This is a genomic window from Streptomyces sp. NPDC005262, from assembly GCF_042872425.1.
Classification (GTDB): Bacteria; Actinomycetota; Actinomycetes; order Streptomycetales; family Streptomycetaceae; genus Streptomyces.
This window is the reverse complement of the sequence record NZ_JBIAKK010000005.1, coordinates 75074-305759: the sequence shown is the minus strand read 5'-3', so window position 1 is coordinate 305759 and position 230686 is coordinate 75074. Positions and strand designations below refer to the sequence as shown.

At 68.9% G+C, this 230686-nt stretch carries 196 protein-coding genes, 7 tRNA genes, 2 pseudogenes and 1 riboswitch (1 of these 206 only partly in view); of the genes and pseudogenes, 109 read left to right on the top strand and 96 right to left on the bottom strand.

The window, feature by feature from the left end:
• Positions 1-358, bottom strand: partial view of a DUF2797 domain-containing protein gene (locus ACFYP5_RS16580; protein ID WP_389035941.1) — the start only. It extends 551 nt beyond the left edge of the window; only the first 358 of its 909 coding nucleotides appear in the window; it begins with the start codon at positions 356-358; its stop codon lies beyond the left edge, outside the window.
• Between the two features lie 143 nt (positions 359-501).
• Here ACFYP5_RS16580 and sigJ point away from each other — a divergent pair, with 143 nt between their 5' ends.
• Both sigJ and ACFYP5_RS16570 read left to right on the top strand, forming a co-directional pair.
• On the top strand, positions 502-1446 hold the full coding sequence (sigJ, locus tag ACFYP5_RS16575) for an RNA polymerase sigma factor SigJ (protein ID WP_389035939.1): 945 nt from the start codon (positions 502-504) through the stop codon (positions 1444-1446).
• Positions 1447-1539: 93 nt separating this feature from the next.
• Positions 1540-2736, top strand: coding sequence for an NAD(P)/FAD-dependent oxidoreductase (locus ACFYP5_RS16570; protein WP_389035937.1), 1197 nt, complete (start codon positions 1540-1542; stop codon positions 2734-2736).
• Positions 2737-3002: 266 nt separating this feature from the next.
• Here the strand turns inward: ACFYP5_RS16570 and ACFYP5_RS16565 are convergent.
• Both ACFYP5_RS16565 and ACFYP5_RS16560 read right to left on the bottom strand, forming a co-directional pair.
• Positions 3003-3075: transfer RNA gene (locus tag ACFYP5_RS16565), tRNA-Arg, on the bottom strand.
• 215 nt (positions 3076-3290) lie between these two features.
• Positions 3291-3381, bottom strand: a tRNA-Ser gene (locus tag ACFYP5_RS16560).
• A 199-nt stretch (positions 3382-3580) separates the two neighbouring features.
• Here ACFYP5_RS16560 and ACFYP5_RS16555 point away from each other — a divergent pair.
• Positions 3581-4072, top strand: coding sequence for an SSI family serine proteinase inhibitor (locus tag ACFYP5_RS16555; RefSeq protein ID WP_389035934.1), 492 nt, complete (start codon positions 3581-3583; stop codon positions 4070-4072).
• Positions 4073-4298: 226 nt separating this feature from the next.
• Positions 4299-8330, top strand: coding sequence for a PAS domain-containing protein (locus ACFYP5_RS16550; protein ID WP_389035931.1), 4032 nt, complete (start codon positions 4299-4301; stop codon positions 8328-8330).
• A 110-nt stretch (positions 8331-8440) separates the two neighbouring features.
• Here ACFYP5_RS16550 and ACFYP5_RS16545 read toward each other — a convergent pair whose 3' ends face one another.
• The 9 genes from ACFYP5_RS16545 to ACFYP5_RS16505 all read right to left on the bottom strand — a co-directional run bounded on the left by ACFYP5_RS16545 (position 8441) and on the right by ACFYP5_RS16505 (position 17013).
• Positions 8441-10090, bottom strand: coding sequence for a long-chain fatty acid--CoA ligase (locus ACFYP5_RS16545; protein ID WP_389035928.1), 1650 nt, complete (start codon positions 10088-10090; stop codon positions 8441-8443).
• A gap of 155 nt (positions 10091-10245) precedes the next feature.
• On the bottom strand, positions 10246-10641 hold the full coding sequence (locus ACFYP5_RS16540) for a nuclear transport factor 2 family protein (RefSeq protein WP_389035925.1): 396 nt from the start codon (positions 10639-10641) through the stop codon (positions 10246-10248).
• Positions 10642-10800: 159 nt separating this feature from the next.
• Positions 10801-11490: a SigE family RNA polymerase sigma factor gene (locus ACFYP5_RS16535; RefSeq protein ID WP_389035923.1), complete on the bottom strand. Its 690-nt coding sequence runs from the start codon at positions 11488-11490 to the stop codon at positions 10801-10803.
• A gap of 179 nt (positions 11491-11669) precedes the next feature.
• Positions 11670-12839: a lipid-transfer protein gene (locus ACFYP5_RS16530; RefSeq protein WP_389035921.1), complete on the bottom strand. Its 1170-nt coding sequence runs from the start codon at positions 12837-12839 to the stop codon at positions 11670-11672.
• Positions 12836-13231 carry a MaoC family dehydratase gene (locus ACFYP5_RS16525; RefSeq protein ID WP_389035918.1) on the bottom strand — a complete coding sequence of 132 codons (396 nt, stop codon included), beginning with the start codon at positions 13229-13231 and terminating at the stop codon, positions 12836-12838. Before ACFYP5_RS16525 ends, ACFYP5_RS16530 begins: the two co-directional genes overlap by 4 nt.
• A complete protein-coding gene (locus ACFYP5_RS16520; protein WP_389035916.1) occupies positions 13228-14304 on the bottom strand; it encodes an acyl-CoA dehydrogenase family protein in 1077 nt (358 codons plus the stop codon). The genes ACFYP5_RS16525 and ACFYP5_RS16520 overlap by 4 nt, the downstream gene beginning before the upstream one ends.
• Before the next feature lies 1 nt (position 14305).
• Complete coding sequence (locus tag ACFYP5_RS16515) at positions 14306-15298, bottom strand: bifunctional MaoC family dehydratase N-terminal/OB-fold nucleic acid binding domain-containing protein (protein ID WP_389035913.1); 993 nt, start codon at positions 15296-15298, stop codon at positions 14306-14308.
• A complete protein-coding gene (locus tag ACFYP5_RS16510) occupies positions 15295-16497 on the bottom strand; it encodes an acyl-CoA dehydrogenase family protein (RefSeq protein ID WP_389035910.1) in 1203 nt (400 codons plus the stop codon). The genes ACFYP5_RS16515 and ACFYP5_RS16510 overlap by 4 nt, the downstream gene beginning before the upstream one ends.
• Before the next feature lie 207 nt (positions 16498-16704).
• Positions 16705-17013 (bottom strand): hypothetical protein, encoded by a 309-nt coding sequence (locus ACFYP5_RS16505; protein ID WP_389035907.1) that lies wholly within the window; start codon positions 17011-17013, stop codon positions 16705-16707.
• A gap of 392 nt (positions 17014-17405) precedes the next feature.
• Here ACFYP5_RS16505 and ACFYP5_RS16500 point away from each other — a divergent pair, with 392 nt between their 5' ends.
• Positions 17406-18311, top strand: coding sequence for a bifunctional DNA primase/polymerase (locus ACFYP5_RS16500; protein ID WP_389035904.1), 906 nt, complete (start codon positions 17406-17408; stop codon positions 18309-18311).
• 564 nt (positions 18312-18875) lie between these two features.
• Positions 18876-19874, top strand: a complete 999-nt coding sequence (locus ACFYP5_RS16495) for a helix-turn-helix domain-containing protein (RefSeq protein ID WP_388746174.1) — start codon at positions 18876-18878, stop codon at positions 19872-19874.
• Positions 19875-19961: 87 nt separating this feature from the next.
• Here ACFYP5_RS16495 and ACFYP5_RS16490 read toward each other — a convergent pair whose 3' ends face one another.
• Complete coding sequence (locus ACFYP5_RS16490; RefSeq protein ID WP_389035901.1) at positions 19962-23366, bottom strand: S8 family serine peptidase; 3405 nt, start codon at positions 23364-23366, stop codon at positions 19962-19964.
• 476 nt (positions 23367-23842) lie between these two features.
• Between ACFYP5_RS16490 and ACFYP5_RS16485 the strand changes: the two genes are divergently transcribed.
• Positions 23843-24319, top strand: a complete 477-nt coding sequence (locus ACFYP5_RS16485; protein WP_389035898.1) for a hypothetical protein — start codon at positions 23843-23845, stop codon at positions 24317-24319.
• A 136-nt stretch (positions 24320-24455) separates the two neighbouring features.
• Here the strand turns inward: ACFYP5_RS16485 and ACFYP5_RS16480 are convergent.
• Positions 24456-24545, bottom strand: a tRNA-Ser gene (locus ACFYP5_RS16480).
• 49 nt (positions 24546-24594) lie between these two features.
• Positions 24595-26058 (bottom strand): S1C family serine protease, encoded by a 1464-nt coding sequence (locus ACFYP5_RS16475; RefSeq protein ID WP_389035895.1) that lies wholly within the window; start codon positions 26056-26058, stop codon positions 24595-24597.
• 222 nt (positions 26059-26280) lie between these two features.
• Here ACFYP5_RS16475 and ACFYP5_RS16470 point away from each other — a divergent pair, with 222 nt between their 5' ends.
• From ACFYP5_RS16470 to ACFYP5_RS16460, 3 genes are all read left to right on the top strand, one after another.
• Positions 26281-27090, top strand: a complete 810-nt coding sequence (locus ACFYP5_RS16470) for a glycerophosphodiester phosphodiesterase (protein ID WP_389036191.1) — start codon at positions 26281-26283, stop codon at positions 27088-27090.
• Positions 27091-27143: 53 nt separating this feature from the next.
• On the top strand, positions 27144-27749 hold the full coding sequence (locus ACFYP5_RS16465; protein WP_389035892.1) for an ATP-binding protein: 606 nt from the start codon (positions 27144-27146) through the stop codon (positions 27747-27749).
• 248 nt (positions 27750-27997) lie between these two features.
• Positions 27998-28963 carry a DUF5926 family protein gene (locus tag ACFYP5_RS16460; protein WP_389035889.1) on the top strand — a complete coding sequence of 322 codons (966 nt, stop codon included), beginning with the start codon at positions 27998-28000 and terminating at the stop codon, positions 28961-28963.
• Positions 28964-30108: 1145 nt separating this feature from the next.
• Here the strand turns inward: ACFYP5_RS16460 and ACFYP5_RS16455 are convergent.
• Entirely contained in the window at positions 30109-30792 is a 684-nt protein-coding gene (locus ACFYP5_RS16455; protein WP_389035886.1) for a bifunctional DNA primase/polymerase, read from the bottom strand.
• A gap of 471 nt (positions 30793-31263) precedes the next feature.
• On the opposite strand from ACFYP5_RS16455, the gene ACFYP5_RS16450 reads away from it, so the two are divergent.
• A complete protein-coding gene (locus ACFYP5_RS16450; protein ID WP_389035883.1) occupies positions 31264-32751 on the top strand; it encodes a PP2C family protein-serine/threonine phosphatase in 1488 nt (495 codons plus the stop codon).
• A gap of 195 nt (positions 32752-32946) precedes the next feature.
• The gene (locus tag ACFYP5_RS16445) at positions 32947-34410 is read left to right on the top strand and encodes an aminopeptidase P family protein (protein WP_389035880.1); all 1464 of its coding nucleotides are present in this window, start codon (positions 32947-32949) and stop codon (positions 34408-34410) included.
• Positions 34411-34492: 82 nt separating this feature from the next.
• Here ACFYP5_RS16445 and ACFYP5_RS16440 read toward each other — a convergent pair whose 3' ends face one another.
• The gene (locus ACFYP5_RS16440) at positions 34493-35056 is read right to left on the bottom strand and encodes an ATP-binding protein (RefSeq protein WP_389035878.1); all 564 of its coding nucleotides are present in this window, start codon (positions 35054-35056) and stop codon (positions 34493-34495) included.
• A 228-nt stretch (positions 35057-35284) separates the two neighbouring features.
• On the opposite strand from ACFYP5_RS16440, the gene ACFYP5_RS16435 reads away from it, so the two are divergent.
• The 9 genes from ACFYP5_RS16435 (at position 35285) to ACFYP5_RS16395 (ending at position 45229) form a co-directional block, all read left to right on the top strand.
• Positions 35285-36121 carry a hypothetical protein gene (locus ACFYP5_RS16435; protein WP_389035875.1) on the top strand — a complete coding sequence of 279 codons (837 nt, stop codon included), beginning with the start codon at positions 35285-35287 and terminating at the stop codon, positions 36119-36121.
• Positions 36122-36302: 181 nt separating this feature from the next.
• Positions 36303-37055, top strand: a complete 753-nt coding sequence (locus ACFYP5_RS16430; protein ID WP_389035872.1) for a YcnI family protein — start codon at positions 36303-36305, stop codon at positions 37053-37055.
• 47 nt (positions 37056-37102) lie between these two features.
• Positions 37103-37753 (top strand): SCO family protein, encoded by a 651-nt coding sequence (locus tag ACFYP5_RS16425; protein ID WP_389035869.1) that lies wholly within the window; start codon positions 37103-37105, stop codon positions 37751-37753.
• Positions 37750-38199: a copper chaperone PCu(A)C gene (locus ACFYP5_RS16420; RefSeq protein ID WP_389035866.1), complete on the top strand. Its 450-nt coding sequence runs from the start codon at positions 37750-37752 to the stop codon at positions 38197-38199. The genes ACFYP5_RS16425 and ACFYP5_RS16420 overlap by 4 nt, the downstream gene beginning before the upstream one ends.
• Before the next feature lie 14 nt (positions 38200-38213).
• Complete coding sequence (locus ACFYP5_RS16415) at positions 38214-40160, top strand: copper resistance CopC/CopD family protein (RefSeq protein ID WP_389035863.1); 1947 nt, start codon at positions 38214-38216, stop codon at positions 40158-40160.
• 23 nt (positions 40161-40183) lie between these two features.
• Entirely contained in the window at positions 40184-41536 is a 1353-nt protein-coding gene (efeB, locus tag ACFYP5_RS16410) for an iron uptake transporter deferrochelatase/peroxidase subunit (RefSeq protein ID WP_389036188.1), read from the top strand.
• Between the two features lie 27 nt (positions 41537-41563).
• Positions 41564-42499: a prephenate dehydratase gene (gene pheA, locus ACFYP5_RS16405; RefSeq protein ID WP_389035860.1), complete on the top strand. Its 936-nt coding sequence runs from the start codon at positions 41564-41566 to the stop codon at positions 42497-42499.
• A gap of 658 nt (positions 42500-43157) precedes the next feature.
• Positions 43158-44435: a serine--tRNA ligase gene (gene serS, locus ACFYP5_RS16400; RefSeq protein ID WP_389035857.1), complete on the top strand. Its 1278-nt coding sequence runs from the start codon at positions 43158-43160 to the stop codon at positions 44433-44435.
• The gene (locus ACFYP5_RS16395) at positions 44432-45229 is read left to right on the top strand and encodes an HAD family hydrolase (RefSeq protein ID WP_389035854.1); all 798 of its coding nucleotides are present in this window, start codon (positions 44432-44434) and stop codon (positions 45227-45229) included. The genes serS and ACFYP5_RS16395 overlap by 4 nt, the downstream gene beginning before the upstream one ends.
• Positions 45230-45283: 54 nt before the next feature.
• Here the strand turns inward: ACFYP5_RS16395 and ACFYP5_RS16390 are convergent.
• From ACFYP5_RS16390 to ACFYP5_RS16365, 6 genes are all read right to left on the bottom strand, one after another.
• Positions 45284-45371, bottom strand: a tRNA-Ser gene (locus ACFYP5_RS16390).
• A gap of 322 nt (positions 45372-45693) precedes the next feature.
• A complete protein-coding gene (locus tag ACFYP5_RS16385; RefSeq protein WP_389035851.1) occupies positions 45694-46389 on the bottom strand; it encodes a hypothetical protein in 696 nt (231 codons plus the stop codon).
• Positions 46390-46682: 293 nt separating this feature from the next.
• The gene (locus ACFYP5_RS16380; RefSeq protein WP_389035848.1) at positions 46683-47402 is read right to left on the bottom strand and encodes an ABC transporter permease; all 720 of its coding nucleotides are present in this window, start codon (positions 47400-47402) and stop codon (positions 46683-46685) included.
• Positions 47403-47432: 30 nt separating this feature from the next.
• On the bottom strand, positions 47433-48344 hold the full coding sequence (locus tag ACFYP5_RS16375; RefSeq protein WP_389035845.1) for an ABC transporter ATP-binding protein: 912 nt from the start codon (positions 48342-48344) through the stop codon (positions 47433-47435).
• On the bottom strand, positions 48341-49249 hold the full coding sequence (locus ACFYP5_RS16370; protein ID WP_389035842.1) for an ABC transporter permease: 909 nt from the start codon (positions 49247-49249) through the stop codon (positions 48341-48343). Before ACFYP5_RS16370 ends, ACFYP5_RS16375 begins: the two co-directional genes overlap by 4 nt.
• Positions 49239-50213 carry an ABC transporter ATP-binding protein gene (locus ACFYP5_RS16365; RefSeq protein WP_389036185.1) on the bottom strand — a complete coding sequence of 325 codons (975 nt, stop codon included), beginning with the start codon at positions 50211-50213 and terminating at the stop codon, positions 49239-49241. The genes ACFYP5_RS16370 and ACFYP5_RS16365 overlap by 11 nt, the downstream gene beginning before the upstream one ends.
• Positions 50214-50554: 341 nt before the next feature.
• On the opposite strand from ACFYP5_RS16365, the gene ACFYP5_RS16360 reads away from it, so the two are divergent.
• The 6 genes from ACFYP5_RS16360 to ACFYP5_RS16335 all read left to right on the top strand — a co-directional run bounded on the left by ACFYP5_RS16360 (position 50555) and on the right by ACFYP5_RS16335 (position 57098).
• Positions 50555-51406: a M24 family metallopeptidase gene (locus tag ACFYP5_RS16360; protein WP_389035839.1), complete on the top strand. Its 852-nt coding sequence runs from the start codon at positions 50555-50557 to the stop codon at positions 51404-51406.
• A complete protein-coding gene (locus ACFYP5_RS16355) occupies positions 51403-53184 on the top strand; it encodes an SDR family oxidoreductase (RefSeq protein WP_389035837.1) in 1782 nt (593 codons plus the stop codon). The genes ACFYP5_RS16360 and ACFYP5_RS16355 overlap by 4 nt, the downstream gene beginning before the upstream one ends.
• The gene (locus ACFYP5_RS16350; protein WP_389035834.1) at positions 53181-54137 is read left to right on the top strand and encodes a MerR family transcriptional regulator; all 957 of its coding nucleotides are present in this window, start codon (positions 53181-53183) and stop codon (positions 54135-54137) included. Before ACFYP5_RS16355 ends, ACFYP5_RS16350 begins: the two co-directional genes overlap by 4 nt.
• A gap of 165 nt (positions 54138-54302) precedes the next feature.
• The gene (locus tag ACFYP5_RS16345) at positions 54303-54845 is read left to right on the top strand and encodes an RNA 2'-phosphotransferase (protein ID WP_389035831.1); all 543 of its coding nucleotides are present in this window, start codon (positions 54303-54305) and stop codon (positions 54843-54845) included.
• A 294-nt stretch (positions 54846-55139) separates the two neighbouring features.
• The gene (locus ACFYP5_RS16340; protein WP_389035828.1) at positions 55140-56048 is read left to right on the top strand and encodes an LLM class flavin-dependent oxidoreductase; all 909 of its coding nucleotides are present in this window, start codon (positions 55140-55142) and stop codon (positions 56046-56048) included.
• A 183-nt stretch (positions 56049-56231) separates the two neighbouring features.
• Positions 56232-57098, top strand: a complete 867-nt coding sequence (locus ACFYP5_RS16335; protein ID WP_389035825.1) for a Cof-type HAD-IIB family hydrolase — start codon at positions 56232-56234, stop codon at positions 57096-57098.
• A gap of 49 nt (positions 57099-57147) precedes the next feature.
• Here the strand turns inward: ACFYP5_RS16335 and ACFYP5_RS16330 are convergent, their stop codons facing one another.
• The 5 genes from ACFYP5_RS16330 to hisC all read right to left on the bottom strand — a co-directional run bounded on the left by ACFYP5_RS16330 (position 57148) and on the right by hisC (position 66449).
• Positions 57148-58854: a GAF domain-containing sensor histidine kinase gene (locus ACFYP5_RS16330; protein ID WP_389035823.1), complete on the bottom strand. Its 1707-nt coding sequence runs from the start codon at positions 58852-58854 to the stop codon at positions 57148-57150.
• A gap of 83 nt (positions 58855-58937) precedes the next feature.
• On the bottom strand, positions 58938-62486 hold the full coding sequence (gene cydD, locus ACFYP5_RS16325) for a thiol reductant ABC exporter subunit CydD (RefSeq protein ID WP_389035820.1): 3549 nt from the start codon (positions 62484-62486) through the stop codon (positions 58938-58940).
• 90 nt (positions 62487-62576) lie between these two features.
• Complete coding sequence (gene cydB, locus ACFYP5_RS16320; protein WP_389035817.1) at positions 62577-63578, bottom strand: cytochrome d ubiquinol oxidase subunit II; 1002 nt, start codon at positions 63576-63578, stop codon at positions 62577-62579.
• A gap of 18 nt (positions 63579-63596) precedes the next feature.
• Entirely contained in the window at positions 63597-65108 is a 1512-nt protein-coding gene (locus ACFYP5_RS16315; RefSeq protein WP_389035814.1) for a cytochrome ubiquinol oxidase subunit I, read from the bottom strand.
• A 261-nt stretch (positions 65109-65369) separates the two neighbouring features.
• A complete protein-coding gene (gene hisC / locus ACFYP5_RS16310) occupies positions 65370-66449 on the bottom strand; it encodes a histidinol-phosphate transaminase (RefSeq protein WP_389035812.1) in 1080 nt (359 codons plus the stop codon).
• Positions 66450-66818: 369 nt separating this feature from the next.
• On the opposite strand from hisC, the gene ACFYP5_RS16305 reads away from it, so the two are divergent.
• From ACFYP5_RS16305 to ACFYP5_RS16295, 3 genes are all read left to right on the top strand, one after another.
• On the top strand, positions 66819-67931 hold the full coding sequence (locus tag ACFYP5_RS16305; RefSeq protein WP_389035809.1) for a LacI family DNA-binding transcriptional regulator: 1113 nt from the start codon (positions 66819-66821) through the stop codon (positions 67929-67931).
• A 173-nt stretch (positions 67932-68104) separates the two neighbouring features.
• On the top strand, positions 68105-69160 hold the full coding sequence (locus tag ACFYP5_RS16300; protein WP_389035806.1) for a metallophosphoesterase: 1056 nt from the start codon (positions 68105-68107) through the stop codon (positions 69158-69160).
• Between the two features lie 182 nt (positions 69161-69342).
• Positions 69343-70167, top strand: coding sequence for a hypothetical protein (locus ACFYP5_RS16295; protein ID WP_389035803.1), 825 nt, complete (start codon positions 69343-69345; stop codon positions 70165-70167).
• A 163-nt stretch (positions 70168-70330) separates the two neighbouring features.
• Here ACFYP5_RS16295 and thiC read toward each other — a convergent pair whose 3' ends face one another.
• Positions 70331-72106 carry a phosphomethylpyrimidine synthase ThiC gene (gene thiC, locus ACFYP5_RS16290; RefSeq protein WP_389035800.1) on the bottom strand — a complete coding sequence of 592 codons (1776 nt, stop codon included), beginning with the start codon at positions 72104-72106 and terminating at the stop codon, positions 70331-70333.
• A riboswitch (TPP riboswitch) is annotated at positions 72099-72232 on the bottom strand. Its footprint overlaps the gene before it by 8 nt.
• A 71-nt stretch (positions 72233-72303) precedes the next feature.
• Between thiC and ACFYP5_RS16285 the strand changes: the two genes are divergently transcribed.
• On the top strand, positions 72304-73641 hold the full coding sequence (locus tag ACFYP5_RS16285) for a YibE/F family protein (RefSeq protein ID WP_389035798.1): 1338 nt from the start codon (positions 72304-72306) through the stop codon (positions 73639-73641).
• Between the two features lie 98 nt (positions 73642-73739).
• Here the strand turns inward: ACFYP5_RS16285 and ACFYP5_RS16280 are convergent, their stop codons facing one another.
• The 4 genes from ACFYP5_RS16280 to ACFYP5_RS16265 all read right to left on the bottom strand — a co-directional run bounded on the left by ACFYP5_RS16280 (position 73740) and on the right by ACFYP5_RS16265 (position 75970).
• Entirely contained in the window at positions 73740-74177 is a 438-nt protein-coding gene (locus ACFYP5_RS16280; RefSeq protein WP_030930605.1) for an SsgA family sporulation/cell division regulator, read from the bottom strand.
• A 101-nt stretch (positions 74178-74278) separates the two neighbouring features.
• Positions 74279-75049: an IclR family transcriptional regulator gene (locus ACFYP5_RS16275; protein ID WP_389035795.1), complete on the bottom strand. Its 771-nt coding sequence runs from the start codon at positions 75047-75049 to the stop codon at positions 74279-74281.
• 247 nt (positions 75050-75296) lie between these two features.
• A complete protein-coding gene (locus tag ACFYP5_RS16270) occupies positions 75297-75515 on the bottom strand; it encodes a DUF5326 family protein (protein WP_030930600.1) in 219 nt (72 codons plus the stop codon).
• A gap of 137 nt (positions 75516-75652) precedes the next feature.
• Positions 75653-75970 (bottom strand): cupin domain-containing protein, encoded by a 318-nt coding sequence (locus tag ACFYP5_RS16265; RefSeq protein ID WP_030973811.1) that lies wholly within the window; start codon positions 75968-75970, stop codon positions 75653-75655.
• Between the two features lie 68 nt (positions 75971-76038).
• Between ACFYP5_RS16265 and ACFYP5_RS16260 the strand changes: the two genes are divergently transcribed.
• From ACFYP5_RS16260 to ACFYP5_RS16245, 4 genes are all read left to right on the top strand, one after another.
• A complete protein-coding gene (locus tag ACFYP5_RS16260) occupies positions 76039-76416 on the top strand; it encodes a phage holin family protein (protein ID WP_389035791.1) in 378 nt (125 codons plus the stop codon).
• A 76-nt stretch (positions 76417-76492) separates the two neighbouring features.
• Entirely contained in the window at positions 76493-77623 is a 1131-nt protein-coding gene (locus ACFYP5_RS16255) for a cystathionine gamma-lyase (protein ID WP_389035788.1), read from the top strand.
• A gap of 210 nt (positions 77624-77833) precedes the next feature.
• A complete protein-coding gene (locus ACFYP5_RS16250) occupies positions 77834-78730 on the top strand; it encodes a LysR family transcriptional regulator (protein ID WP_389035785.1) in 897 nt (298 codons plus the stop codon).
• 52 nt (positions 78731-78782) lie between these two features.
• Complete coding sequence (locus tag ACFYP5_RS16245; RefSeq protein ID WP_383974188.1) at positions 78783-79262, top strand: NUDIX domain-containing protein; 480 nt, start codon at positions 78783-78785, stop codon at positions 79260-79262.
• Between the two features lie 52 nt (positions 79263-79314).
• Here ACFYP5_RS16245 and ACFYP5_RS16240 read toward each other — a convergent pair whose 3' ends face one another.
• Positions 79315-80841 carry a globin domain-containing protein gene (locus tag ACFYP5_RS16240; RefSeq protein WP_389035782.1) on the bottom strand — a complete coding sequence of 509 codons (1527 nt, stop codon included), beginning with the start codon at positions 80839-80841 and terminating at the stop codon, positions 79315-79317.
• On the opposite strand from ACFYP5_RS16240, the gene ACFYP5_RS16235 reads away from it, so the two are divergent.
• Entirely contained in the window at positions 80794-81321 is a 528-nt protein-coding gene (locus ACFYP5_RS16235; protein WP_389035779.1) for a DUF2269 domain-containing protein, read from the top strand. The genes ACFYP5_RS16240 and ACFYP5_RS16235 overlap by 48 nt on opposite strands.
• 5 nt (positions 81322-81326) lie before the next feature.
• The gene (locus tag ACFYP5_RS16230) at positions 81327-82214 is read left to right on the top strand and encodes a GNAT family N-acetyltransferase (protein ID WP_389035777.1); all 888 of its coding nucleotides are present in this window, start codon (positions 81327-81329) and stop codon (positions 82212-82214) included.
• Between the two features lie 117 nt (positions 82215-82331).
• Here ACFYP5_RS16230 and ACFYP5_RS16225 read toward each other — a convergent pair whose 3' ends face one another.
• Both ACFYP5_RS16225 and ACFYP5_RS16220 read right to left on the bottom strand, forming a co-directional pair.
• On the bottom strand, positions 82332-82775 hold the full coding sequence (locus ACFYP5_RS16225) for a heme-binding protein (protein ID WP_389035774.1): 444 nt from the start codon (positions 82773-82775) through the stop codon (positions 82332-82334).
• A 56-nt stretch (positions 82776-82831) separates the two neighbouring features.
• A complete protein-coding gene (locus ACFYP5_RS16220; RefSeq protein ID WP_389035771.1) occupies positions 82832-84043 on the bottom strand; it encodes an MFS transporter in 1212 nt (403 codons plus the stop codon).
• 137 nt (positions 84044-84180) lie between these two features.
• Between ACFYP5_RS16220 and ACFYP5_RS16215 the strand changes: the two genes are divergently transcribed.
• Genes ACFYP5_RS16215 through ACFYP5_RS16205 form a run of 3 tightly spaced genes read left to right on the top strand, consistent with a single transcriptional unit; the run spans position 84181 to position 86334 of the window.
• Entirely contained in the window at positions 84181-84648 is a 468-nt protein-coding gene (locus tag ACFYP5_RS16215) for a MarR family winged helix-turn-helix transcriptional regulator (protein WP_389035769.1), read from the top strand.
• 19 nt (positions 84649-84667) lie between these two features.
• Positions 84668-85120, top strand: coding sequence for a GNAT family N-acetyltransferase (locus ACFYP5_RS16210; protein ID WP_389035766.1), 453 nt, complete (start codon positions 84668-84670; stop codon positions 85118-85120).
• Positions 85121-85170: 50 nt separating this feature from the next.
• Positions 85171-86334, top strand: a complete 1164-nt coding sequence (locus ACFYP5_RS16205) for a winged helix DNA-binding domain-containing protein (RefSeq protein WP_389035763.1) — start codon at positions 85171-85173, stop codon at positions 86332-86334.
• Positions 86335-86422: 88 nt separating this feature from the next.
• Here the strand turns inward: ACFYP5_RS16205 and ACFYP5_RS16200 are convergent, their stop codons facing one another.
• Together ACFYP5_RS16200 and ACFYP5_RS16195 are read right to left on the bottom strand one after the other, a co-directional pair.
• A complete protein-coding gene (locus tag ACFYP5_RS16200) occupies positions 86423-87805 on the bottom strand; it encodes a serine hydrolase domain-containing protein (RefSeq protein ID WP_389035760.1) in 1383 nt (460 codons plus the stop codon).
• A gap of 64 nt (positions 87806-87869) precedes the next feature.
• Positions 87870-88454: a dihydrofolate reductase family protein gene (locus ACFYP5_RS16195; RefSeq protein WP_389035757.1), complete on the bottom strand. Its 585-nt coding sequence runs from the start codon at positions 88452-88454 to the stop codon at positions 87870-87872.
• Positions 88455-88569: 115 nt separating this feature from the next.
• Between ACFYP5_RS16195 and ACFYP5_RS16190 the strand changes: the two genes are divergently transcribed.
• Positions 88570-89160: a TetR/AcrR family transcriptional regulator gene (locus tag ACFYP5_RS16190; RefSeq protein ID WP_389035754.1), complete on the top strand. Its 591-nt coding sequence runs from the start codon at positions 88570-88572 to the stop codon at positions 89158-89160.
• 124 nt (positions 89161-89284) lie between these two features.
• On the opposite strand, the gene dnaB is transcribed toward ACFYP5_RS16190, so the two are convergent.
• Positions 89285-90745, bottom strand: coding sequence for a replicative DNA helicase (dnaB, locus tag ACFYP5_RS16185; RefSeq protein WP_389036182.1), 1461 nt, complete (start codon positions 90743-90745; stop codon positions 89285-89287).
• Positions 90746-91221: 476 nt separating this feature from the next.
• Between dnaB and ACFYP5_RS16180 the strand changes: the two genes are divergently transcribed.
• Positions 91222-92559: an MATE family efflux transporter gene (locus tag ACFYP5_RS16180; RefSeq protein WP_389035750.1), complete on the top strand. Its 1338-nt coding sequence runs from the start codon at positions 91222-91224 to the stop codon at positions 92557-92559.
• 91 nt (positions 92560-92650) lie between these two features.
• Here the strand turns inward: ACFYP5_RS16180 and rplI are convergent, their stop codons facing one another.
• The 4 genes from rplI to rpsF all read right to left on the bottom strand — a co-directional run bounded on the left by rplI (position 92651) and on the right by rpsF (position 94375).
• Entirely contained in the window at positions 92651-93097 is a 447-nt protein-coding gene (gene rplI / locus ACFYP5_RS16175; RefSeq protein WP_030930556.1) for a 50S ribosomal protein L9, read from the bottom strand.
• A gap of 18 nt (positions 93098-93115) precedes the next feature.
• On the bottom strand, positions 93116-93352 hold the full coding sequence (rpsR, locus tag ACFYP5_RS16170) for a 30S ribosomal protein S18 (protein WP_003967857.1): 237 nt from the start codon (positions 93350-93352) through the stop codon (positions 93116-93118).
• A 43-nt stretch (positions 93353-93395) separates the two neighbouring features.
• The gene (locus ACFYP5_RS16165; protein WP_030930554.1) at positions 93396-94010 is read right to left on the bottom strand and encodes a single-stranded DNA-binding protein; all 615 of its coding nucleotides are present in this window, start codon (positions 94008-94010) and stop codon (positions 93396-93398) included.
• Between the two features lie 74 nt (positions 94011-94084).
• Positions 94085-94375: a 30S ribosomal protein S6 gene (gene rpsF / locus ACFYP5_RS16160; protein ID WP_030930552.1), complete on the bottom strand. Its 291-nt coding sequence runs from the start codon at positions 94373-94375 to the stop codon at positions 94085-94087.
• Positions 94376-94652: 277 nt separating this feature from the next.
• Between rpsF and ACFYP5_RS16155 the strand changes: the two genes are divergently transcribed.
• The 3 genes from ACFYP5_RS16155 (at position 94653) to ACFYP5_RS16145 (ending at position 97460) form a co-directional block, all read left to right on the top strand.
• Positions 94653-94967: a hypothetical protein gene (locus ACFYP5_RS16155; RefSeq protein ID WP_389035748.1), complete on the top strand. Its 315-nt coding sequence runs from the start codon at positions 94653-94655 to the stop codon at positions 94965-94967.
• A 209-nt stretch (positions 94968-95176) separates the two neighbouring features.
• Positions 95177-96295, top strand: coding sequence for a lipid II:glycine glycyltransferase FemX (locus tag ACFYP5_RS16150; protein WP_389035745.1), 1119 nt, complete (start codon positions 95177-95179; stop codon positions 96293-96295).
• Positions 96296-96428: 133 nt separating this feature from the next.
• Entirely contained in the window at positions 96429-97460 is a 1032-nt protein-coding gene (locus ACFYP5_RS16145) for an alanine racemase (protein ID WP_030973776.1), read from the top strand.
• Between the two features lie 78 nt (positions 97461-97538).
• Here ACFYP5_RS16145 and ACFYP5_RS16140 read toward each other — a convergent pair whose 3' ends face one another.
• Together ACFYP5_RS16140 and ACFYP5_RS16135 are read right to left on the bottom strand one after the other, a co-directional pair.
• A complete protein-coding gene (locus ACFYP5_RS16140) occupies positions 97539-99035 on the bottom strand; it encodes a glycosyltransferase family 87 protein (protein ID WP_389035742.1) in 1497 nt (498 codons plus the stop codon).
• Positions 99036-99172: 137 nt separating this feature from the next.
• Positions 99173-101923, bottom strand: coding sequence for a transglycosylase domain-containing protein (locus ACFYP5_RS16135; RefSeq protein WP_389035739.1), 2751 nt, complete (start codon positions 101921-101923; stop codon positions 99173-99175).
• Positions 101924-102300: 377 nt separating this feature from the next.
• Here ACFYP5_RS16135 and ACFYP5_RS16130 point away from each other — a divergent pair, with 377 nt between their 5' ends.
• The 3 genes from ACFYP5_RS16130 to ACFYP5_RS16120 all read left to right on the top strand — a co-directional run bounded on the left by ACFYP5_RS16130 (position 102301) and on the right by ACFYP5_RS16120 (position 105551).
• The gene (locus tag ACFYP5_RS16130) at positions 102301-103008 is read left to right on the top strand and encodes a helix-turn-helix transcriptional regulator (RefSeq protein ID WP_327422764.1); all 708 of its coding nucleotides are present in this window, start codon (positions 102301-102303) and stop codon (positions 103006-103008) included.
• A 67-nt stretch (positions 103009-103075) separates the two neighbouring features.
• Positions 103076-104158, top strand: a complete 1083-nt coding sequence (locus tag ACFYP5_RS16125) for an inositol-3-phosphate synthase (protein WP_328888095.1) — start codon at positions 103076-103078, stop codon at positions 104156-104158.
• A gap of 124 nt (positions 104159-104282) precedes the next feature.
• On the top strand, positions 104283-105551 hold the full coding sequence (locus ACFYP5_RS16120; protein WP_389035735.1) for an MFS transporter: 1269 nt from the start codon (positions 104283-104285) through the stop codon (positions 105549-105551).
• Between the two features lie 225 nt (positions 105552-105776).
• Here the strand turns inward: ACFYP5_RS16120 and ACFYP5_RS16115 are convergent, their stop codons facing one another.
• A complete protein-coding gene (locus ACFYP5_RS16115; RefSeq protein ID WP_389035732.1) occupies positions 105777-107216 on the bottom strand; it encodes a CCA tRNA nucleotidyltransferase in 1440 nt (479 codons plus the stop codon).
• 183 nt (positions 107217-107399) lie between these two features.
• On the opposite strand from ACFYP5_RS16115, the gene ACFYP5_RS16110 reads away from it, so the two are divergent.
• From ACFYP5_RS16110 to trxA, 7 genes are all read left to right on the top strand, one after another.
• Positions 107400-109697, top strand: coding sequence for a DUF6049 family protein (locus ACFYP5_RS16110; protein ID WP_389035729.1), 2298 nt, complete (start codon positions 107400-107402; stop codon positions 109695-109697).
• 49 nt (positions 109698-109746) lie between these two features.
• Positions 109747-111903 carry a murein biosynthesis integral membrane protein MurJ gene (murJ, locus tag ACFYP5_RS16105; RefSeq protein ID WP_389035726.1) on the top strand — a complete coding sequence of 719 codons (2157 nt, stop codon included), beginning with the start codon at positions 109747-109749 and terminating at the stop codon, positions 111901-111903.
• Between the two features lie 128 nt (positions 111904-112031).
• On the top strand, positions 112032-113753 hold the full coding sequence (locus tag ACFYP5_RS16100) for a protein kinase family protein (protein WP_389035723.1): 1722 nt from the start codon (positions 112032-112034) through the stop codon (positions 113751-113753).
• Between the two features lie 160 nt (positions 113754-113913).
• Positions 113914-114618: an RNA polymerase sigma factor SigM gene (gene sigM / locus ACFYP5_RS16095; RefSeq protein ID WP_389035720.1), complete on the top strand. Its 705-nt coding sequence runs from the start codon at positions 113914-113916 to the stop codon at positions 114616-114618.
• Positions 114615-115592, top strand: a complete 978-nt coding sequence (locus tag ACFYP5_RS16090) for a hypothetical protein (RefSeq protein WP_389035717.1) — start codon at positions 114615-114617, stop codon at positions 115590-115592. The genes sigM and ACFYP5_RS16090 overlap by 4 nt, the downstream gene beginning before the upstream one ends.
• 133 nt (positions 115593-115725) lie before the next feature.
• A complete protein-coding gene (gene trxB / locus ACFYP5_RS16085) occupies positions 115726-116688 on the top strand; it encodes a thioredoxin-disulfide reductase (RefSeq protein ID WP_389035714.1) in 963 nt (320 codons plus the stop codon).
• A 44-nt stretch (positions 116689-116732) separates the two neighbouring features.
• Positions 116733-117065: a thioredoxin gene (gene trxA / locus ACFYP5_RS16080; RefSeq protein ID WP_030930508.1), complete on the top strand. Its 333-nt coding sequence runs from the start codon at positions 116733-116735 to the stop codon at positions 117063-117065.
• Between the two features lie 79 nt (positions 117066-117144).
• On the opposite strand, the gene ACFYP5_RS16075 is transcribed toward trxA, so the two are convergent.
• The 9 genes from ACFYP5_RS16075 to rpmH all read right to left on the bottom strand — a co-directional run bounded on the left by ACFYP5_RS16075 (position 117145) and on the right by rpmH (position 124034).
• Entirely contained in the window at positions 117145-117762 is a 618-nt protein-coding gene (locus ACFYP5_RS16075) for a GNAT family N-acetyltransferase (protein WP_389035711.1), read from the bottom strand.
• Positions 117763-118061: 299 nt separating this feature from the next.
• Positions 118062-119159 carry a ParB/RepB/Spo0J family partition protein gene (locus ACFYP5_RS16070; RefSeq protein ID WP_389035708.1) on the bottom strand — a complete coding sequence of 366 codons (1098 nt, stop codon included), beginning with the start codon at positions 119157-119159 and terminating at the stop codon, positions 118062-118064.
• Positions 119156-120232 carry a ParA family protein gene (locus ACFYP5_RS16065; RefSeq protein ID WP_389036179.1) on the bottom strand — a complete coding sequence of 359 codons (1077 nt, stop codon included), beginning with the start codon at positions 120230-120232 and terminating at the stop codon, positions 119156-119158. The genes ACFYP5_RS16070 and ACFYP5_RS16065 overlap by 4 nt, the downstream gene beginning before the upstream one ends.
• Positions 120233-120525: 293 nt before the next feature.
• On the bottom strand, positions 120526-121242 hold the full coding sequence (rsmG, locus tag ACFYP5_RS16060; RefSeq protein WP_030973746.1) for a 16S rRNA (guanine(527)-N(7))-methyltransferase RsmG: 717 nt from the start codon (positions 121240-121242) through the stop codon (positions 120526-120528).
• A 109-nt stretch (positions 121243-121351) separates the two neighbouring features.
• Positions 121352-121861, bottom strand: a complete 510-nt coding sequence (locus ACFYP5_RS16055) for a R3H domain-containing nucleic acid-binding protein (protein WP_030973744.1) — start codon at positions 121859-121861, stop codon at positions 121352-121354.
• Between the two features lie 14 nt (positions 121862-121875).
• A complete protein-coding gene (yidC, locus tag ACFYP5_RS16050; RefSeq protein WP_389035705.1) occupies positions 121876-123144 on the bottom strand; it encodes a membrane protein insertase YidC in 1269 nt (422 codons plus the stop codon).
• Positions 123145-123147: 3 nt separating this feature from the next.
• Positions 123148-123510: a membrane protein insertion efficiency factor YidD gene (gene yidD, locus ACFYP5_RS16045; protein ID WP_389035702.1), complete on the bottom strand. Its 363-nt coding sequence runs from the start codon at positions 123508-123510 to the stop codon at positions 123148-123150.
• Positions 123507-123878 carry a ribonuclease P protein component gene (rnpA, locus tag ACFYP5_RS16040; protein ID WP_389035700.1) on the bottom strand — a complete coding sequence of 124 codons (372 nt, stop codon included), beginning with the start codon at positions 123876-123878 and terminating at the stop codon, positions 123507-123509. The genes yidD and rnpA overlap by 4 nt, the downstream gene beginning before the upstream one ends.
• Positions 123879-123896: 18 nt before the next feature.
• Positions 123897-124034 (bottom strand): 50S ribosomal protein L34, encoded by a 138-nt coding sequence (gene rpmH, locus ACFYP5_RS16035; protein ID WP_030930485.1) that lies wholly within the window; start codon positions 124032-124034, stop codon positions 123897-123899.
• A 392-nt stretch (positions 124035-124426) separates the two neighbouring features.
• On the opposite strand from rpmH, the gene dnaA reads away from it, so the two are divergent.
• The 9 genes from dnaA (at position 124427) to ACFYP5_RS15990 (ending at position 137259) form a co-directional block, all read left to right on the top strand.
• Positions 124427-126226, top strand: coding sequence for a chromosomal replication initiator protein DnaA (gene dnaA, locus ACFYP5_RS16030; RefSeq protein ID WP_389035697.1), 1800 nt, complete (start codon positions 124427-124429; stop codon positions 126224-126226).
• A 1051-nt stretch (positions 126227-127277) separates the two neighbouring features.
• Positions 127278-128408 (top strand): DNA polymerase III subunit beta, encoded by a 1131-nt coding sequence (gene dnaN, locus ACFYP5_RS16025; RefSeq protein WP_389035694.1) that lies wholly within the window; start codon positions 127278-127280, stop codon positions 128406-128408.
• Between the two features lie 131 nt (positions 128409-128539).
• Complete coding sequence (gene gnd / locus ACFYP5_RS16020; RefSeq protein ID WP_389035691.1) at positions 128540-129418, top strand: phosphogluconate dehydrogenase (NAD(+)-dependent, decarboxylating); 879 nt, start codon at positions 128540-128542, stop codon at positions 129416-129418.
• 85 nt (positions 129419-129503) lie between these two features.
• Positions 129504-130634, top strand: a complete 1131-nt coding sequence (gene recF / locus ACFYP5_RS16015; RefSeq protein WP_389035688.1) for a DNA replication/repair protein RecF — start codon at positions 129504-129506, stop codon at positions 130632-130634.
• On the top strand, positions 130631-131224 hold the full coding sequence (locus ACFYP5_RS16010; RefSeq protein WP_389035685.1) for a DUF721 domain-containing protein: 594 nt from the start codon (positions 130631-130633) through the stop codon (positions 131222-131224). Before recF ends, ACFYP5_RS16010 begins: the two co-directional genes overlap by 4 nt.
• A gap of 415 nt (positions 131225-131639) precedes the next feature.
• Positions 131640-133709, top strand: coding sequence for a DNA topoisomerase (ATP-hydrolyzing) subunit B (gene gyrB, locus ACFYP5_RS16005; RefSeq protein WP_389035682.1), 2070 nt, complete (start codon positions 131640-131642; stop codon positions 133707-133709).
• 46 nt (positions 133710-133755) lie between these two features.
• Positions 133756-136398, top strand: a complete 2643-nt coding sequence (gene gyrA / locus ACFYP5_RS16000; RefSeq protein WP_389035679.1) for a DNA gyrase subunit A — start codon at positions 133756-133758, stop codon at positions 136396-136398.
• A 93-nt stretch (positions 136399-136491) separates the two neighbouring features.
• Positions 136492-137115 carry a DUF3566 domain-containing protein gene (locus ACFYP5_RS15995; protein ID WP_389035676.1) on the top strand — a complete coding sequence of 208 codons (624 nt, stop codon included), beginning with the start codon at positions 136492-136494 and terminating at the stop codon, positions 137113-137115.
• Between the two features lie 70 nt (positions 137116-137185).
• Positions 137186-137259: transfer RNA gene (locus tag ACFYP5_RS15990), tRNA-Ile, on the top strand.
• Between the two features lie 417 nt (positions 137260-137676).
• Here ACFYP5_RS15990 and ACFYP5_RS15985 read toward each other — a convergent pair.
• Positions 137677-138045 carry a DUF6344 domain-containing protein gene (locus ACFYP5_RS15985; RefSeq protein ID WP_389035674.1) on the bottom strand — a complete coding sequence of 123 codons (369 nt, stop codon included), beginning with the start codon at positions 138043-138045 and terminating at the stop codon, positions 137677-137679.
• 274 nt (positions 138046-138319) lie between these two features.
• Here ACFYP5_RS15985 and ACFYP5_RS15980 point away from each other — a divergent pair, with 274 nt between their 5' ends.
• The 3 genes from ACFYP5_RS15980 (at position 138320) to ACFYP5_RS15970 (ending at position 141908) form a co-directional block, all read left to right on the top strand.
• Positions 138320-138454, top strand: a complete 135-nt coding sequence (locus ACFYP5_RS15980) for a DLW-39 family protein (protein ID WP_003958712.1) — start codon at positions 138320-138322, stop codon at positions 138452-138454.
• A gap of 221 nt (positions 138455-138675) precedes the next feature.
• Complete coding sequence (locus ACFYP5_RS15975; protein ID WP_389036176.1) at positions 138676-140556, top strand: VWA domain-containing protein; 1881 nt, start codon at positions 138676-138678, stop codon at positions 140554-140556.
• Positions 140556-141908 (top strand): hypothetical protein, encoded by a 1353-nt coding sequence (locus tag ACFYP5_RS15970; protein WP_389035671.1) that lies wholly within the window; start codon positions 140556-140558, stop codon positions 141906-141908. The genes ACFYP5_RS15975 and ACFYP5_RS15970 overlap by 1 nt, the downstream gene beginning before the upstream one ends.
• A gap of 54 nt (positions 141909-141962) precedes the next feature.
• Here ACFYP5_RS15970 and ACFYP5_RS15965 read toward each other — a convergent pair whose 3' ends face one another.
• On the bottom strand, positions 141963-143357 hold the full coding sequence (locus ACFYP5_RS15965) for a serine/threonine protein kinase (protein ID WP_389035668.1): 1395 nt from the start codon (positions 143355-143357) through the stop codon (positions 141963-141965).
• Between the two features lie 74 nt (positions 143358-143431).
• Positions 143432-143980, bottom strand: a complete 549-nt coding sequence (locus tag ACFYP5_RS15960) for a helix-turn-helix domain-containing protein (protein WP_389035665.1) — start codon at positions 143978-143980, stop codon at positions 143432-143434.
• Between the two features lie 170 nt (positions 143981-144150).
• On the opposite strand from ACFYP5_RS15960, the gene ACFYP5_RS15955 reads away from it, so the two are divergent.
• Positions 144151-144223 (top strand) — tRNA-Ala (locus tag ACFYP5_RS15955).
• 145 nt (positions 144224-144368) lie between these two features.
• On the opposite strand, the gene ACFYP5_RS15950 is transcribed toward ACFYP5_RS15955, so the two are convergent.
• Positions 144369-144716, bottom strand: coding sequence for a hypothetical protein (locus ACFYP5_RS15950; RefSeq protein WP_389035662.1), 348 nt, complete (start codon positions 144714-144716; stop codon positions 144369-144371).
• A gap of 232 nt (positions 144717-144948) precedes the next feature.
• Complete coding sequence (locus ACFYP5_RS15945) at positions 144949-145674, bottom strand: DUF5324 family protein (RefSeq protein ID WP_389035659.1); 726 nt, start codon at positions 145672-145674, stop codon at positions 144949-144951.
• Positions 145675-146049: 375 nt separating this feature from the next.
• On the opposite strand from ACFYP5_RS15945, the gene ACFYP5_RS15940 reads away from it, so the two are divergent.
• Both ACFYP5_RS15940 and ACFYP5_RS15935 read left to right on the top strand, forming a co-directional pair.
• Entirely contained in the window at positions 146050-146577 is a 528-nt protein-coding gene (locus ACFYP5_RS15940; RefSeq protein ID WP_030972436.1) for a peptidylprolyl isomerase, read from the top strand.
• 153 nt (positions 146578-146730) lie between these two features.
• Positions 146731-147627: a rhomboid family intramembrane serine protease gene (locus tag ACFYP5_RS15935; RefSeq protein ID WP_389036173.1), complete on the top strand. Its 897-nt coding sequence runs from the start codon at positions 146731-146733 to the stop codon at positions 147625-147627.
• 302 nt (positions 147628-147929) lie between these two features.
• On the opposite strand, the gene crgA is transcribed toward ACFYP5_RS15935, so the two are convergent.
• Positions 147930-148184 (bottom strand): cell division protein CrgA, encoded by a 255-nt coding sequence (gene crgA / locus ACFYP5_RS15930; RefSeq protein ID WP_030972440.1) that lies wholly within the window; start codon positions 148182-148184, stop codon positions 147930-147932.
• A gap of 136 nt (positions 148185-148320) precedes the next feature.
• Here crgA and ACFYP5_RS15925 point away from each other — a divergent pair, with 136 nt between their 5' ends.
• Genes ACFYP5_RS15925 through ACFYP5_RS15900 form a run of 6 tightly spaced genes read left to right on the top strand, consistent with a single transcriptional unit; the run spans position 148321 to position 152829 of the window.
• Complete coding sequence (locus ACFYP5_RS15925; protein WP_389035657.1) at positions 148321-149088, top strand: DUF881 domain-containing protein; 768 nt, start codon at positions 148321-148323, stop codon at positions 149086-149088.
• A 25-nt stretch (positions 149089-149113) separates the two neighbouring features.
• Positions 149114-149836, top strand: coding sequence for a class E sortase (locus ACFYP5_RS15920; protein ID WP_389035654.1), 723 nt, complete (start codon positions 149114-149116; stop codon positions 149834-149836).
• A gap of 56 nt (positions 149837-149892) precedes the next feature.
• Positions 149893-150075, top strand: a complete 183-nt coding sequence (locus ACFYP5_RS15915) for a hypothetical protein (protein WP_030930420.1) — start codon at positions 149893-149895, stop codon at positions 150073-150075.
• On the top strand, positions 150072-150710 hold the full coding sequence (locus ACFYP5_RS15910; protein ID WP_389035651.1) for an aminodeoxychorismate/anthranilate synthase component II: 639 nt from the start codon (positions 150072-150074) through the stop codon (positions 150708-150710). Before ACFYP5_RS15915 ends, ACFYP5_RS15910 begins: the two co-directional genes overlap by 4 nt.
• Positions 150707-152071: a class E sortase gene (locus ACFYP5_RS15905; RefSeq protein WP_389035649.1), complete on the top strand. Its 1365-nt coding sequence runs from the start codon at positions 150707-150709 to the stop codon at positions 152069-152071. The genes ACFYP5_RS15910 and ACFYP5_RS15905 overlap by 4 nt, the downstream gene beginning before the upstream one ends.
• 26 nt (positions 152072-152097) lie before the next feature.
• Entirely contained in the window at positions 152098-152829 is a 732-nt protein-coding gene (locus tag ACFYP5_RS15900) for a class E sortase (protein ID WP_389035647.1), read from the top strand.
• A 70-nt stretch (positions 152830-152899) separates the two neighbouring features.
• Here the strand turns inward: ACFYP5_RS15900 and ACFYP5_RS15895 are convergent.
• A pseudogene (locus ACFYP5_RS15895) lies at positions 152900-153255 on the bottom strand (restriction endonuclease).
• On the opposite strand from ACFYP5_RS15895, the gene ACFYP5_RS15890 reads away from it, so the two are divergent.
• Positions 153181-153654 carry a hypothetical protein gene (locus ACFYP5_RS15890; protein ID WP_389036210.1) on the top strand — a complete coding sequence of 158 codons (474 nt, stop codon included), beginning with the start codon at positions 153181-153183 and terminating at the stop codon, positions 153652-153654. The pseudogene ACFYP5_RS15895 and the gene ACFYP5_RS15890 overlap by 75 nt on opposite strands.
• Before the next feature lie 469 nt (positions 153655-154123).
• Here the strand turns inward: ACFYP5_RS15890 and pknB are convergent, their stop codons facing one another.
• The 6 genes from pknB to ACFYP5_RS15860 form a co-directional block, all read right to left on the bottom strand.
• Positions 154124-156121 (bottom strand): Stk1 family PASTA domain-containing Ser/Thr kinase, encoded by a 1998-nt coding sequence (gene pknB / locus ACFYP5_RS15885; protein ID WP_389035645.1) that lies wholly within the window; start codon positions 156119-156121, stop codon positions 154124-154126.
• A 170-nt stretch (positions 156122-156291) separates the two neighbouring features.
• On the bottom strand, positions 156292-157746 hold the full coding sequence (locus ACFYP5_RS15880) for a penicillin-binding transpeptidase domain-containing protein (protein WP_389035643.1): 1455 nt from the start codon (positions 157744-157746) through the stop codon (positions 156292-156294).
• On the bottom strand, positions 157743-159161 hold the full coding sequence (locus ACFYP5_RS15875) for an FtsW/RodA/SpoVE family cell cycle protein (protein WP_389035640.1): 1419 nt from the start codon (positions 159159-159161) through the stop codon (positions 157743-157745). The genes ACFYP5_RS15880 and ACFYP5_RS15875 overlap by 4 nt, the downstream gene beginning before the upstream one ends.
• Positions 159162-159184: 23 nt before the next feature.
• Positions 159185-160690, bottom strand: a complete 1506-nt coding sequence (locus tag ACFYP5_RS15870) for a Stp1/IreP family PP2C-type Ser/Thr phosphatase (RefSeq protein WP_389035638.1) — start codon at positions 160688-160690, stop codon at positions 159185-159187.
• Positions 160691-160819: 129 nt separating this feature from the next.
• On the bottom strand, positions 160820-161335 hold the full coding sequence (locus tag ACFYP5_RS15865; RefSeq protein WP_389035635.1) for an FHA domain-containing protein: 516 nt from the start codon (positions 161333-161335) through the stop codon (positions 160820-160822).
• A gap of 10 nt (positions 161336-161345) precedes the next feature.
• On the bottom strand, positions 161346-162221 hold the full coding sequence (locus tag ACFYP5_RS15860) for an FhaA domain-containing protein (protein WP_389035632.1): 876 nt from the start codon (positions 162219-162221) through the stop codon (positions 161346-161348).
• Between the two features lie 324 nt (positions 162222-162545).
• Between ACFYP5_RS15860 and ACFYP5_RS15855 the strand changes: the two genes are divergently transcribed.
• Positions 162546-162628: transfer RNA gene (locus ACFYP5_RS15855), tRNA-Leu, on the top strand.
• Between the two features lie 194 nt (positions 162629-162822).
• Here ACFYP5_RS15855 and ACFYP5_RS15850 read toward each other — a convergent pair.
• On the bottom strand, positions 162823-163434 hold the full coding sequence (locus ACFYP5_RS15850; RefSeq protein ID WP_389035630.1) for an FMN-dependent NADH-azoreductase: 612 nt from the start codon (positions 163432-163434) through the stop codon (positions 162823-162825).
• Positions 163435-163563: 129 nt separating this feature from the next.
• On the opposite strand from ACFYP5_RS15850, the gene ACFYP5_RS15845 reads away from it, so the two are divergent.
• The gene (locus ACFYP5_RS15845) at positions 163564-163908 is read left to right on the top strand and encodes a helix-turn-helix domain-containing protein (protein WP_030972465.1); all 345 of its coding nucleotides are present in this window, start codon (positions 163564-163566) and stop codon (positions 163906-163908) included.
• A 45-nt stretch (positions 163909-163953) separates the two neighbouring features.
• Here ACFYP5_RS15845 and ACFYP5_RS15840 read toward each other — a convergent pair whose 3' ends face one another.
• Entirely contained in the window at positions 163954-164421 is a 468-nt protein-coding gene (locus ACFYP5_RS15840) for a MarR family winged helix-turn-helix transcriptional regulator (RefSeq protein WP_389035628.1), read from the bottom strand.
• Between the two features lie 76 nt (positions 164422-164497).
• Here ACFYP5_RS15840 and ACFYP5_RS15835 point away from each other — a divergent pair, with 76 nt between their 5' ends.
• The 4 genes from ACFYP5_RS15835 to ACFYP5_RS15820 all read left to right on the top strand — a co-directional run bounded on the left by ACFYP5_RS15835 (position 164498) and on the right by ACFYP5_RS15820 (position 168665).
• The gene (locus tag ACFYP5_RS15835) at positions 164498-165658 is read left to right on the top strand and encodes a hypothetical protein (RefSeq protein WP_389035626.1); all 1161 of its coding nucleotides are present in this window, start codon (positions 164498-164500) and stop codon (positions 165656-165658) included.
• Between the two features lie 136 nt (positions 165659-165794).
• Positions 165795-167246 carry a DUF2252 domain-containing protein gene (locus ACFYP5_RS15830; RefSeq protein ID WP_389035623.1) on the top strand — a complete coding sequence of 484 codons (1452 nt, stop codon included), beginning with the start codon at positions 165795-165797 and terminating at the stop codon, positions 167244-167246.
• A gap of 58 nt (positions 167247-167304) precedes the next feature.
• A complete protein-coding gene (locus tag ACFYP5_RS15825; RefSeq protein WP_389035621.1) occupies positions 167305-168261 on the top strand; it encodes a hypothetical protein in 957 nt (318 codons plus the stop codon).
• Positions 168262-168320: 59 nt separating this feature from the next.
• On the top strand, positions 168321-168665 hold the full coding sequence (locus ACFYP5_RS15820) for a rhodanese-like domain-containing protein (protein WP_030930368.1): 345 nt from the start codon (positions 168321-168323) through the stop codon (positions 168663-168665).
• Between the two features lie 57 nt (positions 168666-168722).
• Here the strand turns inward: ACFYP5_RS15820 and ACFYP5_RS15815 are convergent, their stop codons facing one another.
• From ACFYP5_RS15815 to paaA, 6 genes are all read right to left on the bottom strand, one after another.
• A complete protein-coding gene (locus tag ACFYP5_RS15815) occupies positions 168723-169919 on the bottom strand; it encodes an acyl-CoA dehydrogenase family protein (protein ID WP_389035618.1) in 1197 nt (398 codons plus the stop codon).
• 138 nt (positions 169920-170057) lie between these two features.
• Positions 170058-171116 carry a 2Fe-2S iron-sulfur cluster-binding protein gene (locus ACFYP5_RS15810; RefSeq protein ID WP_389035615.1) on the bottom strand — a complete coding sequence of 353 codons (1059 nt, stop codon included), beginning with the start codon at positions 171114-171116 and terminating at the stop codon, positions 170058-170060.
• Positions 171117-171614, bottom strand: a complete 498-nt coding sequence (gene paaD, locus ACFYP5_RS15805; protein WP_389035613.1) for a 1,2-phenylacetyl-CoA epoxidase subunit PaaD — start codon at positions 171612-171614, stop codon at positions 171117-171119.
• A complete protein-coding gene (paaC, locus tag ACFYP5_RS15800) occupies positions 171608-172309 on the bottom strand; it encodes a 1,2-phenylacetyl-CoA epoxidase subunit PaaC (protein WP_389035610.1) in 702 nt (233 codons plus the stop codon). The genes paaD and paaC overlap by 7 nt, the downstream gene beginning before the upstream one ends.
• Entirely contained in the window at positions 172306-172596 is a 291-nt protein-coding gene (paaB, locus tag ACFYP5_RS15795) for a 1,2-phenylacetyl-CoA epoxidase subunit PaaB (RefSeq protein WP_366818195.1), read from the bottom strand. The genes paaC and paaB overlap by 4 nt, the downstream gene beginning before the upstream one ends.
• Positions 172593-173633 (bottom strand): 1,2-phenylacetyl-CoA epoxidase subunit PaaA, encoded by a 1041-nt coding sequence (paaA, locus tag ACFYP5_RS15790; RefSeq protein ID WP_389035607.1) that lies wholly within the window; start codon positions 173631-173633, stop codon positions 172593-172595. Before paaA ends, paaB begins: the two co-directional genes overlap by 4 nt.
• Positions 173634-173748: 115 nt before the next feature.
• On the opposite strand from paaA, the gene ACFYP5_RS15785 reads away from it, so the two are divergent.
• Genes ACFYP5_RS15785 through ACFYP5_RS15775 form a run of 3 tightly spaced genes read left to right on the top strand, consistent with a single transcriptional unit; the run spans position 173749 to position 176500 of the window.
• Complete coding sequence (locus tag ACFYP5_RS15785; protein ID WP_389035605.1) at positions 173749-174525, top strand: DUF5819 family protein; 777 nt, start codon at positions 173749-173751, stop codon at positions 174523-174525.
• The gene (locus tag ACFYP5_RS15780) at positions 174522-175757 is read left to right on the top strand and encodes an HTTM domain-containing protein (RefSeq protein WP_389035602.1); all 1236 of its coding nucleotides are present in this window, start codon (positions 174522-174524) and stop codon (positions 175755-175757) included. The genes ACFYP5_RS15785 and ACFYP5_RS15780 overlap by 4 nt, the downstream gene beginning before the upstream one ends.
• Complete coding sequence (locus tag ACFYP5_RS15775; RefSeq protein ID WP_389035600.1) at positions 175754-176500, top strand: TrmH family RNA methyltransferase; 747 nt, start codon at positions 175754-175756, stop codon at positions 176498-176500. The genes ACFYP5_RS15780 and ACFYP5_RS15775 overlap by 4 nt, the downstream gene beginning before the upstream one ends.
• Before the next feature lie 93 nt (positions 176501-176593).
• Here the strand turns inward: ACFYP5_RS15775 and paaN are convergent, their stop codons facing one another.
• Positions 176594-178294 carry a phenylacetic acid degradation protein PaaN gene (gene paaN, locus ACFYP5_RS15770; protein ID WP_389035597.1) on the bottom strand — a complete coding sequence of 567 codons (1701 nt, stop codon included), beginning with the start codon at positions 178292-178294 and terminating at the stop codon, positions 176594-176596.
• 123 nt (positions 178295-178417) lie between these two features.
• Between paaN and ACFYP5_RS15765 the strand changes: the two genes are divergently transcribed.
• A complete protein-coding gene (locus ACFYP5_RS15765) occupies positions 178418-179011 on the top strand; it encodes a TetR/AcrR family transcriptional regulator (protein WP_389035594.1) in 594 nt (197 codons plus the stop codon).
• Positions 179012-179320: 309 nt separating this feature from the next.
• On the opposite strand, the gene ACFYP5_RS15760 is transcribed toward ACFYP5_RS15765, so the two are convergent.
• Positions 179321-179827 carry an Lrp/AsnC family transcriptional regulator gene (locus ACFYP5_RS15760; protein ID WP_389036170.1) on the bottom strand — a complete coding sequence of 169 codons (507 nt, stop codon included), beginning with the start codon at positions 179825-179827 and terminating at the stop codon, positions 179321-179323.
• A gap of 264 nt (positions 179828-180091) precedes the next feature.
• Here ACFYP5_RS15760 and pdhA (ACFYP5_RS15755) point away from each other — a divergent pair, with 264 nt between their 5' ends.
• The 7 genes from pdhA (ACFYP5_RS15755) to ACFYP5_RS15725 all read left to right on the top strand — a co-directional run bounded on the left by pdhA (ACFYP5_RS15755) (position 180092) and on the right by ACFYP5_RS15725 (position 188834).
• A complete protein-coding gene (gene pdhA / locus ACFYP5_RS15755; RefSeq protein ID WP_389035592.1) occupies positions 180092-181255 on the top strand; it encodes a pyruvate dehydrogenase (acetyl-transferring) E1 component subunit alpha in 1164 nt (387 codons plus the stop codon).
• Positions 181252-182280 (top strand): alpha-ketoacid dehydrogenase subunit beta, encoded by a 1029-nt coding sequence (locus tag ACFYP5_RS15750; protein ID WP_389035589.1) that lies wholly within the window; start codon positions 181252-181254, stop codon positions 182278-182280. Before pdhA (ACFYP5_RS15755) ends, ACFYP5_RS15750 begins: the two co-directional genes overlap by 4 nt.
• Positions 182280-183680, top strand: coding sequence for a dihydrolipoamide acetyltransferase family protein (locus ACFYP5_RS15745; RefSeq protein WP_389035586.1), 1401 nt, complete (start codon positions 182280-182282; stop codon positions 183678-183680). The genes ACFYP5_RS15750 and ACFYP5_RS15745 overlap by 1 nt, the downstream gene beginning before the upstream one ends.
• A 65-nt stretch (positions 183681-183745) precedes the next feature.
• A complete protein-coding gene (locus tag ACFYP5_RS15740; protein ID WP_389035583.1) occupies positions 183746-184594 on the top strand; it encodes an NTP transferase domain-containing protein in 849 nt (282 codons plus the stop codon).
• Between the two features lie 287 nt (positions 184595-184881).
• Positions 184882-186603 (top strand): molybdopterin molybdotransferase MoeA, encoded by a 1722-nt coding sequence (locus ACFYP5_RS15735; protein WP_389036168.1) that lies wholly within the window; start codon positions 184882-184884, stop codon positions 186601-186603.
• Positions 186561-187694, top strand: a complete 1134-nt coding sequence (locus ACFYP5_RS15730; RefSeq protein WP_389035580.1) for a potassium channel family protein — start codon at positions 186561-186563, stop codon at positions 187692-187694. The genes ACFYP5_RS15735 and ACFYP5_RS15730 overlap by 43 nt, the downstream gene beginning before the upstream one ends.
• 150 nt (positions 187695-187844) lie before the next feature.
• Positions 187845-188834: an NAD(P)H-quinone oxidoreductase gene (locus ACFYP5_RS15725; protein WP_389035578.1), complete on the top strand. Its 990-nt coding sequence runs from the start codon at positions 187845-187847 to the stop codon at positions 188832-188834.
• A gap of 110 nt (positions 188835-188944) precedes the next feature.
• Here ACFYP5_RS15725 and ACFYP5_RS15720 read toward each other — a convergent pair whose 3' ends face one another.
• The 4 genes from ACFYP5_RS15720 to ACFYP5_RS15705 form a co-directional block, all read right to left on the bottom strand.
• Positions 188945-189493, bottom strand: coding sequence for a bacterial proteasome activator family protein (locus ACFYP5_RS15720; protein ID WP_078879122.1), 549 nt, complete (start codon positions 189491-189493; stop codon positions 188945-188947).
• Between the two features lie 134 nt (positions 189494-189627).
• Entirely contained in the window at positions 189628-192486 is a 2859-nt protein-coding gene (locus ACFYP5_RS15715) for an FtsX-like permease family protein (protein ID WP_389035574.1), read from the bottom strand.
• Complete coding sequence (locus tag ACFYP5_RS15710; protein WP_389035572.1) at positions 192483-193268, bottom strand: ABC transporter ATP-binding protein; 786 nt, start codon at positions 193266-193268, stop codon at positions 192483-192485. Before ACFYP5_RS15710 ends, ACFYP5_RS15715 begins: the two co-directional genes overlap by 4 nt.
• Before the next feature lie 147 nt (positions 193269-193415).
• Positions 193416-194033: a PadR family transcriptional regulator gene (locus ACFYP5_RS15705; RefSeq protein WP_389035570.1), complete on the bottom strand. Its 618-nt coding sequence runs from the start codon at positions 194031-194033 to the stop codon at positions 193416-193418.
• Positions 194034-194236: 203 nt separating this feature from the next.
• Here ACFYP5_RS15705 and ACFYP5_RS15700 point away from each other — a divergent pair, with 203 nt between their 5' ends.
• Positions 194237-194959 (top strand): hypothetical protein, encoded by a 723-nt coding sequence (locus tag ACFYP5_RS15700; RefSeq protein WP_389035567.1) that lies wholly within the window; start codon positions 194237-194239, stop codon positions 194957-194959.
• A gap of 271 nt (positions 194960-195230) precedes the next feature.
• Here ACFYP5_RS15700 and ACFYP5_RS15695 read toward each other — a convergent pair whose 3' ends face one another.
• The gene (locus ACFYP5_RS15695) at positions 195231-196880 is read right to left on the bottom strand and encodes a protein kinase (RefSeq protein ID WP_389035564.1); all 1650 of its coding nucleotides are present in this window, start codon (positions 196878-196880) and stop codon (positions 195231-195233) included.
• A 301-nt stretch (positions 196881-197181) separates the two neighbouring features.
• Between ACFYP5_RS15695 and ACFYP5_RS15690 the strand changes: the two genes are divergently transcribed.
• On the top strand, positions 197182-198792 hold the full coding sequence (locus ACFYP5_RS15690; RefSeq protein WP_389035561.1) for a protein kinase: 1611 nt from the start codon (positions 197182-197184) through the stop codon (positions 198790-198792).
• Positions 198793-198804: 12 nt separating this feature from the next.
• On the opposite strand, the gene ACFYP5_RS15685 is transcribed toward ACFYP5_RS15690, so the two are convergent.
• From ACFYP5_RS15685 to ACFYP5_RS15675, 3 genes are all read right to left on the bottom strand, one after another.
• Positions 198805-199788, bottom strand: coding sequence for a phosphotransferase (locus ACFYP5_RS15685; RefSeq protein ID WP_389036165.1), 984 nt, complete (start codon positions 199786-199788; stop codon positions 198805-198807).
• 63 nt (positions 199789-199851) lie between these two features.
• Positions 199852-200325: a pyridoxamine 5'-phosphate oxidase family protein gene (locus ACFYP5_RS15680; RefSeq protein ID WP_389035558.1), complete on the bottom strand. Its 474-nt coding sequence runs from the start codon at positions 200323-200325 to the stop codon at positions 199852-199854.
• Between the two features lie 113 nt (positions 200326-200438).
• The gene (locus tag ACFYP5_RS15675; RefSeq protein WP_330245513.1) at positions 200439-201098 is read right to left on the bottom strand and encodes a response regulator transcription factor; all 660 of its coding nucleotides are present in this window, start codon (positions 201096-201098) and stop codon (positions 200439-200441) included.
• Between the two features lie 338 nt (positions 201099-201436).
• Between ACFYP5_RS15675 and pdhA (ACFYP5_RS15670) the strand changes: the two genes are divergently transcribed.
• The 3 genes from pdhA (ACFYP5_RS15670) to ACFYP5_RS15660 are packed head-to-tail and all read left to right on the top strand — an operon-like array spanning position 201437 to position 205010.
• The gene (gene pdhA, locus ACFYP5_RS15670; protein WP_030930283.1) at positions 201437-202585 is read left to right on the top strand and encodes a pyruvate dehydrogenase (acetyl-transferring) E1 component subunit alpha; all 1149 of its coding nucleotides are present in this window, start codon (positions 201437-201439) and stop codon (positions 202583-202585) included.
• A gap of 2 nt (positions 202586-202587) precedes the next feature.
• Entirely contained in the window at positions 202588-203568 is a 981-nt protein-coding gene (locus ACFYP5_RS15665) for an alpha-ketoacid dehydrogenase subunit beta (RefSeq protein ID WP_030930280.1), read from the top strand.
• Positions 203569-203579: 11 nt separating this feature from the next.
• Entirely contained in the window at positions 203580-205010 is a 1431-nt protein-coding gene (locus ACFYP5_RS15660) for a dihydrolipoamide acetyltransferase family protein (RefSeq protein ID WP_389035555.1), read from the top strand.
• A 975-nt stretch (positions 205011-205985) separates the two neighbouring features.
• Here ACFYP5_RS15660 and ACFYP5_RS15655 read toward each other — a convergent pair.
• Both ACFYP5_RS15655 and ACFYP5_RS15650 read right to left on the bottom strand, forming a co-directional pair.
• Positions 205986-206345 (bottom strand): annotated as a pseudogene (locus tag ACFYP5_RS15655) (PA14 domain-containing protein); the annotation flags it as partial.
• A gap of 142 nt (positions 206346-206487) precedes the next feature.
• Entirely contained in the window at positions 206488-207387 is a 900-nt protein-coding gene (locus tag ACFYP5_RS15650) for a D-alanyl-D-alanine carboxypeptidase family protein (protein WP_389035552.1), read from the bottom strand.
• Positions 207388-207560: 173 nt separating this feature from the next.
• Between ACFYP5_RS15650 and ACFYP5_RS15645 the strand changes: the two genes are divergently transcribed.
• Both ACFYP5_RS15645 and ACFYP5_RS15640 read left to right on the top strand, forming a co-directional pair.
• Positions 207561-208235, top strand: coding sequence for a GntR family transcriptional regulator (locus ACFYP5_RS15645; RefSeq protein WP_389035549.1), 675 nt, complete (start codon positions 207561-207563; stop codon positions 208233-208235).
• Positions 208232-209542, top strand: a complete 1311-nt coding sequence (locus tag ACFYP5_RS15640; protein WP_389035547.1) for a nitrate/nitrite transporter — start codon at positions 208232-208234, stop codon at positions 209540-209542. The genes ACFYP5_RS15645 and ACFYP5_RS15640 overlap by 4 nt, the downstream gene beginning before the upstream one ends.
• Positions 209543-209615: 73 nt before the next feature.
• Here the strand turns inward: ACFYP5_RS15640 and ACFYP5_RS15635 are convergent, their stop codons facing one another.
• A complete protein-coding gene (locus ACFYP5_RS15635; protein WP_389035544.1) occupies positions 209616-210440 on the bottom strand; it encodes a maleylpyruvate isomerase family mycothiol-dependent enzyme in 825 nt (274 codons plus the stop codon).
• A 183-nt stretch (positions 210441-210623) separates the two neighbouring features.
• On the opposite strand from ACFYP5_RS15635, the gene ACFYP5_RS15630 reads away from it, so the two are divergent.
• Together ACFYP5_RS15630 and ACFYP5_RS15625 are read left to right on the top strand one after the other, a co-directional pair.
• On the top strand, positions 210624-211424 hold the full coding sequence (locus tag ACFYP5_RS15630; protein ID WP_389035541.1) for a carbon-nitrogen family hydrolase: 801 nt from the start codon (positions 210624-210626) through the stop codon (positions 211422-211424).
• Between the two features lie 192 nt (positions 211425-211616).
• Positions 211617-213434, top strand: coding sequence for a thioredoxin-like domain-containing protein (locus ACFYP5_RS15625; protein WP_389035540.1), 1818 nt, complete (start codon positions 211617-211619; stop codon positions 213432-213434).
• An 84-nt stretch (positions 213435-213518) separates the two neighbouring features.
• Here the strand turns inward: ACFYP5_RS15625 and ACFYP5_RS15620 are convergent, their stop codons facing one another.
• The 4 genes from ACFYP5_RS15620 to ACFYP5_RS15605 all read right to left on the bottom strand — a co-directional run bounded on the left by ACFYP5_RS15620 (position 213519) and on the right by ACFYP5_RS15605 (position 218012).
• On the bottom strand, positions 213519-213653 hold the full coding sequence (locus ACFYP5_RS15620) for a hypothetical protein (protein WP_389035537.1): 135 nt from the start codon (positions 213651-213653) through the stop codon (positions 213519-213521).
• A gap of 99 nt (positions 213654-213752) precedes the next feature.
• Positions 213753-213974 (bottom strand): DUF6458 family protein, encoded by a 222-nt coding sequence (locus ACFYP5_RS15615; protein ID WP_389035534.1) that lies wholly within the window; start codon positions 213972-213974, stop codon positions 213753-213755.
• A 412-nt stretch (positions 213975-214386) separates the two neighbouring features.
• A complete protein-coding gene (locus tag ACFYP5_RS15610) occupies positions 214387-215685 on the bottom strand; it encodes a M18 family aminopeptidase (RefSeq protein ID WP_389035531.1) in 1299 nt (432 codons plus the stop codon).
• A 500-nt stretch (positions 215686-216185) separates the two neighbouring features.
• Positions 216186-218012 (bottom strand): acyl-CoA dehydrogenase, encoded by a 1827-nt coding sequence (locus ACFYP5_RS15605; RefSeq protein ID WP_030972547.1) that lies wholly within the window; start codon positions 218010-218012, stop codon positions 216186-216188.
• A gap of 173 nt (positions 218013-218185) precedes the next feature.
• Between ACFYP5_RS15605 and ACFYP5_RS15600 the strand changes: the two genes are divergently transcribed.
• The 3 genes from ACFYP5_RS15600 (at position 218186) to ACFYP5_RS15590 (ending at position 221215) form a co-directional block, all read left to right on the top strand.
• Positions 218186-218626, top strand: coding sequence for an SseB family protein (locus tag ACFYP5_RS15600; protein ID WP_030930244.1), 441 nt, complete (start codon positions 218186-218188; stop codon positions 218624-218626).
• A gap of 387 nt (positions 218627-219013) precedes the next feature.
• A complete protein-coding gene (locus tag ACFYP5_RS15595) occupies positions 219014-219976 on the top strand; it encodes a pirin family protein (RefSeq protein WP_327125950.1) in 963 nt (320 codons plus the stop codon).
• Between the two features lie 87 nt (positions 219977-220063).
• Complete coding sequence (locus ACFYP5_RS15590; protein WP_389035527.1) at positions 220064-221215, top strand: AI-2E family transporter; 1152 nt, start codon at positions 220064-220066, stop codon at positions 221213-221215.
• 36 nt (positions 221216-221251) lie between these two features.
• Here the strand turns inward: ACFYP5_RS15590 and ACFYP5_RS15585 are convergent, their stop codons facing one another.
• Positions 221252-223330, bottom strand: coding sequence for a SpoIIE family protein phosphatase (locus ACFYP5_RS15585; protein ID WP_389035525.1), 2079 nt, complete (start codon positions 223328-223330; stop codon positions 221252-221254).
• A gap of 173 nt (positions 223331-223503) precedes the next feature.
• Between ACFYP5_RS15585 and aspS the strand changes: the two genes are divergently transcribed.
• The 3 genes from aspS to ACFYP5_RS15570 all read left to right on the top strand — a co-directional run bounded on the left by aspS (position 223504) and on the right by ACFYP5_RS15570 (position 227527).
• Positions 223504-225321, top strand: a complete 1818-nt coding sequence (gene aspS, locus ACFYP5_RS15580; RefSeq protein WP_389035522.1) for an aspartate--tRNA ligase — start codon at positions 223504-223506, stop codon at positions 225319-225321.
• Positions 225322-225464: 143 nt separating this feature from the next.
• Complete coding sequence (locus ACFYP5_RS15575; RefSeq protein ID WP_389035519.1) at positions 225465-226406, top strand: intradiol ring-cleavage dioxygenase; 942 nt, start codon at positions 225465-225467, stop codon at positions 226404-226406.
• 275 nt (positions 226407-226681) lie between these two features.
• Positions 226682-227527, top strand: coding sequence for a hypothetical protein (locus ACFYP5_RS15570; RefSeq protein ID WP_389036162.1), 846 nt, complete (start codon positions 226682-226684; stop codon positions 227525-227527).
• A gap of 124 nt (positions 227528-227651) precedes the next feature.
• On the opposite strand, the gene metG is transcribed toward ACFYP5_RS15570, so the two are convergent.
• Both metG and ACFYP5_RS15560 read right to left on the bottom strand, forming a co-directional pair.
• Complete coding sequence (metG, locus tag ACFYP5_RS15565; protein WP_389035517.1) at positions 227652-229256, bottom strand: methionine--tRNA ligase; 1605 nt, start codon at positions 229254-229256, stop codon at positions 227652-227654.
• A 345-nt stretch (positions 229257-229601) separates the two neighbouring features.
• Positions 229602-230686 (bottom strand): VWA domain-containing protein (locus ACFYP5_RS15560; RefSeq protein WP_389035514.1); only part of this gene is annotated, 1085 nt, incomplete at its 5' end.

Below are 230686 nucleotides of genomic sequence, written 5' to 3'. Positions count from 1 at the left end.
TGATCCCCACCTTCACCATGGCGGGACCGAACCAGGCGAGATAGACGCGGTACGTCCGCGGGTCGTCGGCAATCGTGTCGGCGGCCACCGAGTGCGCCCGGTCCAGCCGCGCACACTCCGGGCACCGCGCCCCGGTACTCCGCCCGGACACCACGGCCGCCAGCGGACATACGTTCCCCCGGGCGCCCACACAGTGCCGCTCACCGCCGGCGCGGAACCCGAGCTCCTTCCCGTACGCAAGGACACTCACCCGCGTCGAACCGGCCTCACGCTTCGCCCGGTCCGTCGCCCCGCCCTTCCGCCACCCCAGGACCGGCCCTTCCTGGGGCCATCGCAACCCGGTGCAGTGCCAGCTCATGCATGCGATCGTAACGACGCTCCGCGCCGGGGTGGAGATCCTGACGGACAGGCCACGAACGGATGCGACGACCACGCCGACCAGTACGGTCGAACAGCGCAGGGACGCAGCCCGAGGTCCGTCGCGGTACTAGGATCCGGGCCATGGCTCTGACCGTGAACGACATGGACCGGTTCGAAGCCTGCATGCCCCGCCTGGAAGCCATCGCCTACCGCCTCCTCGGCTCTGCGAGCGATGCCGAGGACGCCGTGCAGGACACGTTCCTGCGCTGGCAGGCCGCCGACATCGACCGCATCGAGGTCCCCGAGGCCTGGCTGACGAAGGTTCTCACCAACCTGTGCCTCAACCAGCTCACCTCGGCCCGCACGCGGCGCGAGACCTATGTGGGCCAATGGCTGCCCGAGCCGCTGCTCGCCGGGGACCCGATGCTCGGCCCGGCCGACACCGCCGAGCAGCGCGAATCCGTCTCGTACGCGGTCCTCACCCTCATGGAGCGCCTCTCCCCCAACGAACGGGTGGTGTACGTGCTGCGGGAGGCCTTCGACTACCCGCACCGGCAGATCGCGGAGATCCTCGACATCACCGAGGCCGCCAGCCAGCAGATCTTCCACCGCGCCAAGAAGCACGTCGCGGACGGCAGGACCCGCACCGAGATCGACGAGGCCGCAGCCCGGCGAATCGTCGAGGAGTTCCTCGCGGCCGCCACCAGCGGCCGGACCGAGCCGCTCGTGCGGCTGCTCACCGAAGACGCCATCTCGATCGGTGACGGCGGCGGGAAGGTCCCGGCCCGCGCCAAGGCGTTCGAAGGTGCCCTCGCGGTCGCGAAATTCGTGCGGGGCCTGTTCAAGCCCGGCAAGGCCAAGCGCGCCATCGTCGGCGGCTCCCCCGGGATCTACGCCACGACCGCGAACGGCGCCCCCGCCCTCGTGGCTGTCTTCGACGGCCGGGTCGTCGGCGTCATGTGCCTGGAGGTCACCGCCGAGGGCATTGCCGCGTTCCGCAACCAGGTCAACCCGGACAAGCTCGAACGCGCGACCCGGCGGTGGGCGGCCGGGGACCACGGGGAACCCTTGCTCAACGCCTTCTGACCTCGATGTGAGGTGCTTCACATCGCGCTCTTGTCAGGAAACGGCGGGCTGCCCGGTTCAAGTGGCGAACCCGCGCGAGACAGGAGCAGGGAAATGCCTCACCGAATCATCGTCCTCGGAGCCGGATACACCGGAGCCATCGCCGCCGGTCGCCTCGCCAAGCGGCTGCGACGCGAGGACGTCGCCATCACTCTCGTCAACGCCGAGCCCGACTTCGTCGAGCGCGTCCGGATGCACCAGCTGGCCGTCGGCCAGAACCTCAAGCCCCGGCCCTTCAGCGAGATGTTCGCGGGCACCGGCGTCGAACTGAAGCTCGCGAAGGTCACCGGCGTCGACGTCGGCAGCAAGACTGTCGCCGTCATCGACGCGAACGGTGCCGAGGAGTTGGAGTACGACAGCCTCGTGTACGCCCTCGGCAGCGGTTGGAACACCCAGGACGTCCCCGGCGCCGCCGAGCACGCCCACGAGATCACCAGCCGCCCCGGAGCACTCCGGCTGCGCAAGCGCCTGGCCGGCCTGGATGCCGGACAGTCCGTCGTCGTCGTCGGCGGCGGCCTCACCGGCCTGGAGGCCGCGGCCGAGATCGCCGAGGCCCGCCCGGACCTCGACGTCGCCCTCGCCGCCCGCGGCGGGCTCGGCGACTGGCTCTCGCCCAAAGGCCGCCGGCACCTGCGGAAGGTCTTCGACAAGCTCGGCATCACCGTGCACGAGCAGACCGCCGTCACCGGCGTGGGGGCCGACTGCGTCACCACCGCCGACGGCACGTCCGTCCCGGCCACGGTCACCGTGTGGACCACCGGCTTCGCGGTCCACCCGATCGCGAAGGCCACCGCTCTGGAGGTCACCGGAACAGGTCAGATCGTGGTCGACGGGACCATGCGTTCGGTCTCGCACCCGGACGTGTACGCCATCGGCGACGCGGCCATGGCCATGGGCCCCGGCGACAAGCCGCTGCGGATGTCGTGCGCCTCGGGCACCCCCACCGCGTGGCAGGCAACCGATGCCATCGCGGCACGCCTGACCGGCGGGAAGCTCCCGAACGCGCCGCTCCGCTACTTCAACCAGTGCATCTCACTGGGCCGCAAGGAAGGCGTGATCCAGTACGTCACCGCCGACGACCGTGCCGTCCGGGCGGCCCTGACCGGACGGCTCGCCGCCGTCTACAAGGAGCTGGTCTGCAAAGGCGCGGCCTGGGGCGTCGCCAACCCGACGCTCGGGATGCCGACCCGGCGCCGCCGCGTCGCGCAGGAGCGGGCCCGGGCAGGATCGGCCGTCAACGCGTCGGCCTGACCCGGCCGTACTTCTACCGGCCTTGGACGACGACTCGGTCCCCGGGCGCGAACAGGTGGGTGACGCCACGCCGGTCGGCCGCGACAGCCACAGGGCTCCGGGCACTCGCGAAGGGACACTGCGGATTCCGGCTCGCCGGGTCGAACTGGGCGCTCGCCCCGGCCGCCTGGCGTCAGGTCCCCTTTGCTCCACAGCCCGTCGAACACTGCCGTCAACGCAAAAGCCGGAGGCCCTCAGGATTTCTCCTGAGGGCCTCCGGCCTGCTGTGCACTCGGCAGGATTCGAACCTGCAACCTTCTGATCCGTAGTCAGATGCTCTATCCGTTAAGCTACGAGTGCTTGGCGTTCCGGGCTTTTCTGCCTGGTCGGCGTTGCGGGAACAACATTACATGACCCGCGCCGTCACGCGAAATCCATTGCCCACACCGCCTCTGACCTGCGAATACGCCGTGTGGCGCCTCATTCGGTCACCTCGCTTCGCGCTGCCGCGAGCGCGTTGCGCGTCCGGATACGACTGAAGCCCCGGCCAGTGGCTCGGGGCTTCAGCGATCAAGCGGAGGCGGAGGGATTTGAACCCTCGATGGGCTTTAAGACCCAAACCGCATTAGCAGTGCGGCGCCATAGACCGGACTAGGCGACGCCTCCAGCACACCTCGCGCGAGCGCGAGTGGTGCGTGCAGATGATGACACAGCTGAGCGCTGTCTCTCCAATCGCCGCCTACGGTACTAGGCAGTCGGCCACGAGAGCAAAGCGTCCGGGTTGCGCAACGCCGCGGCGTGCGGAGCGTTAGTGAGGACGGGGGTACCGCCTCCACCGTTCTTCCGCGTCCGACAGGAGCTCCGCATGCTGCGCCGCCTCGCCCTCACCGCTGTCGCATCCCTCGCCGTGCTGTCGGCTGCCGCACCGGCCACGACCGCCGCAACAGGCCCCGTGCCGCTGCTGACTCTTCCGCTGCCGCTGCCGTCGGCGCTCCAGGGCGACGACGGCAGCGCGCAGACCCGGCTGAGGGTGACGGTCTCGGGCTCCGGCGACCGGGAGGCCGACGGCGTGTACGAACTGCGCTGCCTCCCGGCCGGCGGCACCCATCCGGTGGCGCAGCAGGCGTGCGACCGGCTGGCGGAGCTCGCGCAGTCCACGGACAGGGACGGCGGCACGAACCCTTTCCGTCCGGTGCCCGCGGACGCCATGTGCACCCAGCAGTTCGGCGGCTCGGCCACGGCCCGGGTCACCGGGACCTGGCGGGGGCAGCACGTCGACGCGCCCTTCGACCGGACCAACGGATGCGAGATCGCCCGCTGGAACACGCTGCGGCCGGTGCTTCCCAACGTCCGCTGACCACGGCTTCCGGGCTCGTCGCAGAACCCGTACCGGGAGCTTCACAGGACTCGCACAGCGCAGGAGTCGTACACCGTATGCACAGAACCTTGGTGAGAGCTCCCCCTCATCCGCCGTCGGATGCCCCTCCCCTGCCTTTAGACTCCTCCAGTGACAGCCTGCGGCCCGAGGGGCAAGATGGGGCCCGCTGTCGGCAAGGTGCGGTAATCAGGGAGGAAGCGTCGTCGTGAGCAGCAGGCCATCCCGAGGCGCTGCTCGCCTCGCAGCCATACTCGATGCCCTTCCGGACGGGCTGTTGCTCGTCAATTGCAACGGCACGGTCGTCAACGCCAACACCATCGCCCTCGAAATGTTCGAGACTCCGGGCACCGCGCTCGTCGGTCGTGGACTGCTCGATCTGCTGCCGGAGTTCGACTCCAAGCTGATTCCGGGGTCGATGCGCACGCCCGAGGCCGCGGACGAGCGGGGCCGTACGAAGCCGACGCGGATGACCGCGCGGCGGACCGACGGCACCGAGTACCCGGTCGAGGTCACCAGCGCCAGCCTGGAGGACGGGCAGGCCGCGTACAACGACTTCCAGGCCGGCTACACCGGCAGCTACACGGGCGACGAGCTGCTGATGCTCGTCGTACGGGATCTGTCGGGCACCGTCGACACCGAGGCCGAGCTGGCCCGTTCGCAGCGGCAGACCGAGATGATCCTGCGGGCCGCAGCCGAGGGTGTCGTCGGTACGGACACGGACGGCCGGGTCGTTCTGGTCAACCCCGCCGCCGCGCAGATCCTCGGATTCCGGGCCAGCGACCTGGGCGGCCAGGAGCTGCACCCGCTCATCCTGCACTCGCGTGCGGAGGGCGAGCCGTTCCCGTACGAGGAGTCGCCGCTCGCCGACACGCTCAAGTCCGGGCGCAAGCACCGGGTGCGCGGGCAGGTCCTGTGGTCCAAGAGCGGCGCCCAGGTGCCGGTCGACCTGACGACCGCGCCGGTCCGCGACGGGGACCAGCTGGTCGGCGCGGTGATGACGTTCACCGATCGCAGGCCGTACGAGGAACTCACCAAGCAGCACACGGCGCAGCTCACCGAGCTGACCGAGAGCCACACCACCGAGGTCGCCGAGCTCACCGAACGGCACACCGCCGAGGTCGCCGAGCTCACCGAACAGCACACCACCGAGCTGGCCGACCGGACCGAGCGGTACGCGGCGGAGCTGGAGGAGCAGGCCGAACGGATCACGGACCTGACCGCCCGGCACCACCAGCTGACGGCCGTGCTCGGCGAGTCGCTGCGCGGCCCGCTGGAGGAGCTGCGCGGCGAGCTCTTCAAGCTCGCCGCCGACCCGGCGGGCCAGCTGTGGCCCGAGGCCAACCAGATCCTGCATCACCTGGCTGCCGGCTATGCCCGCATGACGACACTCGTCGACAACGTGCTGGGCTTCCAGCGGCTGGACAGCGGTGCGGAGCAGCTGGTCAAGGAGACCGTGCTGCTCGACGGCGTCGTGACGGCCGGCATCGACGCCGCCGTCGAGCTGATCGGCCCCGGCCGGGCCCAGTTCGCGGTGCATGCGCCGCCGATCGAGGCCGAGGTCGACGCGGGTCGACTGGTGACTGCGCTCGCGCATCTGGTCGCGGATGTCGCCGGGGTCGACTCGACCGGCAAGGCGCGTGTGGTGCCGGGCGGCGGCTATGTCGACTCGACGGTGGTCGTGGCGGCGGCGCAGCGCGGTGAGGTCGTACGGATCGAGGTGCGCGGACCGTTCGCCGGGGGAGACCCGGTGCACGAGCCGATCGTGCGCGGAATCGTGCGGGCGCACGGCGGTGTGCTCCAGACGCACGAGATGCCGGGAATGAGCGGCAGCGCATATGTGCTGGAGGTGCCGCTGGGCGCGGGGTCGGGCACCGTGATGCCGCCGGAGCCGCCCGCCGTGCAGGCACCGGCGGAGGCGACGGTCGGTGGTGCTGCCGGAGCCGGTGCCGTTCAGGAGCAGCCGGGCACACCGCCCGGCGGGCGGCGCAGGGCCCGCAGGGCGTCGACGGACGCCTTCCTGGAGAGCCCGGTGGGTGCGGCGGAAGCCGGACCGGAGGCCGGCCCTGGGGCGGTGGAGCCGACCGGACGGCGCCGGGCGCGGCGTGAAGCGGTGGCACAGGAGGAGCCGGCTCAGCAGGGTCCGCAGTCGCCCCAGGGGCTCGTCCCCGCCCAGCAGCAGGGCGAGGGATCCGGGCGTAGGCGAGGGAGGCCCAGCCCGGCCGAGGCGCCGGGTGCGCCCGCGCAGTCCCCGCTGCCCGCACAGTCCACCCAGTCTCCGCAGCCCGCGCAGGGGCCCGGGCAGGCGTTGGCCCTGCCCGGAGCCGCGGCACCGTCCGAGGGCTCCGTGGTGACGGCGGCCGAGGGCGCACAGGGCGGTGGCGGCCGTCCGCAGCGCGGGCAGACCGTGCCGCCGCAGGGCGTTCCGGCCGAGATGCCGGCGCCTGCGGGCGGACACCGGACTCGTCAGGGCCATGAGAATCAGCTGGCCCTCCCGGCAGTCGCTCCTGCCGCCGGCCAGGGGCAGAGCGAGGCCGGCCCGCAGCAGGGCCAGGCCCAGCCGCAAGCGACCGGGCGGCGGGCCCGGCGGGCGCTCGGGACCGCGCAGGACCGGTCCGTTCCGGCCGAGTCGGCGGGGCCGCGGACCGCGTTCGCGCTCCCGCCCGCCGAGGCCGACCGGATCCCGCCCACGGCCGGTGAGGCGGACTCCTCGCTGCCCGGACACCATGGCGTCGTGCGGGGCCCGCACGACGAGCACACGCCACCGCAGGCGCAACCCACGCCGACCGGCCGCCGCCGGGCCCGTCAGGCCGGCGCACCGCTGCAGCCGGAGCCTCTGCAGCAGCCGATGCAGCCCGCGCAGCCCGGGGGCTGGGCGGAGGACGGCGCCTCGGGACAGGGGCCGGCCCCTGTCACACCCCCCGGCGACGGCCTGGACCGGGCCGGAGCGGGTCACACCACCCACACCACCGGCACCACCGACCCCGCCGGTGTGACGGAGAGCCGCCCGCGAGACACCGCGTCCGTACCTGCACCCGTGCCCGCTCCGGCAGCCGAGCCCGTGCCGGATGCGCGGCGCCAGCCCCTGCCGGCCGAGGCCCCCATGCCCGCATCCGCGTCGGCCGACTCGACGCAGGGGCGTGCGTTCAGCGTGCGGACGCTCGGGCAGGGCGTGCCGTTCGTCCAGCACCTCGCCCATCAGCAGAACCAGACGCTCGGTGGCGCCGGCCGGCGCCGTAAGCTCGCCGCCCCGCCCGAGGCCGAGCGCACCACACAGCCCGCCGTGCCGCATCCGGCCGCCGCACAGCCCGGTGTCGCACAGCCCGGTGTCGCACCGGCCGCTGCTCCCACGACCAGCACCTCCGGGCAACTGCTGTCCGCCCCGGCGGCCGAGGGGCGCGCATACGCCATCGGGGCACCCGACGAGGGCGCCGAAGGTCCGGAGCCGCTGGACGGTCCGGGAGGCGCGGTGGAGGTCGCCAACCGTCCGTCGCCGCAGCCGGTCGACGACGAGCTGCCCCCGGAGCCGCTGGACAACCCGCGTCGGCTCCTCGTCTGGCCCGCGCCCGACGTCTCCACCCAGCAGGCGCTGGGCGACCGCGGCTACCGGCCGGTGATCGTGCACTCCCGCGAGGAGGTGGACGCCCAGATCGCGGCATTCCCCGCGGCGCTCTTCGTCGACCCGCTGACCGGCCCCATCACGCGTACGGCCCTGCAGTCGCTGCGCCAGGCGGCGGTGGCCGCGGAGGTTCCGGTACTGGTGACGGCCGGTCTGGGGCAGGCGTCGCGGGAAGCGGCGTACGGTGCCGATCCCGCCGTGCTCCTCAAGGCGCTCGCTCCCCGCGACAGCGAGCAGCACCCGCCGCGGGTGCTGCTGATCGAGGAACACGAAGAGATCGCGGTGGCACTGACGGCGACGCTGGAGCGCCGCGGCATGCAGGTCGCGCGGGCCGCCACCGACGACGAGGCGGTCTCGCTGGCGTCCCGGATGCGGCCGAACCTGGTGGTGATGGACCTGATGCAGGTACGCCGCCGCCGGGCCGGGATCATCGACTGGCTGCGCGCGAACGGCCAGCTCAACCGGACCCCGCTGGTCGTCTACACCTCGGCGGACATGAACCGGGCGGAACTGCCGAAGCTCAGCTCGGGCGAGACCGTGCTGTTCCTCGCGGAACGCTCGACGAGCGAAGAGGTGCAGTCCCGCATCGTCGACCTGCTGGCGAAGATCGGCACGAACTGACGACGGACGGGCGCATGCGACGAGGGCGGTACGGAGTTTCCCGTACCGCCCTCGTCGCACGCGCCCGGCGGACACTCTTCAGGCCGTGACGGACCCATGGGACCCGTCCGTCAGAGGTGGGTGATCTCCAGCTCTCCGTCCGCGTACTGCTTGCGGATCACCTTCTTGTCGAACTTGCCGACGCTGGTCTTCGGCACCGACGGAATGAGTGTCCAGCGCTCCGGCAGCTGCCACTTCGCTATACCGGACTCCGCGAGGAACCCCTTCAAGGTCACGTAGTCGGCGGTGGCGCCGTCCTTGAGGACCACGGTCGCGAGCGGACGCTCGCCCCACCTCTCGTCCGGGACGGCGACGACGGCGGCCTCGGCCACATCCGGGTGCGCCATCAGGGCATTTTCCAGCTCGACGCTCGAAATCCACTCCCCGCCGGACTTGATGACGTCCTTGGCACGGTCGGTGAGGGTGAGGAAGCCGTCCTCGCTGATGACGCCGACATCACCGGTCTTCAGCCAGTCGTCGTCGCTGAACTTGTCCTCGGGGCGCAGCGCCTCGCCGTCCGCACCTCCGTAGTACGCGCCTGCGATCCATGGGCCGCGCACCTCCAGCTCACCGGCCGACTCACCGTCCCAGGGCAGATGGTCGCCGCCGGGGCCGACCAGCCGCGCCTCGACGCCGGCCGGGAAACGACCCTGGGTGATCCGGTACGGCCACTCCTGCTCCTCCGTCAGACCGGCGGGCGGGTTGGCCATGGTGCCGAGCGGCGACGTCTCCGTCATGCCCCAGGCGTGGCACAGGCGGACACCCAGCTTGTCGTACGCCTCCATCAGGGCGGGCGGGCAGGCGGCGCCGCCGATCGTGACGCGGGCCATCGAGGTCAGATCGCGCGGGTTGGCGGTGACCTCGGCGAGCAGTCCCTGCCAGATGGTGGGGACTGCGGCGGCGTGGGTCGGCTTCTCACGCTCGATCATGTCGGCGAGCGGGGCGGGCTGCAGGAAGCGGTCCGGCATGAGCATGTTGACGCCGGTCATGAACGTCGCGTGCGGCAGACCCCAGGCGTTGACGTGGAACTGCGGGACGACCACCAGCGTGGTGTCCTTGTCGGACAGCCCCATCGACTCGGCCATGTTGACCTGCATGGAGTGCAGGTAGATGGAGCGGTGGGAGTAGACGACGCCCTTGGGGTCGCCGGTGGTGCCGGAGGTGTAGCACATGGCGGCGGCCTGGCGTTCGTCCAGCTCGGGCCAGTCGTAGCTGGTCGGGCGGCCGGCGATCAGCTCCTCGTAGTCGTGCACCTGCGGCACGGCGCCGTCGAGCACCGACCGGTCGCCTGGCCCCACGACCACCACATGCTCGATCGACGTCAGGTGGGGGAGGAGCGGCGCAAGAAGCGGCAGCAGCGAGCCGTTGACGAGGACGACCTTGTCATCCGCGTGCTTGACGACCCAGATCAACTGCTCGGCGGGGAGCCGCAGGTTGAGCGTGTGAAGCACCGCGCCCATGGAGGGGATCGCGAGATACGCCTCGATGTGCTCCGCGTTGTTCCACATGAGGGTCGCCACCCGCTGGTCGCCGACGACACCGAGCTCGTCGCGCAGGGCGTGGGCGAGCTGTGTGGCACGGCGGCCCACTTCGGCGAAGCTCCGCCGCTGCGGCTCGGGCTCGCCGGTCCAGGTCGTGACCTGAGACTTCCCGTGGATCGTCATCCCATGCGTCAGGATGCGGGTGACAGTCAGCGGTACGTCCTGCATGGTGCTCAGCACGGCGTCCTCCCGGTAGGCGCTACGCGGCAGTAAGGTTCCGCTGATTCTGCGCACATACCGCTCGGTATGTCACTACTCCCGGGAGTACGAATCGGTTTCCGTCGGATTCCCCTGGCCGGCATGCCGACGGGGCCCGCGGTGCGGGGAACCGGGAGTCAGGACCAGAACTCGTCGCTGACCTGAATGTCTTCCATGCACTCGTCAAGGTCGGTGGCCTTGTCACCGATGATCCGGAAGACGATCCCGCCCATGGCGTCGATCGTCCGCCCCTTGCGCTTCGCCAGGACCCGATGCACAGACACTGCGTGCCCCCGGCCGTCGACCAGCACATTCAGCAGCGTGGCCGTCATCGTGCCGTCCGATTCCTCGGCCAGTCGCCGGTAGTACGCGAGCATCTCGTCCCGGCCCTTGTAGTCACCGGAGAGTGGACTGCTGCCCGGGACGTGGTGGGTCGCGTCGCCCGTCAGCATCTCGGTCAGCGTCTCCATGTCACCGCGGTTGAACGCTTCGTAGCCCTTGCGGACCAGCGCGGCATGCGGATGTTCAGCCATGACCGCCGCCACCTTTCTCGGCTTCTGGTTTCCCTGTTTCCGGGGAGGAAGGCTGATACCACCCACCGTCGCACCACCCGGAACGCCTCGCGAGCCCGCACCCCCCGCATGCCGGCCCGTCAGCCCGCCGTACTGCCCGCCCGCCGGTGAGGTTCGGGCTCAGCGCACGGGACTCAGCTCCGGGTCCTCGCGGAGCTTGCCGAGCGCTCGTGAGACCGCGCTCTTGACGGTGCCGATGGACACCCCGAGCACCTCGGCCGTCTGCGCCTCGCTGAGGTCCTCGTAGTAGCGCAGGACCACCATCGCCCGCTGCCGGTCCGGAAGCTTCAGCACGGCCCGCCACATCGCATCGTGCAAGGACTGCTGCTCGGCGGGATCGGGCGCCGGAGCGGCCTCCTGCTCGGGCAGCTCGTCGCAGGCGAACTCGTCGACCTTGCGCTTGCGCCACTGCGAGGTCCGGGTGTTCAGCAGCGCCCGGCGAACGTAACCGTCGAGCGCCCGGTGATCCTCGATCCGCTCCCACGCCACGTACGTCTTGGTGAGCGCGGTCTGCAGCAGATCCTCGGCATCACTCGGGTTCGCGGTGAGCGAGCGCGCGGTACGCAGCAGCACGGGCCCCCGCGCCCGCACGAACGACGAGAACGACGGGTACGGAACGTACGGAGCACGCGGACCGTACGGAGTGAGCGCAGTGTGCGAGGCCTGCGTGGTGGCCGTTGCCTGCTGCGGGCATGCCGCCGATGAGGCGCGTGGCGCGTGCTGCGTGTGCGACGCCGACGAGGTGTGCGGCGCGTATCCGGTGACGGCAGCGGCTCCCCTGGAGGCGCCCGTGCAGACTGGCGTGGTCATAGGTCCACGCTAGGAGTGGGCCCTGCCCCGGGGGATCGGCCCCAGGTCCCGAAGCCACGTCCGCCTCAGGTTGTAGGGGTGGGGCCGGCCCCACCTCCTGAAGGAGTAGAGGCCGTCATCAGGACTCAGGGTCACCGGAGGACGGCCGCACCGCCCCACCGGCGACGCCGCGCCCCTCGTCACCCGCCGTCCGTGCCCAGTATCAGTCCCGAGGTGGGGACCCCCGTGCCTGCCGTCACCAGCGTTCTGGCCGCCCCGGGTATCTGATTCACCGACGTGCCACGGATCTGCCGGACCGCCTCCGCAATGCCGTTCATCCCATGCAGATAGGCCTCCCCCAACTGGCCTCCATGTGTGTTCAGTGGCAGCGCGTCGTCCGCCACGAAATCGGCGGCCTCACCCGGTCCGCAGAATCCGAACTCCTCCAGCTGCATCAGAACGAACGGGGTGAAGTGGTCGTAGAGGATGCCCACATCGATGTCGGCGGGAGCGAGTCCGGAGGTACGCCAGAGCTGTCTGGCGACGACGTCCATCTCCGGCAGTCCGGTCAGCCCGTCACGGTAGAAGCTGGTCATCTGTTCCTGCGCCCGCCCGGCACCCTGAGCGGCGGCGATGATCACTGCCGGTGGCCGGGGAAGGTCGCGGGCGCGCTCGGCGCCGGTGACGACGATCGCCTGTCCGCCGTCCGTCTCCTGACAGCAGTCGAGCAGCCGTAGAGGTTCGACGATCCAGCGCGATGCGGCGTGATCGGCAAGCGTGATCGGCTTCTCGTAGAAGTACGCCGCCGGGTTGCGCGCGGCATGGCGCCGGTCGGTGACCGCGACGTGACCGAAGGCTTCCGGCGTCAGGTTGTACGTGTGCAGGTAGCGCTGGGCGGCCATGGCGACCCAGGAGGCCGGGGTGAGCAGCCCGAAGGGAAGATTCCAGCCGAGCGCGGTCCCCTCAGCCGTCGGGTCCCGGTGCTGCACCCCGGAACCGAAGCGGCGCCCCGAGCGCTCGTTGAACGCGCGGTAGCAGACCACGACATCGGCCACCCCGCTCGCCACCGCGAGCGCCGCCTGCTGCACCGTGGCGCAGGCCGCCCCGCCTCCGTAGTGGATGCGGGAGAAGAACGACAGCTCCCCCATGCCGGCCGCCTGGGCGACAGTGATCTCGGGGCTGGTGTCCATTGTGAAGGTGACCAGGCCGTCGACATCGGCGGGGGTCAGTCCCGCGTCGTCGAGAGCGGCCCCCACCGCCTCGACGGCCAGCTTCAGTTCGCTGCGCCCGGAGTCCTTGGAGAACTCGGTCGCCCCGATCCCTACGATCGCGGCCCGTCCGCCGAGCGAATCTGCCCTGCGCACGCTCATGCGGATACCTCCGGAACGCTGACAGTCACCTTGCCGGTGACGTGCCTGCCGAGACCATTGGCTCCGACGACCGTCACCTCGGCCGTCCCGTCGTCGCCGAGGGCCGTGACGGTGCCGCTCAACACCATGGTGTCCCCCGGATAGTTGGGTGCACCCAGCCTGATGGCGACCTTGTGGAGCACCGCCGAGGGCCCGAAGTGATCGGTGACGTACCGGCCGACCAGGCCGTTGGTCGTCAGGATGTTCATGAAGATGTCCGGGGAGCCCTTCTGCTGTGCAAGCTCAGTGTCATGGTGCACGTCCTGGTAGTCGCGGGAGGCGATGGCGCCCGCGACGATCAGGGTGCGGGTCACCGCGACCTCCAGCGGTGCCAGCTCCTCGCCGACCTTCATTGCGATCCCTCCTTCACCAGCAACTGACCCAGCTCCTCCAGCACTTCGCTGCCGCATCCCAGATAGGCATCGAGCTGGCGGCCCCAGAGGAAGTACCGGTGCACGGGGTGGTCGAGGTCGGCACCCGTCCCACCGTGCAGATGCTGTCCGGCATGCACGACCCTCTTGCCCGCCTCCGACGCCCACCAGGCCGCGGTCAGCGCCTGGGCCGCGTACGGCAGCCCCTTGTCGTGGCGCCACGCCGCCTCGTATGCGGTGACCCGTATCGCCTCGGTGTCCATATGGGCATCGGCGGCGCGCAGCAGCACTCCCTGGTTGGTGGAGAGTGGGCGCCCGAACTGCTCCCTGGTGGTGGTGTGGGCGACCGCCCGGGCCAGCGACCCGGCGCACACCCCGGCCTGCAACCCCGCAAACGCCGTACGGCTCGCGGCCAGCACAGCTCCATACGCCGCTGTCCCGGTTGCGCTGCTCGTCCCCGTGCCCGTCCGTCCTGCTGGTCCACCGAGCCGCTCGCCGGGCGCCCGGTCCAGGGCGAGCCGGGCCGCCGACCATGGAGCCGTGGTCTCCACGGGTGTCACCGCCACACCCGGGTCGGCGGTCCGTACGATCCACAGCACCCGGTCCGCGTCCGCCACGAGCACCAGAGTGGCGTCCCGCAGCCACGGCACATAGGGCACGCTGCCGCTCAACCGCCCGTCCCCGTCGGCCCGTAGACCACCGCGTGCCGGGAACGCGCCGGTGGCGACGGCAGTGCCGTCCCGCAGCGGCGGAAGCAGCCGCTCCCGCTGTTCGTCCGTACCGTGCTCGGCGACGGCAAGCAGTCCGTACACACAGGTCACCGCCAACGGCGCCTGCGCAGTCGTTCTCCCCTGCTCCTCCAGCAGCAGCACCAGGCCCAGCAGCCCGGTCTCCTCGACGGCGGCCGCGAGCCCCGCCGCGCACAGCTCCTTCCACAGCTCTGTGTCCGTCCCCGTCCCGGCGGCGGCCAACCGCTCGTGCGTGGCCAGATCTCCGAAGATCTGCGCGGCGAGGCCCTGCGCCGCCGTCTGCTCCTCCGTGGGCGTGAAGTCCATGTCAGCCCTCACTCCCCCGGAAGACCGGCAGCTCCAACTCCGGATCCGTGCGCAGGAATTCCAGCCTGACCGGCATTCCTGTCCGCACCTTGTCGTACGGCACGCCGACCACATTGCTGACCATCCGCACGCCCTCCGCCAGCTCTATCAGCGCCACCGCGTACGGCCCGGCGTCGTCGGAGGCGCCGAAGGCGGGGAAGGGCGGGTGATGCATCACCACATAACTGAAGACGGAGCCCTCGCCGCTCGCCTCGACCGTGTCCCACTCCTGGCAGCCGCACTCATTGCACCCGGGCAGCCAGGGAAAGCGCAGGGTCTCGCACTCCCCGCACCGCTGGATGAGTAATTTGTGTTCGGCGACGCCCTGCCAGAACCCGGCGTTGTCCCGATTGATCACCGGCCTCGGCCGCAGATTCCGGCCGCCTTCCTTCACCCCCGCCGGCCCTCCCGGCTTCGCTCCCCGCCTCACCGCGGCAGGCGTGTACTTGAGGATCCGGAAACGGTGCGTCCCGGCCGGCTCCCCGGCGGCCCGGACATCCATCCGCGTCGTGACGAAGTAGCCCGTCCCCAGCCTGGTCGTCTTCCGCTCCGACACCGACTCGATCACCGCGTCGAAGGTGATCCTTTCCCCGGGCCGCAGCGGCCGCAGATACTCCTGCTCGCAGTCGGTCGCGACCACCGAGGTGTACCCGGCCCCGTCGAGGAGGGCGAACAGTTCGTCGTGCGCTCCGGAACGGCCCGAGTGCCCCGACAGACCGCCCATCGTCCACACCTGCAGCATCGTGGGCGGAGCAATCGCCCCGGGCCCCGCGTATGCCGGGTTCGTGTCTCCCACGGCCTCGCACCAGTGCCTGATCATCGGCTCGTTGACCAGGTCCTTGCCGATGCCCGCGGTGGCGGCCGCCCGCCCCTCGTACGCCTTGAGCCGCTCGTACAACTCGTCCGACCCGCCCTGCGGGCTCCGGCCGCCCTGCCCGAATCGTGCGTCCGTCACCGCTTCCCCCTCTTCATACCGAGCCGCATCGTCGCGACGATCTCCCGCTGCACCTCGCTCACCCCGCCCCCGAAGGTGTTGATCTGCGCCGCTCTGTTCATCCGCTCCAGCTCCCCGTCCCCGAAGGAGCCGAGCGAACCACCGCGGACCGTTCCGGCCTCGCCCGCGATTTCCTGGCACATTCGATACACCTCGACGGCCGATTCGGTTCCCATGAACTTCACGCCGCTCGCCTCGCCGGGGGCCAGCGAGCCCGCCCCCACATCCCCCACCAAACGCCAGTTGAGCAGGCGTGTCGCCGCCAGCCGGGCATAGGCCTCGGCCAGTCGGGACCGCACCCACGGCTCGTCAACGGGGCGCCGCCCACTCACCGGATCGGGGGTACGGGCGTGGGCGAGCACCGCCTCGTAGAACTCCTCGGCCTGCATCCCGATCGCGGCGAGCGCCACCCGCTCATGGTTCAGCTGGTTGGTGACCAGCCCCCAGCCTCCGTTCTCCTCGCCGACCAGATTCCTGACGGGTACCCGTATCCCGTCGTAATAGGTGGCCGTCGTGGTCAGACCACCCACGGTCTCGATGGGGGTCCAGGCGAACCCGGGGGCGTCCGTCGGGACCAGGATGATCGAGATGCCCTTGTGCTTGGCCGCATCCGGATCCGTACGGCAGGCGAGCCAGATCCAGTCCGCGTTCTGCGCATTACTGGTGAAGATCTTCTGCCCGTCGATCACCCAGGCGTCGCCGTCCCGCACCGCTCTCGTACGCAACGCGGCCAGGTCCGTGCCGGCCTCCGGCTCGCTGTAACCGATCGCGAAGACGAGGTCTCCGTTCAGGATCCGTGGCAGGAAATACTCCTTCTGCGCCTCGGTCCCGTACTTCATCAGGGTCGGGCCCACGGTGTTGAGCGTGACCATGGACACGGGCGCACCCGCCCGATACGCCTCGTCGAAGAAGACGAACTGCTCGTCGGGACCGCGGCCCTGACCCCCGTACTCGACGGGCCAGCCCAGTCCGAGCATCCCGTCGGCGGCGATCCGGCGCAGCAGTCGGCGTTGCTCCGCCGGATCATCGGCACGTCCTGCCCGCATCCCGGACATCGCATCCGTCCCGGAGGCCACGTCCGGCCCGGTGATCACATCGCGGAAATAGGTGCGGAGCTCGGCGCGCAGCTGCTGCTGACGCTCCGTCGGGGCGAGGTGCACGGCGGCGGGCCTTCCGGACGCGGGCGTACGGATCAGGGTTTCTGACTGTCCGTCAGATTCATGGTCGCTGTCAAGGTCGGCGACGCCTGAACGCCCCTGCACGGGAAACGCGAACGGCCTGCGCGAAGACGCAGAAGCGCCTTCACGCAGGCCGTTGCCCATCCCACCCCGCACCGGCCCCCCGACCGGCCCACGGTGGACCCCGACTCACCAGAGTTTTGTGAAGTTCACCGTGACGCTCTTGTCGAACTGGTAGATCGTGGTGAACGCCGAGCGGTTCACCTGCACCGAGTTGCTCCGGTTCGATGCCCCGGAACCGGTGGCCTGCTGCTGCGACGTCGACGAGTTGCCGGAGTTGTTCCTGCCTCCACTGCCACTGATCGTCGCAACACCCGCGTTCGACCCGTCGTTCGCGAACGAGCCGTTGTCGGCCTGGGCGACGCCGCCGAAGAGTGCGACGGCGAGGGGCAGCGCGGCAACAGCGGCGAGGGCGCGAGCGGTACGAATGCTTGCCATGTCAATTTCCTCCAGGAACCGAAAGTGCGGCTGTTTTCGAGGCAGTTGGCCGACCGCCTCGGTCTTGGTCACGACGTCGCGAGACCAAAGCTGCCCACCGAATCCCCGGCGAACCACCCAGGTTCACCGATTCCCCCGCAAGTATGAGGAACACCCGATAAACCTCCTGCCCACCCCCGAAGCCCCAGCTCACACCCCCGGCACACACTCCGGCACTGCGCGATCCCGCGCACCCCAAGAGGAAAAGCGTTTCGGCACGTTTTCTGCCCTTCCGCCCGGCGCGAGCCGGCCCGGTCGATCCACAGCAGCCGACTCGGCCCTGCGCTCCACCGTCGCCCACCTCGCCTCCGCCGCCCCTTCCTTTCTTCGAACATTTGTACGAACATAGAGCCATGGCCATCACCGACCGGCAGACCGCCACCCTGGCCCTCGCCCACGCGCTCACCGCCGCCGAGCACGGGCTCCCCGTCATCCCGCTGTCCGCCACCAAGCTCCCCGCCCTGCGCTCTCCCCACCACGACGAGGACCGGCCGGTCACCTGCCGAGGCGCCTGCGGTCTCCCCGGACACGGCGTCCACGACGCCACCACGAACCCTGCCGCCGTACGCGCCCTCTTCGCCGCCGCTCCCTGGGCCACCGGCTACGGAATCGCCTGCGGCCGGGCCCCGCACCACCTCATCGGCGTCGACCTCGACATCGACGCCACCGGCCGGAACGACTCCGCGGTGGCCCTCCAGCAGCTGGCACTGCACCACCTGTTCACCATCCCGCCGACGGTCACGGTGATCACCCCCAGCGGCGGCCGCCACATCTGGCTCACCGGCCCGCCAGGCGTAGCCGTACCGAATTCCGCCAGCCGCCTCGCTCCCGGCATCGACATTCGCGGTACCGGCGGCTACCTGGTCGGTCCGGGCTCGGTCACCACCCGCGGCACCTACCGACTCGCCCCCGGCGCCGCCGATCTCTCTCCGGCCCCCTGCCCCCGCGCGCTCCTCCGTCTGCTCACGCCCCCCGCGCGTCCTCACCACCCCTCCGGCCGCCCCCACCACGGCCAGGGCCTCGTCCAGTTCGTTCTCGCGGCACACGAAGGACAGCGCAACACCCGTCTCTTCTGGGCTGCTTGCCGTGCGTACGAACACGGCTTCGGCGACACCCTGGCGGACGCCCTCACCAACGCCGCCGTCCGCACCGGCCTGACCGAACGCGAGGCCCGGGCCACCATCGCCTCGGCGGCCCGGCTCACCTCCGGCCGCCCCATGGGCCCGGAGAACGCCGACCGCCCCGACCGATGCCCCTGAGCCCGTACCACCGGCCGGCCCCGACACCGTTGCCCGCGCACGCAGAAGGGGCGCCCTCTCGGACGCCCCTTCACAGGTGCTGCGGTGGGTGTGGGATTTGAACCCACGGTGACATCGCTGCCACGACGGTTTCCAAGACCGCCGTGGATGCGGAACGCGCAAGCCGCTGACCTGCACTCAAGCCCGCTTCAGGCTCCCAACGGCGGCCGCTGGCCCACGTGTGGCCCATAGGGAGAGCACGGTGGGACTGAACACCGCTCTAGGAATTCGATCAGGTGGGCTTCCTGGCCCGCTGCACTAGGAGCGTGTCTCAGTAACGAGGCCCGGCGGTCCCGGCGTCTCGGAAGATCTTGCGGAGGTTGTGGCAGGCGGCCAGTAGTCGCTATGACATCATCCTGCGCTCGGGTGGCGGCCAGGCGGCGGTGGGCATCACCGCGGTCTCCTGACACCCGCGGGGGCCCTGTGGGCCGCTCGCCGTGCACTGCCAGCCGCCGAGGAAAGTGAGACCCTGCATTCGGGCGGCGAGCACGGACCCGCGCGCCGGCCGGTGAGGGAAGGGACAGCATGCTGGAGCCCGTGGGTCTCACGGCCGCCGAGGCCGAGATGTACCGCCTGCTGATCGTCGCCGAGGCGGCCTCCGCCGAGGAGATCGCCGGCCGCTCGAACCTCGGCGTCCCGGCTGCCCGGCAACTGCTGCTCGCCCTGGAGGACAAGGGGCTGGCATCCGCGGTGGAGGACAGTCCCGGCTGGTACTCGGCCATTCCCCCGGAGACGGCCCTCGTGCCGCGGCTGCGGCGCCAGTCCGACGCCCTGGAGCAGACCAGGGCGGCCATCCACGATCTGGTGGAGACCTACCGCCGCAGCGCGCAGGCCTGGAGCGGGTGCGACGCGATCGAGATCATCAGCGGCGCGGCCGCGCTGCGGCAGCACCTGCGCCAGCTCCAGGACGGCGCGTGTCACGAGATGCTGTGGTTCGTCAAGGCTCGGTTCCTGGCCATGCCCCCGGAGAGCAACCAGGAGGAGTACGACGCGCTGATCCGTGGCGTGCTCTACCGGGCCCTGTACGAACAGGAGTACTTCGACGACCCCGGCGCGGTGGACAACGTCGTCGCCGGGGTACGCGTCGGCGAGATCTCCCGCGCGGTGCCGCGGCTGCCGCTGCGCATGGCGATCGCCGACCGGTCGGTGGCCGTCCTGCCGCTGAACTCCGCGGACGCGCCCGGCAGCCCTCGCAGCCTCACGGCGGCGCTGGTGCGGCGGAGCAGCATGCTGGACGCGCTCGTGGACCTGTTCGAGCACTACTGGGAGGTCGGTGCGCCGCTGCGGGTGACCGAGGAGGGCGGGATCGGCGGTGCCGTTCCCGAGGACGCGGCGTCACCAGTCGGGGAGGACCGGCACCTGCTGTCCCTGATGGTCGCCGGCATGACGGACGAGACGATCGCCGGGCAGCTACGCGTGAGCAAGCGCACCATCCAGCGTCGCATCCAGGGCTTGATGAACCTCGCGGGCGTCGCCACGCGCATGCAGCTGGGCTGGCACGCGGCGCGCCGCGACTGGCTCTGAGCACCGCGGCCGGGGCCGTACCGGGCACCGGGCACAGCGGAGGGGCCCGCCGGAAGGATCCGGCGGGCCCCTCGGGGCCGTCGGCGGCTACTTCAGCAGGTAGGCCTTGATGACGGTCTGCTTGAAGGAGTTGCCCGCCGCGTCCTTGACGTAGGTGCGCAGGCTGACGGATCCGCCCGCGGCGCGGCGCGGGCTGTCCACGGTCACGGTGCGGTGCGTGCCGGACCCCTTGACGGTGGCCGACTGCCACGTCCTGCCCTCGTCGTAGGAGACCTCGGCGGTGAAGGTGCGGATCGGCGACTCGGTGGCGCCGACCGTCCGCTGGATCAGGACCGGGATGCGCAGCTCCTTCCCGGCCTGGGCGCGGTTCCAGTCATCCAGTTCCGGCGCCATGTTCACCGCGTACAGCGGCAGCGCCTGGCGGGACGCCGTGGTCTGCGACCGGAAGCGCCATTCGGCCGACAGGCGCGTGGAGATGGAGCTCGGAGCGAGGTCGCGGTCCAGCTCGGCCGTCAGACGGTAGTCGGCCGGGGTGGTGTCGGCCGGGACGTTGTCCTGGGTCGGCTGCTCAGAGACGAGTTCGCCGTTGCGCCACAGCTTCGCCTCGGGCAGGCCGGTCGTGGTGTCGGCCACCAGGTACTGGTTGCCGTTGGCGGCGTAGAGGGCGGGATGGTACATGACGTCGCCCTCGCGGAAGGCAGGGGTCGCGGGCGAGAGGCCCACGGCCTGGATCCCGCCGTTCCAGCACTCCTTGACCTCGGCGCCGGCCTTGTAGCCGTGCAGGACGCTGAGGTAGCTCTGCCCGTGGGCGTTCGGGTCGAGGAAGCTGTTCTGGTCGAAGGCCGTCTGCCAGCGCATGCCCTCGGCCGCCGAGAAGTAGTCGACCCGCCGATTCGGGACCGGCAGCCCCGCCATGGCGGGCTCGCTGAAGCGGGTGTTGTCGACGTACATCCAGACGAGGCGCATCGCGGTGCTCCCCGGCGTGCTGGCGGCGAAGGTGGTGTTCACCTTGGCCAGCTCCGACTTGCGGGGGTTGTAGCCGGGATCGGCCGGGATGGCGCCGTGCACCGGCCGGGTCAGGTAGTAGACCGACGAGGGGTTGCCGTCCGCGCTGGCGGGGTCACCCCAGACGGTGCTGACGAGGTAGGTGAACTTCGCGTCCTTGTACTGCGCCGTCGGCGTCGCGTACAGGCCGTCGATGTGGTCGGTGCCGACCGCGTTGTACATCGTGACGGAGAGCAGTTTGTCGGCCAGGTTGATGGTGCCGACCTCGGCCGAGAGGATGCGCGCGGCGCGGCTCGGCGCCGAGACCGTGACGGGTTTGGCCTTCCGGGCGTCGATGGAGACCTGCCGGTCGGCGGTCATGACGACCTTCGGCACGCCGACGACGACTCCCTCGGTGTACGTCGCGTCGAAGAAGAAGCCGCTCACCGAGTAGGTGTCCTTCGGCAGCCGCACCACGGTGCTGCTTTTGCCGGTGGTGCCCACCTCGTAGGTCTTGTGGTCGGCCGACTCGACGAGCAGGTAGGCGTTGTCGGGGGCCGCGCCCGTGCGGCCCTTCATGTCGATGCGCAGGTCGTAGGACGGCTGCTCGAGGTCCATGCCGAAGGGGACGCGCACCGAGATCTTACCGTCGGTGGTGGTCGCGGTCACCACGCCGCTGTAGGCGGCGTAGGCCTCGGTGGTCTCCGGGGTCTCCGGGGTCGCGGTGAGGGTGACGTCCGCCGTTCCGTGCGCGGGCACGGTGACCGTGTCGTCGCCGAGGTGGAACAGCCCCTCGGGGGCGGGCTGGTCCGGCCTGCCGGTGCTCGCGTGCTGCGCCACGTGGAGGGTGACCGGCTGCGCGCCCGGGTTGCGGTAGGTGACTGTCCTGGTCACCGGCGGGCGCTCGTGGTCCGTCCAGCGCATCAGCCCGAAGTCCACTCCGGAGACGTCGGCGGTGACGTCCTGGTCGACCGCGCGGGCGACGTCGACGCGCCCGGAGCCCTGGAAATACGCGCCGTGCTCCTTGGCGCCGGTCGCCGTCTGCATCAGCTGGCGCTTGACCTGCTCGGGCGTCCAGTCGGGGTGCTCCTGGAACAGGATCGCGGCGGCTCCCGCCACGTGCGGCGTGGCCATAGACGTGCCGCTCATCGCGATGTAGCCGTCGTCCGCGGTGGTGCCGCCCGCCTTGGCGGCGACGACGTTGACGCCGGGGGCGAGGATGTCCGGCTTCAGACCGGAGTCGCCCGTCCGCGGGCCGACCGAGCTGAAGTCGGCGCGGTCGTCGTCGTCCTCGGCGGCTCCGACGGCCAGCGCACGGTCCGCGGAGGCGGGCGAGGAGACCTTGCTGCCCGCGCCGTTGTTGCCGGCCGCGGCCACGACCAAGACGCCGTAGTCCCGGGTGACGGTGTCGACCATGGCCTCGAGGGCATCGGTCTCCGCGGTGTCCGTGTCGCCCAGGCTGAGGCTGATCACCTTGGCGCCGTGCTGGGCGGCCCAGGTCATCCCCTCGGCGATGTCGGAGTCGTCGCAGTTTCCGTCCGCGGTGCACACCTTGCCGGACAGGATCCGCGCACCGGGTGCGACGCCTTTGTACCGGCCGCCGGAGGCCGCGCCGGAACCGGCGACGGTCGAGGTCACATGGGTGCCGTGGCCGTTCAGGTCGTCGGTGTCCGGCTCGTCGGTGAAGTTCGCAGACTCGGCTATCAGGCCCTTGAGGTCCGGGTGGTTCGGGTCGAAGCCGGTGTCGAGAACGGCGACCTTGACACCGGCGCCGGTGAAGCCCTCCTCCCAGGCGTGGGGGGCACCGATGCGCGGCACCGTCCGGTCGAGCTGCACCTTGGCGTGGCCGTCCAGCCAGACCCGGCGCACGCTCGCACCGAAGGAGGTGGCACCAGCCGTGGCGGGGGCGATGCCCCGCCAGAACTTCGCGGCGTCCTCACGCTGTTCGCCCAGGGTGGCGAAGGGGGTCCCGGAGATGGGGCGGACCTTGTCGGCCCCGGCGGCACCGAGCCGGCGCTCGGCGGTGCCCGCGTCACCGGCGTACTCGACGATCAGCGGCAGGCTCGACCGCTCGGCGTACTTGCCCCTGACCAGGGCCGAGACATTGAACAGGGCCTTGTCGAGGCGGCCCGCGGCGAGCAGCGGCAGGGCGTCGGCGGGTATCACCGTCCAGTCGTGCCCCTGCTGGCGCTTGACGAACATGATGTGCTCGCGGCCCTTGGCGGGCTCGACCGAGACGCTCTGCCGCCCCGAGGTGTCCGTCTCCAGCATGACCTGGTCGCCCGTGACGAGGGTGACCTGGTGCCGGGAAACCATCGGCGTCCGGACTGGAGTCGCCCGGCCCGGCGCGCCCGCGCCGCTCCGTCCGGTGTCCGGAGCGAGGTCCCGGGCCGCGGCTGGGGCGACGGTCAGTCCGGCCAGCAATGCCACGAGGGCGGCGGTGGCCGCGGCGGGCCGCGACCTGGGACGCCGGACCCAGGGGCGCCACCTGTTGTTCATGTCTCTCATGGGGGGACAGCCTGGTGCCGAAAAAGGCGCAGGTCAGCACTTTCCTGTGTCCACGAGGTGCCAAGTCACCTTTACGCCAGGGCCAAATATCCACAAAGCGACTCAGCTATCGAGGCTCCGCGGTCATCGGAACGGCCGGCGCGCATGCAGCGGCGGATGCCGGACCGGTGTCGCGAAGCGGTGTTCGGCAGGACACTTGGGGACGACTGGCGACCTGGCCACAGGTTGGCCGAACGCACCTGTGGGCGACCTCTTCGTCCCGAACGCGATCACGCGTGCAAGTGGCCTTGTGCCTCGGCTCGCTCGGGCGCTGCTCGCTGCCGCGGCAGAGCAGAGCGACCGTGGCAAGCATCTGGCGGCGTTTTACGGAGCCGTCTACTACGTGACAACGCGCCCCGGTGAGGCCGTGGCGCTGCGGGAGTCGGATTACGTCCTGCCCCCGGAGAGCGAGCCGGAGGCCTGGGGGGGAATTGCTGGTGTCAGAAAGCCATCCGGAGGTTGGGGGCGGCTGGACCGACAGCGGGAAGTCCCACGACGAGCGTGGCCTGAAGCACCGGGCACGGAAAGCCGTACGCAGTGTCCCCGTCCCGCCGGTCTACGTCCGCATGGTGCGGTCCCATATCGAGCACTTCGGTGTCGCACCGGACGGCCGGTTGTTCCGGGCGGCACGTGGCGGTCGCCTCACGTCGAACGAGTACACCGAGGTCTGGAGCGAGGCCCGCAAGGCTGTGCTCAGCGAACAGGAGCTGCGCACCCCGCTCGCGGACGTCCCGTACGCGCTGCGGCACGCCGCGATCTCGCTGTGGATCAAGTCCGGCATGGACCCGGTGGAGGCCGCCTCCCGCGCCGGCCACAGCCTCGCGGTGCTCTACCGGTTCTACGCCAAGCTCCTCAAGGGCGGGTCAGCAGCGGCCAACCGGCTCGTTGAACTGGGGCTTCGCGCCGAGGAGTAGGGCAGATCCTGGCCCGCCCATGGCCCACACGCCCTGGTCAGCACCGGGAATCAGGGGCACGGGGTGAGACAGGGTGAACGCAGAGGGCGGGCCTCCGTACTGGAGACCCGCCCTCTGACCTGCTACTTCTCTGACCTGGCGGTGGGTGTGGGATTTGAACCCACGGTGACATCGCTGCCACGACGGTTTTCAAGACCGTTCCCTTAGGCCGCTCGGGCAACCCACCCCACGTCATCGGTCATGGACCGGTCTTGACGCGAGGACAGCCTAGCCGGTCAGCTGTCGCCCTTGCGCTCCCCCAGGGTGACTTCGGCCGTCGACACCTTGCCGTCGCGCTTGTAGGTCAGCGTGACCTTGTCGCCCGGCTTGTGGGTCCAGATCTCGCCGATCAGGGTCGGGCCGCTGTCGATCACCGTCTCGTTGAACCTGGTGATGACGTCGCCCGCCTTGAGTCCGGCCTTGGCAGCGGGACCGTCCGGGCTGACCGGCGGCGTGCCGCCCGAGCCCTGTTCCGAGATGACGGCGCCGCCGGTCTTCTCGTCCATGGTGACCGTGGCACCGATCACCGGGTAGACCGGCTGACCGGTCTTGATCAGCTGCTGGGCGACGTTCTCCGCCTGGTTGATCGGGATCGCGAAGCCTAGACCGATGGATCCCGCCTGGGCCTGGCCGCTGCTGCCGGTCGACTGGATGGCGGAGTTGATACCGATGACCGCACCGCGCGCATCGAGCAGCGGGCCGCCGGAGTTGCCCGGGTTGATCGAGGCGTCGGTCTGCAGTGCGCTCATGTAGGAGTTGCTGCCGCCGGAGCCGTCACCCGAGGCGACCGGGCGGTTCTTCGCGCTGATGATGCCGGTCGTGACCGTGTTGGACAGACCGAACGGCGCGCCGATCGCGATCGTCGAATCACCGACCGCGACCTGGTCCGAGTTGCCGAGAGCCAGCGGGGCGAGCCCCGACGGCGCGTTCTTGAGCTTCAGTACGGCGACGTCGTAACCCTCCGCGCGGCCGACCACCTCGGCGTCGTACTTCTTGCCGTTGGAGAACGTCGCCGTGAGCTGGCCACTGTTCGCCGCGGAAGCCACCACGTGGTTGTTGGTGAGGATGTGGCCTTCCTTGTCGTACACGAAGCCGGTGCCCGTGCCGCCCTCGCCGTCGCCGTTCTGCGCGTCGATGGTGACCACGCTGGGCAGCGCCTTGGCCGCGACGCCTGCGACTGTGCCCGGGTCGCGCTTGAGGGCCTGCGGGTTGGTCGACGCCGAGACCGTGGTCGACCCGGAGGAGTTGCCGCTGTCGTTACGGTCGGCGGCCCAGTAGCCGAGGGCGCCCCCGACGCCGCCCGCCACGAGCGCCGCGACGGCCACCGCGGCCACCAGGCCGCTGCCGCGCGGCTTGCGCGGGGCCTCCGGCGCCGGCAACTGGTTGGGCGCCCCCCACACGGGACCACCACCACCGCCCTGCGCGTACGCGGGAACGGCCGGCGGGGGAGGCGGCCAGGCACCGGCCGACTGCGGCTGCGCGGACGGCGCGTGCTGCGCCCCGGGGGACTGCGGCGGCGGCCAGTCCATCGCCGGCCCCGACTGCTGCGTCGCCGCCGCGTCCGACGGATCCGGGCCCGCGGGCGCCGACGGGGGCGCAGGCGCGCCCTCAGGAGCAGCGGCCGGCACGGGAGGTGCGGACGGAACGGACGGAACGGCCTGAGCCGCAGTGCCCTCGTTGCCCTCGTTCTCTGTGCTCACAGCTCTTTACTCCTCGGTTCCTCATCAATTTTCGGCAAGAGATCCGCTGTGTACGTGTCCGGAGCCAGCTTTTCCCATGACCCGTCAGGCCACTGTAAGCAGGACCTGTGCGTCCGTGCATCAATCTTTATATCCGACAAAACGGTCCCTCATGGCAAGGTACGCACCCCCGTCGCCACTCGGTGGCACCATGACGCGGTGACCCACGCACGGCAGCACACCATGCAACATCCCATCCAGGTCATCGCACACCGCGGGGCGTCCGACGACGCTCCCGAGCACACCCTGGCCGCCTACCGGAAGGCCATCGAGGACGGCGCGGACGCACTGGAATGCGACGTACGACTCACCTCCGACGGCCACCTCGTCTGCGTGCACGACCGCCGGGTGAACCGTACGTCCAACGGTCGCGGCGCCGTCTCCGCCCTGGAACTCGCCGAACTCGCCGCCCTCGACTTCGGCTCCTGGAAGGACCGCGAGGAGTCCCCGGACTGGGATCCCGTGCCGGGTGAGCTCACCTCCGTACTCACCCTTGAGCGACTGCTCGAGCTGGTCGTCGAGACGCGTGCTGCCGGGCGCCCCCTCCAGCTGGCCATCGAGACCAAACACCCCACTCGCTGGGCGGGCCAGGTGGAGGAACGGCTGCTGCATCTGCTGAAGCGCTTCGAGCTCGACACTCCGCCGGACGAGGGCGAGGGCCCCTCGCCGGTCCGGATCATGAGCTTCTCGGCACGCTCCCTGCACCGCATTCAGGCCGTCTCACCCAACCTGCCGACCGTCTATCTGATGCAGTTCGTCTCACCGCGGCTGCGCGACGGCCGGCTGCCGGCCGGTTCCCGGATCGCAGGTCCGGGACTGCGGATCGTACGCAGTCACCCGGGCTACATCGAGCGACTGCACCGCGCCGGCCACCGCGTGCACGTCTGGACAGTCAATGAACCCGAGGACGTGGAGCTCTGCGCACACCTTGGCGTAGAGGCAATCATCACGAATCGCCCAAAGCAGGTCCTGTCCCAACTGGGTCGCTTTTAACATCAGTTACAGGGTGTACACCGGCGCATTCAGTCCGTATTCGATCGTTACGAATGCGTCACCGGCAGGCCATTGGCCGGTTTCCGGTCCAGTCCAGGAGGGCATCCACTCCGTGGCGTGGGGCAAAGGAGGTCTCGGGGGTGGCGTTGGTGGTGGCACAGGAAGTGCCCACGTCGTCGAGCATGGCCGTACCCCATGGCCCTGCGGGCGTGGGGCAGGCGCGACACCGGATGCGCGAGCAATTGCGCAGCTACGGGGTGTCGGATTCGGTCGTCGACGATGCTGTATTGATCCTTTCCGAACTTCTCAGCAACGCCTGCCGACACGGCAGGCCGCTGGGGCGACACACAGATGTGGGTGACGGCGACGTACGTGCCGCCTGGCGCGTCGACGGAGCAGGCGGGCTGACCGTCGAGGTGACGGACGGAGGGGGTCCGACCCGACCGATTCCGGCCACACCGTCCGTGACGGCGCGCGGCGGCCGCGGACTCAACATCATCAGCGCGCTCGCCGAGGAGTGGGGCGTGCGTGACAGCGTGTCCGGCGAGGTCACCGTGTGGGTGCTGGTCAGCGAGGGCCGCGGGCACGGTGACGAGAACGGGCATCTGCCGGGGCTCGACGGGCTGGACTTCGCCGACGCCTTCGACGACGCGGGCTGACGTGTGAGGCCGATGCGCCGGTCCGGCGTACGCACGGACCGGTGAACCGACGGGCTTGCGAACCCTGGGTACGGACGGGCCAGTGCAGCCACGTCCGGGTGGGGCCCGGGGGCCGCTGAACGGATCGCGACACACCGGCACTCCGATGTGCGTACCCCATGTGCCCCGGGCAGCTGTGCCCCGGACGCGGCACGGGCCGCTAGGCTCGCGGCCCAGACCGCACTGTCGCAATCGGGAGAAAGCCCACCATGGCCAAGAAGCGCCCTCAGACCAAGGCCGGGAAGCAGCAGCTCAAGGACAGCGAGATCCCGGTGGTCGGGGCTCGCGAGCCCTGCCCGTGCGGTTCGGGCCGCCGCTACAAGGCCTGCCACGGCCGCGCCGCCGCCCAGGCCGTGACCGAGCTGGTCCAGCGCCCGTTCGAGGGCCTGGCGGGTGAGTGCGACTGGGTCGCCCTGCGCGAGCTGGTGCCCGCCGCAACGGTCGAACTGACTCTGAAGGGCGGACTGCCCGAAGGCGTGCCGTCCGTGACGCTCGCGACCGTGCTGCCGATGGCGTGGCCGGCGCTGCGCCGCGACGACGGTTCCGTCCTGCTCGCCCTGCAGAACGACACGTCCTCCGGCGACCTCAGCCGCGACCTCGCGGACACCCTGCAACGCGCGCTGGAGACCGAGCCCGGCTCACCCGTCGCCGCCCGGCGCGTACCGGCCGACGGGCCGCGCCTGCAGGACCTGCTCGACCCGGAAGCCGCTTTCGAGCCGGTCGTCCACTCCGGCTTCGAGTTCTGGGTCCCGGGCGCGGAGAACGCCACGCCCGAGGTGTCCGCATCCCTGGAGCGCGCGAACGAGGCGGCGATCCCGACCACCATGCTCTCCGGCGTGGACGCGGCGTACTGGTGCGAGACCCCGGAGAAGAACCACCTGCGCTGGGTCATGCCGCACCCTGAGGAGCAGCTCCTCGACGCGCTCGCCCGGCTGCACGCCGCCGGCACCTCCTCGCTCGGCGAGGGGACGCGGCTGGTCGGCTCCTTCCGCGCGCACGGACTGATGGTCCCGGTCTGGGATCTGCCGAGCGCGATGGGGGCCGAGGAGTGCGAGAAGCCCGCGGCCGAGCTCGCGGAACGGCTGGCGCAGGCGCTCGCCTCGGACGCTCCGCTCACCGCGGACGAGCGACGGGCCCGCGGCGGCCTCACCAACCGCCAAGTCACGCTCAGCTGAACGTGACTGCGTGACGACAGTGGCGGGCCGACGGGTGACTCACGTCACAACTCGTAGTACCCGCAAGTAAATAGCTGTCCGAATAAGTGAGATCGAATTTGCGAACGGCAGATCTCTTGTTACCGTTCTAGAAGCCCGGTCGCTGGTGCATCCCCCGTCGCCAGCGACCGGGCGTTCTCATGCCCGGACACGGCGCAGGGAGCGACGCACGGGAGCCGGCACAGCGTCCGGGAATCCGGCGTCAACCCGCCACGGGAGGCGCCGGATCGGATCCGGACCTCAGCAGCGGCGGAGCCTCCTCGGCCGCCCTGCCGGACGGCCCTCCGCCGCCCGCACACCCGGCCACCGCCACGTACTCCTCAGGCCCTCCGCAGGACGAGCGGCGCGGCGCCTCACAGTCGCGTGGCCCATCCTGTGACTCCGCCGTGCAGCGCGTTTCGACGGTCCGGTCTCCGGGCCCCATCAGCGTGAGTACGGACGGGAGTTCGTCACCCGTCGTATTGCGACAGTAGCTGTTCGCCCATGTGGCACACCCGTCGGTCAGGACACAGGTCTGCCCTTCGATGCCCTCGGGGGGAGATCAGCCCGGGGCCGCACCGGTCGGCGGTCCGCGGCGCGGAGCCGGCCGATCCGACGAAGGCGGAGCCGCTCCCTCCGCCAGGCTGCCGACTTCCCCGCGCCTGCCCGGCAGGTCGATGTCGGGCAGAAGTCCGAAACGGGAACTCCCCTGCGAAGATCTCTTTGACGCCGCCCCCGAAGGCTCCTTCGAAGGCTACTTCGAACCGGTTCCGGAAGGCCCGTCAGAAAGCCTGCCACCGCTGGACTTTGCATCGGCAGACTTTGCATCGGGCGATACGGGACCGGGACCGCCCGCGGGTTCCGCAGAAGCCGCGAGCGGATGCACGACAGCGGATACCACCACATCCGCCATAACGATCATGCGGAGATTCATGGCGGCCCCACCTGTCGACTGGCGGGAATTCCTGACGGTGCGCCCAAAATATCGACGAAAATGCGGGCGCCGGAGTGGAGCGCACTCATTTGACGCAGAAACTCGGACGGCTCACACCCGAACGAGTGAGGCGGGCAGCCCGTGCGCCCGCCCGCTAGCTCCACCGCTCTCCACCGGCGCCGACGGGTCCCCCTCAGTACGCGAGCCGGCTGCCGCCGTCGGGAGCGCTGTTGCTCGCTTCGACGAGCGCGTCCAGGACCGCTTCCACACCCGGCAGCCAGGGAGCCACGGGGCCGGGCAGTGGAGCCCGTTCCCAGCGCACCTGTCCTGTACCCACCTCGGAGGGGGGAAGGACGAGATAGCCCCCCTCGCCGTGGAAACGCAGCGAACTGGGCACCCAGTCCTTGGCGTGCAACAGCTCGCCGAGTTGTTCGAGGGTGTAGGGAGCGACCAGCAGCGACCACCGTGTGGGTGTCGCCACCACCGGACCGAGCCGCATCCCCATCCGGTCGAGCTCGGTCAGCGCCCGGGCGCCGGCCATGGCGGGCAGACTGAGCGCGCATGGGGCGCGGCCGCCGGTGGCCAGCATGATCGGCGCGGTGGGCCGGTTGGTCCACCACCAGCGCACCATGCGCTCGTCGGTGGTCGCCGCGAGGAGACCAGGATCGAAGGGGTGTGCACCGGGTACGGCGCACTCGGGATCGGGGCAGGCGCAGCCACGGCCGCGGTCCCCGCGACCACCGCCTGCGCTCAGCCCTACTCCGGGAAGCACGGGCCACTGCCATGCGGTGGCACAGGTCAGGGCCGCGTCGAGCTGTGCGGGCCGTACCTTGCGCCGGAGCCGGAGCCTGCGTCGCCTTCCGAGGATCTCGCGCATGAGCGCTCGTTCCTTTCCGTTGAACGCCGAGGGCCACATCACCACACGTGTGCGTCACACCACGTGTGTATTACTTCACCGTGCGTACATGCTCTCTAAGTCTGCGGTACGGGTAACCCGTCGGTACCGAGCGTGAGCCGAGTCGAGCTGAGCCGGTCCAGCCAAAAACATGGCGAGGGGCAGCGCGCATCGCGCCTGCCGTCCCATGGTGCACAACCCCGCCACTCGGGGGTGGGGCGCGGCCGTCACAGGTGAGGACGTCCGGGCTCGCTGCCAGGTTCCGGGGCGATCAGAACTGCCCCTGGTCATCACCGATTACGTACCCAGCATGCCCGGAATGACGCTCCCCTGGGGCCTCACCCCGAGGGAACCCCCTGTCGAGCCAGACCCAGTCGACAGCAAATAGCGCCCATAGGGTGCATTTTTTGGCCAACTTAGTGGTCCGCAGACACCACGAATCCCGCAGGGACAATGCTGGACATCGGCTCACATCTGCGTGTACATGTGGATGCACTGATAGCGGCGCAGAATGACATGGGGGTTTGCGATGCTATTCGACGAAACGCACTGGTCGGAAAGCCGGTTGCCATGAGCGCCCCTCACCTGCCGAAAGTGGCTGGAATCGATCCCACAGTTCCTGTTTCAGCGCACACTGCCGGGCCTCTGGACGGTGTGCCGACCGCGCCAGGAGCCTTTCTTCAAGACCGTCTGGCCGGTTGGGTCTCCGACCTCACCACGCTGCACGAGCTCACCGAGCGGCTGGCCGGAACCAACACCCTCGACGACGCGTTGCACGAGCTGCTCGGTGCCGGTGCGGCCCTGGTCGGCGCCCGCCGTGGGCTGATCGTCTTCGAACCCACCGACCGTCGCGGCCCGGTCTCCACCATCGGTCTCGGACTCGCCCACGCCGAGCTCGGTCACATCGAGACGGTGCCGCGCAGCGCAACCTCGTACGGCAGGATCCTGGACGGCCTCCCGGGCGCCGAAGGACCTCAGACCAGCCCCGATCTGCTCGGCGACACAGGCCTGGACCCCCGCCACCGCGAAGTCGCCGCCCGGCTCGGATACGCCGCCAGCTACGCCGTGCCCCTCGCCACCCCCGCGACCGGCCGGCTCGGCGCGGCCGTCTGGCTCTACGACGAGCCCGCCGAGCCCCTGGAACGCCAGCGCCACCTCGTCGGCCTGTACGCCCGTTACGCGGCCGCACACCTGGCTCGGCTGCTGGAACTGCATCGGGCCAGAGCGGAAGTGGCTGCCCTCACCAAGGAGCTGCGGCCCGGCCGGCTGCCCCGGGTCCCCGGCGTCCAGCTGGCCGCCCGCCATCGCGCCGCACCGCGCGGCGGCGGTGACTGGTACGACGCGATGGCGCTGCCCGAGGGTGCGCTCGGTCTCGCCGTCGGTTCGGTGGGCGGCTCCGGGCCCGGCGCGCTGACCGCCATGGCACGGCTGCGGGCCGGTCTGAGGGCGTACGCGGTGATGGAAGGCGAGGATCCGGTTGCCGTGCTCTCCGATCTGGAACTGCTGCTGCGGCTGACCGAACCCGCACGGTCCGCCACTGCGCTCTTCGCCTACTGCGAGCCCGACGCACGCAAGCTCGTGCTGGCGGGTGCCGGGCACACCCCACCACTGGTGATCGGCGACCGGCGCACGGAGTTCGTGGAGACCACCCTGTCCGCGCCGCTGGGCATGCTCGCCTGCTGGGAGGCGCCGAGCGTGGAGTTCACTCCGGCGCCCGGCGAGATCGTGCTGCTCTACACCGACGGGCTGCTGCGCCGCACCGGCGACTCGATGGACCGGGCGTTCGCACGGCTCCATTCGGCGGCCGCGAGCGTACCGAAGGCGCTGCGCCGGGACGCCGGATCGGTGGTCGACCATGTGCTGCGGACCGTCCTGCCGAACGGACTCGACCAGCTCGACAGCGCCGAGGACATCGTCATTCTGGCCGCGCGCTTCGACTGAGCCACGTCATCGGCGGAGCTTCGCGATTCGGCCGGGCAGCGTCGTCGGCGCCGGTCTCCGTGATCGGTCTTTCGGATCAGTCTCGGCAACGGGTCTCGGCAGTCGGTCTCTGTAAGAGGTCTTCCGGCCCTGGGCCCCCTTCCGTACGCCCGTACGATGGACGGGGTCCAGTGTCGTATCAAGGAGAGACAAGTCGTGTCTGAGGAGCCCACCCCGGAGACCCCGGAGACCGAAGAGACAGAGCCGGTCAAGCAGCGGAAGAACGGCCTGTACCCGGGCGTCTCCGATGAGCTCGCCGCCAACATGAAGTCGGGCTGGGCCGACACCGAGCTGCACGGCCTCGAGCCGATCGCCCAGGCCGAGCACACTGCGGCCCGCCGCGCCGCACTGTCTGCGCGCTTCCCCGGCGAGCGTCTGGTCATTTCCGCGGGCAACCTGAAGACCCGCTCCAATGACACCGAGTACGCCTTCCGCGCCTCCACCGAGTACGCGTACCTCACCGGCGACCAGACCCAGGACGGCGTGCTCGTCCTGGAGCCGAAGGACGACGGGCACGAGGCGACCGTCTACCTGCTGCCGCGCTCCAACCGCGAGAACGGCGAATTCTGGCTCGACGGCCAGGGCGAGCTGTGGGTCGGCCGCCGGCACTCCCTGGCCGAGGCCGAGCAGCTGCTCGGCATCCCGGCCAAGGACGTACGTCAGCTCCCGTCCGCGCTGAAGGAGGCCACCGGACCGGTCCGTAACGTCCGTGGCCACGACGCGGGCATCGAATCCGCGCTGACCGACAAGGTCACCGCGGAGCGCGACGAGGAGCTGCGGGTCTTCCTCTCCGAAGCACGCCTGGTCAAGGATGCCTTCGAGATCGCCGAGCTGGAGAAGGCCTGCGATGCCACGGCGCGCGGCTTCGAGGACGTCGTGAAGGTCCTCGACAAGGCCGAGGCGACCAGCGAGCGCTACATCGAGGGCACGTTCTTCCTGCGCGCCCGCATCGAGGGCAACGACATCGGCTACGGCTCGATCTGCGCCGCGGGCCCGCACGCAACCACCCTGCACTGGGTGCGCAACGACGGCCCCGTACGCTCCGGCGACCTGCTGCTGCTCGACGCGGGTGTGGAGACCAATGACCTCTACACCGCCGATGTGACGCGGACCCTTCCCATCAACGGCACGTTCACGCCGCTGCAGCGGAAGATCTACGACGCGGTGTACGAGGCCCAGGAGGCGGGAATCGCGGCCGTCAAGCCCGGCGCGGACTACCGCGACTTCCACGACGCCGCACAGCGCGTGCTCACCGAGAAGCTCGTCGAGTGGGGTCTGCTGGGCGATCTGTCCGTGGACAAGGTCCTGGAGCTGGGTCTGCAGCGCCGCTGGACCCTGCACGGCACCGGCCACATGCTCGGCATGGACGTCCACGACTGCGCCGCCGCCCGTACCGAGACGTACGTCAACGGGACGCTGGAGCCCGGCGTCTGCCTCACCGTCGAGCCCGGTCTGTACTTCCAGGCCGACGACCTGACCGTACCGGAGGAGTACCGCGGCATCGGTGTCCGGATCGAGGACGACATCCTCGTCACCGAGGACGGCAACCGGAACCTCTCCGACAAGCTGCCGCGCCAGGCCGACGAGGTCGAGGCCTGGATGGCTCAGCTCAAGGGCTGACTCAGGAGTTGATCAGGTACTGATCACCGACGGCCGGGACCGGTCGTCGACGGTCGGCACCGAGCGTCGGAGGGCGCCCTGCTCAGGACACCATGAGCAGGGCGCCCTCCCGCCATTTCAGGACCTTGTCGAAGCTCACCACCGCACCACGACCCGGGCGGTTGGCGAAGTGGACGTGGTCGGCGAGCTGTTCGATGAGGCAGAGTCCTCGGCCGTCCTCGGCGCTGAGGGGCGGAAGCTGCTGCGGCTGGTGCGCGGGCGCTTGATGCGCATGCGGCTGTTCGGCAGTGCGAAGCACACGCCGGGCGGGGAAGCCGGGCCCCGAGTCGGCGACTTCGATACGGCACTTCTCACCGTCCAGATACGCGGTGACCCAGTACTGCCCGGAGGGCGTACCGGACTGCTCGCTCCAGGAGTCCCACGCGTCCCATGGATCGCAGTCACCGGGGGCGACGAGGTCGTTGGCGCTCCTCTGCTCCCCGCCGTGCTCGACGGCGTTCGCACAGGCTTCGCTGAGCGCGAGCGACAGGTCGAAAGAGATGTCGGGATCCACGCCCGCGGACTCCATGGTGCCGAGCAGGAAGCGACGGGCGAGCGGAACGCTCGCAGCTTCGCGCCGCAAATGGAGTGACCACCAGATGCTCATGCTCCAGCCTCCTGGCTGCGGCTCGACATACCGATACGTATTGCCGCAGTCGGCGGTTCGTAAGCACAGTTCTGATGTGAGACCGCTCATTCGGCGGATACCCGCACTCCGTACACCCGTGTATGCCGGACCCGTCCAGCTCACGCGCCTCGTGTCCAACCGGTCCGAAGACGACCTTCCGGACCTGACGTACGGAGGCCGGGGGCGCAGTGCGATGATGACCCCGCCATGTCTACGCCTGTCGCACGCGCCGGAGCCGGTCTGCGGCTACTGAGGGCCGCGGTGTTCACCGCGGCCTGTGTCGCGCTGTCCGCGGCAGGGCACACACTGGCCTCCTGCGCGACCGTTCCCTGGTGGACGCTGCTCGCAGGCTTCCTCGGGGTCTTCGCAGTGGTGGCACCGCTCGCCGGACGCGAGCGTTCCATGCCGTCCATCGCCACCGCCCTGGCCGGCGGGCAGATCGCCCTGCACACGCTCTTCGGTCTGGGCTCGCACGGTGTTTCCAGCACGTCGACCTCCGACGCGACGGGCGACGACACACTGATCCGGTTCGCGGCAAGCCTCGTCTGCGGCGCAGGACCGGAGCAACTGAATGCCGCCGCCGCCCACCGCATCGTCACCGAGGCAGGCATCGATCCTGCCACGGTGACGGCGATGGACCAGGGCCACCAGCCCATGGCCACCACGACGGGAGCGGCGGTCACCGCCGTGACCGACCCGGCCGCGCTCGCCGGTCTGCTGCCCAGCCTGCCCATGCTGCTCGGCCACCTGCTGGCCGCGCTGGCCACCGGCTGGCTGCTGCGGCGCGGCGAAATCGCACTGTTCCGGCTGGTCCAGCTGTCGGCGCACGGCGCCAAGCAGCTCATCGCCGGGGCCCGGTTGCGTGCGCTGCGGGCCGCGCTCGCTCTTGTCCGGGCACTGCGCGTTGGTCTCCCGGGCGAACCGGCGACCGGGCCGCACATCCCCCGTACCGCAGTCGACGCCCCGGCTCCCGCCACCGGCGATCCATTGCAGCACCTGGTGATCAGGCGCGGGCCTCCGCCCGTATTCACCCTCGCAGCCTGACGCGACACCCTCCGCTCGTTGCACGCACGACTCGACCGCAGTCACCGCTCGGCGCCCGCCACGTGGTGGCCGCCGAGCTCGGTGCAGGCACGCCGCACGTGAGGAAGAGGTGTCGCGACGCCGTCGCGCATCCGCGCGTCGGACCACCTTTCCTTCGTGCTTCAGTGGAGTGATTCCTGCCATGAACGTTTCCCGCATCGCCCTCGTCGGCGGTATCGCCGCGTCCACCGTGCTGATCCTTGCCGGCACGGCCTCCGCGCACGTCAGCGTGCAGCCGCAGGGCGAGGCAGCCAAGGGCGGCTACGCCACGATCAACTTCAAGGTCCCCAACGAGCGCGACAACGCCTCGACGACCAAGCTCGAGGTCAACTTCCCGACCGACCACCCGCTCGCTTCCGTGATGCCGCAGCCGGTGCCCGGCTGGAAGATCGTCGTCACCAAGAGCAAGCTCGCCAAGCCGCTCGAGGTCCACGGCAACAAGATCGACGAGGCGGTCTCCAAGGTCACCTGGTCCGCCGAGGGCAGCAAGAACGACCTCGGCATCCGCCCGGGCCAGTTCCAGCAGTTCCCGCTCTCCGTCGGCCAGCTCCCCGAGGACACCGACCAGCTGGTGTTCAAGGCCATCCAGACGTACGACAACAAGGACGTCGTCCGCTGGATCGAGGAGCAGAAGGACGGCGCCGAGGAGCCCGAGAGCCCGGCGCCGGTTCTCAAGCTGACCGCCGCGACCACCGACGAGCACGGCGCCGCCGCCGACGCCGACAAGGCCGGTGCGGCCGACGCCGACCGGACGAAGGAAGAGCACACGGAGACGGCGTCCGCGTCGCCCTCCTCCAGTGACACCACGGCCCGGGTCCTCGGCATCGTCGGCATCCTCATCGGCGCCGCCGGGGTGGCCTTCGGCGTCCTGACCGGCCGCCGACGCACCGCCTGACCCCTCCGGCCCCACCGAATCACCGACCCACCAGGAATCAGCAATCCATGCGTAAGAAGAAGGTGCTGGCCGCGGCGTTCGTCGCCGCGGCCGCACTCACCCTGTCAGCCTGTGGCAGCGGCGACGACGCCGACAAGCCCCTCGCGGACGTCTCCGCCCAGGCGAAGACCAAGGCCGCTACGGTGCTCGACCAGCCGTTCACCAAGCCGGGCCTCGTCCTGACCGACACCCACGGCAAGAAGTACGACCTGCGCGAGCGGACCAAGGGCAAGCCGACGCTCATCTACTTCGGCTACACAAACTGCCCCGACGTCTGCCCGCTCATCATGAGCAACATCGCCATCGCCAAGAAGTCCCTGCCCAAGGCCGACCAGGACAAGCTCCAGGTCGTCTTCGTCACCACCGACCCCGAGCGGGACACCCCGTCCTCGCTGGGCAGCTGGCTCAGGGCCCAGGACGCCTCCTTCATCGGTCTCACCGGCGACTTCCCGGCCATCCAGGCGGGCGCACGCCAGATCGGCATCGGCATCGACCCGCCGAGGAAGGAGAAGGACGGCACGGTCGTCTCGATGCACGGGTCGCAGGTCATCGCGTTCTCCCCGAAGACCGACAAGGGGTACGTGCTGTACAGCGAGGACACCACCCCCGACGACTACACCAAGGACCTCCCCAAGATCATCAAGGGGGAGAACCCGTGAACCGCCGCACCGTCCTCGCCGGCGTCGTCGCCCTCACCACCGGGCTGACGCTGGCGGGGTGCTCGTCCTCGGGCGGCAGGCCCGAACTGAAGGTGACCGGTGCGTTCATGCCGCAGCCGGTCAACGACATGGCGGCCGGCTTCCTCGTCGTGCAGAACAGCGGCGACAGCTCCGACCGGCTCACCTCGGTCACCAGCCCGCTCTCCGACGACGTCACGATCCACCGGACGACGAACCAGACGATGCGCATGGTGAAGTCCTTCGAGGTGCCCGCGGGCGGCGAACTGGACCTGGAGCGCGGCGGCAACCACATCATGTTCATGAAACTGAAGCAGCGGCCCAGGCAGGGCGAGAAGGTGTCCGTCGAGCTGCACTTCGAGAAGGCCGACCCCATAAAGGTCGACCTTCCCGTGAAGGAGACCACCCACAACCCGAAGAAGCAGTGAGGGACTGACACTCCATGACAGCCACCGCCCCGCACTTCGGGCCGGCCCCGTCCGTGTCCCCGATGCGCCGCCCACTCGCCGCCGCCGCACTCCTCGCCGTATTCGTCGGCACGGTGTTCGGCCTGCTGCTGGGCGGCGCTGGACCGGCGTCCGCGCATGCCGCGCTCACCGGGAGCGATCCGCAGGACGGGGCGGTGGTCGCCACCGCCCCCAAGGAGGTCACGCTCACCTTCTCCGAACAGGTCGCCATGGGTGACGGATCCGTCCGAGTCCTGGACCCGAGCGGCAAACGCGCCGACACCGGTGCGGAACCACGAGATCTGCAGAGCGACTCGACCGTGAAGTACGCCGTCCCGCTGCACGCGGGGCTGCCCGACGGCACGTACACCGTGGCCTGGCAGGCCGTCTCCGCGGACAGCCACCCGGTCTCCGGCGCCTTCACCTTCTCCATCGGCGCCCCGTCCAGGACGACCGTCGCCCTGCCGACGGACCAGGCCGGAGGCGGCCTGGTCGGCACGCTCTACGGCATCGCGCGCTACGCCGCGTACGCCGGCTTCATCCTGCTGGCCGGTGGCTCGGCCTTCGTACTGGCCTGCTGGCAACGCGGGGCGAGCGCCCGCCCGCTGCAGCGCCTGGTAGTACGCGGCTGGATGACGCTCACCACGGCCACCCTGGTCATGCTTCTGCTGCGCAGCCCGTACACCGGCTCCGGAAAGCTCGCGGACATCTTCGACCTGGACGGCCTGAAAGCCGTTCTGGACACCAAGCCGGGGGCCGCGCTGGTCTCCCGGCTGCTACTGCTCGGCGCCTCCGCGCTCTTCATCGCCGTGCTCTTCGGGACGTACGCGAAGCGCGAGGACGAGCGGGAGAAGAAGGACCTCACCTTCGGGCTGGCCATCGGTGGCGCGGTCATCGCCGCCGGGATCGCCGGGACATGGGCGCTGGCCGAACACGCCTCGACCGGGATCCAGCCCGGCATCGCGATGCCGGTCGACGTGCTGCACCTGCTGGCCGTCGCCATCTGGCTGGGCGGCCTCGCCGCACTGCTGGTCGCGCTCTACCGGACGCCGGACATCGAAGTCACTGCGGTACGCCGCTTCTCCCGTATCGCGTTCGGCAGTGTGCTGGCGCTCACCGCGACCGGGCTCTACCAGTCCTGGCGGCAGGTCGGCTCCTGGTCCGCGCTGACCGGTACCCGGTACGGGCAGCTGCTGCTCGTGAAGGTGGGGCTCGTCGCCGTACTGGTCGGGGTCGCCTGGATCTCGCGGCGGTGGACGGCTCGCCTGACTGCGGGCACGGCACGGACGCGGGGCACGGGTCTCGGCACTGCTGACGCCGACACCGGGACCGCTGTGGAGAACGAACCGGCGACCGTGCCCGTGGATCCCGAACGGGCCGCCCAACTCGCCCGGCAGCAGACCGCCGTGGCGACCGCCACGAAGAAGCGGATCCGCGATGCCGACCCCGATCGGTCCGGGCTCCGCCGCTCGGTACTGGCGGAGGTCGGGGTCGCGGTGGCGCTGTTGGCGGTGACGACCGTACTGACCTCGACCGAGCCCGGACGTACCGAGGAGGAAGCGGCCCGCACCTCGACAGCCGCATCCACGCCCACGACCGCGGGCCCGATCGCGGTGAGCCTGCCGTTCGACACCGGCGGCCGGAACGGCAAGGGGACGGTCCGGATGGACATCGACCCCGGTCGCACCGGCGCCAACGGGCTCCACATCTGGATCGACGGCCCCGACGGACAGCCCATGGACGTCCCCGAGGTGAAGCTCGCCTTCACCCTCGTGTCCAAGGACATCGGTCCGCTGCCCGTCGTCCCCGACCGGCTCACCGAGGGGCACTGGACGGCGAGCGGCGTCCAGATCCCGATGGCGGGCAACTGGAAGATGGCGGTGACCGTGCGCACGTCGGACATCGATCAGACCACCATCGCCAAGAACGTGAAGATCGGCTGAGCGGGATCATGAGCGGAACCAGCATGAGCGGCGCGAACAGCAAGCGCCGCTCGAGCAGCAAGAACGAGACGGGCAGCGCGAACGGCAAGCTCGGCACGGACGCCGGGGCCGAGGCCGCCACGGGGGACCTCTCCCGGCGACGACTGCTCGGCGGTGTCGGCGCGGCCGGACTGGTGCTGGGAGCGGCGGGTGGCGCGACGGGTTACGCCGCGACCCGCTCCGACGAGCCGACCGCGCTGACGACGATCGGCACGGCCCGGGCAACGTTTCACGGGAAACATCAACCGGGGATCACCACTCCGCTTCAGGCGCGCGGCCATCTCGTCGCGTTCGATCTGGCACCCGGCGCGGGACGGAAGGAAGCCGCCGCCCTGATGCGCCGATGGTCCGCCGTGGCCCAGCGGCTGATGGCCGGCGAACCCACCGCCGGCGGCAGTGCGGACGGCACCACACACGACACCGGGATCGCGCTGGACGCCGGACCGTCCTCGCTGACCGTCACCTTCGGCTTCGGGCACACCTTCTTCGAACGCACGGGCCTGGTGACCCATCGGCCGCCGGGACTGGACCCGCTGCCGCCGTTCTCCTCCGATCGGCTCGACCCCAAGCGCTCGGGGGGCGATCTCTGGGTGCAGATCGGCGCCGACGACGCTCTCGTCGCCTTCCACGCACTGCGCGCCATCCAGAAGGAGGCCGCCACGACGGCCGGGGTGCGCTGGCAGATGAACGGCTTCAACCGCACCCCCGGTGCCACCGCCAAGCCGATGACCGCCCGCAATCTGATGGGCCAGATCGACGGCACCGGCAACCCGAAGCCGTCGGAGAGCGACTTCGACCGGCGCATCTTCGTCCCGCCGAACACAGCGCAGGGCGACGACGCGGCGTACGCCTGGCTGGCCGGTGGCTCGTACGCGGTCGTGCGACGGATCAGGATGCTGCTCGACGACTGGGAAAAGCTCCCGCTGGACCGGCAGGAGCGGGTCATAGGGCGACGCAGGACGGACGGCGCACCGTTGAGCGGTGGCACCGAGACCACCGAGATGGACCTCGACAAGGCGGGGCCCGACGGCAAGCTGCTGATCCCGGACAACGCCCACGCCCGGATCTCCTCCCCCGAGAGGAACAGCGGCGCGGCGATGCTGCGGCGCCCCTTCTCGTACCACGACGGCATCGCGGCGGACGGCACTCCGGACGCCGGGCTGCTGTTCATCTGCTGGCAGGCGGATCCACTGAAGGGGTTCGTGCCGGTACAGCGCAAGCTCGACCGGGGAGACGCCCTGTCGCCGTTCATCCGGCACGAGGCGAGCGGCCTGTTCGCGGTGCCGGGCGGCGCGGCCGACGGGGAGTACGTGGGTCAGCGGCTGCTGGAGTCATGAGCCACCGCGGCGCATTAGGGTGACGGTATGTCCGCCACGCGCTACGCCTATCTCGGTCCCGAAGGCACCTTCACCGAGGTCGCCCTCCGTACGCTCCCGGAAGCAGCCACTCGGGAACTTGTCCCGATGGTCTCCGTACCGGCGGCTCTGGACGCGGTACGGAGCGGTGCTGCCGCGGCAGCACTCGTACCGATCGAGAACTCCGTCGAGGGCGGCATCACGGCGACCCTCGACGAGCTGACGACCGGCGAACCGCTGATGATCTACCGCGAGGTGCTGCTCTCCATCACCTTTGCGCTGCTCGTGCGGCCCGGCACGAAGCTGTCCGACGTCAAGACGGTGACCGCGCACCCGGCCGCACAGCCGCAGGTACGCAACTGGATGGCGGCCCATCTGCCGGAGGCCCTGTGGGAGTCGGCCGCGTCCAACGCGGACGGTGCCCGGCTGGTGCAGGAGGGGCGGTACGACGCCGCCTTCGCCGGTGAGTTCGCGGCCGCCACATACGGTCTCGAACCGCTGGTGACGGAGATCCACGACGCGGAGAACGCGCAGACCCGCTTCGTCCTGGTGGGCCGCCCGGCCCGGCCGGCGGCGCCGACCGGTGCGGACAAGACATCGGTGGTCATCTGGCTGGGCGACGACCACCCCGGTGCGCTGCTCGAACTCCTGCAGGAGTTCACGGTGCGTGGGGTGAACCTGATGCTGATCCAGTCGCGGCCGACGGGTGCGGGCATCGGGAACTACTGCTTCGCAGTGGACGCCGAGGGGCACATCGCGGACCGCCGGGTCGGCGAGGCGTTGATGGGGCTGAAGCGGATCTGCCCGAAGGTGCGGTTCCTCGGTTCGTATCCACGGGCCGGAGTGACGCCGGAGGACGTACGGCCGCTGCGTGCGGGGACGTCGGACACGGACTTCACGGATGCCTCGGACTGGCTGGCCAGGAATCAGGACGGCCGGGCCTGACGGTCGGGGCCAGGGGTCGCGATCGACGGTCGGGACTGAGAGTCGGGATCGAAGGTCGGGATCGAGGGGCGTGGCTGGTCCTCGTGCCGCGGTGGTGTGCGCCCATCACCGGTGCTATCACCTGATTTTCACAACCTACAGAGTTATCCACAGGGTCGGTTCTCGACCTGGGGACAAGTCGACACCGCAATACGACATGGTCGACAAATCGCTCCAGTCATCCCACACCCCTCCACAGAGCCGCAGGTCGCCCCGTGTCAGCTCAATTCCATTGATCAACTCTTTAGGACGAGGAATTCCCACCCGAATGAGTGTGTGAAGCGAGTTTGAACAGGGAATCCATGAGCCTTCGTGCGGCTTTCGGAATGATCTCTTCCTGTGTCCACAGATCTTCTTCACAGCCTGTGGATAACTTCGGAGGGTCACCGCCCCCTGTGGACAAGTCGGCTCCAACTCCCGCCCCGCACAAGGTCGGTACGTCAAGAACGGAAGCCCCTTAATACCCCATTTAGGGGAATAGGAGCTCTCTATTTGACGACCAAGATCGACTGCAGCCATCGAGCGTCCCTAGCATTGCCAATTCCGGCAATTCGGGCAAAGTGACACGCTTGGCAATATCGGTTCGAGCTATGGAAGCGCACACCGGTAGCCTGGAGGCGTGATTGACCTTCGCCTGCTCCGTGAGGACCCCGACCGTGTTCGCGCCTCCCAGCGCGCCCGTGGAGAGGACGTCGCACTCGTCGACGCTCTTCTCTCCGCCGACGAGCGGCGCAGGTCGTCCGGTGTCCGCTTCGACGAACTGCGCTCCGAGCAGAAAGCGCTCGGCAAGCTCATCCCCAAGGCCTCGCCCGAGGAGCGCACCGAGCTGCTCAAGAAGGCCGAGCAGCTGAAGGCCGACGTCAAGGGCGCCGACGCGGAACAGGACGAGGCGGACGCGGAGGCCAAGAGCCTGCTGCTGCAGCTCGGCAACATCGTCCACGAGGACGTGCCGGTCGGCGGCGAGGAGGACTTCGTCGTTCTCGAGACGCACGGCACCATCCGCGACTTCGGAGCCGAGGGCTTCGAGCCCAAGGACCACCTGGAGCTCGGCGAGGCACTCGGCGCCATCGACGTGGAGCGCGGCGCCAAGGTCTCCGGCTCGCGCTTCTACTACCTGACAGGTGTCGGCGCGCTGCTCGAGCTCGCCCTCGTCAACGCTGCGATCGCGCAGGCCACCGAGGCCGGGTTCATCCCGATGCTGACGCCGGCGCTGGTTCGCCCGCGCGCCATGGAGGGCACCGGATTCCTCGGCCAGGCCGCGGAGAACGTGTACCACCTGGAGAAGGACGACTACTACCTGGTCGGCACCTCCGAGGTCCCGCTCGCCGCGTACCACATGGACGAAATCATCGACGCGGACAAGCTGCCGCTGCGGTACGCCGGCTTTTCGCCGTGCTTCCGCCGCGAGGCCGGTACGTACGGCAAGGACACCCGAGGCATCTTCCGGGTCCACCAGTTCGACAAGGTCGAGATGTTCTCGTACGTCGACCCGGCGGACGCCGAGGCCGAGCACCGGCGTCTCCTCGACTGGGAGAAGCAGTGGCTCACCGGGCTTGAGCTGCCGTTCCAGGTGATCGACGTGGCCACCGGCGACCTGGGGTCCTCGGCCTCCCGGAAGTTCGACTGCGAGGCGTGGATCCCGACGCAGGGCAAGTACCGCGAGCTGACCTCCGCGTCGAACTGCGACGGTTTCCAGGCGCGTCGCCTCTCCGTCCGGATGCGCGAGGGCAAGAAGGTTCAGCCGCTCGCCACCCTGAACGGCACGCTCTGCGCCGTACCGCGCACCATTGTGGCGATCCTGGAGAACCACCAGCTGGCCGACGGTTCGGTGCGCGTGCCCGAGGCGCTCCGTCCGTACCTGGGCGGGCGTGAGGTCCTGGAGCCGGTCGCCAAGTGACCTTCCCGTACAAGCTCGTCGCGACCGACCTCGACGGCACGCTGCTGCGTAACGACGACACGGTCTCCGAGCGCACCCGTGAGGCACTGGCCGCCGTGACGGCGGCCGGTGCCGCGCACATCATCGTCACCGGACGGGCCGTCCCGTGGACCCGTCACATCCTGGACGACCTGGGCTACAACGGCATCGCGGTCTGCGGTCAGGGCGCGCAGGTCTACCACGCGGGCGAGCACAAGCTGCTGACCTCGCTGACTCTGGACCGGCAGCTCGCCGGTCTCGCGCTGTCCAAGATCGAGGCGGAGGTCGGCCCGCTGGCGCTGGCGGCGAGCCGCGACGGACTCGACGGCGAGGTGCTGGTCGGCCCCGGCTACCGCGTACAGGAAGGGCCGCTTCCGGCCGTCTTCGTGGACGACGCGACCGAGATGTGGTCCGCGCCGCTGAACAAGGTCTACATCCAGCATCCGGCACTCGACGACGACGCACTGGCGAAGGCCGCGCGCGGAGCCGTCGGCAATCTGGTGGACGTGGTCATGGCGGGTCCCGGCGTGGTGGAGATCCTGCCGCTGGGGTTGAGCAAGGCGACCGGGCTCTCGCTGGCCGCACGCCGACTGGGCGTGAAGGCGGCGGACACGCTCGCGTTCGGTGACATGCCGAACGACATCCCGATGTTCGCCTGGGCGCAGCACGGTGTGGCGATGGCCAACGCGCACGACGACCTGAAGGCCGTGGCACACGAGATCACCGCGTCGAACGAGGACGATGGCATCGCAGTGGTGCTTGAGCAGCTGCTCTAGTCGGCTGCGCCGCCGGTCGCGCGGTTGCAGAGTGCGCCGATGTGCCGAACTGTGCGGAGGATGCGCGGATCGAACGCGCGCGGGGCTCAGGGCCCCGACGACGGCTTAGCAAGCCGCTGCCTTACCACTCGGCCAATCCTCCGGGAGGGCGGCCGCGCGCGATGCGCGCTGAGGGGCCGCCCCGGGCCTGCCCTTGAGCGGCTCGGCGGAGTGAGGTGATGGTTACTCCGGCGCCTGCTCCTGGCCGCCCCGCTGGGAACTCGACGGACTCGGACTCTCGGTCATCGTCGCGCTCCTCTCCCGGTCCTGTGGCGTGCACTTCCTCGACCACTGTGCCTGGGGCGTCTCTTGTCCGCCACTCATTATCCGGTCGGCGAGCACGGCCCCGGCCTACGACGTTGCTCGCGGCCCGCGACCGGCCGGTACGGACCTGGCCGGAGCGGACCGCGAGCGTCGGTCAGGGCTCAGCGGCGCTTACGACGGCGTCGCAGATCCTTGAGCTGAAGGACGAAGTCGTCCATCCGGGCATCCATACGGACGATGTCCTCGGAGATGTCTCCGAGTCGGACGCTCATGGCCCCGACCACCTGGTTGGTGGCCTCGAGCCTCCGGTCGAGACTGTCGAGCCGATGCGACATCCGGGTGAGCACCGGCCCGAGTTCCTGGAGCGCCACGCCTACTCCGGCCAGGCAGCTCTCGACCCGGGTGACTCGCCGATCGAGCGAGGCGTACCCCGCACGCAGATCCTCCTCGGCGTCGAGCAGATAGGTGCGGACGCATCGGGCGATGTCGCTGTCGCGAAGAAGCATCGCGACATTGAGTACGGTCCTGCGGGTGTAGAGGGTGAGTTGGGTGGCCGCCTGTGGATAACTTTCACTCTCCTCGCCGCCCCATAGGGACAACATGTCCCTATGGAAGCCCCGCAGCTCAGCGCCTCTCAGCAGCGTGAGGCCGTTCTCTTCCATCTCGCCTCGATGGCGCTGGATCACCTTCTTGATGACTTCTGTGGATACTTCGAAGTAGCGAGCCACGTCCTCTGTGCGGACGTGAATTCCGTCCGGGAGCATGACAAGGCTCTTCACCTTGTCGAGAACATCGACGCGCCCCATCTGCTCGACGCGCAGTGCGCGCGATTCGAGCAGGGCGACTTCCGTGGGCATGGGCATGCCTTCCGTTCGCGAAAACGACGATGGGCGGCCCTCTCCCCGGGCTCAGGGGCGGAGGTCGCTCACGGTTGCCACTCACCCGATGACCGACCCGGCCGGCGCTGCCTCGCCGGAGTCGGCACTCCCCAATTTCACGAACGCTACGACGCTACGGATCCCAGTTGCCTCCACGCACCCTGAACAACGAGCCGATAACCGTACAGTTACGCGTACGACTGTCCGTTCATGCGTCAACCCCCGCCCGAGGGGCAGGGGTTGACGGGGCCTGACGGCAGAGACCTTCCTGCTCACTCCTCGCCGGCGAGCTTCAGCGTGCGCAGCTTCTGGCCCGCGTACCAGGTGGCGAGCACCGTGACTGCCGCCAGCAGAACCGTCGCGAGCGGCAGTCCGACCTCGGAGGTGATCGTGCCTTCCCCGCCGACCTTCTGGGCAAGCGCGAGCGACCACTGCTGCACGCTGAGCGTGCGCGCCCCGGGCACGAAGCTGCCGAAAAGGGCCTCCCACACCAGCGCGTAGACCAGACCGAGGACCACTGCGTGCCTGCTGACCGTGCCGAGCAGCAGGAACAGCGCGCTGTACGCGATCGAGGCGACCAGCGCCGCGATCGTGTACGCCACCGCGATCTGCTGGCCGTTGCCGTTGAGGATCAGGCCCGCGACGAATGTCGGCAGAGCGGAGAAGACCATGGTCACGGCGATCGCCACGATCAGCTTGGTGAAGATGATCGTCGGCCGTTTCACCGGCTTGGCCAGCAGATAGACGATCGATCCGTCGTCGATCTCCGGACCGATGGCCCCCGTACCGGCGATCACACCGATCAGCGGCACCATCGTGGCGATGGCGAAACCGCCCAGCACATTGGCGGCGACCTGGTCATCGGCTCCGGCGAACATCCGTACCGCCACGGCGATGACGATCAGCAACGCGGGCAGGACGAAGAGGATCGCGGCCCGGCGTCGGCCGAGCAGGGCCCGGTAGGTGAGCCGGGCGACTGTGGGGTTGTACATGACGCTTCACAGCTCCTTTCAGGCCGCTACTCAGGCCGCTACGAGATAGGAAAAGACCGATTCGAGGGACTCGTCGGACGGTGAGACGGTCAGCAGACGGATGCCGTGTTCACGCGCGACCTTCGGGAGCAGCATGGTGAATCGTCCGAAGTCGACCGCCTGGATACGCAGGGCCTGTTCGCCCAGGTCGACTTCGATCCCGGCCGTCGACGGGTCGGCGATGAGGGCGGCGGCGAGTGCACGGTCGTCGCTGGACCGTACGAGGTAGCGGTGCGGGCGGTCCGTCATCAGCCGGCGGATCTTCCGGAAGTCACCGGACGCCGCATGCCGTCCGGCCACGATCACCTCGATGTGCGAGGCGAGTTGCTCGACCTCTTCGAGGATGTGGGAGGAGAACAGGACCGTACGGCCCTCGGAGCCCATCCGCCGCAGCAGCTCCATCAGCTGCATCCGCTGCCGCGGGTCCATCCCGTTGAACGGCTCGTCGAGGAGCAGCACCGACGGCTCGTGGACCAGCGCGGACGCCATCTTCACGCGCTGGCGCATGCCCTTGCTGTACGTGGAGATCTTGCGGTCCTGCGCGTACTCCATCTCGACCGTGGCCAGCGCCTTGCGCGCAGCCGCGTCACCGAGTCCGTGCAGTTCCGCGTTGGCGACGACGAATTCGCGGCCGGTGAGGAAGTCGTACATCCCCTCCCGCTCCGGCACGATGCCGATCTGCCGGTACACCGCCTCGTTGCGCCAGATCAGCGCGCCGTCGAGCGTGACCTTGCCCGTCGACGGAGCGAGGAACCCGGCCATCATGTTGATCAGCGTGGACTTGCCCGCGCCGTTGGGGCCGAGCAGCCCGGTCACACCGGGGCCCACGGTCATGCTGACGTCGTTGACGGCGACCACATTGCCGAACCAGCGCGAGGTGTGGTCGATCTCGATGGTGGTCACAGCCCGACCCTCCGGTAGCGGCGCATCAGTACGGCGTACGAGCCGGCGACGAGCGCGAGAACAACGATCAGATACACCACACCTGCCCCGGCGCCCGGTCCTTCCCCTCCGGGGAAGGCGGAGGTGGCACCGAGGAACGCGGTCTGGACACCGCCGATCAGCGTGATGGGCGAGAAGAGCCCCAGCCACTGCACCGCGCCCGCCGAGCCCGTCTCCCAAGCGATGGCCTGGACCGTGGAGACCGCTCCGTACGAGATGGTCAGCACAGCGATCACCGCCGCGACACCGAAGCCGCGGCGCGGTGTCAGTGCGGCGACGACCAGACCGAGCCCGGCGAAGAGCACGGAGAGCAGCGCCACCGACGCCACTCCCTGCCCGAACCACTTGGTCTGGTCGGCGAAGTCGAACTTCGCCAGCAGGGCGCCCACGTACATCACCAGCAGCGGCGACACAGTGAGGATGAACAGGGCGGATGCCATGGCGGCGTACTTGGCGACGACGTAGTCGGCCCGCTCGATGGGCCGCGAGAAGTAGAGGGGGACACTCTTGAAACGGAGATCCCGGGAGACGGACTGCGGTGCCTGCGACGCGATGAACAGGCCGATGACGGCCTGCAGATAGATCGCAAAGTCCGTGTACTTGAGCACGAGCTTCGTCGCGTCGGGGGCGGCCATCGCGACGGCGACGATGATCAGCGCGACCAGGCACATCACACCGAAGAGCAGCATCGGCAGCACCTTGGACTTGACCGAACGCCCCAGTCCGAAGGAGCCCCGCAGGGACTGCGAGTAGAGCGAGCGGCGGGCATAGCCGCGGCCCAGGCGCGGGCCGTCGTAGGAGCGGTACCCGATGTTGTGGATCCGGGTGGTCTCGCTCCCGGTCACGGCCCCGGTCTCAGTGCTCATCGTGACCGCTCCCCTTCTGCTGTGCGGCGCCGGCCAGGGCTGTCTCCGCTGCCTCTGTGGTGCCTTCGGTACGGAAGACCTCGGCGATGTGGTGGCGTCGCTGTTCCATCCGTACGAGTCCGAGCCCGAGCCCGGCGACGCTGTCGCGCACGACGTCGTACGTCTCCTCACCGGTGGCCTCGATCAGCAGGATGTGACCTGCACCCGGCAGGCCGTCCCCCTCGATTCCGTCGAGGCCCACGAGCTTCACGCCGGCTGCCGTCAGCGCCCGGCGCAGCGCGTCCGTGCCGTCCGGGTGGGTGTCGCTGTCGGTGACCTCGACCGCGAGGGTCGTGGTGGTCTGGGTGAAATCGCTGGTGGAGCTGGAGCGCAGCAGCGCGCCGCCGTCGATGACGACGACATGGTCGCAGGTGCGCTCCAGCTCACCCAGGAGGTGCGAGGTCACCAGGACCGAGATGCCGAAATCGGTGTGGATGCGGCGGATCAGGCCGAGCATCTCGTCCCGCCCGACCGGGTCCAGCCCGTTGGTCGGCTCGTCGAGGAGGACCAACTGCGGGTCGTGGACCAGCGCCTGGGCCAGCTTCACACGCTGCTTCATACCGGTCGAGTAGCCACCGATGGGACGGTAGCGCTCCTCGTACAGCCCCACATGGCGCAGGGTGTCGGCGGTGCGCTCGCGCGCCGCTGTCGGCGGAAGTCCGGACATCCGCGCCATGTGGACGACGAACTCGGTGGCCGAGACGTCCGGCGGCAGGCAATCGTGCTCGGGCATGTAGCCGACCCGTTCCCGGATGGCGGCGCCACTGGTGGCGACGTCCAGCCCGAGCACCGCGGCCCGGCCTTCGGTGGCGGGGGACAGACCCAGCAGGATCTTGATCAGTGTGGACTTGCCGGCTCCATTGGCACCCACCAGGCCGGTTACACCGGGCCCGATGTCCAGGGAGAGCCGGTCAAGAGCGGTCACCCGGGGGAACCGCTTGCTCAGGCTTTCGGTTGCGATCACAGTCACGTACTCGAAGGTAGTGGCGCGGGCCACACCGGTCGTCAGACCAGGCGGTTGGATCCGCATCAGACTCCAGTCGTACGGACCCGTAGGGGGACCCCACGAAGGAGGACGGCCGAGCGCGACGAGAACACCGGGACGAGGGAGGACAGCGGGACGAGAGCCAGGGGGGCCGACGCCAGGTGCTCGTGGAGTTGTCCACAGGTGTGCGCACGCCCCTTGACGTAGCCGCCAAGCATTGTCACATTCATCCATGTCACGTTACGAGCACGTACCGCACACGGCATGGGACGGACGGTGGCATGACCTCACCGGTGAAGGACGCAACGGCTCCGGAACTCCAGGGGTTCAGAGAGGTGCAGCGCCTCGCGTACGCATGCGCGGAGGCGGTCGCCGCCCGGCTCGAACCGGGTGTGACGGAGCGCGAGGCGGCCCGGATGCAGCGGGAGTGGCTGCGCGGGCGCGGGGTGCGGGACTGGTTCCATCTGCCGTTCGCCTGGTTCGGGGACCGTACGGCGTTCGCCGGTTTCAAGGTGCCGCTGCAGTTCTTCCCGACCAACCGGAGGCTGGAGCCGGGGATGCCGTTCATCCTCGACATGGCTCCGGTGTACAAGGGGTTCACGGCGGACATCGGATACTCCGGCTGCCTCGGACTCAACCCGCTGCACGACAAGCTCCTCGCCGATCTGGAGGCCCACCGCGCGCTGATTCTGGGCGAGGTGCGTGAGCGGCGTTCGCTGCGCGAGATCTATGAGGACGTCGAGCGCCTGATGATCAGGCAGGGCTATGCCAACAGGCATCGCGCGTACCCCTTCGGAGTCATCGCTCACAAGATCGACCGCGTCGCCGAACGCCGTTGGTCCCCGCGTGTCTTCGGGTTCGGCACGCAGTCGCTCAAGGGGCTGGTCAGCGATGCCCTGCACGGGCACCGGGACGGCTGGTCGCCGCTGTGGAGCCCGTACAGCTTCTCCGACCACCCGCCGCAGCCGGGGCTGTGGGCGGTCGAGCCCCATCTCGGATTCCGGGGCACAGGCGCCAAGTTCGAGGAGATCCTGGTCGTCACCGACTCCACGGACCCCGAGCAGAGCGCTTTCTGGCTGGACGACGATCTGCCGCATGTGCGGCGCTGGGCCGAGGAGAGGGTGGCGGCGTGAGTCTTCAGGATGTGCCGGGGATCCGCGAACGCCGGGTAAGTACCGGCGGGATCGAGTTGTGCGTTGCCGAGCTCGGCGACGAGACGCGTCCCACAGTCGTGCTCGTGCACGGCTACCCGGACAGCAAGGAAGTCTGGACGGAGGTCGCGGAGCAGCTGGCCGAGCAGTGGCATGTCGTCCTGTACGACGTGCGCGGACACGGCCGGTCGACGGCTCCGGCGCCGCTGCGCGGCGGGTTCACGCTGGAGAAACTGACCGACGACTTCCTGGCCGTGGCCGACGCGGTGAGCCCGGACCGAGCAGTGCATCTGGTCGGGCACGACTGGGGTTCGGTGCAGTCGTGGGAGTTCGCGACGGTCAAGCGCACCGAGGGCCGGATCGCTTCCTTCACTTCGATGTCGGGCCCCTCCCTGGACCACTTCGGGCACTGGATCAAGCAGCGGATGTCCCGGCCCACCCCGCGCCGGATCGGCCAGCTTCTCGGCCAGGGCGCCAAGTCCTGGTATGTGTACATGCTGCACACTCCGGTGCTGCCGGAGCTTGCCTGGCGCGGTCCTCTCGGCAAGCGCTGGCCCCGGATACTGCAGCGGCTCGAGAGTGTCCCCACGGGGGACTACCCGACGCCGTCCCTGCCGAACGACGCGGCGAACGGCGCCTGGCTCTACCGCGACAACGTCCGCGCCAGGCTGCGCAGGCCGCGTGAAGACGCCTTCGCACATGTGCCGGTCCAGCTGATCACACCGACCGGTGACATCTTCCTTTCGGAGCGCCTCTACGACCAACTGGAGCTGTGGGCACCGCAATTGGTGCGGCGCACCTTGCCGGCCAAGCACTGGGTGCCACGCACCCGGCCGGACCAGCTGGCTTCCTGGATCAGCGAGTTCGTCGCCGGCAACGAGTCGGCCCAGGACGACGGGCGGCCGCTCCAGGACCCCGCACCGACCGGGGCGCACGCGGACCGGTTCGGCGGGCAGCTGGTGCTGGTGACGGGCGCGGCCGGCGGTATCGGACGTGCCACCGCGTTCGCCTTCGCCGAGGCCGGTGCCCGGGTGGTGGCCGTGGACCGGGACGCGGAAGGGGCGGCCAGAACGGCCGAGATGGCCCGTCTGATCGGGTCCCCCGCGGCCTGGGGCGAGGTGGTCGACGTCAGTGACGAGCAGGCGATGGAGAAGCTCGCCGAGAAGGTCGCCGCCGAGTACGGCATCGTCGACGTCCTGGTCAACAACGCCGGGATCGGGCTGTCGGGCTCCTTCCTGGAGACCACGAGCGAGGACTGGAAGAACGTCCTCGACGTCAATCTGTGGGGAGTCATCCACGGCTGCCGGATCTTCGGCAAGCAGATGGCCGAGCGTGGCCAGGGCGGCCATATCGTCAACACCGCGTCCGCCGCCGCGTATCAGCCGTCCCGGGCGCTGCCCGCATACAGCACCTCCAAGGCCGCCGTGCTGATGCTCAGCGAGTGTCTGCGGGCCGAGCTGGCCGAGCGCTCGATCGGGGTCAGCGCGATCTGCCCCGGTGTCGTGAACACCAACATCACTGCGACGGCGCGCTTCGCCGGGGCCGACGCCGCCGAGGAGAAACGGCTGCAGAAACGGACCAGTCGGCTTTACGGGCTGCGCAACTACCCTCCGGAGAAGGTCGCCGACGCGATCATCGAGGCCGTGGTGCACAACCGGGCCGTGGTGCCGGTGACACCGGAGGCCCGCGCCGCCCGGCTCCTGTCCAGGTTCAGCCCCGGGGCGCTGCGCGGGATCGCCCGGCTGAAGCCGCCGCTGTGAGCGGGCAGGAAACGTCGGCGGTGACGGGCGGGTCGGCCGCCGAGTACCGGATCGAGGACCTGGCGCATGCGAGCGGCGCCACGGTCCGCACGATCCGGGCCTACCAGGACCGGGGGCTGCTGCCGACGCCGGAGCGGCGCGGCCGGGCCAATGTGTACGGGGACACGCATCTTGCCCGGCTCCGGCAGATCGCCGACCTACTGGACCGCGGCTACACGCTCGCCAGCATCAAGGAACTGCTGGAGGCGTGGGACGCGGGCCGCGGTCTCGGCGGGGTGCTCGGGCTCGTCGCCGAGGTGCATGGGCCCTGGACGGACGAACAGGCCGACCGGATCACCCGGGACGAGCTGCACAGGAGGTTCGGCGGTGCGCAGGACGACCAGGCGGTCGCCGAGGCGGTCGAGCTCGGTGTGCTCGAGCCGATTCCGGGCCGGCCCGACGAATTCCTGGTGCCGAGTCCTCAAGAGCTGTCGGTGGCAGTCGAGTTGCACGCGGCCGGTGTACCGCTGACGGCAATCTCCGGCCATCTGAGGGAGCTTCGCGTTCAGGTCGAACACATCGCCTCCCGTTTTCTGGAGTTCACCACGGAGCACGTGTTCGCGCGTTACCTCGGTCATCGTCCGCCGACGGACGCGGATGCGGCCGAAGCCGCAGAGCTCGTGCGGCGACTTCGCCCGCTCGCCCAGCAGACAGTCGATGCGGAACTGGCGCGCGCCATGCGGACGTTCGCCACCCGTCATCTGCAGCATCACCTCGGGTCGGACGCACCGGTCGGCAGGTCTCCCTCTGCGGGTGAGCCCCGTCCCGTACTGCTGCCGCCTGACACGATAGGAGCTGTTCAAAAGCTCGTTGGGCCACGGAACGTCTCGGCCTTCGTCGCGGCTGCCACCGAACGAGAGGTACAGACAAGGACATTGGACGTACTTGCTTCATCTCACGCTGAATCCAGATAAGTTGACCAAATAGGTTGATTACGACGTCACTTGTCCACAGAATCGCCAAATCGCCTGTGGATAACTCAAGTTGACTGTGGATCAAACCTATAGGCGAAAATCGACGGCGTGAATCCTGAGCAAATCCGGATGCGCCGACGAGATCGGCATGGGCACTCTTGCGGAATGGATGAAAGACGCGCCGTCAAGGTGTCCAAATACCTTTCGAAACACCTGCGGCATCAACCGGAGCGGATCGGCATCACTCTCGATGCGAACGGCTGGGTGTCGATCGACGAGCTGCTGCGCGCCACGGCCCGGCACAACTTCCCCATCACCCGGGCCGAGCTCGACCATGTCGTCGCGGTCAACGACAAACAGCGTTACGCGATCGAAGGCGACCGCATCCGAGCAAGCCAGGGCCATACCGTCCCGGTGGACCTCGATCTGCCGCCGGTCGAGCCGCCCGCGTACCTCTACCACGGCACGGTGGGCCGCGCCCTGGGCGCGATCCGTACCGAGGGACTCCGCCCCATGAACCGGCGTCACGTCCACCTGTCGTCCGACCGCGAGACGGCGACCCGTGTCGGCGCCCGGCGCGGCCGGCCCGTCGTCCTCTCCGTTGACGCGGCCGCGATGCACCGAGCGGGTCACGTCTTCTACGTCAGCGCGAACGGGGTCTGGCTCACGGAAGCGGTACCGCCCGAGTTCCTGCGCTTCCCCGGCTGAACCCGGACGGGCCCGACCGGAACCGCTCGCCCCCGCCGCCCACCACACCGGCCCCCCGCGCACCGACCGCCAGCACCGAGCCGACGGCACCGGCGTGATCGTGAGCATGGGCCGTCCCACTTCGCCCGCACCGAAGCCGCGGTCTTAGCGATCCGCGAGGTCGCCCGCGAATTCGACCTTGAGGTGCGGACCGCCAAGGAGCTCGTGCCGCGCGGAACTCTGTCGCCCTGGCTCAGCCGCAGCGTCCGTCGTCAGGGGCTGTCATGTGTTTTCTGTCCGCGGCACGGCCACCGTATGGTCGTAGGTATGCGCCTGAGCACTGTAATTCTGCCGATCCACCGCTGGAACGACGGCCGGAAGATCTGGCAGCGCGCGGAGGAGCTGGGGTTCCACGCCGCGTACACGTATGACCATCTGGCCTGGCGGACCTTCCGCGACGGACCGTGGTTCGGTGCGATTCCGACCCTGACCGCCGCGGCCGCCGTCACCGAGCGGCTGCGTCTGGGCACCCTGGTGACGTCCCCCAACTTCCGGCACCCGGTGACCTTGGCCAAGGACCTCATCACGCTGGACGACGTCTCCGACGGACGCATCACGCTCGGTATCGGCGCAGGCGGCAACGGTTTCGACGCCACGACGCTGCGCAGGAGCGACGAAGAGCCGTGGACCCCGCGCGAACGGGCCGACCACTTCGCCGAGTTCGTGCCGCTGCTCGACCGGCTGCTGCGGGAGCCGTCGGTCACGCACGAGGGCGAGCTCTACGTGGCGAACGAGGCGCGGAACATCCCCGGTTGTGTCCAGCGGCCGCGGCTGCCCTTCGCGGTGGCCGCCACCGGGCCGCGCGGGCTGAGGCTCGCCGCACAGTACGGCGAGGCATGGGTCACCACCGGAGATCCCAAGCTGTTCGAGACGGGCACCCCGGAGCAGTCCGTGGAGGCCATCCGCGGGCAGATCACCAAGCTCGGCACGGCCTGCGAGGCCGTCGGCCGGGATGTGGCCGAGCTGGACAAGATCCTGCTCACCGGCTTCACCCCGGACCGCCCGCTGGACTCCTTCGACGCGTTCGTGGACTTCGCGGGCACCCACTTCGAGCTGGGCTTCACGGAGATCGTCATCCACACACCGATCGCGGACTCCGACTTCGCGGCGGACGAGAAGGTCTTCGAGCGGATCGCCACGGAGGGCCTGTCCCAGCTCGGCTGACCCACACCTGCCGCCTGCCGACCGCGATACCCGCTGACCGGCACACCCGCCACCGACAGTGCGGCAGCGGTCCGTCAGATCCTCTGGCATATGCCTCAGGCATGTTCCCCAGCTCAGGGGCGCGCATCCTCAAATGCGCGCCCCTCCGCACACCCGTGCGCTCCCGTACGCGAGAATGGCTGGGTGACCTCAGCTATGGATTCGTCTCTGCCTGCCGCTCCCCGGCTGATTGCAACCGATCTGGACGGCACTCTGCTGCGCGACGACAAAACTGTCTCGGACCGCACAATTGCGGCACTCGCCGCGGCCGAGGAGGCCGGGATCGAGGTCTTCTTCGTCACCGGCCGACCGGCCCGCTGGATGGATGTCGTCAGCGCCCACGTCCACGGCCACGGTCTGGCGATCTGCGCGAACGGCGCCGCGGTCGCCGATCTGCACGCGGGCGGCAAGCTGGTCGAGGTCCGGCCGCTGGAACGCGATATCGCCCTCGATGTCGTCCACACCCTGCGTGTGGCCGCTCCCGGCACCTCGTTCGCCGTCGAGCTGACCACCGGCATCCACTACGAACCGTCCTACCCGCCGTTCCACTTCGACCCGGGCGCCACCGTCGCCATCGCCGAGAAGCTGCTCCATGAAGAAGTGCGCGGCACGGGCGCCCCCGTACTGAAGCTCCTCGCGCACCACGCGGAACTGGCACCGGACGAGTTCCTCGAAGTGGCTCGCACCGCAGCCGGGGACCGGGCTTCCTTCACCCGGTCCAGCCCCACGGCCCTGCTGGAAGTCAGCGGTCCCGGCGTCTCCAAGGCAAGCACGCTGGCACTCTGCTGCGCGGAGCGCGGCATCTCACCCGCCGAGGTCGTCGCCTTCGGGGACATGCCGAACGATGTGGAGATGCTGAGCTGGGCGGGCATCTCGTACGCGATGGGCAACGCCCACCCAGCAGCGCTGGCCGCCGCCTCCGGCCGGACCGTCACCAACAACGAGGACGGTGTCGCGGTCGTCATCGAGCGCCTCGTCGCCGAGCGCCGGAAGCACCGTAGCGAAGGCTGAAACGCCCGCCGATCACTCTGAGGTCCGCCCGTACGCCGAAAGTCGGTCGTCACAGCGGTGCCTCCCACACCACCGTCGTGCCGCCCGCGTCGTCAGCGATTCCCGGCCCGAACCAGCTCGCCCCACCCAGCGATTCCGCCCGGCGCGCCAGGTTCCGCAGCCCGCTGCGCCGGCCGCCGTCCGGGATGCCCACCCCGTCGTCGGCGACCGACAGACGTACCGCGTCGCGCCCGTCAGGCAGCGTGGCGGTCGCATCGACGACCACGTCGATGCGGGACGCCCCGGCATGCCGGAAGGCGTTCGACAGCGCCTCCCGCAAGGCCGCGATCAGGTTCTTGCCGGTCCGCTCGCCGACCAGTGAGTCGACCGCGCCGAGGAAGCGGTGCGACGGCTTGAAGCCGAGGGGGACGGCCGCCATGTTGATCTCGCGCAGGACCCGGGTGCGCAGCCCGGACGGTGCCTCGGCCGGTTCCTGCTGCAGCGCGAAGATCGCGGTACGGATCTCCTGAATGGTCACGTCCAGTTCGTCGACCGCCCGGCCGACACCGGTCTGCACCTCGGGCACCATCGACCGGCGCTGGGCACTCTCCAGCAACATCCCGGTGGCGAACAGCCGCTGGATGACGAGATCGTGCAGGTCACGGGCGATTCGATCACGGTCTTCATACACGGCGAGCCGCTCCCGGTCCCGCTGCGCCTCAGCCATCATCAGCGCGAGTGCGGCCTGCGAGGCGAACTGTGTGGCCAGGGTCCGTTCGGTCTCGGTGAACGGCCGCTCGCCCCGGGCTCGCGGGGTGGCGAGTGCGCCCAGCACCCGTCCGCCGCTGTGCAACGGCAGCAGCATGCTCGGGCCGAACCGGTGGGCAAGACGGGTGACCATACGGAAGTCGGTGGCCGAGTCGTCCGTGAAGACCGCCTCGCCGGCCAGCAGCTTCGCCACCACCGGGCTTTCCGGGCCGATGATCACCCCGAGCGGGGCGGACGGCTCGTCGGCTGAGACGGCGACGACCTCCAGCCCGCCCCCCTCCGCCGGAAGGAGCACGATCCCCGCAGCGGATGCAGCGAGGTGGCGGGCCTGTTCGGCGACGACGGCAAGGGCGTCGTCGGCGTCCCCGCCGGAGAGCAGCGCTGTGGTCACGGCCACCGATCCGTCGATCCACCGCTCGCGCTGGCGTGCCGCCTCGTACAGCCGGGCGTTGCCGATGGCGATGCCGGCCTCCGTGGCGAGCACCCGAACCATGTGCAGGTCGTAGTCGGTGAACTCGCCCCCGCCCTCCTTCTCGGCCAGATAGAGATTGCCGAAGATCTCGCCCTGCACCCGGATCGGGACGCCGAGGAAGGTCCGCATCGGGGGATGACCTGGCGGAAAGCCGGCGAACCTCGGATCGGACGTCAGATCTTCGAGCTTCACGGGGGCCGGGTCGTGGAGCAGTGCACCGAGGAGCCCCCGGTGTCCATCGGGCCGGTGCCCGATGTCGGCTTCCACCTCTGCCGATACCCCGTGTGTGAGGAAGTCGGAGAGCCCCTTGCCCTGCTCGTCCGCGACGCCGATGGCGGCGTAGGCGGCGTGGGCGAGCTCGGCGGCGGTCTCGCAGATCCGTTCGAGGGTGGAGTGCAGGTCGAGCCCGGTACCGACGGAGCGCATCGCTTCCAGCAGTTGCGGGACGCGGGCGGTGAGCTCGGTGGACAGGCCTTGCAGACCGCGGGTCGCCTGCGTTGCGGCTTCGAGTGAGTCCTTCGGGTCCTGCTCTGCCATACCCAGAGCCTAGTTAGTCCTATTTGGGGAGGAAAGTGGACTGATGGGTCCTGCGGATCGATCCGGCGGCCGCCGCCCTCCGTCTACGCCCGCGCGGCGCCGTCCGGCACTCGGTCCGCCTCTCGCACGGTCTCCCGTTCGCGTTCCAGCATCCGGCGCAGCGGGCCGTCCGCCGCCACGAGAGCGGCATACGGACCACGCTGCACGATCCTGCCTGCGTCCATCACCACCACCTCGTCGACCGCTTCGAGCCCCGCCAGGCGATGGGTGATCAGGACTGTCGTACGGCCCCGGGTCGCGACCAGCAGATCCGCGGTCAGGGCGTCCGCCGTCGCCAGGTCGAGATGCTCGGCGGGCTCGTCCAGAACGAGCACGGGGAAGCCGGCGAGGAGCGCCCGGGCCAGCGCGAGCCGCTGGCGCTGGCCGCCGGAGAGGCGCGCGCCGTGCTCGCCGACGAGGGTGTCGAGCCCGTCGGGCAGCGCTTCTGCCCAGTCGAGCAGCCGCGCCCGGGCGAGGGCGGTCCGCAGCTCGTCGTCCGTTGCGTCGGTGCGGGCCAGCCGCAGGTTCTCCCGGATGGAGCTGTCGAAGACATGCGAGTCCTGGGCGCAGAGCCCGACGAACCGCCGGACGGTGTCCCCGTCCAGCTCCGAGGCGTCCACACCACCGATCCGGTACGTCCCCGCCCGCGCGTCCAGGAAGCGGAGCAGGACCTGCGCGAGGGTGGTCTTCCCTGAGCCCGAAGGGCCGACGACTGCGATGCGCCGGCCTGCGGTCAGCGTCAGGTCGACGGAGTCCAGGGCGTCTCGCGACGCGCCCGCATAGCGGGCCGCCACCCCTCGTACCTCCAGCGGGAAAGGTGTCGCGGGGGCCTCGGCCGGGGTCGCGGGCTCGTGCACCGGTACCGGTGCGTCCAGCACCTCGTACACCCGCTCCGCGCTCCGCTTGACCCGCTGCCGGTACTGCACGGCGAGTGGCAGACCGGTGACGGCCTCGAAGGCGGCAAGCGGGGTGAGCACCACCACCGCGAGCTCCACGCCCTCCAGCCGTCCGTCGTGAACCGCCGGGACGGCGACGAGTGCGGCGGCGACGACGGTGAGGCCGCAGATCAGGGCGGAGAGGCCACCGCCGAGTGCCGCGGCCGTCGCCGCGCGTGATGCGAGACGGGTCAGGACGCTGTCGGCTTCCCGCGTCCTCTCCTTGCGTGCGGGCAGGGCGCCCGCGACGGTCAGTTCGGCGGTTCCGCCGAGCAGATCGGTGATCCGGGTGGCCAGATCGGCCCGCGCGGGCGCCAGTCGGCGTTCCGCGCGACGGGCGCAGGCGCCACTCACGAGCGGCACCCCGACCCCGGCCAGCAGCAGTCCGAAGGCGAGCACGACACCCGCCTGGGGCAGCAGCCAGCCGGTGAACCCGGCTGCCGCCGCTCCCACCACGACCGCGGTCCAGGCCGGCAGCAGCCACCGCAGCCAGTAGTCCTGCAGCGCGTCCACGTCGGCGACGAGCCGGGACAGCAGATCTCCGCGCCGCGTCCGGCCCAGTCCGGCCGGCGTGATGCGCTCCAGTCCGCGGTACACGGCGACGCGCAGTTCGGCGAGCATCTTCAGCACGGCGTCGTGCGAGACGAGACGCTCGGCATAGCGGAAGACGGCGCGCCCGAGCCCGAACGCGCGGGTCGCCGTCACGGCGACCATCAGATAGAGCACCGGGGGCTGTTCGGAGGCACGGGAGATCAGCCAGCCGGAGACGGCCATGAGTCCGACGGCCGACCCAAGGGCGAGGCTGCTCAGCAGCAGTGCGAGCGCCAGCTGTCCGCGCTGGGCCCCTGCGGCCTTCCGGACCCGGGCGAGCACCTGCCCGGACCGGGCTGCTGTCTGCCGCAGCACTTCGGGCTCCTGCCCGGATTCGTATGTGTCCCGGTTCCCGGAGCCGTCCGCGCGCGCCGGCCGGGGCACCATGGCCGCCCCCTCGCCCGGCACCGTTGCCCGCTGCCGTTCCGGTGCCGCACCGGGTTCCAGCACCACCACCCGGTCGGCGACCGAGAGCAGCGCCGGACGGTGCACGACCAGCAGCACGGTCCGCCCCGCCGCCAGCCTCCGTACCGCCTCGACGATCCCCGCCTCCGTCTCGCCGTCCAGGCTCGCGGTCGGCTCGTCGAGCAGGAGGAGCGGCCGGTCGGCGAGGAACGCCCGCGCGAGGGCGAGCCGCTGCTGCTGACCGGCGGAGAGTCCCGCACCGTCCTCGCCGAGGAGCGTCTGCGCGCCGTCGGGCAGTTCCGCCACGAAGTCGTACGCCCCCGCGTCGCGCAGCGCGGCCGTCACCGCACTGTCGTCCGCGTCCGGCCGGGCCAGCCGTACGTTCTCCGCGATCGTGCCCGCGAAGAGCTGTGGGCGCTGCGGCACCCAGGCGATCCGTTCCCGCCAGCGCTCGGGCGCGAGCGTCGCCAGATCGACGCCGCCGATCCGTATCCGCCCCTCGTCGGGCGCCGCGAACCCCAGCACCACATTGAGCAGCGTCGACTTCCCGACACCGCTCGGGCCGACCAGGGCGACGGTCTCGCCCTCGTCCACCACCAGGGATGCCCCGTCGAGCGAAGGTTCGGCACGGCCCTCGTGCCGTACGGTCACCCCCTCCAGCTCCAGCCGCAGCGACGGCGGGACGTCGGCCGTACCGCCCGCACGCGGCTCGGTCTCCAGAATCGCGAAGATCTCCTCCGCGGCGGAGAGCCCCTCGGCTGCCGCGTGGTACTGCGCGCCGACCTGCCGGATCGGCAGATAGGCCTCGGGCGCGAGGATCAGCACCACCAGGCCGGTGTACAGGTCGAGTTCACCGTGCACGAGCCGCATGCCGATGGTGACGGCGACCAGTGCCACCGACAGGGTGGCGAGGAGCTCCAGGGCGAAGGACGACAGAAAGGCGATCCGGAGGGTCCGCAGGGTGGCTCTGCGGTACTGCGAGGTGATGGTGCGGATGGACTCGGCCTGGGCCTTGGCGCGGCCGAAGACCTTCAGCGTCGGCAGGCCGGCGACCACGTCGAGGAAGTGTCCGGAGAGCCGTGAGAGCAGCTGCCACTGACGGTCCATCCGGGACTGGGTGGCCCAGCCGATCAGGATCATGAAGAGCGGGATGAGCGGCAGCGTGACCACGATGATGGCTGCTGAGACCCAGTCCTCGGTCACGATCCTGGCGAGGACTGCCACCGGAACGACCACCGCGAGTCCGAGCTGTGGCAGATACCGCGCGAAGTAGTCGTCGAGCGCGTCGACACCGCGGGTGGCGAGCGCCACCAGCGAGCCGGTGCGCTGGCCGCTCAGCCAGTCCGGTCCGAGCGCCGCCGCCCGGTCGAGCAGCCGGCCGCGGAGCTCGGACTTGACCGCCGCACTGGCCCGGTACGCGGCCAGCTCGGTCAGCCAGGAGACCAGCCCACGGCCGAGCGCGACCGCCACAAGCAGGATCAGCGGGGTGCGCAGCCCGGGAACGGTGAGCCCGCCCTCGAACCCGCCCACCACCACCTCGGCGATGAGCATGGCCTGGATGATGACCAGCACAGCCCCGACCACTCCGAGCGCCACCACGGCCGCCAGGAAGAACCGGGTGGCGCGGGCGTAACGGAGCAGACGCGAGTCGATCGGTTTCACGTGAAACAGCCCCCAGAGAGCTCGTTCGGTGGACCGGGGCGAGAGAAGGGCCGAGATCCTTCTCTCGCCCGACAGAGAGGCCCGGACGCGTCAGTGCGCCTCGGCAATGTGCTGCGTGCCGATCCGCTTGCGGAACACCCAGTACGTCCATCCCTGGTACAGCAGCACCACGGGGGTGGCGATCCCTGCGCACCAGGTCATGATCTTCAGCGTGTACGGACTGGACGAGGCGTTGGTGACCGTGAGGCTCCAGGCGTCGTTCAGCGAGGACGGCATGACGTCGGGGAAGAGCGTCAGGAAGAGCATCGCGACCGCGGCCGTGATGGTCACTCCGGAGAGTGCGAACGACCAGCCCTCACGTCCGGCCGCTATGGCACCGATCGCTCCGACCAGCGCCAGCACAGCGATGATCATCGCGACAAGGCTCTTGGCGTCGCCGTTGTCGATCTGGGTCCAGCTCAGGAAACCGAGCGCGAGCACCGCGGTGATCAGACCCAGCTTGAGCGCCATGCCACGCGCCCGCTGCCGGATGTCCCCGACCGTCTTGAGCGCGGCGAACACCGCGCCGTGGAAGGTGAAGAGGAAGAGTGTGACCAGACCACCGAGGATCGCGTACGGGTTGAGCAGGTCCCCGAAGTTGCCCACGTACTCCATGTCGGCATCGATCTTCACGCCGCGCACGATGTTCCCGAAGGCCAGACCCCAGAGCAGGGCCGGGATCAGCGAAGTCCAGAAGATCGCGTGTTCCCAGTTGGTCTGCCACCTCTCCTCAGGCCGCTTCGCCCGGTATTCGAAGGCGACACCCCGCACGATCAGGCAGAGCAGGATGATCAGCAACGGCAGGTAGAAGCCGGAGAACAGCGTGGCGTACCACTCGGGGAAGGCGGCGAAGGTAGCGCCGCCCGCGGTGAGCAGCCATACCTCGTTGCCGTCCCAGACGGGCCCGATCGTATTGATCAGGACCCGCCGTTCCCGGCGGTCCCGGGCCAGCAGCTTGGTGAGGACACCGATGCCGAAGTCGAATCCCTCCAGGAAGAAGTAGCCGATCCAGAGGACGGCGATGAGGACGAACCAGACGTCGTGGAGTTCCATCTCTCCGCTCCTCTGCTCTCAGTAGGAGAAGGCCATCGGCCGGTCGGCGTCGTCATGGTCGTCGCCGCCGATCTTGGTGGGCGGGTTGAGGTCGGACTCCGTGAGTTCTGGCGGCCCGGCCTTGATGTACTTCATGAGCAGCTTGACCTCGATCACAGCGAGCGCCGCGTAGAGCAGGGTGAAGAGGATCAGCGAGGTGAGCACCTCACCCTGCGAGACGCCGGGGGAGACGGCGTCACGGGTCTGCAGAACCCCGAAGACGACCCAGGGCTGGCGGCCCGTCTCTGTGAAGATCCAGCCCCAGGAGTTGGCGATCAGCGGGAAGAGCAGCGTCCAGAGGGCGACGATCCAGTAGAGCTTGGTCAGCTTCGGGCTGAGGGCCTTGCTCTTGAAGAGGACCAGATGCGGCACCTCGTCCTCACCGGTCCGCAGCCCCGGTCGCAGCATGAACTTCTTCCGCGTCAGCCACAGCCCGAGCAGGCCGAGGCCGAAGGACGCCATGCCGAAGCCGATCATCCAGCGGAAGCTCCAGAAGGCGACCGGGATGTTGGGCCGGTAGTCGCCGGGTCCGAACTTCTCCTGCTCGGCCTTGTTGATGTCGTTGATGCCGGGGATGTACGAGTGGAAGTTGTCGTCCGCGAGGAACGACAGTATCCCCGGGACGGAGATCTCCACGGTGTTGTGCCCCTTGGCCACATCGCCGACCGCGAAGATCGAGAAGGGCGCCGCGTTCTGCCCCTCCCAGAGCGCCTCGGCAGCGGCCATCTTCATCGGCTGCTGCTTGAACATGACCTTGCCGAGCAGGTCGCCGCTGACGGCGGTGAGCAGCCCGGCGATCACGACGGTGACCAGTCCGAGCCGCAGCGAGGTACGCATCACCGGGATGTGCTGCTTGCGCGCCAGATGGAAGGCGGCGATGCCGACCATGAACGCGCCGCCGACCAGGAAGGCCGCCGTGAGGGTGTGGAAGAACTGGGTGAGCGCGGTGTTCTGGGTGAGCACATGCCAGAAGTCGGTGAGCTCGGCCCGGCCGCGTTCCTTGTTGATCCGGTAGCCGACCGGGTGCTGCATCCAGGAGTTGGCCGCGAGGATGAAGTATGCGGAGAGGACCGTCCCGATGGAGACCATCCAGATGCAGGCAAGGTGGATCTTCTTCGGCAGCTTGTCCCAGCCGAAGATCCACAGCCCGATGAAGGTGGACTCGAAGAAGAACGCGATCAGCGCCTCGAAGGCCAGGGGGGCGCCGAAGATGTCGCCGACGAAGCGTGAGTAGTCGGACCAGTTCATGCCGAACTGGAACTCCTGGACGATGCCGGTGACGACACCCATGGCGATGTTGATCAGGAAGAGCTTGCCCCAGAACTTGGTGGCCCTGAGGTACTTCTGGTTGTCGGTCCGCACCCAGGCGGTCTGCAGGCCGGCGGTGAGCGCGGCAAGAGAGATCGTCAGGGGAACGAAAAGGAAGTGGTAGACGGTGGTGATCCCGAACTGCCATCGCGCCAAGGTCTCGGGCGCCAGAGCCAGCTCCACGTCGTCTTCTCCTTACGTCGCCGTAGTGAGCGGAAGGTTGCATTGCTAACCCACCGATCACGGGAGGAACAGGACGCGCTTGTGAACGCGTTCACATTCACAAGCATTATGGCGCACAGGTTTTCGGGGTGTTCGAGGGGGGTCCCTCTATCGGGACGCTCCCACGCGAAGGCCCCGGACCTCGACGAACGAGAGGTACGGGGCCTTCCGGTGCACGTGCACACGCCGTGCCACGGCTGGTCGCAGCACGCGCGACTTCGGTTACAGCTCCTTGCGGTACGCCTCCGCCACCCTCAGGAACACGTCGTTCGCCTCGTCCTCGCCGATCGAGACCCGCACACCCTCGCCCGCGAACGGCCTGACCACGACTCCGGCCCGCTCGCACGCCCCGGCGAAGTCCAGCGTGCGGTCGCCGAGCCGCAGCCAGACGAAGTTGGCCTGGGACTCCGGAACGGTCCAGCCCTGGCTCACCAGAGCCTTGTGCACCCGGATACGTTCGCAGACCAGGGAACCGACCCGGCCGAGCAGTTCGTCCTCGGCGCGCAGTGAGGCGACCGCCGCGTCCTGCGCCACCTGACTGACACCGAACGGCACCGCCGTCTTGCGCAGTGCGGCCGCCACCGGCTCGTGGGCCACTGCGAATCCGACCCGAAGGCCGGCCAGACCGTAAGCCTTGGAGAACGTCCGCAGCACCGCCACATTGGGCCGGTCCCGGTAGATCTCCATGCCGTCCGGCACGTCGACATCGCGGATGAACTCCTTGTACGCCTCGTCGAGCACCACGAGCACATCGCCCGGCACCCGGTCCAGGAAGCGCTCCAGCTCGGCCCTGCGCACCACCGTCCCGGTCGGGTTGTTCGGGTTGCAGACGAAGATCATCCGAGTACGGTCCGTGATCGCGTCCGCCATCGCGTCCAGGTCGTGCACCTCGCCGTCGGTCAGCGGCACCTTCACCGAGGTCGCGCCGCTGACCTGGGTGATGATCGGGTACGCCTCGAAGGAGCGCCAGGCGTAGATGACCTCGTCACCCGGGCCCGACGTGGCCTGGAGCAGCTGCTGCGCCACCCCGACGGAGCCGGTTCCGGTGGCGAGGTGCGAGACGGGCACGCCGAACCGGTCGGCCAGCTCGTTCATCAGACCGGTGCAGGCCATGTCCGGGTAGCGGTTGAAGTGCGCGGCCGCGGCCAGGGCGGACTCCATCACGCCGGGCAGCGGCGGATACGGGTTCTCGTTGGAGGACAGCTTGAACGCGAGCGGCCCGTCGGCCGCCGCCGGCCTGCCCGGCACATAGGCGGGGACGCCGTCCAGTTCGGCACGCAGCTTGGGGCTCGTCTCGCTCACCGCAGGTCCTCCTCGACCGTCGTACACATCAATACTGCTCACCTTATGAGGATTGGGCGCCGGTGCGAATGGGCGAGCGGAGGAATCGTCCGGTGGAGCCGGGAATGGGGGGAGCGTCCCTCATCCCGGCGCGCGCCGGTGGCTCACTCCGTGGCGCGCATCCCCCGAAGAGGTGAGTTGAGACCTCTTCGAAACATCGACCATTTAGTAGGCCCATCCTCATCGACACGTCACACACTACGGTCGACCCCATCAACGCCCTTGTTTTGCAAGGCATTTGCCACCAAACGATCATGCAAAAACGTGCCTGTCAATGCGTGAATATGCGACCGGCCCAACCGCCTGCCCGAGCCCTACTATCGGCTCGCCATGACAGCAGCAGGGAAGCACCAGGTGAGCCGGACGGAGACACCCCGGCGCGGCGGCCGGCAGGGACGAGCGGGAATCCGGGATGTGGCCGCCGCCGCCGGGGTCTCCATCACGACCGTCTCCGACGCGCTCAACGGCAAGGGGCGGCTCCCGGACGCCACCCGCCGCCATGTCCGCGAGGTCGCCGAGCGCCTGGGCTACCGCCCGTCCGCCGCGGCCCGAACCCTCCGTACCGGCAAGTCCGGCCTCATCGGCCTGACCGTGACGACGTACGGGGATGAACCTTTCACCTTCACCGAGTTCGCCTACTTCGCCGAGATGGCCAGAGCGGCCACCTCCGCCGCGCTCGCCCGCGGCTACGCGCTCGTCATCCTCCCCGCCACCTCACGCCACGACGTCTGGTCGAACGTCGCCCTCGACGGCACCGTCGTCATCGACCCCTCCGACCAGGACCCGGTCGTCACCGAACTCGTCCGCCAGGGGCTGCCCGTCGTCTCGGACGGCCGCCCCGCCGGGGCCCTGCCGGTCACCGCGTGGGTGGACAACGACCACCGGGCCGCCGTGCTCGACCTCCTCGACCATCTCGCCGCCGCCGGGGCCCGGCGGATCGGCCTGCTCACCGGCACCACCACCGACACGTACACCCGGCTCTCCACCACCGCATACCTCCATTGGTGCGAGCGCGTGGGCCAGGATCCGGTGTACGAGTCCTATCCCGCCCACGACCCGTGCGCGGGGGCGGTGGCCGCCGACCGGCTCCTCGCCCGCCCGGACCGGCCCGACGCCGTCTACGGGCTCTTCGACCCCAACGGCACCGACCTGCTGGCGGCCGCCCGCCGGTACGGGTTGCGCGTCCCCGAGGATCTGCTGCTGGTCTGCTGCAGCGAGTCCACCGTGTACGCGACGACCGAGCCCCCCATCACGACGCTCTCACTCAAACCGCGCCAGATCGGCACGGCGGTCGTCCAGCTCCTCATCGACGCGATCGAAGGTGTCGACCAGGACGGTCCGGTTGAGCGGGTCATACCGACCGAACTCATCGTCCGGACGTCCTCGCAACGCCGTCCGCCCCGCACCACGGTCAGCGCGCCTCGATCCCCGTCCAGGGATTGATCAGGCCAATTGGGACCAATCGGCCGGTGAACCTGTCGTGCGCCGGGATTCACCACCCCTGGTGCATCACACTGCACGATCCGCATTCCTATGATGGGCGCACGACACCGCGGACCACCCCGACCAGCAGGGCCCGTCAGGTGTACGGCGGCGCGACGGTGGTGGAGGGGTCGATGACACAGGGGGCCGGTCAGGAACCCGTGGAACGGACGGCGACGTTGCGTGACTTCCGTGTGCCGCCCTATGCGCAGACTCCCGCGCCGCCCGCGGCGCCGCACCCCGGCGATGTCGTACCGGGCGGCGAGCCGGAGGGGTACACGCCCACCGCGCGCGATCTTCCCGTGATCAACCGCGGTGACACCGTCCAGGTGCAGGCCGTCCCGGATCCGCGGCCCGCCACGGACCAGGGTCTGGGACCGCTGTACGTGGTCGGCGACGTCCACGGCTATCTGGACGAGCTTCGCGACGCCCTCATGGGACAGGGCCTCATCGACGCCGAAGGCGCCTGGGCCGCGGGCAACGCCCGGCTCTGGTTCCTCGGTGACTTCACCGACCGCGGTCCGGACGGCATCGGTGTCATCGACCTGATCATGCGTCTGTCCGCCGAGGCTGCGGCCGCGGGCGGCTACTGCAAGGCCCTGATGGGCAACCACGAACTGCTGCTGATCGGCGCCAAGCGGTTCGCCGACACCCCGGTCAACTCCGGTGCGGGCACCGCCACCTTCCAGGCCGCCTGGCTGCTCAACGGCGGCCAGAAGACCGACATGGAGCGGCTCCAGGACGTCCACCTCCAGTGGATGTCCCGTCTCGACGCGGTCGTCGAGGAGGACGGGCACCTACTGATGCACTCCGACACGACGGCGTACCTCGACTACGGCTCCACCATCGAGGACGTCAACGAGACCGTGCACGCCATTCTCACGCGTAACGACGCCGACGAGTGCTGGGACCTGTTCCGCAAGCTCACCAGGCGGTTCGCCTTCCGCGACGAGGGGGGCTCGGAGGCAGTCCAGGAGCTGATGGCGGCGTACGGCGGACAGCGCATCGTCCATGGTCACAGCCCCATTCCGTATCTGCTCGGCGAGGTCGGCTCGGAGGACGGCGAGGACAGCGCCGGCCCCGTGGTGGACGGCCCGCACGTGTACGCGGACGGGCTCGCCATCGCCATGGACGGCGGCGTGACCATGGCCGGAAAGCTGCTGGTCGTCCGGCTGCCGTTGCATGACTGACGGTCTCCGGGGAAGACGCATCCACGACCTGACCACGCCGACCACTGGGCCTATTTACGGAAACCCCCTGTCACCCCGTGCCGTGGGCGCTCTACCATCGGCCTATCAGTAGCAGGCTCTCCTCCGTTTCCGCCCAACTGCCCGGTCCAAGCGGGTACTCAGGCCCAACGGAGCATCGGGGGATGCACATGAACAGCGCTCCGCACCTGCTGGCCGAGGACCGACCCGAGTACGAGCGGATCCTCGGCGATGCGCTACGCCACGCCCACGAACGACCAGATCTGGCCGGAGTCGGCGAACGGCTCAACACGGAACAGCTGCGCACGATGGCGCTGAACGCCACGGCTCTGATCACCGCGGCGGCAGCCACCGAGTACGACCACTACGTGAAGGTCCGCGAAGAGCTGCGCGGACCGGCCGCCGACTCGGCCCAAGGCTCGGGCCTCGGGTCCGAAGCGGACGATCCGGACCGGCCGGGCGCCGGCATAGGGGCGGTCGTCACCGTCCTGGCGCCGATGCTCGCGGGCACCGCCGCGCTGATCTTCCTGCTGGTCGGTTACATCCTGAAGATGCTCAGCAGGCCCCCGTCGTTCGCCGACACCATGGTCACCGCCGGCTGGTTCTTCGCGGCGGTCATGGCGGCGGCGATACTGGCCGCCGCCATAGGACTGCTCACCACGGCGCTGCGCAACGGCTCGACGTCGCTGCCGGCCGAGGACACCGAGGACGAGCTGCCGGAGGATGTGGCGCGCGCCAGGGAGGCCTGGCGCCATGCACTGCTGGAGCGGGGCATCCTGCCGTTCCTGCGGGATGCCCTCGCCGATCCCACGGCCGGTCCCGCATCACGTACACCTCACCGTTCGGCCAACCGCATCCCGAAGATCGGCTACTCCAGGCCGGACTTCTCGGGCCCGGACGAAGGACCGGCGGCAGGTCCCCGCCCGTCGTTCACCAGCCCCGACTTCACCAGCCCGGACTTCGGCGGCCCGGAACACGAGCTGGACTGACCGGGGTCGAATCTCTTGTTCGTCGTCCTCGCGCCGGCGCTCGGAGCAGGTCTCGTCGTCCTCGTACCCGTGCGCTGCTCCCCCTTCTGGCCTTCGGCCCGGAGAGGTGCACTGCGCCGGGACGGTTCTCGCAGCGCCCCGGCGCAGTGCCGCACCCGATGACTCAGTCCGCGATCGGCAGATAGACGCGGTTGCCGGCCGCCGCGAACTCCTTGGACTTCTCCGCCATGCCCGCCTCGATCTCCGACTGCGAACCGCCGTGCTCACGACGGATGTCCTGAGAGATCTTCATCGAGCAGAACTTCGGGCCGCACATCGAGCAGAAGTGCGCCGTCTTCGCCGGTTCCGCCGGCAGCGTCTCGTCATGGAACGCCCGCGCCGTGTCCGGGTCGAGAGCCAGATTGAACTGGTCCTCCCACCGGAACTCGAAGCGCGCGTCCGACAGCGCGTCGTCCCAGTCCTGCGCACCCGGGTGCCCCTTGGCGAGGTCCGCCGCGTGGGCCGCGATCTTGTAGGTGATGACGCCCGTCTTCACGTCGTCCCGGTCGGGCAGGCCCAGGTGCTCCTTGGGCGTGACGTAGCAGAGCATCGCCGTCCCCCACCAGGCGATCATCGCGGCGCCGATGCCCGAGGTGATGTGGTCGTACGCCGGGGCCACATCGGTGGTCAGCGGGCCGAGCGTGTAGAACGGCGCCTCCTCGCAGATCTCCTGCTGGAGGTCGATGTTCTCCTTGATCTTGTGCATCGGGACATGGCCCGGACCCTCGATCATCGTCTGGACGCCGAACCGCTTGGCGGTCGTGTTGAGTTCGCCGAGCGTGCGCAGTTCGGCGAACTGCGCCTCGTCGTTGGCGTCGGCGATCGAGCCGGGACGCAGCCCGTCGCCCAGCGAGTACGTGACGTCGTACGTCGCGAGGATCTCGCAGAGCTCCTCGAAGTTCTCGTACAGGAACGACTCCTTGTGGTGCGCCAGGCACCAGGCCGCCATGATCGAGCCGCCGCGGGAGACGATGCCGGTCTTACGGCGGGCTGTGAGCGGGACGTACGGGAGGCGCACGCCGGCATGGACCGTCATGTAGTCGACGCCCTGTTCGGCCTGCTCGATGACGGTGTCCTTATAGATCTCCCAGGTCAGTTCCTCCGCCCTGCCGTCGACCTTTTCGAGGGCCTGGTAGAGCGGAACGGTGCCGATCGGCACCGGTGAGTTACGCAGAACCCACTCACGGGTGGTGTGAATGTTGCGGCCGGTGGAGAGATCCATGACCGTGTCGGCGCCCCATCGCGTCGCCCACGTCATCTTCTCGACCTCCTCCTCGATGGAGGAGGTGACCGCCGAGTTGCCGATGTTGGCGTTGACCTTCACCAGGAACCGCTTACCGATGATCATCGGCTCGATCTCCGGGTGGTTGACGTTGGCCGGCAGGACCGCCCTGCCCGCGGCGATCTCCTCGCGTACGACCTCGGGTTCGACGTTCTCCCGGATCGCCACGTACTCCATCTCCGGGGTGATCTCGCCTCGGCGGGCGTACGCGAGCTGGGTCACCGGCTGTCCGTCGCGGCTGCGGCGCGGCTGCCGTGGGCGACCGGGGAAGACCGCGTCGAGGTTGCGCAGTCCGCCGCGCGGCGAGGTGTGCTTGAGCCCGTCGTCCTCGGGGCGGACCGGGCGGCCCGCGTACTCCTCGGTGTCGCCGCGGGCGACGATCCAGTTCTCACGCAGCGGCGCGAGGCCGCGGCGGACGTCGGTGTCGGTGGTCGGATCGGTGTACGGCCCCGATGTGTCGTACAGCGTCACGGAGTTGCCGTTGGTCAGGTGCACCTGCCGGACCGGCACCCGGAGGTCCGGGCGCGAGCCCTGGACGTATCCCTTGTGCCAGCCGATGGACTTTCCGGCCTCGTCGCTCTGGTTCGAGGCAGGCGTGCGTGCGTCCGATGTGGTCATGAGACCTACTCCCTACGCCGGCATTACCCGGTAACAGGTTCGGCGGTCGGCGCAGCCTGTCCCGTACGGATGTACGGATATCAGCGCCCTCTCAGCCCGGTGCTCCGAGCTCCCGCGTGTACAAAGGTGTCATCACGCTAGCGCCCTTCGAGGCGTACTGAACAGTGGACCCCTGCTCTTCTTGCGATGATCCCCCGGTGACGTCCCCTCGAAATGACTCCGGACCGCAGGACCACCAGCACGGTCACTCGCACAGCCACGGGCCTGCCGCGCCGGTCTCGAAACATCTGCGCAAGGTCATCGCTGCCGTCCTGATCCCGTTCACCACCGCCGTCGTCGTCGGGCTGGTGGTGCTCTGGCCGGGCGGTGCACCCGCGCACGAGCGCACCGGCGTCGGCTTCGACCGGCAGACCCAGCAGGCCACGGTGGTGAAGGTCGACAAGGTCGACTGCAAGGACGTGAACGCCGCGCAGACCCCGGCCACCGGCAACACCACGACACCGTCGGGGAACGCCACTACCGGCCAGGAGCCGGGGTTGTGCGAGAAGGCCACGATCGAGGTGACGACCGGCCACGACAAGGGAAGAACCTTCGTCGAGATCGTCCAGCCCGACGCGCCACGGCAGTTGCACGAGGGACAGGGCGTGATCGTCGCGTACGCCCCCGACGCGCCCCATGACCTTCAGTACTCCGTGACGGACGTGGACCGGAAGGTCCCGATGGCTCTGCTGGCCGGGATCTTCGCTCTCGCAGTGGTCGTGGTGGGCAGGCTGCGCGGGGTGATGGCGTTGATCGCGCTCGCCGTGTCGTTCGCCGTGCTGACCCTGTTCATCCTCCCCGCGATCCTGCAGGGTTCGAACCCGCTGCTGGTCGCGGTCGTCGGGGCCAGCGCGATCATGCTGATCGCGCTCTACATGTGCCATGGGCTGACCGCCCGCACCTCGGTCGCGGTCATCGGCACGCTGATCTCACTGCTGCTGATCGGACTGCTCGGTTCGCTCTTCATCGGCTGGGCGAGTCTGACCGGCAACACCGACGACAGCACCGGCCTCATCCACGGCCTGTACCCCCACATCGACATGAGCGGCCTGCTGCTGGCCGGTGTCATCATCGGCTCGCTCGGCGTGCTGGACGACGTGACGGTCACCCAGACATCGGCGGTCTGGGAACTGCACCAGGCGGACCCGACGATGGGCGCACGGAAGCTCTACCGGGCAGGTATCAGGATCGGTCGCGACCACATCGCCTCAGTGGTCAACACGCTGGTGCTCGCCTACGCCGGCGCCGCGCTTCCCCTGCTGCTGCTCTTCTCGATCGCGCAGAGCAGTGTGGGCACGGTGGCCAACAGCGAACTCGTGGCGGAGGAGATCGTACGAACGCTGGTCGGGTCGATCGGACTGGTCGCCTCGGTGCCGGTGACGACGGTGCTGGCGGCGCTGGTCGTCTCCGCGGACCGCACGGGGCTCGGCGCGGAAGCCGGAGCTTCGGCACCCGCACGGAACGGAAGGGGCCGGCGTCGCAGGGCGAGGCATTGACGCTCGAGGCGGTGACCCTAGCCATGGCGCGGAGTACATATCACCCGTTCGGGAGATGCCGTGTTCGACCGGCGTGCCGGCCGTCGGCGCAAACCTTCTCAGCCGGCGTTCTGTTCCTTGGCCAGGATCCGGCCCAGCGCCTCCTCCAGATTGCCCTCGAAGTCACTCAGCGTGCACTCCTGGCCGAGGGGGACGAGCTTGTCCGTCCGGTCGAGGAACGCGACGAGTGGCGCTGTTCCGGCCCTGAAGAGCGCACGGTCCGCGCCGACCTGAAGCCGGATGTGTACGTCGGACAGCCCCTCGGGCTCCGTGGGACTGATGTGCACATCACCGTCACCGCTGGGGCTGTTGAGGCCGTCCAGCAGAAGCTCACGACCGAAAGCCCAGGTGACGGGGGCGTCACCGGGCAGATGGAAGGTCATCCGGATCGCGTACGGATCGCACACCTCGTACCGGAGCTCCACCGGGATACGGAATGAGAGCTCCTCGGAGACGAGAAAACTCATCATGACCTCAGCTTGAACCGACTCGCGCATCGTTCAACCCCGCAGTAGATGAATCTGGCCAGGAATGATCCCCCATGGCCCTATTGACGCCATCGTGGTGCACGCGATAGCAGATCACAAGGAGTGATTTTTCAGATACTGATAGAGAACACGAACGAACGCAAGAGGCTCGACACTTCGCCGCGTAGTCGTTCGACTGCGGGGAGCAATCGATCTTCTTGGTCGAGGGGTACGGAAATGGCCATGGCGGCGGCCGTGTACCCGACTGCGATCGGGATGGCGGCGCAGACCGTTCCGAGGGCGTACTCCTGTCGCTCGACAACAGGTTCCGTTCGCTCCAACGACCTCAACCGCTCAAGAAACGCCGGTCGGTCCCGCACCGAGTAGGGGGTCAGTGGCTGCACAGGGTGACGATCCAGATGGTCCTGGCGGGCCTTCTCGTCGAGCCGGCTCAACAGACACTGGCCGATCGCATGGGCATGTCCGGTCTCCCGGAACGAGGCCCACTCCTCGACCGCCGGTGCTGCGGGGGTGTCGGCGACCGCGATGAGTTCGATCTCACCCTCGCGGTAGACGGCGCAGTACACCGGTGCACCGATGATGTCGCGCCAGCGGGCCAGCGACTGGGCCATGGTGCTGCGACGACTCTGCAGCGCACCGTCGTCGACCAGCTTCTCGGCAGCGGACCCGAAGAGGAATACGCCGTTCTCCCGGCGTAGATAGCCTTCATGGGTCAGGGTGCGCAACAGGTGGTACGCAGTGGGAAGGGGAAGTCCCGCTTCCCGTGCGAGCTGCTTCGCAGGCGCCCCTTCCCGATGGGCGCCCACAGCCTCCAACAGCCTCAACGCCCGCTGAACCGAACCGATCAACGTCGGGACAGCGGTACTCGATGCCGTGGTCAAAGGTCACCCCCAGGCATGGTGACGGGCAGTCAGCCCGTTCGTGGGGGCCGCCCCCACGGACCCGCCGCAGACCTGGGGTCCGGAGACCGAGCGTGTACACAAACCACTGGTCAGGGTGGTGGCGGACAGTTGTTTCCCAGGCAACGGCAGCGGACCGCCACTGTATCGGCAGTGCCCGCGAGGGGTGTCGTTTCGTCTTGTACTTAGCTCAGCTGGGCTAATTGCCCGACTGGTGACCGGCCGCCGCCTACCAGTCACCGCGCGACGACGAGGACGACATGAACTTCCGTACGACGAACACGAGCCCGCCGACCAGGATCACGAAGACCAGGACCTTGAAGAGCAGACCGATCACGAATCCGATCACGCTGGCGATCAGGCCGCCGAACACGACGATCGCGATGACGGGCACCGCGACCCACTTCACCCACCAGGGCATCCCCGCGAATATCTCCCGAACGGCCATCGTCCCAACCTCGTCTCTGTGCGTAACGGCTTCGATGAGCACCTGCTTCGATGCTAGAGGCGCGGGGGCGGCCTGCGGGGGCACCGGAGCCCCCGAACTCCCCTGATCGAACCCTTAGGGATCCCTGAGGTCCCGGCTCAGCTCTCCGGTGGAGAGAAGACCACCATGACCCGCAGATCCTCGGTGATGTGGTGGAACTTGTGGGCCACACCGGCCGGTACGTAGACCACGCTTCCCCTGCCCACCTGTGTGGTCTCCATGCCTACGGTGATCGAGGCGCGGCCGCTGACGACGAAGTAGACCTCGTCCTGGTTGTGCGGCTGCTGCGGATCGAGGTCGCCGGCGTCCAGCGCGTACAGGCCGACGGACATGTTCCGTTCCCGCAGGAACTGCAGATACGCGCCGTCGTTGGCGGCCCGTTCCGCCTCCAGTTCGTCCAGCCTGAATGCCTTCATGGCCCGTCCGCCCCTTGCTTTCGTTCTGCCGGTGTTCGCCACCGATCATGTCTGCCACGATCAGACACATGAAGAATTTTGTAGTCAAGACGATCGCCAACGCGGGTGCGCTGGCCGTGGCCATCTGGCTGCTCGACGACATCACGCTGTCCGGTGGCAGTACCGGTCGCAAGGTGCTCACCCTGATCCTCGTGGCCCTGCTCTTCGGGCTGGTGAACTTCGTGGTGAAGCCCATAGTCAAGGTGCTCACCCTGCCGCTGTTCATACTCACACTGGGTCTGATCACCCTTGTGGTGAACGCACTGATGCTGCTGCTGACCTCCTGGCTGGCCGACCAGTTCGACCTCAGCTTCCATGTCGAGGGCTTCTGGACCGCCGTGCTCGGCGGACTGATCATCTCGGTCGTGTCCTGGGCCCTGAATGTCGTCCTGCCGGACGAGGACTGATCCGGCCGAATCGGAGCGATCAGCGGGACCAGCAGGATCAGAAGCACCGGTACGACCAGAGAACAGAAGGAACAGCATGAGCACCATGGGTGACGGAACCCGGGCGGTACGGGCGGGTCTTCCCGAACCGGAGCAGTACGAACCCACGCTGCCCGGTCCGGTATTCGCCGCGCACTTCCACCTCTCCGGCGAGCCGACCGGACCGTACACCTACGGCCGGGACACCAACCCGACCTGGACCCATCTGGAGCGGGCCATCGGCGAGCTCGAAGCGCCGGGGGAGACGGTCGAGACCACGGTGTTCGCCTCCGGGATGGCGGCGATCTCGGCCGTACTGCTTTCCCAGGTGCGGTCCGGGGACACGGTCGTCCTGCCCGACGACGGCTATCAGGCGCTGCCGCTCGTACGCCAGCAGCTGGAGGCGTACGGCGTCGAGGTGCGGACCGCGCCCACCGGGGGCGACGCACAGCTGGCGGTCCTGGAAGGGGCCCGACTGCTGTGGATCGAGACACCGTCCAATCCTGGGCTCGACGTCTGCGACCTGCGGCGGCTGATCGAGGCCGCGCACGGGGCCGGCGTCCTGGTGGCCGTCGACAACACGCTCGCCACCCCGCTCGGTCAGCGTCCGCTGGAGCTGGGCGCCGACTTCTCGGTGGCCAGTGACACCAAGGGCATGACCGGACACGGTGACATCCTGCTCGGCCACGTGACCTGCCGCGATCCGGAGCTGGCGGCGGGCGTGCGGCGCTGGCGCAAGGTCGTCGGGGCGATCCCCGGACCGATGGAGGCCTGGCTCGCGCACCGTTCGCTGGCCACGCTGGAGCTGCGGATCGACCGGCAGTGCGCGAACGCGCTCGTTCTCGCCGAGGCGCTGGGCAAGCGGCAGGAGGTCACCGGGCTGCGTTATCCGGGGTTGCCCACCGACCCTTCGTACCCGGTCGCCGTGCGGCAGATGCGGCGCTTCGGCTCCGTGGTGTCGTTCGTGCTGCCCGACCGCGAGACCGCCGAGCGCTTCCTGGCCGGGCTGCGACTGGTCGACGACGCCACGAGCTTCGGCGGCGTGCGGTCCACCGCCGAGCGGCGGGCGCGCTGGGGCGGCGACGCCGTACCGGAAGGCTTCATCCGGTTCTCGGTCGGGGCCGAGGACGCGGACGACCTGGTGGCCGATGTGGAGCGGGCACTGGGCGAGGCAATGGGCGGACGCTGAGCCGGCAGAGCACAGGAAGACACAGCTGGTACGGACGGTCCGAGCCTCCCCCCTCGTGGCTCGGACCGTCCCGGTTCCACGCGCGAAGAACCGCCTGGATAAGGCTAATTGACTCTGCGTCAGTGTCCAATCACGGTAGCGACAGCGACCTATCGACATATTTATAGTTGTCCGGGTCGGACGCTTCGCAAAGGTGGGAGGGGACAGGACGTGGACCTGGCCCTGCTGCGTACTTTCGTGACGGTGCACCGGGCCGGGTCCTTCACCCGGGCCGCCGCGCTGCTCGGCCTCTCCCAGCCCGCGGTCACCTCGCAGATACGCACACTGGAACGGCAGCTGGGCCGCCCGCTCTTCCTGCGCAGGGCCCGCGGCGTGACCCCGACGACCATGGGCGACGAGCTCGCGCACCGGGCGGCCCCCCATCTGGACGCGCTGGTCGAGATCGCCGAGAGCGGAGTCGACGAGGAGTCGGCCGTACGGACGCTGCATCTGGCCGGGCCCCCGGAATTCGTATCGCTGCGCGCTCTGCCCGCACTCACGTCCCTCGTCTCCCACGGTCTCGCCCTGCGCAGCTCGTTCCTCGCGAACGCCGAGGAGACGCTGGAGGGGCTCGCCGCCGGACACCATGATCTGGCCATCGCGACGGCCCGCCCTCGCGGTGGGCTGCTCACCGCGACTCCGCTCTGCGACGAGGAGCATGTGCTGGTCGCCGCCCCGCGCTGGGCCGCGCGTCTCGGCCCCGGAACGCTGCGGCACATAGGCCCTGTGGTGCTGGAGCAGCTGCCGGTGGTGGAAGTGCACGAGAGCCTGCCGTTCGTCTCCCGCTACTGGGCGGCTGTCTTCGACTGCCGCCCCGCGGCCGCGGGCACCGTCATAGCACCGGATCTGCGGGCTGTCCTGGAGTGCACCGCCGCCGGCGCCGGGCTTGCCGTACTCCCGCGCTATCTCTGTGAGGGGGCGCTGGAGCGCGGCGAGGTGGTGGCGCTCCTGGACCCGCCGGTCCCGCCGCTGCGCACCTATTTCCTGGCCGCACGGACCGGCACACTCGCCCTGCCCCACATCGCGCGGGCGCACGACTGGCTGGTGCGCGCTGCAGCCGACTGGTGACCCCCGGGCGTGCGGGTGTTTCAGAACGGGTTCTGTGGGCCACTCTCTTGCCATGACCGAACGTCCTGTGGTCAAGCGCACCGCACGCGCCATCCTGCTCGACGGCAACGACCTCATCCTCATCAAGCGCACCAAGCCTGGGGTGGATCCGTACTGGCTCACGCCGGGCGGTGGGGTCGAGCCCGAGGACGCAACCGTTGTCGACGCTCTGCACCGCGAGGTGGACGAGGAGCTCGGCGCCAAGATCACCGATGTGGTCCCCTGCTTCGTCGACACCGTGGAGCACATCGAGGGCGGTGGGGTGAAGGGCGTGAAGGTGCAGCACTTCTTCGTCTGCCGGCTGGATTCGATGGACCTGTCCCGCCGGCACGGCCCCGAGATCGAGGATCCGTGCGGCGAGTACGACGTCGTACGGGTGCCGTTCAGCCGGATGGGGATCGCCGCCGTTCATCTCGTACCGCTGTCGCTGCGGCACTACCTGGACGGCAATATCGAGGGCGTACGGGCGATGCACGCGCCGGACCTGGGCTGATCCGGGGCCCGGGGGCCTGTTTCTGCCTGCTCCTGCTACGACGGGCTCGTGTTCAGGCCGGGCCCGTCGTGGGTGCCAGCTCCCCGACGGCGTCGTATCGGATGCGCTCCGGCGGCATGCCGATGTCTGTGAGTACGTCCACGCCGCTGCGGATCATCCCCGGCGGGCCCGAGAGATAGGCGTGGTACTCGTGCCACGGGCCGAGCCGGCGTACCGCGTCGGGCAACAGGCCCTTCAGTCCCCCGCGCGACCCGCCGGAGACCAACGGGCGGACTGCGAGCCAGGGAAAGGTCTGCTGGAGCCGCAGCATCGTGTCGATGTCGTAGAGGTCGCGGTCGCTGCGTGCGCCGTAGAAGACCCGCATCGGGCGCCGGTCCCCGTGTTCGGCGACGTCCTCGACCAGCGCCTTGATAGGTGCGATGCCTGTGCCACCTCCCAGGCAGAGCAGACCGTTGTGGGTGGTGTGGTCGACCGTCATCGAGCCGGCGGGCGGGCCGAGCCGCAGGACGTCGCCGGGGCGGGCCCGGTGCACCAGGGCGTTGGAGACCCAGCCCGCCGGAACCGCCTTGATGTGGAACGTGAGCAGGCCGTCGGGCCGTGGCGCCGTGGCGAAGGAGTAATGCCGCCAGATCCGCGGCCACCACGGGGTCTCCAGGGCGGTGTACTGGCCGGCCAGGAAGGGGTACGCCTGGTCGGGACGGAGCGTGAGGATTGCTATGTCGGGCGTTCTGAGGTCATGGGAGACGATCTCCGCGACCCACCAGGCGGGCGCTCGCTCCTCGTCCTCGGCAGCCGCGTCGATCATGATCTGCGACAGCGCGGTGTAGGTGCGGATCCAGGCCGCTTCGGCCGCCCCGTCCCACGTGGTGGCGTAGCGGCTCAGGGCGCCGAGGAGGGCCTCTCCGACTGCCGGGTAGTGCATGGGCAGGGTGCCGTATTTGCGGTGCCCTCTGGCCAGTCCGCCGAGGTACTCGGTCAGCGCATCGGGGTCGTCCATGCGGTCGGCGGCCGTCAGGATCGCCCGCATGAGACGGTCTCGCTGGGTGTCCATCGCAGCCGGGAAAAGGGCGCGCAGTTCGGGGTGGCGAACGAAGAGCAAGGCGTAGAAGTACGAGGTGGCCTGGTCCGCGACAGGGGCGATCTCCGTCAGCGTGCGGTGGATCAGGGTCGCGTCGGGAGATCTGAGAGTTTCGTCGCCGGGCATGGTGGCCTGAGCGTCCATAACTGTGCCTCGCCTCGAACATCTTCTGGTCGCCTTGCGTGCGGACAGTGCTCGCAGCCACCGCGTGCGGCCCCTCGTCCCAGCATGCCCGTGTCGACTCGGGGTCGGACAAATAACGGGAAGTCCGGGTATCCGAACCGCGTTTCCCGTTACGCTCCTTTGCCCCATGGCTGTACCCGGGCACGGCTTCGACCCACGGCGCCCGCCCGGAGAGTGCGGCACGAAGGCACCACGTACGCCCAAGCACGTACGCACGGATACTCCCGCTGTCGGACGCCCAACTGCCCTTTGCCAGGCACCGTGTTTCACGTGAAACCACTCAAGCGCCCCGCTCGCCGAAGTCTCCTGGTCGCCCATGTCGCGGTCTCCGTCAGCTGGCTGGGCCTCACCGTCTGCCTGCTGACGCTCGGGATCACGGCCTTCCTGACCGGCGACACCACCACCGCACAGGCCGCGACCCGCGCCATGAAGATCTTCGGGGACTGGCTGGTCGTGCCCGTCGCCCTGATCTCGCTCCTCAGCGGTCTCGTGCTGGCGCTCGGCACCCCGTGGGGCCTGGCCAGACACCGCTGGGTCTGGACAAAGTTCTGGCTCACTCTGATCACCACGGCCCTGTCGATCTTCTCGCTGCGGCCGGGCATCAACGAGGCGGCGGCACACCGCGTCGTCGACATCAATCTGGTCGTCGCGCCTTCCGTGGCAACAGCCACGTATCTCTTCATCACCGCGGTCTCGATACTGAAGCCATGGGGGCCGACCCGGCGCGGCCGACGGCTGCGCGTCTCGGCCAGTTCCGGTAAAGCGGTGGACGAGCGATCAGTGCGTCGGACAGCCTGAACCTCATGCCCAGCCCACTGCCCCGTCCGCACGCCGACGCACCCGTCCGGCGCCTCACCCGGGGAGACCTGGTCCCCTGCGCCGATCTCTGCGAGGACCGCGGCTGGCCGCGTGATGAGCACCGATGGGGCCTGCTCCTGTCCGCGGGGACGGGCTACGGCATCGACGACCCCGAGGGCAAAGGCCTGATGGCCACCTGTGTGGTGACCTCCTACGGTCAGGGCTTCGCCGCCGTCGGCATGCTGCTCGTCGCCGAACGGTACGCACGGCAGGGAATCGCCCGTCGTCTGATGCGTCATGTGATCGAGGCGACCGGGAAGACCTCGCTCAGCCTGTACGCGACGGAGCCCGGGCGGCCGCTCTACGAAGAGCTCGGCTTCGAAACGGTGGGGCGGGCGGAGCGAGTGATCGGGCACTTCCGGCCGAGCGACGCATCGAGCGGCGGCGTTTCGACAGCGGGTGCTGTGACCGTCCGCCCGGCCGCCGCCGGGGATCTGCATGCCATGCTCCGGCTCGACGCGGAGATCTTCGGCGCCGACCGGACGCACATTCTCGCCCGGCTGCCGGCGTTCGCGGACCATCTGCGGGTCGCGGAGCACAACGGCGAGCTGGTGGGATACGCGGCGATCTGGCCGAGTGAGCAGACCCATGCGGTCGGTCCGCTGATCGCCCGGGACACCGACACGGCGATGGCGCTTGTCACCTCGCTCGGGAAGGCGACGGACCGCCCCCTTCGTCTGGACATCGACGCACGCCACGAGGAACTGCTGAGCCTGCTCAAGGAGTGTGGTCTGCAAGCCGGTTCGTTCACCACGGTGATGACCTACCGGGCCCCTGGGCTGCCGGGAGACTGGACTCGTCGCTTCGCGCCGCTGACTGTCGCGACGGGCTGACACCTACCGGGCCGGCCGAGGCGTGGTCCGCCCGCGCAGCCGCGAATGTCCGCCCCCTGTGCCGAAGTTCTCCAGGCACTTGGGGACGGACATTCATGCGCTTTCGCTGTCTGCGGGTCAATTCGCCGGCTGGGCGAGCGCCTCCACGGCAGTTGTCGCGAAGCCGTGGTCCTGCTCGGGTGCGCCGCCGCCCACGCCGACGGCACCGATCAGTCGGCCGTCGCGAAAGACCGGCACCCCGCCTGCGATGAAGAGCAGCGGCCGGTCAAGGGCGGTCGGCAGGGTGTGGAAGAGCCCGCCCGGCTGGACCGCGTCGACGAGGTCGGCGGTCGGGGCACCGAGCTGGAGGGCCGTGTACGCCTTGCGGGTGCTGGTCTCGCCCGCGATGAGAACGGCCCGGTCGTCGCGCCGGAAAGCCAGCAGGTGACCGCCCGCGTCGAGGACCGAGACGGCAGCGGTGACACCGGCCGCCTCTGCGGCGGTGCGAGCAGTGGCGACGAGCGCTTCCGCGTCCTCGATGGTCAGCGGAGTGACGGCGGCCGGCGAGAGGGTGGTGGTCATGAGGGATATCTCCTTGGTGCGATGGGGCGTACGTACGTGTGGTGGCTGTGGGGCTGTCAGCGCCGGGCTTCGGTGACCGCGACCGGCTCGGGGAAGTGACCGGCGACGCGTCGGCTGTGCGTGACCGTCCGGCGTTCCAGGCCGCTGGAGAGGACGGCGAGGGCCAGGGCAGATGCCGCCAGCGCGGCGCCGACCCAGTTGGGTGCGGTGTATCCGAGGCCCGCCGCGATGACGATGCCGCCGAGCCACGCCGACAGTGCGTTGCCGAGGTTGAAGGCGCCGATGTTGACGGCGGAGGCGAGGGTCGGGGCACCCGCGGCCTGGTCGAGCACGCGCTTCTGCAGCGGCGGTACGGTCGCGAAGCCCAGACCACCGATCAGAACGATGGTGACGGCTGCCGCGATCTTGTTGTGGGCGGTCAGGGTGAACAGGGACAGGACTACGGCGAGGGCGCCCAGCGACACGTACAGCAGCGGCATCAGGTGGCGGTCGGCGAACCTGCCGCCGAGCAGATTGCCCCCGACCATGCCGAGCCCGAAAAGGACCAGCAGCCAGGTGACGGAGGACGCGGAGTAGCCGGCGATCTCGGTCATCATCGGCGTGATGTAGGTGATCGCGGCGAAGACACCGCCGAAGCCCAGGACGGTCATCGCCATGGCGAGCAGCACCTGCACATTGCGGAACGCGGCCAGCTCGTGGCGGAGCCGTACGCCCTCTGCCCTCGGCTGCTCGGGAACCAGCTTGGCCACACCGAGGAGGCCGACGACTCCGAGGGCCGCAACGATGAAGAACGTGGTGCGCCACCCGACGCTCTGCCCGATGTACGTGCCCAGCGGTACGCCGACGACATTGGCGACGGTGAGCCCGGTGAACATCGTGGCGATCGCGCCGGCCTTCTTCTGCGGGGCGACCAGATCGGCCGCGACGACCGACCCGATGCCGAAGAAGGCGCCGTGGGCGAGAGAGGCGATCACCCGTCCCGCGAGCATCACGCCGAAGACGGGGGCTAGGGCGGACACCGCATTGCCGAAGATGAACAGCCCCATCAGGAGCATCAGCATGCGTTTGCGGGTGACCCGGGTGCCGAGGACTGTCATCAGCGGGGCGCCGAGTACGACACCGAGGGCGTAGCCCGTGACCAGGAACCCTGCGGTCGGGATCGAGACCTGGAAATCCACAGCAACCTCGGGGAGCAACCCCATGATCACGAACTCGGTGGTGCCGATACCGAATGCCCCGATGGCGAGGGCGAGGAGCGCGAGCGGCATGGGTTTCCTTCCCAAAAGATTGCGTCTGCGCCTTACAAGCGTCGACAATAATTGCAGACGCTGGTTAATTGCAAACGCGGGCTATTGCAGATGTCCCCTATCCTGGACGGAAGCAGCTCCCGCACGGAGGAGAGACCATGACAGCGACGGATCCCGCACTGACCGCCCTCTCCCAGGGCTGGTGCGCCCTCTCTCTGCTCCACGGCAAGATCGAGGCCCGCATCGAACGGGCCCTGCAGTCCGGGCACGGCCTCAGCGTGCGGGAGTACTCCCTGCTCGACGTCCTGAGCCGGCAGCACAACGGCCCGGGCGGCCATCTCCAGATGAAGCAGGTCGCGGACGCCGTCGTGCTCAGCCAGAGCGCCACCACCCGCCTGGTCACCCGTCTCGAGGACCGCGGTCTGCTGACCCGGTATCTCTGCGACACCGACCGCCGCGGCATCTACACGGATGTCACCGAAGCCGGCCTCACCCTTCTCGCCGGGGCTCGGCCGACCAATGACAAGGCGTTGCGTGCCGCACTCGACGAGGCCGCCAGGAATCCCGAGCTGGCACCCCTCGTCAGGGCAGTGGAAGAGCTGAAGGTCCCCGCGCGCGCCGCGTGATCTGCGTAGTCTGCCGATCATGAGCCATCTGGAGATACGGCCTGCCGCCCTCACCGACATCCCGGCCGTCGTGGCCATGCTGGCAGACGATCCCCTGGGCGCACAGCGCGAGTCACCGGACGACCTCGCCCCGTACCGCGCTGCGTTCCAGCGGCTCGCCGACGACCCGAACCAGCATCTGGTCGTCGCCGCACGCGACGGCGTCGTCGTGGGGACCCTGCAACTGACCGTGGTCCCCGGACTGTCCCGGCGCGGCTCGACACGCTCGATCATCGAGGGCGTCCGTATCCATGCCGACGAGCGCGGGAGCGGCCTCGGCACTCGGCTGATCCAGTGGGCCGTGGACGAATCCCGGCGCCAGGACTGTCAGTTGGTCCAGCTGACGTCCGACGCGACCCGGACCGATGCGCATCGCTTTTACGAGCGACTAGGGTTCACCGCCAGTCATGTGGGCTTCAAGCTCGCCCTCTGACCGCGCTCGGAGCCCGAAGGTGGAATTCCAAGGACCGAAGGAGGTCCCCGGTGCACGGCATCAGCGACGCACAGCGCCGGTCCAGGCTCGGCCGGCGCCATCTCCTGGCTCCCTCGGTGCGGTCAGCGTCCGCGGAGTCCGTGGCAGACGCGGTCGTGGCCCTGCACGCCACCGACGCGGCCACGGTCTTTCTCTCCGTCTGCGCCCGGCTGTCCGAGGCAAGCGTCGGCGCGGTGGAACGGGCTCTGTACGAGGACGTCTCCCTGGTCCGGTTGCTCTCCATGCGCAACACCCTCTTCAGCGTGTCGCACGGGCTCGCTCCGTACGTCGACGCGTCGAACGCCCGGGCCGTGGCCGCCAAGGAGCGCCGGAGCTTCCTCAAGCACCTGCGGGACGACGGGAACGGACTCGACGCGCACTGGCTCGCCGAGACCGAGAAGGAGACGCTCGCCGTCCTGACGGCTCGTGGCTCCGCAACCGGCAGTGAGCTGTCCGCCGCCGTACCGGCGCTGCGCACGAAGATCACGGTCTTTCCCGGCAAGAAGCAGGAGACGGTGCAGGGCGTCGCCACACGCGTCATACGAGTGCTGGCGGCCGACGGTCTGATCCGCAGGGACAGGCCGCGCGGCTCCTGGACCTCCAGCCAGTTCCGATGGACGGCAGCCGAGCCCTGGCCCGCCCGTGACCCCGCAGCGGCACAGGCCGAACTGGCCCTGCGCTGGCTCCGCTCGTACGGCCCCGCGACCGAGGCCGACCTGAAGTGGTGGACGGGCTGGGGCCTCGGCCAGGTACGCCGGGCGCTGGAAGCCGCCGGAGCCGAGGAGGTTCGGCTGGACAACGGCGCGACAGGCTGGGTCTCGCCGGGGGACACGGAGCCCGAACCGCTCCCGGAGCCCTGGGCGGCGCTGCTCCCGGCCCTCGACCCGAGCGCGATGGGCTGGGCCGATCGCGGCTTCCACTTGCCGGCCGAGTACCGGGCGGCCCTGTTCGACCGTGCCGGCAATGTCGGACCGACGGTGTGGTGGAACGGCCGGGTCGTGGGCGGCTGGGCTCAGCGCGCCGACGGTGAACTGATGTGGCGACTCTTGACCGACGTCGGCCAGGAGGCCACCACCGCGATCGAGGCGGAGGCGTCCCGGCTGTCGGAATGGGTGGGTGAAACGCGGATCACTCCGCGCTTCCGTACACCCTTGGACAGGGAGTTGACGGCCTGAGCGGTCGGCGTCGGCGGCCTCGGTCACCACGCTTCGCGTTTCACGTGAAACCTCATGCCCGCGACACCGGGCCGTGCCGGCGTCGCACTCAGGCGTCGAGGCCTCGCCAGCCCTCGGCGTCCACCCCACCGGGGACGACGGATGCAGGGTCGTACGGTTCACGCGTGAAGACGAACGATCCCAGGTCGAGGTGGGTCACGCTGCCGTCTCCGGCCCTGACGATGCGGAGCGTCTCCCCGGCGTAGTACCCGTCCAGTCCGATCCAGCTGCCGTCAGGCTGCTCGACAAAGCGAGCGCCGCGACCACTGCCACGCAGCGGCTGCAGTGTCAGCCCCCCGTCCGCGGTCAGCTGCAGGATGTTCGGACGCGTGCCCCAGTACCAGGTACCGGTGAGGGCGAGGAGTTCCGCGTCGACCTCGGCCAGCGGACGCCAGGGCTCCGGAATGCGGGGCTCGGCATCGGCGACGATCCCCACGAGGTCCGCGGCGACCTCACCGACGAACAGTCCCGAGGTGGTGTTGGTGAGCACCACCGCAGCCACATCGTCCTCGGTGCTGAGCCAGAGCGCTGCCAGGAAGCCCGGCAGCGAACCGGTGTGCCCGAGAAGGGTGCGCTCGTTCTCGTGTACGACCTGCAGGCCGAGACCGTAATTTCCCTGCCAGTCACCGGACTCGGGCGGCGCCGACGGCGCGCGCATCTCCTCCACCGAGGCGGCGCCGAGAACCCGGTCGTCCCCCTCGGCGAGGAAGGAGGCGAACCGCAGGAGGTCGGTGGCCGTGGACCAGAGCTGCCCTGCCGGAGCCATCAGGCCGAGGTCCTCGGCAGGTTCGGGCAGCAAGGCATCGGCCCAGGGGTGCACCGCCCAGCCACCCGCATGCGGCGCCTGCGGCTGGGTGGAAGTACGGCTCATGCCCAGCGGCTCCAGAATCTCGCGCTCCAGCACCTCCGCCCAGGATGCCCCGCGCACCGACTCGATCAGCGCACCGAGCAGGGTGTAGCCGGGGTTGGAGTAGTGATGGCGCCGGCCCGGAGGATGCATCCGGGTCTGCTCGCCGAGAACATCGGCGAGTTCGGGGCGCAGTGTGCCCGGCGTCCGCTCCCACCAGGGTGCGGGCGACTCGGCGCCCAGTCCGGCACTGTGACCGAGCAGCTGAAGGACGGTGACACCGCCGACGCCCGTGCCCGGCAGATGCTTCTCCAGTGGGTCGTCGAGATCCAGCAGACCCTCGTCGCGCAGCCGCAGAACCAGCACGGCGGTGAAGGTCTTGGTGAGGGAGCCGATTCTGAACTGCGTATCGGCGTCAGGGGCATGGTCGTCGACGCAGCTGCGGGAGCCGCTCCAGACGACCTGGCCCTGACGCTGCACCGCGGCGACGAGTGAGGGTGCGCGGCCTTCGGCCTGCGCGGTGGCGATGCGGTGCAGCAGCGCGCGCTGCGTGCCGGGAAGCAGTTCTTCCGAGTGATAGGTCATGGTCAACAAGTACCGGCGCAGCCGCTCCGTGGCGACCCCATTTCGCGGTATGGGGGCCAACAGGTCAACGCTTGCGGCTGTAGGTCCTGACCAGCACCCCGTTGTCGAAGATGCGCACCGACTCGAGCGCGAACTCGGTGGCCGCGAAATCCGATCCGAACATCGGCATGCCCGATCCATAGACCAGCGGATACGTCTTGATCACAAGTTCGTCGATCTCGTCGAGCACCTCCCCCGCGAGCTGTGAGCCACCGCAGAGCCAGATTCCGAGCTCGCTGTCCTCCGCCTTGAGTTCCCGCACCCTGCCGACCACATCGTCCGAGATGAGCTCGACGTTCGGGTCGGGCGATTCCTTGAGGGTCCGCGAGGCCACGAGCTCACGCAGCTGCGCATACGGACTGGTGATGTTCATGTCCAGCGCCAACTGGTAGCTGGCCCTCCCCTGGATCACGGTGTCGAACTTCTGGTTCGCGGCATCGTGAAAGCCGAGCTGGCGGCGGCCCTCGGCCGCAACCGTCTCCGGATACTGGGATGTGAGGAACTCGATGAACTCCTCGTTCACGAACGGGTACATGGACGACGCGTCGCCGCCCGGGTCCCCGATGAAGCCGTCGATGGAGCAGGCAATGAAGTAGGTCAGCTTTCGCACGACGTCCCCGTTCGACGTGGGCTGGCGGATGCTCAACCACTACACTCATAGTGCTTCATATGTAGTGGTCGAGCAATCCCTTTTCACCGATGAGCCAAAGGATGCGGGGATACGCATGGTCAGGAACCCCGAGCGCAGGACGGCGCTCGTCGACGCGGCCATCGAGGTGCTGGCGCACGAGGGCGCGCGAGGACTCACCTTCCGCGCGGTCGACGCGCGGGCGGGCGTCCCTGTGGGCACATCGTCCAACTACTTCGCCAGTCGGGACGATCTCTTCATGCAGACCGGCGCCCGGATCACCGACCGGATGACACCGGACCCGGTCAGGGTCGAGGAGGCCATGCGCCCGACGCCCTCTCGCGAGCTGGTCACCGAGCTGATGCAGTGGCTGGTGCAGCGCATGGCCGATGACCGCAGCGGCTATCTCGCCATGCTGGAACTGCGCCTGGAGGCCACCCGTCGGCCGGCCCTCCGCGACCACCTCAACCGAACTGTTCGCGCCGACCTGGACGCGAACGCCCGCTTCCACCGGGACGCCGGTCTGCCGGGCGATGCCGACGCGTTCCTCGTGCTCTACCTCGCCATGACGGGCCTGCTGCTGGACCACTTCACCCTGCCCGGCCTGCTCACCGGCGGCGGCACCGCCGACCGTGACCTGGACCGGCTGGTGGAGACGATCGTCACGCGGACCATCCCGACGGAGTGACCATGTCGGCGAACGCGGCAGGCATGGCTGCGACGCCCCCGAGCAGTCCCGGCCCCGGTACGTCACACACGGCCCACCGGGAACACACAGGTCACAAAACCGGCGATGATCCGCCGGGCACGCCTCAGGTCTGTGCCATGTCCACGAAGCGTGAGTAGTGGCCCTGGAACGCCACGGTGATCGTCGCCGTCGGACCGTTACGGTGCTTGGCCACCATCAGGTCCGCCTCGCCCGCTCGTGGCGACTCCTTCTCGTACGCATCCTCGCGATGCAGCAGGATCACCATGTCGGCGTCCTGCTCGATGGAGCCGGACTCACGCAGGTCGGACACCATCGGCTTCTTGTCCGTGCGCTGCTCAGGGCCACGGTTCAGCTGGGACAGCGCGATGACCGGCAGCTCCAGCTCCTTCGCCAGCAGCTTGAGGTTTCGGGACATGTCCGAGACTTCCTGCTGACGGCTCTCGGCCCGCTTCGAACCACCGGACTGCATCAGCTGCAGATAGTCGATGATCACCAGCTTGATGTCGTTCCGCTGCTTCAGACGACGACACTTCGCCCGGATCTCCATCATCGACAGGTTCGGCGAATCGTCGATGTAGAGCGGGGCGGCCGAGACGTCCGGCATCCGGCGGGCCAGCCGCGTCCAGTCCTCGTCGGTCATCGTGCCCGAGCGCATGTGGTGCAGCGCCACCCGCGCCTCGGCGGACAGCAGACGCATCGCGATCTCGTTGCGCCCCATTTCGAGGGAGAAGATCACGCTGGGCAGGTTGTGCTTGATCGAAGCGGCCCGGGCGAAGTCCAGGGCCAGCGTGGACTTACCCATGGCCGGACGTGCCGCGATGACGATCATCTGACCCGGGTGCAGGCCGTTCGTCAGCGCGTCGAAGTCGGTGAAGCCGGTCGGTACACCGGTCATCTCACCGGAGCGCGATCCGATCGCCTCGATCTCGTCGAGTGCGCCCTCCATGATGTCGCCGAGCGGCAGATAGTCCTCACTGGTGCGCTGCTCGGTGACGGCGTAGATCTCGGCCTGCGCGGAGTTGACGATCTCGTCGACGTCCCCGTCGGCCGCGTATCCCATCTGCGTGATCTTCGTGCCGGCCTCGACGAGCCGCCGCAGGACCGCCCGCTCGTGGACGATCTCCGCGTAGTACGAGGCGTTGGCAGCGGTCGGCACCGACTGGACGAGAGTGTGCAGATAGGGAGCGCCGCCCACCTTGGTGATCTCGCCACGCTTGACCAGCTCGGCCGCGACCGTGATCGGGTCGGCCGGCTCACCCTTGGCATAGAGATCGAGGATCGCCTGGAAGACGGTCTCGTGAGCGGGGCGGTAGAAGTCGTGCCCCTTGATGATCTCCACGACGTCGGCGATGGCGTCCTTGGACAGCAGCATGCCGCCGAGAACCGACTGCTCGGCGTCGAGGTCCTGCGGAGGTACGCGCTCGAAGCCGGGCGATCCACCGTCCCAGCCGCCGCCCTCCCGGCCGCGGTCGTGCTGCTCACCACGGTCCCGGCTGTCACCGCGACGCTGGCGGGAGACAGGCAGACGGTCACTGGGACCGGTGTCGGTCCAGGGGTCGTCCAAAGGCTCGGGAATGCTCACCGGCCACCTCCTCCCGTCCGCTCCGCGGACCCTCGCCGTGCCACTCCTTCTTACGGCACAGCACCGACAATCGAGACGCTCGACTCCGGTTCCATCACGTCGAGTTCTGGGGGATTCCAGGGCTGAAACGGGGTGTGGGCGCCGGTCCACGGTAGGCGGCCCGGCACCGTCAGCCAATCTGGTTATCCACAGGGCATGTGGACGACGGACCAGATGCTGTGGAGAACTCCGCAGAACCTGTGCACGGAGCGGGGGACAGCACTGTGGACAAACTCATAACGCCACCATGATCACGGCTCTGACCTGCCCTTTCTCCATCCACGGGCTGTGGGGGAGAAAAACTTTCGGACTCGGCACAAGATCGCAGCAAACCACGCCCAGAAGAACACGGCGCGCCAGCAATTGTAAGGATCACTCTGACCTTGCATCTGTTACCTGTGGAAGGTTAGATTGCGCCCATGACCCTGGCTCCGGCGACCTCGCACTCCAGCCGTCGACGGCACGATCGCGAGATCATCGCGCTGGCCGTCCCCGCCTTCGGCGCACTCGTCGCCGAGCCCCTCTTCGTGATGGTCGACAGCGCCATCGTCGGCCATCTGGGCACACCGCAACTGGCCGGTCTGGGAGTCGCCGCGGCACTCCTCACCACGGCCGTCAGCATCTTCGTCTTCCTCGCGTACGCCACCACGGCAGCGGTCGCCCGGCGGGTAGGTGCGGGCGATCTTGCTTCCGCGATACGGCAGGGCATGGACGGCATCTGGCTGGCTCTGCTCCTCGGTGTCGCCGTCATAGCCGTGACGCTTCCCTCGGCCTCCTGGGTCGTCGAGATCTTCGGCGCCTCCGATACCGCTGCCCCGTACGCCACCACCTATCTGCGGATATCCAGTCTCGGCATCCCTGCCATGCTCATCGTGATGGCCGCAACCGGTGTACTCCGCGGCCTGCAGGACACCAGAACCCCGCTCTATGTCGCCATTGGCGGCTTCGCGGCCAACGGCGCCCTCAACGCGGGTCTTGTCTACGGCGCCGGGCTCGGCATCGCCGGATCGGCCTGGGGCACGGTGACCGCCCAGTTCGGGATGGCTGCCGCCTATCTGATCGTGGTCGTACGGGGGGCGCGTCGGCACGGGGCCTCGTTGCGCCCCGACGCGACAGGGATCCGAGCCAGCGCACAGGCCGGCGTCCCTCTGCTCGTCCGTACGCTGTCACTCCGTGCCGTACTGATGATCGCCACCGCCGTCGCCGCACGCCTCGGCGACACCGATATCGCCGCACACCAGATCATCCTCTCCCTGTGGAGCCTGATGGCTTTCGCCCTCGATGCCATAGCCATCGCCGGGCAAGCCATCATCGGCCGGTATCTGGGAGCCAATGACACCCAGGGCGCACGTGCGGCATGCCGTCGCATGGTCCAGTGGGGCATTGCCTCGGGCGTGGTGCTCGGGGCACTGATCGTGCTCGCCAGGCCCCTGTTCATCCCGCTGTTCACCGGTGACGGAGCAGTGCAGGACACACTCATCCCGGCCTTGCTGGTGGTGGCGCTCTCCCAGCCGATCGCCGGCGTGGTCTTCGTCCTGGACGGTGTGCTCATGGGCGCCGGGGACGGCCGTTACCTCGCCTGGGCCATGCTGATCACCCTGACCGTCTTCGCCCCGGTCGCCCTGCTCGTGCCCACGATCGGCGGGGGGCTGACGGCTCTGTGGTGGGCGATGACCCTGATGATGATGGTCCGCATGGTGACGCTCTGGCTGCGGACCCGCTCGGGCAAGTGGATCGTCACCGGGGCCACCCGCTGACCACCGGCCACGGAGCCTGTTTCACGTGAAACGACGAGGGGCCGCACTCCCATGGAGTGCGACCCCTCACCTGCTCTGGTGAGCTCTGCCCTTAGGCAGCAACGACCTCGATGCCGAGCTTCGCCGCAACCTCGGGGTGCAGACGCACGGACACCTGGTGTCCGCCGAGCGTCTTGATCGGCGAGCCGAGCTCGACGCGACGCTTGTCGACGTCCGGGCCACCGGCAGCCTTGATCGCCGAGGCGATGTCGGCCGGGGTGACGGAGCCGAAGAGACGGCCGGCGTCGCCGGAGCGAACAGCCAGACGAACCTTCACGGCCTCGAGCTTGGCCTTGACCTCGTTGGCCTGCTCGATCGTCGCGATCTCGTGGATCTTGCGGGCGCGGCGGATCTGCGCCACGTCCTTCTCGCCGCCCTTGGTCCAGCGGATGGCAAAGCCACGCGGAACCAGGTAGTTACGGGCGTACCCGTCCTTGACGTCGACGACGTCGCCGGCAGTGCCGAGGCCGGAGACCTCGTGGGTGAGGATGATCTTCATTATTCGGTCACCCTTCCCTTATCGCGCGGTGGACGTGTAGGGCAGCAGCGCCATCTCACGGCTGTTCTTGACTGCCGTGGCGACGTCACGCTGGTGCTGCGTGCAGTTGCCGGTGACGCGGCGGGCACGGATCTTGCCGCGGTCGGAAATGAACTTCCGCAGCATGTTCGTGTCCTTGTAGTCCACGTACTGGGTCTTGTCCTTGCAGAACGCGCAGACCTTCTTCTTAGGCTTGCGCACAGGCGGCTTCGCCATGGTGTTTCTCCTGTGTGATCAAGAAGTGGGGGTACGAGCTTCCCTAGAAGGGAGGCTCGTCCGAGTAGCCGCCACCAGAACCGCCGGAACCGCCGGAGCTTCCGCCCCAACCGCCTCCGCCGCCCTGCTGACCCCCGCCCTGCTGGCCGCCGGCCGGCGCGCTGGTGGCCCACGGGTCGTCGGCGGGAGCACCGCCGCCACCCTGCTGGCCACCGCCACTGGGACCGCCGCCCCAGTTGCCGCCGCCCTGCTGGCCACCGCCGTAACCACCCTGGCCGCCTTGGCCACCGCGACCGGTGGTCTTGGTGACCTTGGCCGTGGCGCTCTTGAGGCTGGGGCCGACTTCCTCGACGTCCAGCTCGTAGACCGTGCGCTTCACGCCTTCGCGGTCTTCGTACGACCGCTGCTTCAGCCGGCCCTGCACGACAACGCGCATGCCTCGCTGGAGCGACTCGGCGACGTTCTCCGCCGCCTGCCGCCAGACCGAGCAGGTGAGGAACAGGCCTTCGCCGTCCTTCCACTCATTGGTCTGCCGGTCGAAGATGCGGGGAGTGGACGCGACACGGAACTTCGCGACCGCCGCACCGGACGGGGTGAAGCGCAGCTCGGGGTCGTCGACGAGATTGCCGACGACCGTGATGACGGTCTCGCCTGCCATGGGTGAACCTCTCGGCGGGGATTGCTTCTGGCTGCTTGCTGCTACTCGAACCCGATGACCGCTGAGCTAGATGCTCAGTGGATCTCGGGACGGAGGACCTTGGTCCGGAGGACCGACTCGTTCAGGTTCATCTGGCGGTCGAGCTCCTTGACGATCGCAGGCTCGGCCTGCAGATCGATGACCGAGTAGATGCCCTCGGGCTTCTTCTTGATCTCGTAAGCGAGACGACGACGGCCCCAGGTGTCGACCTTCTCAACCTTTCCGTTGCCCTCACGGACGACGGAGAGGAAGTTCTCGATCAGCGGGGAGACAGCGCGCTCCTCGAGATCGGGGTCGAGGATGACCATCACCTCGTAGTGACGCATGTGGAACCCACCTCCTTTGGACTCAGCGGCCACGGTCGTTCCGTGGCAGGAGGGTCGTGATGCGTAAAGCAACAGTGTCTCCGAGTAAAACAGCCGGCACTGACAACGCCCTCCATCGAGAGGGGCTGTGTGCTGGCCTGGGCAGACACCGGTGCAGACCGTACAGAGTACCCGCACACCGGCTTCCGGTTGAAATCCGGTGCTCAGGAGACGCAATCTGTACACATCGGGTGTGAGCGGCGACACCATGCGCCGCCTTTCGGCCAGGAGGTACTCCATGGCACAGACAATGCGAACCCGCCCTGCCGTTTCACTGCTGGCCACGGACGGCAAGCCCCATCCGCTCCAGGACGCCCTGGTGGTGGTGACCGTCGTTCTCGGCCTCATCGCCTTCGTGACGGCGATGTTCCACAGTCTGCATCTGATCAGCTCGTGGGCCGGACTCGTCGGGATCCTGACGGGTGCGTACGGGCAGTACGTCTCGGTGACCACGCGCGAGAGGTTCCCGCTGATCCTCGGCATGGGTGCGTCCGCCATCGGATTCTTCCTGGGCATGGCCCATGGAGGCCTCTTCGGCGGCGTGGTCGGCTGATTCCGGCCCGGACCCGACCGAGCACACCGGGACCCGGCGCCGGTCCGACCACGGGGCCCTCCGGGTTCCGGTGGACCGGGCCGCCGGGTTCCACCGGGTCGGCAAGCTCCCATAGGGCCAGACGGGGCGCTCCCCGGTCGCAGTAGGCTTCGGCGCGAGAGCCGGAGCCCCTGACCGATGGGGACACACCTGCCGAGGAGCGCCCCTACATGAGCCTGACCCTGAGGACCATCAGCCGAGAGCAGCATCTGGCGTACATCCAGAGTCTGCCTTCGGCCAGTCACTGCCAGGTCCCGGCGTGGGCTGATGTGAAGACCGAATGGCGCTCGGAGAATCTGGGATGGTTCGACAAGAGCGGCGAGTTGGTCGGCGCCGGCCTGGTCCTGTACCGCCAGTTGCCCAAGATCAAGAGGTATCTCGCGTACCTCCCCGAAGGCCCGGTCATCAACTGGCACGCCCCGAACCTGGACGACTGGCTGCAACCGATGCTGGCGCATCTCAAGCAGCAGGGGGCCTTCTCCGTGAAGATGGGCCCGCCTGTCGTCATCCGTCGCTGGGACGCGGCCGCCATCAAGTCCGGTATCCAGGACCCTGATGTGAAGCGCCTGCGCGACGTCGAGGCCACCCACATCGAGCCTCGTGCCTTCGAAGTCGCCGACCGGCTGAGGAAGATGGGCTGGCAGCAGGGCGAGGACGGCGGCGCCGGATTCGGTGACGTACAGCCGCGCTATGTCTTCCAGGTCCCGCTGGCCAACCGGTCGCTGGAAGACGTCCTCAAGGGCTTCAACCAGCTGTGGCGCCGCAACATCAAGAAGGCCGAAAAAGCCGGTGTCGAGGTCGTCCAGGGCAGTTACGAGGACCTCGCCGAATGGCAGCGGCTGTACGAGATCACCGCGGTCCGCGACCACTTCCGGCCGCGCCCGCTCTCCTATTTCCAGCGCATGTGGACGGTACTCAACTCCGAGGACCCCAACCGCATGCGGCTCTATTTCGCGCGGCACAACGGCGTGAACCTGTCGGCGGCGACGATGCTCGTTGTCGGTGGCCACGTCTGGTACTCGTACGGCGCATCCGACAACATCGGGCGCGAGGTCCGGCCCTCGAACGCGATGCAGTGGCGCATGCTGCGCGACTCGTACGCGATGGGCGCGACCGTCTACGACCTTCGTGGCATCAGCGACTCGCTCGACGAGACGGACCACCTCTTCGGCCTGATCCAGTTCAAGGTCGGCACGGGCGGCGAAGCCGTCGAGTACGTCGGCGAGTGGGACTTCCCGCTCAACAAGCTGCTCCACAAGGCTCTCGACATTTACATGTCGCGCCGCTGACGAAACCGGCTTCATTCGTTTCAATAGGTGCTTCAGCAGGCATGCCGGAAGGCAGGCCGACAATCTCAGGCACTTCATCAAGCTCCGCACACCTCTGATACACCGCAGCCACCAGAAAGGTTCCGGACCGGCCATGGCGCTCTCCCTCTACGTCGACACCGCGCGCTGGCGGGCGCACCAGAAATCCGTGCTCGACCAGTTCCCCGGGCTCGTCCCGGTCTGCAAGGGCAACGGATACGGCTTCGGTCACGAGCGGCTCGCCGACGAGGCGATCCGCTTCGGCTCCGACACTCTGGCCGTCGGCACCACCTATGAGGCGGCCCGCATAAAGGACTGGTTCAGCGGCGATCTGCTGGTGCTCACCCCGTTCCGGCGGGGTGAGGAGCCGGTGCCGCTGCCCGACCGTGTCATCCGGTCCGTGTCCTCCGTGGACGGTGTGCACGCGCTGGTAGGCGCCCGGGTCGTCATCGAGTGCATGAGTTCGATGAAGCGTCACGGCGTCAAGGAGGAGGAGCTGGGGCAGTTGCACGCCGCCATCGAGGACGTACGCCTCGAAGGTTTTGCGCTGCACCTGCCGCTGGACCGGACGGACGGCTCGGACGCGGTCGAGGAGGTCATCGGCTGGATGGACCGCCTGCGGGCGGCCCGGCTGCCGCTGCACACCATGTTCGTCAGCCATCTGCGTGCCGAAGAGCTGGCCCGGCTCCAGCAGCAGTTCCCGCAGACCCGCTTCCGCGCCCGCATCGGCACGCGGCTGTGGCTCGGCGACCACGACGCGACGGAGTACCGGGGCTCCGTCCTCGATGTCACACGTGTCGTCAAGGGGGACCGCTTCGGCTACCGCCAGCAGAGGGCCGCCTCCGACGGCTGGCTGGTGGTCGTCGCCGGCGGTACGTCTCACGGGGTGGGCCTGGAGGCCCCGAAGGCCCTGCACGGCGTGATGCCGCGGGCGAAGGGCGTCGCCCGCGCCGGCCTGGCCACGGTCAACCGCAACCTGTCGCCGTTCGTCTGGGCGGGCAAGCAGCGCTGGTTCGCCGAGCCGCCGCACATGCAGGTGTCGATCCTGTTCGTACCTGCGGACGCTCCGGAGCCGAAGGTCGGGGATGAGCTGGTCGCCCATCTGCGCCACACGACCACCCAGTTCGACCGCCTCGTCGACCGCTGAGGCGCTGGGCCGACCCGGAGAACGACCATTGAGGCCAGGGCCTCGCCGGAGGCTCGCAGCCTTCCGGCGAGGCCCTGCTCAGTCGGCGGCCGATTCGTGCGTCGCACCCCACTCCACCCACGGTCCCTCGACCGCGTGCGCCGCGTGCCGCGGCCGGTGCGTCGCCGCGTGTCCCAGTACGAAGACGTCCTCCGCGCCGTCGAGCACACCGCCCGACGGATCGTCCGACCCGTCGCTGCGTACGACGTCCCGCTCCGGCATCAGGATGTCCCGTACGACGACGGCGCAGAGGTACAGCGTGCCCAGCAGATGTACGGCGATCGCCAGCTGGTAGCCCTCCGTCGGCAGCCCCTGGTGCTTGTCGCCGCTCGTCGTGTACGCGAGGTACATCCAGATCCCCAGGAAGTACATGACCTCGCACGCCTGCCAGATGAGGAAGTCCCGCCAGCGCGGCCTGGCCAGTGCCGCAAGAGGGATCAGCCACAGCACGTACTGCGGCGAATAGACCTTGTTGGTGAGGATGAACGCCGCGACGACGAGGAACGCCAGCTGGGCGAAGCGGGGCCGGCGCGGTGCCATCAGCGTCAGCACACCGATGCCCGCGCACAGCAGGATCGTCAGCAGCAGCGAGATGTTGTTCACGGTGTCGACCGAGATGGAGATACCGGCACGCTGCGCGATGATCAGCCAGAACGAACCGAAGTCGAGCGGCCGGTCGTGGCTGAACGTGTAGAACTTCTTCCACCCCTCGGGCGCGAACACCATCACCGGCAGGTTCACCACCAGCCAGGACGCGGCCGCGCCGAGCGTCGCCACGAAGAACTCCCGCCATCTGCCCGCGCGCCAGCAGAGCACGAAGATCGGCCCCAGCAGGAATACGGGGTAGAGCTTGGCAGCCGTGGCGAGGCCGATCAGGATGCCGAACGCCAGCGCCCGCTGCCGGGACCACATGAGCATGGCCGCGGCCGTCAGGCCGACGGCCAGCAGGTCCCAGTTGATCGTCGCGGTGAGAGCGAAGGCGGGCGCCAGGGCGACCAGCAGCCCGTCCCACGGACGGCGCCGGTGCGTTCGGGCGACACACACCGCCATGACCACGGCGCAGATCATGAGCATGCCCGCGTTGACCATCCAGTACATCTGCTCGCGGTACTGCATGGAGCCGCCGGGCGTCAGCCAGGCCGCGACCTGCATGAACACACCCGTCAGAACCGGGTACTCGAGGTACTGCATGTCGCCGCTCAGCCGGTCGAAGTACGGCACGAGGCCGTCGGCGAAGCCACGCCCGACGAAGAGATGTGGAATGTCGGAGTAGCACGCGTGCGTGTACTGCGAGCTGGCGCCTCTGAACCACGCCCAGTTGTAGCAGGGCGCCTTCTGCACCATGCCGAGCGCAAACATCCCGATCGCCACCAGCGCGACGACACGCACGGGTGTGAGCGGGCCGGTACCGATCCTCGCCCAGCGTCCCGACCGCCCGCCGATCAGCTCGCTGCCGGCCGCCGCGATCTCGTCCTGCTGCGTGGGCCGTACGACGGGCCGCTCCTGGTGCACGCTCGTGTCCTCTGCGCTTGGCATGTCGCACATCCTGCCGTACGGGACTGTGGAAACGGCCAGGGCCGCCGCACCGAATGGTGCGGCGGCCCTGGGGACGTCCTCCTGCGGCTCCCCCTTCGCCGGCCTGTCGGCCGAGTGGAGCGCTTGCCTGCCGGGCGCTACCCGGCCGGACCACCGAAGATGTTGCCGTTCCCGTTCCCGTTGCCGTTCCCGTTGCCGCCGGTGCTCGTGGTACCACCGTCGGCCGCTGACGTACCGCTGGTGGTACCGGTGTCCGTACTGCCCGTACCACCGTCGGTCGTGCCGGTGGTGGTGCCTCCGCCGGTGTCCGTTCCACTGTTGGTGCCGCCGTTGTTGTTCTGGCAGTTCCAGTCCCATGCACCGCAGCTGTCGCTCGGGTCGGGAGTCGGGACGGAGGGAGTCGTCGAAGGCGTCGAGGACGGCGTGCTGGACGGGGTCTCCGAAGGCACGATGCTCGGCGTCGGGCTGGGGCTCTTCGCGCCACCGCCATAGACCGTGTCGCCCCAGGGCTCCGGCTTCGGGAAGGGCACGGGCGATATCCCGTCCAGCGCTTCGATCATGTAGTCATGCCAGATCTGGGCCGGGAACGAGGCACCGTGGATCGTCTTCTCGCCACCCGTCCCGTACATCTTCTCGAACTTACGGTTCTTGTGCTTCTCGTTGTCGTCCAGCCGGTACATGCTGATGGCCGTCGACAGCTGCGGGGTGTAACCCACGAACCAGGCGGACTTGTTGTCGTCCGTCGTACCCGTCTTGCCCGCCACGTCACGGCCGGGGAGCTGGGCCGGCGTGCCGGTTCCCTTCTCCACGACGTTCTTCAGGACGTCGGTGACGTTGTCGGCGATGGCGGGGTCGAAGGCGCGCTTGTTGACCTTCTTGTGCTGATAGATGACCTCGCCTCGGTACTTGACCTCGTCGACCGAGTACGGATCGTGCTGCATACCGCTGGTGGCGAAGGTGCCGTACGCCCCCGCCATCCGGATGGCACTCGGCTGGGACGTACCGATGGAGAAGGACGGAACGGTCGAGTCCGCCATGGAGCTGTCATCGCGCAGACCTGCGGCGATGGCGACGTCCTTCACCTTGTCGGTGCCGACATCCATACCGAGCTGGACGTACGGGGAGTTGGCAGACCACTGCATGGCCTCGCGAAGGGTGATGTTTCCCCTCGACTCATGGCCGTCGTTGGACTGCAGCCACTCCTTGCCGTTCTCATCCATCCAGACTTCACCGTTGTACTTCTTGATCTTCAACATGTCGTTGGCGTTGTAGATGCTCTTAGGCGAGACCTGGGTGCGTTCCGACTCGGCCTGGTCCGGGCCGCCGGCCGGGTCACGCTTGCCGTACTCCATCGCCGCCGTCAGCACGAACGGCTTGAAGGTCGAACCGACCTGCGCACCGGTGGTGTCGGCGTTGTTGGTGTAGTGCGTCGTCGCATCCTGGCCGCCGTAGATCGCGGCGATCGCACCAGTATTCGGATCCACCGACGCGCCACCGAACTGGACGTGCGTGTCCGTCGTGGGGCGCTGCTTCGGCTTGATCTTGCTGTCGTAGACCTTCTTGACCGCGGCGTTGAGCTTGTCCACCTTCTTCTTCACGAAGGTGGTGTGGATCTCGTATCCGCCCTGGGCGAGCTTGTCCGCGGTGATGCCCTGGGTGTTGTTGTTGAGGAAGTTCGACTTGGCCAGATCCACCAGATAACCGATCTGGCCGCCCAACTGCGCACTCTTCTTCGGCGGGTCCGGCATGGGGAACCCCTGCTTCAGGAACTTCTGGCGATCCTCGGGCTTCATCCGGCCGTCCTTCACCTCTTCCCCGAGGATCCAGGCCCAGCGCTTCTCCGCGCGGTCCCGGTTCTTCGCCGCAGTGGCCTGTATGGGGTCGTACTCAGGCGCACCTGCCGGATCGTAGTAGGTCGCGCCCTTGAGCAACGTGGCCAGGAAGGCACATTGGCTCGCGTTCAGCTTCTTGGCGTCCGTGCCGTAGTACGTACGGGCCGCGGCCTGGATCCCCGATGCACCTCGTCCGTAGTACGAAATGTTGAGGTAGTCGGCCATGATGTCCTTCTTGTCCATCGTTTTGCCGACCTTGAGCGTGATGAACAACTCCTCGAACTTGCGACTCAGCGTCTGATCCTGAGAGAGCCGCGAGTTCTTCACATACTGCTGGGTGATCGTCGAGCCACCCTGGGTCTCACCACCCTTGGCCATGTTGTAGAGGGCCCGGGCAATGCCCATGGGGTCGATACCACTGTCCGTTTCGAACGACTTGTTCTCTGCCGAGATGACAGCGTTCCGCATGGCTGCGGGGATCTGCGAGTAATCGACGATCTGACGGTTGGTCTCACCACCCGTCGCGACCATCTGCGTGTTGTCGGCCCAGTAGTAGACGTTGTTCTCCGCCCTTGCAGCATCCTTCACCTTGGGCGTGCCGACCATCGCGTACGCCAGCCCGGCGAAGCCCATGAGCAGGCCGAGGAAGCCGATGCACAGACCGGAGACGAGCTTCCACGACGGCAGCCAGCGCCTCACTCCGTACTTGCCGGCGCGCGGGTAGTCGATGAAGCGCTTCTTGGCAGGAGGCTGATTACCGCGCCCCCGGCCCCGGCCGGGGCCTTCGCGCCCGTCGCCGCCACCGCGACGGCGCCCCCCTCCGCCATAACCTGCGCCACCCCCCTCGGCGGCACGGCGCCCGCCGCGCTGGGCGGCCCTCCTGGCCTCGGCGCGTCCGCCGTACGGGCTCTCCCCGCCATAAGAATCGGAAGGTGACTCGGAAGTTACTCCGCGTGACGGCGCTGCACGGCGTCCTGAGGACGACTGGGCGGCTCGTCTGGCCGCGGCACGCCCGCCACCTTGCGGTTGCTGCGTTTTGCGACGGTGCTCGCTCATCGAACGACTACTCCTCGGGCAGGCAAGAACGCCTGGAAGCGGCAGTTGAGATCCGGTCCCCCCGAATTACGGACCAGCCCTACGACAGGCTCATCCGCAGCCGATCCGGTAGGTCCGCGATGACTGACGCGCGCGGACACCACACGGTTCCCGGTGGTCTGCATGCCGCACAGACTACGCACGGTCAAAACCCCCCTAGGGCCGAAGTTCACCCCAAATAACGCAAGTCGCTTGCTACGAATTGGTGATGTGACGCCGTTCACGACGGCCCCCCTTGTCGCAACGCGACGAGCGATCTATCGTCAGGATGTATCGAGTCGATACATCAGCTCGGCATAGGGCTCCGCGAGAGCACTCGGAGTAAGGAGGAGGCGAAGTTGAGCAGACGCTCCGGCATCCTCGAATTCGCCGTACTCGGCCTGCTCCGCGAGTCGCCGATGCACGGGTACGAACTGCGCAAGCGCCTCAACACCTCGTTGGGGATCTTCCGCGCCTTCAGCTACGGCACCCTCTACCCCTGCCTCAAGACGCTGGTCGCCAACGGCTGGTTGATCGAAGAGACAGGAAATGCTCCCGCCGACCTCCCGCCCGCCACCGGCCGTGCGGTCGCCCCTGCTTCTTCACTGGCTGGGCGCCGCGCGAAGATCGTCTACCGGCTGACGGCAGAAGGTAAGGAGCACTTCGAGGAGCTGCTCTCGCACACCGGACCCGACTCCTGGGAGGACGAGCACTTCGCAGCCCGCTTCGCCTTCTTCGGGCAGACGGAGCACGAGGTGCGGATGCGCGTGCTGGAAGGACGCCGCAGCCGGCTGGAGGAGCGCCTGGAGAAGATGCGCGCTTCTCTGGCACGAACCCGCGAACGACTCGACGACTACACACTTGAGCTGCAGCGACATGGCATGGAGTCCGTGGAGCGCGAAGTGCGCTGGCTGAACGAGCTCATCGAGAGCGAGCGGTCGGGACGGGATCAGCGACGATCCTCGCCCGAGAGCTCGGCTCCGCAGAACACAGCAGGTGAATCGGACGGCCTGCCCCGGCATCGGGGTCACACCCCGCCGGATCCGTCCGACGACACCGGCAAATGAAGTCCCGGCAGTTCCGCAGGGCCTTCATCGGAATCACCGAGAACACTCAACACAGGGAGCAACCGGAATGGGTTCGGTTCGCGTAGCCATCGTCGGCGTGGGCAACTGCGCCGCCTCACTGGTGCAGGGCGTCGAGTACTACAAGGACGCCGATCCGGCCGGCAAGGTGCCCGGTCTGATGCACGTCCAGTTCGGCGACTACCACGTGCGTGACGTCGAGTTCGTCGCCGCCTTCGATGTCGACGCGAAGAAGGTCGGCCTCGACCTCGCGGACGCCATCGGCGCGAGCGAGAACAACACGATCAAGATCGCCGACGTGCCGAACACCGGCGTGACGGTGCAGCGCGGCCACACCCACGACGGCCTCGGCAAGTACTACCGCCAGACCATCGAGGAGTCCACCGAGGCGCCGGTCGACATCGTCCAGGTCCTCAAGGACAAGCAGGTCGACGTTCTCGTCTGCTACCTGCCCGTCGGTTCCGAGGTCGCTGCGAAGTTCTACGCACAGTGCGCCATCGACGCCAAGGTCGCGTTCGTCAACGCCCTCCCGGTCTTCATCGCCGGCACCAAGGAGTGGGCCGACAAGTTCACCGAGGCCGGTGTCCCGATCGTCGGTGACGACATCAAGTCGCAGGTCGGCGCCACCATCACGCACCGCGTGATGGCGAAGCTCTTCGAGGACCGGGGCGTCGTCCTGGACCGCACGATGCAGCTGAACGTCGGCGGCAACATGGACTTCAAGAACATGCTCGAGCGTGAGCGCCTTGAGTCCAAGAAGATCTCCAAGACGCAGGCCGTCACCTCCCAAATCCGTGACCGTGAGCTGGGTGCGGACAACGTGCACATCGGCCCGTCGGACTACGTGGCCTGGCTGGACGACCGCAAGTGGGCGTACGTGCGCCTCGAGGGTCGCGCCTTCGGTGACGTTCCGCTGAACCTGGAGTACAAGCTCGAGGTCTGGGACTCCCCGAACTCCGCCGGTGTCATCATCGACGCCGTGCGTGCCGCGAAGATCGCCAAGGACCGCGGCATCGGTGGCCCGATCCTCTCCGCGTCCTCGTACTTCATGAAGTCCCCGCCGGTCCAGTACTTCGACGACGAGGCCCGCGAGAACGTCGAGAAGTTCATCAACGGCGACGTCGAGCGCTGACCCGACCGGAAACGGCGTGTCACCGTAGGAGGGCGATGAGCGGCAACGCTCCGCCTCTCCCGCATCGTTGAGGGTCCCCGGGTAATCCGCCCGGGGACCCTCAACGTATGTGACCCTTGCCCTCATGCCCGTCGTACGTGATCTGCGCGTACTCCTGCGCCTTCGGAACTTCCGTCGTCTGCTCGCCGTACGGCTCCTCTCCCAGTCCGCCGACGGCGTCTACCAGGTCGCCCTCGCCGCGCATGTCGTCTTCTCCCCGGAGAAGCAGTCATCGGCGGGAGCCATCGCCTCGGCGATGGCCGTACTGCTGCTTCCGTACTCCCTCATCGGCCCCTTCGCCGGCGTCTTCCTGGACCGCTGGCCGCGCCGCCAGGTCTTTCTGCACGGCAATCTGCTGCGCACCGCCCTCGCCTGCTGCACCGCCGTGCTGATCCTCGGCACCGCGCCCGACTGGCTCTTCTACGCCTCGGCGCTGTGCGTCACCGCGGTCAACCGCTTTGTGCTGGCCGGCCTCTCGGCTGCGCTGCCGCGGGTCGTCGACGAGGACCGGCTGGTCATGGCCAACTCGCTCTCGCCGACCGCGGGAACGCTCGCCGCCACGGCAGGCGGCGGCCTTGCCTTCGCCGTGCGTCTGGTCGCGGCGGACTCCGATGCGGCGGTCGTACTGCTGGGCGCGGGACTCTACCTGGCATCGGCGCTGGCATCCCTACGTCTTGCGGTCGATCTCCTCGGGCCGGATCCGGGCGGCCCCCGTCTCCGACTGAGGGACGCTCTGGCCACCACCGCACGGGGACTCGTCGGCGGACTGCGCCATCTGGCGGAGCGGAAGGACGCAGCAAGGGCGCTGGCCGCCATCACGGTGATCCGGTTCTGTTACGGGGCGCTGACCGTCATGGTCCTGATGCTGTGCCGGTATGCCTGGTCCGACAGCGACTCCGGTGGACTGGCCCTGCTCGGCCTTGCCGTGGGGTTCTCAGGTGCGGGATTCTTCGCGGCCGCCCTGGTGACCCCCTGGGCGGTGGAGTGGCTCGGCCGGTTCCGCTGGATGGCGACCTGTGCTGCCGCGGCCGCCGTCCTCGAACCCGCGCTGGGGTTGTGGTTCAGGCTCGGACCGATGCTGGTCGCCGCGTTCGTCCTCGGAGTCGTCACCCAGGGAGCGAAGATCGCAACGGACACCGTCGTACAGACGTCGGTGGACGACTCCTTCCGAGGCCGGATCTTCTCCCTGTACGACGTGCTGTTCAACGTGGCCTTTGTGGGTGCTGCCGCAGTAGCCGCCCTGCTCCTTCCTCCTGACGGCGAGTCGGCCGCGGTGGTGATCGGAGTTGCCGCGCTCTACGCGATCGTCGCACTAGCGATGTTCCGGTGGAGCCGCGCCACTGGTGCGCTGTAGCGTGCGTGCGCTGAAGGGAAGGACGGCGCGCATCCAGCGGACACCGCATGACTTATCCGCCACAGCAAGGCCTTGGACCCTACGGGCGGCGGTCCCACGGCCGGAGCAGACGGGCCGACCTCGAAGCCGGTAGATGCGACGAGGGGCACTGTTTCACGTGAAACAGTGCCCCTCGTCGCATCGGTCGCGTCATGTTTCACGTGAAACATAACGCCGGCTTCGACCTCAGCTCTGCGCTGCCCACCACTTCTTGAGCTCAGCGACCGCGGCGTCGCGCCCCATCGGGCCGTGCTCCATCCGCAGCTCCAGCAGGAATGCGTATGCCTTGCCGATCACCGGCCCAGGACCGACACCCAGTGTCTGCATGATCTCGTTGCCGTCCAGGTCGGGCCGGATGGCGTCCAGCTCCTCCTGGTTCTTCAGCTGCGCAATGCGCTCCTCGAGTGCGTCATACGTCCGCGAGAGGGCACTGGCCTTGCGCTTGTTCCGCGTCGTGCAATCCGAGCGAGTCAGTTTGTGCAGCCGCTCCAGCAGCGGACCCGCATCACGCACATACCGGCGAACTGCGGAGTCGGTCCACTCCCCGTCGCCGTAGCCGTGGAAGCGCAGATGCAGCTCCACCAGCTTCGAGACGTCCTTGATCATGTCGTTGGAGTACTTGAGCTCAGCCATTCGCTTCTTGACCATCTTGGCGCCCACCACCTCGTGGTGATGGAACGAGACGCGCCCGTCCTTCTCGAAGCGCCGGGTCCGCGGCTTGCCGATGTCATGGAGCAGCGCCGCGAGCCGCAGAGTCAGATCGGGTCCGTCCTCCTCCAGATCGATCGCTTGCTCCAGGACGGTCAGCGAGTGCTCGTAGACGTCCTTGTGACGGTGATGCTCGTCACTTTCCAGTCGCAGCGCGGGCATCTCCGGCAGCACCTGCTGCGCCAGCCCCGTGGAGACCAGCAGGCCAAGGCCCTTCCGGGGGTGAGCGGAGAGCAGCAGCTTGTTGAGCTCCTCACGGACCCGTTCGGCGGAGACGATCTCGATACGTCCTGCCATCTCAGTCATTGCGGTGACCACGTCGGGGGCGACATCGAAGTCCAACTGCGCGGCGAAGCGCGCGGCGCGCAGCATGCGCAGCGGGTCGTCGGAAAATGACTCCTCGGCCGTGCCGGGGGTGCGCAACACGCGCTCCGCCAAGTCCTCGCGGCCGCCGTGCGGGTCGATGAATTCCTTCTGCGGTAGCGCGACGGCCATCGCGTTGACGGTGAAGTCGCGGCGTACGAGGTCTTCCTCGATGGAGTCGCCGTAGGAAACCTCCGGCTTGCGCGAGGTCCTGTCGTACGCCTCTGACCGATACGTGGTGACTTCGATCTGGTAGCCGTTCTTCTGGCACCCCACCGTGCCGAAGGCGATACCGACCTCCCACACCGAGTCCGCCCACGGACGGACGATCTTCAGGACGTCCTCGGGGCGGGCATCAGTGGTGAAGTCCAGATCGTTCCCCAGCCTGCCGAGAAGCGCGTCCCGGACCGAGCCGCCAACCAGGGCGAGACTGAATCCGGCATCCTGGAAACGGCGGGCGAGGTCGTCGGCGACCGGGGACACCCGCAGCAGTTCACTGACTGCACGGTGCTGCACCTGGGTCAGGGCACTGGAAATGTCATTGGCGTTCGGCACAACAGAAAAGGGTACGTGCCCGGACCGGCCCGGGCGTCATCGTTTCTTTTCGCCCTGCAAGACTCTCCCGATCACCAAGCGCACTCCCCAGCACGTGACCCGGGCGCACATCGTTACCATGCGGGGACGCAGCAACCGACAACGATCGACAGCAGCTGACTACGACGAGGGACGGACAGGCGCGTGGCCGAGGCGGCAGACATTCAGGGGATCAGTCACTCTCCTGCCCGCCGGTGGCTGCGGCGCACAGCCTCCGTGATCCTCGGAGCGCCGCTCGTCGCCACTCTGCTGGCCGGTCCGGCCGTGCACGGGGCGCAGGCCGACGAGGCGAGCAAGGCTCCGGCCGGATCCAGCACCGTCGACGTGGCCCTGGACTCCCTGGCCCCCAGCGCGCCGGTGAAGGGGGACACACTCACTGTCTCCGGCACTTTGACCAACAGGAGCAAGGAAACGGTCACCGATGCCCGGGTCGACCTGCGGGTGGGGCCGCGACTGTTCGGCAGGACGTCCATCGACGCGGCAGCCGAACGCACGGGGTATGTGCCCGGCAGCGATCCGGCGGCGATCGGCGGCAAGTACGCGCTGAAGATCGCGAAACTCCCGTCCGGGGTCACGCAGAACTTCACGCTGTCCGTGCCCGTAGGCAAGCTGGGGCTCGACGACGCCGGTGTCTACCAGTTCGGTGTCTCGCTGTCCGGACAGACCTCTCGTGTCCCGTACGAGCAGGTGCTCGGCATCGAGCGCACCTTCCTCCCCTGGCAGGAGGACGAGAGTGATTCCAGGACCCGGATCACCTATCTCTGGCCACTGATCGCATCAGCCCACCTCACCGCCGAGACGGGTTCCGACGAGCAGCAGACCCCGGTCTTCGCGGACGACGACCTCGCCGCGGAGCTCGCACCGGGCGGGCGCCTCGAGCAGCTGGTCTCGCTGGGCAGCCAGCTGCCTGTGACCTGGGTGATCGATCCGGATCTGCTGGCCGGTGTCGACGCGATGACGAAGAGCTACCGCATCAAGGTCGGCGACACCACCATCGCCGGGAAGAACCAGGACATCGCCAAGCAGTGGCTCACCAAGCTGGAAACAGCCGTGGCGGACCACAAAGTCGTCGCGCTGCCATTCGCCGACCCGGACCTGGCATCCCTCGCTCACCGCGGAAAGAACGTCTCGGGGAGCCTCAGCCATCTTCAGAACGCCACCGAGGTCGCCGGCCCGACGGTGGAGACCGTCCTGCATGTGAAGCCGTCGACGGACTTCGCGTGGCCGGTCGAAGGCGCCATCGATCCATCGATCGTCGATGTCGCCACATCGGCCGGTGCGCACAACGTGATCGCCCGCAGCGACAGCCTCCAGGAGACCGGGGGGCTGCCGTACACGCCGAGCGCGGCCCGGCCGATCGGCGGCGGCACCACCGCTGTCGTCGCCGACTACCGGCTCTCCAGAGCTTTCGAAGGCGACATGTCGAACGCGGGGAATTCCACCCTCGCCGTTCAGAAGTTCCTTGCCACGACCCTGGCGCTGAACGACCAGGACGCGGACGACGAGCGCAGCATCGTCGTCGCACCGCAGAGGATGCCGACCGCCGCTCAAGCACAGTCGATGGCGCGCGCCCTGCACGCCCTCGACGACGAACGGTGGACGCAACCCCTCGACCTGGTGGACGCGGCCGAGGCGAAGCCCGACGCCGACGCGACAACGAGGGTTCCCGGGACTTCCCAGTACCCCAGGAAGCTCCGCAGCCAGGAGCTGCCCACCCAGGCCTTCCAGGACATCAAGGCCACCCAGGCCTCGCTCGACAGCTTCCGGGTCATCCTCACCCAGCCCGAGCGGGTCGTGACCCCCTTCGGGAACGCGATCAACCGGTCCATGTCGACCTCGTGGCGCGGCAGGCCGCTGGAGGCACAGCAGTACCGGGACGCGGTACGCACGTACCTGCACGGCCTCACCAACGAGGTACAACTCATCTCCAAGTCGGACGTCACCCTGTCCGGCCGCAGCGCCACCATCCCGGTGACCGTGCAGAACAAGCTGGTGCAGGGTGTCGATCACCTTGTTCTCCGGCTGAGGTCGGACAACGCGACGCGGCTCAAGCTGAACGACGGCGGCGCGATGGCGGAGAAGCCGATCCGCATCGCGGGCGGCCACAGCCAGTCCGTGAAGTTCGACGCCGCCGCGAACGCCAACGGCCAGGTGCAGGTGAGGGCGCAGCTCTACACCGAGGACGGCACGCCGTACGGCGAGGAGATGACCTTCACGGTGAAGGTCTCCGAGGTCACACCGACCGTGCTGCTGGTGATCGCCGGCGGACTGTTGCTGCTGGTCCTCGCGGGCATCAGGATGTACACCCATCGCAAGCGTGCCAATGCGGACGGCACGTCCGGAGGCGACGGCGGTGAACCCGAGCAGCCGAGTGACCCGACGCCGGACACCGGTCCGGAAAGCGGGGAGCCGTCGGGCACTGGTGAGAAAGTGGACCGTTGAGCGATGTCTGTCGTGGCCGGTCGGCCGGGGACAATGAGGTGGGGTATCGATGAACGCGCCGTACGACGGTGACCGCGGTCAGGGTGCGGGCGGAGCCGGGCCCTCCGATGGATCCCCGACGCCTTCGGACCCGGGTCGGACGGATCCCGCGCCGGACCCGTACCTCCAGGACGCGTACGACCGCGATCCCTACCGCGCCCAGGACCTCTCCGCCCAGGACCCGGTGGCCGAGGTGCTGTACGACCGCGCCGCACACCCGCCCCCGCCCCCTGGCACATACCAGCAGCCGCAGCCGCTCTACCAGCAGCCGCCCGCGGCGCAGTACGCCCCCGATCCTCGCGTCTGGGCGCAGACCCCGCCGCCCGAGCCCGCCGGGCCGTCCCGGCACCTGCCGTACGGCGAAGACGCGGCAACCACCCAGTTCGTCGGCGTCGACGACCTCGTCACCCAGGCGTCCGAGGGCCACGACGGACCGGACGCGTTCGCGCACCTGTTCCGGGATCAGGAGGGGCCGGCCGGGCCCCCCGTTCCGCCCGAGCCCGAACCGGCTCCGGCGCCGGTCCCGCCGAAGTCCGGCGGCCGGGCTTCCAGCTTGCTGAAGTCCAGCGCGGTGATGGCGGCCGGCACCCTGGTGTCCCGGCTCACCGGATTCGTACGCAGCCTGGTGATCACCGCTGCGTTGGGTGCGGCGCTGCTCGGTGACAGTTTCACCATCGCGTACACGCTGCCGACAATGATCTACATCCTCACCGTCGGCGGCGGACTCAACTCGGTCTTCGTTCCACAGCTCGTCCGTTCCATGAAGGACGACGAGGACGGCGGCGAGGCCTACGCCAACCGTCTGCTGACCCTTGTGATGGTCGCGCTCGGCGTGATCGTGGCGATCGCTGTCTTCGCCGCCCCCTTGTTGATCCACCTGATGTCGAGCACGATCGCGAACGATCCTGCGGCCGACAACGTCGCCACCACGTTTGCCCGGTACTGCCTGCCCACCATCTTCTTCATGGGTGTGCATGTGGTGATGGGCCAGATCCTGAACGCACGCGGCAGGTTCGGCGCGATGATGTGGACCCCGGTCCTCAACAACATCGTCATGATCTTCACGTTCGGCATGTTCATCTGGGTCTACGGCACCTCCGCCGAATCCCACATGGGTGTGCAGACGATTCCGCCGGAGGGCATCCGGCTGCTGGGTATCGGCACGCTGCTCGGTCTGGTCGTCCAGGCCCTGGCGATGATTCCGTATCTGCGCGAGGCCGGCTTCCGCTTCCGTCCGCGCTTCGACTGGAAGGGCCACGGCCTCGGTAAGACGGTCAAGCTGGCCAAGTGGACCGTCCTGTTCGTCTTCGCCAACCAGGCTGGTGTCCTGGTCGTCACGCAGCTGGCAACAGCGGCCGGGAAGGCTTCCGGCCGGAACGGCGCGGGTTTCCTCGCCTACTCCAATGCCCAGCTGATCTGGGGAATGCCGCAGGCGATCATCACCGTCTCGGTCATGGCGGCTCTGCTGCCCCGTATCTCCCGCGCCGCCCACGACAACGACCCCGGCGCGGTCCGTGACGACATCTCCCAGGGACTGCGCAACTCCGCCGTGGCAATCGTGCCGGTGGCCTTCGCGTTTCTCGCGCTCGGCGTCCCGATGTGCACCCTGCTGTACTCGTCCAGCGGCACCGAGGCTGCCCGGTCCATGGGCTTCATCCTGATGGCGTTCGGACTCGGCCTCATCCCGTACTCCGTGCAGTACGTCGTGCTGCGCGGCTTCTACGCGTACGAGGACACCCGCACGCCGTTCTACAACACGGTCATTGTCGCGGGGGTCAACGCTGCCGCCTCCGCTCTCTGCTACGTGGTCCTTCCGGCCCAGTGGGCGGTCGTCGGCATGGCGGCCTCGTACGGGCTGGCCTACGCCGTCGGCGTGGGCATCGCCTGGCGTCGACTGCGCAACCGGCTGGGCGGCGACCTGGACGGCGCCCATGTCGTGCGTACGTACGCCCGCCTGTGCCTCGCGGCGATCCCCGCAGCGGTCATCGGCGGCGGCGTGGGCTTCGCCCTCCTGCTGAGCCTGGGCGAGGGTGCCCTCGGTTCGCTGGTCGCATTGATCTTGGGCGGGGCCGCGCTCATGGGGGTCTTCTTCGTCGCTGCGAAGCGCATGCGGATCGAAGAGATCAACGGCATGGTCGGTATGGTCCGCGGACGGCTCGGACGCTGAGGCCCGGCGGCCCGCACAACCATCGCCGGTCTCCGTGTGTCGTGCATAGCGCTGGAGTGTGGGCACAATTGGCGTGACTGTGCAGAGCTGGCTGGCATCGCGCAACGGATGGGGAGGCAGGAACGACGGTGGCGGAACGTAGCACGGCTGCCGTCGACGTGGCCGACAACAGCGGTGATGAACCGCTGACCGCCAAGGCGGACGAGGCCACGACCGACGGGACGACAGAAGCCCAGGACACGGAGGGCACAAGCCCTCAGGACGCCGACGGTGAGCGAAGCAGCTCTGAAGCCGCCGCAGCGACCCCGGACCTGCACAGCGGTCACAAACTGGCCAGACGCTACCGGCTGGAGGAGTGCGTCACCCGACTGGACGGATTCAGCAGCTGGCGTGCTGTCGACGAGAAGCTGCGCCGCGCAGTGGGTGTGCACCTACTCCCTGCGGACCATCCACGAGCCCGTTCCGTGCTGGCCGCGGCCCGGTCATCCGCGCTGCTCGGGGACCCGCGTTTTGTGCAGGTCCTTGACGCGGTCGAGGAGGACGACCTCGTCTACGTCGTCCACGAATGGCTCCCCGACGCCACCGAGCTCACAGCTCTGCTCGCCGCCGGTCCGATGGACGCTCACGACGCCTACCAGTTGGTCAGCCAGGTATCCCAGGCCATGGCGGCCGCGCACCGCGAGGGCCTCGCGCATCTGAGGCTCACCCCGGGCGCGGTACTGCGGAGCTCGACCGGCCAGTACCGGATCCGCGGCCTCGCCGTGAACGCCGCCCTGCGCGGCATCACCGCCGACGGTCCGCAGCGCGCGGACACCGAGGCGATCGGTGCCCTGCTCTATGCCGCATTGACGCAGCGCTGGCCGTACGAGATCGATGCCTACGGTCTCACCGGGCTCCCCAAGGGTGTGGGGCTGATCGCCCCAGACCAGGTGCGGGCCGGAGTCCACCGCGGTCTCTCCGAACTCGCCATGCGCGCCCTCGTCAACGACGGGGCCACCGCCTCCCGGCAGGAGCAGCCGTGCACCACGCCGGACGAGCTGGCCAAGGCGGTCGCGTCGATGCCCCGCATCCGCCCGCCGGAGCCCACCTTCACGGCTCCGCCGGAGTACCAGCGCACGACCTATCAGCAGGGCAGCTACGGGCGTCCGCCCGCCGGCCCCGGCGTTCCCGTGACGCAGCCCGTGCTGGTCACACCGCCGCCACCGCTCCAGAGTCGCACCGGCAAGGCGCTCAAGTGGGCCGTGTCAGCCCTCCTCATCGCGGCCCTGGGCCTCGGCAGCTGGCAGCTCGCGGAGACGCTCCTGGACCGCGGCAAGGAGACGGACGACCCGGGAACCACACAGACGGATCCGGAGAACGGTGACAAGCCTTCTCCTGCCCCGGCCAAGCCGCTGAGGCTCAGCGGTGCGACAGAGTTCATGCCCAGCGGGTCGGGCATCAAGCAGCAGGACGCACCGAACGCCGTCGACGGCAAGTCCGACACTGCCTGGATCACCCCCAGGTACGACGGCTACCCGAATTTCGGGAACCTCGCGCCCCGCAGAGACGGCAGCGGCATAGTCGTTGACCTGGGCAGTGTCCAGAACGTCAGAGGCATCAAGGTCCAGCTGTACCGCAGCGGCCAGAAAACCGAAGTGCTCGCAGCTGCCGAGGATGCCTCCGCCCCGTCGTCGCTTTCGGATTTCCCGCAGCGCCTCACCAAGCTGAGCAAGGCAGGAAGCAGCCTGGAGGAGACGCTCGCCAAGCCCGTACGCACCCGCTACGTGCTGATTCATGTCACCGAACTCCCACCGGACGGGTCGGCAAGCTCCTTCCGTGGCGGGATCTCGGAGATCTCCGTACTCGGCTGACCGGTCAGGCCGGCAGGGATCGTCTTCCTTGCCGGCCTGCTGCATGTCCGGCTGCTGATGACCGCAGCCGTCGCTGAACGGATCTTCCTCATCTCTATGCCGCAGGGCATACGAATCGTGATAGACAGGCGGCCCCGACGCACAGAGGGAGGGAGGGGAGGTGGCCTCCGAGCCGTCAGAGCCACTCAGCGACTCAGACCTCCTCGCTCGCCATGTAGCCGGTGAACCGGATGCTTTCGGTGAGCTCGTCCGACGCCACCGAGACCGCCTGTGGGCCGTGGCACTAAGGACCCTGGGGGACCGTGAGGAAGCGGCCGATGCGGTCCAGGACGCCCTGGTCTCCGCCTTCCGGGCCGCCCACACCTTCCGTGGTCAGTCCGCCGTCACCACTTGGCTGCACCGCATCACAGTCAACGCATGCCTCGACCGGGTCCGTAAAGCCGCCACACGCAAGACCTCACCCGTCGACGACACCGAGCGGCTCGAGCAGCTTCTCGAGCCTCACGAGTCCGCCGAGGCGCCGGCCGAGCGCCAGGATCTGCACCGTGAACTTCTGGCAGCGCTCGGCACCCTTCCCGCCGAGCAGCGCGCCGCTCTTGTCCTCGTGGACATGCAGGGCTACCCGGTGGCCGAGGCCGCCCGCATCCTCGACGTACCGACCGGCACGGTGAAGAGCCGCTGCGCGCGGGGCCGGGCCCGGCTCGCTCCTCTGCTCGTCCATCTGCGCAGCGAGGGCGGAGAGGCCAGTGAACTCAGCCCCGGAAGGAACCGGACGCAGAGAGCATCCGTCCCACCCGCGTCGGGGCCGAGCGACACAGGAACCAGTGATCCTGCCGGAGTGAAGGGCGGAGGTGGACGCACATGACATCAACAGCCGACACGACCCAGCACCCGGACGTCTCAGAGATCTCCGACCTCACCGAAGGACTGCTGTCTGCGTCCCGCACGGCGGAAGTACGCCGTCACGTGGACGAGTGCGGAATCTGTGGAGAGGTCCTGGCCACTCTCGAAGAGATCCGTGAGCTGCTCGGCGCCCTGCCTGGCCCCGAGCGCATGCCCGACGACATCGCAGACCGGATCGATGCCGCACTCGCCGCCGAACTACTTCGCGCCTCGGACGGCGCAGCAGATGTTTCACGTGAAACAGAGGCCGATCAGGAAGCCGGAGATCAGGAGACAGAGGGCCCGGAGTCACGTGCCGGGGAGACGCAGCCCGCCCTTGAGGACCGTCCTACGGGACACCCGCGGGCCACCACCGGCCCCGGTCGACGACCCGCACGCCGACGACGCCGCGGGATCGTTCTCGGCACAGCCGTCGGGGCGGCCGTCGTCGGCGTCAGCGTCCTCATGCTGCAGACGGTCCAGAATTCCGCGGACTCTGCAGGGGCCAGCAAGGCCACGGCTGCGGACAGCGGCGTCAGTTCCCCCGAGGACGGGGTGAACGCGTTCTCAGGTTCTCCACTCAGCGGACGCGTGGAAGCGCTCCTGGACGACACTGGCATGCCCGCCTCGGGGGAATCGGACGAGAAGCGAGCGCCATCCGTCGAGATGCAGTCGACACCCGATACCGAGTCCCCCGAGTCCTCCGCGGCCAGAACGCCGCTGCGCACCCCCGCCGTGACAGTCCCTTCCTGCATTCAGCAGGGCATCGGACGAAGGACTGCCGCTCTCGCCATCGAGGAAGGTACCTATGAGGGAACCCACGCCTACCTCGTAGTCCTGCCGCACCGGACCGACGCGACGCTCGTCCAGGCCTATGTCGTGGATGCCAGCTGTGTCGACGCAGACCCCACGGGCAAGGGCGAACTGCTCCTGACCCACACCTACGCCCGCCCCTGAATAGCGTGCCGGGCGCCGCTCCGGCACGTCGGGAATGCATCCCCCGTAGGATCCGTTGGGTGGGGTGTGAGTCGTTGAACCGACCCCATTAGGCGTGGACAGTAGGCAGTCTGCAGAGACGAGGAAGAAACCCGTGAGCGACGTCCGTAATGTGATCATCATCGGCTCCGGCCCTGCGGGCTACACCGCGGCCCTCTATACCGCGCGTGCGTCGCTGAAGCCTCTGGTGTTCGAGGGCGCCGTGACCGCTGGTGGCGCTCTGATGAACACCACCGACGTGGAGAACTTCCCGGGCTTCCAGGACGGGATCATGGGCCCCGAGCTCATGGACAACATGCGCGCCCAGGCGGAGCGGTTCGGCGCCGAGCTCATCCCCGACGATGTGGTTGCCGTCGATCTGGCCGGTGACATCAAGACCGTCACCGACACGGCGGGCACGGTACACCGCGCCAAGGCCGTCATCGTCACCACCGGCTCTCAGCACAGGAAGCTCGGCCTGCCGAACGAGGACGCCCTCTCCGGACGTGGTGTCTCCTGGTGCGCGACCTGTGACGGCTTCTTCTTCAAGGACCAGGACATTGCCGTGGTCGGCGGTGGCGACACTGCCATGGAGGAGGCAACGTTCCTCTCCCGCTTCGCCAAGTCGGTCACGATCGTCCACCGCCGCGACTCGCTGCGGGCCTCCAAGGCTATGCAGGAGCGGGCCTTCGCAGACCCGAAGATCAAGTTCGCCTGGGACAGCGAGGTTGCCGGTGTCCACGGCGAGCAGAAGCTCTCCGGCCTGACTCTGCGCAACACCAAGACCGGCGAGACGTCCGAGCTCGCGGTCACCGGTCTTTTCATCGCTGTCGGCCACGACCCGCGTACGGAGCTCTTCAAGGGCCAGCTCGACCTCGATGACGAGGGCTACCTCAAGGTCAGCGCTCCGTCGACGCGCACCAACTTGACCGGTGTCTTCGGTGCCGGCGACGTCGTCGACCACACCTACCGGCAGGCCATCACCGCTGCCGGGACCGGCTGCTCCGCCGCCCTCGACGCCGAGCGCTTCCTTTCTGCGCTCGCCGACGAGGAGAAGGCCGCTGCGGCAGCCGCCTGATCCACGCCTCTCACCCCACACCCCGCAAAGTTAAGGAGGCCGCCGTGGCCGGCGCCCTGAAGAACGTGACTGACGACTCCTTTGACGAGGACGTCCTGAAGAGCGAGAAGCCCGTACTGGTGGACTTCTGGGCCGCATGGTGCGGCCCGTGCCGCCAGATCGCCCCGTCTCTGGAGGCAATCGCGGCCGAGCACGGCGACAAGATCGAAATCGTCAAGCTCAACATCGACGAGAACCCGGCCACCGCTGCCAAGTACGGCGTGATGTCCATCCCGACGCTGAACGTGTACCAGGGCGGCGAGGTCGCCAAGACCATCGTCGGCGCCAAGCCGAAGGCCGCCATCCTCCGCGACCTCGAAGGCTTTATCGCCGAGTAGCACCACGGTCCGCTGTTTCACGTGAAACGGGTCCATCCCTTAGGGATGGACCCGTTTCACGTTCTCGTGCGGTCTTCGATCACAACGGGCGCAGCGCCGGCTCCTTCTGTACCGCACCCAGCAGCCGGTCCAGCGCCAGTTCGACGTCTTCCTTCCACGAGAGCGTCGTGCGCAACTCCAGTCTCAGCCGCGGATGTGCCGGATGCGGACGTACGGTCTTGAAGCCCACCGCCAGCAGATGGTCCGCCGGGAGCACACACGCCGGTTCCTTCCACCGGGCATCCCCGAACGCCTCGATCGCCTTGAATCCCCGTCGCAGCAGATCCTTGGCGACGGTCTGCACCATGACGCGACCCAATCCCTGGCCCTGGTAAGCCGGCGTGATCCAAGCAGTCATCAACTGCACGGCGTCGGGGGAGACCGGGCTGGTGGGAAAGGCGGTCGAGCGCGGCACATACGCCGGTGGCGCATAGAGAACGAAGCCGACCGGCACGTCGTCCACATAGACGACACGGCCGCAGGAGCCCCATTCCAGAAGGACAGCTGAGATCCAGGCTTCCTTCTCCAGCTCCGGGGTCCCTGCCTTTATCGCAGCTTCCCCACTGACCGGATCAAGCTCCCAGAAGACACACGAGCGGCACCGCTTGGGGAGATCGGGAAGGTTATCCAGTGTGAGCGGTACGAGCCGCCGTCCCATGAAGGCTGTTCCTCGCTTCCTTCGCCCGCCGCATCGCGTGCGGCGGCCAACGCGCTCCGTTCACGGAGCAGGCCGCCGACAAATCCTCCGACAGCCCCCAGGCCCAGCCCCACTGTCACCAGTTGGCTGCGGCTCACTGATCGCATGGCCCTCCCTCCGCCGAGGTGGATCAAGCTGATGTGCCATACCAGAACGAATCGTATCCACCCGGAGATGAAGTCGATACCGTGAGAAAGCAAAGGGCGGGCTGTATTCCGGCATGTTGCGGAATACAGCCCGCCCCGACGAATCGCCGGACGTCAGCTCTCGCCGTCCTCGGCAGTCTCGTCGGAGAGACCTCGCTCCAGCACGCGGCCCTCGCCTGGCGCCAGGCTGCCGAGAATGCGGTCCAGATCTTCCATCGAGGCGAACTCGACGACGATCTTTCCCTTCTTCTGTCCGAGGTCGACCTTCACCCTGGTCTCGAAGCGGTCGGAGAGCCGGGATGCAAGGTCGGAGAGCGCGGGCGACAACCGGCCGCCGGCTCGAGGCCCCTTGGACTTGGGAGCACCGCTGGGGCGGGAGCTCATCAGCGTCACGATCTCCTCGACCGCTCGCACCGAGAGCCCTTCGGCCACGATGCGATGGGCCAGCCGGTCCTGCTCCTCGGAGTCGTCCACGGACAGCAGCGCCCTCGCGTGACCGGCGGACAGCACTCCGGCAGCGACCCTGCGCTGCACCGGCGGAGACAGGCGCAGCAGCCGCAGCGTGTTGGACACCTGCGGACGGGAGCGCCCGATCCGGTCGGCCAGCTGGTCATGCGTGCACTTGAAGTCCTTGAGCAGCTGGTCGTACGCGGCCGCCTCCTCCAGCGGGTTCAGTTGAGCCCGGTGCAGGTTCTCCAGGAGCGCGTCCAGAAGCAGCTTCTCGTCGTCCGTGGCCCGGACAATGGCCGGGATCCGTTCCACACCGGCCTCACGACAGGCCCTCCAGCGCCGCTCGCCCATGATGAGCTCGTAGCGTTCCGGCCCTAGCTTCCGCACGACCACCGGCTGGAGCAGCCCGACCTCCTTGATGGAGGTGACCAGCTCCGCAAGCGCGTCCTCGTCGAAGACCTCACGCGGCTGACGAGGGTTCGGAGTGATGGTTCCGATGGGAACCTCCGCGAAGTACGCCCCGGCGGCATCCGTCGGCTCCGCGGACGACTCGGACTCCGCGGGTGCACTCGGCTCCGGCACCACGGGAGCAGCCGTGAGTGTGGTCACCTTCGCGGCGGCCACGCCTCGCTCGGTGGTCATCACCGGGATCACGCTCGACGAGTCCGCACCCGCTCCGGAGGCCGACACCTGACGTTCCTGCGGGGCAGCGGGAATCAGTGCACCGAGCCCACGCCCCAACCCTCTACGACGCTCACTCACTGGATCCCCTCCGAAATGTTCTGCTGGCTGTTCTGGCTGCCCGTCTGGGCATGCTGAGCCTCGTAATGCACCCCGACCCCCCGAAAGGCGATCTCACGAGCGGCTTCAAGATACGACAGGGACCCGCTGGAACCCGGATCGTAGGTCAACACCGTCTGTCCGTAGCTCGGCGCCTCCGAGATCCGCACGGATCGAGGAATGCTTGTGCGCAGCACCTCCTTACCGAAGTGGCTGCGCACCTCCTCCGCCACCTGGGAAGCGAGCCTGGTCCTGCCGTCGTACATGGTGAGCAGGATGGTCGACACGTGCAGATCGGGGTTGAGGTGCCCCCGAACGAGGTCGACGTTCCTCAGCAGCTGCCCCAGTCCCTCCAGCGCGTAGTACTCGCACTGAATAGGAATCAGTACCTCGGCGCCGGCGACCAGAGCATTGACCGTCAGCAGACCGAGCGAAGGCGGGCAGTCGATGAGGATGTAGTCCAACGGCTGCTCATACGCCTGAATCGCCCGCTGCAGTCGACTCTCCCGCGCCACCAGCGACACCAGCTCGATCTCCGCACCGGCGAGATCGATGGTGGCGGGGGCGCAGAAGAGACCTTCGACGTCCGGGACGGGCTGAACCACGTCGGAGAGCGGCTTGCTCTCGACCAGGACGTCATAGATGGAGGGGACTTCTGCATGGTGATCAATGCCCAGCGCCGTCGAGGCGTTGCCCTGCGGGTCAAGGTCGACCACGAGAACGCGCGCGCCGTGAAGGGCCAGCGAGGCGGCAAGGTTGACCGTCGTAGTGGTCTTGCCGACCCCGCCCTTCTGGTTGGCCACCACCATGACGCGCGTCTGGTCAGGACGTGGCAGCCCCTCTCCGGCACGGCCGAGGGCCTCGACGGCCAGCTGGGCTGCACGACCGATGGGGGTGTCATCCATCGGCGGCGGTGTTTCACGTGAAACACCGTCCCCCGCCGATTCGGTTCGGGGACCGGGGACCGGATCGGTCATCGGTCCCGCGATGTTGGCGTCGGACCGCACGGATTCACTCTCCTCGACTTCAGACTCGCAATGAGCAGAGCCTGCCATGCTTTCGGGGTCGCGAACCAGCGAGGCCCACTCTTCTGTGGATGAATCCACTTCTGTGGACAACCCCGTAGCCCTAACGGGCTTGCGATGCCGTGGCGCGGCAGCCGCACGACCGCGACTGATGATTCCATGCAGCAGAGAGCGACGTTTCACGTGAAACACGATGCCCCTGCAGCGTAGCTACAGGGGCACGACACTCCGCATGCGGTACATATGGCCGCTTGCGCGGAGCATCACTGGTAAACGGCGCGAACCGCATGTAACGGGCCATGTCCCAGCGTCACGACACGCCCTCAGCGGCGCCGCCGCGTACGGCTGACCCTGGCAGCCTTCGCCCTCTTTGCGGCGAACCTCACACCGCCCGGGCTCTCACCGACCACCACCCGCACCACAGTGGACATCGGTTCGACCACGCCCTCACCGACGTGCAGCACCTCGGTGTCCACCACGCCGAGCTTACTCAAGGCCGCACGCGCCCCGCTGATCTCCTCCTCGGCGGTGTCGCCTTTGAGCGCGAGCATCTCACCGTAGGGACGCAGCAGTGGCACGCCCCAGCCCGCCAGCCGATCGAGGGGGGCCACGGCGCGGGCGGTCACGACATGAACCGGCTGCAGCGTCCCCAGGACCTCCTCGGCGCGGCCGCGGACGACCGTCACGTGGTCCAGCCCCAGCAGCTCGACCACTTCCTGAAGAAAATTCGTCCGTCGAAGCAGCGGCTCCAGCAGGGTGATCTTCAGATCCGGACGCACCAGCGCCAACGGAATCCCCGGGAGACCGGCGCCGGAGCCCACATCGCAGACCGTGACCCCCTCCGGCACGACCTCGGAGAGCACCGCACAGTTCAGCAGGTGCCGCTCCCACAGCCGTGGCACCTCACGAGGACCGATCAGCCCTCGCTTGACCCCGGCATCGGCAAGCAGTTCCGCGTAGCGGACAGCCTCCGGGAAGAACTCACCGAACACCGCCCGCGCCCCTTCGGGCGCCTGGGGAAGTTCTACCTCCGCCGTCACGGGAACCGTCCTTCCGTACCGCATTACCGCACTGTGGGTGGCTGACTATCAGGCTGACAAAGATCGGCCCCGCCTGCGAACAGACGGGGCCGACAGAACAGGGGTCCGGTCAGGCCGGGAGAACGACGACGAAGCGCTGCGGCTCCTCGCCCTCCGACTCACTGCGCAGACCTGCGGCCGCGACCGCATCGTGCACAACCTTGCGCTCGAACGGCGTCATCGGGTCCAGCCTGACCGGCTCACCGGTCTTCTTGACCTCGTCCGCGGCCTTGGCACCCAGCTCCGCGAGGACCTCGCGCTTCTTGGCCCGGAAGCCCGCGATGTCCAGCATCAGCCGGCTGCGGTCACCGGTCTCCCGGTGCACGGCCAGGCGCGTCAGCTCCTGGAGTGCCTCCAGCACCTCACCGTCGCGGCCCACGAGCTTCTGCAGTTCACGTGCCGAATCGCTGATGATCGAGACCGCGGCCCGGTCCGCCTCGACATCCATGTCGATATCACCGTCGAGGTCGGCGATGTCGAGCAGGCCCTCGAGGTAATCGGCTGCGATCTCCCCTTCCTGCTCGAGGCGGGTCAAGGTGTCGCTGCCCTCAGCGGCCGTGGAGGTGGTGCCTTCCGTCACGGATGGACTCCTTCTTACTTCTTGGACGGGTGCTTGGGCCGCTGCGGACCCTTGCGCTGTCCGGACTTGGCTTGGCGTGAGGAGCCGGACGCGGGCTTGCCACCCGCCGGCTTGGGCTTGTCGTCCTGCGGTGCGTCCTGCTTCTCCAGCGAAGTCTTGGGCTCCGACTCGGTGGAATCGGTCTCCTTCGCCGCGCCCGGCTGGGCGGCACCGCTCTGACGCTTCGCCTTGGTCTGGCGCTTGGGCTGCTGGCGCTTCTGCGCGGCTCCGCCCTCGGCCTCGGCGACAGCGGTGTCGCTCTTGGTCACCGTGCCGTCCTCCTGGGCAGCGAGACCGAGCTTGGCCAGTCCGGCGATGAACTTCCGCTCGATGTCGTTGCGGTCCGAGCCCTTGGAGACGATCCGCTTGACGGTGTTGCGCTTGGTCCTGCCGCGCACCTCACCGTGAGCGGTAACACTCTTCAGCAGACGTCCCAGGTAGTGGTCCTGCGCCTTGCTGCCCGGGGTCGGGTTCTGGTTGATCACGTACATCTGCTGACCCATGGTCCAGACGTTGGTGGTCAGCCAGTAGACGAGGACACCCACGGGGAAGTTGATGCCCATGACGGCGAAGATCAGCGGGAAGACGTACATCAGCATCTTCTGCTGCTGCATGTACGGCGTCTTGACCGTCAGGTCGACGTTCTTCGTCATCAGCTGGCGCTGGGTGAAGAACTGCGACGCCGACATCATCACGATCATGACCGCGGTGACGACGCGGACGTCGGTCAGCGAAGCACCGAGAGCGGTGACCTCCGACGCGCTGTCGGTGAACTTGGCAGCCAGCGGAGCGCCGAAGATGTGTGCCTGCCGGGCACTGTCCAGCAGCGGCTGGTTGATGACACCGATCGTCTTGCCCGAGGCGATGGCCGAGAGCACGTGATACAGGGCGAAGAAGAACGGCGACTGCGCCAGGATGGGAAGGCACGAGGAGAGCGGGTTGGTACCCGTCTCCTTGTACAGCTTCATCATCTCTTCGGACTGACGCTGCTTGTCGCTCTTGTAGCGCTCCTGGATCGCCTTCATCTTCGGCTGGAGCACCTGCATGTTCCGAGTCGACTTGATCTGCTTAACGAAAAGCGGGATCAGGCAGATCCGGATCAGCACCACCAGGGACACGATGGACAGGCCCCAGGCCCAACCCGTGTCATCGCCGAAGATCGCTCCGTACAGCTTGTGGAACTGGACGATGACCCACGAAACGGGGTAGGTGATAAAGCTGAACAGACTGGCAATCGTGTCCACTAATCAGGCTCCTTGAGCTTTGGGCGAGGTCTCTGAGGCCGGGCCAGGGGGTTCGGAGACGACCGTCCCCCCAGAAGGCACATCAGCGGCGGAGTCCCCGCCCTTGCTGCCACGTATTGCGTTACGCAGCAGTTCGTGCCAACGCGGGCGTTTGCGTGGCGGAACGTAATCCACGCCGCCAGGTGACCATGGATTGCATCGCAGGATGCGCCATGCGGTCAGCGCCGTTCCCTTGATCGCTCCGTGCCGGTCGATCGCCGCATATCCATAGTGGGAACACGACGGGTAGTAACGGCAGACGGGCCCGAGAAGTGGGCTGATCGTCCACTGATACAGCTTGATAAGAGCCAGCAGCGGGTACTTCATCGCGCGCCCCCTCCCAGTAGCCGCTGAAGGGCGGCATCCAGGTCTCGGGCCAGCTGTTCATGGTCGGCGTCACCCGATCCGGGCAGCGCTCGTACGACAACCAGGCTACCGGGGGGCAGCAGGGCCAGTCGTTCTCGGACCAGATGGCGAAGCCTGCGCTTCACCGCTGTGCGGACGACCGCTCCGCCCACGGCTTTGCTGACAACGAAACCCGCACGCGGCGGGGGAGCACTCTCCCCAGTCGCGTGCGGGTCCGTTGCACCGCTGCGTAGATGAACGACAAGTAGCGGGCGGCCGGCCCGGCGTCCTCGACGTACTGCGGTCGCGAAGTCCTCGCGCCGCCTCAGCCGATTCTCGGTAGGCAGCACGTCATGACCTGTACGCGATCAGGCGGACAGGTTGGCGCGACCCTTGCCACGGCGGGACGCGAGAATCGCGCGGCCGGCACGGGTGCGCATACGCAGCCGGAAGCCGTGGGTCTTCGCGCGACGACGGTTGTTCGGCTGGAAGGTGCGCTTGCTCACTCGGGGGCTCCAGAAATGATCGTGTGTTGGCGGGACATCGCCTGGCTGTCACCGTGCGCCCACGAGAGACTCGCGTAAACGCCTTAGTGCACCGCTTCACAATCACTGATCGTGATCTTTGCCCATCGGAGGCAGGCGGCAGCAGCCATCGACAACTCGACCTGGTCACGGTACGCGCGGCTACGCCATCCGGTCAAACCGGCTCCGCGGTGGCCCTGCGACGGCCTTACCACGACCCGCGCTGTACACAGCCTGTGGACAACAACTTGAACGACGCGGGTCGGCCTGACTACCGTGGCTGAACTCCGGTTCTTTTTCTTCCCGCCTGCCGGGCCTTACCCATCCCGTCCCGAGAACCACACATTCGTGGGACCAGCGAGAGAGCGTGCCTTGTGGCTGACGTACCTGCCGATCTTGCCGCAGTGTGGCCACGAGTGCTGGAACAGCTCCTCGGGGAGGGCCAGCAGGGCATCGAGCCGAAGGACAAGCAGTGGATCGAGCGCTGCCAGCCGCTCGCACTCGTCGCCGACACCGCGCTGCTCGCCGTACCCAACGAATGGGGCAAGCGTGTCCTGGAGGGCCGGCTCGCGCCGCTCATCAGCGAAACGCTGAGCCGGGAGTGCGGCCGCCCGATCCGGATCGCGATCACCGTCGACGACTCCGCGGGTGAACCGCCGAACCCGCCGGCGCCCCCGATGCACCAGTCTCAGCAGCCGCCGCAGCACCACTACCAGGGACCGCAGCACGACGAGCGGCACAACGACGCGTACGAGGGTTATGGCCGCCGGCCCACGGACGACGGCATGCCGACGGCCCGGCCGGCCTACCCCGACTACCAGCAGCAGCGCCCCGAGCCGGGCGCCTGGCCGCGCACCTCTGAGGATCTTTCCTGGCAGCAGCCCCGGCTCGGCGGTTTCCAGGAGCGCAACACATCCGCGGAGCAGTGGCGTGAGCAGCAGCACGACTACCGGTCGCAGCAGCCGCAGCACGACTACCGGTCGCAGCCGCCCGAACGCCAGGGTTACGAGCAGCAGCGCCCCGAGCGCCACGACATGCCCGAGCCCCAGCACCGGCAGGGCGGTCCCGGTACCGGACGCCCCGGCGGCATCACCGGGCCGATGGGCGCACAGCCCGCCCCCGCACCCGGTCCCGGCGAGCCGCATGCCCGGCTGAACCCGAAGTACCTCTTCGACACCTTCGTCATCGGCGCGTCCAACCGGTTCGCGCACGCGGCTGCCGTCGCCGTCGCCGAGGCACCCGCGAAGGCGTACAACCCCCTCTTCATCTACGGGGAGTCGGGGCTCGGCAAGACCCATCTGCTGCACGCCATCGGGCACTACGCGCGCAGCCTCTACCCGGGCACCCGGGTGCGCTACGTGAGCTCCGAGGAGTTCACCAACGAGTTCATCAACTCGATCCGCGACGGCAAGGGCGACACCTTCCGCAAGCGGTACCGGGATGTGGACATCCTGCTGGTCGACGACATCCAGTTCCTGGCGAGCAAGGAGTCGACGCAGGAGGAGTTCTTCCACACCTTCAATACGCTCCACAACGCCAACAAGCAGATCGTGCTGTCCTCGGACCGGCCGCCCAAGCAGCTGGTCACCCTGGAGGACCGGCTGCGGAACCGCTTCGAGTGGGGACTGACCACCGACGTGCAGCCGCCGGAGCTGGAGACGCGGATCGCGATCCTCCGCAAGAAGGCGGTGCAGGAGCAGCTCAACGCCCCGCCGGAGGTACTGGAGTTCATCGCGTCCCGTATCTCGCGCAACATCCGCGAGCTGGAGGGCGCGCTGATCCGGGTGACGGCCTTCGCCAGCCTCAACCGGCAGCCGGTGGACCTCGGGCTGACCGAGATCGTGCTCAAGGACCTGATCCCGGGCGGCGAGGACTCGGCTCCGGAAATCACGGCCTCGGCCATCATGGCGGCGACCGCGGACTACTTCGGACTGACGGTGGAGGATCTCTGTGGATCCTCGCGCAGCAGGGTGCTGGTGACGGCTCGCCAGATCGCGATGTACCTCTGCCGTGAGCTGACGGATCTCTCACTGCCCAAGATCGGTGCGCAGTTCGGCGGTCGCGACCATACGACCGTGATGCACGCGGACCGCAAGATCCGTGCGCTGATGGCGGAGCGGCGGTCCATCTACAACCAGGTCACCGAACTCACCAACCGCATCAAGAACGGCTGACGGAGCGCCGGACGGCATCTGTCACGTTCTCTGTACGACGCCGGACGGGCGCCCCGGACGGACTCTCACACAGTCCCCGGGGCGCCCTTCGCCGTTTCCGTACGCCCGTTTCAGTACGACCGTCGTCGTTTCAGTACGCCCGCGAAGGTGTCCTGGGCTCTTCCAGCGGCCTTCTTCGAGACCTCGCCACGGACCTCTACGCCGACTCGACGGGGCCCATGAGCGCTTCCGAAGGGCTTCCGAGACCCATTCGCACGGCCTGGGTGCGTCTCCGGGGCGACCTCGGTGTTCGAATACACGCCGCCGACCTGGGGTTCTCCACAGATCTGGGGAGAATTCGCCCTCCACAGCCTGGGGACCACGAAGTTGTCCATACTGCTTCCACAGGGGCGACAGCCGATACTTCATCGGGCCAGGTCAAGACCCTGGGGATTTGTGACCAACAGTGATCCACAGCCTGTGGACAGAATATTCGTCCACAAGGGGCATCCGATGTTGTCCACTGGCGGCCCACAGGCAGGGCCAAGTTGTCCCCAGCTTCTCCACACCCCTGTCCACTGTTCGGCAACGCGACACCGTCCTTCACCGCGCAGAGTGAAAGGCGTCACACCAATGAGGCTGGTTGGGCTGTGGGGAACCTGGGTAAAGCTGGGGACAGCCCTGGGGAGAAACACCCCCGCCCTGTGCATCGGGTGTGCAGAACTTTCGCGTGTCCACAGAAACACCGGGTTGTCCACCGGTGCCACCCACAGGGGCGGTGGACAAAAAATGGGGTCTGACCTGCGGAAACGACGTTATCCACGGTTTCCACAGCCCCTACTACTACTGCCACTTAGAGTTAGCTCGGAATCCGCTTCGAAGTGGGGCCTGTGCACAACTTGATGCCGGAGCTCCCCGAACCTCTTGTCGCGACTTGACCCCGAGCAGCACCGAGTGTCGGTGCCGTACGTCAGACTGGTCCCCGGCGTCCTCCTCCTGCCATCGGCGGAGCGACCCCGACCAGACGACGAAGGCCAGCAGGGCGAGCGAGCAAAAGCAGGAGGCGGTTCCGGTGAAGATCCGGGTGGAGCGCGATGTACTCGCGGAGGCGGTGGCCTGGGTGGCTCGCAGCCTTCCGGCCCGTCCGCCGGCGCCCGTTCTTGCGGGCCTTCTGCTGAAGGCTGAGGACGGGGCCCTCAGCTTCTCGAGCTTCGACTACGAGGTCTCGGCCCGGGTCTCGGTCGATGCCGAGGTCGAGGAGGACGGCACGGTGCTGGTCTCCGGTCGACTCCTCGCCGACATCTGCCGCGCCCTTCCCAACCGTCCTGTGGAGATTTCCACCGACGGTGTACGGGCCACGGTGGTCTGCGGCTCCTCGCGATTCACACTCCACACCCTTCCTGTGGAGGAGTACCCGGCGCTGCCGCAGATGCCGACCGCCACGGGCACGGTCCCTGGCGAGGTCTTCGCCTCCGCAGCCGCCCAGGTCGCCATCGCGGCGGGCCGCGACGACACGCTGCCCGTCCTGACCGGTGTGCGGATCGAGATCGAGGGCGACACGGTCACCCTGGCCTCCACCGACCGCTACCGCTTCGCGGTCCGCGAGTTCCTGTGGAAGCCGGAGAACCCGGACGCCTCGGCCGTCGCCCTGGTGCCCGCCAAGACGCTGCTGGACACCGCCAAGGCGCTGACCAGTGGTGACACGGTGACTCTGGCCCTGTCCGGCTCGGGTGCCGGTGAGGGCCTCATCGGCTTCGAGGGCGCGGGCCGGCGAACCACCACGCGACTGCTCGAAGGCGACCTGCCGAAGTACCGGACGCTGTTCCCCACCGAGTTCAACTCGGTCGCGGTCATCGAGACCGCCCCGTTCGTCGAGGCCGTCAAGCGTGTGGCCCTCGTCGCCGAGCGGAACACCCCGGTGCGGCTCAGCTTCGAGCAGGGTGCGCTGATCCTGGAAGCCGGTTCCAGCGACGATGCACAGGCTGTGGAGCGTGTCGACGCAGTGCTGGACGGCGATGACATCTCGATCGCCTTCAACCCGACGTTCCTGCTCGACGGGCTCAGCGCGATCGACTCCCCGGTCGCCCAGCTCTCCTTCACGACGTCCACCAAGCCCGCGCTGCTCAGCGGCCGGCCCGCGGTGGATGCCGAGGCGGATGACGCGTACAAGTACCTGATCATGCCGGTCCGTCTCTCCGGCTGATACGACCGTCGGTCCGTCACGGCAGATCCTGATGGGCACGCTCAGTGCCGAGCATGCCCGTCGGCCTGTCCCCGGCCGGGCGTAGGCTCGGCTAGTGGGTACGAATCGGCACAACGCTTAAGGAATCTCTGATGGAGCTCGGTCTCGTCGGCCTCGGCAAGATGGGCGGCAACATGCGCGAGCGCATCCGCCGCGCAGGCCACACCGTCCTGGGTTACGACCGCAATCCGGACGTCTCCGATGTCCACAGTCTCGAAGAGCTTGTGGGCAAGCTGAAGGGCCCGCGGGTCGTCTGGGTGATGGTCCCGGCCGGTGCGGCGACGCAGTCCACGATCGACGAACTGGCCGCGCTGCTGTCGCCCGGTGACATCGTCGTGGACGGTGGGAACTCCCGCTGGACCGATGACGAGAAGCACGCGGTCGAGCTGGGCATCAAGGGCATCGGCTTCGTCGACTGCGGTGTCTCCGGTGGCGTCTGGGGCCTGGAGAACGGCTACGCGCTGATGTACGGCGGCGACGCCGACCACGTGGCGAAGGTCCAGCCGATCTTCGACGCCCTGAAGCCGGAAGGTGACTTCGGTTCCGTCCACGCGGGCAAGGTCGGTGCCGGCCACTTCGCGAAGATGGTTCACAACGGCATCGAGTACGCCATGATGCAGGCCTACGCCGAGGGCTGGGAGCTGCTGGAGAAGGTCGACTCCGTCACTGATGTGCGCGAGGTCTTCCGCTCCTGGCAGGAGGGCACGGTCATCCGTTCCTGGCTGCTGGACCTGGCGGTCAACGCGCTGGACGACGACGAGCACCTCGACGAGCTGCGCGGCTTCGCCGCCGACTCGGGTGAGGGCCGCTGGACGGTGGAGGCCGCGATCGACAACGCGGTGCCGCTGCCGGCGATCACCGCGTCGCTCTTCGCGCGTTTCGCCTCGCGTCAGGACGACTCCCCGCAGATGAAGATGATCGCCGCGCTGCGCAACCAGTTCGGTGGCCACGCGGTCGAGAACAAGAAGTAGCCGCAACGCAAGGCGGGCCGGACCAGCACCACCGGCCCGCGCTACGGAGCACGGAGCAGGAAGCCGGGAAGGTCGGCGTACACCCATGCATGTCACGCATCTCTCGCTGGCCGACTTCCGCTCGTACGCCCGGGTCGAGGTACCTCTCGATCCGGGCGTCACCGCGTTCGTGGGTGCCAACGGGCAGGGCAAGACGAATCTCGTCGAGGCGGTCGGCTATCTCGCGACGCTCGGCAGCCACCGTGTCTCTTCCGACGCGCCGCTGGTACGGATGGGTGCGGACCGGGCTGTCATCCGCGCCGCTGTCGCACAGGGCGAGCGCTCCCAGCTGATCGAGCTGGAGCTCAACCCGGGCAAGGCCAATCGCGCTCGGATCAACAGATCGTCACAGGTCAGGCCGCGTGATGTGCTGGGGATCGTACGGACGGTGCTGTTCGCGCCGGAGGATCTGGCGCTGGTCAAGGGCGATCCCGGGGAGCGTCGGCGCTTCCTCGACGAGCTGATAACGGCGCGTTCGCCGCGGATGGCGGGGGTCCGTTCGGACTACGAGCGGGTGCTGAAGCAGCGCAACACCTTGCTGAAGTCCGCGGCGATGGCGCGCAGGCACGGCGGCCGGTCGATGGATCTGTCCACCCTCGATGTGTGGGACCAGCATCTGGGCCGGGTGGGCGCGGAGCTGCTGGCGCAACGGCTTGATCTGATCGCGACCCTGCAGCCGCTGGCCGACAAGGCCTACGCGGATGTCGCGCCCGGCGGTGGCCCCGTGACCTTGGAGTACCGCAGTTCGGTCGGCGCCGACGTGGAGCCGGCCCGTACCCGGGACGAGCTGTACGAGCAGTTGATCGCCGCCCTCGCGGAGGTGCGTAAGCAGGAGATCGAGCGGGGTGTGACGCTGGTCGGCCCGCACCGTGACGATCTGCTGCTCGGGTTGCGCGGTATGCCCGCCAAGGGGTACGCGAGTCATGGTGAGTCCTGGTCGTACGCGTTGGCGCTGCGGCTGGCTTCGTACGATCTGCTGCGCGGCGAGGGCAATGAGCCGGTGCTCGTCCTGGACGATGTCTTTGCCGAGCTGGACGCGCGGCGCAGGGAGCGATTGGCGGAGCTGGTGGCGCCGGGTGAGCAGGTGCTGGTGACGGCCGCGGTGGACGATGACGTTCCGGGCGTGCTGGCGGGTACGCGGTACACGGTGTCTGCGGGCGAGGTGGAGCGCGTATGAGTGGCTCCGGTGGTGCGGCGAAGGGCACGGGCGCTGCCGGCGGCTCGGGCCCGCAGGAACCGGCGCGTGAGGTGAAGCAGCCTGAGGCGTCCGGGGTCGATCTGGCCCGGGTGGCGTTGCGTGCCGCGAAGGAGCAGGCCCGGGCGCGGGGCGCTGCGGCCCAGCAGAAGAAGCAGGCGAGGCGGGGCGGCGGGCTGCGTTCCGGAGCGCGGGCGGATGGTCGTGATCCGTTGCCGTTGGGTGCTGCGATCAATCGTCTGATCACTGAGCGTGGCTGGGAGACGCCTGCTGCGGTGGGCGGGGTGATGGGTCGCTGGCCCCAGATCGTCGGTGAGGATCTGGCCAATCATTGTGTGCCGTTGCGCTATGACGAGGACCCCGAGGAGCGGGTGCTCACGGTGCAGTGCGACTCGACGGCGTGGGCGACGCAGCTGCGGCTGCTGGCGCCGCAGCTGGTGGCGCGGCTCAACGCGGATCTGGGGCACGGCACAGTGAAGTTGATCAAGGTGTTGGGGCCGGGCGGTCCGCAGCGCAGGTATGGTCCGCTGCGCGCGCCGGGGAGCACCGGCCCGGGCGACACATACGGCTGACCTGGGCTTTCTCTTCGTATTCGGCCCTGTGCCGGGCTCCGGCGGCAGCCGCTCCCGGTTCCGCCGGGAGACGGCCGTGGGGGTGTGCTGCCTGGTCCGTCGCGGGGCCTTCGGGTTCCGGGATGTGTCGTTCTGTGGTGATCGAAACCGTACGGATCGGCTGATGCGTCCCTCACCGTAGCGGGAGGTTGACAGGCCGAAGCGCTGAATGCCCGTGTGAGCCTCTTAGAGCCCCATCCTGAATATGGGGAGTCGTCAGGCGCTCATCCAGGGCGGCACATGCGGACTCAGGTACCGGCAAACCCCCATTCATGTCGGCGCTACCGGTAGACTGGTGAACAATCCCGCATCTTCGCGGGAGTCGTCGATACAAGCCGAACGACGCAGCCGCTCCCGCCTGCCCGGAGAACGGCCTGTGCTGTGCCAGAAAGGGCGCTTCGTGGCCGATTCCGGCAACCCCAACGAGAACATTCCGTCCACACCCGGTGAGAGCGGCGGGGCATCTTCCTCGTACGACGCCAGCGCGATCACCGTCCTCGAGGGCTTGGACGCGGTCCGCAAGCGACCTGGCATGTACATCGGCTCGACCGGTGAGCGTGGCCTGCACCACTTGGTCCAGGAAGTGGTCGACAACTCGGTCGACGAGGCTCTGGCCGGGCACGCGGACACGATCGACGTCACGATCCTCGCCGACGGCGGGGTTCGTGTGATCGACAACGGCCGTGGTATCCCGGTCGACATCGTGCCGTCGGAGAAGAAGCCGGCGGTCGAGGTCGTGCTGACCGTGCTGCACGCCGGCGGTAAGTTCGGTGGCGGCGGTTATGCCGTTTCCGGCGGTCTCCACGGTGTCGGTGTCTCCGTGGTGAACGCGCTGTCGTCGCGCGTCTCCGTCGAGGTCAGGCGGGACGGCTACCGCTGGACCCAGGATTACAAGCTCGGTGTGCCGACGGCGCCGCTGGCCCGTAACGAGGCCACCGAGGAGTCGGGGACGACGGTCACCTTCTGGGCCGACGGGGACATCTTCGAGACCACCGAGTACTCCTTCGAGACTCTGGCGCGCCGCTTCCAGGAGATGGCGTTCCTCAACAAGGGTCTGACGATCAAGCTCACCGACGAGCGTGAGTCGGCGAAGGCGACGGCGGGTGCGGATGTCGCGGAGGCGGTCGAGATCGCCGAGGAGGAAGCGGCCCGCACGGTCACGTACCACTACGAGGGCGGCATCGTCGACTTCGTGAAGTACCTCAACTCCCGCAAGGGCGACGTCATTCACCAGTCGGTGATCGACATCGAGGCCGAGGACAAGGAGCGACTCCTCTCGGCCGAGATCGCTATGCAGTGGAACACGCAGTACAGCGAGGGTGTGTACTCCTTCGCGAACACGATCCACACGCACGAGGGCGGTACCCACGAGGAAGGCTTCCGTGCGGCGCTGACCACGCTGGTCAACAAGTACGCGCGGGACAAGAAGCTGCTGCGTGAGAAGGACGACAACCTCACCGGTGACGACATCCGTGAGGGTCTGACGGCGATCATCTCGGTGAAGCTGGGCGAGCCGCAGTTCGAGGGCCAGACGAAGACCAAGCTGGGCAACACGGAGGCGAAGACCTTCGTCCAGAAGGTTGTCCACGAGCACCTCACGGACTGGTTCGACCGGAACCCGAACGAGGCGGCGGACATCGTCCGCAAGGGCATCGCGGCGGCCACGGCCCGCGTCGCGGCCCGTAAGGCGCGCGATCTGACGCGTCGCAAGGGTCTCCTGGAGAGCGCCTCGCTGCCGGGCAAGCTGAGTGACTGCCAGTCCAACGACCCGACGAAGTGCGAGATCTTCATCGTCGAGGGTGACTCCGCCGGTGGTTCGGCGAAGTCCGGCCGTAACCCGATGTACCAGGCCATCCTGCCGATCCGAGGCAAGATCCTGAACGTCGAGAAGGCCCGGGTCGACAAGATCCTGCAGAACACCGAGGTCCAGGCGCTGATCTCGGCCTTCGGCACCGGAGTCCACGAGGACTTCGACATCGAGAAGCTCCGCTATCACAAGATCATTCTGATGGCGGACGCCGACGTCGACGGTCAGCACATCAACACCCTGCTGCTGACGTTCCTCTTCCGCTTCATGCGTCCGCTGGTCGAGGCCGGACACGTCTACCTCTCCCGCCCGCCGCTCTACAAGATCAAGTGGGGCCGGGACGACTTCGAGTACGCGTACTCGGACCGCGAGCGCGACGCCCTCGTCGAGCTCGGTAAGCAGAACGGCAAGCGGATCAAGGAAGACTCGATCCAGCGCTTCAAGGGTCTCGGCGAGATGAACGCCGAGGAGCTGCGCATCACCACGATGGACATCGATCACCGGGTGCTCGGCCAGGTCACGCTGGACGACGCGGCGCAGGCCGACGACCTCTTCTCGGTGCTGATGGGTGAGGACGTCGAGGCACGGCGCTCGTTCATCCAGCGCAACGCCAAGGACGTCCGCTTCCTCGACATCTGAGTCGGCCGTACCAGCAAGCCGCCGCTCGAAAGGACTTTGACCAGCAATGGCCGACGAGAACACCCCTGTGACACCCGAAGAAGACCCCGCAGCCGCGGGTGTGGGCATGCGTGTCGAGCCCGTCGGGCTCGAGACGGAGATGCAGCGCTCCTACCTCGACTACGCGATGTCCGTCATCGTGTCGCGTGCGCTGCCCGACGTACGGGACGGTCTCAAGCCCGTCCACCGCCGCGTGCTGTACGCGATGTACGACGGCGGCTACCGGCCCGAGAAGGGCTTCTACAAGTGCGCCCGTGTCGTCGGTGACGTCATGGGTACGTACCACCCGCACGGTGACTCGTCGATCTATGACGCACTGGTGCGACTGGCGCAGCCGTGGTCGATGCGGATGCCGCTGGTGGACTCCAACGGCAACTTCGGTTCTCCGGGCAACGACCCGGCCGCCGCCATGCGGTACACCGAGTGCAAGATGATGCCGCTGTCCATGGAGATGGTCAGGGACATCGACGAGGAGACCGTCGATTTCCAGGACAACTACGACGGCCGTAATCAGGAGCCGACGGTCCTGCCGGCGCGCTTCCCGAACCTGCTGGTCAACGGTTCCGCGGGCATCGCGGTCGGCATGGCGACCAACATCCCGCCGCACAACCTGCGTGAGGTCGCGTCGGGCGCGCAGTGGTACCTGGAGCACCCGGAGGCCTCGCACGAGGAGCTGCTGGACGCCCTGATCGAGCGGATCAAGGGCCCGGACTTCCCGACCGGTGCGCTCGTGGTGGGCCGCAAGGGCATCGAGGAGGCGTACCGCACGGGCCGTGGGTCCATCACGATGCGCGCGGTCGTCGCGGTCGAGGAGATCCAGAACCGGCAGTGCCTGGTCGTCACGGAGCTTCCGTACCAGACCAACCCCGACAATCTCGCGCAGAAGATTGCCGACCTGGTCAAGGACGGCAAGGTCGGCGGGATCGCGGACGTCCGTGACGAGACGTCCTCGCGCACCGGCCAGCGTCTTGTGGTCGTGCTGAAGAGGGACGCGGTCGCCAAGGTCGTACTGAACAACCTGTACAAGCACACCGACCTGCAGACGAACTTCGGCGCGAACATGCTGGCCCTGGTCGACGGGGTGCCGCGCACGCTGTCGATCGACGCGTTCATCCGCCACTGGGTGACGCACCAGATCGAGGTCATCGTCCGGCGTACGAGGTTCCGCCTGCGCAAGGCGGAGGAGCGGGCGCACATCCTGCGCGGTCTGCTCAAGGCGCTCGACGCGATCGACGAGGTCATCGCCCTCATCCGGCGCAGCCAGACGGTCGAGATCGCCCGTGAGGGCCTGATGGGCCTCCTGGAGATCGACGAGATCCAGGCGAACGCGATCCTGGAGATGCAGCTGCGCCGACTGGCCGCGCTGGAGCACCAGAAGATCACGGCCGAGCACGACGAGCTCCAGGCGAAGATCACCGAGTACAACCAGATCCTGGCGTCGCCCGAGCGGCAGCGGCAGATCGTCAGCGAGGAGCTGGCGGCGATCGTCGACAAGTTCGGCGACGACCGACGCTCCAAGCTGGTGCCCTTCGACGGTGACATGTCCATCGAGGACCTGATCGCCGAGGAGGACATCGTCGTCACGATCTCGCGTGGCGGTTACGTGAAGCGTACGAAGACGGACGACTACCGCTCGCAGAAGCGTGGCGGCAAGGGCGTACGCGGCACGAAGCTCAAGGAAGACGACATCGTCGACCACTTCTTCGTGTCGACGACCCACCACTGGCTTCTGTTCTTCACCAACAAGGGCCGGGTCTACCGAGCCAAGGCGTACGAGCTTCCGGATGCCGGCCGTGATGCGCGCGGGCAGCATGTCGCCAACCTGCTGGCCTTCCAGCCGGACGAGCAGATCGCCGAGATCCTGGCGATCCGCGACTACGAGGCCGCGCCGTATCTGATCCTGGCCACCAAGGGCGGCCTGGTGAAGAAGACCGCCCTGAAGGACTACGACTCGCCGCGCTCGGGCGGTGTCATCGCGATCAACCTCCGTGAGACGGAGGACGGCAGCGACGACGAGCTGATCGGTGCGGAGCTGGTCTCGGCCGATGACGATCTGCTGCTCATCAGCAAGAAGGCCCAGTCGATCAGGTTCACTGCGACGGACGAAGCGCTTCGCCCGATGGGCCGTGCCACTTCGGGTGTCAAGGGGATGAGTTTCCGCGAGGGCGACGAACTGCTCTCGATGAATGTCGTCCGGCCAGGTACGTTCGTCTTCACTGCCACCGATGGTGGGTACGCGAAGCGGACCGCCGTCGACGAGTACCGCGTTCAGGGTCGCGGCGGCCTCGGTATCAAGGCCGCCAAGATCGTGGAGGACAGGGGCTCGCTGGTCGGCGCGCGGGTGGTCGAGGAGACGGATGAAATCCTTGCCATCACGCTCGGCGGTGGTGTGATTCGTACGCGAGTCAATGAAGTCAGGGAGACGGGCCGTGACACCATGGGCGTCCAACTGATCAATCTGGGCAAGCGCGATGCCGTCGTCGGTATCGCTCGTAACGCCGAGGCCGGCCGCGAGGCCGAAGAGGTCGACGGAGCCGATGACGCCGAGGGCGAGACGGCTGAGACGACTGCCGAGGTGACGACAGCCGAGTCGACTGTCGAGGGCACTGTCGAAGGCATGTCGCCTTCGGCCGGGGAGCACGAGGAGTAGAGCGTGAGTGGAGCCACGGGCGCCGGTTCGGCCGCTTCCGGAGCTGGAGCGAACGGTGCCCGTGGCCCTGCCACGGACTCCCAAGGGGGCACTGTGACAGACACCCGGGGGCCTCAGCCCCAGTACGAGGGATACGCGACCGGGCCGCTGCCCGGTGAGCGCGAGCCCGCACCGGGGCAGGCGGGCGGGCCTTACCACCCGCCACAGGCGTACCCCTCGCCCGCGGGCGGGACGCAGGGCGGCCGTGCCCAAGGAGCGCAGCAGCACGGCACACAGGGCGGTGCACAGGGCGCCGGTGGTACGCAGGCGACCCGTCTGCCCCGGACGGGGGCGCGGACAACTCCGCGTATCCGTAAGGCGCGACTGCGGGTGGCCAAGGCCGACCCGTGGTCGGTGATGAAGGTCAGCTTCCTGCTCTCCATCGCGCTCGGCATCTGCACGGTCGTGGCGGCCGCGGTCCTGTGGATGGTGATGGACGCCATGGGCGTCTTCTCCACCGTGGGCGGCACGATCAGCGAGGCGACCGGTTCCAACGAGAGCAACGGCTTCGATCTGCAGTCGTTTCTGTCGCTTCCGCGCGTTCTCATCTTCACGTCGGTCATCGCGGTGATCGACGTGGTGCTGGCCACCGCGCTGGCGACTCTGGGCGCCTTCATCTACAACTTGTCGGCGGGTTTCGTGGGCGGCGTGGAGCTCACGCTGGCCGAGGACGAGTAGGGCTTCGGGTATCGATTTTGGGACTGGCCCCGACGTGCGCTAATCTTCAGAAGTCAGCGCGCAGCGCGGCGGGGCTATAGCTCAGTTGGTTAGAGCGCATCCCTGATAAGGATGAGGCCACAGGTTCAAATCCTGTTAGCCCCACAGTGACAACAGAAGGCCCGGTATCTCTTCGGAGATACCGGGCCTTCTGCGTTCGGTGATGTGTGGGGGTGCTTGCGAGTGTCGGCGAGGCGTCCGTCATCTGCGGTTCGCCTGGTGCTGTTGGGGGATCTGTTGCGCCAGGGAGGGGGCGTTCGTGGCGGGGACTTACGAGTGGGCTGGGTGCGGTGGCGGTGCGAGGGTGCGCGGTGGTCGTGGGTGGCGCTGTACGCGCGGGTGCGTGCGTGTGGCGGTTGCGCCGTAGACGCGGAGGCGTTGGTGCGTGGCGGTGGACCGGCCGGTGTGCTGCAGAAGCGAGCCGCCGGCCCGGGCCCTTCCTGGCAGGGGCGCGGGCGCACGAAAAAAGCCCCCGCCCGGTGTGAACCGGACCAGGGGCCCTGAGCGTCAGGTGTACCGCTCTCAGGGTGGAAGGACGGAAGCCTTCCCCGCCGGGGCGCCGTGAGCGATGCGGGCAGCACCTGTGGTGCCTGTGGCGCCCAGGGTGTTCCTCGTGTCCACGGTCAGGTTTCTGGTGGCCGGTGACGAGCCGTGTGCCTCGGCGCGGATGCGCTGCTTCATCGTGGGTGGCAGCGCCCTGTCACGCGGAAGGGTCCATCGCACCGACGGAGTGGTCGCGGTTGCGGTGGCAGCACCCGTGTGCTCCTGGTTCGTGGCCGTCGGCTGCTGCGCGTTCGCGGCGGGGGCGCTGATGAGCCCCATCGACGCGAGAAGCGCGAAGAAGGCGGTGATGAAGGCGGTCCAGATGCTCTTGACCTTGAAGGCGCTCATGGCCCCTCGCTTTCGGGTGGTCCGGTTTGCTTACCTTTCTGATGATGTGGATCCGGCTCGCGATTCGAGGGACCGACGCCACGGATCCGCCGATCTTCAGATGAACACCACTCGTATGGTGCAACCGGGCTGGACGGGTCGGCGCGGGTCGGCCGGGATGGTCGGTTTTGCCCGGACGTCAGCCGGGGTGCGGGGAGGTAACCGATCGATATCGGCCGGTGTGTATAGTCGGGCGCCAGAAGTCTCCTACGTCAAGGAAAGACGAGGTCGCGCGGTGAAGAAGCTTCTCCTGGTCGCACTGGCCGCCATCGGCGGGCTCCTCGTGTACCGCCAGATCCAGGCGGATCGCGCCGAGCAGGATCTGTGGACGGAGGCGACCGACTCCGTGCCCGCAGGTTCGGGTGTGTGAGACAGAACAGCCTTTTGCGGGCCCCGGTCGCTGAGCGGCCGGGGCTTCGTGCTGTTGCGGGACCGTGACACCTGTGCTCTTGAGTTCGCCTACGCAAATCAATAAGTTGCGTGAGCAAAGAAGCCGGTATTTCGGTCGAGGGGGCACGGGTGAGGGGACTCAATCACCGTCGGACTGCAACAGCAGTGGGGGCATTGGCCGGCGGGGCGCTGCTCGCCCTGATGGCAGGAGCGCTGCCGGCCGCGGCCGCCGGACCAGGCGCCCAAGGAGCCCACGGGGCAGCTGTCGCGCCGGGCACGGCTGCCCCGGACGACAGCAGCCTTGTCATGGTGCTCGACTCCTCCGGATCCATGGCGGAGGACGACGGCACCGGCCGGACCCGGATGGAGACCGCACGTAGCGCCGTGGGCACGGTCGTGGAAGGTCTCCCTGACCACTATCCGACCGGGCTGCGGGTGTACGGCGCCGATCGCTCCCAGGGATGCACGGACACCCGACTCTTACGGCCGGTGCGACCGCTCGACCGCGCTGCCGTGAAGCAGGCCGTGGCGGGCGTGCGGCCCAAGGGGGACACACCCATCGGCCTGTCCCTGCAGGAGGCCGCGCAGGACCTCCCCGGGCCGGCCGACGGCGCCATGGGGACGCGCACGATCCTGCTGATCTCCGACGGTGAGGACAACTGCGGCACGCCACAGCCCTGCGAGGTGGCCGAGCAGCTGGGCAGGGACGGGGCCGGGCTGCGGATCGACACCGTCGGCTTCCAGGTGAAGGGCAAGGCTCGCGAGCAGCTCGAATGCATCGCGGAGGCGGGAAACGGCCGCTACTACGACGCGCCGGACGCCAGGTCGCTGGCCAGGCAGTTGCAGCGGGCATCGCAACTCTCCGCGGACGGCTACCGGTTCCGCGGCAAGCGGGTCGAGGGCGCCGCGACCGGCGACCGGGCACCTTTGCTCGCGCCCGGGCAGTATCTGGACGCCATCGGCCCGGGCGAGAAGCGGTACTACGCCGTCGATCTGGACGCGGTGTCCACGGCGGACTTCTCGGTGACGGCTGTGCCGCAGCCCGGGGCGGCTGTCGACACCTTCGATGCGCTGCGTACCAGCCTTGTGTACGGCACCGACAGTTCCTGTGCGACGAACACCGGGCACTTCTATCAGAAGGAGGGTGCGACCCCGCTGACCTCGGCGGTTGCCCGCATCCCTGCCCCGGAGGGAACCCGCGTCTGCGACAGGGCCGGCCGCTACCGGCTGGTGGTGGAGCGGGAGAGCAAGAAGGGATCCGATTCCGCGCGCTGGCCGCTGGAGCTCGTCCACGAGGTGGAGGCGCCCCTGAAGAAGGGTGTCACGCCCGCCGCCTCGGAGCCGGAGTACGGCGTGGGCGGCAGGAGCGCCGCGCTGCCCTCCGGCGACCCCCGTGATGTGCGGGGCGGCACCGGATTCAATGATGCCGTGGAGCTGGGCCGGGGTGTGTGGCGCGACCGGATCCTGCCGTCGCAGACGCTCTGGTACAAGGTTCCGGCCGGCTGGGGCCAGCAGGTGCGCTACGACGTCGAGTTCGCCAACGAGCCGACCGTGGAGCAGGCCTCCTCGTACTCGTACGGGGCGACCCAGCTGTTCACACCGGCCCGCTTCCCGGTCGGCGGTGGCGGCGAGTTCACCTCGACGGCCATGTACAACGGCCGTCCGGCCGCAATCACGATGGGGTCGGTTCCCCTCGCCTGGACCAACCGTTACGAGTACCGCCCCACGGTCCAGCCGGTGCACACCAGGGGCGAGTTCTACATCTCCGTGACGCTGGGTGCGCGGGCCGCCGAGATCGCCGAGAACCCGCGGATCGGTGTGGTGCTCCGGGTGTCGGTGCTCGGCGACGAGCGGGCCGGCCCGGAGCACGGTGCGCCCGTCCTCGGGAAGAAGACGGGCAACGAGGCGGACAAGAGGGGCAATTCACCTGCGGCCGCAGACAGCGATGGTGCGGGCGGGGCAGGATGGACCGGCATCGTGGCCGCTGCCGGGGCGGGCGCCGTGGTGGTTGTGATCGCGGGGCTGGTGTTCGTGCGCAGCCGCCGCAGGGCGGCCACCGAGACGACGAGGGGAAGCGCGTGATGAGGCAGCGCAACAGGGGCCGGGCGACGCTGGCCGCGGTCGCGGCGATGTGCGCGGTGGTGGCGCTGCCGGGGCAGACGTACGCGGCCGGGGAGCCTGCTCCGTATACCTTCGACCCCGAGGCCAAGACGGTCCGGGGCGCGGAAGTCAGTAGCGACGCGTCGGCGCTGACCCCCGGATCCGTGTACCGGAGCTCGATCAAGCCGGGCGAGAAGCTCTACTACCGCCTCGACCTCGATGCCGACACGGATGCGTATGTCTCGGCGGTGGCGGTGCCCAAGCTCGGCGGCCAGGTCGCGTACGGGGACGGCATCACGGTCAGCATCCGGGACAGCACGGACCTGCAGTGCAGCTCGGAGGATGCCAGGTTCGAGTCGGCGGAGTTCCCCCGCCCGATCGCCGCGTACGCGTACCGGGTCCCGAAGAAGGGCAGCAGCACCTGCGACGAGGCCGGTACATACAACGTGCTGGTCGAGCGGGAGGGCAAGGAGACCTCGACTCCGGAGGAGTGGGACCTGGAACTCCGCTACGAGTCGGAGCCGAAGCTGAAGCAGGGCGGGTCCGTACCGACCGAGGCGCCGGAGAACTGGCCGTCGGCGTCGCCGAAGCCGCCCATCCAGGCCGCGCAGAAGCGGCCGGGCGGCACCAGCTACTACGACGCCACCAGCCTGGAGACCGGCGAGTGGGATGACAGCATCGAGCCGGGGCAGACACGCTTCTACCAGGTGCCGGTGGACTGGGGACAGCAGATCTTCGCCACCGTGGATCTCGGCAACAGCGTCGGTGGCTCGGACGAATACGTCGGCAGCGCGCTCGCACTGTCCCTGGACAATCCGGCGCACGGCCATGTCGACGAGGCCTCGCCGCTGTCGTACTCGGGCAGGCCGGCCTCTGTGTCACTGGATCCGCTGCCCCCGGTGGCGTACGAGAACCGGTTCGCCTCCGCTGCCGATGTCAGCGCCATGCGGTTCGCGGGCTGGTACTACCTGTCGGTGACGCTGAGCCCGGAGGTCGAGAAGGCGTACGGCAAGAAGGCGATCCCGATGACCCTCAAGGTGAAGGTCGAGAACTCCGCGGGTCCGTCGCCGTACGAGGGTTCCGCCGGGGTCTTCGGTGTCACACAGCATGACAAGGACATGGCCAGGAACGGGCAGAACGCCCCGCAGGCCGCCAAGAGCGACACGATGAAGGCGGTTGCCGCCGCCGGGATCGGCGCGGGCGCCGTGCTCGTGCTCGTGCTCGGGGCGTGGACGCTGCTGGCGCGGCGACGCGCGGCGACCGTCGCGGGCGGGCAGGCAGCCGTGGGCACGGCCGGGCAGCCGCCGTACGGAGGACCGCCGCAGGCCTGGTGATTCCGGGGACGGGCCTGGCGGCCCGGAGCCGTCAGCGGCTGAGACCCGGTGAACTCAGGTCTGAGTCAGCGCCCAGATGCCCACGGCGAAACAGATCAGCGCCACCAGCAGGACCGGGACCGCCACCTTCGGGGGCGGTCCCGGGCGCTTCTGAGGAACGTGCGCGGGAACTCCCGCTGTGGGATGGGGAACCTGCGGCTGCTGAGCGGTGTAAGCACGAGTAAGAGCTTGTTCGTGCTGCACCGCGGCTGTCGGAGCGTGGGAGGGATCCGGTGCGGCGGCAGGGAAGGGGGAACCTGTATGCGCCGGGTGGGGGAAAGCAGCCTGCTGCACCGGTTGGGGCCGGGCCGGAGTCCGGCCCTGTGGCTGGGGGGTGGGTGGCTGCTGCGGAGGCGGGGCGAGGTGGAAGCTGCCCGTCTCCGACATCGGGGAGGCCGACGGGGTGTGCGGCTGCTGTGCGGACGGCTGTACGGGCTGCTGTACGGACAGGTGGGCGTCCTGCTGGAGTGCCTGGTCCGTGGGTGTGATCTGTGGGTTCTGCGCGGGTCGGGCGGGAGTCCGGGGGGTCGCGAGGGGGCCTGCGGGACCGAATCCGGCGGGCAGTGGGCCGATCTGGTCGAAGACCTCCACCGGTTCGTCGTCGAAGCCGGGCTCCGGCAGCATCTCGACAGCGGCAGTCAGGGCCTTGCGCGCGCCCGTGGCCGTCCGGAACCGGGCCTGGGGATCGGGCTGGAGCAGGCCTGCGAGGACCTGCCACAGCGGTTCCGGGATGCCTTGCGGGGCGCTGGGGGTGCCGTGCGACGCGAAATGCTCGACGAGAGCCCTGGAGTCGGGCTTCTGACCCTGCAGCAGATACAGCGCGACGAGACCGACGGCGAAGAGGTCCGCGGGGAAGTCGGGCTCCGCACCCATCATCTGCTCGGGCGCGAAGTAACCCGGCGTTCCCACCACATAGTTGGTCTCGGTGAGGCGCGGCTCGCCCTTGCGCATGGAGATACCGAAGTCGGAGAGCCGCAGATGCGGCCGGCCGGTGCCGGTGGCCTCCATCAGGATGTTGGCGGGCTTGATGTCGCGGTGCACGACCCCCTCGGCGTGCACCGTCGACAGCCCGGACAACAGCTGGTCCAGCAGCGTGCAGACGAAACGCGGGGGCAGCGGGCCGTAGTCGCCTATGACATGCGCCAGCGAGCCGCCGCTGACCAGATCCATGGTGAACAGGACCTTGTCGTCGTCCGCGGCCCAACTGGCCGGGGCGAGCACATGCGGATGCTCGATCCGCAGCGCCTGCTCGCGGACGAAGCGCAGCAGCGTGTGCGCGTCGCTCTGCTGGAGCACCTTGGCCGCCACGTACCGGCGACGCCGGTGGTCCCAGGCACGCCAGACGGCGCCGACCCCACCACGTCCGATCGGATCGATCAGCTCGTACCGACCCGCGAAGACCTCACCCATTGCGCTGCGCCCGCTCCCAGTTCCTGTTCCGGCTCGTGCCCGGCTCTCGGGGTAGTGCCCTTGTCGGACAGGTCCTAGCCCTGGTGCGCCTCGTAGTGCGCGACCGCGTCCGCGGTGCGCCCTGCCCCGTACACCTTGAGGAACTCTGCCAGTTCCGGGTGGGTCGGGGCGAGGGAGTCGGCGGCATCGATGATGTCCCCGGCGGCCGCGACCGACCGCAGCAGCGACTGGATCTCGCGGACCACGCGCCGGACGGTGGGAGCCCCGCCGGTGGTCGAGGTCTGACCGGTGCCGGTGAGGACGGAGCCGCCCTGGGACTTCTTGATCTCTTCCATGCGGTCGGTGGCCTCCCCCGCGCTGACGCTGCCGTCCGCCACATGGCCGGCCAGTTCCTGCAGGGCCTGGACACGCTGGACGACCGCCGGGTTGCCGATCTTCGCCCGCTGGCCGCTCATCAGCTGGGAGAGCATGGGGGCGGACAGCCCGAGTACGGCGGCGAGCCGGGCCTGATTCAGGCCCAGATCATCGATCAGCCGACGGAAGAGCGCCCCCAGTGGCTCTCCGTACCAACTGCGCTGAAGCTCCCTGGCTCTTGCCGTTGCCTCTTGCTGAGCTGCGTCCATTGCGTCTCCCCATCGCTGCGGCTTCGCTGCTGCGAACCTCGACGAGCATCTTACGGAGAGTGGTTGCTGACCGGCAGCCCCAATCTTTTTGGAAGATTCGGGGGGTCACCCGGTACTCTGGTCTGCGGCGGTGACCGAGACGCTGATGCGTCTGGTGCTGTCCACTTTTCGGGGCCTTAGCTCAGTTGGTAGAGCGCTGCCTTTGCAAGGCAGATGTCAGGAGTTCGAATCTCCTAGGCTCCACATCTGTAGAGACTCCCCTGGCCTGTGGAAACGCAGGCCAGGGGAGTCTCTGTGTCTCTGACGTCAGCGCCGCGTCAGTGCGGTTCTGCCGCAGCGCCGCCGAGTGAGTCCGAGCCGGCGGCTGACGAGGACCGCGCGAGGCCGGCTACGCGAGTTCGGCGTCCGCGTCGCTCCAGCGCCGTTGGATCAGCCTCGCCTGTTCCGTGAGGGCCTCCACCAGCTCGCGAATACTGCGCGCGGCGGTGGTACGGAGCACGGCGACGCTGATCTCCCGGCTGAGAAGGGCGTCACGGGCCGTGAGCCGGGCCGGGCCGGGCCGGGCCGGGATACGGCAGCCGCAGGCGGGGCCGCTCGCCCTCGCCGACGCCGACCAGGGGGGAAGGCAGTGGAGGGCTTCGATGAAGCGGTCGGCGTCCGGGTGCTCGGCGAGTGCCTTGGCCAGGTCCTCCGCGGTGACTCCATGAGCAATGTCCTGGTCCGTGTCGACCGACAAGGGCGCGCCGCTGGCACCCTCTCCCGGGCCGTGCCGGCGTCGGACGCGGTCGGCATGATCTCGGCGGACACCTTGGCGGCCTACCCGATATGCAGACGGAACGCGGCAGAGAAGTCCCACCGCGGAAGCGGAAAGTCCACTCTTCTCCTCCGCCGACGGCTCTCCATGAACAACGCAACGGGCGCCGGAAAACCTCAGGGTTTTCCGGCGCCCGCTCTGTCGGGCCGGTGGCTCAGCGGCGGTCGTCGAGGTCGGTTCCGTCCACCTCGTCCGTCCCGTCGGGGCCGGTGTCGTCCTGCTTGGCAGCGACTTCCGGGTCGAGGACCGTCGGGCCGCTTCCGTCGACCGAGCTCAGCGGTGCGCGGTCGGAGACCTCCGTGGGGGCGGGGGGTTCGACCAGCCAGTCCGGGTTGGCCTGCTTGTCCCACCACCGCCAGGCGGCATAGGCACCGGCCGTCACCAGGGAGACCACGGCGAGGCCCTTCAGCGCACGACCGGCCTTGGCCCGCCTTCGGTTCCTTCTGGCCAGCTGCTGGATCTCCTTAGGCGTGACCTGCCCGCGCAGGGCGGCCAGGGCCGCGATGCTGCGGGACGTGGCCTCCTCGGCGACGGGCTGGGCGGCGGCCACCGCGGACCCGACGCGGGGCACGGTGTAATCCGCGGCGTACTTCGTGGCCTGGCGGGTGCGGAGCGCGGCACGCTGCGCGGCCTCGTCGACCCTGGGCGGCACATGAGAACGGGCCAGTTCGATGTGCGGTGCGAGATATGCGTCGTACTGGACGCGGGCCTGTTGGGCTGCTTTCGACGCCTTCGGCGCGAGCCGCGTACGGGCCTCGTGCGCATAGCGTGCGGCCTGGTCCTTGGCCGTCTCGGCGTAGGGCGCCACCACTTCCGCGGCGTGCTGCACGCTCTCCTTCGCCGAGTCGGTTGCGGCGCGCACGCTGTCGATGCGGGTCACGGGATCCTCCTCCTTGGTGGCGGGTAGGTACTCCGCCTTTCCACCCATTTCGAGATCATGCCTGCCGGTGGCCCAACTGGCATGTGGGGCGGGCATCCGGGTCATGAGGGACGGTCGTGAGGGACGGTCGTGAGAGACGTCCTCGGGCAATGCGGTGCAAGGGGAGCTTGCCGACGACAATGCCACGGTTCAGCTCAGTACGCGCCGGTTCGTCACGCGCTTGGCCTCTTTTCTTCCTGCGGGAAGCGGCAGGCGAGCTGCGTGGAATCAGGCAAGAAGGTGAGGATGTCCGTTCGCGGGTGGCGGTCGGGCGACCTGAGGGATGGTCCGTGCGAGGATCGGTGGACGTCAGCGAAGACTTAAGGAAGGCAGATCGTGGCCGAGCAGCTTTACGCCACCTTGAAGACCAACCAAGGCGACATCGAGATCCGGCTTCTGCCGAACCACGCGCCCAAGACGGTCAAGAACTTCGTCGAGCTCGCCACGGGCGAGCGCGAGTGGACCCACCCCGCGACCGGCAAGAAGTCCAAGGACCGGCTGTACGACGGCACCGTCTTCCACCGTGTCATCAGCGGCTTCATGATCCAGGGCGGCGACCCGCTGGGCAACGGCACCGGTGGCCCGGGCTACGAGTTCGGTGACGAGTTCCACCCGGACCTCAGCTTCAACAAGCCGTACCTGCTGGCCATGGCCAACGCCGGCCCGGGCACCAACGGCTCGCAGTTCTTCGTGACCGTCTCGCCCACCGCGTGGCTGACCGGCAAGCACACCATCTTCGGTGAGGTCACGGACGAAGCCAGCAAGAAGGTCGTGGACGCCATCGCGGGCACCCAGACCAACGCCCGAACCGACCGTCCGGTGCAGGACGTGGTGATCGAGTCGGTCGTCGTCGAGACCCGATGATCTCCGGTGGTCACCGGATGATCACTCTCTGATTCCCCCGTCGGGAACGAACCGCCCTGCTTGTCCGTACTGCTTACATAGCGGATGAGCAGGGCGGCTTTGCGTGCGCCGCCGCTCACGAGAGACCAAGGGGACCAGGAAGTGATGGGACCGATGGACGAGCAGCCGCCCGGCACCCGGGACCAGTCCGGCGCCACCGACGGCCCGCTCCGCTGCTACCGCCACCCGGGCCGTGAGACAGGGATCCGCTGCACCCGCTGCGACCGCCCGATCTGCACCGAATGCATGGTCAGCGCCTCCGTCGGCTTCCAGTGCCCGGACTGCGTCCGCCAGGGATCCGGCACGGGGCACGGACCGGCGGCCAATCAGCCGCGCACCCTTGCCGGCGGCACCATCGCGGCCGACCCCCGGCTGGTCACCAAGATCCTGCTCGCTCTCAATGTCGCCCTGTTCATCGTGGTGCACGTGAAGGGGGCACTGCTCCAGGACCTGACGCTCTTCGGCCGGGCCAACCTCTACTACGGCGGCCCGCCGGAGGGTGTCGCTGAGGGCCAGTGGTACCGGCTGGTCACGTCGATGTTCCTGCACCAGGAGGTGTGGCACATCGCGTTCAACATGCTGGGACTGTGGTGGCTCGGCGGCCCCCTGGAGGCAGCGCTCGGGCGCGCCCGCTACCTCGCGCTCTATCTGCTCTCCGGCCTGGCGGGCAGCGCTCTCACCTACTGGCTCGCCGCACCGAATCAGCCCTCACTCGGTGCCTCCGGCGCCATCTTCGGCCTGCTGGGCGCCACCGCGGTGCTCATGCGCCGCCTGAACTACGACATGCGGCCGGTCCTCGTGCTCCTCGCGCTGAACCTGCTGTTCACCTTCACCTGGGGCGGAATCGCCTGGCAGGCGCATGTCGGTGGTCTGATCGCGGGCACGGTGATCGCCATCGCCATGGTGCATGCACCGCGCGGGCGGCGTGCGCTGGTGCAGTACGGCACCTGTGCGCTGGTCCTGGCGGCGGTGATCCTCATCGTGGTCGCCAGAACGGCCGCACTGACCTGATCACAGGGGTGACCGCAGATCGGCCGACGTCGCCCTTCGCGCAGTTGTCCACAGAGGGGGTGTGATCTTGTGTATTGCTGTGGGTACAACTGTGCCCCTTGCCGCTGAGCTGGGTTTTTCCAGTCCGGACAAGGGGCGTGCCACCCCTCGACGGGGGAGGCTGCAGTCACACCGGCGTCAACATCCAGGGAGTTATCCACAGATCGTCTGACCTTTTCCCCCGCCTGTGGATAACGCTGTGGGTAACTCAGGGCAAGGGTTGCACTACCGGGGTCAGCTGTGGTGCCAGGTACGAGGTGGAGCTACTTCCACTGTGTGGAGACGCCGAATCCGCCGGCGATGAAGCCGAAGCCGACGACGATGTTCCAGTTCCCGAGCGCGTCGACCGGCAGATCGCCGTCGGTCACGTAGAAAACGACGATCCAGGCCAGACCGATCAGGAAGAACGCCAGCATCACCGGCGCCACCCAACTGCGATTGGTCAGCTTTATGTTGGTTGCCTGCTTCGCCGGAGGCGGCGTGAAGTCGGCCTTCTTGCGGATACGTGACTTCGGCACGAGGAACTCTCCTGTCGATGCGCTGCGTGACCGCGCAGGGAACTATGGCTGGCGCCGGGGCGCGAGGGGGAATGCTGCCTCCCCCGGGCGTCCGTTAGCGTAGTGCTTCCGTGGCGCCGAAGGAGATAAGGGTACGTTGAGCAATTCTGCCGACTCTCCCCAAGGGCCGGTCCGGCGCCCCTTCAGGCACCCGGTCCGGGTGCTCACCGCTGCCGTCTTCGCCCTCGCCGGACTGATCTTCGTCACCAGCGCCAACACGGCCAAGGGCACCAACATCCGCACCGACTCCTCGCTGCTGAAGCTCTCCGACCTGATCCAGCAGCGCAGCGGGAAGAACGCGGAGCTCGACGACTCCAACGCATCCCTGCGTGACGACATCGACTCCCTGGCCCAGCGCGACGACGGCAGCACGAAGGCGGAGGACGCCAGGCTCAAGGCGCTGGAGCGGGAGGCAGGCACCATCAAGCTCTCCGGCCGGGCGGTCGCCGTCACCCTCGACGACGCCCCGCCGGACGCCACCGCGAAGCCCGGCTACCCTGACCCGCAACCCAATGACCTGGTCATTCACCAGCAGGATCTGCAGGCGGTCGTCAACGCTCTCTGGCAGGGCGGCGCCCGCGGTATCCGGGTCATGGACCAGCGGCTGATCTCCACCAGTGCGGTGCGCTGCGTCGGCAACACCCTGATCCTGCAGGGCCGGGTCTACTCACCTCCGTACAAGATCACCGCGGTCGGCAACCCGGACACCCTCAAGAAGGCCCTCGACAACTCCCCGGCGATCCAGAACTACCTGCTGTACGTGAAGGCGTACGGGCTGGGCTGGAAAGTCGACGAGCGCGAGGCGGTGACTCTTCCCGGCTACTCGGGCACAGTGGATCTCCACTATGCGAAGCCGGTGAAGTAGCGAGCAGTTCCGGGGAGGCCGACCGGTGTCGGTGCGACTGATCGTCAGGACGTTCAGCGAACTGTGCATCACTGTTGGCGCCTTGATCGTGCTCTTTGTGGTCTACGTGCTGTTCTGGACCGGAGTGAAGGCCGCCGGCGCGACCGAGGGGCAGATCGACGGCCTTCAGGACCGGTGGGCCCGCGGGACCGTGTCCGCGCCCGCGCCCGCGCCGGCCTCGTCGACCACCGATGAGCCCGCCTCCACCGCGCCCGCGCCGCCCACGCCCGCCGCGTACCCGGACGGGAAGGCGTTCGCGATGCTGTACATCCCCCGCCTCGGCAAGGGCTGGGAGTGGCCCATCCTGGAGAACACCGAGGTCAGGACGTTGCAGAAGGGCCTCGGCCACTACCGGGGCACCGCCTCCCTCGGCGCGACGGGCAACTTTGCCGTGGCCGGACACCGACGCACGTACGGGGATCCCTTCAAGGATTTCCCGGAACTGCGCCCCGGCGACGCGGTGATCGTGACGGACGGGACGACTTGGTTCACGTACCGCATCGACGAGAAGCCCTACCGGACGGTGCCGAGCGACACGGGTGTGATCGATCCCGTTCCCCGCAAGTCCGGCTTCGACGGCCCCGGACGCTATCTGACGCTGACGACCTGCGACCCAGAATGGGGCAGCAGCCACCGGCTGATCGCCTGGGCGCATCTCGACGCGACCCAGCCTGTGGCCGACGGCAGACCCGCAGCTTTCCACAGCTGACCCACGCCCCGGCCCCGGCCCTTTAGTCTGGTCCCGTACCGAATGGAGGGGACAGCATGTACGGCTGGATCTGGAAGCATCTGCCGGGCAATGTGTGGGTGCGCGGGCTCATCTCGCTCGTCCTGGCGCTCGCCGTCGTCTATGTGCTTTTCCAGTACGTCTTCCCGTGGGCCGAGCCGCTGCTTCCGTTCGGGGACGTGACGGTCGACGGCACGAGCGGAACGGGGGCCGGCCAGTGAGCGCCCGCATCCTTGTCGTCGACAACTACGACAGTTTTGTCTTCAACCTCGTTCAGTACCTCTACCAGCTCGGCGCCCAGTGCGAAGTGCTGCGCAACGACGAGGTGACCACGGCCCATGCTCAGGACGGCTTCGACGGCGTCCTGCTCTCGCCCGGCCCCGGTACTCCGGAGCAGGCCGGCGTCTGCGTCGACATGGTGCGCCACTGTGCTGCGACCGGCGTTCCGGTCTTCGGTGTCTGCCTCGGCATGCAGTCGATGGCCGTGGCGTACGGCGGTGTGGTGGACCGGGCCCCGGAGCTGCTGCACGGCAAGACGTCACCGGTGACCCACGAGGGCAAGGGAGTCTTCGCCGGACTGCCGTCCCCGTTCACCGCGACCCGCTACCACTCGCTCGCCGCCGAACCGGACACGATCCCACAGGAGTTGGAGGTCACGGCGCGCACGGCCGACGGCATCATCATGGGTCTGCGCCACCGGAACCTGGCGGTGGAGGGCGTGCAGTTCCATCCCGAGTCGGTGCTGACGGAGTACGGCCATCTGATGCTGGCCAACTGGCTGACGCAGTGCGGTGATGCCGGCGCTGTCGCGAGGTCGGTGGGGCTCGCGCCGGTGGTGGGCAAGGCAGTCGCGTGACCGCACTCCGTCCCGAGCACGACCCCGGACAGGACGGCCCGTACGAGCAACGTGCGTACGAGGCCACGGGCGCGTTCGAGGCGGCAGTCGACCAGTTGGCGGATCCGCTGAACGATCCGCTGCCGGGACAGCACACCCCGCCGTGGTTCCCGGCGGAGAACCCTCCGGCGGAGGCGGCGGCCACAGGGGTGGCGCAGGGCGGACAGGCGCAGGCGTCACAAGGGGCTCAAGAGCCCCAGGGGGCGCCGCGCGAGTGGTACGACCCCGAGGGGTACGAACGGGACTGGTACGGGCAGCAGGAGCCCGTCACGGCGTCCTCGCCTCAGCCGCTCCCCCTCCACGACGAGACGGTCGGTCTGCGGACGGCGGACGCCAGGCGCATGGCCGATCGTGCGGTGACTCCACCCGCACCTTCGGTGCGACCGGAGGCGGAGCCGCAGTACGTGTCCGAGTACGCACCGGAGCCCGACGCGGACAGCACGTCGGCTGCCGACTCCCGCCCGGAGCCGGCCGAACCCGGACCGCGGGCGGACCCACCCGCCGGCGGCCGCGCCGAGCGTCGGCGCGCCGCCAAGGGGCGCGGCCGTCGACGCGCCGACCCGCAGCCGGAAGGCCGGCCGGAATCGACGGCGCCGGACGGGAGACCGCTGACGCGCGTCGAGGCGAGGCGCGCCGCCCGCGCGGCCAAGGACAGCCCCGCCGTCGTCGCCAGCCGAGTCGTGGGCGAGCTGTTCATCTCGCTCGGTGTGCTGATGCTGCTGTTCGTCACGTACCAGCTGTGGTGGACGAATGTGCGCGCGGACCAGATCGCCGGCAACGAGACGCACAAGATCCAGGACGACTGGGCAAAGGGCGACCGCAAGCCCGGAGCGTTCGAGCCGGGGCAGGGCTTCGCCATCATCCACATCCCGAAACTCGATGTGGTCGCGCCGATCGCCGAGGGCACCAGCAAGGAGAAGGTCCTCGACCGCGGAATGGTCGGTCACTACGGGGACGGCGCGCTCCGTACGGCGATGCCGTCGGCCGCGCAGGGCAACTTCGCGCTGGCCGGTCATCGCAACACGCATGGCGAACCGTTCCGCTACATCAACAGGCTGCGCAAGGGTGACCCGATCGTGGTCGAGACGCAGGACGCGTACTACACGTACGAGATGACCAGCGTCCTTCCGCAGACGTCGCCGTCCAACGTCTCGGTGATCGGGCCGGTGCCACCCGGATCGGGGTTCACGAAGCCCGGCCGGTACATCACTCTGACGACCTGTACGCCCGAATTCACAAGTACGTACCGGTTGATCGTGTGGGGCAAGATGGTCGACGAACGGCCGCGCAGCAAGGGCAAGCCCGACGCGCTCGTCGGCTGAACATCATCACAACAGGGACGGGTGCGGTGGCAGCGAGGACCCAGCAGCAGGAAGAGCACACCGACGCGTCCGCGCCCCCGGTGCGGAGCAGGGACCGCCACCCCGTGGCGACCGCGGTCAGTGTGTTCGGTGAGCTGTTGATCACTGCGGGCCTGGTGCTGGGCCTGTTCGTCGTCTACTCCCTGTGGTGGACCAATGTGCTCGCCGACCGGGAGGCCGAGAAGCAGGGCCACACCGTCCGCAACCACTGGGCCGACGGCCCCGGCGCCCTCGACACCAAGGACGGCATCGGCTTCCTCCACGTACCCGCGATGAAGAACGGCGAGGTGCTGGTCAAGAAGGGCACCGACACCAAGAACCTCAACGACGGCATCGCCGGCTATTACACGGACCCGGTGAAATCGGCTCTCCCCTGGGACAAGCGGGGCAACTTCACACTGGCGGCGCACCGTGACGGGCACGGGGCGAAGTTCCACAACATCGACAAGGTGAAGACGGGCGACGCGGTCGTCTTCGAGACCAAGGACACCTGGTACGTCTACAAGGTCTTCAAGGAGCTTCCCGAGACCTCGAAGTACAACGTCAAGGTGCTCCAGCCGGTCCCGAAGGAAGCGGGCGTGAAGAAGCCCGGCCGCTACATCACGCTGACGACGTGCACACCGGTCTACACGTCGAGGTACCGGTACATCGTGTGGGGCGAGCTGGTGCGCACGGAGAAGGTCGACAAGGACCGTACGAAACCGGCGGAGCTGCGTTAGCCGTTACGATAAATCGGGCCCGAAGTCGCAACTATCCTTTGCGACTTCGGGCCTTCTGCGGTGTGGGCTACTACCTGAGAACCTGAAGTGTCGCGCCCGCGCTCCAGGCCTCCAGCAGGCCGCGAGGCACGGCGGTGACGCCGACCTGCAGCGCGATGTCGAGCGCCTCGCGAGAGAACGGACAGGTCGCCACGTACACGGCCACGTCTGCCTGGTGCAGCGTCTTGGTACCGACGAACTTCTGCATCTCGCCGCTCCACACCGAGCGATAGGGCGCGAAGTTCTTGCACTGGACGACGAGACGCCGCCCGTGTACGCCGTGATGTCGGCACCGCGGTCGCCGCTGCCGCCGTGGATCTCGACACCGGTGCAGCCGTCCCGACGCAGCAGGCTTGCGATGTGCTGCTCGAACTCCCGCCAGTTCATGGCGTCGATGGAGGCCATGACTCCGGCAAGGGGGCGTTGCTCCCGGGTGCGCTCCAGTCGGTGCGGCCACTGTTCGTGCTGGGCCAGCTTGCGCTGTACACGGTGGATGTCCGCGCGCGCCGAGATGAGATCCCGACGCTGCTCGCCCGAAGCCTCGATGAGGGCGTTGAGCATGGGGACGACGGTCTTGCCGAGGATGTGGGTGATGCGGTTGTCGATGCGGTCGTCGAGGTCGGCGGAGGAGCTGTGCACAGAGTTGTCCACAGGTTGAGTCCGTGCGGCGTACTCCGTGTCGAGGAGGTACGTACGCACCTGACGTGCGACTTCGCTGTCCCGGAGAAGCATGGCGACGTTGAGGACGGCTCGCCGAGGGAAGAGAGCAAGCGACGCCGTGCGTGACTGGATGCCACTGAGTTGCTTGAAGTAACTCAGTTCCGATCCAGTGAGGACGCGATAGCCGTTGCTTTCGAGCTCTTCACGATGGTCGAACACCATGGCCCGAATGACGGTTTCGGTCACTTCGAAGTACGTGGCGACCATCGCCGTCGTCACGTGCATGCCGTCCGGAAGAAGAGACAAGGTCTTGACCTTGTCGATGGCATGAGTCCGGCCCACCACGCCATCACGCAGTGACCTCGACTCCAGCAGAGCCGCTTCGTTGATCATGCTCCTGACCTCCTATGTGTGCAGAAGTGAGGCAAGAGCTCGATACCCCGCCCCATCGATTCAACGAATCAGCACATATGAAGACACAATCGGTTTGCGACTGCATGTGCGGTATGCCGGTCAGGAGGCGTCGTGGCAGGCACAGCAAAGGGCCCCGGTCACCGTTGAGGTGCCGGGGCCCGATGAGTGGTGCGGTTCGGGGTCAGGCCTGTGAGCCGGAAGGGCCGCCGAAGATATTGCCGTTCCCGTTTCCGTTGCCGCCCCCAGTGGTGAGGGTGACGACGGTGGTTGCAGGGTCTGCCTGGGTGCCAGGTGCCGGATCGGTGCTGATGACCCGAGCGTTGTCGTCCGTAGCGCTGCCGGGCGCGAACTGGATCTGGGTGAAGCCCTGTGCGGCCAGGAGCTGCTTGGCTTCGCCCACCGTCTTGAACCTGACTTCGGGCACCGGGACCGTTGCTGGCTGCGTCGGGCCCTTGGAGACCTTCAGGACGATCTGGGTGTCCAGCGGCTTCTTGCCGTCCGGCGCCGGGGTCATGTCGATGACCTCACCCGCGGGCTTGTCCGAATCGACATCGCTTCGCGAGACATTCTTGAAGCCGACACCGTTGAGCTGGGCCACCGCGGCGTCGTACTGCTGGCCGGTGACATCGGGGACGTTCTGGGTGGCCTGCCTGGCGACTGTGATCTTGACTTCGGACTCCGGCTCGGCCTTCGTGCCGCCCTTGGGGTCCTGGTCGAGTACGGTGCCGGGCTGCGCGTCGGAGGACTCGGACGCGACGACCGTCACCGTGAAGCCCTTCTCCTCCAGGTACTTGCGGGCGTTCTCCTCGGACTTCTCCGTGACGTCCGGAACCTCGACCTTCGGTGCACCGGTGGAGACGACGACCGTGACGGTCTCGTTCTCCTGCATCTGGCCGTCCTTGGGGTTCTGGCTGCAGATCTTCCCCTTGGCCTGGTCCTCGCAGGGTTCCTTCGAGCCGACCTTGAGGAGGACACCCGCGTTCTTCGCGAGATCCTTCGCCTCGGGCACGGTCGACCCGACCATGTTCGGCACGTCGACCTTGCCGCTGTCGCTGTTGTCGCCGCCGAAGACTGATCTGCCGATCAGGATCGCGCCGATCAGCACCAGGATGCCTGCGGCGATCAGCAGGATCGTCGAGGTGTTGCTCTTCTTCTGGCGCCGGCGGTCCGGGCGGTCGTCGTATCCGTAGCCGCCGTCGTCCGGGTTGACCGGGGGCAGCATGGAGGTCTGGGCGCCGTGCTGGTCGGCGGCGCGCAGTGCCGTGGTCGGCTGGTCCTGCCCGTACCCGTCGTAAGCGCCGTAGCCGGCCGCGCCCATCGCCGCAGTGGCGGCGACCGGGCGGCCGTCGAGGCAGGCCTCGATGTCGGCGCGCATCTCATCGGCCGACTGATAGCGGTAGTCCGGGTCCTTGACCAGGGCCTTCAACACGATCGCGTCCATTTCGGGCGTGATCTCGGGGTCGAAGTTGCTGGGGGCCTGCGGCTCTTCCCGTACGTGCTGGTAGGCGACCGCGACGGGCGAGTCACCGATGAACGGCGGCCGGACCGTCAGCAGCTCGTAGAGCAGGCAGCCCGTCGAGTACAGGTCGGAACGCGCGTCGACCTGCTCACCCTTGGCCTGCTCCGGGGAGAGGTACTGGGCGGTGCCGATGACGGCCGACGTCTGGGTCATCGTCATGCCGGAGTCACCCATGGCACGGGCGATGCCGAAGTCCATGACCTTGACCTGGCCGGTGCGCGTCAGCATGACGTTCGCCGGTTTGATGTCGCGGTGGACGATGCCTGCCCGGTGCGAGTACTCCAGTGCCTGGAGGATCCCGACCGTCATTTCGAGGGTGCGCTCGGGCAGCAGTTTGCGGCCGGAGTGCAGAAGTTCCCTGAGTGTCGACCCGTCGACGTACTCCATCACGATGTACGGGATGGAGACGCCGTCGACGTAGTCCTCGCCGGTGTCGTAGACGGCAACGATCGCCGGGTGGTTGAGCGAGGCGGCGGACTGGGCCTCACGGCGGAACCGGGCCTGGAAGGACGGGTCGCGGGCGAGATCGGTCCGCAGCGTCTTCACAGCGACGGTGCGGCCGAGCCGGGTGTCGTGAGCGAGGTAGACCTCGGCCATGCCACCACGGCCGAGCACCGAGCCCAGCTCGTACCGGCCGCCGAGGCGACGCGGCTCTTCCATAACTGTTCCAGCCCTCTCCGTCAGTCCCGACCACACCGGTGTGTAGTCCGGCGGTGTGCTGCTCGCGCATACGCTACCGGCCACGCACTACCTGATCGGCCCAGAGCCGTCACCTGATATCTGACCGGTATCCCAATGTGCAGATATGGCGCCCCATGTGATGGGCGTCACTACTTGTTGTCGAGGACCGCCTTCATCACATCCCGGGCGATCGGAGCTGCGAGGCCGCCACCGGAGACGTCGTCCCTGTTGGCCTGGCTGTCCTCGACCACTACGGCCACTGCGACCGGGGAGCCATTGGCGGTCTTCGCGTACGAGATGAACCAGGCGTACGGCTTCTCGCTGTTGTTCAGACCGTGCTGGGCGGTACCGGTCTTGCCGCCGACAGTGACGCCGTCGATGAGGGCGTTCTTTCCCGTGCCGCTCTTGACGACGGTCTCCATCATCTGCTGGAGCTTCTGCGCGTTCTCACCCGAGAGGGGCTGGCTGAGCTGCTCCTTCTCGTGGGTGTAGATGACGTCGAGGTTGGGAGCCTGCCGCTCGGCGACCATGTAAGGCTGCATGAGCTTGCCGTCGTTGGCGACCGCGGCGGCGACCATGGCCATCTGCAGCGGAGTGGCGCGGTTGGACGCCTGGCCGATGCCTGCCATGGCGTTCTGCGGCCGGTTGTCCTTCGGGTAGATGCTCGCGTCGGCGCGGACCGGGGTGAAGATCTCCTTGTTGAAGCCGAACTTGCCGGCCTCGTCCATCATCTTCTGGTTGCCCAGGTCATCGCTGATCTTGCCGAAGACGGTGTTGCAGGACATTCGCAGCGCTTCCCGGAGCGAGGCGTTCTCGCACGGGATGTTGCCCTCGTTCTGCAGGACGGTGCTCACCTGCGGGAGCCGGTAGGGCAGCGGGGAGTCCGTCTTGCCGTCTATGTCGGTGTAGAGGCCGTTCTCCAGGGCCGCGGCGGCGGTGACGACCTTGAAGGTGGAGCCGGGCGGGTAGGTCTCGCGCAATGCCCGGTTGAGCATCGGCTTGTCCTTGTCCTTCAGGAGCGTCTGCCAGGCCTTGGTGTCCTTGTCGGAGTTGCCCGCGAAGGTCGAGGGGTCGTACGAGGGGGTGCTGGCGAGGGCCAGGATGGCGCCGGTCTGCGGGTCGAGCGCGGCGACGGCACCCTTCTTGTCGCCCAGCCCCTGGAAGGCGGCCTTCTGGGCGGCTGCGTTGAGGGTGGTGACGACGTTGCCGCCCTGCTTCTTCTCGCCCGTGAACATCGACAGGGTGCGGTCGAAGAAGAGCTGGTCGTCGTTGCCGGTGAGGATGCCGTCCTCGATGCTTTCGAGCTGCGAGGCGTCGAAGGCCTGCGAGGAGTACCCGGTGACGGGTGCCCACATGGGGCCGTTCTTCCAGGCCCGCTTGTACTTGAAGTCGCTGCCCTTGGTCTCGACCGAGCCGGTCACGGGGTTGCCGTCGACGATGATGTTGCCGCGTTCATGGGCGTACCGCTCGATGCGGACGCGGCGGTTCTCGTCGCGGGTGTTCAACTCGTCGGCGCGGACGTACTGCAGGTAGTTGGTCCGCACGAGCAGGGCGAGGATGAGGACGCCGCAGAAGATCGCGATCCGGCGCAGGGGCTTGTTCACGGTCGGACCACCTGGGTCATCTCGGCGTCGGAGGAGGGAGCGGGGGCCGGTGCGGGGCGGCGTGCGGTGTCGCTGATCCGGATCAGGATGCCGATCAGAGCCCAGTTGGCGATCACGGAAGAACCACCGGCGGCGAGGAACGGCATCGTCATACCGGTCAGCGGGATGAGACCCATGACACCGCCGGCGACGACGAAGACCTGGATCGCGAAGGCGCCGGAGAGGCCGATCGCGAGGAGCTTGCCGAACGGGTCGCGGGCGGCGAGCGCGGTGCGCACACCGCGCTCGACGATCAGACCGTAGATCAGCAGGACGGCCATCATCCCGGCGAGGCCGAGCTCTTCGCCGACGGTGGAGAGGACGAAGTCGGCGTTGGCCGCGAAGCCGATCAGGTCGGAGTTGCCCTGGCCCCAGCCGGTGCCGAGGGTGCCGCCGGAACCGAAGGACATTATGGCGTTGGCGATTTGCTCGCAGGCGCCGCTCGTGTCGGTCGTGTAGCACGCGAACGGGTCCATCCAGGCGTTCACACGGGACTGGACGTGCGGCTCGAAGGTGGCAACGCCGACCGCGCCGGCTGCGGACATCAGCAGGCCGAAAACGATCCAGCTGGTCCGTTCCGTGGCGACGTACAGCATGATCACGAACAGGCCGAAGAAGAGCAGAGACGTGCCGAGGTCGGTCTCGAAGACCAGGATCAGGATCGACAGGCCCCAGATCACGAGGATCGGTCCGAGGTCGCGGCCGCGGGGCAGGTACATGCCCATGAAGCGTCGGCTGGCGAGGGCCAGGGCGTCGCGCTTCACCATCAGATAGCCGGAGAAGAACACCGCGATGATGATCTTGGCGAACTCGCCGGGCTGGATGGAGAACGGGCCGAGGCTGATCCAGATCTTCGCGCCGTTCACCGCCGGGAAGAACATCGGCAGGATCAGCAGTACCAGTGCCACGGCCATGGAGATGTACGTGTAGCGCTGCAGGATGCGGTGATCCTTGAGCACCATCAGTACGGCGACGAACAGGGCGACGCCGATCGCGGAGTACATCAGCTGCTTGGGCGCGTCCGGGCTGAAGGCGCCGAACAGCGTCTTGGCCCGCTGGATCAGGCGAGGCGACTGGTCCAGTCGCCAGATCAGCACCAGCCCCAGCCCGTTGAGCAGGGTCGCCAGTGGCAGCAGCAGCGGATCCGCGTACGGAGCGAACTTGCGCACCACGAGGTGGGCGACGCCGCCGAGCAGGATCAGTCCGAGCCCGTATCCGAGCATGCCCGAGGGCAGCTCGCCGTCGATGGCAAGGCCCACATTGGCGTACGCGAACACCGAGATGCCGATGGCGAAAGCCATCAGGCCCAGCTCGGTGTTGCGACGGCTCGGCGCGTCGATCGCGCCGATCGTGGTCGTGTTGGTGACAACGCTCATGGTGCTGAAGGCTCCCCTACGGCTTACTGCTTACCGCACTGCGGAACCAGCCTCTGCTCTTCCTCCGAGAGGCTGGGGCCGGGAGTGGGAGTCGCTGTGGTCGGCTTGGTCTTGGTGGCGTCGGACCGGGCGGACGTCTTGGTGACCTCCGAGCCCGTGCCGCCGGCTTCGCCTTCGCCGGTGCGGGCGCTGCTCTCCGCCTCGGCCGCGCGGCGCTGCGCGTCCTTCTTGCAGGCGGATGCCTGGGTCGAGAGCTCGCTGATCTTCTCCCGGGCGTCCGCCAGGTTGCCCTCGGCGATGGTCGCCTCGACCTGCTTGCGCTGGTAGGGCGGGAGGTACTTGAGTTCGATCTCGGGGTGGTCCTTCTCGACCTTCGAGAGCGAGACCCACGCGAGGTCCTGGCTGATGCCGCGGAACAGCGCGACGTGTTCGTTCTTGGCGCCCACGTAGAACTGGTTCTGGGTCCAGCGGTAACCGCCGTACACACCGCCGCCGATGACGGCCAGCGCGAGCACGATGTACAGGGACCTCTTCAGCCACTTGCGGCCGCCGCCGGGCTTGATGAAGTCGTCGTCGGTGTACGCGTCGAAGGAGCCGTTCGGCATTCCGCCGTAGCCCAGGCCGTCACCGCTTCCGGGTGGGCCGAAGCCGCCTGCGGGCGGTGGGACGGGACGGCCGAGGCCGGCCGCGCGTCCGGCGGGGGTCTCCATCGCGCCGCCGTCGTTGAGCTGGGCGGCCTGGTTCTCGGCGACCGCGCCGACGATGACCGGGGTGTCGTTGAGCCGCCCGGCCAGGGTGTCGTTGCTGTCGACGTCGAGGACGTCGGCGACGATGCAGGTGATGTTGTCCGGGCCACCGCCGCGCAGGGCGAGCTGGATGAGTTCCTGGATCGTCTCCTGCGGGCCCTGGTAGCTGGCGAGGGTCTCTTCCATCGTCTGGTGCGAGACGACGCCGGAGAGCCCGTCGGAGCAGATCAAATAGCGGTCGCCGGCCCGGACTTCACGGATGGAGAGGTCGGGTTCGACGTGGTCGCCGCTGCCCAGCGCGCGCATCAGCAGGGAGCGCTGCGGGTGGGTGGTGGCCTCTTCCTCGGTGATCCGGCCCTCGTCGACCAGCCGCTGCACCCAGGTGTGGTCCTGGGTGATCTGGGTGAGTACGCCGTCGCGCAGCAGGTACGCGCGGGAGTCGCCGACGTGGACCAGGCCCAGGCGCTGACCGGTCCAGAGCAGGGCGGTGAGCGTGGTGCCCATGCCCTCCAGCTGGGGGTCCTCCTCGACCATCATGCGCAGTTGGTCGTTGGCCCGCTGGACCGCCGTACCGAGCGAGGTGAGGATGTCCGAACCGGGCACGTCGTCGTCGAGCTGGACGAGCGTGGAGATCACCTCGGAGCTGGCGACCTCACCGGCCGCCTGACCGCCCATGCCGTCGGCGATGGCGAGAAGGCGTGGACCGGCATAGCCGGAGTCCTCGTTGCCCTCCCGGATCATGCCCTTGTGCGATCCGGCGGCGAAGCGCAGGGACAGACTCATGCGCACCTCGCCCGTCGGCTCGGGGTACAGCCGGTCTCGAGCCACACTGCCCACCCTCCGGTCGGGAGCCGGGCCGGGTCCGTTGCCCGGACGGCCGCGGCTCGCTCGCTCCGCTCGCTCATTGTCGTACTACTTCCGCAGCTCGATGACGGTCTTGCCGATCCGGATCGGCGCGCCCAGCGGAACAGGTGTCGGGGTGGTGAGACGGGTCCGGTCGAGATACGTGCCGTTGGTGGACCCGAGATCCTCGACGATCCACTGGCCGTCACGGTCGGGGTAGATCCTGGCATGCCTGCTGGACGCGTAGTCGTCGTCCAGCACGATCGTTGAATCGTGGGCCCGTCCCAGGGTGATGGTCTGCCCTTGGAGCGCCACCGTGGTGCCGGTGAGGGTGCCCTCGGAGACGACCAGCTTTGTCGGTGCCCCCCGGCGCTGGCGGCCGGGTTGCTGGCGTTGCTGCGGCGGTGCCGCGGCAGATTGGCGTGCCTGTTGCGGACGTGAGTCGCTCGCACTGCGGCGTGAGCCGCGTTGCGTGACGCGCGTTCCGAACAGGTCGCTGCGGATGACCTGCACGGCCACGATCACGAACAGCCACAGAACGGCTAGGAAACCTAGCCGCATGACCGTCAGGGTCAGCTCTGACATTGCCCCCGCTTCACCCTTCGGCTTGCCGGTAAACGATGGTGGTGCTGCCCACGACGATCCGCGAGCCGTCGCGGAGCGTAGCGCGGGTTGTGTGCTGCCCGTCTACCACGATGCCGTTGGTAGACCCGAGATCCTGGATCGTCGAGGGCGTTCCGGTCCGGATCTCACAGTGCCGGCGGGATACGCCGGGGTCGTCGATCCGCACGTCGGCGTCGGTGCTGCGTCCCAGCACCAGCGTCGGGCGGGAGATCTGATGGCGGGTGCCGTTGATCTCGATCCAGCGTCGCACCTGCGCGCTCGGCATGGCGCCGGGCGCGGCCGGCGGTCGCCGGTCGGTGCTGGGTGCTCCGGGACGGCCGCCGCCCGGCGGCGGGGCCGCGGGCATGGGTGGGACGGAGCTGGGCGGGTAGCCGTAGCCGCCGCCGGGCTGGGCGGCGGCTTGCCGCCCCTGGCCCGGGTGGCCGGACTGTCCCAGGTGGCCCTGCGGGGCTTGCTGGCCCTGCTGTGACGAACTTGACGCCAGGGTGCGGCTCCGCACGCGGTAGAGCCCGGTGTCGAGGTCGTCGGCCTTCTCCAGGTGGACCTTGATGGATCCCATGAAGGTGTAGCGCTGCTGCTTGGCGTAGTCCCGGACCAGACCGGAGAGCTCGTCGCCGAGTTGGCCGGAGTACGGACTGAGGCGCTCGTAGTCCGGGGCGCTGAGCTCGACGATGAAGTCATTGGGGACGACGGTTCGTTCGCGGTTCCAGATCGTTGCGTTGTTGTCGCACTCGCGCTGGAGGGCGCCCGCGATCTCGACCGGCTGGACCTCGGACTTGAACACCTTGGCGAAGGTGCCGTTGACCAGACCTTCGAGACGCTGCTCGAAACGCTTCATGACTCCCATGGGGCACCTCCTCCGGTGTTCTCGTCCCTGTACTGCTTACTGATCGTATCCACGCGTCGGGAAATCGGCTGGTTCCCCTTGTCTGCCCTGTGGATGAGTGTCACCTCTCACATGGATCGTAGAGGCGGTGTCCTGACAGTGTCCCGCACCCGGGGTGCACTGAGGAGGAGTGGGGGCGGTCGTCGCGCGTTCCCGCTGTCCTCATTCGTTCTGCATCCGGCTGCGAAACAACGGATGTGAATCCACCCTGTCCAGCGTGCTAATCTTCCGGATGTCGCCAGGCGCTCGCACCAACAGGTGAGAGAGTCTGAAAACACCACTCATGCGCGAGTGGCGGAACGGCAGACGCGCTGGCTTCAGGTGCCAGTGTCCTTAGGGACGTGGGGGTTCAAATCCCCCCTCGCGCACAAGAGAGAAGCCCCACAGGCCAACGGTCTGTGGGGCTTCTTCGTTCCTCGGTGGATTCGGTGCGTTGTTTCACGTGAAACGCCCGATTCGGGGTGGTCCGGGTGTGTGTTCCGATGGGTGCGGGTGTGACGAAGGGCCGGGGCCCGCGGAGGTCGACCACTCCGCGGGCCCCGGCCCTTCGTCATTGCACGGCTCAGGCCGCGAGGCGGGCGGCGAGGGCCTTGGCCTTCTCCGCGGCATCGGTGAACGCCTTGGCGCGGGAGGCCTCGGCGAGGGGGATGAGCTCGGCCATCGCCGGCTGGGAGTGGGCCAGCGTCAGCTCCGGAACGATGAAGTCGACCTCGGCGCCGAACATGCTCGTCAGCAGCTTCTCCAGGTAGTTCTGGACGAACTCGGAGTCAGCGCGCGGCGTGCCGGGGGCGTACGAGCCGCCGCGGCTGGCGACGACGGTGACCGGGGTGCCGGCCACCGGGCTTTCGGGGCCCGCGTTGTGGCCGACGATGATCACCTGGTCGAGCCAGGCCTTCAAGGTCGACGGAATGCTGAAGTTGTACATCGGCGCACCGATCAGGACGGCGTCCGCCGCTGCCAGTTCGGCGGCGAGCTCGCTGCGCAGCGGGTCTCCGGCGCCGGCGGCGGCCGCGGCGGCGTCCAGGTGAGGCAACGGGTTCGCGGCGAGGTCGCGGTAGACGACCTGACCGTCGGGGTGCTGCTCGAGCCACGTCTGGACGAAGGTGGCGGTGACCTCGCGCGACGCGGATCCCTGGGGGAAGACGGCGGAGTCGAGGTGCAGAAGCGTGGCCATGGGGGTCTCCACGGATATCTAGGGATGGTGCCCGGCCTGACGGGAGGGCGTCTTTTTCGTACGTACCTAGTAATAGCATAGGCCCTTACTATTCGTAAGTCCCGCACGGCGACGCAGTACTCTTGGTGTATGGCGGAGCACAGCGAACAGGCGTGTCGGCGGGTCGACGTGGGCATCACGCGCGTTTTCGAGCTGTTCGGGAAGCGCTGGACAGGCCCGATCGTCTCCGTACTCATGCAGCATCCGGTGCACTTCGCCGATCTGCGGCGGGCGATTCCGGGCATCAGTGAGCGCATGCTCTCGGACCGGCTGTCCGAGCTCGGCGCTGCCGGGCTGGTGGTCCGCGAGGTCGACGAGGGGCCGCCGCTGCGGGTCTCGTACCGCCTGACGCAGGCGGGCGCCGCGATGGAGCCCGCGCTCAAGGAGCTGGCGCTCTGGTCGAAGACGTACCTCGCGGATGACGGTGGCTGCTAGCGGCTCAGGCTCCTGCGGCTGCGGCTTCTGTGGCCAGGGCTGGGGCTATGGCTGCTGGGGTGTCTCCTGGGCGGTCGTCCCGCCCGACGAGTTGTAGCGCAGCAGGTACTCGGCGAACCGGGCCAGGTCGTCCGCCGTCCACTCCGCGAGGCGCTCCTGATAGGCCGTGCGGCGGCTGGCCTGCGTGGAGGCGAGTGCCCGGGTCCCGGCCTCGGTGGGATGCAGCACCTGGATGCGATGGTCCACGGGGTCCGGGTGGCGCTCGACCAGGCCGAGCTTCTCCAGGGTGCCGATCTGCCGGCTGACCGTCGACTTGTCCAGCATGTAGTGCGCCGCCAGGTCTGTGGCGCGGCAGCCGTGCTGGTCGTCGATGTGTGCCAGCAGCGTGTACGAGACCAGGGGCAGCTCGGGATGGAGCCGGGCTGCGGCGGCGCGCGCTCGGCGTGCGAACGCGGTCAGTTCCCGCTGAATGACATCCAGTGACTCGTCGCGTTCCCGGGGGGTGCCTGTCACGGAGTTCACCTTTCTAAAATTTCAGTTGTATAGTACAACAGATTGAGAGTTGTAAAAGCCAACCATTGGAGTTCCGATGTCCACAGGCCAGAGTGCCGCCGTCGGCTCCACCGCGGGCGCCCTGCGTCACGTGCTGAGCCATCTCGTCACTCCACTGCTGATGTGTATCGGCATGGGGCTCGCCTACCTGGGGGCGTTCCATGCTCCGGAACCGCACGACCTGCGGGTGGACGTGGTGGGGTCGGGGCCGAGGGCCCAGGTGCTCGCTCAGACGCTGCAGGACAAGGGCGACGGGGCACTCAGCGTGCGTACCGTCACCGATCGGGCCACTGCGGTGAACCACCTCAAGACACAGAAGAGTTACGGCGCCTACCTGCCGGGGAAGCACCCCGAGCTGCTGGTGGCCACCGCCTCCTCGGACACCAGCGCCACGGTGGTCGAGAAGGTCTTCACGAAGGTGGCGGCCGCGCAGGGCGACCCGCTGAAGGTGACGGACACGGCGCCGACCGCCGACGGCGATCCGACCGGCCAGGGAATCTTCTTCCTGCTCGTCGCGGTGAGCATCGGGTCGTACGCATCGGTCGCGGTGATCGGTGGCGCGGGCGCGGCACTGGCGCTGCGGATCAGGGCGGCGCTGGTCGTCGGCGCGTCGCTGATGGTGAGCGCGATCGGTGCGGCGTTCGCGGGGCCGCTGTTCGGACTGGTGGACCACGGGCTCGGCGGTGTCTGGGCGATGGCGTGGCTCTACTCGGCGGGCATCCTGATGGTCGGGGTCGGGCTGCACACGTTCCTGAAGCGGTGGACGACGCTCGGCGTGATGGTGCTGTTCGTGATGCTCAACTTCACCAGCTCCGGCGGCATCTTCCGGCCCGAACTGCAGCCCGGCTTCTTCGGTTCGCTGCATGCCTTCTGGAACGGTGCGGGCTTTGTCGAGGGCGTACGCAGTCATGTGTACTTCGGCGGGTACGCGCTCGGCGGACATGCGCTGGTGCTCACGCTGTGGTTCGTGGCGGGGCTGGCCGTGATGGGCGTGGCCGGGCTGGCCGAAGCGAAGCGGCGGAGCGTCGCCGCACAGGCTCAGGGCGCGGCCGGGACCGCGCACCGGGCCGGGGCGGAGAGCCGGTCGGCGGCAGCGAGCCGTTCCGGGGTGGAGAACCTGTCCGAGGTCGAGCGTCGGTCCGAGGCCGAGGCGAGCGAGGAGCTGGAGGAAGAGCTCGAGGAGACCGTCGGCGTCTGACCAGGACAGAGCGTTGTCCACAGGTGTCTGCCTCGGTTTTCCACAGGGGCAGACGCCTGTCGGCGGACGACGGTACCGTCGTCGCCAGTTGATGTTGGACAAGGACGCCGGTCGAGGGCGGGGGAGGCTGCGTGCCATGGATCAGTTCGAGGCGACGGTGCCGGTGCAGCGGGCTGTGACGGACGGGCCGCGCATTCCGGTCGTGCCCGGGTTCGCGCGGCGCGCGGGCGTGGCGGAGCGGAGTGCACCGCAGTCGCCCCGAGCGGCGGGCAAGGCGTTGCGTGACCGGGTACCCAGGGTCTCGCACGATTCCCTTGTCCTTCCTTCCGGCCGGCCCGACGCGGTGCAGGCGGTCGAGGAGTCGAACCGGGGCCGCGTTCCCGGCCTCGCGCCGATCCGGGTGGGGCGAATGGCTGCCACGCCTTTCGCGTTCTTGCGGGGTTCGGCCGGGCTGATGGCTCATGACCTGATGGGCACACCCGTGACGGGGGTGGGCGCTCAGCTCTGCGGCGATGCGCATGCGGCCAACTTCGGGCTGTACGGCGATGCGCGGGGCAGCCTGGTCATCGATCTGAACGACTTCGACGAGACCGTGTTCGGCCCGTGGGAGTGGGACCTGAAGCGGCTCGCCACCTCGCTGGTGCTCGCGGGGCGCGAAGCCGGGGCGGACGAAGCCACCTGCCGCCAGGGCGCGTACGACACGGTGGGCGCGTACCGGCGGACGATGCGACTGCTGGCCAGACTTCCCGCTCTCGATGCCTGGAATGCCATCGCCGATGAGGAACTCGTCTCGCACACGGATGCGCGGGATCTGCTCGGCACACTGGAACGGGTCTCGCAGAAGGCCCGTAACAACACCAGCGCGCGCTTCGCGGCCAAGTCCACGGAGGAGTCCGAGGACGGCGGACGCCGGTTCGTCGACGCACCGCCGGTGCTGCGGCGGGTGCCGGATGCGGAGGCCGCCGCGGTGGCGGCGGGTCTCGGCGACTATGTGAGCACGATCTCGGAGGACCGGGTGCCGCTGCTCGCCCGGTACTCGATCCACGATGTGGCGTTCCGGGTGGTCGGCACGGGGAGCGTCGGCACCCGGTCGTACGTCGTGCTGCTGCTCGACCACCGGGGCGAGCCGCTGGTGCTGCAGGTGAAGGAGGCGCGGCCGTCCGCGCTGGCGCCTTATCTGCCGGCCGCCGGGTTCGACGTGCCGGAGGTGGCGCACGAGGGACGTCGGGTGGTCCTCGGGCAGAAGCGGATGCAGGTCGTCAGCGACATTCTGCTGGGGTGGGCGACCGTGGACGGTCGGCAGTTCCAGGTGCGGCAGTTCCGGAACCGCAAGGGCAGCGTGGACCCGGTGGCCCTGACGGCCGACCAGGTCGACGACTACGGACGGATGACGGGTGCGCTGCTGGCGCGGGCCCATGCACACAGCGCCGACCCGCGGCTGATCGCGGGGTACTGCGGGAAGAACGACGAGCTGGACGAGGCGATTGCGGACTTCGCGGTGACGTACGCGGACCGTACGGAAGCGGACCACGCGGAGTTGGTGCGGGCCGTCGGTTCCGGGCGAATAGCGGCAGAGCTGGGGGTGTGAGGCGCGGTTCGCCGACCGCGCGTCTTCGGGGCGCGGGGCGGGGCCATACGCTGGACGGGTGACCCACGAAGCCGCCGGGGTGCCGACCACCCGGAACGACGATGACCGGCAGGACAACGACCGGCAGCACGAGCAGCAGGTGCCGTACGAGCAGCCTGTGGCGGACGCGCAGCCTGGCCGCAGGGCCGACGAGGGGGCGGACACCGGCGCGGATGCCGATGCGGGCCGTGCTGCCGACGGGGCGCGCCCCGAGGAGCGGCTGGCGAAGGCTGTGCGGGTGGCGGAGCAGGCGCTGATCGAGTTCGAGATCGCCGTGGAGACCTTCCGGGTCGAGGTCGAGAACTTCTCCCGGCTGCACCACCAGAAGCTCGGCCCGATGTACGCCCGCCTCGACGAGCTCGATGCGCAGATCGCCGAGGCCCGGGCCGCCAGGACCGGTGACCCCGAGGACCTGCGCAAGGCGCAGGACGCGCGGGCGCTCGTGATGCCGATGCCGGGTGTCGAGGAGCTCTTCCACGACTGGATCGACTCCGATGGGCTGTCCCCCGAGGCGGCGGCCATGCTGACCGAGCAGCCGGTCCGGCCGCCCAAGCGGGTCCGGCCGAACGAGGAGGCGCGCAAGCTCTACCGCGAGCTGGCGCGCAAGGCTCACCCGGATCTGGCCCAGGACGAGACGGAGCGGGCGCGCCGGGACGAGTTCATCACGCGCGTCAATGCCGCTTACGGGCGCGGGGACGAAGCGCTGCTGAAGGAACTGGCGCAGGAGTGGGCTGCCGGACCGGCCACGGAGCGGGCGGAGCTCAGCGAGAGCGAGGAGCTCTACGCCCGGCTGGACTGGCTGACCCAGCGCAAAGAGCTGCTGACGGTCCTTGCCCAGGAGCTGGAGGAGAGCGCGATCGGGGCCATGCTCCGGATGGCGCCCGACGATCCGGACCGGCTGCTCGACGAGATCGCCGAGCAGCTGCTGGGCGAGGTCTCGCAGCGCGAGGCGGAGCTTGCGGGGCTGGTGCAGTAGCGTTTCCGGTGACTCTGGAGCGTGACTCCGGAGCGTACGCACGAGAGAAGGCATGACCCATGAATTTCGCTCCGCTGCCCTCGGTGGATGTCGCGGCGGTGCCGTCGGACGGTCTGGTGCTGGACGTCCGGGAGAACGACGAATGGGCCGCCGGGCACGTCGAAGGTGCCCTGCACATTCCGATGAGTGACTTCGTCGGCCGCTTCGGTGAGCTGACCGAGGCGGCCGAGGACGGTCGGCGCGTGCATGTGATGTGCCGGGTCGGCGGCCGCTCGGCCCAGGTCACCCAGTACCTGGTGCAGCAGGGCATCGACGCCGTGAACATCGACGGCGGAATGCTCGCCTGGGACGGTGCCGGACGTCCGATGGTCACCGACAACGGCACTCCGGCCTTCGTCCTCTGAGCCGGCCGGGGTCCCGTCGGGTCCGCCCCGGGTGGTTCCGGGTCGGGCCCGTTGTCCTCAGCTGAGGGGATGAGCGGCCAGCAGGTCGCCCAGTGCTTCCTCATGCGCCGCCGCGGGGCCGAGCGAGAGCTCGATCTGCTTCGCCCAGGCGTGGAAGCGGTGCAGCGGGTAGTCGGTGTCCGCACCGAAGCCGCCATGCAGATGCTGTGCCGTCTGCACGATCCGGCGGACGCCGTCCGAGGCCCAGATCTTCGCCACCGCGACATCGCCCGCGACGGGCAGCGCGCCGGCTGTGCCCGTGGAGATCCGCCAGGCCGCCTGCCAGAGGGTGACTTCCATGGCCCGCAGATCGATGTACCGGTCGGCCGCCTGGACAGCGACGGACTGGAACGTCGCGATGGGGAACCCGAACTGCTCGCGTTTTCCCGTGTATTCGCTCGTCATGGACAGCACCGTCTCGCCAAGTCCCAGCGCGAGCGCGCAGGTTCCGGTGGTGAGCAGGGCGCGTAGCCACTCCCAGGCCCCCGGGTTGCCGATCAGCGCGCGGTCCTCGATCCGTACCCCCTCGAGCCGCATCTCGGCGAGCAACTCGCCGTTGGTGGAGACCTGTTCGACCAGCGTGACGCCTTCGGCGGTGCGGCCTACCAGTGCCAGTACGGCGCGGCCGTCGGCTGTGTGGGCGGGCACGGCGATCCAGTCCGCGGAGTGGGCCCACGGCACGCCTGACTGCACCCCGTCGAGTACCCAGGCCGAACTGTCGCTGTCATGGCCGGAGTCGCTGCTGTCGTCACCGCTGGACCGGTCGCTCTTCCCGCTGCTGCTCCGGACGGCGGTGACGGCGAGTTCGGCCGGGTCGTGGCCGGTGAGGCCGTTGGCCCCGGCGGTGAGCACCAGCTCGCCCCGGCCGACACGGGGCAGCAGTTCGGCGGCCAGAGCGGGATCGCCGTCGCGTTGGAGCGACATCGCGACCGCGCTGGTCTCCAGCAGCGGCACCCGGGCGAGCACCTTGGCCGACTCCCGCAGGACCAGGCAGAGCGCGACCGGATCGAGCCCGGCCCCGCCGTGCTCCGGCGCCAGCGTCAGGCCCAGCAGGTCGCCCGCAGCCAGCTGGGCCCAGAGGCGGCGGTCGATGTCCTCGGCCACCGCGCCCGGGGTGAGAGCGGGGCTCGGCACTCCGTCGGGCTCGACGCCCGAGAAGACCGCCCTCGCTGCCTCGACGGCCGCCTGCTGCTCCTCGGTGAAGGTGAAGTCCACTGCCCTGACCTCCTGCGAACCGCTGCGCTCGTACTCGGACCTGACGGGTCGTCAAGATAGAACAGGTTCTACAAGAAGGGAACAGTAGAGAGGAGGAGGGCAGACGGGGAGGGCAGCGTCCTGCGGGATCCGCTGATGTCAGCGGTCGAAGTCGAGCTCCACCTCCGGTGTGACCGGATGCGACTGGCAGGCCAGCACATAACCCGCCCCCGTCTCTTCCGGCTCCAGCGCGAAGTTGCGGTCCATCCGGACCTCACCGGAGACCAGAAAGGCTCTGCATGTCCCGCACACCCCACCCTTGCAGGCGTACGGCGCGTCGGCACGGCCGCGCAACACCGTCTCCAGCAGTGATTCGCCGTCCTGGACCGGCCAGCTGCCTGAGCGGCCGTCCAGCCTCGCGGTCAGTGTGCTGTGTGCGGGTGCCTCGACGTGGGTGGGGGCGGTCATGGCCGGCCCGTCGTCGACGTGGAAGATCTCCTGGTGGATACGGGCCCGGTCGACACCGAGGCCGTGCAGTGCGCCTTCGGCCGCCAGGACCAGACCGAACGGCCCGCACAGGTACCAGCCGTCCACCTCTCCCACCGAGAGCAGCGCGGGCAGCAGCCCGGTCAGTCGCTCCCGGTCGAGCCGGCCGGACGGCAGACCGGCCTGCTGCTCCTCGCGGGAGAGCACCGTCACCAGCTGAAAGCGATCCGGGTAGCGGTCCTTGAGGTCGGCCACCTCGTCCAGGAACATTGTCGAGGCCGCGGTCCGGTCGCTCCGGATCAGACAGAACCGGGCCGCCGGCTCCCGCGCCAGCAGTGTCGACGCGATCGACAGCACCGGGGTGATGCCGCTGCCGCCGACGATCGCCGCGTAACACCCGGCGCGCGGCGTGAGCACGAAGCGTCCCATCGGGGGCATCGCTTCGACCTGGTCGCCGACGGCGAGCTCCTTGAGGGCGTACGTGGAGAACGCACCGCCGTCGACCAGCCGGATGCCCACCCGCAGAGCCGGATCGGCCGGTGCCTCGGTGGCCGGGGCGCAGATCGAGTACGAACGCCGGATCTCCTCGCCGTCGACCGTGTAACGCACGTTGAGATGCTGACCGGGCTTGTGGCGGAAGGTCTCGCGCAACTCGGCCGGTACCGTGAAGGTGACGGCCACCGAGTCGTCGGTCAGCCGCTCGATCGCGCGGACCCGGAGCGGATGGAACATCTACAACTCCTTGAAGTGGTCGAACGGCTCGCGGCAGCTCACGCAGCGGCGCAGCGCCTTGCAGGCAGTGGAGGAGAATCGGCTCAGCAACTCCGTGTCCGTGGAGCCGCAGTGCGGGCACCGCACGGACAGGGCGAGCGGCACCGGACCGCCGGACGGGCCGGTGTCGCGCGGCGGCGCTATGCCGAACTCGGCGAGCTTGCGCCGCCCTTCCACGCTGATGTCGTCCGTCGACCAGGCCGGTGCGAGGACGGTGACCACGGAGACCTCCGGTATCCCGTGGTCGTGGAGCACCTGCTCGATATCGGCGGACATGGCCTCGATCGCCGGGCAGCCGGTGTACGTCGGGGTGAGGCGGACCGTGACCTTGCCGGGGGCGAGCACCTCCACCCCGCGGAGCACGCCCAGCTCCTCCAGGGTCAGGACGGGCAGCTCGGGGTCGGGCACGGACCCGGCGAGCCTGCGCACCTCCTCCTCGAGCAGCGTCCCGGTCACCATGACGCTCCTGGGTGGCTGCGGTGCAGATGCTGCATCTCGGCGAGCATCCGGCCGAAGGGTTCCGTGTGGATGCCCTGCCGCCCCGCTCCGGCTGTCCAGGCCCCGGACTGCGGGCCGGCCGGCACGGTCAGCGTTGCCTGCTCCAGCACGCCGGTGACGGTCGCCAGCCAGCTGTCCTGCAGCGTCTGCCAGTCGATCTCCACGCCCTCGACCGGCTGGAACAGCTCACCGGTGAACCGCCACAGGGCGTCCACCCCGTGCTGCATCCGCCGGCGACTGTCCGCCGTACCGTCGCCGAGTCGCAGCGTCCACTGCTCGGCGTGGTCCTGGTGGTAGGCGACCTCCTTGACGGCCTTCGCCGCCAGTCCGGCGAATTCTCCCTCGCCGGCTGCCAACTGCTCGTACAGTCCCCGCTGATGGACGGAGAAGTAGAGCTGACGGGCGATGGTGTGGGCGAAGTCGCCGTTGGGCTGCTCGACCAGCTGGACGTTGAGGAACGCTCGTTCCTCGCGCAGGAACGCCAGCTCGTCCTCGTCCCCGGCGAGCGAGAGCAGCACCCGGGCCTGCCCCAGCAGGTCCAGGGCGATGTTGGCGAGGGCCACCTCCTCCTCCAGCACGGGTGCATGGCCCGCCCACTCCCCCAGCCGGTGCGACAGCACCAGCGCGTCGTCGCCCAGAGCGAGGGCCGCGGTCACAGGTGCTTCACCCCGTCCGGGATCTCGTAGAACGTCGGGTGCCGGTAGGGCTTGTCGCCGGCCGGCTCGAAGAACGAGTCCTTCTCGTCCGGCGAGGAGGCCGTGATCTCCGTGGACGGCACCACCCAGAGGGAGACGCCTTCGGAACGGCGCGTGTACAGATCGCGGGCGTTGCGCAGGGCCATCTCGGCGTCCGGGGCGTGCAGGCTGCCGGCGTGGGTGTGGGAGAGGCCGCGCCGCGACCGCACGAACACCTCCCACAGCGGCCAGTCCGTCGAGCTGCTCATGCCGTCGCCTCCGCGGTCGGTGTGGTGTGCTTTTCTGCGTGGTGCTTCACGGCGTACGCAGCCGCCGCGTCCCGTACCCAGGCGCCCTCTTCGTGTGCCTGCCGCCGCTGTGTGAGGCGCTGTTCGTTGCACGGGCCGTTGCCCTTCAGGACCTCCTGGAACTCTGTCCAGTCGATCGACCCGAAGTCGTGGTGTCCACGCTCCTCGTTCCACCGGAGGTCCGGGTCCGGGAGGGTGAGCCCCAGCGCCTCGGCCTGCGGGACACAGATGTCGACGAACCGCTGCCGCAGCTCGTCGTTCGAGTGCCGCTTGATCTTCCAGGTCATCGACTGTTCCGAGTGTGCCGACGCGTCGTCCGGCGGGCCGAACATCATCAGGGACGGCCACCACCAGCGGTTCACCGCGTCCTGGGCCATCTCACGCTGCGCCGGGGTGCCGCGGCCGAGGGTGAGCAGCAGCTCGTACCCCTGGCGCTGGTGGAAGGACTCCTCCTTGCAGATGCGGACCATGGCACGGGCGTACGGACCGTACGAGCAGCGGCACAGCGGCACCTGGTTGGTGATTGCGGCGCCGTCCACCAGCCAGCCGATCGCGCCGACATCCGCCCAGGTCAGCGTGGGGTAATTGAAGATCGACGAATACCTCTGGCGGCCCGCGTGGAGCTTGTCGAGCAGCTCTTCGCGACTCGTCCCGAGGGTCTCCGCCGCACTGTAGAGATACAGCCCGTGTCCTGCCTCGTCCTGCACCTTGGCCATCAGGATCGCCTTGCGGCGGAGCGAGGGGGCGCGGCTGATCCAGTTGGCCTCGGGCTGCATGCCGATGATTTCGGAGTGGGCATGCTGGGCCATTTGCCTGACCAGCGAGGCCCGGTAGGCGTCCGGCATCCAGTCGCGCGGCTCAATGCGCTCGTCGGCTGCCACCGCGGCGTCGAACGCGGCCAGCTGGGCGCCGTCAGCCCCGTCGGGGCCGCCCGCTGCCGCCTGCACCGTCCCTTGAGCCTTCGCCTGCGCTGTCTGGTCCGCAGTCATTGCCGCCATCCCGGGCTCCCTACCGACCGATCGTTCGGTTCAATGACTTCAATGGTGGGTCGGCGGCCCGTAGGGTGTCAACCCTGTGGATAACTGACCGGGGTTCGACGGGGATCGGGGCAGGATGGATTCGTACGACGACAGGGGTGTCGGAGGCGGGAACGGAAGCGTCGGGCCGGAGGCGGAGCAGCGCGAGGACGCGCTGTTCGACACCGGCCAGGACGCCGGTTCCGCCGCAGCGCCCGCGCCGCTCCGTGCCGGCATCTCCGGTCTGTCTCTTCCGTACCAGATCGGTGCCGTGGTCGCGCTGTCGATCATCGGTCTGATCGCCTGTACTCACCTGGCCATGGTGTTTCTGCATGTCGCCCCCTCCAACACCCTGACCAAGCAGCACGGCAAAGTGGTCGACGACTGGGTCTATCCCGAGTTCGAACAGAACTGGAAGCTCTTCGCGCCGAATCCGCTGCAGCAGAACGTCGGTGTGCACGTCCGGGCCGAGATAGCCGGCGCCGACGGACGCCGCACGACTCCCTGGATGAGCCTCTCCGGCGAGGACGGCAAGGCGATACGCGGCAATCTCCTCCCGAGCCACGTCGATCAGAACGAGCTCCGTCGTGGCTGGGACTTCTACCTCAACTCCCACGACACCGAGAATCGTCCGAACGGCCTGCGGGGCGAACTCGCCGAGCGCTACATCCGCCGCATCGTGATGCTCCGCCTGAGTGAGCACGACTACGGCGGTACCGTCGAGCGCATCCAGGTGCGCTCCGAAGTGCGCTCCGTCGCGGCGCCGCCGTGGAGTACGGAGAAGATCAGCACCAGGCCGAACTATCGGGTGCTGCCGTGGTGGACCGTCACCCCCGCCGACCTTCCCGAGAGTGCCAAGGAGGCGGACAAGTGAGCACGCCCTCCCACGACCGCAGGCTCGCCCGCGGTGTCCAGCGCATCACGTCCTCGGCCCTCGGGCCGTACCAGAGCGCTGTCATCCGGATCGGTTTCGCTGTCACTTTTCTGCTGTTCCTGCTGCGCGAGCTGCCGCACCGCCACGAGATGTACGGCCCCGACTCCCCGTGGAGCTGGGGTATGGCGAAGCAGCTCATATCCGGCAACGAAGCCTTCTCCGCGCTCCTGTGGTCGGACAGCACGGTCTGGTTCGAGCTCGTCTATGCGGTCGCCCTGCTGTCCGCCGCGCTGCTGATGGTCGGCTGGCACACCCGCGCGATGTCCGTCCTCTTCATGGTCGGTGTGCTCTCGCTGCAGAACCGCAGCATCTTCTTGGGCGACGGTGGTGACAACGTCATCCACCTGATGGCGATCTATCTGGTGCTGACGCGCTGCGGGCAGGTCTGGTCGCTCGACGCGCGGCGAGCGGCGCGGGAAGCGGCTGCTGAAGGGGCGCGCTCCGGTCGGCCGGGGCGGAATGTGGCCGGTGCCGTCCTCTGGGTGGGGCTCGGCCTGGTTCTCGTGGCGGGCTCGGTGGCCGACGGCTTCGGCGGTACCTGGTGGCTGCCGGCCCTGTTCTGGGTGCTGTGGATCGGCCACGGGGTCTGGTGGGCCGTGAACCGCTACGCACCGCGGAGCGAGCCGCGGGCCCTGCTCGATGTGATCGCCAACCTCGTACACAACGCCACGCTCGTCGTGATCATGGCCGAGGTCTGTCTGATCTACGCGACAGCGGGCTGGTACAAGATCCAGGGGTCGCGGTGGCAGGACGGCACGGCGCTCTACTACCCGCTCAAGCTCGACTACTTCACGCCCTGGCCCGAACTGTCCGGCATCCTCGCGTCCAGCAGCGTGATGGTCATGATCCTGACGTACGGCACGGTCATCGTGCAGGTTGCCTTCCCCTTCACCCTCTTCAACCGGCGCGTCAAGAACGTCCTGCTCGTCGCAATGATGTGTGAGCACGCCGGCATCGCCCTGCTGCTGGGTCTGCCCTTCTTCTCGATGGCGATGATCGCCGCAGATTCCGTCTTCCTGCCGACGGTCTTCCTGGTCTGGCTGGGCGGCCGGGTGACGCTCGGGCGGCAGCTGCTGTTCTCGCGCGCGGTCCAGGTGCCGGGGCAGCGGCGCAGCGGCGAGGAGGAGGCCCCGCAGCACAGCGGAAGCGGTGGCCATACGCTCGTCGGGTGAGCAGTGATACCGGCAGCACCGGCCCTACCAGCAGTCCCAGCAGTGTCAGCAGCGAGGATCCGTCGAGCGCAGGCCTTGCCGCGGGTGAGCCGCCCGTGGAGCCGATGCAGTACGACGACGGGTTCGGGGCGGAGATCGGTGTCGGGCCGCATGCGCTGCCCTGGCCCGAGGGCGAGCGTTATGACCCGGAGCTGCTCGCCCACGGCGACCGGCGCAATGTCGGCGACGAGTACCGCTACTGGACGCGGGAGGCGATCGTCGCCGATCTGGATCTGCGTCGGCACGACTTCCACGTGGCGGTGGAGAACTGGGGCCACGACTTCAACATCGGGTCGGTGGTGCGCACCGCGAACGCTTTCCTCGCCAAGGAGATCCACATCGTCGGGCGGCGGCGCTGGAACCGGCGCGGCGCGATGGTCACCGACCGGTACCAGCATGTGCGGCACCATTCCGACACGGCGGATCTGACCGCCTGGGCGGCGGCCGAGGGGCTGCCGATCATCGGAATCGACAATCTGCCCGGGGCGGTGCCGCTGGAGCGGACCGAGCTGCCGCGCCGATGTGTGCTGCTCTTCGGGCAGGAAGGGCCGGGTCTTACGGAAGAAGCCCGCAAGCACGCCGCGATGGTCTGCTCGATCGCGCAGTTCGGCTCGACGCGGTCGATCAACGCGGGGGCTGCGGCGGCCATCGCCATGCATGCGTGGGTGCAGCGGTACGCCGATATTCCGGAAGCCGGGGTCTGAGGGGACGGGGACACCGGAGCCAGGGGGTTCTGCCTGCCCCCTGGCTCCTGCTCCTGCGCCCCCGGCGCCGGAAGGACTGAATGCGGCCCCTTGCTAGGCCTGGCGGCGGACCTCCACCATGCGGAAGCGGTTCGATACGAACGCTCCGTCGCACAGGGCGGAGTTCGCCGCAGGGTTGCCGCCCGAGCCGTGGAAGTCGGAGAACGCCGCGGTCTGGTTGACGTACACCCCACCCGTCAGGTTCAGCGAGAGCTGGGCCGACTCCTCCAGGCAGACGTCCTCCACCGCGCGCTCCACCTCCGGCGAGGTCGTGTACGCACCGACCGTCATCGCGCCCTTGTCGCGGATCGTGCGGCGCAGCAGTTCCACCGCGTCCGCCGTCGAGTCGACCGCGACCGCGAAAGCGACCGGTCCGAAGCACTCCGAGAGATAGGCCGCCTCGTCGTCCGGCTTGGTGCCGTCGAGCTTGACGACGAGCGGGGTGCGGACCACGGCGTCCGGGAACTCCGGGTTTGCCACCTCGCGCGACGCCAGGGCGATTTCGCCCAGTCCGGCCGCCGCCTCCAGCCGGGCCTTCACCTCAGGGTTGACCAGTGCACCGAGCAGTGCGTTGGCCCGGGCATCGTCCCCCAGCAGGGCGGTGACCGAGGCGGCGATGTCGCCGACCACCTCGTCGTACGTCTTGTCGCCGGCGTCCGTCGTGATGCCGTCGCGGGGGATCAGCAGGTTCTGCGGGGTGGTGCACATCTGGCCGCTGTACAGGGAGAGGGAGAAGGCCAGATTGGACAGCATGCCCCGGTAGTCATCCGTGGAGTCGACGACGATCGTGTTGACCCCGGCCTTCTCCGTGTAGACCTGGGCCTGGCGGGCGTTGGCCTCCAGCCAGTCGCCGAAGGCGGTGGATCCGGTGTAGTCGATGATCCTGATCTCGGGCCGGACCGCCAGGGTCTTGGCGATGCCTTCGCCCGGCCGCTCGGCGGCCAGACAGACCAGGTTGGGGTCGAAGCCGGCCTCACTCAGCATGTCGCGGGCCACCTGCACCGTGAGCGCCAGGGGAAGCACGGCGCGCGGATGCGGCTTCACCAGGACGGGGTTACCGGTGGCGAGGGAGGCGAAGAGGCCCGGATAGCCGTTCCACGTGGGGAAGGTGTTGCAGCCGATCAGCAGCGCGATGCCGCGGCCCGCCGAGATGAACGACTTGTGCAGCTGGAGCGGGTCGCGCTTGCCCTGGGGCTTGGACCAGTCCGCGGTCCGCGGGGTGCGGATCTGCTCCTCGTACGCGTACGTCACCGCTTCCAGGCCGCGGTCCTGGGCGTGCGGGCCGCCCGCCTGGAACGCCATCATGAAGGCCTGCCCGCTCGTGTGCATCACGGCGTGGCCGAACTCATGGGTGCGGGCGCTGATCCGCGACAGGATCTCCAGACAGACCAGGGCCCTGGTCTCGGGGCCCGCCTCGCGCCAGGCGGCCATCCCCGCACGCATCGCCGGAAGCAGCACGTCCAGGTCGGCATGCGGATATTCGACGTCGAGCTCCGGACCGTAGGGAGAGACCTCTCCGCCCGTCCAGCCGTCGGTGCCCGGCTGGCCGAGGTCGAGCCGGGTGTGCAGCACGGCGTCGAACGCGGCCTTGCCCTCGGCAGCGCTCAGGCTGCCCGGGGCGCCTCCGTCGCCGTACGCCTTCGGATGCTCGGGATGCGGGGACCAGTAGGCGCGCGTACGGACCGCGTCGAGGGCCTGGTCGAGCGTGGGGCGGTGCTTCTCGGACAGCAGTTGCGGGGAAAGCTCGGCGGCCATGACGGACCAACTCCTCATCGAGCTGGGCAGGGACGGGCGGACAGAGTTAGAGTAACCGAACGATCGGTCGGGACAAGGGGGCCCACGGAACCTGTGGACAACTCGTAGGGGAGGATCGCGGACATGACCACGGCCAAGCGGGACACGTACACCCCGGAGACTCTCCTCACCGTCGCCGTCCGTGTCTTCAACGAGCGCGGTTACGACGGCACGTCGATGGAGCACCTGTCCAAGGCGGCGGGCATCTCCAAGTCGTCCATCTATCACCATGTCGCGGGCAAGGAAGAGCTCCTGCGACGTGCGGTCAGCCGGGCGCTGGACGGGCTCTTCGGGATCCTCGACGAGTCGGGGGCGAGTCGGGGGCGCGCGATCGAGCGGGTCGAATACGTCACTCGCCGTACCGTCGAGGTGCTGATAGCCGAACTGCCCTATGTCACGCTGCTGCTGCGCGTGCGGGGCAATACGACGGCCGAGCGCTGGGCCATGGAGCGAAGGCGTGAGTTCGACCAGCGGGTGGCCGATCTGCTGAAGGCGGCGGTCGCGGACGGTGATCTCCGCTCGGACGTGGACATACGGCTGGCGACGAGGCTGCTGTTCGGGATGGTCAACTCCCTGGTGGAGTGGTACCGGCCGCAGCCGGGCGGCGGCTCCGAGGGGGAGCAGCTGGCGGACACGGTGGTTCAGCTGGCGTTCGAGGGGATGCGTTCCAGCCGCTGAACCGCTCACGGCCGGACAGGGACGACCACCACCCTGCTCCTGGCCGACGTTCCGTGGGTGCCAGCCTTCCTGGGCGCTGCAGTGATACTCGCCGCCGTGGCGCCGACCGGCGGAGGCACGGGCGCGGCGGCGCGTGATCCGCGCCGAGGGCGGCCCCGTAATCTCTCGCGGGCGCGGCGCATGACGACAGCTACGGCACCTCGCCGCGTTGTCGGAACGCCCGAATACATTCAGCCTGCGGACGTCCTCCGCCCGCGATGCACCGCAGCTGACGCCGCGCGCTGATCACCAGGGATTGCGGGAAAGCCCTCAGCTGAGTTCGGTGGGGCGGTCCGGGCCCGGGGCCAGGTCGGTCTCCTCGAACACCAGGAGCGTGCGGGTGGAGAGCACCTCCGGGATCGACTGGATCCTGGTCAGGACCAGCTCGCGCAGCGACCGGTTGTCCGGGGTGTGCACCAGCAGCAGTACGTCGAAGTCGCCGCTGACCAGCGCGATGTGTGTCGCGCCTGGCAGTGCCTGGAGCTGCTCGCGCACCGTCCGCCAGGAGTTCTGGACGATCTTGAGCGTGATGTATGCGGAGGCGCCCTGCCCCGCCCGCTCATGGTTCACGCGCGCGCTGAAGCCGCGGATCACTCCGTCGTCGATCAGCCGGTTGATCCGGGCGTAGGCGTTGGCGCGCGACACATGGACGCGGTCGGCCACCGACCGTATCGAGGCTCGGCCGTCCGTCTGAAGCAGTCGGAGGATGTCGCGGTCGATGGCGTCGAGCGGGCGCGCGGGCGGCACCTGGCCAGGGTCCTCGACCCCGTCGGCCATTTGTTCAGCTGCCATGTCCCCGTGCCTCCCTGCCTTGGACGACCTGTCCCTATCCCAGGCTGTGGAGAACCGTTTGTCCACAGGCTGACGGCGCCTGTAGCCAAAATGCGCCCGCGACCGAACAATCGGTAGGTGAGGCGCACCACACCCGCGCCTCGGCCAGTGCTCGACATTTCGACGTATTCAGCCACCCCTCGATATCGGGCGACCCCTCGATGTCGCCAGACGCTGCTCGATATCCCTCGATGCCAGGAGGTGCTTGTCATGACGGTCCAAGAGCTGCCCGGCGCGGCCGCCTACCGGCCCACGCCGCCCCCGGCCTGGAAGCCGCTCACCGACCCCGCGCCGCTGCTCCCGGACCCCGAGCCGTACCGCGTGCTCGGTACGGACGCCGTGGCCGACGCAGACCCCGAGCTGCTTCTGCGGCTCTATGCCGAGCTGGTGCGCGGTCGGCGGTACAACGCCCAGGCCACCGCCCTCACGAAGCAGGGCCGGCTCGCCGTCTACCCGTCCAGCACCGGACAGGAGGCCTGCGAGATAGCTGCGGCGCTGGTGCTGGAGGAGCGCGACTGGCTCTTCCCCAGCTACCGCGACACGCTTGCGGCGGTGGCGCGCGGCCTCGACCCGGTCGAGGCACTGACCCTGCTGCGCGGTGACCGGCACACCGGTTACGACCCGCGCGAGCACCGCATCGCCCCGCTCTGCACCCCGCTCGCCACCCAGCTGCCGCACGCCGTGGGCCTGGCCCACGCGGCGCGACTCAAGGGGGACGACGTGGTGGCGCTCGCCATGGTCGGTGACGGCGGGACCAGCGAGGGCGACTTCCACGAGGCCCTGAACTTCGCGGCCGTCTGGCGCGCCCCGGTGGTATTTCTGGTGCAGAACAACGGATTTGCGATCTCCGTTCCCCTGGCCAAGCAGACGGCGGCGCCGTCGCTGGCGCACAAGGCGGTGGGGTACGGCATGCCGGGCCGGCTGGTCGACGGCAACGATGCGGCCGCCGTGCACCAGGTGCTCGGCGAAGCGGTGGCGCGGGCCCGGGCAGGTGGTGGCCCGACCCTGGTCGAGGCCGTGACGTACCGGATGGACGCGCATACGAACGCCGACGACGCCACGCGCTACCGCGGCGAGAGCGAGGTGGAGGCGTGGCGGGCGCACGACCCCATCCAGCTTCTGGAGCGGGAACTGACCGCGCGCGGACTGCTCGGCGAGGACGGTATCGAGGAGGCGCGCGCGGCTGCGGAGCGGATGGCGGCCGGGCTGCGTGAGCGGATGAACGCCGATCCGGTGCTCGACCCGATGGACCTCTTCGCCCATGTCTATGAGGAGCAGACCGCGCAGCTGCGGGAGCAGGCGGCCCGGCTGCGGGTGGAGCTGGACGCGGAGCAGGGCCAGGACGGTACGAGTGGTGCGGGGGACGGTCGATGACCACGGCGGCGATGGCCGGCGAAAAGACGGACAAGGCGAAGCCGGCCACCATGGCGCAGGCCCTCGGGCGTGCACTGCATGACTCGATGGCCGAGGACCCGACGGTGCACGTCCTCGGTGAGGACGTCGGCACGCTCGGCGGGGTCTTCCGGATCACCGACGGGCTGGCGAAGGAGTTCGGCGAGGACCGCTGTACGGACACGCCGCTGGCCGAGGCGGGCATCCTCGGTGCGGCCGTGGGCATGGCGATGTACGGGCTGCGGCCCGTGGTGGAGATGCAGTTCGACGCATTCGCCTATCCGGCGTTCGAACAGCTCATCAGCCATGTCGCCAAGATGCGGAACCGGACCGGGGGCGCCATGCCGCTGCCGATCACGGTCCGGGTGCCGTACGGCGGAGGGATCGGCGGGGTCGAGCACCACAGCGACTCCTCGGAGGCCTACTACATGGCGACGCCGGGGCTGCACGTCGTCACACCGGCCACGGTCGACGACGCATACGGGCTGCTGCGGGCCTCGATCGCCTCGGATGATCCGGTGGTCTTCCTGGAGCCCAAGCGGCTGTACTGGTCGAAGGCGGCATGGTCGCCGGACGCGCCGGTGGAGGTCGAGCCGATCGGGCGGGCCGTTGTCCGCCGTCCCGGGCGCAGCGCGACGCTGATCACGTACGGGCCGTCCCTGCCGGTCTGCCTGGAAGCCGCGGAGGCGGCGGTCGAGGAGGGCTGGGACCTCGAAGTGGTGGACCTGCGTTCGCTGGTGCCGTTCGACGACGAGACGGTCGCCGCTTCCGTGCGGCGCACCGGTCGAGCGGTCGTCGTTCATGAGTCGACCGGGTTCGGTGGCCCCGGTGGGGAGATCGCAGCTCGCATCACCGAGCGTTGCTTCCACCACCTGGAGGCGCCGGTGCTGCGGGTCGCCGGGTTCGACATCCCGTATCCGCCGCCGATGCTGGAGCGGCACCATCTGCCGGGCGTGGACCGGGTGCTCGATGCGGTCGCGCGGCTGCAGTGGGAGGCGGAGAGCTGATGCCGCAGGTGCTCGAATTCAAGCTGCCCGACCTCGGCGAGGGGCTGACCGAGGCGGAGATCGTCCGCTGGCTGGTGGAGGTCGGCGACGTGGTCGCCATCGACCAGCCGGTCGTCGAGGTCGAGACGGCCAAGGCGATGGTGGAGGTGCCGTGTCCGTACGGGGGTGTGGTGACCGCCCGCTTCGGCGAGGAGGGTACGGAACTTCCGGTCGGTGCACCGTTGTTGACGGTGGCCGTGGGGTCCACGGAGGGTGACCTCCCGGGAGATCTCTCCGGCAAGGGCGCCGACGGGGCCGAGTCGTCCGGAAACGTCCTGGTGGGGTACGGGACGGGGGCGCCGGCAGCGCGACGCCGACGGGTGCGGCCCGAGGCGATTTCCGCTGCCGCAGGGCCGGCGGCGCAGCCGGCCCCGGTGCCTGTGATGGATCATGCTCCGGCCCCGGGACCGGTCCCTGCGCCGGTTCCCGGTGAGGCGTCGGGGCCCGTGGCGGTCGTCTCTCCGTTGGTACGGAGGCTGGCACGGCAACACGATCTCGATCTACGGCAGTTGACGGGGTCGGGGCGCGATGGGCTGATTCTGCGGTCCGACGTCGAATCCGCGATCAGGGCCGCGGCGAACGGGACGGCGGTGGCGCCGTCGGTGCCGGTTCCGTTGCCACCCACCTCCTCGGGGCCGGCGCCGGTGTCGGCCCCGGCTGCCGGGCAGCGGATTCCGTTGCGCGGTGTACGGGGCGCGGTCGCCGACAAGCTGGCGCGCAGTCGGCGCGAAATTCCCGATGCCACGTGCTGGGTCGACGCGGATGCCACCGAGCTGATGGCTGCCAGAGCCGCAATGAACGGCGCCGGTGGTCCGTCCGCGGGGCCCAAGGTCTCGGTGCTCGCCCTGCTGGCCCGTATCTGCACCGCGGCCCTGGCCCGGTTCCCCGAGCTCAACTCCACGGTGGACCTGGAGGCCCGGGAAATCGTGCGGCTGTCCGCCGTCCATCTCGGCTTCGCGGCCCAGACGGAGCGAGGGCTGGTCGTCCCTGTCGTACGGGATGCGCAGTCCCGTAACGCGGAGTCGATCGGCGCCGAGATCGGTCGGCTGACCGAGGCGGCCCGGACGGGCACGCTGACGCCGGCTGAGCTGACCGGCGGCACGTTCACGCTGAACAACTACGGAGTGTTCGGGGTGGACGGGTCGACCCCGATCATCAACCACCCCGAGGCGGCGATGCTGGGTGTCGGCCGGATCGTGCCCAAGCCGTGGGTGCACCAGGGTGAGCTGGCCGTGCGGCAGGTCGTCCAGCTCTCGCTGACCTTCGACCACCGGGTCTGCGACGGCGGCACGGCGGGCGGTTTCCTGCGATATGTGGCCGACTGCGTGGAACAACCGGCGCTGCTGCTGCGCACGTTGTAGGAGGAAGACGAGGAGGGAGAGGGCGGGGAGGTTCAACGGGGACGTATGGCACGCATACTCGGGGCATGACCGCGTATGACGCCATCGTTCTTGCCGGAGGGGCCGCCAAGCGCCTCGGGGGTGCCGACAAGCCGGCCGTTCGGGTCGGTGGCCGGGCACTGCTCGACCGGGTCCTCGCGACCTGCACCGATGCCGCCACCAGTGTCGTGGTGGGCGGGCGGCGGCCCACCACGCGCGCTGTGACCTGGACACGCGAGGAACCACAGGGCGGGGGCCCGCTGGCGGCGCTCGACGCCGGGGTACGACATACGAGCGCGGAACGCGTGCTCGTACTCTCCGCCGACCTCCCCTTCCTGGAGGAGAGCACGGTCGAGGCGCTTCTGGCCGCCGCCGGGCAGGAGGACCGCGACGGGGCCCTGTGCGTCGACCAGAACGGCCGGGACCAGCCCCTGGTCGCGGTCTACCGCGCCGAACCGCTCCGCCGCGAGCTGGCTCTGCTCGCCACGGAGCACGGTGGTCTGGCCGGACTGCCGCTGCGGTTGCTGACACACGAATTGGACCTCGCCCGCGTCGAGGCGGGTCCGCTCGCCTCGTTCGACTGCGACACCTGGGAAGACATTGCCGCAGCCCGGGCCCGTATCAGAGAGCATGGGAACGTGCTGGACGAATGGATCACCGCAGTCAAGAACGAACTGGGCATCGAACTCGACGTCGACACCGGCGTCCTGCTCGACCTCGCCCGCGATGCCGCACACGGTGTCGCCCGGCCCGCCGCGCCCCTGACGACGTTTCTGGTCGGGTACGCGGCGGCGAAGGCGAGCAACGGCGGGGGCGGACCCGAGGCGGTGGCCGAGGCTGCTCGCAAGGCGGCCGCGCTCGCCCTCCGCTGGGCGGACGAGGCCGAGACGCCGTGACGGCGTACCAGCGTGGGGCCGAAGGTGGCCCGGCGGCGGAGCGGGCACCGGGGTCTCCGCCTGCTCCGGGGAGCAGGCCTCCGACGGCTGAGCATGCCGCCGCGGTTGCTCCGCCGGAAGACGCTGCCGTCGGGGCGGTCGGGGCGGTCGGGGCCGAGAAGGAAGCCGGTGCTGTCGAGCAGACCCGTTCGACGGAGGCAGGCCGGGTAGCAGGGGTGGCCGACGGCGATGAGCAAGCCCCGGTAGCGGAGGTGACTAGTGCTGCCGATGTGCTCCGGGCGGCCGACGTGACCCGCGCTGCCGAGCAGGCCCATGACGCCGAGGCGGACCGTGCTGCCCAGGCGGACCGTGCCGCCGAGCGGGCCCGTGCCGCAGAGGAGGACCGAGCTGTCGATCAGGCGCTTGCGCTGGTTGCGGGGCAGTCCTCGCGTGAGCCTCGATTCGTGGCTCAGTCGCGGCCCCAGGCCAGGGCATCGGTGCAGAGCCCCCGACAAGGCGCTGAACAGAGTTCCGGTCAGAGCACCGGACGCGGACCCGCCCCCAGCCTCGCCGCCGGAAGTTCCGGGGGCAGCCCTCGCCAGAGTTCCGACCGCAGTTCCGGGCACAGCGATGACCGGAGCCCCGGTCACAGCCCCGCCCGGAATTCCGGCAACGGTTCTGGTAACGATTCCGGTCACGATTCCGGCGGGAGTTCCGGTCAGGGCCCGGCTCGAGACCGACGCGGACAGGCCACCGCCTGGAGTGAGGCCCGTGCTCTTGCCGCGCGGGCCGGGCGCGGCGCCGCCCCCCGAACCCAGCGGCTCTCCCTGGAGCGGACCCTCGGACACGTGCTGGCTGAACCCCTGGCCGCGCTCACCGATCTGCCGTCGTTCGACACGTCCGCCATGGACGGCTGGGTCGTCGCGGGCCCCGGTCCCTGGGCTCTCGGCAAGAGCGTAGGCGGGAGCGGAGAACTGGGCATCCTCGCCGGGCACAGCGCCCCGGTCCCGCTCCCCGACGGTGAGGGCGTACGGATTGCCACGGGCGCCCGCATCCCGGCGAATGCCACTGCCGTGATCCGGAGCGAACACGCTCATGTGGACGCGGAGAAGGGGCTGTTGTACGCACAACGGCAGGTGATCCCCGGGCAGGACATCCGGCCGCGCGGCCAGGAGTGCCGTTCCGGCGATCAACTGCTGCCCGCCGGAACCCTGGTGACACCCGCTGTCCTCGGTCTGTCCGCCGCCGCCGGATACGACGAGTTGGTGACGGTCCTCCGCCCGCGCGTCGACGTCCTCGTCCTCGGGGACGAACTGCTCACCGCCGGCCTGCCGCACGGCGGGCTGATCCGGGACGCTCTGGGCCCCATGATCGGACCCTGGCTGCGCGCCCTGGGCGCCGAGGTCTCCGCCCCGCGCCGTCTCGGCGACGACGCGGAGGCTCTCCAGCACGCCCTCACCACCTCCGAAGCGGACCTTGTCATCACCACCGGAGGCACTGCGGCGGGTCCGGTCGACCATGTCCACCCGGTCCTCGCCAAGATCGGTGCCGGGCTGCTGGTCGACGGCGTCGCCGTACGCCCCGGCCACCCGATGCTGCTGGCCCGGCTGCCCTCCGGCGGCCCGCATCTCGTCGGGCTGCCCGGCAATCCGCTCGCCGCCGTCTCCGGTCTCCTCACACTCGCCGAGCCTCTCCTGCGCGGGCTGGCCGGCCGCGCACCGGAAGCGCCGTACCGGGTCGTCGTACGCGACGAGGTGCACGGCCACCCGCATGACACCCGCTTGGTCCCCGTCGTCCATGGCGTCGGATCGGCAAAGGGTGCCGGCAGACCGGCAAGTGGCGGGGCCGGGGCCGGCGTCGAGCACGTCGTGCCTCTGCACTACAACGGCCCGGCCATGCTCCGCGGGATCGCCGCCGCCGACGGGTTGGCCGTCGTGCCACCGGGCGGGGTACGGTCCGGCACCGAGGTGGAGATCCTCGATCTGCCGTGGGCCTCGGCGACGCCGTGGACGGAAGGGTGTTTCACGTGAAACTTCCCGGCCACGACGCGATGGCCCGGCGGGTCGACGAGCACCTCGTGCCCACCCGGATCCTGCTTCCGCGCCGGGTCGTCGACCGGCCTCTCCGGCAGGTCGCCAAGCGGCTGTTGATGGCGATACTGGTCCTGGCCGCCACGGTGCTGATCGTCTGGCTCGACCGTTCCGGCTATCACGACGCCGCCGATGGCTCGGTGGATCTGCTCGACGCCGTCTACTACTCGACGGTCACCCTCTCCACCACGGGATACGGCGACATCACCCCGTACAGCGACAGCGCACGGCTGACCAATGTGCTGCTCGTGACACCGCTGCGCGTGCTCTTCCTGATCATTCTGGTCGGCACCACCCTGGAGGTCCTGACGGAGCGGACCCGGGAGGACTTCCGGCTGAACCGTTGGAGAACCAACTTGCGTGACCACACAGTTGTCGTCGGCTTCGGCACCAAGGGCCGGTCGGCGATCCAGACGCTCTGTGCCACCGGTCTGAAGAAGGAACAGATCGTGATCGTCGACCCGGCGACCAAGGTGATCGAGTCCGCCAACGGCGAAGGGTTCGTGGGTGTCGTCGGCGATGCGACGCGCAGCGATGTGCTGTTGCGGGCCGAGATCCAGAAGGCGCGACAGGTCATCATCGCCACCCAGCGCGACGACACGGCGGTGCTGGTCACACTGACCGCGCGGCAGCTCAATCGCGGCGCGAAGATCGTCGCTGCGGTCCGCGAGGAGGAGAACGCTCCGCTGCTGCGGCAGTCCGGCGCCGACGCCGTGATCACCAGCGCCAGTGCGGCAGGCCGGCTGCTCGGCCTCTCCGTCCTCAGCCCCAGTGCGGGCACGGTGATGGAGGATCTCATCCAGCAGGGCACCGGCCTCGATCTGGTCGAACGGCCGGTGATAAAGGCCGAGGTCGGCAAGAGCGTCCGGGAGACCGACGATCTCGTCGTGAGCGTGCTGCGCGGCCATCGGCTGATCGGTTACGACGATCCGGCGGCCAGTCCGCTGCAGTTGACCGACCGTCTGATCACGATCGTGCGTGTGTCGGGCGGCGCCCAGCCTCTGAATACGCCGCGCCAGCAAGGGGTGTGACGCCCTGCGATGACCCACCCGCGGTGAGTCGCGCGTGCTTCGGACGGAAGGCGGGCAACGTGCCGTCCGCATCGGACGGCAGGCGACCGCGACGCGTCGTAACCCCGCCACCGACCCGTCGCGCCGCCGCCACGGAGTAGCCTCGCCGCCATGCATGCGATCACAATTCCCGCACCCGGTGGCCCCGAGGCGCTCGTATGGGCCGAGGTCCCCGATCCCGTACCCGGCGAGGGCGAGGTCCTCGTCGAGGTCGTGTCCAGCGCGGTCAACCGCGCCGATGTTCTGCAGCGGCAGGGCTTCTACAACCCACCGCCCGGCGCTTCCCCGTATCCCGGTCTGGAGTGCGCCGGCCGGATCGCGGAGGTCGGCCCCGGTGTCACCGGCTGGTCGGTCGGCGACGAGGTTTGTGCGCTGCTTGCGGGCGGCGGTTACGCGGAGAAAGTCGCCGTACCCGCCGGGCAGCTGTTGCCCGTGCCGGACGGCGTCGATCCGGCGATGGCCGCGGCGCTGCCCGAGGTGACGGCCACGGTCTGGTCGAACGTGTTCATGGTGGCGCATCTGCGCCCCGGCGAGACGCTGTTGGTGCACGGAGGCTCCAGCGGTATCGGCACGATGGCGATCCAGCTCGCCAAGGCCGTGGGCGCACGGGTCGCGGTGACCGCGGGCGGTCCCGAGAAGCTGGCGCGGTGCGCGGAGCTCGGAGCCGACATCCTGATCGACTACCGGGAGCAGGACTTCGTCGAGGAGCTGAGCAAGGCGACGGACGGGGCGGGCGCTGACGTCATCCTCGACATCGTCGGTGCGAAGTACCTGGACCGGAATGTGAAGGCGCTCGCCGTCAACGGCAGGCTCGCCATCATCGGCCTGCAGGGTGGCGTCAAGGGCGATCTCAATCTGGGCGCTCTGCTGAACAAGCGCGCCGCGATCACCGCAACGTCCCTGCGCGGCCGTCCGCTCGCCGAGAAGGCCGCCATCGTCGCCGCCGTGCGCGAGCATGTGTGGCCGCTGATCGGCAGTGGCGTGGTCCGGCCGATCGTGGACCGTACGCTGCCGATGTCGGACGCCGCGGAGGCCCACCGGGTGCTGGAGTCCAGCACCCACGTCGGCAAGGTGCTCCTGCTCACACCGGCGGCGTCCTGAACGCAGCCGGAGACACAGCGGGCCCGGCACACGCTCCGGTGTGCCGGGCCCGCTGTTCGTATGTACGTGGATGATGAGATCGGGGTGCGGAAAGGACCGGCGTACGGCCCTTACAGGTACGGGCCCGATCGGATCGCTCCGTGCGGGTCCGAGCCGTCGTCGTCCTCGTGACCGCTGCCCGGCGGAAGTGCGCGGCGCATTTGTTCCAACTGCGCGCGCGCCGCCATCTGCTGGGCGAACAGTGCGGTCTGGATGCCGTGGAAGAGACCCTCCAGCCAGCCCACCAGCTGGGCCTGCGCGATCCGGAGTTCCGCTTCGGAGGGGACCGACTCCTCCGTGAACGGCAGGGAGAGCCGTTCGAGCTCCTCCACCAGCTCCGGCGCGAGGCCGTCCTCCAGCTCCTTGACGGAGCTTGCGTGGATCTCCTTGAGCCGGACCCGGCTCGCCTCGTCGAGAGGAGCCGCCCTGACTTCTTCCAGGAGCTGCTTGATCATGCTGCCGATGCGCATGACCTTCGCGGGCTGTTCGACCATTTCTGTCACCGGGACCTCACGCGATTCGTCGTCTGTGCCACCGCCGCCGCCGATCGCCATGCCGTCCTGTCCCACTACGAGGACTTGGGGGTGCTCGTGCGACCGTTCATTCCTCGGCATCTCCATGCCGCCATTGTCTCGCACACGTGCTGTTCAACAGGGTGGTGCCCCCGATTACGGTTGATCCACCATTCTCGGGGGCAACTAAACCGCCCGGTCAGCCCCGCAATCAGCCCTCGACCGCGGTGTCCGGCCGTGCGTCACCCGGCCCGGCGCGCCACGGTCTGCCGTGAGCGGGTGAACGCCGCCGCACCCAACCCGGCCAGCAGCGGCACCACCACGGCCAGCAACCCGATGGTCGCCCAGGGCAGCACGATCGGCGTGTAGGCGGATTCCATCGGCTGCACCCGCATGTTCTTCACGGCCTCACGCAGGTCGATGAGCCGGAGCGCCACCGCAGGCACGAGACCGGCCGCCGTGCCGAGCAGGACGCCGGTGAGCGCGACGACCAGGCACTGGAAACCGGAGAGGGTGCGCCGTACGCGTGGGGGTGCGCCCACCGCGCTGAGTGTGGTGAGGTCCGCCTCCGCGTCGGCCTTGGCCAGACCGGTCGCGATGGCGGCCGCGCCCAGCGTCACCACACCGGCGAACAGGGAGAGGAACAGCAGGATCGTGTCCTGCCGCCCGGACGGACCCGTCTCCGACTGGAGATAGATCCCACCGCCGGCCACTTCGACCGCTGCCGAGACCCGCTGGTCCTCGCTGTCCGTCGGCTCATGGGCGACCGCGTAGACACTGCCGTACATCTCGGTGTGCAGACCGAGCTGTTTCGCTGTCTTCAGGGGCAGGATCATGCGGACCCCGGGTGTGGTGGCGTACTGCTCGGGTGCCTGATACACCTTCAGCCGGTCGGTACGGGTTTCGGCCTTGCCCGGGTGCAGCTTGCGGTTCTTCTTGTCGTGGTCGCTGTACCTGTGGACGGCCTTGAGGGTAACCTCGCCGTTCTTCGCGTACGCCGGGTTGAGCAGTACGGGGGTGCCGGCGGCCAGGGCCTTGGCGGCCGCGGGGTCCTTGAGCTTCACATAGGTGGAGAGGAACTTGGCGTCGCCCAGGACGACGCCGTCCGCCATGCCGATGAACGGGCTCATGTACATCAACTCGTCCAGGCAGGCGGGCGACCGCATCAGTTTCCTGTGCTCTTCGGCGGAGAGACTCGCGGCGAGCTTCTTGGCGCCCTTGCCGACGAGCGGGCAGGAGTGGCCCTTGCCGGCGGGCTTGATCAGCTCGACCGAGCCGCAGCCGTTCTCCTCCTGGTAGTAGACGTTGCAGTCACTGCCCGCCCAGACCCGCCCGACATCGGCGTGTCCACCGGTGACGGCGAGGTTGCGTTCGACGGCGGCGCGGGCGAGCGGGAGCCGGTCGACCGCCTTGCCGTCGGTGGCGACGAGCGCGACCGTGCCCGGGGTGAGGTTCGCCGTGTACTCGAACTCCGACTCGGCCTGGCCGCTGGACATGTAGGTGGCGATGGCCACCGAACCCGCGACGGCTGCCATCACGGCCGCGACCGCGGGGGCCGTACGTCCTCGGTTGCGGGCCGCGTCGCGCAACGCCATCCGCGGGGAGAGCGGCAGCCTGCGGCCGAGTCGTCCGAGGAAGCCGACGATCACCGGGATGCAGCCGAGCAGGCCGAGTTCGGCGACGACCGACCCACCGGCGACCAGTGTCGAGTTGCCGCTGGTGCCGCCGTAGACCGAGACCGCGATGCCGATCAGCAGGGTGATGGAGCCGAGCACCGGCAGTACCCGGGAGCTGCGGCGGATGCCGCGGCGGCCGCTGAGCGACTCCAGCACGGACTGCCGGCTCGCCACGATCGCGGGTACGAGGGCTGCCAGCAGACCGGTGACCAGGCCGATCACGGCAATGATCAGCAGCTCCGACGGGCGCACGGCCAGTGAACCGAAGCGGTTTCCGGCCCAGCCCTCGATCATCGGGCGGAACACCGCCGTGAGCGCGAATCCGGCGGCGACACCGGCCACGGCACCGACGCCGCCGAGTACCAGCCCACCGGAGAGCACCACGGCCCGGACATGGCGCCGGTCGCCACCGCACGTACCGACGAGGCCGAGCTGGCGGCGGGAGCGGCGGGCGCCGACCGCGAAGGCCGGTCCGGCGAGCAGCACGAGCTCCAGGACGGCCATGGCGACCACGGTGATCAGCGCCGCGCTGAGCTCCTCGGAACCGCCGTACGAGCTGCCGCTCATGGACCGGGCCATCGGGACCTCGGAGTCCGGGGGCGGGTCGATGACCACCTGCCGGGACACGACGAGGACGCCCCGCGCGTTGGCGGCGAGCACGTCGGACCAGCTCACGCCGGCCCCCTCGGCTCCCTTGACCAGCCACTCCTTGGAGTCGGCGTTCGGCGGCAGCACCGTCTTGTCGTGCTCGGCCGTGTTCGTCCACGGGGCGATGACCGCTCCCGGATCGGCGTACAGCGCCACGGACTTGAGGTCGTCGGGTTGTTCGACGACCCCGGTGATGGTGTAGGTGCGCTCGGCGCCGTGCAGAGTGGTGCGCGAACCGACGTGCAGCCCCGACTTCGTCAGGAAGGGTTCGGTGGCAGCCATCTCGCCGTCGCCGTGCGGGAAGGCGCCCCGCACCAGGGTGACCTTGCCGCGGGCCATCGGGTCCGACGTCCGGAACTCGATGATGTCGGCGGTGGTGATGCCGTACCCGGTGGTGACGGTGGCCGGGACGGACTGGAGGCTGATCGCGTGCGCGCCTTCGGGGAGTGCGGTCCTTATGTCGATCGGCGGAACGGGTTCGTCGCCCGGCCCCGCACTGTCCTCCGAAGCCGGGCTGTACGACTGCCCGTCGGGCATCTGATGGATCGCACGCTTCCCCATCCCCGGGTCCCTGAACAGTGCGTCCGCGGAGCCCATCGAGGCCGTCAGCTTCTCGGCCCGGGTCGGCTCCACACTGCGGTACGTCACATCGACGGCCGTCACCCCGAGCACCGGCAGCGCGATCATCGCGACGACCAGGGCACTGCGGCCCTTGGCCCGCATCGCGTCGCGCCGGGCGATCCTGAGGGCGGCACGCCAGCTCGTGAACACGCTCACTTGGCGCCCTCGGCGGCCAGCAGTGATTCGGCATCGGCGGTCAGAGTCTGGTCGACGATCGAGCCGTCCCGGAGGAAGACGACCCGGTCCGCCCAGGCGGCGTACCGCGGCTCATGTGTCACCATCACCCCGGCCGCACCCTGGTCGCACCGGTTGCGCAGCAGCGCGAGGACGGCCTCGCCGGTCTCGGAGTCGAGCGCCCCGGTCGGTTCGTCGGCGAGCACCAGGCGCCGGTCCCCCACCAGCGCGCGGGCGATCGCGACCCGTTGCTGCTGACCACCGGACATCTCGTCGGGGAACCGGTCGGCGATCTGCAGGAGGTTCATCTCCTCCAGTGCGGCCCGCGCCTCCTTACGCGCCTTGCGCACGGAGACCCCGTCGAGCTCGCGCGGGAGGGAGATGTTCTCGGCGGCGGTCAGCGCCGGGATCAGGTTGTAGTCCTGGAAGACGTACCCGACGCTGCGCCGGCGCAGGGCCGCGACGCCCTTGCGGCCGAGGGTGGCGATGTCCTGGCCCTCGATGATCACCTGGCCGCCGGTCGCGGTGTCGAGACCACCGGCCAGGGTGAGCAGGGTGGACTTGCCGGAGCCGGACGGGCCCATCACGGCGACGAGTTCACCGGTGTGCACCGAGAGATTGATGCCGCGCAGGGCGTGCACCTCGGCGATGCCGGTGCCGTGGGTACGTGTGAGGGCGCGGAGTTCGAGCACGGGAGCGTCGACAGGCAGGGGCGCGGCGGCCGGCCGGGGCGACGGGGGTGCGGACGGGGCGTGCGAGGACATGGTGAGTGGTTCCCCCTCGGGAATGGTCTGTGGCCGGATCCGCGTACGCGGGCGGCCTGCGACGCGGCGGAAGGCGGTCGACGCCGTGCATGCGGGCGGGCGGCGCCGCGGTCGTCGAAAACAGCCCGATGCCGCGTACGCGGGTGATCAGCGCCGTGTACGCGGGCGGGCAGGCATGCGCGACTGGGCGTGGTTGGCCGTACGCGCCTCTGGCTCCGGATCCGTGGCGGCGGCCTCGGCGAGACGGACCAGCCGCGACTCGCAGTGGTCGAGCCAGCGGGCCTCGGCCTCGGCCTGGAAGATCAGCTGTTCCAGTACGAGCAGCCAGGCCACCTCGTCGCGGTTGCCCGGGACGTCGGCGAGGGCCTGTGCCTTCAGCCGGGTGTAGTCCTGCATCGCTCTCACGGTGTGGTGGCGCTGGGACTGGATGACGGCCCGGATGTCGACTCCGGGCGCGCCGACAGCCATGGCGAGCTTGATCGCCAGCTCGTCGCGGGGCGGGTTGCTCCGGTCGACGGGCGTCTCGAACCAGTTCCGCAGTTCGGTGCGCCCGTCGTCGGTGATCGAGTAGAGGGCGTGGCCCTGATCGTCCTCGCCGTCCTGGACGACCAGGCCGTCGCGTTCCAGCCTGCTGAGCGTGGTGTACACCTGGCCGACGTTCAGGGGCCAGGTGGAGCCGGTGCGCGATTCGAATTCGGTGCGGAGCTGGGAGCCGTAGCGAGGCCCGCGTTCCAGGAGGGCCAGGAGCCCGTGGCGGATCGACATACTCAGTATGTATACCGAGTATGTAGGTCGGTGCAAGCCCCTGATGCCTTCAGTTCGTGCGGCGCAAACGGAGCCCGAGGAAGCCCAGACCCAGCCCTATCAGGGCGATTCCGGCGCCCAGCGACACCAGTTGCACCTGCCGTGCGGCGGGCTGTTCGAGGCCCTGTGGTGCGAACCGGCCTGGCACCGGGGAGCCACTGGCCGTGGTTGTCGCCCTGATCGTCACCGAGGGCAGTGCCGCCGGTGCCGTCGCGGCGGGCAGCTGGTCGGTCTGTTCGAAGGAGTCGTCCCGTTTCGCGAGCTCCCGCCGGGAGAACGGCCGGCCGGGCCGCAGCCGCCCTTCCCCGGCCTCTCGCCCGGCGAGCGGGGGCTGCGCCTTGGGGCGCGCAGGCCGTCGGGTGGAAGGGCCGGCGGACGGTGAGGGTGAGCGCCGGTCCGAAGCGGACGGCGAGGGCGAAGGCGAGGGGGAGTCGGAAGCGGAGGACGAGGCCGAGGGTGACGGTGGGTCGGAAGGGGACGGTGATGCCGAGGTGGACGGTGATGCCGAGGTGGACGGTGATGCCGAGGTGGACGGTGATGCCGAGGCGGAGGGGGTGGCCGCTGTGTCGGCGGACGGGGTCGCAGCCGCCGGGCCGCGAGATTTCGACGGCGATTCGGCCGAAGGGGCGATGGGCCGCTTGGCCGAAGGGGCTATAGGCGGCTCGGCCGGTGTGGCTATGAGCGTATCGGCCGAAGAGGCGGCGGGCGGCTCGGCCGGGGGAGCGGCGGCCGGGGGAGCGGCGGCCGGCGCGGCCGGGGATTCGGCGGACGGCCCGGTGGACGGAGAGGAGGGGGGAGTCGTGGGGGTCTCGGGGGCCGCCGGAGCGGCTGCCGAAGGGCCGGTCGGTCTGCGTGCCGACCCCGGCGTCCAGCCGGTTTCGCGCTGATCCGCGCGCGCCTGACCCTGCACCGGCCCTAGCGCCGCCCCCGTCGCTATCACCAGACAGGCCAGGCACCTCGAAGCCCATGGGGGGATGAGTCCTGAAGCCATGAGGTCAGCGTCACATGTACCGATATGTCCGGCATCCGGTGGACCGGGAGACGAACCGGCCCGGCACACCTCACGCGTGCCGGGCCGTCACGTCCGTACGAACAAGAGCTGACGCCGAGCAGCGGTACCGCTGAAGGGGCTACCGCCGAACAGTGTCACCGGCTTGCTCAGGCCGGGTCGCCCGTGGAGATGCGCAGCTCGAAGTGGGCGCCCTTCTCGGGGACGGCGGTACCCGCGGAGGGGAACTGGTCGATGATCTGGTCCTCGGCATAGGTGTTCCCGGCGACCTCGATCGTCTTGATCGTCCAGCCCGCGGCCAGGGCGCATTCCTTCGCGGAGACGATGTCCTTGTACAGGAAGCTCGGTGCGTCGACCTTGTTCGGGTCGTCGCTGTCCTCCATGGCGTCCGTGCAGTCCTCGGTCTTCATCGTCCGGTTCCGCTCCGGATCCTTGTGCTCGCCGGCCACCGCCGAGCTGCTCGGGTCGCCGCCGTTGCCCGAGTCCGAGCCCGGGTCGTCCCTCAGCGACAGCACCGTGATCAGCCCGCCGATCGCGATCAGCGCGACCACGATCGAGCCCACGATCACGGGCATGTTCCGCTTGCTGCCACCACCGCTGCCGGAACCGCCACCACCCGCCGGGGTGAGGTCGTACGGCGCCGGTGTCCGGTACTGGTGCTGCATCGGAGCCGGGGTCCCGTACGCCGGGTTCGCCTGCGGGTAGCCGTACGACGGCGAAGGGGCAGGGGCCGGTGTCGGCGGTCCGTACGTTCCGGACTGCTGCTGGTACTGCTGCGGCTGGTACGGCATCTGCACGCTCTGCGGCGCCGGTGTGGACTGGTCGACCGGCGGGAAGACCGCCGAGCCGACGCCCGAGCCACTGTTCGCCGGTGCGCCTCCGCCGACGATCACCGGGGCGCCCGTCCGGCCGCCCGCGTTCAGCACGCGCGTGATCTCGTCCTGCATGGCCGCCGCGCTGGGGAAGCGCTCGTTCGGATTCTTCTTCAGCGCGCGGGCCACCAGCGCGTCCATCGCCGGGGTGATCGACCGGTTGATGGAGGACGGCGCGACCGGCTCCTCCTGGACGTGCGCGTACGCGATGGCGAGCGGGGAGTCCGCGTCGAACGGGATCCGGCCGGTCAGCAGCTGGAACAGCATGATGCCGACCGAGTACAGGTCGGAGCGCGCGTCCACGCCACGGCCGAGGGCCTGTTCGGGAGAGAGGTACTGGGGGGTGCCGACGACCATGCCGGTCTGCGTCATCGACGTGACGCCCGACTGCATGGCGCGGGCGATGCCGAAGTCCATGACCTTCACGACACCGCGCTTGGTCACCATGACGTTGCCGGGCTTGATGTCGCGGTGGACCAGGCCCATTTCGTGGCTGGTGTCCAGCGCGGCCAGCACGTCGCCGGTGACCTTGAGAGCCTTTTCGGCCGGCATCGCACCGTAGTTACGGATGTCCGCCTGGAGTACGGAGCCGAGCGGCTCCCCTTCCACGTACTCCATGACGATGTACGGCATCAGCGCGCCACCGAGCTCGTCCTCGCCGGTGTCGAAGACCGAGACGATGTTGGTGTGCTGCAGCTTGGCAACAGCCTGCGCCTCGCGCCGGAACCGCTCACGGAACGACTGCTCGCGCCCCAGCTCCGTGTGCAGCGTCTTGATCGCCACCTGGCGGTCGAGCGCGGAGTCGTACGCCAGATATACGGACGCCATTCCGCCTTCGCCGAGCAGGTCGCGGAGCTGGTAACGGCCGCCGGCGACCGAACCGCCCGCGTAGCGACCCTGGGCACCGTGTGCGCCGTCCTGGCTCATGACTTGCTCCCCCTAGGCGCGCGTCTCACGCGAAGATCCCTATTACGCGCCAAGTCTGCCCGAGGGGTACGACACGTCAAGCCGGGTGCCCGTTCCGTGACCCTACGCGCAGGAAGCGTCTCGGAAGCGTTACAGGAACCGCATGGAATTTGCGTGAGCGGTGCGGCAGCCGGTTGGATGGCCCGTCCCTCTCGAAACGGGGTCTCGGACAGAGGCTGTAGCGTGACGTGGCAATGCAGCAAGGCATGCAAGACACCGTGAGAACGCGCGGACGCGCGGACAGATACGACGGCGAGGACTGATGGCACCCGAACCCGAAGCAAACGGCGGCGGAGTTTCGGATGCGGCCGACTCCTGGGGCATCGGCGGTGTGGTCGGTGACGGACGTTATCGGATGACGCACCGGCTCGGCCGGGGCGGCATGGCCGAGGTGTTCGCGGCCGAGGACGTCCGGCTCGGACGTACGGTCGCCGTGAAGCTCCTCCGTTCCGATCTCGCCGAGGACCCGGTCTCCAAGGCCCGGTTCACACGTGAGGCACAGTCGGTCGCGGGCCTCAACCACCACGCGATCGTCGCGGTGTACGACTCCGGCGAGGACGTCGTGGGCGGCCAGACCGTCCCGTACATCGTGATGGAGCTCGTCGAGGGCCGCACCATCCGTGATCTGCTGCTCAATGCCGAGGCCCCGCCGCCGGAGCAGGCGCTGATCATCGTCTCGGGGGTGCTGGAGGCCCTCGCCTACTCGCATCAGCACGGCATCGTGCACCGCGACATCAAGCCGGCGAACGTGATCATCACGCACTCCGGTGCGGTCAAGGTGATGGACTTCGGCATCGCCCGTGCGCTGCACGGCGCGCAGTCGACCATGACCCAGACCGGCATGGTCATGGGCACGCCGCAGTACCTCTCCCCCGAGCAGGCACTCGGCAAGGCCGTCGACCACCGCTCCGATCTGTACGCCACCGGCTGTCTGCTCTACGAACTCCTCGCGCTGCGGCCCCCGTTCACGGGTGAGACGCCGCTCTCCGTCGTCTACCAGCACGTCCAGGACATCCCGGTCCCGCCGTCCGAGGTCGCGGGCGCGGTGCCGCCGGAGCTGGACGGGCTCGTCATGCGCTCGCTCGCGAAGGACCCGGACGACCGGTTCCAGAGCGCCGAGGAGATGCGCGGCCTGGTCCAGTACAGCCTGCAGATGCTTCAGGTGCAGGGCGGTCACACGGGCACCTGGAACACCGGCCCGGTCGCCGTGCACGAGGGGGGCAACACGCCCGCCATGGGCATGGCGGGCGGCACGATGGCGATGGGGCACCCGCAGCACGGCGACACCTCGCAGGGCCCGATACTGCCGCCGATGAACCCGGACGACGGCGGATACGACGGCGGTCACGGGGGCGGCGACGGCCGCGGCAAGCTCTGGCTGTTCGTCGTCCTCGCGCTGATCGCGATCGGCGCCGGTGTCGCCATCGCGGTCAACGCGGCGAACACCGGCGACAACAATCACAGGAAGACGCCGACCACGACCTCCAGCTCCCCGGAGCCGACGAAGAGCTCGGAGGCGCCCAGCGACGACGAGACGAAGGTGGTCCCGCCGCAGGACGAGACCACCGGTGGTGAGCAGCAGCCGAGCTGGCAGCCGTCCACCTCGCCGTCCGTGACGCCCAGCAAGCCGTCCGAGGCCCCGTCCGAGACCGCCTCCCCGCCGGACACCGGGGGCACCACCGGTGGCGGCACGACGACCGACGGTGGTACGAGCACGGACGGCGGCACCGGCACGGACGGTGGTACGACGACCGACGGCGGTACGACGACCGACGGTGGTACGACGACCGACGGTGGTACGACCGCCGACGGCGGCGGGACCACCACCGGTGCCAACGGAACGGCCGGAACCGCCGCGGGCGCCACTCCCTGATGCGCCGGGCCGTCACCCGGTGAAGGCCTCGCGCACCGCCTCGTACTCCCGCGTCCACCAGACCGCCAGGGCCGACACCGCAGGAAACTGCGGGTCGGCCCTTCGGTCGTGCAGGCGGTACCGCCAGTGCAGCATCCAGAAGTCGTTGAGCCGCTCCCACCACACCCGGTGCACCGCGGCGGCGAGTTCGGCGGCGCTCGCCCCGGCTGTCCGCCGGTAGGCCCCCGCGTACGCCCGTACCTTCTCCAGCTCCAGCTTCCCGGTCGGCTGTACGAAGAAGATCGCCGCGGCCCTCACCGCCTCCTCGGCGCGCGGCTGCACCCCCAGCCGGTCCCAGTCGATGATCGCCACCGGGTCCGCGTCCCGGTACAGCACGTTCAGCGGGTGGAAGTCGCCGTGCACCCAGCCGGTCGCCGGGATGTCGGGGGTGGGCGGCCGGTGGTCGGCGTACTGCTCCAGCAGGGCGCGCCGCTCGACGAGGCGGTGTTCGGCCAGTTCGTCGAAGGCGTCCCGCGGGCCCCGGCCGCGCGCCGCGGCCAGCAGATCGTCGATCAGGGCGAACGTGTCGGCGGCGTCCGGTCCGGCATGCCCACGCGGCTGGGCCACCCCCCTCTCCATCACCTGCGCGAGCCCGGTGTGTACGGCTCCGAGGAGCGCCCCGAGCCGTTGCGACTGGGTGGCGGTCAGCTGGGCGCCGACCCGGTGCAGTCCGTCGACCCAGGGGTGCAGGGCGTAGCACCGGCCGCCGATCTCCGTGACCGTGTCGCCCTCGGTGTCCTCGACGGGCGGGGCGACGGGCACCCCGAGTGACTGCAGTCGCTGGGTGGCGCGGTGCTGGCGGACGATCGTCGCGCGGTCGCCGGTGGAGTCGTCGAGGTGGTGCTTGAGGAAGTACGAGCCGCGGGTGGTGGAGACGCGGTAGCCGTGGTTGAGGAGGCCCAGGGTGATGGGCTTGCAGGTGAGGGGCTCACCGGCGTTCGGATAGCGGCGCAGCACCTCGCCGACCGGGGGAACAGGCGGGAGGGTTACAGATGAGCGCGGCACTCACCAAATGTTAGATCACGCTGTGTGGTGGCTCGGTTGACTTGCGTCGAAGTCCAGAGTGTGCATGGTGACGAAGTGCGGGTCGAGGCGGAGATAGACCGGCTCGAAGGGTTCGCCGTTGACCTGCAGCGGCGCCGCACCGAAGTACGTGCGCTGTTCCTCCGTGGGGTGCACGACCTCGGCGGGTCCGGTGAACTGCACCGACCACAGGTCGCCGCTGTCCTCGCCGCCGCCCTGGCCGGTGGCCGCCGCGTCGAAGTTGTCCACCCCGTACGCGACGACGGTGCCGTCGCACGACTCGTGGTGACCGGGACCGCTGTGCATCCGCAGGACCACGCGCCCGTCGATCACGAGATGGCGGGCCACCGCCAGGAACGGGAGAGCCCGACGGGTGGTCGCCAGCCGGCCGTACCGCACCCGGCGGATCAGCTCGATCGCTCGGACTTCCGTCACTTGGGGTTCCATCGCTCGGGGTTCCGCAGAAGACATGGGTCCACTTTCGGGTACCTCGAAGGGCGCAGAAAGAGGCCGCGGGCCCCGGTGATCGGGGACCAAGGTCCCGAAACCCGCAAATTCCCCCTGCGAAGCCCCGCCCGCGCGGTTCAGCGCCGCTCCGCCTGCAGCCGCGCCACATAGGCGGCGGCCTGCGAGCGACGCTCCATACCCAGCTTGGACAGCAGGCTGGAGACATAATTCTTGATCGTCTTCTCGGCGAGATGCAGCCGTTCGCCGATCACCCGGTTCGTCAGGCCCTCGCCGATCAGATCGAGGATGCGGCGTTCCTGGTCGGTGAGGGCGGACAGCTTGTCGTCACCCCGGGCCTCCTTGCCCTCGCGCAGCCGCTCCAGCACGCGCGCGGTCGCGACAGGGTCGAGCAGGGACTTTCCGGCCGCCACGTCCCGCACCGCGGTCAGCAGCTCATTGCCGCGGATCGCCTTCAGCACGTATCCCGACGCGCCCGCCATGATCGCGTCGAAGAGGGCTTCGTCGTCGGCGTACGAGGTCAGCATCAGGCAGTTGATGCTCTCGTCCTTGGACCGGATCTCCCGGCAGACCTCCACCCCGCTGCCGTCCGGCAGCCGTACGTCGAGGACCGCCACATCGGGCCGGGTGGCGGGGATGCGGAGCAGCGCGTCCGCCGCCGTGCCCGCCTCGCCGACGACCTCGATGTCGTCCTCGACCGCGAGCAATTCGTGCACTCCGCGGCGGACGACCTCATGGTCGTCCAGCAGAAATACGGTGATTTTTCCTTCTTCGCGCACAAATGCAGTCTCACACACTCCCCTCTTCCCTGCCGCTGAACGGCGGGATAACGTGCCGTTGTTCCGGCAGCCTGCAAGGCTGTTACCAGTGCTGTGACCAGCGAAAGTTCCCGACTTTTTCGATTTACTTGGAAATCCAAGCAAAATCGCAGGTCAGATAGGGTTTCGCAGTTGTGCGACGCACTGGGTAACGTGCCTTTGACAGGACGCTCGCCGGGGCACCTGTCACGCCTGTTCCCGGCCGAGCGGCACCCACCCCGTGCACGGGTACGGACACAGGCGAGCCGCACTGGTCTCCCGGCAGACCCCGGGGGCCGGACCGACGGAGGAGCACGCACGTGACCGTGGAGAGCACTGCCGCGCGCAAACCGCGACGCAGCAGCAAGCGGACCAGCGCCGCGAAGACGCCACAGAGTTCCGAGCCCGAGCTCGTACAGCTGCTGACGCCCGAGGGCGAGCGGGTGGAGCACCCGGACTACGAGATCGACCTGACCGCGGACGAGCTGCGCGGTCTGTACCGGGACATGGTCCTGACCCGCCGCTTCGACGCCGAGGCCACCGCGCTTCAGCGTCAGGGCGAGCTGGGCCTGTGGGCCTCGCTGCTCGGCCAGGAGGCCGCCCAGATCGGCTCCGGCCGGGCGCTGCGCGACGACGACTATGTCTTCCCGACCTACCGTGAGCACGGCGTCGCCTGGTGCCGCGGGGTCGACCCGACCAATCTGCTCGGGATGTTCCGCGGTGTGAACCACGGCGGCTGGGACCCGAACACCAACAACTTCCACCTGTACACGATCGTCATCGGCTCGCAGACGCTGCACGCCACCGGCTACGCCATGGGCGTCGCCAAGGACGGCGCGGACTCGGCCGTGATCGCGTACTTCGGTGACGGCGCCTCCAGCCAGGGCGACGTCGCCGAGGCGTTCACCTTCTCCGCGGTCTACAACGCGCCCGTGGTGTTCTTCTGCCAGAACAACCAGTGGGCGATCTCCGAGCCGACCGAGAAGCAGACCCGGGTGCCGCTCTACCAGCGCGCACAGGGCTTCGGCTTCCCCGGCGTCCGGGTCGACGGCAACGACGTACTGGCCTGCCTGGCCGTCACCAAGTCGGCGCTGGAGCGGGCCCGCCGGGGCGAGGGTCCCACCCTCGTCGAGGCGTTCACCTACCGGATGGGCGCGCACACCACCTCCGACGACCCGACGAAGTACCGGGCGGACGAGGAGCGCGTCTCCTGGGAGGCCAAGGACCCGATCCTGCGGCTGCGTACGTACCTGGAGCAGCAGGAACTCGCCGACGAGGCGTTCTTCACCGCGCTGGACGAGGAGAGCGAAGCCCTCGGCAAGCGGGTCCGCGAAGCGGTACGGGCCATGCCCGACCCGGACCGGATGGCGATCTTCGACCACGCCTACGCCGACGGGAACCCGCTCGTCGACGAGGAGCGCGCCCAGTTCGCCGCCTACCAGGCTTCGTTCGCCGAGGAGGGCAACTAGTCATGGCCACCCAGAAGATGTCCCTCGCCAAGGCGCTCAACGAGTCGCTGCGCAAGGCCCTCGACACCGACCCCAAGGTCCTCATCATGGGTGAGGACGTCGGCAAGCTGGGCGGAGTCTTCCGGATCACCGACGGGCTCCAGAAGGACTTCGGCGAGGACCGGGTCATCGACACCCCGCTCGCGGAGTCCGGCATCGTCGGCACGGCGATCGGCCTGGCCCTGCGCGGCTACCGGCCGATCGTGGAGATCCAGTTCGACGGCTTCGTCTTCCCGGCGTACGACCAGATCGTCACGCAGCTCGCGAAGATGCACGCCCGCGCGCTCGGCAAGATCAAGCTGCCGGTCGTCGTCCGGATCCCGTACGGCGGAGGCATCGGCGCCGTCGAGCACCACAGCGAGTCGCCCGAGGCCCTGTTCGCACATGTCGCGGGGCTGAAGGTGGTCTCGCCGTCCAATGCCTCGGACGCCTACTGGATGATGCAGCAGGCCGTCCAGAGTGACGACCCGATCATCTTCTTCGAGCCGAAGCGGCGCTACTGGGACAAGGGCGACGTCGAGACGGACCTCATCCCCGGCCCGCTGCACAAGGCCGCGACGGTACGGGAGGGCTCGGACCTCACCCTCGTCGCGTACGGCCCGATGGTGAAGGTCTGCCTCGAAGCGGCCGCGGCCGCCCAGGAGGAGGGCAAGTCGATCGAGGTCCTGGACCTGCGATCGATGTCCCCGATCGACTTCGACGCCGTCCAGGCGTCGGTCGAGAAGACCGGCCGGCTGGTCGTGGTCCACGAGGCGCCGGTGTTCTACGGCTCCGGTGCCGAGATCGCCGCCCGCATCACGGAGCGCTGCTTCTACCATCTCGAAGCACCGGTGCTCCGGGTCGGTGGATACCACGCCCCGTATCCGCCGGCGCGCCTCGAGGACGAGTACCTGCCGGGCCTGGACCGCGTGCTCGACGCCGTCGACCGCTCGCTGGCGTACTGAGGAGAAGGTTCGTGACGACGATGACCGAAACGTCTGCTCGCTTCCGTGAGTTCAAGATGCCCGATGTGGGCGAGGGACTGACCGAGGCCGAGATCCTCAAGTGGTATGTCCAGCCGGGCGACACCGTCACCGACGGCCAGGTCGTGTGCGAGGTCGAGACCGCCAAGGCGGCCGTGGAGCTGCCGATCCCGTTCGACGGGGTGGTGCACGAGTTGCGCTTCCCCGAGGGCACGACCGTCGACGTCGGTCAGGTGATCATCGCGGTGGACGTGGTGCCGGGCGGCGGCGAAGCGGCGGCGGAGCCGGCGGCTCCGGCCGTGGCCGAACCGGAACCGGCTGCGGAACCGGAGGCACCGAAGGGCCGCCAGCCCGTGCTGGTGGGTTACGGCGTGGCCGAGTCCTCCACCAAGCGGCGCGCCCGCAAGGGCACCGAGCCGCCGGCTGCCGCGGCTGCCGCGATCCAGGGCGAGCTGAACGGCCACAGCACCGTTGCCACCGCCCCTGCCCCCACCGTTGTCCCGGAGAGCCGCCCGCTCGCCAAGCCGCCGGTGCGCAAGCTGGCGAAGGATCTGGGCATCGATCTGGCGACGGTCACCCCGACCGGTCCGGGCGGGATCATCACCCGCGAGGACGTGCACGCGGCGGCCGCGCCCGTACCGGCGCCGGCATCCGCACCCGTCGCCCCGGCCGCGGCACCCGAGGCTGTCGCGGTGCCCGTTGCCGCAGCCCCCGTCCCGGGTGCCCGGGAGACCCGTATCCCGGTCAAGGGCGTACGGAAGGCCATCGCGCAGGCGATGGTCGGCAGCGCGTTCACGGCGCCGCATGTCACCGAGTTCGTGACGGTCGACGTCACGCGCACCATGAAGCTCGTGGCGGAGCTCAAGGAAGACAAGGACATGGCGGGGGTCCGGGTCAACCCGCTCCTGATCATCGCCAAGGCGCTGCTGGTCGCGATCAAGCGGAACCCGGAGGTCAACGCCGCCTGGGACGAGGCCAACCAGGAGATCGTGCAGAAGCACTATGTGAACCTGGGTATCGCGGCCGCCACCCCGCGCGGTCTTATCGTGCCGAACATCAAGGACGCGCACGACAAGACCCTGCCCGAGCTCGCCTCGGCGCTGGGCGAGCTGGTCAGCACGGCGCGCGAGGGCAAGACCTCCCCCGCCGCCATGGCCGGCGGCACGGTGACGATCACCAACGTCGGCGTCTTCGGCGTCGACACGGGGACGCCGATCCTGAACCCGGGCGAGTCCGCGATCCTTGCGGTCGGTGCGATCAAGCTGCAGCCGTGGGTCCACAAGGGCAAGGTGAAGCCCCGCCAGGTCACCACGCTGGCGCTGTCGTTCGACCACCGCCTGGTCGACGGTGAGCTCGGTTCCAAGGTCCTGGCGGACGTCGCCGCGATCCTGGAACAGCCCAAGAGGCTCATCACCTGGGCCTGACGGCTGTGTGAGACATGAGAAAGCGGGCCTGTGCGGAGTTTCCTCCGCGCAGGCCCGCTTCTGCTGCCGGGTCAGGTCACTTGGCGGGTGCCAGGCGACCCAGGCCGCGGCGGGTGCCGCCTCGGTTCCGTCGCCGAGCACAGGCGTCACCCGGTAGAAGTGGGTGGTGCCGGCCGGAGCGGTGGCGTCCGTGTACGACACCTCCGTGACGGGCCCGGTGGTCAGCTGCTCGTAGGCGTCCGTGGCCGGGTTCCAGCGTTCGACCAGGTAGCCCGTGGCGGCCGTGACGGCGTTCCAGGACAGGTCCACCGAGGTACCGGTGGCGCCCTTCAGCGCGGTGAGCGTGAGGGACGCGTTGTCCGGCGTCTCGACGGACGGTGTCAGATCCAGCTCGGTCACGACGCCGATCTCGGCGTCGTGAGTCATCCGGAAGCTGGAGTTGCCGGAGGTGTCCTCGACGTCGACGAAGTAGCACCGCTCCTCGCCGTCGGGCAGCCGCTCATCCGTGTAGGACGTGGTGCCCGTGCCGAGGTACACGGACGAGACGCCATAGCAGACCCGCTCGTCCTCGCTGTCGATCAGCTCGCCGACGTACACGACGTACCGCTTGAGGTCGGGCTCGGTGTTGGCGTTCCAGTGCAGCTCGATGCCGTACTTTCCGGCCTTGTCGTAGGCGCGGACCTCGTAGTAGTACGTCTTCCCGGCCTCGGGCGGGAGACCCGCATACGAGATCGCGGTGGTCCTCTTGACGTGGGTGAAGGTGCTGGAGCCCTGGAGCCGGCGGTAGACCCGGTAGCCCGCGAGGTCCATCTCGTTGTTCTTCGTCCAGGTCGCCTTGGCGTTGGCCGTGGCGTTGTCGAGGACGGCCTGCACGCCGACCGGGGCGAGCGGCTTGACCTTGTCGACGGTGGCCGACGTCCGCGGTGTGTAGGCGAACTTGACGTCGGCGGAGCCCGTCCAGTTGACGAAGTCGATGCGCAGGGAGTGCTTGCCCTTGGGGACGGTGACGTTGACCGTCTTCTTCTGCGTGGTGGAGACGTTCTTCCAGATGTCGACCTTGCGCACTCCGTCGACGTAGACCCGGATGCCGTCCAGGGCCGACGCGGTGAAGGTGAACGGGCCGCCCGAGCCGAAGTCCCGGGTCAGGGACCAGCGGACACCGAAGTTGTTCGTCGGCAGACCGGAGGCGGGGGCGCCGGTGCCCCAGTTCTGGTCGATCACCGAGTCGCAGTCGGTCTTCTTCGGCGTTCCGGAGAACGTGGTGTTGGCGAAGAACTGGCGCTTGAAGACGGGCGAGGCGCACGTCGTCGCCGCCGAAGCGGTCGTGGTACTCACAGCCGTGAGCAGACTGCAGGAGGTCGCGGCGACCGACAGCGCGGCGACGGTGCGCAGGCGTCTGTGAGGGCCCGGGTGCGGGAAGGGACCCGCCGCAGTGCGCGGCGGGCCCCTCCTGGTGTCCCGGGTGCGGGATGGAGGACTACTTCTTGAAGGAGTAGTCCATGATCTTCTTCATGTCGGCGGTCCGGGTGGTCGCGCTCGTGGAGGCGAGCACGGTACCGATTACCGTCTTGCCGTTCCGGGTCGCGGCGAAGACCAGGCAGTACTTGGCCGTCGGGCCGGAGCCGGTCTTCACACCGATCGCACCGCTGTAGCTGCTGAGCATCGTGTTGGTGTTGGACCACGACATGTAGCGGTAGCCACCGCTCTTCGTGGTGACCTTCTGCTTGGTCGACTTGGTCTTGACGACCGCGCGGAACGTGGAGTTCTTCATGGCACTGCTGGCGATCTTCGTCAGGTCGCGCGGCGTCGAGTAGTTCGAGCCGTTCCCTATGCCGTCGAACGAGTCGAAGTGCGTGTTCGTCAGACCGAGGGACTTCGCGGAGGCGTTCATCTTGCCGATGAACGACTTCACACGGGCCGCACGGGTGGTGCCGCTGCCGAACTTGTCGGCGAGGGCGTAAGCGGCGTCGCAGCCGGACGGCAGCATCAGACCGTACAGAAGCTGGCGGACGGTGACCTTGTCCCCGACGATCAGGTGCGCCGACGAGGCGCCCTTGGAGACGATGTAGTCGCTGTACGCCTTCTGGATCGTGACCTTGGAATCCAGGTTCAGGTTCTTCTGCGCCAGCACCACCTTCGCCGTCATGATCTTGGTGGTGGAGCCGGTGGAGCGACGGGTGTCCGCGGCCTTCGTGAAGAGAGTCTTCGCGGTGCCGTTGTTCATCACGTAGCCGCCCTTGGCGGCGATCGTGGGTGTGGGCGGCGTGGCGGCCTGCGCCGTGGCAGCGAAGACGCTGCCTGCAAGGACGGCACCCGCGGTCAGGGCCACGGTGACAGTGGCGGATGCGCGGTTTATGCCCTTAATGCCGATTTTCAACTTGAACGCTCCAAATGCCCCTGGAATGCGGCTACATGAAGGTGCCGCTCGGTGGTGAGACTCATGAGGCCGGCGGATGGATGTGCCGATTCCCGAGGTAATTTCCCGGTCTTTACCGTCCGGATCCCGGACGGTGTCCCGGCATGCACGCATGTTGTATCTATGCTGTGTGCATGCCTGCCGCACCCCCTGCCGTGACCCGCCCGCCCGCCAAACAGCCGCCCGCCGCAGAGCGCGTCTACACCCACATCAAGCAGGCGGTGCTCGACCGCCGCTACGAGGGCGGGACGCTGCTCACCGAAGGGGACCTGGCGGAGGCCGTCGGCGTCTCCCGTACACCGGTGCGCGAGGCGCTGCTGCGGCTGGAGGTCGAAGGGCTGATCAAGCTCTACCCGAAGAAGGGGGCCCTGGTGCTCGCCGTCTCCGCACAGGAGATCGCGGACGTGGTCGAAACCCGGCTGCTGGTCGAGGAGTTCGCCGCCCGCAAGGCCGTGCCTGCCTCGGCGAAGCTGATCTCCCGGCTGGAGGAGCTGCTCGACGAGCAGCGGCAGCACGTGGCGGCCGACGACCTCGCAGCCGTCTCGGTCGCGGACCGCTGCTTCCACGCCGAGATCGTGCGCAACGCGGGCAACGAGATCCTGTCGCGTCTCTACGACCAGCTGCGCGACCGGCAGCTGCGGATGGGCGTCGCCGTGATGGAGGCGCACCCGGACAGGATCGCCGCCAACATCACCGAGCACGGCGAGCTGCTGGACGCGATCAGGGCCGGTGACGCGGACGGTGCCGCTCAGGTCGTACGGCGCCACGTCAGCCGGGTCAAGGTGCTGGTCCGAGGTGACGAACGGTGAGTTCTTCCGCCGCTCCCACCCTGTCCCTGCCCGGTGATCCGCCCGGAGGCCGGCGTGCCGCCCGGGTCTGGGGCATCGGTGTCGCCGTCTACTTCGTCGCGATCATCTTCCGTACGAGCCTCGGGGTCGCCGGCCTGGACGCCGCCGACCGGTACGGCGTCAACGCCTCCGCCCTGTCGACGTTCTCCATCCTTCAGCTGCTCGTCTACGCGGGCATGCAGATACCTGTCGGCCTGTTGGTCGACCGGCTCGGCACCAAGAAGGTCCTCACCGTCGGGGCCGTCCTGTTCACCGTCGGGCAGCTCGGCTTCGCGCTCTCACCGTCGTACGCCACGGCGCTGGCCTCCCGTGCGCTGCTCGGCTGCGGTGACGCGATGACGTTCATCAGTGTGCTCCGGCTCGGCGCCCGCTGGTTCCCGGCCCGGCGCGGGCCGCTGATCGGCCAGATCGCCGCGCTCTTCGGCATGGCGGGCAACCTCGTCTCGACACTCTTCATCGCCCGCGCCCTCCATGGCTTCGGCTGGACCGCCACGTTCGCGGGCAGCGCGGTCGCCGGGGTCGTGGTGCTGGTGCTGCTGCTCCTCTTCCTGAAGGACCATCCGGAGGGGCACGAGCCGCCGCCCGTCGAGCACGCCGGCGCCGCATACGTGCGCAAGCAGATCGTCGCGTCGTGGCGGGAGCCCGGCACCCGGCTCGGGATGTGGGTGCACTTCACCACGCAGTTCCCGGCCATGGTGTTCCTGCTGCTGTGGGGGATGCCGTTCCTGGTGGAGGCGCAGGGGCTGAGCCGGTCCACCGCCGGTGAGCTGCTCACCCTGGTGGTGCTCTCCAACATGGCCGTCGGTCTCGTCTACGGGCAGGTCATCGCCCGCCACCATGCGGCGCGCGCCCCGCTGGCCCTCGGCACGGTCGCGGTGACCGCCGTCCTGTGGGCGTCGGCCATCCTGTACCCGGGCGACCACGCGCCGATGTGGCTGCTGGTCACGCTCTGCGCGGTGCTCGGTGCCTGCGGTCCCGCCTCGATGATCGGCTTCGACTTCGCGCGCCCGGCCAACCCGCCGGAGCGGCAGGGCACCGCGTCGGGGATCGTCAACATGGGCGGCTTCACCGCCTCGATGACCACCCTGTTCGCCGTCGGTGTGCTGCTCGACGCGACGGGCGACAACTACAGCATCGCCTTCGCCTCCGTCTTCGTGCTGGAGGCACTCGGGGTCGTCCAGATCCTGCGGCTGCACGCCCGCGCCACGCTGCGTGAGCGGAACCACCATGTGATCAGCCGCGTGGAGGCCGTGCACGTGCCCGCGTGACCTCTGCGGCAGCCGGCTCGGCGGCGCGCCCGTCTCTTCATTTCACGAAAGACGGGCGCCGCCGACCGTGCTGTTACGGCGTCACGGCGAAGTTCTGCAGGATCGCCGTCGCCAGCTCCTGGTCGCCCTCGACCTTGATCCGGTCCGCGACCGCCGCCGGGCGAACACGGCCGCAGGCCAGCCGGACGTAGGTCTCCCAGTCCATCGACAGCGTCACCGCGGGCCCCAGCGAAGGCGAACCGTCCACCGAACCCCGGCCGTCCGCGTCGACCCTGACCGTGCGCAGGAACTCCACCGGCCCGTGCACATCGAGCACGACTGCCGAATTGGGCGGCGCGCCCGCGTCCTTGGCGACCACCTTCGGCAGCGCGGCGAGCAGCGTGTCCCTGGCGATGGCGGCTCCGGGGGAGTCCAGGTTGCCGGGCGCACCCAGCGTCGTCCGCAGATCCTGCTCGTGCACCCAGACGTCGAAGGCCCGCATCCGCAGCGCCAGTTCCAGCGTCTGCTCGGCGCCGAGCGGCGCGCGGGTCATGGTCTCCGGGTCACGCGACTCGTTCCGCAGCTGACGGGAGCGGCGGATGATCGTGTACTCCAGCTCGGAGGTCATCTCGGGTGCGGTGTGGTGACGCCGCACATCGACCTGCATCTCCATGTAGCGGGTGAAGTCGCTCTGTACGTGGTAGAGATCGCGCGGCAGCGTGTGGATCGGCCGCGGATCGCCTAGCTGCTCGCACTCCATGCCGATGACGTGCGAGACGATGTCGCGCACCGACCAACCGGGGCACGGCGTACGGCGGTTCCACTCCCCCTCGGCGAGCGGCTTCACCAGCTCGGCTATCGACTCGACGGAGTGGGTCCAGGCATCGGCGTAGGTCTGGAGGCTGGGATGGACGGTCACGGGACCCCTCGTGCGGTTCTGCGGTGCATGGGCTGGGCTGCTGGGCGCGGTCGGCGGGCGGCGGCTGCGGGCTGCGTGGGAGGTTCGGTCGCTAAGTTACGCTGCGAGCAGGCACCCCGGCAGTGCTTTCGTGTGACGATCGTAGGCCCGTGTTGACGGCTCGAATGCCAGGACGGTGGTAGTGTGCGCGCCTCCCTCATCCAGATCGCAGTAGACCCGGACGAATCCGTCAATTCCCGCAGGGATCGCGTGGCGTCGCTGGTCGCGGACCAGCGTGGCGCCGATCTGGTGGTCCTCCCCGAACTCTGGCCGGTCGGCGCGTTCGCGTACACCGCTTTCGCCGACGAGGCCGAACCGCTGCGCGGGCCCACCCACGACCTGATGGCGAAGGCCGCGGCCGACGCCGGGGTCTGGCTGCACGCCGGCTCCTTCGTGGAGCGTGCCGACGACGGCGCGCTCTACAACACCTCGCTGGTCTTCACCCCGGAGGGCGAGCGGGCAGCCGCCTACCGCAAGATCCACCGCTTCGGCTTCGACAAGGGCGAGGCGGTGATGATGGGCGCCGGCGAGGAACTCGTGACGGTCGCCCTGCCGCAGACCACGCTCGGCCTCGCCACCTGCTACGACCTGCGCTTCCCCGAACTGTTCCGCGGCCTCGTCGACGCGGGCGCGCAGACGCTCGTCATCCCGGCGGGCTGGCCGGAGCGGCGCCGCGCCCATTGGACGCTGCTGGCCCAGGCGCGCGCCGTCGAGAACCAGGCGTACGTCCTGGCCGTCGGCACCGCCGGCACCCACGCCGGGGTCGAGCAGGCCGGGCACAGCATCGCCGTCGACCCGTGGGGCGAGGTGCTCGCCGAGGCGGGCGCGGACGAGGAGGTGCTCACCGTGGAGTTCGACCCGGCCAGGGTGGCCGCCACGCGTGAGCAGTTCCCGGCGCTCAAGGACCGACGGCTGGGTCTTGCCCCGCCGTCGAGCAGCCGCTGACGCATCGGTCGGACCGGACTCGCACCACCGTCGGGTATCCGCTGATGCATCCGTCGGACCGGGCCCGCCCCGGCGTCGGGCGGAGCCCGGTTTCACGTGAAACGCCCCGGTGGGACTCCCCGGGACGTGTGAGACCTCCATGCCCGAGACCCTCCGGAATGCGCACGCACTCCGGTGATGTTGACTGTTCACATGGCAACACGTGCGCGCGTCAGGGCCCCCGAGCTGGTCGGCAAGGGTGGCTGGCTCAATACCGGCGACCAGCAATACACCCTCGCTGACCTGCGGGGACGCATCGTTATTCTGGATTTTTGGACGTTCTGCTGTGTGAACTGTCTGCATGTCCTCGATGAGCTGCGTGAGCTGGAGGAGAAGCACCGCGACACCGTGGTGATCATCGGCGTGCATTCGCCGAAGTTCGTCCACGAGGCCGAGCACCAGGCCGTCGTCGACGCCGTCGAGCGGTACGAGGTCCACCACCCCGTCCTCGACGACCCCGAACTCGCCACCTGGAAGCAGTACGCCGTCCGCGCCTGGCCGACACTGGTCGTCATCGACCCCGAGGGCTATGTCGTCGCCCAGCACGCCGGCGAGGGCCATGCGCACGCCATCGAGAAGCTCGTCGAGGAGCTGGAGGCCGAGCACGCCGCGAAGGGCACGCTGCGCCGTGGCGACGGCCCGTACGTGGCGCCCGAGCCCGTCGCCACGCATCTGCGCTTCCCCGGCAAGGCCCTGCTGCTGCCGGACGGCGGCTTCCTCGTCTCCGACACCACCCGCCACCGCCTCGTCGAGATCGAACGGGACGGTGAGACGGTCCGCCGTCACTTCGGCACCGGGGAGCGGGGGCTCGCGGACGGCGCGCCCGACGAGGTCCGGTTCAGTGAGCCGCAGGGGCTCGCCGTGCTGCCCGACGGCCGGATCGCCGTCGCCGACACCGTCAACCACGCCATCCGCGCCCTCGACGTCACGACCGGGGTGACGACGACCCTCGCGGGCACCGGCCACCAGTGGTGGCAGGGCTCCCCGACGTCCGGTCCGGCCCAAGAGGTCGACCTCTCCTCCCCGTGGGACGTCGCCTGGTTCGCCGACCGGCTGTGGATCGCCATGGCAGGCGTCCACCAGCTGTGGTCGTACGACCCCGAGTCCGGAACCGTGCAGGTCGCCGCTGGCACGACCAACGAAGGACTGGTCGACGGTCCGGCCGACGAGGCCTGGTTCGCCCAGCCGTCCGGGCTTGCCGCCTCGGCCGACGGCGAACGGCTCTGGGTCGCCGACTCGGAGACGTCCGCGCTGCGGTACGTGGACCGGGACGGGACCGTGCACACGGCCGTCGGCACCGGCCTCTTCGACTTCGGTCACCGCGACGGCGCCGCCGACCAGGCGCTATTTCAGCACCCGCTGGGCGTGACGGCGCTGCCCGACGGGTCCGTCGCCGTCAGCGACACGTACAACCACGCTCTGCGCCGTTACGACCCCGCCACTCGCGAGGTCACCACGCTGGCCACGGATCTGCGCGAGCCGAGCGATGCCGTGGTGGTCGACGGCGATCTCGTCGTCGTCGAGTCCGCCCGGCACCGGCTGACCCGGCTGCGGCTGCCCGAGGAGGCCGTACGCGTCGCCGACCAGGCGCACCGCACCCAGCGCGCGGCCACCGAGATCGCCCCCGGCACGCTCCGGCTGGACGTGGTCTTCCAGGCGCCCGCCGGTCAGAAGCTGGACACCCGGTACGGTCCCTCGACCCGGCTGCTGGTCTCGTCGACCCCGCCCGAGCTGCTGGCGAAGGGCGCCGGCCCCGGCACCGATCTCTTCCGCGACCTCGTCCTGGCCGACGGCGTCACCGAAGGCGTTCTGCATGTGTCCGCGATGGCGGCGTCCTGTGACGACGACCCGGCGAACGAGTACCCGGCCTGCCACGTCCACCAGCAGGACTGGGGCGTGCCCGTCCGTGTGAGTGCGCAGGGGACGCAGCGGCTGCCGCTTGTGCTCGCCGGCATGGACGAGCAGGCCTGACCGGCTGACGGGCCCGGAGCTCGGGCGTCCGGTAGCCCGTCGCCCACTTCGCGGGCCGGTGCTTCGTCCTTCCCCAGGGGTTCATCAAGTGGCTCCTGGGGGCGGGGCGTCGGGGTGCAGTAGGAGTGCGGCGAGCAGACCGCGGCGCTCGGCGGGACCGAGTGGCAGATCCTCGGATCCGGTGGCTGCGGACATCGCACCGGTCAGGTGGAACTCCACTGTCACTCCTCCCCCGGACAGAGAACTGAGACCACTGCCCGGGGGTCCCGCCGAACCGCTGTGAGCTGCGCCGCAGCAGCAAAGCGGCCGGAAGTCGGTTCAGATTCCGTGACGCTCGTCCTCGGACACGACCGTGGTGGTGGGCGGTACGACCATCCGGCGGCGCCGCGCGATGCTCGCGTAGACGAAGACTCCGATGATGCCGACGATCATCATGATCCAGCCGACCAGGTCGACGTTGACGGTGTCCATCTGCCAGTCGGTGGCGAAGGTGAGTATCGCCCCGACGGCGATGAGGATGATAAATCCTCCGAGTCCCATGGGTCACGCCTCCTCGGCGGCCCGGAGGTTCCGGACCGTGTACGGATCGCGTACCCGGCCCCGCAACAACCATGTCTGGAAGGCGGATCGGCCCGCGAACGCCATCGGCACATCCACCTGCCCTCAGCGCCGGAGGGCCTCCACCGGCCGGATGCGGGCGGGCCGCCAGACCGGGTGGACGCCGGCCGGTCCCGGTGAGCGGCCCGATCGCCGGCGCGGCGACCGCCGCGGTGTGCACCGTCGCCGGCGTCCAGTCGCGGACCACCGTCACGGTCACCACGGCGGTCGTACCGGTGCCGACCGGTCCGGCCAGGGTGCCCGGCGCACCCGGCGCGGTGACCGGCCGGCCGCCGGTGCATGGGCCGGCCCCGGCGGAGGGCCGGCCCGGCAACAACCATGTGCGGAAGGCGGATCAGCCCGCCAGGAACGCCGCCAGCGCGTTCGCCAGCAGATACGGGTCGTCCGCGCCGCACAGCTCACGCGCACTGTGCATCGACAGGATCGCGACGCCGATGTCCACGGTCTGGATGCCGTGCCGGGCCGCGGTGATCGGGCCGATCGTCGTGCCGCAGGGCATCGAGTTGTTGGAGACGAACGTCTGCCACGGCACGCCCGCCTTCTCGCACGCTGCCGCGAACACGGCCCGGCCGCTGCCGTCCGTCGCGTACCGCATGTTGACGTTGACCTTGAGGATCGGCCCGCCGTTCGCCACCGGGTGGTGTGTCGGGTCGTGGCGCTCGCCGTAGTTGGGGTGGATCGCGTGACCGGTGTCGGAGGAGAGACAGACGGTCCCCGCGAAGGCCCGGGCGCGGTCCTCGTACGTGCCGCCACGGGCGAAGACGGAGCGCTCCAGCACCGTGCCGAGCAGCGGTCCGTCCGCGCCGGTGTCCGACTGCGAACCGTTCTCCTCGTGGTCGAACGCGGCCAGCACCGGGATGTACGGAATCTCGTCGTCCGGCTGTCCGGCGACGGCGGCGAGCGCGGCCGTCGCGGCGTGCACGGAGAGCAGGTTGTCCATCCGCGGCCCGGCCAGCAGTTCGCGGTCCCGGCCCAGGTAGGCCGGCGGCTCCACGGCGTGCGGCATCAGGTCCCAGCCGGTCACGTCCTCGGCGTCGACGCCCGCCTCCTCGGCGACGAACCGGATCAGGTCGCCCTCCTCGACGTCACCGAGCCCCCAGATCGGCTGCATGTGCTTCTGCCGGTCGAGCTTGAGACCGTCGGTGTTGGCCGACCGGTCCAGATGCACGGCCAGCTGAGGCACGCGAAGCAGCGGCCGGTCGATGTTGACCAGCCGGTGCGTACCGTCGCGCAGGCTGATCCGGCCCGCCAGACCGAGGTCCCGGTCCAGCCAGGTGTTGAGCAGGGTGCCGCCGTACACCTCGACGGCGATCTGCCGCCAGCCGTACGACCCGGTGTCGGGGAGCGGCTTCACCCGCAGATTCGGCGAGTCGGTGTGCGCCCCGGCGATCCGGAACGGGGTGTGCGCCCCGGCGCCCTCCGGCACGTACCAGGCGACGATCGCCCCGCCGCGCAGCACGTACTTCCCACCGGTGGACGCGTCCCAGGCCGCGGTCTCCTCGACCCGCCGGAAGCCGGCCTTCTCCAGCCGCGCCGCGGCGGTGGCCACGGCGTGGTACGGGGAGGGGCTGGCCATCAGGAAGGCCATCAGGTCGTCGGTGTGACCGCGGTCGAAGCGGAGGGGAGAACTCATGTTCTTCACTGTAACGACGATGGGCCGGGAAGAATCCGCGTACCGCCACCCCGGCCTGTGGGCCGGGGTCCACAGCTCGTCGATCGCTGTCAGGTCGATGTCGATGTCGTACGGGGCGGAGAGCTTGAGCCGGTCGTGGTGGACGCCGGTGGAGATGTACGTCCTGCTGACGCAGCCCCTGCTCCAGCAGATACATCGCCGGCGTGTGGAACTTGCGCTGCCGACTCACGAACACCGGGCTCCCGTCGATCAGCTCCGTGTGCGGCGGGAGGTCGAGCGTGAAGTAGTCGTCCACGGTGTAGCCGTTCTCCGGCGGGACCGGCCACGGAGAACCGTCGCGCCGCGGCTGCGACGAGTCGGGCAGTGCCTCGGCGGTCATGGTTCCTCCCATGGGCGGGATTCTCGGCCGTGCACTCAGCGTCCCCAGCCGATACGACAGCGCCGCCACCCGAAAGAATTCGGGTGGCGGCGCCTCGTTGGCCGACGCTGTGGGCCGAAGGCTAGAACGCGGCCTCGTCCAGCTCCATCAGCGAACCGTCGACCGCCTCGGCCAGCGCGCGCTCGGCCGAGACGCCCGGCAGGACGTTGGCCGCGAAGAACTTCGCCGCGGCGATCTTGCCCTGGTAGAAGGCGACGTCCTTCGCGGAGGCGGTCGGCAGCTTCTCGGCCGCCACGGCCGCGCCCTTCAGCAGCAGGTAGCCGACGACGACGTCGCCGGAGGCCAGCAGCAGACGGGTGGTGTTCAGGCCGACCTTGTAGATGTTCTTGACGTCCTCACCGGTCGCGGTGAGGTCGGTGATCATCGTGCCGACGATCGCCTCCAGGTCGACGGCCGCCTTGGCGAGCGAGTCCAGCGCACCGGACAGCTCCTCGTTGCCCTGGGCGCCGGCGAGGAACTTCTTGATCTCCTCGGACAGCGCGTTCAGCGAGGCACCCTGGTCGCGGACGATCTTCCGGAAGAAGAAGTCCTGGCCCTGGATGGCCGTGGTGCCCTCGTAGAGGGTGTCGATCTTGGCGTCCCGGATGTACTGCTCGATCGGGTACTCCTGGAGGTACCCGGAGCCGCCGAACGTCTGGAGCGACTGCGCCAGCTGCTCGTACGACTTCTCGGAGCCGTAGCCCTTGACGATCGGGAGCAGCAGGTCGTTGAGGCCGTGCAGCGCCTTCGCGTCCTCGCCGGCGGCCTCCTTCTCCTGGATCGCGTCCTGGACGGAGGCGGTGTACAGCACGAGGGAGCGCATGCCCTCCGCGTACGCCTTCTGCGTCATCAGCGAGCGGCGCACGTCGGGGTGGTGCGTGATGGTGACCTTGGGCGCGGTCTTGTCCATGAAGTTCGCCAGGTCGGTGCCCTGGACCCGCTCCTTGGCGTACTCCAGCGCGTTCAGGTACCCCGTCGAGAGGGTGGCGATGGCCTTCGTGCCGACCATCATCCGGGCGAACTCGATGATGCGGAACATCTGGCGGATGCCGTCGTGCTTGTCGCCGATCAGCCATCCCTTGGCGGGGTGCTGGTCGCCGAACGTCATCTCGCACGTGTTGGACGCCTTGAGGCCCATCTTGTGCTCGACGTTCGTCGCGTACACGCCGTTGCGCTCGCCCAGTTCGCCGGTGGTCCAGTCGAAGTGGAACTTCGGGACCATGAAGAGCGACAGACCCTTCGTGCCCGGACCAGCGCCCTCGGGGCGGGCCAGCACGTAGTGAATGATGTTCTCGGACATGTCGTGCTCGCCCGAGGTGATGAAGCGCTTCACACCCTCGATGTGCCAGGAGCCGTCCTCCTGCTCGACGGCCTTCGTGCGGCCCGCGCCGACGTCCGAGCCGGCGTCCGGCTCGGTCAGCACCATCGTCGAGCCCCACTGCTTCTCGACGGCGATCTCGGCGATCTTCTTCTGCGCCTCGTTGCCCTCGTCGAAGAGGATGCCGGCGAACGCCGGGCCCGAGGAGTACATCCAGATGGCCGGGTTCGAGCCGAGCAGCAGCTCCGCGTAGGACCAGATCAGGGAGCGCGGGGAGGTCGTGCCGCCGATCTCCTCGGGCAGGCCCAGGCGCCAGTACTCGGAGTCCATGAACGCCTGGTACGACTTCTTGAAGGTCTCCGGGACCGGCGCCGTGTTGGTCTCCGGGTCGAAGACCGGCGGGTTGCGGTCGGCGTCGGCGAAGGAGTCGGCCAGCTCGTTCTCCGCGAGGCGGGCGACCTCGTCGAGGATGCTCTTCGCCGTCTCGACGTCCATCTCGGCGAACGGGCCGGTGCCGTACAGCTTGTCGCGCCCGAGGACCTCGAAGAGGTTGAACTCGATGTCGCGGAGATTCGACTTGTAGTGCCCCATGGGAAGGCTCCGTAATCAATAGCAGTGGCGCACAGCGCCCCGGTCAAGGGGTGAGGGCCGGGCGGGCGACGAGCTGGCGGTAGGCATATCAGCTGACCTCCCCGATGATGCTACCCGTCAGTAATAAGACGCAACCCCTCGAGGGGTGGATGTGTCCCATTACTCTTTGGGGTATGTACGGCTACGACCAGAACCAGGGCGCACAGCAGCAGATGGGTGGCGGCTACGGCGAGCAGCCGCTGTATCCCGAGCCCTCGCCGCCGTCCCTCGGCGACGCGGTACGGGCCTTCACCACCGGATCCCTGTCCGCCGAGGACTTCCAGCAGATCTTCGCGACCTCGAAGGTCTACTGCCCGCGCGGCGACAACCCCGGCTTCCTCGCCCTGCACAACACCCAGCAGCCGGTGATCCCCATGTTCACCACGCTCAAGGAACTGCGGCTGTACGCAGGCAAGGAGTCCAAGTACTTCGTGATCACCGGCGCCGAGGTGATCGATCTGCTGCCCACCGGCTACGGCTTCGTCCTCGACATGGAGGGCGAGCACCGCATGGTCTTCGACGCCAAGGCCGTGGAGCAGATGGTCGACTTCGCGATGCGCCGCATGTACGGCTAGGGCCTCGTGTGGATCATGCTGGGCTCGCGGGGCCCGGCATGCGCATCTGCCGCGTTGTCGGTCTTCCCCGAGCTCTCGGCTCCGCTCGGGGGAGACCCCATTCGCTTCGCGTGGGCTCCTTCCTCCGCCTTGCGGCTGCACGCGCCACCGTGACGTCAGCCGCTCCGCGGCGGGCGGCTCCCTGATCCAGCCCGATCCAGACGAAAGACCCTGGACGTCGTCGCCCGCAGGCGGCTGACCGCCGGTCTTCCGGACGCCAGGAGGGGCCCGTACCACTCAGGTACGGGCCCCTCCTGCTGCGTGCGACGGGCCGGGAATGCGATGCCCCTTGCAAGATGTTCACTGTTCAACTAAATTGAAGCCAGAACAATCCCGGAGGTGGCTCCCATGCCCGCAGTGACCGTCGAAAACCCACTGACCCTGCCCAAGGTCGCCGCCTCAGGCGACGCCACGGCCCGTCCCGTGCTCGCCGTCACCACGGCGCCGAGCGGATTCGAGGGCGAAGGCTTCCCCGTTCGCCGCGCGTTCGCCGGGATCAACTACAAGCACCTCGACCCGTTCATCATGATGGACCAGATGGGCGAGGTGGAGTACGCGCCGGGCGAGCCCAAGGGCACTCCCTGGCACCCCCACCGCGGCTTCGAGACCGTCACGTACATCATCGACGGCACCTTCATCCACCAGGACAGCAACGGTGGCGGCGGCACCATCCGCAACGGTGACACCCAGTGGATGACGGCCGGATCCGGCCTCCTCCACATCGAGGCCCCGCCGGAGTCCCTCGTCATGTCGGGCGGCCTCTTCCACGGCCTCCAGCTCTGGGTGAACCTGCCCAAGGCCGACAAGATGATGGCCCCCCGCTACCAGGACATCCGCGGCGGTCAGGTCCAGCTCCTCGCCTCCCCGGACGGCGGCGCGCTGCTCCGCGTCATCGCCGGTGAGCTCGACGGTCACGAGGGCCCGGGCGTCACCCACACCCCGATCACCATGGTCCACGCCACCGTGCGCCCCGGCGCCGAGGTGACCCTGCCGTGGCGTGAGGACTTCAACGGACTCGCGTACGTGATGGCCGGCCGCGGCACGGTCGGCGAGGAGCGCCGCCCCGTCCACATGGGGCAGACCGCGGTCTTCGGCGCCGGATCCTCGCTGACCGTCCGCGCGGACGAGAAGCAGGACGGCAACACCCCGGACCTGGAGGTCGTGCTGCTCGGCGGCCGTCCGATCCGGGAGCCGATGGCGCACTACGGGCCGTTCGTCATGAACAGCCAGGCCGAACTGAAGCAGGCGTTCGAGGACTTCCAGGCCGGCCGTCTCGGCACCGTGCCCGCGGTCCACGGCATGGGTGAGTGACCCTGCGACAGGGACGTCGCTGACGGTCCGTCACCCGTACGGCCGTGCAGGCGGGACATGACCGCCGCACCGTGATCGGGTGGGAGGGTGCATACCCAAAAGCCCCTCCTGCCCGACGCGGCGCGGCGGACAGCGGCCTGGTGCGCCGTACTTCTGCTGGTCACCGGTGTCGCCGCGGTCGCGATCTGGTTGTGCGTCGTCCTCAAGACCGCGGTCACACCCGTCCTGCTCGCCCTGCTCGGTACGGCGTTGCTCGGTCCGGTCCACCGGTGGCTGGCCGACCATCGGGTGAACCGGTCGGTGGCCGCCGGGCTCACCTGCGCGCTGCTCGTCGCGGTGGGCGGCGGCGCCGGGTACATCGTCGTCACCGCGCTCATCGACACCGGCAGCCAGATCGTCCGGTCGCTGAAGGACGCCGGGCAGTGGGTCATCGACCACTTCGGGTTCGCGCGCGACATCAATGTGGACGACCTCGCCGCCAACGCGCAGAAGCTCGTCGAGAAGTTCGGCGCAAGCGCCGCGGGCGGGCTGCTCACCGGCATCAGCCTGGTCGTCTCACTGGTCGCGACCGGCGTCCTCGCCCTGCTGCTGACCTTCTTCTTCCTGCGCGACTCCCACCGGGCCGTGGACCTCGCCCACGCCATCGCCCCGCGTGGCACCGGTGAGCTGGTCGAGGCGATGGGGCGACGGGCCTTCGAGGCCGTCGAGGGCTTCATGCGCGGCACCACGTTCATCGCGCTGATCGATGCCGTCTGCATCACGGTCGGCCTGCTGATCCTGCGGGTGCCGGGCGCGGTGGGACTCGGGGCGCTGGTCTTCGTCGGCGCGTACATCCCGTACCTCGGCGCGTTCCTCTCCGGCGCTGTCGCCGTCCTGGTCGCGCTCGCGGACCGGGGCGTGGTGATCGCGCTCTGGGTGCTCGGAGTGGTGCTCGCGGTCCAGGTGCTGGAGGGGCACGTGCTGCAGCCGGTGATCCAGAGCCGTACGGTCCAGATGCACCCGGCCATGATCATGATCGCGCTGACCGCGGGGGCGAGTGTGGCGGGCCTGCTGGGGATGCTGCTGGCGGTACCGGCGTGCGCGGCCGCCTTCGGTGTCCTCGGCGAACTCCGCAAGGGCTACAACCCCGACCCGGACGCACCGCCCCCCTCCGCCACGCCCGACCCGCCGACACCGCCGGACACACCACCGCCCGGCCCAACGAACACGCCCGGCCCAACGAACCCGCCCGGCGACTGAGGGCGCAGCGGCCACCGGACGCGCCCGGGCCAGCCCCTACGACTCGTGCAGCTCGAACCAGATCGACTTCCCCGCCCCCCGCGGATCCACCCCCCACGCATCGGCCAGCACCTCCATCAGCACCAGGCCCCGCCCGCTGGAAGCCATCTCCCCCGGCCGGCGCCTGTGCGGCAGTTCGTCGCTGCTGTCCGCCACCTCCACCCGCAGCCGCCGTTCGCCCCGCTCCCCGGTGGCCTCGGCGACCATCAGCGCGTCGCCGTCCGTGTGGACGAGGACGTTCGTGGTCATCTCGGAGACCATCAGCACGGCCGCGTCGATCCGTTCCGGGTCCTCCCAGTCGTGCAGCAGCTCGCGCAGCTGCTGCCGGGCGGCCGAGATCCGCTCGGGTTCGGCCTGGGCGATGGTCAACGCGGTGCGGCGCGGCGCGGTCCGCGGCACGGTGCCCGCCTCGCGACGCAGCACGAGCACCGCGACGTCGTCCTCGCGGCGGTCGGCCAGCGGGCCCGTCGTGTAGTGCGACGTCGGCCCGTGCACGGCCTGCACCAGCTCGTCGGCGAGCTTCTCCAGGTCACCGATCTGCTGCTCCAGGACCGGTCGGAGCCGGTCCCAGCCGGTGGCCATGTCGTGGCCGCCGGTCTCGATCAGTCCGTCCGTGCACAACATGATGGTTTCGCCGGTCTCCAGAACGAGCTGGGTCGTCGGGTAGTCGGCGTCGGTCTCGACACCGAGCGGCAGCCCGCCGCCGGTCTGCCGGATCACCGCGGTCCCGTCGCTGCTGATCACCACCGGGTCGGGGTGGCCGGCCCGGGCGATGTCGAGCGTGCCGGTCTCCGGGTCCACCTCCGCGTACAGACACGTCGCGAACCGCGGACCGGTCTCCTCCCCGTCGTCGTACGCGTCCGTGAGCCCGGAGAGGAACCGGGAGGCACGGGAGAGCACCGCGTCCGGGCGGTGCCCCTCGGAGGCGTACGCGCGCAGGGCGATCCGCAACTGGCCCATCAGCCCGGCCGCCCGCACGTCATGGCCCTGGACGTCGCCGATGACGAGGGCGATACGGCCGTTGGGGAGCGGGATCATGTCGTACCAGTCGCCGCCCACCTGGAGCCCGCCACCGGTCGGTACATACCGGGCGGCGACCGTCATGCCGGGGATCTCGGGGCCCAGCGTCGGCATCATCGACCGCTGGAGCCCCTGCGACAGCTCCCGCTCGGTCTCGGCCTCCCCGGCCCGCGCCAGGGCCTGGGCGAGCATCCGGGCCACCGTCGTCAGTACCGAACGCTCGTCCGGCGAGAACGACACCGGGTGCCGGAACCCGGCCATCCAGGCACCCATCGTGCGGCCCGACACGATCAGCGGCAGGAAGGCCCAGGAGCGGCGCCCGAAACGGCTGGCCAGCGGCCAGGTGGCCGGGAAGCGGCGGTGGTACTCCTCGGGCGAGGGGAGATAGATCGCCCGCCCGGTCCGCACGACCTGGGCGGCCGGGTAGTCGGTCTCCAGAGGCATGTCGTTGAACGGGTCCTCGTCGCCCGCGTTGTGCCCGTGGTGGCCGATGATGGTCAGCCGTTCGCCCGCGACACCGAAGACGGCGAGCCCGTCGGGTGAGAACCCGGGCATGGAGAGTGAGGCCGCGACCCGCAGCACCTCCGCCGTGGAGCGGGCCTCGGCCAGTGCCCGCCCCGCGTCCAGCAGGAACGCCTCGCGGGACCGGCGCCAGTCCCCGGTGATGGGGGTGTGCGCCCCGGTGGTGCCCGGCTGCGGTTCGGCGACCTCCTGGAGGGTGCCGACCAGTACGTAGCTCTCGCTGCCGGCCGATGCGACCGGCAGCGGTTTGGAGCGGCTGCGTACGGTACGCAGCACCCGGCCGTCCCCGTCCACGATCCGCAGCCGCGCCTCGGCCAGGGTGCCCTCGGCGAGTGCCAGGTTCACCACCCCGTAGATCTCGTTCCAGTCGACCGGGTGGAAACGCGCGCGCACCGCGGCCTCGCGGAAGACGCCGGCCTCGGCCGGGAGCTCGAGCAGCCGGGCCGCCTCCGCATCGAGCGTGACTGAACCGGCTCCGTGGTCCCAGCGCCACAGGCCGGTCGCCGTCGCGGCCAGGACATCCTCGGTGCGCATTGCCCCACTTTATGAAGATGTGCTCGGCCGACGCCACCGAAAGCGGCCGTCGGCGGGTGGTCCTGACCTCGCCGGATGATCTTGAGATGACGATGACAATGAAGTCGTGGGGGCTCGGGCGGTAGCCTGGTGAGGCTGAATCCACCCCAACCGCGAAGACTGGATGAACGACGATGCATCGGTACAGGTCCCACACCTGCGGCGAGCTCCGCGCCTCTGACGTCGGCACCGACGTCCGGCTGAGCGGCTGGCTGCACAATCGTCGAGACCTGGGCGGCATCCTCTTCATCGATCTGCGCGACCACTACGGTCTCGTGCAGCTCGTCGCCCGCCCCGGCACACCCGGCAACGAAGCCCTGTCGAAGCTCACCAAGGAGACCGTCGTCCGGATCGACGGCAAGGTCTCCGCACGTGGCGCCGACAACGTGAACCCGGACCTCCCGACCGGCGAGATCGAGATCGAGGTCACCGAGGTCGAGGTGCTGGGCGAGGCCGCCCCGCTGCCCTTCACGATCAACACCGACGACGGGGTCAACGAGGAGCGGCGTCTGGAGTACCGCTTCCTCGACCTGCGCCGTGAGCGCATGCACCGCAACATCATGCTGCGCTCCGCCGTCATCGCCTCGATCCGCTCGAAGATGGTGGCTCTCGGCTTCAACGAGATGGCGACGCCGATCCTCACCGCGACCTCCCCTGAGGGCGCCCGTGACTTCGTGGTCCCGTCCCGGCTGAACCCCGGCAAGTTCTACGCGCTGCCGCAGGCCCCGCAGCAGTTCAAGCAGCTGCTGATGATCTCGGGCTTCGACCGCTATTTCCAGATCGCGCCGTGCTTCCGCGACGAGGACGCCCGCGCCGACCGCTCGCCCGGCGAGTTCTACCAGCTCGACGTCGAGATGTCGTTCGTCGAGCAGGAGGACGTCTTCCAGCCGATCGAGAAGCTGATGACCGAGCTCTTCGAGGAGTTCGGCAACGGCCGCCACGTCACGTCGCCGTTCCCGCGGATCCCGTTCCGCGAGTCGATGCTGAAGTACGGCAACGACAAGCCCGACCTGCGCGCCAAGCTGGAGCTCGTCGACATCTCCGACGTCTTCGCCGGCTCGGAGTTCAAGGCGTTCGCCGGCAAGCACGTCCGCGCCCTTCCGGTGCCGGACACCGCGGGCCAGTCCCGTAAGTTCTTCGACGGCCTCGGTGAGTACGCCGTCGAGCACGGCGCCAAGGGCCTCGCCTGGGTCCGCGTCGGCGAGGACGGCACCCTCGCCGGTCCGATCGCCAAGTTCCTCACCGAGACGGACATCAAGACCCTCACCGAGCGCCTGTCGCTCGTCCCGGGCCACGCCGTCTTCTTCGGCGCCGGCGAGTTCGACGAGGTCTCCAAGATCATGTCGGCCGTCCGGGTCGAGGCCGCCAAGCGCTCCGGTCACTTCGAGGAGGGCGTCTTCCGGTTCTGCTGGGTCGTCGACTTCCCGATGTACGAGAAGGACGAGGAGACCGGCAAGATCGACTTCTCGCACAACCCGTTCTCCATGCCTCAGGGCGGCCTGGAGGACCTGGAGACGAAGGACCCGCTGGACATCCTTGCCTGGCAGTACGACATCGTCTGCAACGGCATCGAGCTGTCCTCCGGCGCCATCCGTAACCACGAGCCCGAGCTGATGCTCAAGGCGTTCGAGATCGCCGGTTACGACCGTGAGACCGTCGAGCACGAGTTCGCGGGCATGCTCCGCGCGTTCCGTCTCGGCGCCCCGCCGCACGGTGGCATCGCCCCCGGTGTCGACCGCATCGTGATGCTGCTGGCCGACGAGCCGAACATCCGCGAGACGATCGCCTTCCCGCTCAACGGCAACGCGCAGGACCTGATGATGGGCGCGCCGACCGTGCTGGACGAGGCGCGGCTGCGCGAGCTGAACATCCAGCTCCGCAAGCCCGCCGCGACGGCGAAGGAGAAGGCCGAGGCCAAGGACTCGGTAGCGAGGGACACGGGCGCGAAGTAAGCGTCAGCCGTTCCGCTTCTGTTCCACGTGAAACAGCCCCTGGCCGTCCGGCCAGGGGCTGTTCCGCGTCGTGGCCGCCCTCCACAGCAACGCACAGCTGACACACACGCCCCTGCCAGCTCCCCTGCCTAGCCTCACTTCGCATGACAGAGACTCAAGGACCCGCACACAAGAAAGACATGACGCGTCGCCGGATGGTGTTTGCCGGCGGTGCGGCGATCGTGGCCGCCGGGATCGGGGCGGGTGTGGTCGCCGGTGCCTCGGCCGACGAGGTCACGAGCAGCGGCAGTGGGAAGAAGTCCGCCGCCGGGCAGGCCGAGGCGTGCTACCGGCTGACCTCGGAGACCACCGAGGGCCCGTACTACATCGACGCCGACAAGATCCGGAAGGACATCACCGAGGACAAGGAGGGCATCCCGATGACCCTCCGCCTCAAGGTGATCGACTCGGACACCTGCAAGCCCGTGAGCCGGGCGGCCGTCGACATCTGGCACTGCGACGCGCTGGGCATCTACTCCGGTTACGAGTCGATGAGCTCGGGTGGCCCCGGCGGTGGAGGGACTCCGCCGAGCGGGGCCCCAACGGACGCCCCGACCGGTACCCCCACCGACGCCCCGACGGGTACACCCCCGTCCGGCGGGCCCGGTGGCGGCGGTGGCGGACACTCGGAGCCCACCGACGACGAGCGCTATCTGCGCGGCACCCAGCTCACCGACAAGCACGGCTATGTGGAGTTCAAGACGATCTTCCCGGGCTGGTACCAGGGCCGTTGTGTGCACATCCACACCAAGGTGCACGTCGGCGGGAAGATGACCGACGCCGGGTACGAGGGCGGACGCACCTGTCACACCGGTCAGTTCTTCTTCGCGGAGTCCGCGGTGCTCGACTCGGCGAAGATAGCACCGTACTCGACCAGCACCACCACGCGTACGACTCTCACCGAGGACAGCATCTACGACCAGAGCGGTGTCACGGGCGGGCTGATGAAGCTCTCGTACCGCAAGAACCACATGGCGCGCGGCGTCGTCGGTTCGATCACGATGGGCGTGGACCCGGACGAGACGCACGACGGCACGGACCTCTGAGACTCCGTTCCCCCGCCGAGGGGATGGGCCCGGAATCGCCACCAGGGCGCGGTTCCGGGCCCTTTCCCATGCGTGCGCGGCCGGATTCGTCGCAGGACACGCCCGAGACGAGACGACGGGTCACACCGGATCGGATGCGGCCGTATGGCCGCTTTGTCTGATTAATCGTCGGTCGGCTCGGCAATGACTGGCTCGGGGACTTTGGTGCGGGGATCTCTGTCCCCGTCGTCCTCGACGTCGACCGCTAGGAGCCCCCCGTGCCTGTTCCCGAACCCGTGCCCCGCCCCGGCCCTCGCGCGTCCAGACGTCCCCCGTACACGGTCTGTGCGGGGCTCCTGCTGCTGCTGACCGGGTGCGCTGCGGCAGGTACGGCACCCGGACCCACCCCCGGCGCTCAGGTGCCCACCGTGCGCGCCGGCGCTCACGCGCCCACTGGGAGCGCCGTCGCCCATGCGCCCACCGGCAGTGTCGGCGCGGCGGGCCCAGGGGCCGCTGCGGCGCGCGGGCCGGCCGCCCCGACCGCACCCCGCGAGATCCGGATGCTGGGGCAGACGGCCAGGTCCGCGATCCCGGCCGAGTCCCGGCAAGCGCTCGTCGTCACCGGAAACGCGCCCGACTCCAGCGAGGCCACAGCCGTCCTCTACACCCGCGACGACCCCACGGTGGGCTGGCAGCCGGCCGCCGGCCCGTGGCCCGCCCACAACGCCCTGTACGGCTGGACCGACGAGCACTGGGTGAACGACCTCCGGACCCCCATCGGCGTCTACGGACTGACGGCCGCGGGCGGTCTGCTCGAACCGCCGGGCACCGAGCTGCCCTACGTGCAGAGCCCGGCGTTCACGGCGAGCGGCGAAGGATTCGACGGGGAGTCCCTGGCAGGGTCGTTCGACTACGTCATCGCCATCGACTACAACCGTGTCCCCGGTGCTTCCCCGCTGGACCCGACCCGTCCGCTCGGCGCGGAGCGGGGCGGCGGCATCTGGCTCCATGTCGACCACGGCGGGCCGACCCAGGGCTGCATCTCGCTTCCCGAGGACCGGATGGAGGAGCTGCTGCGCATCCTCGACCCGGCAAAGGTTCCGGTGATCGTGATGGGTGACGGGGCGGCGCTGGCCCGCTGACCGGACGTCACGCATCCGAGTTGCCGTTATGCACGCACGCGAGAGGGGTCCGGACCGTCACCGGTCCGGACCCCTCATCTGCGTACCGAGCCCTGTTCGGGCTTCCGTGCACCGAGCTGTGGCCCTACGCGGGCTTCTCCTCCAGGCGCGGGAACAGCACCGCACCCTTCGTCACCGTCGCGCCCGCGGGCAGCTGCCCCCAGCCGCCCGCGTCCTGCACACGCTGGTCGGGCAGCGCGCCCAGGGACTCCTCGGCGCCCAGCGACTCCCACAGCTTCTGCGAGGTCTCCGGCATCACCGCGTTCAGCAGGACCGCGACACCGCGCAGCGCCTCGGCGGCCGTGTACAGGATCGTCGCGAGCCGGGCACGGCCCTCGGGCGACTCGTCCTTGGCGACCTTCCAGGGCTCCTGCTCCGTGATGTAGCCGTTGACCTGCTTCACGAACTCGAAGATCGCCAGGATGCCGGCCTGGAAGTCCAGCTCCTCGCCGATCTTCCGGTCGGCCGTGGCGACCGCCTTCGCGAGACCCTCCTGGACCGCCTTCTCGGCCTCGCCGGGGGCGGTGGCCTCCGGGAGCGCCCCGCCGAAGTACTTGCCGACCATGGCGGCGACGCGCGAGGCGAGGTTGCCGTAGTCGTTGGCGAGCTCGGAGGTGTAGCGGGCGGTGAAGTCCTCCCAGGAGAACGAGCCGTCACTGCCGAACGCGATCGCGCGCAGGAAGTACCAGCGGTACGCGTCCACACCGAAGTGCGAGGTCAGGTCCTGCGGCTTGATGCCGGTCAGGTTCGACTTCGACATCTTCTCGCCGCCGACCATCAGCCAGCCGTTGGCCGCGACCTTGCCGGGCAGCGGCAGGCCCTGCGCCATCAGCATCGCGGGCCAGATGACCGCGTGGAAGCGGAGGATGTCCTTGCCGACCAGGTGCACATCGGCCGGGAACGTCCCGTCGAACTTCTCCTGGTTCGCTCCGTAGCCGACCGCCGTCGCGTAATTGAGGAGCGCGTCGACCCACACGTAGATGACGTGCTTCTCGTCCCACGGCACCGGGACGCCCCAGTCGAAGGTCGAGCGTGAGATCGACAGGTCCTGCAGGCCCTGCCTGACGAAGTTCACGACCTCGTTGCGGGCCGACTCGGGCTGGATGAAGCCGGGGTTGTTCGCGTAGAACTCCAGCAGCTTCGGTCCGTACTCGCTCAGCTTGAAGAAGTAGTTCTCCTCCTTGAGGATCTCCACCGGCTTCTTGTGGATCGGGCACAGCTTCGTGCCGTCCTCCGCCTCGATGAGGTCCCCGGGGAGCTTGTACTCCTCGCAGCCCACGCAGTACGGGCCTTCGTACCCGCCCTTGTAGATCTCGCCCTTGTCGTACAGGTCCTGCACGAACTCCTGCACACGGTCCGTGTGCCGCTTCTCCGTGGTACGGATGAAGTCGTCGTTCGCGATGTTCAGGTGCTCCCAGAGGGGCTTCCAGGCCTCCTCGACGAGCTTGTCGCACCATTCCTGCGGAGTGACGTCGTTCGCCTCGGCAGTGCGCATGATCTTCTGACCGTGCTCGTCCGTGCCGGTGAGGTACCACACCTTCTCGCCACGCTGGCGGTGCCAGCGGGTGAGCACGTCGCCTGCGACGGTCGTGTAGGCGTGGCCCAGGTGAGGAGCGTCGTTGACGTAGTAAATGGGGGTCGAGACGTAGTACGCCGTCGCCCCCTGCTTCTCGGATCCAGTGGCCGCCATGGTCGAAATCCTAACGGCCCGTGGGTGATCCACTCACACCGATGAACGCCGCCGCCCCCTCCGACGGCCATGAGCCGTCCTGGGAGGGAGCGGAGATTCTCGCGGAGCTCGTCGCCACGGGGGCTGCGCCGGGCGGGAAACACCCGCCGGAAGAGGCACGGCGTCCGGCTCGAGACGGTCCGGGGACGTCGTGTCCCGGGACGCCCGCTGCCGGAAGGGTCAGGGGCGGGGCTGGTCTTTCGATCGAACGTTCGACAGCGGTGGTGCCCGGCGGCACGGTCACGGCGGAGCCCTGCTCGAGGACGGGCTCGCCGTGACCGTGCGTCTGCCGGTCGGCCTGCCTGGTCAGCCGTTGTCGGCGGCGGTCTCGCGGGCCGCGAGCCAGGCCGGGAGCGCGGCGAGGATCTCCTGGTAGAGCGTGGCGTCGGGCACCTCGCTCGGGGCGGGGCCGGCGTGGAAGAACGCGGCGTTCGGGGCGTCCAGCTTCCGCAGGAAGTCGAAGCCCTTCGCGTCCTCGTCGCCGAACGCGACGAACTGGAAGAACAGCGGCAGCCGTGCCGCCTCGGCGAGCGCCTGCTTGGCGGGCTGCTTGGCGTCCGGCGGTCCGTCGGTCTGGAAGATCACCAGGGCGGGTCCGGTGGCCTCCGACTTCTCGTAGTGCGCGACGACCTCCTCGACGGCACGGTGGTAGCTCGTACGGCCCAGGCGGCCGAGGCCCGCGTGCAGTTCGTCGATCCGGCCCTCGTGGTCGGCGAGGCCGACCGTGCCGGTGCCGTCGATGTCGGTCGAGAAGAAGACGACGGGCACGGTGGCGTTCTCGTCGAGGTGCGCGGCGAGGGCGAGTGTGCGGTCGCCCAGGTGCTGGGCGCTGCCGTCCTTGTAGAACGGCCGCATCGAGCCGGAGCGGTCGAGCACCAGGTACACGGTGGCCCGAAGCCCGGTCAGACCGTGCGTCTTCAGCCCGGCCTGGGCCGCCTTGTAGGCGTCGACGAGCGCGGGGGCGCCGGCCTCGACCCGGGCGAGGGCGACGGCGGAGGCCCCGGTGGCCTCTGCGGATGCGGAAGCCTCGGGGGCGGGCGCGGCGTCCGGCTCGGCCGGCAGGGCGTCTGCGACCGGTGCGGCGTCGGCCGCCACGGGCTCGACGGTGGCGAGGACGATGACCGGCTCGGGCTCGGTGGCGACCTCGGCGGCGGGGGCCGGCTCCAGGACCTGGGCGGCCTCGGGCTCGGCCTCGGCGGCCGGTGCGGTTTCGGCCTTCGGCTCGGTGATGGTGACCGGTTCTGCCTCGGCCTTGATCTCGGCCGGTGCGGGCTCGGGCTCGGCGATGACGGGTGCGGCCTCGGGCTCGGCCTCGGCGGCCGGTGCGGTTTCGGCCTTCGGCTCGGTGATGGTGACCGGTTCTGCCTCGGCCTTGATCTCGGCCGGTGCGG

Excerpts from the sequence above, each read along its gene's own strand:
- ACFYP5_RS15720 (WP_078879122.1), bottom strand. The coding sequence starts at position 189,493 with ATGGAGATGCCGAGGAATGAACGGTCGCACGAGCACCCCCAAGTCCTC.
- ACFYP5_RS16470 (WP_389036191.1), top strand. The coding sequence starts at position 26,281 with ATGCAACATCCCATCCAGGTCATCGCACACCGCGGGGCGTCCGACGAC.
- ACFYP5_RS16305 (WP_389035809.1), top strand. The coding sequence starts at position 66,819 with ATGACAGCAGCAGGGAAGCACCAGGTGAGCCGGACGGAGACACCCCGG.
- ACFYP5_RS15705 (WP_389035570.1), bottom strand. The coding sequence starts at position 194,033 with ATGTCGATCCGCCACGGGCTCCTGGCCCTCCTGGAACGCGGGCCTCGC.
- pdhA (WP_389035592.1), top strand. The coding sequence starts at position 180,092 with ATGACGGTCCAAGAGCTGCCCGGCGCGGCCGCCTACCGGCCCACGCCG.
- ACFYP5_RS15975 (WP_389036176.1), top strand. The coding sequence starts at position 138,676 with ATGGCAGGAGCGCTGCCGGCCGCGGCCGCCGGACCAGGCGCCCAAGGA.
- thiC (WP_389035800.1), bottom strand. The coding sequence starts at position 72,106 with ATGACCACATCGGACGCACGCACGCCTGCCTCGAACCAGAGCGACGAG.
- ACFYP5_RS16220 (WP_389035771.1), bottom strand. The coding sequence starts at position 84,043 with ATGCCGCTCGCGCTCCTCGCCCTCGCCATCGGGGCATTCGGTATCGGC.
- metG (WP_389035517.1), bottom strand. The coding sequence starts at position 229,256 with ATGGCGGCCACTGGATCCGAGAAGCAGGGGGCGACGGCGTACTACGTC.
- pknB (WP_389035645.1), bottom strand. The coding sequence starts at position 156,121 with ATGGAAGAGCCGCGTCGCCTCGGCGGCCGGTACGAGCTGGGCTCGGTG.
- ACFYP5_RS16075 (WP_389035711.1), bottom strand. The coding sequence starts at position 117,762 with ATGGGACGGCGGCTCGTACCGCTCACACTGGATAACCTTCCCGATCTC.
- efeB (WP_389036188.1), top strand. The coding sequence starts at position 40,184 with ATGAGCGGCGCGAACAGCAAGCGCCGCTCGAGCAGCAAGAACGAGACG.
- aspS (WP_389035522.1), top strand. The coding sequence starts at position 223,504 with ATGCATCGGTACAGGTCCCACACCTGCGGCGAGCTCCGCGCCTCTGAC.
- ACFYP5_RS16270 (WP_030930600.1), bottom strand. The coding sequence starts at position 75,515 with ATGGCCGTTCGGGAGATATTCGCGGGGATGCCCTGGTGGGTGAAGTGG.
- ACFYP5_RS16385 (WP_389035851.1), bottom strand. The coding sequence starts at position 46,389 with ATGCCCACGGAAGTCGCCCTGCTCGAATCGCGCGCACTGCGCGTCGAG.
- ACFYP5_RS15595 (WP_327125950.1), top strand. The coding sequence starts at position 219,014 with ATGCCCGCAGTGACCGTCGAAAACCCACTGACCCTGCCCAAGGTCGCC.
- ACFYP5_RS16530 (WP_389035921.1), bottom strand. The coding sequence starts at position 12,839 with ATGAGCGTGCGCAGGGCAGATTCGCTCGGCGGACGGGCCGCGATCGTA.
- ACFYP5_RS16245 (WP_383974188.1), top strand. The coding sequence starts at position 78,783 with ATGACCGAACGTCCTGTGGTCAAGCGCACCGCACGCGCCATCCTGCTC.
- ACFYP5_RS15610 (WP_389035531.1), bottom strand. The coding sequence starts at position 215,685 with ATGAGTTCTCCCCTCCGCTTCGACCGCGGTCACACCGACGACCTGATG.
- ACFYP5_RS15970 (WP_389035671.1), top strand. The coding sequence starts at position 140,556 with ATGAGGCAGCGCAACAGGGGCCGGGCGACGCTGGCCGCGGTCGCGGCG.
- ACFYP5_RS15760 (WP_389036170.1), bottom strand. The coding sequence starts at position 179,827 with ATGGCCGACGGGGTCGAGGACCCTGGCCAGGTGCCGCCCGCGCGCCCG.
- ACFYP5_RS15725 (WP_389035578.1), top strand. The coding sequence starts at position 187,845 with ATGCATGCGATCACAATTCCCGCACCCGGTGGCCCCGAGGCGCTCGTA.
- ACFYP5_RS16465 (WP_389035892.1), top strand. The coding sequence starts at position 27,144 with ATGCGTCACCGGCAGGCCATTGGCCGGTTTCCGGTCCAGTCCAGGAGG.
- recF (WP_389035688.1), top strand. The coding sequence starts at position 129,504 with ATGCATGTCACGCATCTCTCGCTGGCCGACTTCCGCTCGTACGCCCGG.
- rpsR (WP_003967857.1), bottom strand. The coding sequence starts at position 93,352 with ATGGCGAAGCCGCCTGTGCGCAAGCCTAAGAAGAAGGTCTGCGCGTTC.
- paaB (WP_366818195.1), bottom strand. The coding sequence starts at position 172,596 with ATGAGCAGCTCGACGGACTGGCCGCTGTGGGAGGTGTTCGTGCGGTCG.
- gnd (WP_389035691.1), top strand. The coding sequence starts at position 128,540 with ATGGAGCTCGGTCTCGTCGGCCTCGGCAAGATGGGCGGCAACATGCGC.
- ACFYP5_RS15870 (WP_389035638.1), bottom strand. The coding sequence starts at position 160,690 with ATGAGTCTGTCCCTGCGCTTCGCCGCCGGATCGCACAAGGGCATGATC.
- ACFYP5_RS16240 (WP_389035782.1), bottom strand. The coding sequence starts at position 80,841 with ATGGGCGACCAGGAGACTTCGGCGAGCGGGGCGCTTGAGTGGTTTCAC.
- ACFYP5_RS16295 (WP_389035803.1), top strand. The coding sequence starts at position 69,343 with ATGCACATGAACAGCGCTCCGCACCTGCTGGCCGAGGACCGACCCGAG.
- ACFYP5_RS15740 (WP_389035583.1), top strand. The coding sequence starts at position 183,746 with ATGACCGCGTATGACGCCATCGTTCTTGCCGGAGGGGCCGCCAAGCGC.
- ACFYP5_RS16140 (WP_389035742.1), bottom strand. The coding sequence starts at position 99,035 with ATGCCAAGCGCAGAGGACACGAGCGTGCACCAGGAGCGGCCCGTCGTA.
- ACFYP5_RS16495 (WP_388746174.1), top strand. The coding sequence starts at position 18,876 with ATGCTGGAGCCCGTGGGTCTCACGGCCGCCGAGGCCGAGATGTACCGC.
- ACFYP5_RS16435 (WP_389035875.1), top strand. The coding sequence starts at position 35,285 with ATGTCTACGCCTGTCGCACGCGCCGGAGCCGGTCTGCGGCTACTGAGG.
- ACFYP5_RS15645 (WP_389035549.1), top strand. The coding sequence starts at position 207,561 with ATGCCTGCCGCACCCCCTGCCGTGACCCGCCCGCCCGCCAAACAGCCG.
- ACFYP5_RS15865 (WP_389035635.1), bottom strand. The coding sequence starts at position 161,335 with ATGTCAGAGCTGACCCTGACGGTCATGCGGCTAGGTTTCCTAGCCGTT.
- ACFYP5_RS16255 (WP_389035788.1), top strand. The coding sequence starts at position 76,493 with ATGAGCACCATGGGTGACGGAACCCGGGCGGTACGGGCGGGTCTTCCC.
- ACFYP5_RS16380 (WP_389035848.1), bottom strand. The coding sequence starts at position 47,402 with ATGTACAACCCCACAGTCGCCCGGCTCACCTACCGGGCCCTGCTCGGC.
- ACFYP5_RS15860 (WP_389035632.1), bottom strand. The coding sequence starts at position 162,221 with ATGGGAGTCATGAAGCGTTTCGAGCAGCGTCTCGAAGGTCTGGTCAAC.
- ACFYP5_RS16300 (WP_389035806.1), top strand. The coding sequence starts at position 68,105 with ATGACACAGGGGGCCGGTCAGGAACCCGTGGAACGGACGGCGACGTTG.
- ACFYP5_RS16190 (WP_389035754.1), top strand. The coding sequence starts at position 88,570 with ATGGTCAGGAACCCCGAGCGCAGGACGGCGCTCGTCGACGCGGCCATC.
- ACFYP5_RS16120 (WP_389035735.1), top strand. The coding sequence starts at position 104,283 with ATGCCCGTCGTACGTGATCTGCGCGTACTCCTGCGCCTTCGGAACTTC.
- ACFYP5_RS16415 (WP_389035863.1), top strand. The coding sequence starts at position 38,214 with ATGACAGCCACCGCCCCGCACTTCGGGCCGGCCCCGTCCGTGTCCCCG.
- ACFYP5_RS15850 (WP_389035630.1), bottom strand. The coding sequence starts at position 163,434 with ATGGCCACGCTTCTGCACCTCGACTCCGCCGTCTTCCCCCAGGGATCC.
- ACFYP5_RS16150 (WP_389035745.1), top strand. The coding sequence starts at position 95,177 with ATGAGCCTGACCCTGAGGACCATCAGCCGAGAGCAGCATCTGGCGTAC.
- ACFYP5_RS15665 (WP_030930280.1), top strand. The coding sequence starts at position 202,588 with ATGGCCACCCAGAAGATGTCCCTCGCCAAGGCGCTCAACGAGTCGCTG.
- yidD (WP_389035702.1), bottom strand. The coding sequence starts at position 123,510 with ATGAAGTACCCGCTGCTGGCTCTTATCAAGCTGTATCAGTGGACGATC.
- ACFYP5_RS16210 (WP_389035766.1), top strand. The coding sequence starts at position 84,668 with ATGAGCCATCTGGAGATACGGCCTGCCGCCCTCACCGACATCCCGGCC.
- ACFYP5_RS16200 (WP_389035760.1), bottom strand. The coding sequence starts at position 87,805 with ATGACCTATCACTCGGAAGAACTGCTTCCCGGCACGCAGCGCGCGCTG.
- ACFYP5_RS16370 (WP_389035842.1), bottom strand. The coding sequence starts at position 49,249 with ATGAGCACTGAGACCGGGGCCGTGACCGGGAGCGAGACCACCCGGATC.
- ACFYP5_RS16340 (WP_389035828.1), top strand. The coding sequence starts at position 55,140 with ATGGTCGTAGGTATGCGCCTGAGCACTGTAATTCTGCCGATCCACCGC.
- ACFYP5_RS16165 (WP_030930554.1), bottom strand. The coding sequence starts at position 94,010 with ATGGCAGGCGAGACCGTCATCACGGTCGTCGGCAATCTCGTCGACGAC.
- ACFYP5_RS15875 (WP_389035640.1), bottom strand. The coding sequence starts at position 159,161 with ATGAGCGTTGTCACCAACACGACCACGATCGGCGCGATCGACGCGCCG.
- ACFYP5_RS15820 (WP_030930368.1), top strand. The coding sequence starts at position 168,321 with ATGAATTTCGCTCCGCTGCCCTCGGTGGATGTCGCGGCGGTGCCGTCG.
- ACFYP5_RS16145 (WP_030973776.1), top strand. The coding sequence starts at position 96,429 with ATGGCGCTCTCCCTCTACGTCGACACCGCGCGCTGGCGGGCGCACCAG.
- ACFYP5_RS15690 (WP_389035561.1), top strand. The coding sequence starts at position 197,182 with ATGGCACCCGAACCCGAAGCAAACGGCGGCGGAGTTTCGGATGCGGCC.
- rplI (WP_030930556.1), bottom strand. The coding sequence starts at position 93,097 with ATGAAGATCATCCTCACCCACGAGGTCTCCGGCCTCGGCACTGCCGGC.
- ACFYP5_RS16535 (WP_389035923.1), bottom strand. The coding sequence starts at position 11,490 with ATGACCACGCCAGTCTGCACGGGCGCCTCCAGGGGAGCCGCTGCCGTC.
- ACFYP5_RS16525 (WP_389035918.1), bottom strand. The coding sequence starts at position 13,231 with ATGAAGGTCGGCGAGGAGCTGGCACCGCTGGAGGTCGCGGTGACCCGC.
- ACFYP5_RS15600 (WP_030930244.1), top strand. The coding sequence starts at position 218,186 with ATGTACGGCTACGACCAGAACCAGGGCGCACAGCAGCAGATGGGTGGC.
- cydB (WP_389035817.1), bottom strand. The coding sequence starts at position 63,578 with ATGGAACTCCACGACGTCTGGTTCGTCCTCATCGCCGTCCTCTGGATC.
- ACFYP5_RS16570 (WP_389035937.1), top strand. The coding sequence starts at position 1,540 with ATGCCTCACCGAATCATCGTCCTCGGAGCCGGATACACCGGAGCCATC.
- ACFYP5_RS15935 (WP_389036173.1), top strand. The coding sequence starts at position 146,731 with ATGGACGAGCAGCCGCCCGGCACCCGGGACCAGTCCGGCGCCACCGAC.
- ACFYP5_RS16540 (WP_389035925.1), bottom strand. The coding sequence starts at position 10,641 with ATGGCTGAACATCCGCATGCCGCGCTGGTCCGCAAGGGCTACGAAGCG.
- ACFYP5_RS16425 (WP_389035869.1), top strand. The coding sequence starts at position 37,103 with ATGCGTAAGAAGAAGGTGCTGGCCGCGGCGTTCGTCGCCGCGGCCGCA.
- ACFYP5_RS15695 (WP_389035564.1), bottom strand. The coding sequence starts at position 196,880 with ATGAGCCAGGACGGCGCACACGGTGCCCAGGGTCGCTACGCGGGCGGT.
- ACFYP5_RS16135 (WP_389035739.1), bottom strand. The coding sequence starts at position 101,923 with ATGAGCGAGCACCGTCGCAAAACGCAGCAACCGCAAGGTGGCGGGCGT.
- ACFYP5_RS15625 (WP_389035540.1), top strand. The coding sequence starts at position 211,617 with ATGGCAACACGTGCGCGCGTCAGGGCCCCCGAGCTGGTCGGCAAGGGT.
- ACFYP5_RS16010 (WP_389035685.1), top strand. The coding sequence starts at position 130,631 with ATGAGTGGCTCCGGTGGTGCGGCGAAGGGCACGGGCGCTGCCGGCGGC.
- paaD (WP_389035613.1), bottom strand. The coding sequence starts at position 171,614 with ATGGTGACCGGGACGCTGCTCGAGGAGGAGGTGCGCAGGCTCGCCGGG.
- ACFYP5_RS16505 (WP_389035907.1), bottom strand. The coding sequence starts at position 17,013 with ATGGCAAGCATTCGTACCGCTCGCGCCCTCGCCGCTGTTGCCGCGCTG.
- ACFYP5_RS16360 (WP_389035839.1), top strand. The coding sequence starts at position 50,555 with ATGACCTCACCGGTGAAGGACGCAACGGCTCCGGAACTCCAGGGGTTC.
- ACFYP5_RS16450 (WP_389035883.1), top strand. The coding sequence starts at position 31,264 with ATGCTGGACATCGGCTCACATCTGCGTGTACATGTGGATGCACTGATA.
- ACFYP5_RS15745 (WP_389035586.1), top strand. The coding sequence starts at position 182,280 with ATGCCGCAGGTGCTCGAATTCAAGCTGCCCGACCTCGGCGAGGGGCTG.
- ACFYP5_RS16280 (WP_030930605.1), bottom strand. The coding sequence starts at position 74,177 with ATGCGCGAGTCGGTTCAAGCTGAGGTCATGATGAGTTTTCTCGTCTCC.
- ACFYP5_RS16490 (WP_389035901.1), bottom strand. The coding sequence starts at position 23,366 with ATGAGAGACATGAACAACAGGTGGCGCCCCTGGGTCCGGCGTCCCAGG.
- ACFYP5_RS15845 (WP_030972465.1), top strand. The coding sequence starts at position 163,564 with ATGGCGGAGCACAGCGAACAGGCGTGTCGGCGGGTCGACGTGGGCATC.
- ACFYP5_RS16155 (WP_389035748.1), top strand. The coding sequence starts at position 94,653 with ATGGCACAGACAATGCGAACCCGCCCTGCCGTTTCACTGCTGGCCACG.
- paaA (WP_389035607.1), bottom strand. The coding sequence starts at position 173,633 with ATGGCGGCAATGACTGCGGACCAGACAGCGCAGGCGAAGGCTCAAGGG.
- ACFYP5_RS15965 (WP_389035668.1), bottom strand. The coding sequence starts at position 143,357 with ATGGGTGAGGTCTTCGCGGGTCGGTACGAGCTGATCGATCCGATCGGA.
- ACFYP5_RS15615 (WP_389035534.1), bottom strand. The coding sequence starts at position 213,974 with ATGGGACTCGGAGGATTTATCATCCTCATCGCCGTCGGGGCGATACTC.
- ACFYP5_RS16260 (WP_389035791.1), top strand. The coding sequence starts at position 76,039 with ATGAAGAATTTTGTAGTCAAGACGATCGCCAACGCGGGTGCGCTGGCC.
- ACFYP5_RS16225 (WP_389035774.1), bottom strand. The coding sequence starts at position 82,775 with ATGACCACCACCCTCTCGCCGGCCGCCGTCACTCCGCTGACCATCGAG.
- sigJ (WP_389035939.1), top strand. The coding sequence starts at position 502 with ATGGCTCTGACCGTGAACGACATGGACCGGTTCGAAGCCTGCATGCCC.
- ACFYP5_RS16180 (WP_389035750.1), top strand. The coding sequence starts at position 91,222 with ATGACCCTGGCTCCGGCGACCTCGCACTCCAGCCGTCGACGGCACGAT.
- ACFYP5_RS15585 (WP_389035525.1), bottom strand. The coding sequence starts at position 223,330 with ATGCGCACCGAGGATGTCCTGGCCGCGACGGCGACCGGCCTGTGGCGC.
- ACFYP5_RS16430 (WP_389035872.1), top strand. The coding sequence starts at position 36,303 with ATGAACGTTTCCCGCATCGCCCTCGTCGGCGGTATCGCCGCGTCCACC.
- ACFYP5_RS16460 (WP_389035889.1), top strand. The coding sequence starts at position 27,998 with ATGGCCAAGAAGCGCCCTCAGACCAAGGCCGGGAAGCAGCAGCTCAAG.
- ACFYP5_RS15835 (WP_389035626.1), top strand. The coding sequence starts at position 164,498 with ATGTCCACAGGCCAGAGTGCCGCCGTCGGCTCCACCGCGGGCGCCCTG.
- ACFYP5_RS16520 (WP_389035916.1), bottom strand. The coding sequence starts at position 14,304 with ATGGACTTCACGCCCACGGAGGAGCAGACGGCGGCGCAGGGCCTCGCC.
- ACFYP5_RS15605 (WP_030972547.1), bottom strand. The coding sequence starts at position 218,012 with ATGGGGCACTACAAGTCGAATCTCCGCGACATCGAGTTCAACCTCTTC.
- ACFYP5_RS15785 (WP_389035605.1), top strand. The coding sequence starts at position 173,749 with ATGGATTCGTACGACGACAGGGGTGTCGGAGGCGGGAACGGAAGCGTC.
- ACFYP5_RS15765 (WP_389035594.1), top strand. The coding sequence starts at position 178,418 with ATGACCACGGCCAAGCGGGACACGTACACCCCGGAGACTCTCCTCACC.
- ACFYP5_RS15960 (WP_389035665.1), bottom strand. The coding sequence starts at position 143,980 with ATGGACGCAGCTCAGCAAGAGGCAACGGCAAGAGCCAGGGAGCTTCAG.
- ACFYP5_RS16440 (WP_389035878.1), bottom strand. The coding sequence starts at position 35,056 with ATGAGCATCTGGTGGTCACTCCATTTGCGGCGCGAAGCTGCGAGCGTT.
- ACFYP5_RS15680 (WP_389035558.1), bottom strand. The coding sequence starts at position 200,325 with ATGTCTTCTGCGGAACCCCGAGCGATGGAACCCCAAGTGACGGAAGTC.
- paaN (WP_389035597.1), bottom strand. The coding sequence starts at position 178,294 with ATGGCCGCCGAGCTTTCCCCGCAACTGCTGTCCGAGAAGCACCGCCCC.
- ACFYP5_RS16065 (WP_389036179.1), bottom strand. The coding sequence starts at position 120,232 with ATGGCAGGCTCTGCTCATTGCGAGTCTGAAGTCGAGGAGAGTGAATCC.
- ACFYP5_RS15985 (WP_389035674.1), bottom strand. The coding sequence starts at position 138,045 with ATGAGCGCCTTCAAGGTCAAGAGCATCTGGACCGCCTTCATCACCGCC.
- ACFYP5_RS16265 (WP_030973811.1), bottom strand. The coding sequence starts at position 75,970 with ATGAAGGCATTCAGGCTGGACGAACTGGAGGCGGAACGGGCCGCCAAC.
- ACFYP5_RS16215 (WP_389035769.1), top strand. The coding sequence starts at position 84,181 with ATGACAGCGACGGATCCCGCACTGACCGCCCTCTCCCAGGGCTGGTGC.
- pheA (WP_389035860.1), top strand. The coding sequence starts at position 41,564 with ATGTCCGCCACGCGCTACGCCTATCTCGGTCCCGAAGGCACCTTCACC.
- ACFYP5_RS16330 (WP_389035823.1), bottom strand. The coding sequence starts at position 58,854 with ATGGCAGAGCAGGACCCGAAGGACTCACTCGAAGCCGCAACGCAGGCG.
- rpsF (WP_030930552.1), bottom strand. The coding sequence starts at position 94,375 with ATGCGTCACTACGAGGTGATGGTCATCCTCGACCCCGATCTCGAGGAG.
- gyrA (WP_389035679.1), top strand. The coding sequence starts at position 133,756 with ATGGCCGACGAGAACACCCCTGTGACACCCGAAGAAGACCCCGCAGCC.
- ACFYP5_RS16090 (WP_389035717.1), top strand. The coding sequence starts at position 114,615 with ATGACATCAACAGCCGACACGACCCAGCACCCGGACGTCTCAGAGATC.
- ACFYP5_RS16345 (WP_389035831.1), top strand. The coding sequence starts at position 54,303 with ATGGATGAAAGACGCGCCGTCAAGGTGTCCAAATACCTTTCGAAACAC.
- ACFYP5_RS15810 (WP_389035615.1), bottom strand. The coding sequence starts at position 171,116 with ATGTTCCATCCGCTCCGGGTCCGCGCGATCGAGCGGCTGACCGACGAC.
- ACFYP5_RS16455 (WP_389035886.1), bottom strand. The coding sequence starts at position 30,792 with ATGCGCGAGATCCTCGGAAGGCGACGCAGGCTCCGGCTCCGGCGCAAG.
- ACFYP5_RS15915 (WP_030930420.1), top strand. The coding sequence starts at position 149,893 with ATGTACGGCTGGATCTGGAAGCATCTGCCGGGCAATGTGTGGGTGCGC.
- ACFYP5_RS15575 (WP_389035519.1), top strand. The coding sequence starts at position 225,465 with ATGACAGAGACTCAAGGACCCGCACACAAGAAAGACATGACGCGTCGC.
- ACFYP5_RS16555 (WP_389035934.1), top strand. The coding sequence starts at position 3,581 with ATGCTGCGCCGCCTCGCCCTCACCGCTGTCGCATCCCTCGCCGTGCTG.
- murJ (WP_389035726.1), top strand. The coding sequence starts at position 109,747 with ATGAACGCGCCGTACGACGGTGACCGCGGTCAGGGTGCGGGCGGAGCC.
- ACFYP5_RS15750 (WP_389035589.1), top strand. The coding sequence starts at position 181,252 with ATGACCACGGCGGCGATGGCCGGCGAAAAGACGGACAAGGCGAAGCCG.
- ACFYP5_RS15710 (WP_389035572.1), bottom strand. The coding sequence starts at position 193,268 with ATGTCCTCGCACGCCCCGTCCGCACCCCCGTCGCCCCGGCCGGCCGCC.
- ACFYP5_RS16125 (WP_328888095.1), top strand. The coding sequence starts at position 103,076 with ATGGGTTCGGTTCGCGTAGCCATCGTCGGCGTGGGCAACTGCGCCGCC.
- ACFYP5_RS16500 (WP_389035904.1), top strand. The coding sequence starts at position 17,406 with ATGGCCATCACCGACCGGCAGACCGCCACCCTGGCCCTCGCCCACGCG.
- ACFYP5_RS16230 (WP_389035777.1), top strand. The coding sequence starts at position 81,327 with ATGCCCAGCCCACTGCCCCGTCCGCACGCCGACGCACCCGTCCGGCGC.
- ACFYP5_RS15830 (WP_389035623.1), top strand. The coding sequence starts at position 165,795 with ATGGATCAGTTCGAGGCGACGGTGCCGGTGCAGCGGGCTGTGACGGAC.